The sequence below is a fragment of the Enterobacter cloacae complex sp. IR5441 genome (assembly GCF_049238215.1).
Taxonomy (GTDB): domain Bacteria; phylum Pseudomonadota; class Gammaproteobacteria; order Enterobacterales; family Enterobacteriaceae; genus Enterobacter; species Enterobacter hormaechei_C.
This window is the reverse complement of record NZ_JBMKIA010000004.1, coordinates 1-230686: the sequence shown is the minus strand read 5'-3', so window position 1 is coordinate 230686 and position 230686 is coordinate 1. Positions and strand designations below refer to the sequence as shown.

Below are 230686 nucleotides of genomic sequence, written 5' to 3'. Positions count from 1 at the left end.
GCATCGCCTTTTGCCGAATACGGCTCTCTTGATGAACTGTTCCGCGCCACCTATGAGCATGAACAGCTGATCACCCAGAAAATTAATGAACTGGCTCATGCCGCCATGACCAGCCAGGATTATCCAACCTTTAATTTCCTTCAGTGGTATGTGGCTGAACAGCACGAAGAAGAGAAGCTGTTTAAATCCGTGCTGGATAAATTATCTCTGGCAGGTAAATCCGGGGAAGGTCTGTACTTCATTGATAAAGAGCTGTCGACTCTCGATACCCAGAATTAACAGAAAAGCGGTGCTGAGTTTTCAGCACCGCATTATTTAATGGCGGCAAATTTTACTTTCGTGAGTGGAAAATCCGTCTGCTGCCGGAATGAATTTTCCGCGCGCCGCCAGAAACGCCACCAGCTCCGCGGCCGTCATCTCCGAAGCTGAACAGGTATGGAAACGCGCCGCTTCGCCAAAGCGGGCATGTATCGCCTCAACCAGACTCTCCTCCGTATAGCGCTCACCTGACTCAATCATCATATTCAGCACGTCGTGTCCGTGAATTGACATGGTTACCTCTCGCAAATAAAAAGCAGACTAAACGCTCCCTCCACGGCACGCTTTGCGCTGGCGCAGGTTACCCTTTTCTTTTTGTAAATTAATTATTACACCCTATGTAACGGTGATTTGACGAGATGGTGCTTTTCCCTTACTCTGCGCCGCAGAATGAGTCGCGGTATGGAAGCGTTGTAGAGGAAAGCGTGAAGAACAGAACTCTGGGAAGTATTTTTATCGTCGCCGGAACGACAATTGGCGCAGGAATGTTGGCCATGCCGTTGGCTGCCGCCGGCGTCGGGTTTGGGGTTACCGTAGTGCTGCTGGGCGGTCTGTGGGCCCTGATGTGTTACACCGCGCTATTATTGCTGGAGGTTTATCAGCATGTCCCTGCCGATACTGGCTTAGGCTCCCTGGCTGCACGCTATCTTGGACGCTACGGGCAGTGGATCACCGGTTTCAGCATGATGTTCCTGATGTACGCCCTGACTGCCGCTTACATCAGCGGCGCCGGGGAGCTGATTGCGTCAAGTATCAATGACGGCTTCGGTGCGTCACTTTCACCGGAAACAGGCGCCATTGTCTTTACGCTGATCGGTGGCGGCGTGGTTTGTGCGGGCACATCGCTGGTCGATCTGTTTAACCGTTTTTTGTTCAGCGCCAAAATTCTCTTCCTGATTGTGATGCTGGTGCTGCTGGCACCGCATGTTCACAAGATTAACCTGCTCTCCCTCCCGCTGGAGAAAGGTCTGGCGCTTTCGGCCATCCCGGTTATTTTCACCTCCTTCGGTTTTCACGGCAGCGTGCCGAGCATCGTGAGCTATATGAACGGTGATATTCGCAAGCTGCGCCGCGTCTTTGTTATCGGCAGCGCCATTCCGTTGATTGCTTACCTGTTCTGGCAGCTGGTGACGCTGGGCAGTATTGATTCCAATACCTTTATCGGCCTGATGGCAGAGCATTCTGGTCTGAATGGATTCCTGGTTGCCCTGCGTAACGTGGTGGCCTCTTCACACGTGGAGCTGGCGGTACATCTGTTTGCAGACCTGGCGCTGGCAACCTCCTTCCTCGGCGTAGCGCTTGGCCTGTTTGACTATATGGCGGATCTGTTCCAGCGTCGCAATACCGTTGCCGGACGCTTACAGACGGGGGCGATGACCTTCCTGCCGCCGCTGGCCTTCGCGCTCTTTTACCCGCGCGGGTTTGTGATGGCGCTGGGGTATGCTGGCGTGGCGTTATCGGTACTGGCCCTGCTGCTGCCTTCCCTGCTGGCGTGGAAGAGCCGCCAGCAACATCCGCAGCAGGGGTATCGCGTAGCGGGCGGTACGCCAATGCTTTGCACGGTGTTTGGTTGTGGGGTGGTGATTATTCTGGTGCAGATTTTGATTGCAGCGGGGATGCTGCCGGAAGTGGGATAACTTATTTATACAGGTCCTGAGGTACTGTTCCGTTCACCTTAAGATCAACAGAATATAATTTTTTCACAGCATGTGAACGGGATAAGGGGGCCGCCGCGGCCCCCTTATCAATCCCCGCGGCCCCGCGGAAAATCGGTGCTTCGCACTGCGCTCACCTCCCGACCATCTGCCTGCGGTCGGCTCAACTCGACATCCTGTCTCGATTCGCCTCTGGCCGCCATCCATGGCGTCCAGCCCTTGTCATCTGGTCTCCGGTTCGCCGATTTTAGCGGGGACTCAACACCCGTGCCCCATTCAGGCCACAGTAATTAATGATTTAATGCAGGCAGCAGCTTTTAAACTTCTTCCCACTCCCGCACGGGCACGGATCGTTACGCCCCACCTTCGACCCGTTCACGATCGGCTTTTTCGCTTCCGGCTGCTGCGGGTTAGCCACCCAGTAGTTATACAAACGCAGCGCCGCAGGCTGAATGCTTTCGATGCTGGCCATGTACTCCTCTTCGGTCAGCGCATCCAGCTTCTCGCTGTTCTCTTCCGTCCCGTGCAGGGCAATCACCGCCAGGTCCGCTTCCAGCGCTTCCGGCAGGGATGACCAGTCCGTCAGCGCCACGCCGCGCATGTAGCCATAGCACCACTCTTCCACCACGGTATAGCTCTGACCGTCAACGTCGTTATAGCCAAACAGCGGTTCAAACTGATCCGGGTATTCGCTCAAACGCTCGGCAATATCGTTCATGTGCTTAAAGCAGAGATCGATAAAACGGTTCATCTCACGATCGTTTTTCCAGCGCGGAATATATTTCTCACCACCCCAGACCGCCACCAGCCAGGTGTCGGGCTCCACCACAACGGGACCGGAAAGTACTGCGGTAAGCATGCCGTCCAGTTCGGACACGTCAATCACGGATGCATCGTCGTGACCATAAGAGATTAATGTCTCTTCCAGCCACGCCATCTCGCTTTCATTTAATGGGCCTTCAGCCATTGCTGATACTCCTGATAAAAAAAACGATCCTGACATATATCGCCGCGCGTGCCTATCTGAAGTTTAGGTCTTTATTGCTGCAAAAACGTGCAAATCGTGACCGTTGCACAACTTATGGGCTTTGTTGTTAAGGAGATGTGATCTCCGCTGTAAATTCATCTCATCCCGCAAAGGCGCATAAAACGGCGCTCTATACTCAACGTGTTGTGACCCGGTCAAGGGATTAACCATTCTGGCAACCTTTTTGCTTAATGTTCTGCGCGCTTCGCGGTGCGTGGGATCCTCGCCGTATTAAGCATGAGATTGCTTCTAAAGTGCATTTTGTTCTCGCTCTTGTTTTTGGATTTACGATGCCATCAGGCGTTCGGGTTTATACCTGGTGCAAAAACCTCTTTGCTAAGGAACATAATAATGTCGCTGAAATTTATCAAAACTCCCCTCTCCCTGGTGCTGGCCGGTTGTCTGGTGACGGCCTTTTCCGCGCAGGCCGATATCGTCATCGGCGTGGCCGGGCCGTTCACAGGCCCGAACGCAACCTACGGCGATCAATACTGGCATGGCGCTACGCAGGCGGCGGAAGACATTAACGCCGCCGGTGGGATCAACGGTGAGAAAATCAAACTGGTTCAGGGCGACGACGCCTGCGAGCCCAAACAGGCCGTCGCCGTTGCCAACCGCTTAGTCGATCAGGATAAAGTGAAAGCGGTCGTCGGCCACTTCTGCTCCTCGTCGACCATGCCCGCCTCCGAGGTCTACAGCGATGCCGGGATCCTCTCCATCACCCCCGGCTCAACGAACCCGCTGATTACCGAACGTGGCATGAGCGATATATTTCGCATGTGCGGACGTGACGACCAGCAGGGCCAGGTCGCCAGCGATTTCATTCTTGATAAGCTGAAAGCCAAACGGGTGGTCATCATCCACGATAAAGACACCTACGGTCAGGGGCTGGCGGACGCCACTAAGGCGGCGCTGGCGAAACGCGGCGTGAAGGAGGTGATGTACGAAGGGTTATCCCGCGGGGAGAAAGACTTTAACGCGCTGGTGACCAAAATTGGCGCACAAAAACCGGACGTGGTGTTCTTCGGGGGCTGTCACCCGGAAGCAGGCCCGCTGGTTCGCCAGATGCGTGAACAGGGCGTGCAGGCGAAGTTCTTCTCGGGAGACTGTATCGTCAATGAAGAGATGGTCACCGCCGCCGGTGGGGCGCAGTACACCAACGGTATTTACATGACCTTCGGTAAAGATCCGCGCCAGATCCCGGACGGAAAAGCCGTCATCGAGAAATTCCGCGCCGGTAAATTTGAACCCGAGGGATACACCCTCTACGCCTACGCGTCTGTGCAGGCTATCGCGACGGCATTTAAGGCCACAAAAGGGACGGATTCCGCAAAAGCCAGCGAGTGGCTGAAGGCCAACCCTGTCGACACGGTGATGGGTAAAAAAGCCTGGGACAGCAAAGGTGACCTCAAAGTCTCTGACTACGTGGTCTACCAGTGGGATGACAAAGGCAAATATAAAGAAGTGCCATAACGGGACGGAATCTGCTCAGCGCCGGCAGGTCTGACTGTCGGCGTAACCCTTTATTCAGGTGCGCGACCATGAGTACATTCTTCCTGCAACAATTAATTAATGGCTTAACGCTGGGTTCGGTCTACGGTCTTATCGCCATCGGCTACACCATGGTGTACGGCATCATCGGCATGATCAATTTCGCCCACGGCGAAGTGTATATGATCTCCGCCTATCTCTCGGCCATTGGTCTGGCTCTGCTGGCGTTTTTTGGACTCCACTCCTTTCCGCTGCTGATCCTGGGGACGCTGGTTTTCACCATCGTGGTCACCGGGGTTTACGGCTGGACGATTGAACGCATCGCCTATAAGCCGCTACGCAACTCGACGCGTCTGGCGCCGCTGATTTCGGCCATCGGGATGTCGTTGATACTGCAAAACTACGTCCAGCTCAGTCAGGGTCCGCGTCAGCAGGGCGTCCCGACCATGCTGGATGGCGTGCTGCGTTTTCACCTCGGCGAAGGGTTTGTCCAGATAACCTATACCAAAGTCTTTATTCTCATCGCCTCGTTCGCGGGCATGCTGGTGCTGACCTGGATTATCAACCGTACCCGCTTAGGACGCATGTGCCGTGCTGTGCAGCAGGATCGTAAGATGGCCTCCATTCTGGGTATCAATACCGACAGAATTATTTCGCTGGTGTTTGTTATCGGCGCAGCGATGGCCGGGCTGGCGGGCGTGCTGATCACCATGAATTACGGCACCTTTGATTTTTACGTCGGGTTCGTTATCGGCATCAAGGCCTTTACGGCGGCGGTGCTGGGCGGCATCGGCTCTCTGCCCGGCGCGATGCTTGGCGGGCTGATTCTGGGCGTCGCAGAAGCGCAATTCTCCGGGATGGTGAACTCGGATTATAAAGACGTGTTCTCGTTTGGATTGCTGGTCTTAATTCTGATCTTCCGTCCTCAGGGGCTGCTGGGCCGCCCTGTCGTGGCTAAAGTGTAAGGAACAACGCGATGACCTCTGACGGTTTTTCCCTGAAGCGCTGCATTCTGGACTCAATTTTTTCCGGAATGATCGCCCTGATTATTTTCGGCCCGATTGCGGGCGTGATACTGGATGGTTACAGCTTTACCTTTGACGGCCAGCGGCTGGCGTGGATTGTAGGCACGGTGATGGTGGGACGCTTTTTACTGAGCGCCTTTTCAGCTACGGCGGCCGGAAAACGTTTACAGGCGCGGTTTGAATCCGACAATGCGGGCGTGTATGTCCGGCCACCAGCGTATAAAAGCCGCATGCGCTGGATCATTCCACTGATTGTCACGCTGGCGATCTGCTTCCCGTTTGTGGCCACTAAATACGTTCTGACGGTTGCCATTCTCGGACTGATCTACGTCCTGCTCGGTCTTGGGCTGAACATTGTTGTTGGCCTGGCAGGGCTGCTGGATCTGGGTTATGTCGCCTTCTATGCCATCGGCGCTTACGGGCTGGCGCTCGGGTATCAGTATCTGGGGCTTGGGTTCTGGAGCATGCTGCCGCTGGCGGCGCTAATGGCCGCGGGCGCGGGCGCCCTGCTCGGCTTTCCGGTGCTGCGCATGCACGGGGATTATCTCGCCATCGTCACGCTTGGGTTTGGCGAGATCATCCGCCTGGTGCTGAACAACTGGCTCACCTTCACCGGCGGGCCTAACGGCGTTTCAGCCCCTGCCCCGACCTTTTTTGGCCTGGAGTTTGGCCGACGCGCCAAAGAAGGCGGCGTCCCCTTCCACGAGTTCTTCGGCTTGACCTATAACCCCAACATGAAGTTTATTTTCATCTATGCGGTGCTTTTCCTGGTGGTGATGCTGGTGCTGTACATTAAACACCGGCTGACCCGGATGCCCATTGGACGGGCGTGGGAAGCGCTCCGTGAGGATGAGATTACCTGCCGTTCCATGGGGCTGAATCACGTTCTGGTCAAACTCTCGGCCTTCACCCTGGGCGCATCGACGGCAGGTATCGCCGGAGTGTTTTTTGCCACCTACCAGGGGTTTGTTAACCCGACCTCTTTCACCTTTTTTGAATCGGCCCTGATCCTCGCCATTGTGGTCCTGGGCGGGATGGGCTCCACCGTCGGCGTCGTACTGGCCGCCTTTGTGCTGACCGTCACGCCGGAACTGCTTCGCAGCTTTGCGGAATATCGCGTGCTGCTGTTTGGCATGCTGATGGTGGTGATGATGATATGGCGTCCTCGCGGTCTGATCCGCATCAACCGCAGCGGATTTGCCGTGCGTAAAGGAGTGGCGCCATGAACGCAACGATTTTACGTGTAGAACATCTGATGATGCACTTCGGCGGGATCAAGGCCTTAAACGACGTCAATCTTGAGGTGCAGCGCGGCTCCATTACCGCACTCATTGGGCCTAACGGCGCGGGAAAAACGACAGTCTTTAACTGCCTCACCGGTTTCTACCGGGCCTCCGGCGGCAACATTCTGTTCAATGCACGAAATAAAACCACCAATGTCATTCAGGTGCTCGGCCAGAAATTTCAGCCGGGCGACTGGCTTAACCCGGCGCAGCTTGGTCAACGCCTGTTCTATAAGATGTTTGGCGGCACGCATCTGGTGAACCGCGCGGGTCTTGCGCGCACGTTTCAGAACATCCGCCTGTTCCGCGAGATGTCCGTTGTGGAAAACCTGCTGGTGGCACAGCACATGCGCGTCAACCGCAATCTGCTGGCGGGGGTGCTGAACACCCCTGCGTATCGTCGGGCAGAAAACGATGCGCTGGACCGGGCGTTTTACTGGCTGGAGGTGGTGGATCTGGTGGATTGCGCGAACCGTCTGGCCGGGGAAATGTCCTATGGCCAGCAACGACGCCTCGAAATCGCCCGCGCCATGTGTACCGGCCCGGAGATGATTTGTCTCGATGAACCTGCTGCTGGCCTGAACCCGGTGGAGACGCACAAGCTGAGTGAGATCATCCGGTTCCTGCGCGACCACCATGACATCACGGTTTTGCTGATCGAGCATGATATGGGGATGGTGATGGGCATTTCAGATGACATCATTGTGCTCGATCACGGCGATGTGATTGCCAGAGGTAAACCGGCTGAGATCCAGCACAATGAAAAAGTGATTGCCGCGTATCTGGGCACCGACGAAAGTGAGGTAAACCTGTGAGCGAACCGATGCTTCAGTTTCAGGATGTGGATGTTTTCTACGGGGTGATCCAGGCGTTGAAGCAGGTTTCGCTTGAGGTTAATAAAGGGGAAACTGTAGCCCTGATTGGCGCTAACGGCGCGGGGAAGTCAACATTACTGATGTCTGTCTTTGGTCAGCCCCGGATCCGCAACGGGCAGATCCTCTTCTGCGGCGAGGATATCAGCCAGAAATCCACCCACTATGTTGCCACCGGCGGCATCGCGCAGGCACCTGAGGGACGACGCATTTTCCCGGATATGTCTGTAGAAGAGAACCTGCTGATGGGGACAATCCCCGTCGGCAATCAGCATGCAGCGGAAGATATGCAAAGCATGTTCGACCTCTTCCCTCGCCTCAAGGAGCGACGTAACCAGCGGGCGATGACGCTTTCCGGCGGTGAACAGCAGATGCTGGCTATCGCCCGCGCGCTGATGAGCCGTCCTAAACTTCTGCTGCTGGATGAACCCAGCCTCGGCCTCGCGCCAATCGTGGTTAAACAGATCTTCCAGACGCTGCGCGAGCTGGCCCGTAACGGAATGACGATTTTTCTGGTCGAGCAGAATGCGCACCACGCGCTGAAGTTGTCCGACCGCGGCTATGTGATGGTTAACGGCCAGATTCGGTTAAGCGGCAGCGGCGAGGCGTTGCTGAAGGATCCGGAGGTGAGGAAGGCGTATCTGGGTGGCGTGTGAAACGAAAAGTCTATAGTGAGAAAAACTCACAGTGATTGCGATTATTAATCGTTTTTCAAAAACGCACGCCTTCCAATATTATCCTCTCGACCTACCCTGACGGTGGGCCAATGAAAACATTCAGGCGCAAACTGAATAGTCATAATGAGAGGAACCGGGGCAAACATGACACTTGATGCTTTATTTCAGTTAATGAAAATTATATCGCCATCTGAAATTCCATCAGATGGCGATTTAGCGAATTTTATGACCCTGCTTATCTCCACCAAAAATCATTCTGACGCCCTGTTACCGTTTTCGCAGCGCGCGTATATGCTTTCAGTTGCCTATCGCGATCCCCAAAAAGCAGCTGCGTTGCTTTCATCCTGTCAGCCCGAAGCAGGCAACCCTCTCCCGCTGCTCAACTTCTCTGGCTGGCCGGACGTGCGTTACGCCACTTCTGGTGAATTACAGACGCCCGAGTCTGAGGACTATTTTCACAAGATTTCGTCTGCCGCCACGCTATTACGTGCGGCAATTATTGACGCTGAGCAACAGAAAAACACGCCAGCATTTTATATTCTGGATAAGGTGCTCAACCTGAACAGCGCTTTGCCAGAACGTTATAAAAAGATGGCAAATATATCTTATTCATAACGGTATTAATAAATCCGACTGTCATCGTATTCCAGATAATCGATATCCAGCGCCGGAACGACCGGGGTATGGTTTTGCAGCCAGGCCAGAAGATGCTGAATGCTCTCTCTTTTGAGTGAATTTTTTGGCCAGACGAGGTAGTAGCCATCCCCCGTCGCGATAGCTTCCCTGAATGGCAGGCCCAGCAGGCCACTTTTCAGGGCATCAAGCGTGAGATGCAGGTCGGCGATAGCGATGCCGTGCCCGTTCATCGCGGCAATACTTCCCTGTTCAAGGGTATCGAACACCATACCGCTGCTCATATCGAGCCCCGGGAACAATCCTGTTCTTCGCAGCCAGCGCCGCCAGTCACGTCTGTCCGGTGAAGGATGGATCAGATCGCATTGCGGAAGCCGCTGCCGGGCCGGTTCGATAAGCGATGGAGTACAAACCGGGATAAGCCATTCATGAAATAGCAGTTGGCTTTCCGTTGTGTCACCAAAACGCCCATTGCCGAGAAGAATGGCGCAATCGTAGGGCTCAAGATTGAAATCAACGGTGTCAATGTCCATCCAGACGCTGGCAATCTCAACCTGTGGTTTTGCATGGTTGTTGCGAAAAGATCGCAGCACGTCGAGAAGCCATCTCATGGTCAGGGTACTGGGTGCTTTAAGCCGCAGCAGGTGGTTTTCACTACGAAATACCCGGCAGGCCCATTCAATGCTCGTGAAGCTTTCGTTCAGCTGCCCGGCAAGTACTCGCCCGGCTTCAGTGACCTCCACCCGAGGACCTTGCCTTTTGAAAAGCTCGCAGTCGAACCACAGTTCAAGGGTACGAACATGTCTGCTGACCGCGCCCGGCGTAATATTGAGCGTTTCAGCGGCTTTACTGAAGGAGTTCAACCGCGCAGCAACTTCAAACGCACGCAGTGCATACAATGGCGGTAAAGACATAGCGTCCCTTAAATGAGGTGATGGCATGGGGAATCAGGATCGCAAACCTGCAAATCTTCACACTGCAAATCGCGCCCGCTACACGATAGCATAATGGGTATCTGTTTAATTCCGTTGAAAAGGATCGTTGTTTTATTACGTGAGAGTCAGAAATGAAGGTTGTTGATTAGCAGAATGACAGGCACAAAAAAACCACCTTTCGGTGGTTTCACGACACTGCTTATTGCTTTGATTATTCTGCTTTTTCCCATGGTAGCCGGAGTGGGACTTGAACCCACACAGCGCGAACGCCGAGGGATTTTAAATCACGCGTGTTATCTATAGTAATCAGATACATACGTTTAATTTTCACCATTAATTCATAATTTTATGATCAAATGAATCAACTGCTTACGGGTAACAAAAAATCATAATGGCGAAACTTTTTTGGTCCGCTCACCGACAATGGAGTGTTGAAGGCGGAGGTTAAAAATTCTTTCGTTCCGACCAAAACCACACAAAAAAACCAGCCGCTTATGATTGGTTATTCTTCAGTGACGCATGATAAAACTTTACCTATATTGCAGGGCAATCTGAACGTTTATGAATCCGCAGAGTCTAATAAACATGCTCACAAATTAAAGGGTCATCATGACAGCATTCATAATCACTTCTACCGTGGCAGTAGTTCTTGGGTTGATGATATTGAGTCTCATCAAAGTCGGCATTAGTACATCGAATAATCCTGATAACTTTTAATCTTTTTATCTATCAAAACTGTCTTTTAGGACAGAGAAATTCTTATCAAGGATGCAGACAGCAAGATCGCCAGTGCATTCTACGCACCACATATCTAAGTAAAATCTCTTCATCCTCAATTGCTGCTTACACTTCTCTTCTGCCGTTTGCATTTAATAACCCCAATAACCCCAAAATCATTGACACTCGATTAGCGAGGGGTTATTATAACCCCATCAAGACAACACAGAGAGCCGGAGGATGGATAGCAGGAATGCAATAGCAATGATAGAAGCCGATGGGTGGTATCTGGTGAGAGTTAAAGGCAGTCATCACCAGTTCAAACACCCAACGAAAAAGGGGCTGGTAACGGTAAAGCATCCACAGAAAGACATACCGTTACCAACACTGAAAAGCATCAAAAAACAGGCGGGGCTCTAAGCCCCCCTACTGGAGGTTTACATGTTGTACCCTGTTGCTATTGATAAAGGCGATTCATCCTTCGGCGTTCGCGTACCTGATATTCCTGGCTGCTTCTCTGGCGGTGATGATTATCAGGACGCGATCGAAAGCGTACGTGAAGCGATCGAGGCACACATCGAATTACTGGTTGAAGATGGCGAGAGCGTTCCCGAAGCAACGACCGTCGAAAACTGGCTATCTGATCCGGAGTACGCCGGTGCGGTATGGGCCCTGGTTGACGTGGATATAACACGCCTGATGGGAAAAGCGGAAAAAATCAATGTGACGCTTCCCTCATTGCTGATCCGCCGTATCGATCAGTTTGTGGCCGCGCATCCAGAATACGGCAGTCGGTCTGGCTTCCTGTCTCGTGTCGCGGCAGATAAAGTAATTGGACGAGAAAAACGATAAGCCTCGAAAGAGGCTTTTAGCGAAGGTGCTCTCTTTGCATTCACAGATACAGTTAGAAAAAGTGAAAACGGGATTATCCAAATGAGTAATCAACTATCAAAATGCCATTTACGTGAGTGCTTACAAGCTGAAGTAATGAAAAGCGATAAGAAATTCAGCTGGTCCCGCGTTTTACATAAAGCATTGAAGTGCCCTGAGAGACGCTTTAATTTTTGGTGGCGAATTGCGTCTTATCTTTATAGCACTGATGTCAAATGGAAAAAACAGTTAGCCAGAAGAATTAATAGAAAGCTGGTCCAAAAATACAATACTGAGATACAGTTGCCAGCTACAATTGCACCTGGTCTTCATATAACTCACTTCACGTCAGTTGTTATAAACGGATGTGTCATTATCGGCCGTAATTTCAAAATAAGACATAATTGTACTATTGGCATTGGTGGAGGTATAAAGAATGAAGGCTCAAATCCAAGGATAACAATAGGTGACAACGTTGATCTTGGAGTCGGGACCTCTATTATAGGTAACAATCTCACTATAGGCAGCAATGTTACGATAGGCGCAATGACTTTTGTGAATAAAGACATTCCAGATAACACAGTTGCCTACAATGAGAAGAAATTAATATTAAAATTCAGGCATTCCTGACTATCATGCTGGCAATACAGGCCATTCAATATCAGGCGCATTGCTGGTATCGATGCGGTTTAACGAGATTCGATATTCCCGCCACGCTAACAGGAGCGCCTCCTCTTCCTTTGTGGCTCTGCCTAAATCTACAGCATCTTTCAGGATAGAGATTGTTTCGCTTGCATCAGCTATAAGCGTAGCTTTAAGCGCCTCAGCTTCGGCATTTAGTTGCTCCTTCGTGGGCGCTGGCGGGTCTACAAGAACAGGCTGTTCGTAATCATTTACAGTGATTACCATACCTTTCTGTTGACCTTCCAACAGATACAGGAACCACTTCTCCGAAATTTCAAGTAAATCATTCGGCCACGTACCCGCTAGTAAATAAGCTTGTTTATCTGATTCATGATAAAAACCAATTTCGCTCGGACTAAAATAAATCCTCATTTCAATATCCTTTAGCAATTAACATAAACCTGCCTTCGGCGTTATGACCATATAATGTGCATCCAGTACGCGAATAAGACGGAACATAAATTGCCGAATCATCGCCAGATCCATGCCCTGCGCCATTATATGTAATTACAACCCCTACACATGCATTTGGAAAAGCCGCAGGAAATGTCACATTAACATTTGTTTTGTTTGGTACGTTGATATTGCTCATAACAACCTCCATAACACCTGTTGAAGCATCTTTATGCGTCATGGCATTGGCTGATTTGGTTGCGGTATTTTTGAGGTTGTACCGTGCATCGCTTTCTGCTTTCGTGTAAGCCTGACCCGCAGGGGTATAACTCCCTTTCGGCTGAAAACGCCCGTCACTCTCGGCTTTGGTGTACGCGCCTGTTTTTGGCATGTACCCCGCATCTGATTGTGTTTTGGTGTAATAACGGTTATCAAAATTGGCATAACTTCCCGGATTCACCTGGCCCGGCGCGTTAAAGTTGCCGTTAGTGTCCCATTTAAAATTAACCTCTGATCCGCCACTGCCTTTCATGTGCAGATGCCAGGAAAGCTCATCGCCAGCAACAAGAGACCCCATGGAGAAAGCCCAGGCGTTTTTATTCACGATAATCGCCTGCTGTTTAATAACCGGATGATACTCACTCGGGTTGGTAGTCGAATACGCGTTAAAAAATGGTGCTTTCGATTTGTACTGTTCAGCCCAGGCGTACGGACCGGAATAACCTGCCACCATTCCTTTGCCTGCGGTAATTTCTTCGCTTGCAGTAATTGTGTTGTAAACCGATAGCGGCGTTCCTGACTGAAGTGCGCCCGTGGTGAGATTCACATACAGCGGGCGAAGTGAGTTGTAATTACCCAGCGAATCGCCAGAGTTGGTTAACATCAGATACAGCGTTGTGCCATCATTTCGCCAGAATGCACCAAAGTTACCGTAGGCGATACGCAGGCCATTCGCAGCCCTGGAAACAATTTCACCATGAGCGGAAATTGCCCCCCGGACTTCTGCTGCACCATTTAAATTGAACGATATGGAACCATTTACATTACGTTGTGAATAAAAATGGTATCCCGTCGCATCTTTAAATTCTAATACAGTTGGTCGGTCAACATTCCCCCAAAGATTAATAATCCCATCCTGGGTTGAGGTATTTGAAGAACTGATTTCAAGCTTGCGAGTATTACCTGCACGCACATAACCATTCGCAACCACATTGCCCGTAACGGTCCCACCCGTAACAGGCAGCGCTCCAACCTCCGTCGCGGTTGGTTTTTTGGCTGTAGTATAAAACTCACACCATTCTGTCCACGTGTTATCTGCCGGGTTAAAAGATCGAAGGAAAACACGACGAGAACTGAAAGTACGATATTCCTGTACACAGGCCTCCGCTCCATTTGCACTTGTCTGGCGAACATCCAGTTCGCCGGCTTCAGCAATGGGGTAATGTCTGGCAGTAGTGGCATTGGCAGTTAATGCCTGATTAAACCGCCCGTACTGCGTACCTCTGACTGTATTCAAATCTACTGCACCAAGCGCAGATCGATATGGAACGGCACCGACTTCAGTCGCAGTGGGTTTCTGAAACTCTGTGTAAATTTTTCCCCAGTCACCAAAAACGCCTTGTGGCGTTGAGCCTGCCAGCCCGATTAACGGCGCCTGGCCGCCTTGTTTTGCAATAAGGTGCACCTGAGAGCCTGAGTCAAAGCCAAAGCTAATCAGGGCAGCATTTCCATATGTCGGCTCCGACTGCACGCCGTAGAAGCCATTCCGCAGAGGTTTTCGGGCATCAGCAGCAGAAAGCAGAATGTCCGAACCATATCCCCCTAATCCCATCCAGCCTACAACCGGCACGCGGCCAGCAGTTGCATCTGTTTTTGATGTGACAACGTCTTCAGATGCGGACGTTCCCAGCGCGTCCTTGATCTCCTTAGCGGCTTCACTGACAGCTTTCGGTGTCGCAGCCAGCGTCTCTGACGAACTGTCGGTTTCGCTACTGAGCTGCACAAGTCCTTTACGTGAGGTTGTCGCATCATAAACGCCTATGGCTTCGCGAGACCCTTTTTGTGCAGACTCTCCTCTCGCCGCTATTTCAGATAGGTTTTTATCAATGCGCAGGAACAGACCATCTCCGGTCGCTACTTTGAGCTCTACGTTTGCCGCATCAGATACTGCAAGACGGAATTGCAGATTAACGCTGACACCGTTTTCAGGCTTTTCAATGGCGGCACAGTTCGCAACAGAATACAGTTCGCCAGCATCTGTCAGCAGACCAACTTCCCTGACTACGAATCCACCAACGGCAACCGGTAGGACCAGCTGAGCAATAAACTGGTTCGCCTGATCCGGAGAAACCTGTAGTGCAGAAATTGCGCTGCGATATACCTCACGCACCAGCTTCGTCTGCGCAGGATCCGGTTTAACGGCCTGCCCGTTCCCGTCCCCCACAACAAAATCTTTAATGATGACGGGCTTCCCGGTTGCAGAGGATTGCGTCTCCAGCTCCTTGCCCCGGTTTGTCAGAATGCTGTAATACTTCTCAGCCATGGTTATTCTCCGGCCTCAATAACAACGTCAATCCAGGCGGTAACAGCACCGCCGGCATAATAAGTTCCCTTCGCACCCAGATCGGCGATCACATCGATAGTGGTCAACAGGCTGCGGAGGTTTTTGGCTTTATCGACCTGGCGCCGTATGCGCTGGTAAAGTGCTTCGTCAACAGCCTGTAAGCTGTAAACCTCCACGCGGAAGGTGTAGGGATCCTTGCGCGGTGTATCCTCCCACCACTCAATCACGGTGGTCGGCAGGCTGACGGCGCTCAGCGACCGCCTGACCGCCCCGGCGGTGCCCCGGTGCTGATGGACATAAGCGGCATCCCTGATCACCTGCCTTTTTTCTTCCTCAGTCCAGGCCTCCTCCCATGAATCCACCGCGAATTCCCAGGCCAGCCATGGCAGCAAATGTGCGGGACAGGTATCAGGATTTTTCACCTTACGTACCATGTCAGTATCCAGCGCCGCGATCAGCTCTGTGCTTGCCTGCTCCTGCGCCCGTTCCGGGTGAACGGCTGAAGGTGGAAGCAGAGATCGAAATTTATCCACTCACTCCTCCTTTACGGGTCACGTTTATCGCGCTGCACCATGGGGCCTGTCCTGCTGCCGCTTCCAGATCAGCCGTCGGGCTGAGTAACTTAACTCTTGATACGCCGGGCTGCTGAAGCGCTGAGTAAATCGCGGAAAGCGGTACGATGGCATTAATACGATGGGAAAGCTGTGTATAGCTCGTCAGCGTACTGATCGCGTTTTCCAGCACCGTCTGTGCATCCGGACCGTCTGGTATTTCAAGTTCAGCCTTAACGGTATAGCTGGCGATACTGGCACTCTTCACACTGACAAAATCGGTGAGCGGCCTGACTTCATCCGCGCTCAGTGTGTTCATGACGGTTTCAATAAGAATGGGCCCTGCCTGACCGTTCCCTGTGCGCGAGAGCACGTACACATCCACCTCGCCGGGCCGGTTATGGGTTTCAGGCCCGTAGGCGTCCGCATCCAGCACATCGTTATCCGCAGATTTGGCATGAAAGCGATAAGCGTTACGCGCGCCGGCCGTATTCAGCTGCGCCCACGAAAGCTGTATACGTTCCCGGAAAGCGTCGTCGTCTTCATAAACAGGGTCGACAGGGGGAACCGCATCCGGATCGCCGGGATTAATCACCAGACGGGAAACGTTAAAGGCCGCGCCCAGCTGGTCGAGATCGGCCCCTCTGGCACTGGCAAGGAAAACTGCGCGTACTGCGTCGTTAACCCGCTGGAACGCCAGGGTGAGCTGGTAGGCGCTGATTTCACCCTGTTTATACGCCGGGTCAGATTCCACCAGCGCATCAAATTCCGGATCCAGTTCTCGCAGGCGCGCCAGCCAGCGGGTAAAAATGTCAGCGGCATCCGGTACCACGATGGCATCCGGCACCGCCAGGGCGGACAGGTTAATTACGTCATAGCTGCTTGCCATAAATCGGTATGCCTCCGGTGCTGACAGGAAGATTGTTCTCTTTGTTAATCCCTTCGATATCCACCACACACCCCGTTTCGTCAGCAGGGAAACAAACGACAACGCGCGTGACCTTAAGCCGGGGTTCCCAGCGTGCCAGCGCCGAGGCGGTCGCGGCGATAATGCGAAGCCTGGTCAGGTCATCACGAGGGTTATCAACCAGCGAAAACAGGTCACTGCCATAATCACGGATCAGTACACGGCTGCCGACGGGCGTGGAGAGAATATCGCTGACGGACTGGCGCAGATGATCGCTACCGGACAGGCGTTTCCCGGTCCGGCTGTTTACACCGTTCATAGTATTTTCCGTATCTGTTTGACGGATGGCTGAGAGTTATCCGAAGTAATCCGGGCCGGTCTTATCCTTGCTGCCGGATTTTTTTGAGGATTTCGCAGGCTTGCGAATATCAACCACCAGGTTGTATGTGAAACTGAAACCCGCAGGTGTCAGGGAAAACACCAGCGACTCAACCACCCAGGCGCGATCTTCCCGTTCGCCAAAGCCGGACGTGGATACGCCAGACTCTGCCGTGAGAGGAACGTGTCTGGGTCGGCAGGGCCCCGTTACTGTCATTTTTTGTTCATTGCGGCGGGCCTGCGTTTTTTTCGCTTTGGCCTGCTGATCGGCAGTAGCTTTTACAGGCTGGGTATACGGGTTAGCCATTGAGGGACCATCATGATCAACCGTAGTGGTTTTGGTCTTCCCGTCAGCCTCATCATAATAACGTACGCCGATTTTGCCTGAAGACTTACCACTGCTGGCGGTGGCCTTCCCTGTCGAACTGCCCCGCTCTCCTTCGCTGTAAGACCAGTTTGACACCTCTTCTGGTGTGATAATCAGAGCTGCGGTCTGTTCGCCGGACGCATTTGCCGTGGCTCCCTGACGCAGAAAGAGCCAGTATCCGCCCGACGGTTTACTGACAGCATTCCATGTTCGGGCCAGGCGCGTCAGCAGATTGGCGTCCGATTCTGCCACCTGGTCAACGTGATCGATATGGATGTCGGCCAGCTCTGCGGCCACTTTTGGTACCAGTCCGTTTTCTTTCGCTACCGTTTTAACCAAATCCGCCAGTCGCAGGTTATCCCAGCTGCGTGTTTTCTGGCTGATCACATCACCCGGTTGTTTTTGCGCGTTCATTGGCGCAGCGGTGGCATAAATCTCAATACGACGTGGCGGGCCGCTGCTGGCCACGCCGGAAACCACGAACCAGCCCTTATCCACCAGATGATCATTAAAACCCAGCGCCACACGAAGACGAGCGCCTTTTGTCGGAAGGGGGAGCGTTTCCGAGAGCAGGGTGATTTTCAGCTCATCTGCTTTTGCCGTAGCACCGCCGTAATCAGTCAGCGTCAGCTCTGCCAGGCATTGTTGCAGCGCACGGGTAATATCTTTTCCTTCAGCGCTGACGCTGAAAGCGGGAGCATATTCCGGTTTAACAATCTGATCTGCCATTTTTAATCCCACAGGCTGTAAGCAGAAGCCTGAACCGGCGGAGCCAGATCCGGTAAAGTGATAAACAGACCTGAAGGATAAACGGCCCCACGGTCAGCCAGTCCAGGATTCGCTTCAAGAACCTGCGTCACAATATAAGAAAGGTTCTCTGTGCCGTAATGCGTCGCGCAGATCGCATCCAGCACATCACCGTCACGGGTTTGATATGTCATCGGCATAATGTTTCAGCGTCATCGTCCAGTTTTTGTTTCGGTGGCCGCCGCCCGGCAGGAATCGGCTGGTCGTATCTGAGAAGTCGATTACCACCCACCAGCCCAGGACATCTCCTTCACCGCTGACCAGCTGCTGAGGCTGATTCTGGTCTGCCAGGTCGAAGAGATCGTTAACAGCATCCACCCCCTTGCGAAAGAAAGCATGCGATTCCCCTTCAAGCCGGACGGTTCGCCCGGGCTTGCCGGTATACTGCAATAAATCCTGCTTCCCGATCCGCTCCTGTTCGCTCCATCGCCAGCTGGCCTCGCGGGTCAGCTGGTTGTATGCCGTGGTGTCGATCGAAAAGGCAAAATCGCCCAGCATCATCATCACCCGGGCGGCCTGAGCCCCCCGAACAGCGCTGGACTGAAACTGCCCGTAGTCTTCAAAGACAGGAATAATTTCACTCACCAGATTTGTCCTCCGTCCAGCATGCTGCTGTCACCGTTAAATACCGGACTGGTTTTAGTCACCGCGACAACTTCATCCCCGATCGCCTTTTCATCCTGACCAGGTGCGCCATGTATCTCATAATGAAATTCGAAACGACGGTTGTCGGTCAGTTGTCGGGGAGGTGGCGCTTTGTCCGCAAAATCCAGCTTCTGAAGTAAAGTTTCCCAGTAACTGCTTTCTACTTCACCTGACAGTTCTGCCGGTCTGTCTGAAACAGGATCAGGAGACTGTCGGGAGTTAATCTCAGGCGGTAAGTGCTGGACGTCTGCGCTTTTATCCCTGTAACGTTCGTTACCCCTGAATAAACCCTGCGCTTTGTCAGTCCCCGGTAACGAATCGACATCAACATTCACATCCGGGATACGCTGTGCCGGGTATTTTGAATTCCCATCAGATCTTTCCTCTGCTGCTGTCCAGTTAAGGGAAGGATAAACGTCGACATTGACCACCGGCTTATCCGCGGAGATGTTGTCTGCGGATCCCTTCGGTTTTTCCGCTGCGGGCCAGACGCTACTTTTTTCAAACGAGGGAAAGGAAGGCAGTCTGTAATTATTCCAGGCGCCGGCAGTGCTGTCGGATGTTTCATGTCCCGGTTGCACAGACGTCTCCTGGTTCTGGTTCAGTGCTGAATCCCAGGAGAACGGCGCGCCGTTGCTTTCCGGCGCCACGTATTTATCGAGCGTACTGTTAAAGGTGTCATCGTCGTCGCGAAAAAATCCCCGGGTGTCCCGGTACGATTTTTTCACATCATCAGGCAGGTCCGGCTTTTCCTTCAGTTGCTGCTCAAACCATTCGCCCTGACCGTTGCGCTGCGCCGTCATGCGCGCAATATCAACCGAGCCGGTCATCGCCAGCGATTTGAGTACGTCCCGCTGATCGCTTCTCTCATCCGGTAAAAGCCAGGACAATTTTTTCGCCAGCGCGTAGGCCACTTTTCCGACGAACACAATGCCCTGGCCGAACGTCAGCACGCCGGGGTAAAGATCATTACGCAGGAAACTGACAATGCGTTTGATCCCGCCCCCCTTAAACCACTCCGCCATATCATCCGTCAGCCGGCGGATATCCGGTGCCAGCTCGTTTCCCAGCTGCCCTGAGATTTCCGCTACAGCAGAGGAGAAGACCGTGCGCAGGCTGGTGATGGCGCGGTTGCCCTCCATCGCCCCTTCAGCCCCCTCTTTCGTGACGAGGTTATAGCGCCGCTGCTCGTCCATCAGGTCACGGTAGCTTTTGCCGGACTGCTTCAGCAGCATCAGCAGTTTGCTGGCCTCGCCGCCAAACAGCGAATCCAGTGCAAACGACGCTTTCGACTCGTCCTGCATGCTGAGCGCACGCTCGACGATTTTTTCGAACTGCGCCATATCGCTGAGGCCGGCAAAATCCCCCGCCTTAAATCCCAGCGTTTCAAACGCATCCTGAAGGGAACCCTGCTTGCCGTTCTGCTTGTACTCTCCTGCCTTGTGAAGATACTCCTCGAACAGGTCGCCGATGTTCTCCCCGTTCATGTCGTACTGCTTCGCGAGCGTGTCCCAGGCATCAAACGTCGGGATATCGACGCCATAGCTTTTCGCCACGCCGGCCCGTCGGGCCGTTTCTGCATTGGTGGCCGCCGGTGCAATCAGGGTGCCCAGGGCGGAAGCCACCACGCCACCGCCGCCAATCGCCAGCCCGGGAGCCACCATCCCGCCCAGCTGTCCGGCCATACCGAGCCCACGGCGAAACAGCCCTTTCCCTGCCCCCTTGAAGGCGGCCAGCCGTTGCGTCTTCTGCATCTGCTGATTCAGCTTCTGCTGTTCGGCCTCCGTCTTGCGGATTTCACGGGAGACGTCGCTGTAACGCCGTTTAAGATCGCCAAGATTTTGCCCGGCCAGCTTCGCTCGCTTAATCTCAGCCGCCAGCCTGGCCTGGTCTTTCGTCAGTTTTTCTGACTGCTTTCCGACGTCCTTCAGGCTTTTTTGCAGGCTGTTCGCTGAACGGCTCCAGGAGCTGTCGATACTGCCGCCAAAGGTAATGACGGCCTTAAGGTTCTGGCTTAATCCGGCCACGATTTACCGCCTCCACTTCGTCGGTGAGAAAATCCGAAAACACACTGAACGGCATATCCAGGTATTCCGTCATGGGAAAATGCAGGCGCCGTCCCAGAAAACGTATCGCCCGCATCAGCCCTCTTTCGGTCGCTTCTCGGGCGGGAGCATAAAAACATTAAACGCGTCCAGCAGCTGGGCATAATCTGCCGCAGTCAGTTGCCAGATATCCTGTTCGCTGAGGTTGCACAGCAGCGCAATCATGCGCGCCTCTTTTTCTTCTTCACTGCCGCGGTCTTTGGAAAAGGCAATGCGGTCACGGACCAGCGGCTCGCGCAGCGTCACCTGTTCGAGCAGGCCACCGTTCTCAAAGGAAACAGGGGAATACAGTTTGATAACGCGTGTTTCACCAGGAAAAGACATGTTGATCTCCATAAAAAAACGGCCCGCAGGCCGTTGTAAGATTGTTTGAAGTTAAAGCCGTACTTTTGCCGCCAGACCGGACAGAACATCCACGCCATTCACCCGGCGCGAGAAGCGCTCAGTATCAATCTCAAAGAGCTCGCGACCGTCTTTGGTCTGACGGTAATAGCTCACGGCGATTTCCACCGTGACGGCATTTTCGGACAGGCTGTCCTTGCCACGCGCGTCGGGAGTGACGGTCTGCACAAAGCCTTCGATCTCCTCGATAGTACCCAGCGCGGTACCGTTAGCCAGATAGCCCTGATAGGCCGTAAAGCGCGGACGGCTGCCGCTGACAAAACCGAAAGCGGTCAGCATATCCACGTCCACACCGTAAAACTTCAGCTGACAGGTGAGAGCTTCCATGCCGTCATCAACGGGGGACGGCGCATCCTGTGCGCCGGTACGCAAATCCGTTTTGACAATGGACAATGCCGGCGGAGTAAATTCATGCGCCCCCTGTATGCGGATCCCCTGTCGGAAGAAGGTCCAGACGCGTAATGTGTTTTTTTCGCTCATGCTGCCAGCATCTCCTCAAGCGCATAGTTGTTATTCACCCGGACGCGCAGGCTGATAAGCTCAGTCGGCGATTTCGGACCAAAGTCATAGTTGATGTACAGCACGCCCGCCGCCATGCTCTCAGCGGTGTTAAGTTCTTCATCCAGCCAGGCGCGACCACCGAAAATAGCGCCGAGCCCGACCAGCTGGCGCATATAGGCGTTGATGGTGCCGATAATGTCGTCGGCATTCTCCCGGTCCAGCGGACGGTCAACGTATTCCAGCATCGTTTCCTGAATACTGTCCTCGATGACGTCTGCGGTTCGGCGAACCGATTCGAAGCGCCACTGTGGATCGGTACCGCACAGACGGTTGCCCCAGTGCTTAAACCCTGCCCGGCGGATGATGGTAGAGACGTTCTGCATGTTGAGCAGGTTTGCGTCGCAGTTTTCATCGCCGAGTATAAGCTCGTCGATCTGTTCCACTCCGAGGATGTTATTGATGTCCTGGTTGGATTTACTCCACCACCAGCCCTTCTCAAAGTCGATTCGGGCACGCAACCCCGCCGCAAACGCAGAGTAAGGACGATAGACCAGCTGGCCGTCGGCATTGCTGACCTGTACGCGCGGGCGCAGCAGCTCGGTGCGGGTACCATAAGACTGTCGGCGCTGGACCACTTCTTGCAGCTTAGCCCCAGTGGCACAATCAACATACGCCACCGCCCGCAGCTTGCCGGCGACGGTTTCCAGAGCCTTGCCCACGGCATCATCCTCACTGAATCCCGGCGCGATGACGATACGGGGCTGGTACGTTGTCACGGAGCGAGCAGATGACAGCGCGCCGATCCCGGTCAGTACCGCCGCACGCTGTTTAGCGGTATCGTTAACTTCAGCCACGCGTACCACCACCGTCAGGGCATTTCGCTGATCGTTGATTTCCATCAGGGCCTGCTTCAGCGTGCCTTTTTCACCGAGCCGGGAAAGCATCGAGGTACCGACAATCGCCACAGGAGTATTCAGCGGGAAAGGTTCATCTTCGCCGCCTGCCAGCTGCAACCGGAACGGTGTGACCACGCCACTCCCGCTTCCCGTTGCGGTGACTTCCACATCATCCACCGCGCCCACGGCAGTGGCCACGGCTGAAGGGGTTGCCGTCAGCTTGCCCGTTTCATCGCAGCCAAGCGTGATAGTCAGCGTTAATGCCTCCGCATTCCAGACAGCAGAAGTCTCAATCGCCGCGGGATTTTCTTCATTGGGGATGCCGGCTACAGCCTCAACCACCACCACGTTTCCTGACCTGCCAGCAACTGTCGCGGCAAAATCCACAACATTATCCAGAATCGGGGTTCCTGTGCTGGCACTCGCCGGCGTTCCGGCAGAGGCATCAGGCGCAGTACCCACCAAGCCGATAATGGCCGTCTGGATCGTCGTGACCGCGACCGTACCGGATGTCAGTTCGATCGTTTCCACACCATGTAAATTCGCCATTTATTTTCTCCAGGCATAAAAAAACCTGCCGCGGCAGGTCACATTTTTTGATTGGGGGGATTCGTGGTTCCGCCGCCATCACCATTTTCTTTATGGTCATGGCCGTTGTAGGTTTCGCGGATCCCGCTCATTTTCCCGGTACCGTCCGAAATTTCCTGAGTTGCACCGATGTTTCCCTTCACATTCGTGTCGGAATTGATATGCGTAACGCCCTGAACTGTGAGGGTGTCGGTGATTTCCACCGGACCATCGAGCGTTCCCTTTCCGATAATTTTGTAGGTCCCGCCCTCCGCCAGCGTGATGGTCAGGGCATGCGCGGCGCGGTCATACCGGATCTCGGTACCGTCACCGTAGCGGGTGATATGTTCGCTGTCGCTGCCCTCCGGTACCGGCAGACCGCCGGTATTCCAGCCGGGAAACACCCGGCCATTATTCAGCTCACCCGCCTCCGACAGCACCGTGACCGCATCCCCGACCGCATACGGATTGGAGTCAGCCCGGTTTGCCCCGGAAAAGCCCTGGCAGAGCGGCAGCCAGGTAGTGGTGATGTCGCCCAGATCCACCCGGCACTTCGGGATACCGTCATGCTTAACGGAATGAATAACCCCGCGCCGCACAATATTCGCCAGGCGGCGCTGTAAATCGCCCTCGATATCACTCATCGGGTTTCGCCTCGTAAATCAGCTGATAATCGTCCACATGTGCCTGGCCGATATCCGGTGCCTTGCCCAGCCAGGCCGCTTTCAGCGGGGCATTCAGCTGTGCAAACGGATCCACACCAAAGGCGGCTGACTGTGTGAAGGAGATCCGCCAGACCAGGTAATCATCCATGCGCGGATCAAACTCATCGCGTGACGCATCGATAAAGACGGCTGGCTCAAGACTGGTCAGGCCGAACTGCTGGCCGTCAATCCACTGCGTGATATCCGCCGCCGCCGTGCGCAGGAAAATTTCGGGTCGGCTGACGCCAGCGCCTGCCGCGTCCACCACAACGAACAAATCGCAGGACAGATTCACATTAAGCTGCCCCTCGTTGCCGCCGCCCTGCACCCAGCTGTTAATGGAGAAATAGACCGCCGGGGTGGTCAGCCCTGTAAAACGGGGGACATTTTTTTCCGGGTAGGCATCGGCGTCACGCACCCACGCAATTTTTTTCAGCGCGCCAGTGACAGCATCGTGATACTGCCCCAGCAGTAATGGCTCCGCCATAGTCAACCTCAGACAGAAATACGGGCTTTCACACGCCCGCGCAGATCGGTTTCAAAGTGATGCATAAAAATCTCCATCGCCTCCGCAAAGGCGTTATCTTCGATGTAGTTCAGCATCGGCTCATAAATATCGACTTCCGCTTCGCGGGTACGACGGGTATCCGGATCGCGAATAACCACCGTCCGGCGGTTTTCACGGCGGGAGCGCGCCACTTCCCCGTTTTCAAATGTGCGCGGGGATAGCAGGCTGCCCTTTGGGGTGAATCCGGCGTTTTCTGCCTGGCGCCGCGCCTTTATATACCGCCCGGTGGATTTATCCCGCCGGGTATGGTGAGGCCTGACCCGCCCGTTAATCCTGCCTTTCAGGTCTTTTACCTTGATGGCATTGAGACCAAACCAGAGACGAAAATTATCCAGCTGTGACTGAGAAGCGCGATCAAGACGAAAGGAAAGCAGACGCCGGCGCACCAGATCCAGGCTGCGCGGCGCCAGCCCATCTTTCAGGTCAGCCATCGCTTTTTTACGCAAGGTGGCGGCGGTACGTTTCAGCGCACGGGAATACGCTGCCCGAAACTGTTTATGGGTGGCACCGATGTGCTCCGCTATCCGCCAGATGGCATCCACATCGATATCGACGGGCAAATCCCGCCGCAGTCTGGACTCACGCGCCATATCAGCTCCACTTATTGATGTCCGGCTGCACCTTACCCGGTGCGCCATACGCCAGCGTGACGCGGGTGCGGCCTTCTTCATCAGCGCCAATGTGCGTCACACGATAAGCCGTGCCGTTGATCTCCACACCGTGGTGCTTCTCAAGCCCCACGATATCAGCGGTCATCGCGCTGAAGGCCGGAGAGCGATCCTGAATTTGCCCCCCGCCGGGCACGTCAACCGGGACATCAGGTGTCTCGAAAATCACAGTAACAGGACGCAACTCCGCGCCGACAGACAGGACAGCAGGCACCTCTTCGGCAAATGCCCGGGATATCCGGGCATCCGCTTTTAACAGGCGTTGCCGAAAGCGGTTCATCAGTAACCAAGCCGGACCGGAACAGAATCCGCATCCGCCGCCGCCTCAGCCCAGGCCGTGCCCGCCAGAGGATTCGGAGCCGCCGCCTCACCCGCTTCCGCAGTCAGTTTACCGTCTGCCAGATAGAGCTTCTGGCCGACAGTAACCGCTTCCGCTGCCTTTGGCAGGACGAACACCCCCGTGGTATGCAGTACCCCCCACAACCCTGCCGGAATGTCGTCGTGAGCAACGCCCACCAGCGCACCTGAAAGCACGGCGTCACCCGAATGAATATCGGTCGCACCGGTATTCTGAAAATCAAGGGTTTTGCCATCCTGCTGATAATTTTTCGCCATTTTTCTCTCCAGACAAAAAAGGAGCAGCACGCGCCGCCCCGTAATAAAAAACCGTCAGATGACGGTCGTTATTTTTTGGTGACTTTAACCATGCCGCGCCAGTCAAGCGGTGCCACCCCGGCATCGATGCGTACCTTGAACGCGGCACCGTCAACGGTGAAGCCCTGCTGCTGCTCAAGGTATGGCGTATCAATACCGTCCAGATACGCCACCTCAATGGTGTCGCGTCCCTGTGCGGCGGTCAGGTAGTAATCCGTCGGGCTGCTGTCATCGAGGCGAGCTTCAGAGGACACCGTCACAAAGTTCTGGATCGGGTTAACGATACCGCTGTTCGCGTCCGCGCCCGGTACGCTTGCAGATTTGATCAGCTGGTTAGCGCGGGACTCGATGGCCACTGGCGTCAGCATGTAGGCCGGGCGAATATTCAGACGGCGGTCGCCTGATTTTTGCAGCAGCATCGCCTTACGCGCCGTATCCAGGCCTTCGATACTCAGATCGGCGGAGACCAGGTTGCCATGATCGGCGTGGAACAGCGGCTTGCCGTCGGACATTTTTGGGTTGCTGGTCAGAACTGCCCACACCAGATCGCCCACGGTGGCACGCGCGGCAAGGCCCATTGCCTGCGGGATACGGGTCAGCATGTCCAGGTCATCATTGATGATGGTCTGGCGGTCAATGCTGAAAAGTTCGCCGTAGGTCGCAAGCGCAATCGGCTCGCCGCGATCTTTGATGGTGACATATTTATATTCCGCCCCGGCACGGACCTTGCGAAGCGATGCAAGTGATTCCAGACCGACGCGGTGCGCGGTTTTGAAATCAGTCAGGGTGCCTTTACGGGTCCACTGTTCGAATGATTCAGTGGCCTCGTCCCAGCCCATCAGTGCCGCCTTGTGCGCCACATCCATCAGGATATTGCCGAAATCGCTGCTGCTGTGGGTAAACGCAAGGCCGACCATCGCCTGTGCTGTCCCTGCACCTGAAATACCGATCCCGCGATCCACAAGGGAAGCTCGCGCCAGTTCACGCAGGGTATAACCGTTGTAGGCGTTATCTTTTTCAGCCTGCGCATAGCCCGCGCGACTCATTACCGCAGCACGGATGGAGTCACCGACCAGATTGCCGTTTCCGGCATAAAGATGAATAGCACCCGGACCGGCACTCGGCGTAGTTCCTGCCGCCAGCGCCTGGAGGAGTCTGTCTCGGGCTTTTTCCGCCGTGCAGGAGAAGTCGGCCAGACATTCCGCCTTCAGTGTTGCGAAGGTCGGGAACGCCTCAAAAACAGCGGAAACCGTGTTCACGCGTTCAGCGTTTGCCGTCTGCATCTGCTGTTGCAGCTGCTGGGCCAGCGCAGTGATATCGATATTAGTCATCTGCTGCGCGGGCTGTTGTGGCGCTGGCGGGTTCAGGTTCGCCTGTACCGGCGCGGGCTGCTGTACCGGAGCAGGCTGCTGTGGCTGATTCACCGGAGCTTCGGCGCGCGGCGCAAAAAGAGATTTAATCTGTTCTGGCATGTTCTGGTAATCCTTCAGTTTATTTTCATTCACACAGGCCGCAGCCTGTAGTTCAGGTTCAAGCGTGTCAGCGAAACCTTTCTCCACTGCCTCGGCCCCGTTAAGCCAGGTCTCCGCTTTCAGCATCGCTTCCAGTTCCTCCTGCCCCAGTCCGGTTTTATTCATATAGGCGCTGAGCATCAGGGCTTCGTTACGATCAAGCCACGCGGCATAATCGCGCATGTCATCAGAATCCCCGGCGATCCCGCCCCACGGTTTGTGGACCATGATCCAGGCGTTTTCCGGCATGTGCACCGTGGCGCCGGGCAGGCAGACAATCATCGAGGCCATGCTGGCCGCCACCCCATCTACCCAGATATCCACTTTCGCTTTCAGCCGCGACAGGGTGTTGTAAATGGCAAATCCCTGCATGACATCGCCGCCGGGGCTGTGGATATGCAAATCCACCGCGCTGGCGTCAAACACCCCGGCTTCTTTACAGTCTGCGACGAACTGCTGGGCTGTGATGCCCCAGCCGCCGATCACGTCATAGAGGAAGATTTCGACGCGCCCGGCAGACAGCGCGCGGATTTCGTACCAGCACTGACCGTTTGCCGCATCGACACCCGCCAGGCTGGCACGGGGGCTAATCATCATCGTCCGGCTCGCGCCGATCGTCTTTTGGTTTTGCCGTTGCATCTGGCATCGCTCCTTTGTCGTTGGCGGCGTCGGAATCAAACACCAGCCCGTGTTGACGGTTAAATTCGGTTTCACGCAGTCGCTGGCGTTTAACCTCCTGCGGGTTTTTACCCCGCGCCCGTGCCCATTCCGCTTCGGTACCAGCACCGCCACGAACAATGGCTTTCCAGGCATTAGCCTCTTTCCCCGGATCAATCCACGGCATCACCGGGCCGAGATAAAGCGCGTTATAGAGAGAATTTGGATCCACATCCGGCGGCACTTCAACGCCACTCAGCAACGCCATCGCCAGCCATGCGCGGTAAACGGGCCGGCTGTGCTGGCCGACAAACCACTGTTGCAGGACGTTGTACCCTTCGAAGCTCTCCACCAGCTCCTGACGCTGGGAGCTGTAGGTGCCGTTATAGTCCCGGGCAATGCTGGAATAGCTGCCGCGCGTGCCTGCGGCCACGGCCCGCATCTGTCCGTTTCGGAATTCATAGAGGTGAACATTCGGGCGATTTGATTCCACCATGCCCAGGTCTTCACCCGGGCGCAGATCGTCGTAAATCATGCCGGGGGCGATATCGTAATGACGCTGGCCGCCGGGAGGTGAAAACTCCCCGTCGTCACCAAGAGACTGCGCATCACCGCGCTTGATATAGAACCCCAGCGCGGCGGCAATACGGGCGGCGACGCGTTCACTCTCTTCATAATCCTTGATGTCAGAAAGACGGGTAATGACTCCGTGGATCAGGCTGATACCGCGCAACTGGTGCAGACGCTTGCGCTGCGCAAGGTGAAGCATGTTTTCAGCTGAGACGGTTTTAAGTTCAGCGCTGAATCGCGTCATATTGGCCGGATGGTACTTGTAAACGCGGTAGCCGACGGGACGTCCCCAGTCGTTCACAATGATGCCCTGGCGAACCTGCTGGCCGGCGGTGCTGTTAAGGTTGAACGGAACAAAATCCGCCTCCAGCATTTCCAGCGAGAACGGTACGGAGGTGGAATGTTGCAGACCCGGCACATTCCCCCTGACCAGTTGAGTGAACACTTCCCCGTCACGCAGTGCTGAACGCAGCAGCAGGCGTTCGGCTTCCGGGCGGGTGAACATGCCAGTCACCTCAGGACGCACGGACCATTCAGCCCAGAGCGCCGAAAGTTTCCCGGCGAAATCGGAATGAAGATTCCCCTCCAGATCGAGAGGCTGAGGCTCAACATGGATCCCGTGGGCACCAATCACCCGGTCTTCCATTTTGTCGAACAGGCCGATCACCAGATCATGGTTTTCATCAAGCCACCGGGCCTGTTCCCGCAGGGACTGACCTGCTGCAAACACAGAGGTGTCCGCCGACTGGCTTTGCTTTTTCGCCTTGTGCAGCCGTGACGGATTTGCCGCTTCATACGCATTAAGCCGGAGACGATCCCGCTCGCGTGCCGCGGCCCACCCGGGGGAAATTGCCCTCAGTGTTCTTTCAAGAATGCCCATAGAACGCCTTACAGAAAGTTAGCGAGTTTGTACGAACCACCACGGCTGTTGACCGCGCGCCAGCGACGCTCCCAGTATTCGAGCTCATCGCGCAGCGCCTTCGGATCGTGGTTGGTAATGGCGCGACCGTTTACGCCGGTGAAAGAGATACTCTTGCCGTCCAGCGAGTCCTGGTAGGCCTGGCGTACCATCACCAGCGTTCTCCAGATGTCGTCTTTTTTCACAGCCAGCCTCCTCCCCTACCGGAAGATCCCAGCCAGCTGCCGGAAAGCGTGTTTTCTTTCTCAGGCTCAGCCCTGACTTGTGGCTGAACGGTTTTGTTTTTTTTCACGGTTATCTCCCTGGGGCGTTCCCCTTCATGAATATTTGGGTTGAGATCCTGCGGCTCAGCCCATGCAGGAGGTTTTTCCCAGTCGCGAATTTTTTCGTAGCCGCGCAGAACCGCGACGGCGTGGGCATAGCAGAACAGGTCAAAGGCTTCGTTGGCGCCCTTGCCTGGCTTACGCCATTTGCCATCCACGCCGCGCTCTTCGTAGGTCAGTTCCTCGTAGAACCACTCCCCCAGCCAGTCGGGAAAATGGATATAGCCTGCTCCGGGAGTCTCACGATCAAGGTTATTGCTGAGCTGATCCTTGAGCAGGTCGGTTTGCAGCAGATACACCGGCACCTCGCCACGCGCATCAGCGCGACGGTCACTGCGTTCGGTATTATTCGGGTGAGTTTTGGTAATAATTTTCTGGCGTTTTGTGCTGTCGCCCTTGATCAGATAGACACGCTTACCCAGACCATCCCGGCGACACTGGCGCCAGAATTTATAGGCATTATCTGTTACCCCTTCCTCACCGCCGCTGTCGACGGCCATAGCCAGCACCGGCATACGCCGCGTCGGATCGGACTGAAGTACGTAAGTTTTTTCCAGCACATCGGAGACCAGCAGCTGCCAGTCCTCCGGATACGCGCCGGGGTGGACTGGCTCCGCCTCGCCATGTTCATTGCAGCGCAGGGACTGGCGTATGTTGTAGCGATCCACCAGCCAGCGTTCACCGTTTTCGCCATAACCAATTATCTGCACGACGAAACGGCGCTTTTTCCCGCCCTGAACGTCGACGGCCGCCAGCAGGAAACGCACCTTCGGCGGAACCAGGCGTTTACCGTAATCCTCCGCACGCTGCATCAGCACATCGGCGCGTCGCTGTTCGCTGGCCGAGCGCGGCAGGTATGGCAGCCCCCAGTCGGTGTTGATAACCGCCTTGAGGGTTTCTTCGCTGCCGGTAGCCTCATACTCCTGCTCAGCAGTCAGCAGTTTGTATACCAGCTGCGCCCAGGTCTGGTACGCAGCTGCGGGCCCCTCCATCCAGAACGACGCTATGCGCGAGCGTCGCGGCTCACCGGAAATCTTGCCGTCCCGGTCAATACTCTGACCTTCACGCAACCAGACACCCACCCCGTTAAGCTCGCGCTTTTTATCTGCGGTGATAATGGCGCTGCAATGCGGACAAAGCAGATGAGCCGACTCACTGGCTTTTACCGGATCAGGTTCATCGCGGTATCCGGTCATCGCCTCCATCGCAGGCTGAAAATATTCACCACAATGCGGGCACGGCCAGTACCAGCGACGGCGATCCCCACGGTTGTACAGCGAAAGCGCGCCTGTCGTTGGTGGTGCTTCATGGGGAGATTTTCGGCGCCATTTGCTGTCGCGAATGTCCCGGCCTGGCGAACACTCCACCAGAGTCATCCCGGCGGACATAAAGGTGGTGGTACGCTTGGACGCCAGGGTAAAACCGTCACCCTCGCCATCGATGTCCTCAGGGAAGCGGTCATAATCGGTGAGCGCTACACATTTGAAATCTGACGAGGACATGATGTTGATGGAAGGCCAGCCAATCTTGAGATAGTTGCCCGCCAGAAAAGTACGATCATGCACGTTGTTGTCGTTTCGCAACGGGCTCAGGCGTTTCGCCACTTCAGGACTGACACGAAACGTTCTCGCCAGACGTTTTTTAGAGTGCTCACGCGCTTTCTCTTCGGTCATCTGAACGACGAGCATATCGGACGGGTCACAGACAATGTTGTATACAACCCAGCCATCCACCAGGCCGATCGTTTTCCCCGTTCGTGCCGGTCCAACAAACACCACCGCATCGTATTCACGCATCGCGAGGCAGTTCATTGGCTCGATCACATAGGGAGCGACAGCAGGGTCCCACGGTACCGAGTTACCGGCTCCCATAGGTACGCGCATAAATTTTTGAACCGCCTCAGCCACAGGCATACGGCGCGGGGCTTTGAGAATGGCGGAAGCGTTACGCCTGACTTCCGCTGCCATGGCCTGTCGCATGATTTACTCCTCTTCTGGCATATCCTCCTGTTCTGGTGAGTCGGCCTGCTCAACTTTGAGGGCTATCTGGTCGCGCAGATCGTCAATAACCTGCTGCACCCTGACAACTGCGGAAGGGGTCATGGCGCAGTCTCTTTCAAGAATGTCGGGTAACGTCTCCAGCACCTGAACCATTGCTTTTGCCATGGAGGAAAATTCTCTGGTGACTTCTGACGCCGGGATCAGCTCCCCTGTTTCCTGCTGAAACTTGAGCCTTTCACGCTCCGACTGAAACCAGGCTTTACGATCAGGGGGAAGCATTTTGTCGACGTCCACCAGCTCCGACGGTGTGGTACTCGTCAGCAACTCCCTGAGGATATCGGTGATGACATAAAGCTTAAGTTTCGGATTGCTGCCCGGGGCCGGCTGAACATTTGCAAGCTTGCTCGCGACCGTCTGGCGGTGCAGATCGGTAATGGCTGCCAGCTGCGTGATATTCAGCCGGAAATTTTTGAGTTCGTTATCCATGATGGTGAACAAAAAATAGTCATTTCGACATCCTGCAAAAGATCAGGACTGAAATATCAAGAGGTTAAACAGATGATGATGAAACCCATAAAATGCAAAAAACTAGCCGTTTCCCGCGTGTCCTCGCCCCCTCGGTGTACAGGATCCCCAGGAGTACCTTTTAGCAATAGGATCAATTCTCATTTAACGATATGCTCAAAAGCATTGAGAACACCTAATGTGGCCAATAGCGCGAGTGTTGCAATCAATAATCGAATCACTCCAAGGAGACAGAAATGGAATCACTCATCGCCAATCTTATTGAAGAGCTATCCAAAGAAGGTGAAACACAGAAGCAGGCTTATCTTCAGATAAGTGCCATGAGAGTTGTTATTTATGCGATGTGTGCTGGGCTGGATGACATAAAACGTCAGGCCATACACAACCAAATCTTTGAGGCATTTGATCATCTGGAATTAACTGACCGCACGTCAACTGAGAGTGAAGAGCTGCGTAATGCAACTTTAAAACTACTGGGAACAGACATTCTGCGGTAACACGCATGCCAAAAGAAAGTAAAGGAATACTCTTGCACTAATTCATTTAAGTGATAAGGTTCCAACCCTGCTGAAAAGCAAGAAGCACACAATAATAACAAAATCAAAATCATGATTTGCCCCGCACCAGGGGCATTTTTTATGGTCGTACGAAACACAAGCCCACCAGCAGGTGAGCTTTGCAACGGCTACGATCCCACCGCATCATGCAGTACTTCCTGACGGGCAATATGCTCGTAACGAGATACCGTCTTCCCGTTCTGGTTCATCACGTAGGCGACCTCGCCAGGTTTCAGGAATACATTTTTGTCCATTCCAGATACCGCGATGCTCTGCTGCCCCGGATTAAACCCTACGCTCAACCCGCAATGAATCTCTTCACCGCCACTGGCGACATTACTTTTACTGTTAACATGCTTCTTCTCCTTCTTCTGGTAATAAAAAAGCCCCGCTTACGCGAGGCTGGAATTGATTTGAGTAATGGCAATCAATCTTCTTTTTTGATCACCACTTCCTGCGGTCGCATCTGCTGGATCGCCCGGACGATACAGTAAGGAATTACCGCCCAGGCAATTCCCATGGCTGCTCCTGCTGCTTGCTGAGGCGCGCTGACAGCGCCGAAAACCCCAACGATACCTTGAACAAAGCCAATAGCCCCGAATACAACACAAATAGCCCAGAGGATCTTCATCAACCTAACTCCTTTTATTAAAGAACCATTAGGATAATTCTGAATACCGTTTAGTAAAGCTTTATTGCATGAATTGCCGGAACTTATCGCACCGTTTATAGCGACAACCATTATCAAGCCCACCAGCAGGTGAGCTTTGTAATGACTATCAGACCTTCACGTCATCCGCTTTCACGGCATAAATGGGTGCGCCAGGATGCTCATCATCTTCAACAGTTGCGATATCATCTTCATCGAACCAGCTTTCCTGAGCACGACCATCTGCGGCTTTGTAGTGAACTAGATACTGATTACAGTGATTGATGCTTTCAGCGCGGGATTTGATATGGCCCATTTCGCCGCTGATCGACAATTCAACAAACTGATTAAGATCGAACTTAAATTTATCCACTTCATTTCCTCTCATTGCTTGGCTGGCAGTTCGCCTGCCACGCTTTGTTATGCGCTAGGATGTCTTTCTTCGTCTGGCGGTCCAGTACATCCCAGTCGTGATCCGTACCGTAGATGGGTTTAACCCAGTCGCAAGTAGTGTCCACTACCTCAACCCTTACGGGTCCAGTTGTCCCGCAGCTCGCGATCAACATCGTCGTCAGACATATGGTTAACAGTCTGCTGTACATTGCTGGCCTCTTTCGTTGCTTCTACCCGGCGTTCGGCTGCTGCGACCGTTGCCGCTGCGTTATCTTCGGTGCGCTGCTGGTCGGCTTTCACTTCAGCTTTGCTGGTGCCGCGAATATGGCCCAGGCCAAAAGCGCCGGCGATAGCGGAAATAACCAATGCGACCAGCCCAATTATCGTTTCGATCCCCACATTCACCTCACACCAGAACGGATTTCGCCAGGTTAAATAGTGCGCGGCGTTTATCCAGCCCGTTTCTGCCCCCATTGATAAGAAGCGTCACGCGTTCCACGTCGCCGGAATGAAGAAGGCAACCGCGGGAGGCATAGAACCATGCAGCAGAGCGCGCGGCGTATTCATCCTGTTCAAGCAGCTCCGGATGGGTAACAAGGTCCAGTTTCAACGCGTGACCACAACTGCGATAGTTACTCAGGCCGGTAACCTGTTTCAGCCCGCGACCGCGGTATTTCCATCCATCACCGGCAGCCTGATTGCCCAGATGTTCTTTTCCCCACTCACCGCCGTATACCAGATTGGCGATCGCTTTCTGGTTTGCCGGTTGCGTTGCTGTTCTGCCAAGAGCTGCTGCCTGCTGTTGCGTGATGCGGTGGCTACCGAACGTCGGTACCAGGTTTTCAACCGCGTAATTCAGGTTCTCCACTAGTCGGGTAAATCTGGTGCTTTCATGCCCCATCTGGGCAATAAACATGGCCTGATCGAGCGGTGCGGTGATGCCGTATTCCTTCATAGCGGCGTCGATATGTGGAAACCAGCGCGCAGCTAACCCGGCGCTGATACCAGCCGCCCTCTGAAATTGTGTTTGGTTCATTAGTGCCTCAGACGATCAACCAGCCGCGCCATATTTCCACGAACCTTCAGGATGGCGGCGAAGATAAGAATGTTTGCGACCACCACCAGCCAGCTGGAATCACGATAAAGGCCGAAGATGAACTGCAAGGGGATCGCGGCGTAAACCAGCACGGTTATATACGCCAGGACAGAAATAAAGGGGCGATGCCGGGCGCCATGTCGCTGGTAAAACATCAGCACGATGACGATGGCCGCACAAATAAACGCATTAAAGACTGCTGACGGGTCAATTACCATTTCCCCCACCCCCACGTAGCCGCGAGAAAAACTTGAACACGTTGTTCAGGTCCTGGTTGTTAAGATAAGTGAGGATTTTTATACACAGGGCAGACAGAATCACTGCACCCAGTGCATCCAGCGGTTTTTCATAGTGCGAAGCTGCATTTAGCAGTGAGCCAATAAGTCCCGCCCCAAGCACCCCAACGATAAACGACGTCAGGAAATATGCTGCCAGTCGGGCGCGGGACAGGTTTGTGGCTGTCGCGACGTAGAACACCGCACCACCAAACGCCCCGAACACCACACCAAAATCTGTATGAGTAAAGACGCCGTACAGGACTGAACCCAGCAGGCCGCCGCCGAGAACAGCGCCGGTGCCGGTTAATGGATCGGACATTAAGCCCCCTCTTATTGCTGTGATCCCTCTCAGGAAATTTGAGGGGAATAAAAAAAGCCCGCTCGCGAGAGCAGGCTAAAGTGATGATTATCACAAGAAGGTAGAAAGGAGATCATCCGAAAGACAGGTAGTGACGTCCGGGTATCGAGGCCGATTCACTGATGGTTCAGGAGAACCATCTGCCAGCGGATATATCCCCTTCTTCTTTAGCGTAGCCGTAACTTCGGGAAACGAGCAAAAAAAACCTGCTGTTTAAAGCAGGCTCTCAAGGAATTATCAATTCGATTTTATTGTTATCGTGGTGCCGGGTGCCTCCCGGTGAGAATTACTCCAGCAAACATTCCCGCGTCTGAGAGGTTTCCTTTTCAGGTAACTGCTGGAACGCCCCTCCGCATAGGGGGATTCACCACAATAAAAAAATAGCGCATAAATCAGAGTTGAGAAACTTCCTCGCTTAACGAATTGGACACTGGTCCGCCATCGAGGATTCGAACCCCGAACCACAGAGGTAGAAGCTCCGTGCTCTTTCCAGTTGAGCTAATGGCGGAAAAAAAAGACCAGCATTGGGTTGCTGGTCATGGGTCATGCAGTTGTCTCTGCGAAGTTGGTGTATCCCCACCAAGTGTTATCAGTATCGAGAGCATTATCGAACGCCAGTTTACTATAGCACCGAAGAAAAAATTCACTCTGTCAAAGGCCATCAGAAATGACCTTTTGCACAGTGTTATTTACTGGATTTAAACACGGGCCAGAGTAAAGCAATTACCCCGGCTACCAGCACGCCATCAGCAAGGATGGACATCATTTTGCTGGTGAAGTCGATGGCAACCACCAGGAACATCAATACCCCGGCGGCTACCCAGCGCAATTTCCCGATCACAGGTACTGGTCCAGTGGAAGTTGCAGCGCCTGAGCGATTTTCTTGAGCTGCTTCTCTTCTTCTTCCCCGATGCCGTCGTTGTCAGCGACATCAAGGCACAGGCAAAGAACATCAACAGCATCGTTTGTACCGGCAACGTCAGCCAGTTCGCGCAGCGCCTGAGCATTAGCAGAGCGTGGAGACGCTTCATAGCGAGCACGGATATTGCTACTCATCTGTGCGATCTCACCAGCGAACGGTGCGAAAGCAGGCAATGCTGAAATGGTTTTTTCCAGAGTGGCGATTTCTTTCGCGTCGCATGTGCCGTCTGCATACGCAATGGAGTAAGCACCCCACACCGTAGCTTCAACCGCGTCGCGGTTTTCCATTTTCTTAACTTCGACAACAGCTTTACGCGCTTTCTTTTTGAAGATACCGAACATAGTGACTTTCCTTTTAGCGGGTGAGCCAGCGCTCAGGAATGATCAGCCCACAGAGACAGTCACACCGACCGTTCCCTATGGCTCACCCCTGAAAGGCTCTGTGGTTGAATTGCGCCGAGCGTGGCGCGGGTTGAAACAAAAAAGGCCGCCTTCAGGCAGCCTTGGGTGAATTATAATTATCTAACAGAACACTTTTTTACTTCTCAGGCCTAATTATTAGCCCAGTAAGATATGTCCTCATTTAAATCTTCAAGTGATTCGGGGCGGCGTAGCCTGTAATAATCTGAGTAGTCATCATCCTGAGTGAAGATGACAGCGAAGGGATTTAACTTATCCGCATATACGACATAAGTATCATAAAATTCGGGCTCTACACCGGGAGGCAGATCTCTGATGTGTCGGGATTCGTCCCAATCAACATGTACCACCTTCAGCTCTGTTCCTAATCTTTCTGCGAGTTCACTTTGCTCCAAATGGAGTGCGAAATCCGTATCGAAGTCATCTATTTCTTGAACTGTGAAGGTCTGAGTTCGCCTTCTCTCATAGGCATCCGTCATGCTTGTGTCCTTATGCTGTGCTGGCAAACCTACAACATAAGGATATTAGGCCAAGGTATCAAGTGACAGGTATCATTGCTTCACTTATACAACCAGAGCGTTAGCTTCTACCAACCACAAGCCGCTGCCGTAGTGTCAGAAACAGGAACGAACATTTAGCTCCCTCTTATTGCCGTGAGTCCTCTCAGAAATGAGGGGGAAAGATTTTTAAAAATTTGAATTTGCTTCAGAGATCATTTTATGAACATATACACCTATAATCTCCAGTGCTATCATGATAAGTCCTTTATTTCAGGAGGTTATATGATTTATCTGCTAGAAGGTGATTCATTTGTTGAGGTTGACGACTGGCAGAAGGTTTGTGCCAGGCCAAGCTATTTAGAAAATCTTGTAGTTAAAGATCGAACTCTCGAAAGAATTGTCGGCTACTACGAGCTACCTGAAAAAGTAAAATGCGGACTTTCCAATTGCCATAAGAGGCATTTTAAAGGCTATGTTGTTGAAACAGACGACAGCTCAGAAACCAACATTGGGCATGACTGCGGCTCAAAATACTTCGATGTTCAATTTGAAACCATGTCATCTGAGTTTCTAAATGCCCTCGAAATAGCAAAAGCAAAAGCCTTTATTATAGACAATAAGGCCCGTGTTTTCGAATACTGGCAGAAAGTTAATGCGCTGGCTGTAGGCCCTAAGAACGTCTCGTGGGCTATCGATTTATACAGAAAAATAAACTCATCAGACGTAATTGGTCTTGCTGCATACCGCGCTTTAAGAGAGATGCAAGCGAACGGGAATGGCAATGTCACTACGACCCGCCCTCCTACAGCGAAAGAAATAGAGCTTGCAAAAGCTTCAGGACAACCTGTACCTCAGGCTGTTGAGGTTATTGTTGGTTTCATTTCAAATATTGATTTTATATCGCCTGATAACGATTTAACCGAACTTTATGAAAATCAATTACGAGGAGTAGTTCAAGCGTTACAGAATGCAGATCCTGAAAAACTATCAAGAACCCAAATGCGGCCTATTGTTAACGGTATCTCAGCTCTGAACACAAGAATTGAAAGAGTTAAAGAGATAATTGAAACAGCAAAAGTATTTTTTACACAGGAAAATCTTTCTCAGTTGATTATTCAACTGGAAGATAACAAAAACATCAGTTCTTCAGATGTTAAGCGTTATAGAGAGTTTGTTGAGAGTCTCTAAAAAAATACAACCCGCTTCTGGCGGGTTTATGTTTTGTTTTGTTGCTCAGTACGCTTTACTGTCCCGAGCCTAACACAATTTAATCACTTTCTTGCTCACTCTGCAACTTAAATCTGTCGCCATTTGTGCCAAACGCATCACAAAGTGGAGCGTACAGGATCGATTCTGCCAAACTTACCCATGTGTCGATGCGGCGACGGCATGTGATTAGGGTCCAGTCAGGGTGTTTTGCATTCAGCTCGTTTGCCATCTGCAGTTTGCTCTTGCGCAGCCGGTGACGGTCAACTATTACGCCATACAACCCACGGTATTCATCATTCATCAGGACCGAAGCAATAACACCATCCACCTTAAGGCCCTCTTCGTCGGAGCAGAACGACAGGCCGCTTTTATTTTTGCTGTCGAGGATTTCACGCAGGTATGCTTCCAGCTCGGGTTTAGTGATGCCGGATTTCTTCATGCGGCGCAGCGCATCGTTGATGGCGGATTTGGTTATTTTCCCGGATGCCAGCAGCTGGTTGAACATGTTTCCGCCCGAGCCACCACCGATATAAGACCAGCGGCCCCACATGCGGAGCTTTCCCTGTACCCAGATACTTTCGAGAGTGCGAAGGCGAACCAACTCGCCGTATTTGCCTACTTCTGAAGGATTGATCATTTGCGTCTCCACTTACGCCAGTACGCCGATTGCCAGCGCACGATCTAAAAACCGAAACAGCAGCGTTAACTGGTCGCCGTATTTCGCTTCAAATGCCACGGGATCAGCGTGTAACTCGTCGTGATGCGCTCTGCACAGCGGTATCACAAACAGGTCATGCGCTTTGGTACCCATTCCACCCTGCCCGTGGCCTATCAGGTGGTGGGGGTCGTCTGCCGGGTTATTACAACAACAGCACTGCTGCGACTTCACCCAGCGGGTGTATTTCTCGTTTTCCCAGCGTCGGCGCTTTGGCCTCAGCATGAAAGATTCCGGCGTTTCAGGATCGACCTTCACCGCCACTATCTTTTTTGCCTTCTCCTGAAAGATTTGCGTAGCCGGTAATGACGGGATAATGTCGCTTTCCCTCATCACTGAACTGTGCTGTTCTGGCTTGATTCTGAGTGCTTTACTCGCCACTGATTCAGGAACAAGGTCAGCCAGATCATTACGTACCATCCACCAGCAGAACTCAGGAAGGGAAAGAGTGTGGTCAGCGCTGAAACCTAAATCAATATTCACCCTTTCCAGAAGCCATTTTACCAGGTTCTGCATGGCAATTCCTGCCAGTCTTTCAGTGGTTTGCTCACGTAAATGGTTATCACATGACCAACAAAGACGAATGCTCCCCGGAGCGTGGCGCATAACCGTAAAGTCACTGGCATGCCAGTCAGTGTGAGGCCACTGACATTCAAATTTTCTCTCCAGCCAGGCATCAAGGCTACTCAATCCACCAGCTCGCTGAATGACCCTATCGTTAACGAAAATAGCCTGCATGTTGGCATCGTCAGTCAGGGGCTGGTGGGCTTCAGGGATTAATCCAGATGGCAGATGCTGTATGGCTTCGGATGGTGGCTCAATAACTACCCTTCCCTGACGGAATAGCCAGAGCAGTTCGGTACCAGGGCGGAACAGAACCACCCCGGACATCGGCGCAATTTCAGGCGTCAGTATGGCTCTCACGCAATTTGCCCCTTAGCGACATGCTCTGCCCAAAGTCCACCTATCCAGCGCACCCCTTTCGCTGTGAAACGAGACTGATTGAACGCGTAGTTGGTCTGGTTAGTGGTCCCGGTCTTAACTTCAAATCGGCCTGCTTCAATGTGTTTACTCTTCGGAGTAAGCACGCGGTTCAGGCGATACATGATGCCATTCTCAATGAGGAACATCGCGAACTCGGGTTCTTTGGCGTTAAGGAGCTTGGCAACCTGCCGAAATGTCATTGACCCGGTGGCTTTGACGTAGCGATCAACAAATTCAGCCTTCGGTGCGGCAATTGCCAGCTCTTCACTCAGACGTTGCTTCTGTTCAGCAAGATCAGCGGCGAGCCGGAGTGCTTCAGGGAGTGTTTGGGGAACAACCATCCCGGCCCCGCTCTCCAGTTCCTGCCAGCGATCAACCAGACGGGCAGTAAACTCCGGGCACAGCTGCGCGACGATCACATAGCTGTCTCGCTTGTTAACTTCGTAGTAATGGTAAGTCTGCTGGTTCTGAGGATGGGTGTACTGCATTGCAGCATACCCCCCAATAACGCCGGATTTCATCAGTCGCTCGATGGTTACACAGACATTGCTGTGACGTGAATCGACCAGCTTCGCAATTTCACGACTGGACATCGTTATCTGCTGACCTATCGCGGCAGCATGGTTTGTCGGACACGTTACGGTGATGTTCATCTGATTCATGCTCTTCTCCACTTATCAGGCGGCTGCACCCGCCAGAGGTTCATGTTTCTTGATCGATATTTCTACACGTCCACCCGGTACCTTCGGTCCCCACTCCACCAGCATTTTCTGCACCTGGCTGTCATCCTCCCAAATGCCTGCGTGCGTGAGCGCGTCAAACAAAGCCTTGTTGTAGTTGTCGATGTCGCGGCGGCGTTCGTCTGGTGGGTACAACATAATTTCGACGGCAGCCGGTGCTGTTGATGGCCTTGGAAGGAAGCGAAGCTGCTCGACAATGGCGACACAGGCCGCGCTTTGATATGCCCTTCCTTTGGCGCTGATCAAATGGCGGCCCTTTAACGGCCCCTTATTCGGGGCTCGCCAGTATGTGTTTACGCTCGGTGGGAACGGGAGCACCAGTTTCATAACGTCACTCCCTGTTTTTTCAGCCATTCAACAGCGTTATCTCTGGCCTTATCTCCACCGGATAGCAGGTCTTTGATGATCGTCACTGGTTCTGCATCCCATTCCGTTTTGACGACGGTAATGCCCCTGGCTGCGCCAGGAGCAACAGTGATGTAACCCTTTTTCTTAAGTGACTTCACGTGCGCTACAGCAGCGTTCGGTGATGCGCAGCCAATTAATCCGGCAAGCTCCAGCATCGTAGGTGGGAAGCCAGCCTTTTCGATATGAACCTTGATAGCTTCGAACACTTCATTCTGACGCGGCGTTAATTCGATCATGACTCGACTCCATAACGCCCGTTCAGGCGTCCGATTACGCTGTTAAACATCACCAGGCTTACGCCCATCGGTTTAACCTTCTCGTGGTACTCCTTCAGGATCGGAGGCACTACGACATTCCAGCTTGGCTTTGGCTTCTGCTTTAGGGCTTTTTTGATGGCATCGTTGCATTGACGGGCTACATCACGCACAGCGTTCTCATGCTCGGTAGATAGCTTTTTCATGCGGCGCGCTCCTGTAGTTTTTTCATGGGAACGGCAACTGCCGGTATAAGCTCAACAGCTGGTGATTCAGATTGATTTCCCCAGTGGTCCCAGCCAGGCGCACCGCAACGGCTGAATAGTTCGATGCGCGGAACGTCACCATAAAGTTTTTCCAGACGGAAACGCGCCTCTACTGGCTTCTGGCTGTGCTCACCGAGTGGACTGTAGATAACCTGCTTGATGCTGGCGCACTTGCGTTCAAGTCCATTTCCCCTGGTGGCGATTAGCAGGTCTTCGGTATTGGCTCGGGTGTAATTCCCGCCGTTCATGCGTGTCTGTGCGTTCAGCAGGTCAAGGAAGTCGTAAAAATCCTCTACACGGCCTGCCTGAAGTGCTTTGTTTATGTGCTGCTCTGCCAGTGAATTGAACTTAACCCAGGTAAAACCCTTCATCGTGCGTACTTTAAAGCCCCATGCTTCAGCCAGCTCGATAGCCTCTCGGGTGTGCGTACCGGTGAACCACATAGCCAGAACAGCATCCTCGGCAGCCAGGTCCCAAACCGCGAGGCGCTTCATGTCGATAAGCTTCATCGTGCCGTAATGGTTATTTGCAGCGCCATTGCTGATGGTGTTCCCGTATTCCCACGCAGGGTCGGCATAAATCAGTGAATATTTCATCAGACATTCCTCGCTCGGCCAGCCAGACACCATGCATCAGAGGGTGCTTTCACTTTCGGCGCCATGCTCAGGCAACGCTGACGCTCAATCAGTATCTTCATCCGCTGCTCTTCGTTCTTAGAGCGATTGAAGGCATCCATCAGAACCGTGGCTGCCCGCTGGTAGAGCCCTTTTTCAAACAGGCCTTGAGCCTTATCCATCATTGTGGTCACAGCCGGATTCAGACCTTCTTCCTGTTCTGGTACAGCTGGTTTATCAGCCCGGTTGATTTTCAGTGCAGAACGCCCCTCGCCAACCTCGCCACCCGGTGCTTTGGCAAAATACTGGTAGCACTTGCCGTTATGCTGGCGGGTTGCGCGATTCAGTTTGACCAGATGGCATACACCGCGCTGAACAGCATGAACGTCGTACTGTGGCATTGATGCCGCAATCTCTTTGTTCGTTAAGCCAGGATTAGCGGCGATGAAAATTTGAATATCTTTCAGAAGACTCATGAGTTCGCTCCTCTGAAGCCCGCCGGGACTTTGCTGTAGTCGGTGTTCTTGAAGCTGGATTTGAAGATTCCATCCTCACGCTCCCACTTCCCGTTAACACGCGCTGGCCTTCCGGCATTCGCCCAGTTGGTAGCGGACTTCAGGTAAGCTGGAAACTTCGTTGGCTGGAAAAGTGTCTGCGGGCGCAGGTAGGCCGCCATTGTTAAATCGTCGCTCCACTTGGCGTTGCAGTAGTCCACCACCAGCGACAGATCTTCAACGGTGAATCCCTCCCCGATTCGGGCGCGAATGTTTTGCAGCGAGGTTGTTGAAACCTGATAACGCGAACTGGTCACCTGGTTCAGATGGGTTAAAACCTGTTTAGCCTGATCGGTGATCAACACATCACGGTCTGGTTGCGGCGCAACCGGACAAATAGGTTTATTAGTCTGCTTGTTTAACTCTGTATTAAAGTCTGTATAGAGATAGGATTCCGTACTTTCGCGGCTCCCAAGATTCCTGTCATTCGCGGATTGAGAAACGCAGCTTCGCGGTTTTGATTCCGCATCTTCACGTTTTCCATTACGTACTTTTGCGGAATCGTTATTTTCTGGAAAGATTAATGAGATTAGAGCATCGCCGTCGATGCGATAATGCTTGGTTGGCGTACCATTGACCTTTCGAGAGCAGGTCTCGATCACGCCAGGCAGATACTTGTTTACCAACTTTTTAACCAGCCGCTCTGTCTGGTCTTCAGTTAATTCGCCCGCCTCAGCTCCAAGCTCCTTGTGAGTTTTATAGAACCAGCCGTCTTCATCCCCAAATGCTGACCAGAAAACGAGGTTATTAAGAACTGCTGCCAGCGCATGAGCCTGCTGGTCTTCTTTAAAGAACAGCAGGTACGGCCTGGGAAGAACAATGACGTTCTTCTGGCCTGACATTGACTGGACGATGTCAAAGATTCTGCTCATGGTCGTCCTTTAACTCTGTAAATTTACGCTGGAATTGCTCAAGAGGGCTGAAGCACTCATGATCGTACCCTTCGCGAAGGTATATAACGCGTCGGGTCTCGGGCTCCCATCTGATGACGTGGACGGTGATGCCTCTGTGGTCTCTGAATCGCCGGTCAACTTCAGCCATTCCTCACGCCCCTTCTCGTTCATCAGTGCAAATGCCTCTACCATCGCGTTCACAGGCTGGTAGTTGTTCTGATCCGCCTGGTTGTTTAATCTCTCCACATAGCCGAACGAGGAATCTTTTCCCACCAGTGGAAGGCATCTGAATTGCTTCGCTGGTCTCAATCGGTTTAAACTGTTCATGCGTTAGTTTCTCCACTGAATACGACACGCCACGACGCCCGGAGCTGCACACTCGCGGGCGTCACTTTTTTTGGCTTTTCTTACGGCTAAATAGCGCGACAATCGCGCGGATCTCTTCTTCACGCGCTGCCAGATGACGGCGGTGATATTCATTGATTTCTTCAGCTTCATGACGTTCGATTACTCCATCTTCGAGAGCTCTCTGGATCACGGTATCAACACGTCCACGCGCTGCTGACGTTCTCATGGCACGATCAAACAGGTCGACACGATCAAGGTCTTCAAGTTGAGGAACGTCCACCAGCAGCGCGCCACGGCGACGGGCAAAGTAATCCGCCAAGAGGGACGTATTCGAGATGTCTTCCATCGCCTCCAGCTCGTTCACTTCGAAGAAACGGCAGCCGTTCTTCTCATACAGGTTGTTGTTGAACTGAGTTACTGACATGCCAAGAGCACCAGCCATAGCCTCACGGCCTCCTGGATACGCTTTGCACATCGCTTTAACTACTTCTTTCAGGCTTGGCTCTACCATGTTGTTTTTCCTTTGGTAGTTAAAATTAAGCAGCGTTTTGATTAGGCTTAGCGTAAAGGGTTGGATCAACTTTCAACTTTTCAGCAGTCAGTGCCTGAATCTCAAATGCCCTGCCCTTTGGGATTACTTCACCCCACCCAGATACTGATGCATGGGAAATCCCTAAAGCCTTGGCTACGTTCCCCACGCTGCCGAAGTAAGAAACCACATCATCTTTTTTCATTTTTGCCTCAAATGTAAGGGAAACACACATAATGATAGTAGGATATCTTACATTTAAAGGTCAAGGATTCCTACATCATAAAATGGTAGGATTGCCTACATGAAAATGAATGAACGCATCCGCGCAAGACGCAAAGAGCTAAAGCTCACCCAGGCTGTTCTCGCCAAGTTGGTTGGTGTAAACCGAGTAACAGTCACAGGATGGGAGTCTGGTGATTATGAACCTGGAGGATCTAACCTACAGGGGCTGGCGGCTGCCTTAAAAACTAACCCTCAGTGGATTATTACCGGACAAGGTGATCCAGACTGTGACGAAATTCTTTACAAGCCGACTGAGAAATTCGGAGTAAAGAAAATTCCTATCCTATCTTGGGTTCAAGCTGGGGAATGGACAGAAAGTGGTGCTCCCATTACTGAGGACGATATTTCCGAATGGATATTCACCACTGCCAACTTATCTGATGAAGGTTTTGCATTACGTGTTCGTGGCGACTCTATGACAAACCCGAATGGAGCACCAAGTATTCCTGAAGGCTCCTTTGTTGTGGTGGACCCCGATTATGGCAGCCCACAAGAAGTTAATGGCAAAATTGTTGTCGCTCAGATTGTTGGTTCTGCTGAGGCCACTCTCAAAAAGTTTGTTATTGATGGGCCATTAAAATACCTGGTACCGTTAAACCCTAACTACCGCGTAATGGAAGTCAATGGTAACTGCAAAATTGTCGGTGTGGTAAAACAAGTAGTAACTGACCTCTAATATCTTTCCCCTCTTAAGACCGACATTCGTGTCGGTTTTTTTTTCATCCTGAATGTAAGTTTTCCTACTTTTAATGTTGACACACCAAAGTAAGATATCCTACATTTGAATCACACCACTGGTACTGACAGTTACCTGTGTTGGTGTGGAAGTAAGTAGTACGGCATATGGCACATGTGCCGCAGCGGTCCGGGGATTCCTTCAAGTATCCAGATCCAGCGGGTAGCCGGAATGTGCAAGCCAGGCAAGTACGACGGCCAGAGACGTTTCACCAGCGTGGCGATCAGGTGACAGCCCAGACGATATCTGAGTGGCTATAAAAACAGATGGGAGCCGGTGGAATCCCGGCACACAACATGAAAGCGCACTCCATCAACTATCGGTTGTGGATGGCAGGTAAGTAAACGAACGAAGTGCGCTTCCAGTTGTGTTAACCGTAGTAGCTGTACCAGATGCTGTGTGTAGTCTTGGCGGTCGGCAGTTTTGAATGTCCTTAATGTCGACCGCCCCTTTTACACAACTGAAAGCGCGTTCAGCGTTCAACTTGAGAGGCCGTAGTCGTTAAACCAACTCAGGAGAACGCGCTCCCAATTGTGGAGAAGCTGACTGGCGGTGGCAGCCGCCCGTTTCACTAAGTGCCCTGGTTGGGTGCTTACTAAAACGAATCCCCTTTATTTTTTGTCGCCAACCGGCGAGGGATTCGTGCAACCAAAATTCAGCGCTGTGCAGAGCGCGTCTAACACGGAGAAACTATCCATGACGAACACACAGAACGTCACCGAGTTACAACCACGCATGACCCGGGAGCAGCTGATCGACGCTGCGCGTAAGGCCGCCCCTCTCCTTCCGCCAGCTTATCGCGGAATTATGACCGAACTGGCTAACCGCCTGGACTATACAAGCGTCGCGCTTTGCGAAGCGATAGCTCAGCGTAAGGAACTGGATGCCCAGAACGCTACCCTGCGTGAAGATGTCGCAAGCTGGGCCAAAGAGTGTTACCGCATTGTTGAACGGCACACGAAGACCAGAACCAATATGCATTTCCTGGAAGCCCAGCGAGAACTGCGTGAGTTGTCTACCGTCGTCATTTCCCAAAATAAAGAGGTGGCTTTCTAATGGCTAACTCTTTCAAGCAAATGACCCGTGACGGGACAATCAAGCGCACCGATACCGGGATGTTCATCAGCCTTGACCAAATCCATGTGCGGGAAGGTTTCAACAAACGCGAAGATGATGAACGAACCCGCCAGGCAGATGATGACCTCTTCAACTACCTGATGAACGGTGGCTCCGTTCCCCCGCTGGAGGTTATCGCCCGTGATGAAGGTGGAGTGTGGGTTGTTGAAGGCCACCGTCGGCGTCGCTGCTATGCGCGCTGTGCAGAAGCTGGTAAGCCAGTAGACCGCATCCACATCATGCCGTTCAACGGTAGCGATGTTCAGCGCCTGGCGCGCATCATGACCAGTAACAACCAGCTCCCGCTATCCGATATGGAACAGGCAGCTGTTATTCAGGAGCTACATAACGCCTTTAACCAGACCACCAGCGAGATAGCAAAGCTGGTGAATAAGTCTGTGGCCACCGTCGAGAAACTGCTGCTCCTCAGCACAGCGAACCATGACGTTCAGCAGGAGGTTAAATCCGGCGCTGTGTCAGTCGATGTCGCGGTTGATCGCGTTATGGAGTATGGCGAACAGGCCGGGAAAGTTCTCCAACATGATAAAGCTGTAGCGGCTGCCCAGGGTAAATCGAAAGTAACCCGTAGCTCTATCGCGCCGGAACTGAGCGTAAAGAACGCACGCCGTTTCGTTGAGCTGATGGCTCAGGCCACGATTAGTGATGAAGGTGTCTTCACTCTTGAAGGGACTGCTCTGGCCGAGGCGCTGTCGATTATTGACGAACATAAAGCCATTGCTGAAGCACGTGAACTCTATCGCTTGTCACAACCAGTACCGACAACAGAAATTCGCGGACGATCTCTGTATGTGATGCTCGATGGTAAGGAAATTGGTCGGGCCTCACTGTATCGCGGTAAAACCGTTTGGCTGGACATGGATGACAAAACCATTGTCGCCAGCCAGTCAAAGGCTGTGGCCCACTTCGTCAAGCAACACAAATTGCAGCAGGAGCAAAATCATGACAGCCAATAAACCAACGACCAGCGAACAGCTGGAAGAACTGATGACTATTGCTTACAACATGCAACGAGACAGTGAAAAGGTGAGTGACCGCCCTGCTGCTATGTTCGCTTATGCAGTGCAGGTAGCGGTTTTTGAACTGCGTAATTTCCGTACTAACGTGACGACGTTAGCTAAGGATAATAAGCCGCTTGAACACGGATAAGCCCTGAATCTTGAACATTAATAGGTTATGAATAAATCAATCGAATGCTTGCAACGCAATCCAAACGAAAAATAGTTGTTAAACTTCGTGAGGGAGAGCGTATATAATATAGCCTTCTACATATAACAATTTTATGAGTGAGAAGATATGAACCAAAATCCCTTTTCAATATATGATTTCCTTGGCTACATGATACCGGGAGGATTATTTTTATATCTTTTATACTTTTGCGGGATTACTCTGGATTGGGACGTAATCATCCAACTCCAGAAAACTGCAATTGCACAGAAATCTTCTCTTAGTTTATTGGGATATTCTTCAATTATTATACTTGCATATATAATAGGCCACGCAATAGCTATATGCTCTGCTTTTCTAGTTGAAAAGTACATGAATGATACATTACAGTACCCTTCTATCTATCTTTTTGGGAAATTAAATAATGATTTCAAAGAACAAGCTAATAGAATTCACCGCCGTACAATTATATGTACAATAACCAAGATAATATTACTACCACTTTTCATTCTTGATAGATTCTTTTTTGATAATCCTAATTCCAAAGCGCTTCCAAAGGATTTGGCTTCAACGCTATGGAGCAAGCTAGAACAGTCTTATAAAAAGATATTTTCAGTAGATTTATCTAAACTTAAAAATAAACATGCCTTACAAGGCGATCTTTTTAGATTAGCTTACCATTACTCATATGAACATTCCTCTAATCATCAACCTAAAATACAGAATTATGTAGCACTGTATGGATTTTGCAGGAACGTGTGCTTGGTGTTTTTATTATTCTCCTGGGTCGCTTTCATCACACTATCAATTAATATTCTAACAAACGAAGGGCTCTGGTTTAATTTTTTATCAACTTTAACTATGCTACTGATGACATATGTTTTTTATTGTGGCTTCGTAAAATTCTACAGAAGATACACCTTAGAAGTATTTATGGCATTCAGCGTTTTGAAAACTGATTGAATTTTCCGGGTGCAGCCGGTTAAGTGGAGAACTATACGATGAGCGGACAAAGCCAACGTTTTCTTACCCCAGATGACCTCTATCAGCTTACTGGTTATCGCCGCCCCTCCCTTCAGTGCAGAGCGCTGAAAGAAAGCGGTGTATTTTTTGTACCACGAAAAGACGGCAGGCCGGGAACTACATGGGATCATGTGACTAATCCTGCTGGCTTGAAGCTGGTAGTGAGCAATCCAGAGGAAGAAGAACCAAACTTTAAGGACATGTAATGCCTAGAATCCGCAAAAACCCGGAAGATAATTGGATGCCACCCCGCGTTCGCCGGGGCAAATCAGCCTATGAGTTCAGAACGCCTGACGGCAGAACTGTGAGATTGTGCAATCGAGATCTTACTAAGTCTCAGGTCTGGGCTGCCTATGAAAACTTCATCAACGATATCAAGGTTGGTTCCAACTTCCATGCTCTATGCGAAGAGTTTTTTAACTCTGGTGATTTCCATGAGCTGGCAACAGAAACCAGAAAGGATTACCGGAAATATGGTTCAAAGGTAAATGTCGTTTTCGGCAAAATGAAACCAGAAAACATCAAGCCAGAGCACATCAGAAAGTATATGGACAAGAGGGGGGTTAAGAGCAGGGTTCAGGCGAACCGAGAGAAAGCCTTTATGTCGAGGGTGTTCAGGTGGGCATATGAGCGCGGCAAAGTGAAAATGAATCCATGCCAAGGCGTGAAGCAGTTTAAAGAGCAGGCGCGCACACGGTACGTGACGGACAAAGAATATGATGCACTATTCAGTGTTTCGTCGGTGCCGGTGAAAATTGCTATGGAGTTGGCCTATTTATGCTGCGCACGCCAAGGAGATATTTTGGATCTTAAAAAGAGTCAGATACTGGATGAAGGGATACTAATTCAGCAAAGCAAGACGGCAGTGAGTCAGATTAAGGCGTGGACGGTGCGTCTATCAAATGCGATCACCCTAGCCGATTCCCTTCCGTTGAATACTGGCATGGTGAGCCTTTACGTGATCCACCAGCAGTCTGGTTCTCGTTATACGCGCGATGCCTTTAATGCTCAGTGGATGAAGGCAAAAAAGTTAGCCGCACAAAAATTTCCTGAGCTCGAATTTAACTTCACGTTCCATGATCTGAAAGCTAAAGGGATATCTGATCTGGTAGGAACGCTGCATGAGAAACAGGAAATCTCAGGCCACAAAAATGCTTCGCAGACTGCAAGATATAACCGTAAAATATCTGTAGTACCGGTGGTTGGGGGGCAGTAATGCACTCTTTCTCTGGCGAAGTCGAATGGCGAAACATTGGCGAATGGCGAAAAATAGACAATAAAAAACCACCTTTCGGTGGTTTATACGACACTGCTTATCATTGATTTTATTCTATTTTTCCCATGGTAGCCGGAGTGGGACTTGAACCCACACAGCGCGAACGCCGAGGGATTTTAAATCCCTTGTGTCTACCGATTCCACCATCCGGCCAGGGAAGAAAGTGGAGGCGCGTTCCGGAGTCGAACCGGACTAGACGGATTTGCAATCCGCTACATAACCGCTTTGCTAACGCGCCTTAAATCTGTTGTCTTTCGACCTGCACCCGCAAGCTGCCGATGCATTAATCTGGAGCGGGAAACGAGACTCGAACTCGCGACCCCGACCTTGGCAAGGTCGTGCTCTACCAACTGAGCTATTCCCGCATGTCATCAAGTAACTATTTAACTACTTCCTAACCACTTGATTTCATTGTCGTCCGGCTAACTGTGTCGCCGTTCGATGCGTTGCATTCTACTGATATGACGTTTTGAGTCAACGTTATTTTTTGCATCTCAGGATCGTTTGCTGAAAATTAAGCCGAAACGATCACTGTTCAAGCAAATCACCGCGCGCAGCGTTCAAATATTGCAGCATTGACCACAGCGTCAGCACCGCCGCAACCCACAGCAGACCAATGCCGGCCCACTCTACCCAGGCATTCGGACGCCACAGCATCCATACCAGCGCCGCCATCTGTGCGGTGGTTTTAACTTTACCGATCCAGGACACCGCCACGCTGCTGCGTTTACCCAGCTCCGCCATCCACTCGCGCAGGGCAGAGATAATAATCTCACGGCCAATCATGGTCGCGGCAGGCAGCGTTACCCACCAGGTATGATAATGTTCCGCCACCAGCACCATCGCGATTGCCACCATCACCTTATCCGCAACCGGATCGAGGAACGCGCCAAAGCGGGTACTCTGGTTCCAGCGACGCGCCAGATAACCATCAAACCAGTCCGTAACGGCAGCGATCAGGAAAATCAGCGCACAGGCAAAAGGCGCCCAGACGACCGGCAGGTAAAATGCCAGGACGAAGAACGGAATGAGCACAACGCGAAAAAGAGTGAGCAACGTAGGGATATTAAATCGCATGATGACGGTAACTGTCTGTTGTCAGTAAAATTTAGCTCTATGTTGCTACAGAGCCCTCAATGTTTCAACGAGTAGTAGATCTTTTCTGCCAGCCCTTGCGAAATACCCGGCACTTTTGCAATTTCTTCCATACTGGCGTTGAGTAATCCTTGCAATCCGCCCATATACTTCAACAGCATCTGGCGACGTTTTGGCCCGACGCCTTCAATCGTCTCAAGGGTACTGGTATTTTTCACTTTCGCCCGTTTTTTACGGTGCCCACTGATGGCATGATCGTGCGACTCATCGCGGATATGCTGGATCACATGCAGCGCAGGGGAATCCGGCGGCAGGCTAAAGCCCTCGCCTTCCGGCTCAAAGAATAGCGTTTCCAGGCCAGCCTTACGATCTGCCCCTTTCGCTACCCCTAGCAGCAGCGGATGGTTCTTATCCCACTCCACGTCGAGCGATTGAAATACCGCCTTCGCCTGCCCCAACTGCCCTTTCCCGCCGTCGATAAGGATAACGTCCGGGATTTTGCTCTCTTCAATCGCTTTACCATAGCGACGGCGCAGCACCTGGTTCATGGCGGCATAATCGTCACCGGGCGTAATGCCAGTGATGTTATAGCGACGATACTCTGCCCGCAGCGGACCGTTGGCATCAAAGACCACACACGACGCCACGGTCTGCTCACCCATCGTATGGCTGATGTCGAAGCATTCCATGCGTTTCACTTCCGGCAGCTTAAGCAGCGTAGCAAGCGCGGTTAAACGCTGGCTGACGGTCGACTGCTGGGACAGTTTGGTGGTCAGCGCCGTGGCGGCATTGGTTCGCGCCAGCTTCAGATAACGCGCGCGATCGCCGCGCGGTTTCGTCTGAACATTCACCCGGCGGCCTGCCAGCTCTGAAAGCGACTCCGCCAGCAGGGTTTTATCATCGAGCGTGAAGTCGAGCAGGATCTCCGAGGGCAGCGTACGCATCTGGCTGCCCTGCAAATAAAACTGACCGACAAAAGTCTCCACCACTTCACCCAGCTCAGTGCCGCCCGGCACTTTCGGGAAGTAGCTGCGGCTGCCGAGCACTTTGCCCTGACGAATAAACAGCACATGAACGCAGGCCAGACCGGCATCAAAGGCTACGCCGATAACATCGAGGTCGTCGCCCGTATTGGAAACAAACTGCTTCTCGGTCACCCTGCGCACCGCCTGGATCTGATCGCGGATGCGTGCGGCCTCTTCAAATTCCAGCGCCGCGCTGGCTTTTTCCATGCGGGCAATCAGTTGCGTCAGCACCTGATCATCTTTCCCGGCTAAAAACAGGCGGACATATTCCACCTGCTGCGCGTACTCTTCTTCGCTCACCAGCCCTTCAACGCACGGCCCCAGGCAGCGGCCAATCTGATATTGCAGGCATGGCCGGGAACGGTTGCGATAAACGCTGTTTTCGCACTGGCGAACAGGAAAGATTTTTTGCAAAAGCGCCAGCGTTTCCCGCACGGCATAACCGTTCGGGAAGGGGCCGAAATACTCACCTTTCGCATGCTTAGCGCCACGATGCATCGCCAGTCGCGGGTGCGTGTCGCCGCTCAGAAAGATAAACGGATAGGACTTGTCATCGCGCAGCAGAACGTTGTAGCGCGGCTGATACAATTTAATGTAGTTGTGTTCAAGGAGCAGCGCTTCCGTTTCCGTATGCGTTACGGTGACATCAATGTTGTGTATAAGTGCGACCAGCGCTTCGGTTTTACGGGAGGCAAGGTTGCTGCGGAAATAGCTGGAAAGGCGTTTCTTCAGATCTTTCGCCTTACCGACATAGATAACCGTACCGCCAGCATCGTACATACGGTAGACGCCTGGCTGGCTGGTGACGGTTTTCAGAAATGCTTTTGAATCGAACGCTTCACTCACTGACTTATTAACGACTCCGCATTGCACAAACCATGGCGAATGGCCAGGTGAGTCAGTTCGACATCACCGTGAATGTTCAGTTTACTGAACATTCGATAGCGATAGCTGTTGACCGTTTTCGGGCTGAGATTCAGCTGCTCTGAGATCTCATTCACCTTCTGACCTTTAGTGATCATCAGCATAATCTGCAATTCGCGCTCAGACAAACTGGCAAACGGAGATTCCGTTTTTTCCGGTTCAATCTGACTCAGGGCCATCTGTTGAGCAATATCAGAAGCGATGTAGCGCTGCCCGGCGTAGACGGTGCGGATCGCATTGACAACTTCCTGCGGCGCGGCGCCTTTACTGAGATACCCGGCAGCACCCGCCTGCATAACCCTGGCAGGCAGCGGATTTTCGGTATGGACGGTCAGCATGATAACTTTGGTATCAACGAACATGCGCGCGATTTTGCGCGTGGCTTCAAGCCCGCCAATACCGGGCATGTTCATATCCATCAGCACCACGTCTGCGGAGTTAGCGCGACACCATTTGACGGCATCTTCGCCACAGCACGCCTCGCCGGCAACTTTAATACCCTTTATATCTTCAAGAATGCGTCGTATCCCTGCGCGCACCAGTTCGTGGTCATCAACAAGAAGGACGTTGATCAAAGGAAATGTCTCCAGAATAGGGATAACGCTACTGACTGCTAATTGGGTTTATATTAACGGTTTTCCATGCAAGATTAAAACGCTAAAAAATCGGCTATTCGATTCTGGTCTCGTTTTTGGAAATTAAGCTGTACAGTAAGTGGAAAGAAAACCCTTGCCCGCTGGGCTTTTACCTCTATTTTATAGCATCGACATTCGAAAAGTTACTAAAACAGTTGTTAACTCAAACGAAAAAGAGCGCGCGATTTTTTGTAACAACAATTAACGAATGGCGAACCGGGGATAAACATTTAATTGTCGCTAACATATTGGACAGAGTACCTTCATAATCCGCGCCGCCCAATAATCACTGCGCGATAAGTATAAAAAACAACCACTGCATTTTTTGCCGTAGCTTGTGGTATACTCCGCCGCCTTAACTTTCATCGTCGCGCTCATGCGCTGTTTTATAATGAGGAAAATAAATGAGCACACCTGAATTTGCCACTGCCGAGAATAACCAGGAACTGGCACAGGAAGTAAACTGCCTGAAGTCGCTGCTGACGCTTATGCTACAGGCGATGGGCCAGGCTGATGCTGGTCGTGTGATCATTAAAATGGAAAAACAGATCGCGCAGATGGAAGACCAGGCGGAATCCGCTGTTTTTGCCAATACGGTTAAGCAAATTAAACAAGCCTACCGCCAGTAACAAAAACGGCTGGATGCAAAGCATTCAGCCGTTTTCTCGTCTGACACGCAGAACGTGATATCAGTCAGATAAGCCCCGTCGCTGCGGCATAACACGCTATCTGGATCTTATTCGGTGCATTGAATTTCTTCTGCATATTCTTTTGATGGAAATTGACGGTATTTTCCGAGATGGAGAGAATGATGGCGATTTCTGCCGACGTCTTCCCTTCTGCGGTCCACTTCAGAATTTCCCGCTCACGCTTGCTGAATTTCATTTCAGGCGGCATCACCGTCTCATGTTCAAAGCGCAACAGTGTGGTTAGCGCCATCTGGACCAGCATTTGTAAACGCAGCTCAATTTCTTCACTGGATATCGAGTGTGCCTGTAAGCTGGTACATGACACGGAGAGGAAACCGAGCGCATGATTTGGCATCATCAGACACTGCGTTATTCCCTTGCGTAAACCGTGGTCCCGCGCGCCGTCCCATAATTGCTGGGCATCCGTGAATAATTCATCCGTCCAGGGCAAATGTCCCTGAATGAAATTCTCCGGCTTCAGCACCGGGTCAATGGCGAAATAATTCTCGGACTGATATTGCGCCATCCATTGTTGCGGATAACTGGAATGGACGGAGGTTCGCGGGCGGGTAAATGGCACAGGGTGTCGAACACAAAGCGCATAATAATCGAATTCAAGCGCCTGCGTTTGTCGCTGAAGTTCCTGATATACCTCTTCGGCACAGGTCATTTCCTGAAACCGGAGGAAGCATTCCCGTCGCCAGGTGAAAAAGTCTATATCCCTCATACTTACTGAATGAAGCCTCTGATAAAGATAATCATTATTATGGTGAATATAACCTAACACATAAAGCATGATTATTTATATAAAATATCGGCCACAGGCAGATTATCTTTAATTTGGCGATGGCTTATCCACATCAGGCGGAATAAAAAAGCAACAGAACGGAGTTTAAGGGAGGATAATTTGCTCCAGAAGCGGCATCTGGAGCAAATTGAACGCTAAAATGCTACTGCATTAAGAATTTTTCAAGGAACTGACGGGTACGGGGCTGCTGCGGATTGGCAAACAGCGCTTTAGCCGGCCCCTGCTCAACTATTCTCCCCTGATCCATGAAAATAGCCCGATCGGCAACGTCGCGAGCGAAGCTCATTTCATGCGTCACAATCACCATCGTGCGTTTCTCCTGCGCCAGCTGTCGGATCGTGTTCAGTACTTCCCCGACCAGCTCAGGATCGAGCGCGGACGTGGGTTCGTCAAACAGGATCACATCCGGGCGCATCGCCAGCGCGCGCGCAATGGCGACACGCTGCTGCTGCCCGCCAGATAAGCGACGCGGATAGCTCGTCTCCTTCCCTGCCAGCCCAACCTTCGCCAGCAGCTCGCGGGCGCGGACCGTCGCGTCTTCCTTAGGTTCCCCCTTGACGATGACCGGCCCTTCAATAATGTTTTCCAGCACCGTGCGGTGCGGAAAGAGATTAAAGCTCTGGAACACGAAGCCGACATGCTGGCGCAGGCGGCGAATCAGCCCTTTTTGCTGGCTGATGGGTTTCCCGGTATCAATGGTGATATCACCCACGCGGATCGTCCCGCCTTCGGGCTGCTCCAGTAAATTGATGCTGCGCAGCAGCGTGGTTTTGCCTGACCCGCTCGGGCCGATAATTGCTACCACTTCGCCCTGCTCAACCTCAAGATCAATGCCATGCAGCACCGTTTGTCCATGGAATTTTTTCACCAGGTTTTTGACGTCAATTGCACTCATTTTGGATCACGCTCCTGGCGGTTAAGCTGGTTTTCAAAATAGTTTTGCAGAGCGGACAGTACCGTCGCCATCACCCAGTAAATCAGCGAGGCCGCCAGATACATGGTAAACACTTCCAGCGTGCGCGAGGTGATCAGCTGCGCCTGACGGAACAGCTCCGGCACCTGAATGGTCGCCGCAAGCGAGGTGTCTTTCACCAGGCTGATAAAGCTGTTGCTCAGCGGCGGCAGCGCCACGCGCGCCGCCTGGGGCAGGATCGCCCGGCGCAGCGTCTGCCACGGGGTCATCCCGATACTGGCCGCCGCTTCCCACTGTCCTTTATCGATGGAGGAGATCGCCGCACGCAGCGTTTCAGAGGTGTACGCCGCGGTATTCAGCGATAGGCCTATCATCGCCGCCGGGATCGGATCCAGCTCAATACCGAACTGTGGCAGACCGTAGTAAATCATAAACAGCTGGGCGATAAGCGGCGTTCCGCGGAACACGGAGATGTAAAACCGCGCCAGCCACCGCACCGGCCAGATGTTCGACATGCGCATCAGTGCCAGCACAAACCCGAGCACCAGCCCGAAGAGCATCCCGCCGATACTGAGCTGTAAAGTAAACACCGCGCCCTTAAGCAAGAACGGCAGCGAATCAATAACCAGTTGAATACTTTCTTGCATTATTATTTTTCTACCTGATTTTTAGACATGAGGATGATAGGCAAACAGCGCAGGCGCCCCGCCAGTATGAACAAACAAAATGGGTCCTTCATCCTTAAAGCGCTTGCGGGCGATGCCGTCGATCAGGCCCGCCATTGCCTTGCCGGTATAGACCGGGTCGAGCAGAATACCTTCGAGACGGGCCAGCAGCTTAACGGCCTCCATCCCTTCATCATTGGGGGTGCCATAGCCCGGCGCGAAATAGTCATCCCACAGCAATATCTCCGTCTTCGCCTGAAGCGCAAGCTGTTCAGCCACCGCCTGTTGCAGGGTGACGACTTTCGGCTTCTGTTCCGCAACGCTTCTGGAAACCGTCACGCCAATCAGCTCGACCTCCGGCATCAGTTGCTCAAGCCCGACCGCTAAACCAGCATGGGTCCCCGCACTGCCGGACGCCACCACCACCGAGGATAAACTCACCGCGCCTTCGCACTGCTGAGCGATTTCCAGCGCGCTCTCAACATAGCCGAGGGCACCCAGCGCATTCGAGCCGCCAACCGGGATCACGTACGGACGAAAACCCTGCGCTTCCAGACGCGTCGCCAGCTCGTCGAGCTGTGCAGCCGGGTCGGTCAACGCGTCGACCATTTCAACCTGCACGTTGAACAGATCCAGCAGCAGACGGTTACCGTTAGTCAGGTAATTCTCTGCCTGCGTCCCGATCGGGTTCTCCAGCAGGGCTACGCAGTGGAGTCCCAGCTTCGCCGCCACTGCCGCCGTCTGGCGAACGTGGTTAGACTGAATTGCCCCGGCGGTGATCAGCGTGTCCGCCCCCTCACGCAGAGCATCGGCGGCGAGAAACTCCAGCTTGCGCAGCTTATTTCCGCCCATCGCCATGGGCGTCACATCGTCACGCTTAATGAATATATCGCGCCCCAGGTAGTCAGAAAATCGCGGCAGATACTCCAGCGGCGTGGGTGCGCCGATAAATTCCAGACGGGGAAAGCGCGTTAAATTCTGTAGTGACATGGTTCCTCCGGTCACGCAAACAATTGTTATTTCATTATGCACGCAGACGCGCGAGAAATAAAAAAGGCGCTTTTAAAAGCGCCTTTTTTTGTCAGTCAGAGACTTATTTCGTCACGTCTGCACCAAACCACTTCTCAGAAAGCGCCTTCAGGCTACCGTCTTTCTGCATCTCAGCAATGGCGCCGTCGATGGCTTTCAGCAGATCCTCGTTACCTTTACGCACCGCCACGCCGGATTCCTGACGGGAGAACGCATCACCCGCGACAGCCAGGGTATTGTTGGTTTTCTTCACCAGATCCAGCGCTGCCAGGCGGTCAACCAGAATGGCGTCAATACGGCCTACGCGTAGATCCTGGTATTTCGTCGGGTCATCATCGTAGGTACGGATGTCCACGCCCTGCACGTTCTGGCGCAGCCACTCTTCGTAGTTGGTGCCCAGACCGACGCCGACTTTCTTACCTTTCAGGTCCGCTGCGGACTTGATGCTGCCTTCGTTACCTTTCTTCACCAGCGCCTGAATACCGGACACGGTGTACGGCGTGGAGAAGTCGTACTTCTTCTTACGCTCGTCAGAAATGGTTACCTGGTTAATCACCACGTCAATACGTTTGGAATCCAGTGACGCCAGCATCCCGTCCCATTTGGTGGGTTTCAGGGAGGCTTTAACGCCGAGGTGTTTCGCCAGCTCCTGTGCAAACTCCACTTCAAAACCGGTCAGTTTACCGTCGTCGCCCTGGAAGCTGAACGGAGGATAGGTTCCTTCCAGCCCAACCAGCAGCGTGCCGCGCTCTTTAACTTTGTTGAGCAGATTCTCTGCCGCGAACGTTTTCACGCTCATCCCCGCGACCAGCGCAACGGCCATCATCCCCATCAGCGCCTGACGACCCAGAAGTGCTAATTTCATAAGTACCCCGATACAGTGGAATTTTTGAGTAGTGTAGAGAAATCGCCTGCAACGTCAAAGGCGGCTGCGCTACATCTTATTCTTATTTAATATATATCAGAAGTTGTTCCGGCGCGGACTTTCTGCTTTATGACGCCCGGCATCTGGACTTTATATTGCGCGTACTTTCGCAGCGCGATGCGGTAATTATTGGTACTGGTGGCGGGCAACCAGGGTTCCAGATTTTCATCCAGGTATCCGGTCATCAGCAGATCGCGGGAGATATTTTGCATGGTCAAATGCTGACCCAGGCGGCGCAGGCGAACCACGTATTCACGCACGGTGCCGTGACTCATCTCCGTTTGTTCAAACAGGAATTGCTTGAAGCCGATAATATCGAAGAAGTCGCTTTGCTCTTTGCAATGGAGATCGCCACAGAAACGGCAAAGCGCTACCCACTCTTTTTGCTCTTCAAGCCAGGCGGCTTCATCCATCAGCGTGTCGAGGCGGGAAATCGCAATCTTATTCACGATTTCACCGCGACGAACCAGCGTGATGCGGTCAAGTAATTTTTTACAGTGGGCGCAATGCGTCTGGCTGTGTTTAAAGTCTTTCAGGTAGCGGCTTAAAGGCCGTCTTTTAGATTGCTGCACCGTCATGATAACTCCTGGTTGTCAATACGTTGTGCGGCATTTCCAAGGCGAATGACTCACCTATAACTTACCCAGTTTTGTGCGCAGGCGTTTAATGGCCTGGCTGTGCAGCTGGCTCACCCGTGACTCGCCCACCTCCAGCACGGCGCCAATCTCTTTGAGATTGAGCTCTTCCTGGTAATAGAGGGTTAACACCAGTTGCTCACGTTCCGGTAAAGCTTCAATCGCTTCCATCACGCGCTGACGTAAATTCCCTTCCAGTAAATGGTGTAACGGGTTTTCTTGCTGGTGTTCATCGGTCACCAGCTCGATGCTATCGCCATGCTCTTCGCGCCACTCATCATAAGAGAAGAGTTGGCTGTTATTGGTATCGAGCAACATCTGGCGATACTCTTCAACAGGAATGCCCAGACGCTCCGCTACTTCGGTTTCCGTCGCGTTGCGCCCCAGCTTCTGTTCCAGCTGCCCCATCGCATGCGCCACTTCGCGCGCGTTGCGGCGAACGCTGCGCGGCACCCAGTCGCGGCTGCGCAGCTCGTCCAGCATCGCACCACGAATACGCTGCACTGCGTAAGTCGTAAATGCCGTTCCTTGCAGAGCGTCGTACCGGTCAACTGCATTCAATAACCCGATACCGCCCGCCTGTAGCAGATCGTCCAGTTCCACGCTCGCCGGCAAACGCACCTGGAGGCGCAATGCTTCGTGACGCACCAGCGGAACATAACGCTGCCACAGCGAGTGTTTATCCATTACACCTTCAGCGGTATAGAGTGAATTCACGATAAACAGCCCTGCGTTAGTTGAGTTATCGGCATGATTATCCGATTCTGGAGGGGTTTTAATCGGGTGAATAGTGGGTGAAATGAGGGGTTATTTGGGGGGTTACGCGTAAATGCGGACAGAAAAAACCCCGCCGAAGCGGGGTTTGAGCTTAAACAGGCGATTAGCCTTGCAGCAGAGACAGAACCTGCTGAGGAACCTGGTTAGCCTTGGCCAACACGGAGTTACCAGCCTGCTGGATGATCTGCGCTTTAGACATATTTGACACTTCGGTCGCATAGTCGGCGTCCTGAATACGGGACTGCGCTTCAGACAGGTTGGTGGTGGTGTTGTTCAGGTTGGTGACAGCAGAACCCAGGCGGTTTTGGATGGCACCTAAAGAAGAACGGAACTTATCGATGGAGCTGATAGCATCGTCCAATGCTTTCAGTGGATCGGTAGTAGTAGCAGCTTTAGTCGCTGCGTCGGTAGTGAATTTACCTGCTGCGTCAGTGTAAACAGCTTTTCCAGAACCATTGGTCACGCTGCCATCAGTTTGCAGGAAGTAATCAACGGTATTGGTAGTAGTCAGAGTACCATCAGTCGCTGTATAAGTAGCCGCGCCCCCAGTGGTAACAACGCCAGTTGCGCTAATAGAAATATCGTCAGTACCATCAGCGTCATTATCTACATTGAGAGCAGTACCTTTAGCAGCGGATTGCAGAGCATCAGCGCTGATACGAACGTTGCTCAGTGTAATTGTACCTGATTGAGAACCTGTTGCTGCGTCAGCAGAACCCGCCAGAGCGATAGTTGCGCCATCAGCCGTAGTAATTGAAACACCCACTGCACCTGTAGCGTCATGGTTTTTAGTCAGACCATCAAGCGTTGCCGCGGCAACTGTACCGGCGCTGTTTTGAGTCAAGTTACCTGTTGAATCGATAAACAGTGCTGAACCATCTTTAGCAGTAATTTTACCATCACTCGCCAGCACAACATCAACAGAAGTACCACCAATCTTAACGCTCAGGTTAGCAGTATCCCCTGCTTTCGGCGTCAGGAAGGATTGCAGTGCAGCGCTATTGCTGTCACCAGCTGCCGCACCAGCAGCGATGGTCGCCCCGAAGCTGAAATCATTTGTTGCTTTGTTGTAGGTATAGTTAGTCGCTGTCGCTGTCCCAAAACCATTAGAAATTGTGGCATCGACAATTGCACCATCAGACAGATTTGCAAATACGTTTGCAGCAGTGGCTTTATTCAGACCTGCGTCTACAGTGTATTTGGTTACACCGGCAGCATCGGTGGATGGTGTTGTACCTGCTGTAGCTGCTGCCGCTGCCAGTTCATCCTTGGTAGCAGCAGTGTTTGCCACAGAGCCCTGACCATTAACGTTAAAACCGGTCAGACCAAGAGTTTTAGAGTCGATTTGTTTCAGGTCGATAGTGATGGTCTGGCCATCGTTCGCTCCAACCTGAATTTTCATGGAACCGTCTTTAGCCAGCACATTAACACCGTTAAACTGAGTCTGACCAGACACGCGGTCAATTTCGTCCAGACGGGATTTGATTTCATCCTGAATTGAGTCCAGATCAGACTTAGAGTTAGTACCAGTAGAAGACTGAACGGTCAGCTCACGAATACGCTGTAAGTTGTTGTTGATTTCAGACAGTGCGCCTTCAGTAGTCTGTGCAACAGAGATGCCGTCGTTAGCGTTACGTGCAGCCTGAGTCAGACCTTTGATGTTGGAGGTGAAGCGGTTAGCAATCGCCTGGCCTGCTGCGTCATCTTTTGCGCTGTTGATACGCAGACCGGATGACAGACGCTCAATGGCAGTAGACATTGAAGACTGGTTCTTGTTGATGTTGTTCTGAGTGATCAGCGAGAGGCTGTTGGTATTAATGACTTGTGCCATGATTTCGTTTCCTGTTGTTCATCAAATCTGTGGATTAGATTTGGGTTTCCACCCTTCGGCTTCATCGCCGTCAAAGGTGTTATCGTCTGATCCAAAACAACCTTTAGATTTTTTTTCAGGATCGCATCATTTTTTTAGCCACAGAAATACTCTTCTCTATTAGCGCTATTCTCGCCATTAAAAAAAGAATCTAACCGTAAACTTTCCTGAGTTGAGGCCGATAACCCCACTATTCGTTCTACGTGTCGTTACATTAAGGAATAAATATGGCAAGTATTTCTACGTTGGGAGTCGGATCAGGTTTGCAGTTAGGCGATATTCTGGACAGTCTGACCGCTGCACAAAAAGCACAACTGACGCCGATCTCTAAGCAGCAAACTTCCTATACAGCAAAACTTAGTGCCTACGGCACGCTGAAAAGTGCATTGGAATCCTTCCAGACGGCAAATACTGCACTTAGCAAAGCCGATCTGTTTACAGCGACTACCACCGCCAGCAGCAGCACAGCCTTCAGTGCCACAACCAGCGGCAGCGCGATTGCGGGTAAATACACCATTAACGTATCGCAGCTTGCGCAGGCGCAAACCCTGACAACTGCTAAAACGCAAAGTGATAATAAAACGGCGATTGCGACAGCGGACAGCACCATCACCATTCAGCAAGGTGGTGACAAGAAACCTGTCACTATTAATATCAGTGCGGAAAACTCATCTCTGAGTGATATCCGAGATGCGATCAACAAAGCGGATGCTGGCGTAAGTGCCAGTATTATTAACGTCGGTAATGGTGAGTATCGTCTGTCCATTACGTCGAAAGATACCGGTAAAGACAATGCCATGACTATTAGTGTCAGCGGCGATAAGGCACTTCAGTCCTTCATGGGCTACAACGGTAATAGCGCAGATACCGCTAACGGCATGATGGAAAGCGTTACGGCCCAAAATGCGCTATTGAAAGTTAATAACGTTGATATTGAAAACAGCAGCAATACAATCAGTGATGCGCTGGAAGATATCACTCTCAACCTGAACGACGTGACAACCGGTAATCAGACCTTAACGATCACTACCGATAACACTAAAGCGACCAAAGCGATAAACGACTGGGTGACGGCGTATAACTCCCTGCAAGATACTTTCAGCAGCCTCACAAAATATACTGCTGTGGACGCGGGTTCAGACGCTCAGAATACCAGCAACGGCGCGTTATTAGGCGACAGTACGCTACGCACTATTCAGACTCAGTTGAGAAGCGTGCTGAATAACCCTCACACCAGTTCCAATATCAAGACCCTTGCTCAAGCTGGCATCACTACCGACCCAAGCACCGGTAAACTGGAGGTGGATGATGACAAGCTTAGCGCGGCAATGAAAAACAGCGCGGCTGGTATCAAAGACCTGCTGATCGGTGACGGGAAAACATCCGGTATCACCACCACCGTTGGAACAAACCTCACAGGTTGGCTCTCCAGCACCGGCATCATTCAGGCTGCCAAAGATGGCGTCAGTAAAACCCTGAACAATTTAACTAAGCAATATAACGCGGCCAGCGAGCGTATCGACACCATGGTAGCGCGTTATAAAGAACAGTTTACGCAATTAGACGTCATGATGAACTCGCTGAACTCTACCAGCAGTTACCTGACGCAGCAGTTCGAAAATACGTCCAGCAACAAGTAGTAAACGCTAATCAGACCCGAGGGGGATAACATGTACGGCGCAAAAGGCACGCAAGCCTACGCAAAGATAGAAGTTGAAAGCGCGGTGATGAGCGCCAGCCAGCAGCAGCTGGTTATCATGCTATTTGATGGAGCCCTCAGCGCACTGGTACGGGCACGTCTGTTCCTTGCAGACGGTAATATCCAGGCAAAAGGGCTGGCGCTCTCCAAAGCGATTAATATCATCGAAAATGGCCTGAAGGTCGGATTGGATGAAGAGAGTAAAGACGAGTTAACACAAAACCTGATCGCTCTCTATGCCTATATGGTTCGTCGCCTGCTTCAGGCCAACCTTCGCAATGATGCCAGTGCCATCGAAGAGGTGGAAAATTTACTGCGCAATATTGCGGATGGCTGGAAGGAGGCAGCAGGTATACCAACTCTTGTCCAGGACGCCGTCTAATGAGTAACGCACCGCAACTTTATGCCCTTTATCAGCAACTCCTTGAGCAGAGCCAGTTGATGTTGCGACTGGCCCGGCAGGGACTATGGGATGATCTGATCATCTGTGAAACCGACTATGTTAATGCGGTGCACTCACTGGCTCGTCTCACTCAGGAAAGTGAACCTTCGATGCAGATTCAGGAGCAGCTTCGCCCGACGCTGCGGGTGATCCTGGACAACGAAGGCCAGGTAAAAACGTTGCTGCAAGCCAGAATGGATGAACTGGCGAAGCTGGTTGGGCAATCCTCCATCCAGAAAACCGTTCTCTCCACCTACGGTAACCAGGGCGGTCATGTCCTGGTTCCGCAAAGTAATAGCGATATTAATTAGCCATTTAACTGGCGTTCGAGCGTTAACCGTTTCGTTCGCCAGGCATTTCTGCCAAACCTGCTCCATACTTGAGTTTCGCGACCTTATGGAGATGGTGCATGCGCAACCCAACACTTTTACAATGTTTTCACTGGTACTACCCCACCGGCGGTGAACTGTGGCGAGAAGTCACGGCATTAGCCCCCAACCTGAACGAAATCGGCATCAATATGGTCTGGTTACCGCCGGCATACAAAGGGGCATCCGGCGGCTATTCCGTCGGGTATGACTCTTATGACCTTTTCGACCTCGGTGAGTTTGACCAGAAAGGCAGCGTCGCCACCAAATACGGCGATAAAGCCCAGCTGCTGGAGGCCATCAACGCCTTAAAAAGCAACCAGATTGCGATGCTTCTGGACGTGGTGGTCAACCACAAAATGGGGGCCGATGAAAAGGAACCCGTCCGCGTGCAGCGCGTGGATGCTCAGGATCGCACCCAAATCAGCGATGAGATCATCGAATGCGAAGCCTGGACGCGTTACACCTTCCCCGTTCGGGCCGGGCAGTATTCGCAATTTATCTGGGATTACAAATGCTTCAGCGGTATCGACCACATTGAAAACCCCAATGAGGACGGTATCTTCAAAATCGTGAACGACTACACCGGCGAAGGCTGGAACGATCAGGTCGACGACGAGATGGGCAATTTCGATTACCTGATGGGTGAAAATATCGATTTTCGCAACCATGCGGTGACGGAGGAGATCAAATACTGGGCGCGCTGGGTGATGGAGCAAACCCACTGCGACGGCTTCCGCCTGGACGCGGTAAAACACATCCCGGCCTGGTTCTATAAAGAGTGGATTGAGCACGTCCAGGAGGTGGCCCCGCAGCCGCTGTTTATCGTGGCGGAATACTGGTCTCACGAAGTGGATAAATTGCAGCACTACATCAATCAGGTGGACGGTAAAACCATGCTGTTTGATGCGCCACTGCAAATGAAATTTCACGAAGCCTCACGCCAGGGACGCGACTACGATATGAGCCAGATTTTCACCGGTACGCTGGTGGAAGCCGATCCGTTCCATGCCGTGACCCTGGTAGCCAACCACGATACCCAACCCTTGCAGGCGCTGGAAGCCCCGGTTGAAGCCTGGTTCAAACCGCTGGCCTACGCGCTCATCCTGCTGCGTGAAAACGGCGTGCCGAGCGTATTCTACCCGGATCTTTTTGGCGCCAGCTATGACGACACCGGCGGGGATGGCGAGACGTATCACATCGATATGCCGGTGATTGAACAGCTCCACGAGCTGATCCTCGCCCGGCAGCGTTTTGCCCACGGCGTACAGACGCTGTTTTTCGATCATCCAAACTGCATTGCGTTCAGCCGCAGCGGGACTGAGGAGCACCCGGGCTGTGTGGTGGTGCTGTCGAATGGTGATGACGGCGAGAAGACCATCTGCCTCGGGGAGAATTACGGCAATAAGACCTGGCGAGATTTTTTAGGCAACCGCGAGGAAACCGTGACCACGGCGGCGGATGGCGAAGGGACGTTCTTCTGTAACGGGGGAAGCGTCAGCGTCTGGGTGATTGAGGACGCGCTGTAGTGCTGGGAAAGTGCGGTCTTAAAGTCAACGGAATGACCACCAGAGCCGTATGTTCCCCCTCACCCCAGCCCTCTCCCTCAAGGAAGAGGGGGGCCGACGGTGAAGGCATTATTTTGTGGAGATCCCTCAGACCACGGGTAGAGGGCGCAAAACCTAAAACGGTTACGGAAGCTTACTCTCCAGCGGATTCTTACTCAGGTAATCTGCGCATTCCACTGTTGGACGGTCAACCTTGTACAGTTCCATACCGTCATACTCCAGCGCCGCCCCATCACGCTCCAGCGGATAGACATCCAGCTTACGGGTCACGTTGTAATAATCATCTGAACGCAGCATGATCTTACCCGGCACCGCGATAACGCGCTGCCACTGACGGCAATCCAGCGTATCCCCCTCTGGCGTCACCACCAGCGTGGCGATCGCTTCCGGGCTCACCATCGCGCTCTGCGGCCCTTTCGACTGCCAGTAACCTGCCAGTTGCGAAGGTACCGGGTGCTTAATCACTTCCTGATAGTTATCTACCTGAACACATCCCGCTAACGTCAGCATCGCAGCCACAATTGCTACTTTTTTCATCATCTTTCCTGCATGCGAAGAAAAAAATATTGTGGCATTAAAGCCATCAGGCTGCCAGCGTAAGATGGGTATTGATTAAACCTGCATCCCCATCACTTCCTGGTATGCCGACACCAGCTTGTTACGCACCTGCAACCCCATCTGCAATGACACCGACGCTTTTTGCAGATCGGCCATCACATCGTTGAGCGCCACGCCGGGTTCGCCAAGGGTAAATCTCTCAGCCTGGGTACGGGCCGCGTTTTGCTTGTCGCTGATCCGGTCCAGCGCCGCATGCAGTTGACCGGCGAAGCTAACGCCCGGCGGCTGGTCAGCCACGCTCTGATTACGGGCGGTCATCGCCGTTGCCTGTAACTGACTGAGTACCCCTTCAATGCCCTGTATAGCCATGACTCTCCCCTGGATGGTTTTTTACGAGGTCAAGACTAACAGCTTGTCAATAAGATAATGGCGGTAAATAGCGTTAAAAAACCAGGTTATTTGACGCATAGAAAATCCCGAATCATCAAATAATGGCAGGGCCATCAGTATGGAACTTTTGTCGTGTTTGCCGACCCGGGAGTCAGTTTTGTTTCTCTACACGAATAACGTAAACCACCAGGATTTAAGAGGTGCGCAATGAGTGCGACAGCAGCATCGACAGCGCCACAGAATAAATCACTCGAGTGGATGAACCGCCTTCGCGCCAACCCTAAGATCCCGTTGATTGTGGCAGGCGCTGCCGCCATTGCGATCGTTGTCGCGATGGTCTTATGGGCAAAAAGCCCGGATTACCGCACGCTCTACAGCAACCTTTCCGACCAGGATGGCGGTGCCATCGTCACCCAGTTAACCCAGATGAACATCCCGTATCGCTTTGCCGATAACGGTGGTGCGCTTGAAGTACCGGCAGATAAAGTGCACGAGCTTCGCCTGCGTCTCGCCCAGCAGGGGCTGCCAAAAGGCGGCGCGGTTGGTTTTGAGCTGCTGGATCAGGAAAAATTCGGCATCAGTCAGTTCAGCGAGCAGGTTAACTATCAGCGCGCACTGGAAGGTGAGCTGGCCCGTACGATTGAAACCTTAGGCCCGGTGAAAAGTGCCCGCGTGCACCTGGCGATGCCTAAGCCGTCCCTGTTTGTCCGTGAACAAAAGTCCCCTTCGGCCTCTGTGACCGTTAACCTCGAACCTGGCCGTGCGCTGGATGAAGGGCAGATCAGCGCCGTCACGCACCTGGTCTCCAGTGCGGTGGCCGGCCTGCCGCCGGGTAACGTTACGCTGGTGGATCAGAGTGGTCATCTGCTGACGCAGTCCAACACCGCAGGGCGCGATCTCAGCGACGCTCAGCTGAAATACGCCGCGGATGTGGAAGGCCGTCTCCAGCGTCGCATCGAAGCGATTCTGGGCCCGGTGGTCGGCAGCAGCAACGTACACGCGCAGGTCACCGCGCAGATTGATTTCTCGAATAAAGAACAGACCGAAGAGCAGTACGCTCCGAACGGGGATGCCTCCCGCGCCGTGTTACGCTCGCGTCAGATCAATGAGACGGAACAGGTCGGCGGCCAGTATCCAGGCGGTGTGCCGGGCGCACTCTCTAACCAGCCCGCGCCTGCCAACGCCGCGCCAATCTCCACCCCGCCGGCAAACCCGCAGAACGGTCAACAAACGAATCAGCAGACGACCTCGACCGCGAACAGTACCGGCCCGCGTAACAGCAGCCGTAACGAAACGACCAACTACGAAGTCGACCGGACTATCCGCCATACCAAACTGAACACGGGCGATATTCAGCGTCTCTCTGTTGCCGTGGTGGTGAACTACAAAACGCTGCCGGACGGTAAACCGCTGCCGCTCACAGCGGAGCAGATGAAGCAGATCGAAGATTTAACCCGCGAAGCGATGGGCTTCTCTGAAAAACGTGGCGATACCCTCAACGTTGTGAACTCACCGTTCAACCCGGTGGATGAGACCGGTGGCGAACTGCCGTTCTGGCAACAGCAGGCGTTCTTCGATCAGCTGATGTCCGCAGGCCGCTGGCTGCTGGTGCTGATTGTCGCGTGGCTGCTGTGGCGTAAGGGCGTTCGTCCTCAGCTACAGCGCCGTGCTGAAGCCGAGAAAGCCGCGCTGGAACAGAAGAACGCGCGTCCGGACGAGGAAGAAGCGGTTGAAGTGCGCCTCAGCAAAGATGAACAGATGCAGCAGCGCCGTGCTAACCAGCGTATGGGCGCAGAGGTGATGAGCCAGCGCATTCGCGAAATGTCAGATAACGATCCGCGCGTCGTCGCGCTGGTCATCCGCGGTTGGATGGGTAACGAACATGAGTAATACGCTTACAGGCACCGATAAGAGCGTCATCCTGCTGATGACCATTGGCGAAGATCGCGCGGCGGAAGTGTTTAAACACCTCTCCCAGCGAGAAGTGCAGATCCTCAGCGCGGCGATGGCCAACGTGCGCCAGATCTCCAACAAGCAGCTGACAGAAGTGCTGGCGGAGTTTGAGCAGGAAGCCGAGCAGTTTGCCGCGCTCAACGTCAACGCCAACGAATACCTGCGCTCCGTGCTGGTTAAGGCGCTGGGCGAAGAGCGCGCCGCCAGCCTGCTGGAAGATATTCTCGAAACGCGCGACACCGCCAGCGGGATCGAAACGCTCAACTTTATGGAGCCGCAAAGCGCCGCCGATCTTATTCGCGACGAGCACCCGCAGATTATCGCCACCATTCTGGTCCACCTCAAACGGGGTCAGGCAGCCGATATTCTGGCGCTGTTCGACGAGCGCCTGCGCCACGACGTGATGCTGCGTATCGCCACCTTCGGCGGCGTCCAGCCAGCCGCGCTGGCGGAGCTGACCGAAGTGCTGAACAACCTGCTCGACGGCCAGAACCTCAAGCGCAGCAAAATGGGCGGCGTGAGAACGGCAGCGGAAATCATCAACCTGATGAAAACGCAGCAGGAAGAGGCGGTTATTACGGCGGTACGCGAGTTCGACGGCGAACTGGCGCAGAAAATTATCGACGAGATGTTCCTGTTCGAAAACCTGGTCGAAGTGGACGACCGTAGTATCCAGCGCCTGCTTCAGGAGGTGGACTCCGAATCGCTGCTTATCGCCCTCAAAGGCGCCGAGCAGCCGCTGCGCGAGAAGTTCCTGCGCAACATGTCCCAGCGTGCGGCCGATATCCTGCGCGACGACCTGGCCAACCGTGGCCCGGTGCGTTTGTCTCAGGTGGAAAACGAACAGAAAGCGATCCTGCTTATTGTTCGTCGTCTGGCAGAAACCGGCGAGATGGTGATTGGCAGCGGAGACGACACCTATGTCTGATGAACTGTCGTGGAAGCGCTGGACGCCTGACGACCTCTCCCCTCCCACCGCAGAGTTCACCCCTGCCGTTGTGTCGTCCGACGAGGGCGACGCCGGGGCGGGTATCCCCGAGCTGAGTGAAGAGGAACAGCGCGCCCAGATGCTGGCCCAGATGCAAATGCAGGCGCACGAGCAGGGCTTCAACGCTGGGATGAACGAAGGCCGTCAGACCGGGCACGCACAGGGTTATCAGGAAGGGCTGGCGAAAGGTTTAGAGCAGGGCATCGAGCAGGCGCGCCAGCAGCAGGCGCCGCTGCATGCCCGCATGCAGCAGCTGGTGAGCGAGTTTCAGCACACGCTGGATGCGCTCGACAGCGTGATTGCCTCGCGCCTGATGCAGATGGCGCTGGAGGCGGCCCGTCAGGTGATCGGCCAGACGCCGGTAGTGGATAACGCCGCGCTGATTAAGCAGATCCAGGGGCTGCTCCAGCAGGAGCCGCTGTTCAGCGGCAAACCGCAGCTGCGCGTTCATCCTGATGATTTGCAGCGCGTGGAAGAGAGCCTCGGCGCGACGCTAAGCCTGCACGGCTGGCGGCTGCGCGGCGATCCGTCGCTCCATCACGGAGGCTGTAAGGTCTCGGCGGATGAGGGCGATCTGGATGCCAGCGTCGCGACCCGCTGGCAGGAACTGTGCCGCCTGGCGGCACCGGGAGTCGTCTGATGACCGCTCGCCTTACGCGCTGGCTTAACACGCTCGATAATTTTGAAACGAAGATGGCGCAGCTGCCATCCGTTCGTCGTTATGGACGCCTGACGCGCGCCACCGGTCTGGTCCTGGAAGCCACGGGGCTGCAACTTCCGCTCGGCGCCACCTGCGTGATTGAGCGTCAGGACGGGGGGGAGACGCGTGAAGTGGAAAGCGAAGTGGTCGGGTTCAACGGTCAGCGCCTGTTTCTGATGCCCCTTGAAGAAGTGGAAGGGATTTTGCCCGGCGCCCGCGTCTACGCGAAAAACATCAGCGGTGACGGCCTGCAAAGCGGCAAACAGCTCCCGCTCGGTCCGGCGCTGCTGGGCCGCGTGCTGGACGGAAGCGGCAAACCGCTCGATGGCCTGCCCTCCCCTGATACCACCGAAACCGGCGCGCTGATCACCCAACCCTTCAACCCGCTGCAACGCACGCCAATCGAGCACGTACTGGATACCGGCGTGCGGCCGATTAACGCCCTGCTCACCGTGGGACGCGGCCAGCGTATGGGGCTGTTTGCCGGCTCCGGCGTGGGTAAATCGGTCCTGCTCGGCATGATGGCGCGTTATACCCAGGCGGACGTTATCGTGGTTGGCCTGATTGGTGAGCGTGGTCGCGAAGTCAAAGATTTCATCGAAAACATTCTGGGTGCGGAGGGCCGCGCCCGCTCGGTGGTGATCGCCGCGCCTGCGGACGTGTCGCCGCTACTGCGTATGCAGGGTGCCGCCTACGCCACGCGTATTGCGGAAGATTTCCGCGACCGGGGCCAGCACGTGCTGCTGATTATGGACTCCCTGACCCGTTACGCGATGGCGCAGCGTGAGATTGCACTGGCCATCGGCGAGCCGCCCGCGACCAAAGGCTACCCGCCGTCGGTCTTCGCCAAGCTCCCGGCGTTGGTTGAGCGCGCGGGGAACGGCATCAGCGGCGGCGGCTCCATCACCGCGTTCTATACGGTACTGACCGAAGGCGATGACCAGCAGGACCCGATTGCCGACTCCGCGCGCGCGATCCTCGACGGCCATATCGTGCTGTCGCGCCGTCTGGCCGAAGCCGGGCACTATCCGGCAATTGATATTGAAGCCTCGATCAGCCGTGCGATGACGGCCTTGATCACCGAGCAACACTACGCCCGCGTGCGTAACTTCAAACAACTGCTCTCCAGCTTCCAGCGCAACCGCGATCTGGTAAGCGTCGGGGCGTACGCCAAAGGCAGCGACCCGATGCTCGATAAAGCGATTGCCCTGTGGCCGCAGCTGGAGGCATTTCTGCAACAGGGTATTTTTGAACGCGCCGACTGGGAAGATTCCCTCCAGGCACTGGAGCTGATTTTCCCGCAGGTGTAACACAGGTGGAGGGCGAAGGTCATGGCGCAGAACAGCGCGTTATCAACGCTGAAAGATCTGGCTGAAAAAGAAGTTGATGATGCCGCATTGCAGCTTGGCGCAATGCGACGCGGGTGCCAGCAGGCTGAAGAACAGTTGAAGATGTTAATCGACTATCAGCATGAATATCGCACCAACCTTAACACCGACATGACGCAGGGCATTGGTAGCCAGCGCTGGATTAACTATCAGCAGTTTATCCAGACGCTGGAAAAGGCGATTGAGCAGCATCGCCAGCAGCTTAACCAGTGGACGCAAAAAGTCGATACCGCGCTGAATTTCTGGCGCGAGAAAAAACAGCGGTTGCAGGCCTGGCAAACCTTACAGGACCGGCAGATTGCAGCCTCGACCCTGGCGGAAAACCGTCTGGATCAGAAAAAAATGGATGAGTTTGCCCAGCGCGCATCAATGAGGAAACCAGAATGATCACACTGCAACAACTGCTGATGACCGACAGCGACCCGTCCGGCGGCACGCTGACCGGAAAAGGCGCTGAGGGCGCGCAAGATTTTCTCTCTCTGCTGGCGGGCGCGTTGACCGAGACCACCGGCAAAGGCAAAGATGCCCCGCTGACGCTGGCGGACCTGAAAGCGGCGGGCAGCAAGCTGTCGACAGCGGTAAAGGAAAAAAACGGTGATACCACGCTCCAGGCCAAAATTGCCGAGCTGCTCTCCCGTCAGGAGACCCTGACTGGTGAAGATTCCGCCGTCTCCCTGCAAAGCCTCGTCTCCGGCCTGAAACCCGCCGCGAATACGGATGCGCTGAAGGCGCTGACCCAGCCGGAGGCGAAAACAAACAGCGAGACCACGACTGAGGAAGAGGAGCTGGCCGGGTTAAGCGCGCTGATGGCGATGTTACCGCACCAGCAGACCACCATCCCGGTAGCGACGCAGCCTGCGAGCACCGGGGAGATCGCCCCCCGTGCCGCCCTCCCCTCTGCGCTAGCCCAGACGGACAACGGCCAGCATCAGCCGCTTAGCCATGCGTTAACGGGTCAGGAAAAAATGCCGGTTCAGGACAGCGACACATCGCTGCCCGCCACGGCAGCCGTTACGCCAGCCGTCGCCGCCGTCGCAGAGAAGCAGGACGTAGCGAGCGCGGCGTCGTCTGCCGCCAGCCCAACCGCGACGCTGGCCCCGATCGTCAGTCACCTGGCGCCTTCACAGCCTGCCGCTACCGTTGCGACAGCGCCGGTGTTAAGCCAGCCGCTGGGCACGCACGAATGGCAGCAGAATCTGAGCCAGCACATCACCCTGTTCACAAAGCAGGGACAGCAGACCGCAGAGCTGCGTCTGCACCCGGAGGATCTGGGTCAGGTGCAAATTTCGCTTAAGCTGGATGACAACCAGGCGCAGTTGCAGATGGTTTCGCCCCACAGCCACGTCCGCGCGGCGCTGGAAGCGGCCCTGCCGATCCTGCGCACGCAGCTTGCGGAAAACGGCATTCAGCTTTCCCAAAGCAGCGTCAGCAGCGAGGGCTTTGCCGGGCAACAGCAGTCCTCATCCGGGCAGCAACAGCACGCTTCGCGTTCCGGCCAGCATAGCGGGTTTAACGATGAGAGCGAAGAGTTATTGCCTGCCCCTGCCGCCCTGCAATCCGCCGCGCGCGGCAGCCGTGCCGTAGACATCTTTGCCTAAACGCCAGAGGTAACGTGATTATCCCCGTCTTTTCCACGCTTTGACCTAAGCCGGACACGGGATAATCACCGTATTAAGCTGTATCGAAACAGGAAGCTCGTATCAGATGACAGACTCCGCTATCACCAAAAAAAGCAAGCGTTCCATCTGGATCCCGCTGCTGGTGTTGATTACCCTCGCGGCCTGCGCCACCGCAGGCTACAGTTACTGGCGTATGCAGCAGGAACCCTCCAGCGCGGCCGCCAAAGCTGAAGCGCCGCCTCCACCGGCGCCGGTCTTCTACCCGCTGGATACGTTCACCGTGAACCTGGGCGATGCGGATCGCGTGCTTTACGTGGGTATTACGCTGCGTCTGAAAGATGAAGCGACCCGTGCACGTCTGAACGACTACCTGCCAGAAGTGCGTAGCCGTCTGCTGCTGCTGTTTTCTCGTCAGGATGCCTCCGCGCTCGCCACCGATGTGGGCAAGCAAAAGCTGGTCGATGCCATTAAACAGACGCTGGCGACCCCGCTGGTAAACGGCCAACCTAAGCAGGAAGTCACTGACGTTCTGTATACAGCCTTCATTCTGCGGTAACGACATGGGCGACAGTATTCTTTCTCAGGCAGAAATCGATGCGCTGCTCAACGGCGACAGCGATAAAAGTGACGAACCGAAGCCGGGTCTGACCGGCGACGATAATATTCGTCCCTACGATCCCAATACCCAGCGTCGCGTGGTGCGCGAGCGTTTACAGGCGCTGGAGATCATCAACGAACGTTTCGCACGTCAGTTCCGTATGGGGCTGTTTAACCTGCTGCGTCGTAGCCCGGATATCACCGTCGGTGCGATCCGCATTCAGCCGTATCATGAGTTTGCCCGCAACCTGCCGGTGCCAACCAACCTTAACCTGATCCATCTGAAACCGCTGCGCGGTACCGGCCTGGTTGTGTTCTCGCCAAGCCTGGTGTTCATCGCAGTGGATAACCTGTTCGGTGGCGATGGTCGTTTCCCGACCAAAGTGGAAGGCCGCGAGTTTACCCATACCGAACAGCGTGTGATTAACCGCATGCTGAAGCTGGCGCTGGAATCCTACAGCGACGCGTGGAAAGCGATTAACCCGCTGGAAGTGGAGTACGTGCGTTCCGAGATGCAGGTGAAGTTTACCAACATCACCACCTCCCCGAATGACATCGTCGTGAACACCCCGTTCCACGTCGAGATCGGCAACCTGACGGGCGAGTTCAACATCTGCCTGCCGTTCAGCATGATTGAACCGCTGCGCGAACTGCTGGTGAACCCGCCGCTGGAGAACTCACGTCACGAAGATCAGAACTGGCGTGAAAACCTGGTGCGTCAGGTGCAGCATTCGCAGCTGGAGCTGGTGGCCAACTTCGCCGACATCTCCATGCGGTTATCGCAGATCCTGAAATTACAACCCGGCGACGTTTTGCCGATAGATAAACCTGACCGCATTATTGCCCATGTGGATGGCGTACCCGTGCTGACAAGCCAGTACGGCACGATTAACGGCCAGTATGCGTTACGCGTTGAGCACTTGATCAACCCGATTTTGAATTCGCTGAATGAGGAACAGCCCAAATGAGTGACATGAACAATCCGTCCGATGAAAACAGCGGAGCACTGGACGATCTGTGGGCTGACGCGTTAAACGAGCAGAAAACGACGCCGACGAAAAGCGCGGCAGACGCGGTCTTTCAGCAGTTAGGCGGCGGCGACGTCAGCGGCACGTTGCAGGACATCGACCTGATTATGGACATTCCGGTCAAGCTGACCGTTGAGCTGGGTCGCACCCGCATGACCATTAAAGAGCTGCTGCGCCTGACGCAGGGTTCCGTGGTGGCGCTTGACGGTTTAGCGGGTGAGCCGCTGGATATTCTGATCAACGGCTACCTGATTGCACAGGGCGAAGTAGTGGTGGTGGCCGATAAATACGGCGTACGTATCACCGACATCATTACCCCTTCCGAACGCATGCGTCGTCTGAGTCGTTAAGTATGAAAACCCAGGCAACACTGTCCGCGCCCTCCGCCGTACCCGGCTCACCGCTGCTCCAGGTGAGCGGCGCGCTGTTCGGTATTATTGCCTTTATCCTTATCGCCGCCTGGCTGGCAAAGCGTTTCGGTCTGGCGGGGAAAACGGCCGGTACCCGCGGGTTGAAGGTCAGCGCCAGCACCCCGCTAGGACCGCGCGAGCGCGTGGTCATTGTGGAGGTGGAAGATGCACGACTGGTGCTGGGCGTGACCGCCTCCAGCATTAACGTCCTTCACACGCTCCCCCCTGCGCCTGTCACGGTGGAAGCTAACGCCCAGGCCCCTGCGGATTTCCAGTCCGTAATGAAGAGTTTGCTCAAGCGTCCCGGGAGATCCTGATGCGCCGTTTGTTATTCCTTACGCTGACAGGCCTGGGTCTGTTCGCGCCCTCTGTGTATGCGCAACTGCCGGGGCTGGTTTCCACGCCGCTGGCGAACGGTGGACAAAGCTGGTCCCTGTCCGTGCAGACGCTGGTATTCATCACCTCGCTGACCTTTATCCCGGCGATCCTGCTAATGATGACCAGCTTCACCCGCATTATCATTGTGTTTGGCCTGCTGCGCAACGCGCTCGGCACGCCGTCCGCGCCGCCCAATCAGGTGCTGCTGGGTTTAGCCCTGTTCCTGACCTTTTTCATTATGTCGCCGGTGATCGACAAGATTTACACCGAGGCCTACCAGCCGTTCAGCGAAGATAAAATTTCCATGCAGGTTGCCCTGGAAAAGGGCGCGCAGCCATTACGTGAATTTATGCTTCGCCAGACGCGCGAAGCGGATCTGGCCCTGTTTGCCCGTCTCGCTAACACCGGTGAGTTACAGGGGCCGGAAGCGGTGCCGATGCGCATTCTGCTCCCGGCGTATGTGACCAGTGAGCTGAAAACGGCGTTCCAGATTGGCTTCACCATTTTCATTCCGTTCCTGATTATTGACCTGGTGATCGCCAGCGTCCTGATGGCGCTCGGGATGATGATGGTCCCGCCCGCAACCATTGCCCTGCCCTTTAAGATCATGCTGTTCGTGCTGGTCGACGGCTGGCAGCTGCTGGTCAGCTCGCTGGCGCAGAGTTTCTACAGTTGAGGAGCGCGAAATGACGCCTGAGTCGGTCATGATGATGGGCACGGAGGCGATGAAAGTCGCGATTGCCGTCGCCGCGCCCCTGCTGCTGGTTGCGCTGGTCACCGGTCTGATTATCAGTATTCTCCAGGCCGCCACGCAGATTAACGAAATGACCCTGTCGTTCATCCCGAAGATCATTGCCGTCTTCGTGGCGATTATCGTTGCCGGGCCATGGATGCTCAATTTGCTGCTGGACTATATGCGCAACCTGTTCACCAATCTGCCTTACATCATCGGCTGACGGACGATGCTGCATTTCACCAGCGATCAGTTTGTTCAGTGGCTCGGGATCTATTTCTGGCCGATGCTGCGCATCATGGCGCTGATCTCCACCGCCCCCATACTCAGTGAAAAGTCGGTGCCTAAACGCGTCAAAATTGGGCTGGGCATCGTTATCACGATTATCGTTGCCCCTACCCTGCCAGCGGTGGATATCCCGATCTTTTCCCCGAATGCGATCTGGATTGCCCTGCAACAGGTGATGATTGGCGTGGCGGTCGGGTTTACGATGCAGCTCGCCTTCGCCGCGGTACGAACGGCGGGTGAACTTATCGGTTTGCAGATGGGCCTGTCTTTCGCGACGTTCGTTGACCCCGGCAGCCATCTGAATATGCCCGTGCTGGCGCGTATTATCGACCTGCTGGCGATGCTGTTGTTTCTCTCGTTCAACGGCCACCTGTGGCTCATCTCGATGCTGGTGGACACCTTCCACACGCTGCCGATTGGCGACAACCCGGTAAACAGCAACGCGTTTCTGGCGCTGGTGCGGGCTGCCGGGCTGATCTTCCTCAACGGGCTGATGCTGGCGCTGCCGATCATTACCCTGCTGCTCACCGTTAACCTCGCATTAGGTTTACTCAACCGAATGGCTCCGCAGCTGTCGGTATTCGTCATCGGCTTTCCGGTGACTTTGACGGTTGGCCTTTTATTAATGTCATTATTGATGCCACTTATAGCCCCCTTCTGCGAGCATTTATTCAGCGAGATATTCAATCTGTTAGCGGATATTGTCAGCGAACTTCCACGCAAATAATAACCCGCAGTGTTTGCAATGTCTTTCTGAGGATATTCCTAAAAATAATCTCGAAAAACATCTACCAGGATATATCTGACGCGGTTTAAATGTTTCTAACCACCTCACAATACTTAATATTTACTTTACTTTAAGATGATTCCTGGCAAATTATACGTAACTTTACGGGATAGTGAGTTCGCCTGAAAGTCTTTGTCATGCTCACAGGTTTTATTAGATTTTTTCCATCCCGTATGGCTGTTTATGAGCTCTCAGGCAGGTGGTGAATTATCGTTACGCATTGAGTGAGGGTATGCCATGTCAACGATCATTATGGATTTATGCAGCTACACCCGGCTAGGGTTAACCGGGTACTTAGCAAGCAGAGGGGTAAGAAAGAGAGACATCAACGATGCACACACCGTTGAAGAACTCGCAGCCGCTTGTGACGCCCACAAGCCCGGCGTGGTGTTTATTAATGAGGACTGTTTCATTCACGACCCCGCTAACAGTCAGCACATTAAGCAGATCATTAATCAGCATCCTAAGACCCTGTTTATTGTTTTTATGGCGATCGCCAATATTCATTTCGATGAGTATTTGTTGGTGCGTAAAAACTTATTAATCAGTTCGAAATCGATTAAACCAGAGTCGCTTGATGATATCCTGGGCGATTATTTGAATAAAGAAGTTAAGAATGTAGGGGCGGTTAACTTACCCACCCTATCATTAAGCAGAACTGAATCAAGTATGCTAAGAATGTGGATGGCTGGACAAGGGACAATTCAGATCTCAGACCAGATGAATATCAAGGCAAAAACAGTATCGTCACACAAAGGAAATATTAAAAGGAAAATTAAAACGCATAATAAGCAAGTCATATACCATGTCGTACGCCTGACAGATAATGTGACGAATGGGATTTTCGTTAATATGCGCTAATTTGCACGGCCATGTTGTACCCTACCTTGATCTCTGGCCTGGCCAGAGATTTTGCTTTTCAGTAGCCGGAGCCGGGGAGAAGACGCCCCCGACGCCGCCCTATTCCGCCGTTTCCACAAAGATCCCATCCGGGTGCCCCAGTTCGTTGAAGAACCAGATGCCGAGCGGGTAATCTTCCAGCGACACCAGATACATTGTGCCTTCATTAAACTCTTCTATAGCCAGCACCACGCCCGGGCGGCGCGGCCCACCGTCCGTTTTGACGGTTACCCGATCGTTGACCTTCATACATTCCTCCTGTGGTTTTGAGCCAGTGTAGAACAAATTGCATTGCCTGGCATCGCCACCTGGCGCGAATGGCGTTTTTGTGTGCGGTCTATACTTAACTGTTGAGACGATTAAATGAGGAACCCGCCATGAAGACCGACAAAGAGTACAGCGACACCATTAAGCGTGAGGTTGAAGTGGATGTCGATGCCCTGCTTGCCGCCATCAATGAAATCAGTGAGTCCGAAGTTCATCGCGCGGAGGATAATTCCGACCGTGTCGTGGTCAATGGTAGGGATTACCATACCTACCGTGAACTGGCTGAAGCATTCGAGCTGGATATCCATGACTTTAGCGTCTCGGAGACGAACCGCTAAGGCGAAAAAAATCCCGGTCATGGGGATGACCGGGATCAAACTTGCTTATGCAAGAAGCACTTGTAAATTCGTTACACCAGGAAATCTGATGCAGGTAAGACATTATCCCCAACGGAATAGTCTTACAAGCATATACTCTCTTAGCGAATATTATATTTTATACATGTGAATTTTGGTTATGAGTATAAACATGCGCCACCTGTGGGTTTGTCGGGATCGTTTCCACTTCAACGGCGCGTCAATGCCTGTTTTTTTAAGATTTATCTTAGGTGAAATCATCACCCGGGAGACGTTATGCCTTCGTTTGAGGAGACTCTGCTTGTTTTTACCGACCTCGACGGCACGCTGTTGGATTTTCACACACTCGACTGGCAGCCTGCGGCCCCCTGGCTGGAAAAGTTAATGGATGAACAGGTACCGGTCATTCTGTGCAGCAGCAAAACCGCGTCCGAGATGGATGACATCCAGCAGGAGCTGGGGCTTGGCGGGTTGCCCTATATTGCGGAAAACGGCGCGGTGATCCAGCCTGACGTACGGTGGGAAAACGCCGCACGGTTCATCTCAGAAAAGAAGCATGACGATATCCGGCAGTGTATTGCCCGGGTACGTCAGGAAATGCATCTTAAATTCACCACCTTCGATGACGTGGATGAGCGCGTGGTCGCCGGATGGACTGGGCTGAGTCGTCCCCGCTCAGTGCTTGCGCGTAAACACGAGGCTTCCGTGACGCTGATCTGGCGTGACAGTGATGAACAAATGGAACGCTTTGCCGCCGAACTCGCCCGGCAGGGGCTGAAGATTGTCCAGGGAGCACGCTTCTGGCATATCCTGGATACCTGCTGCGGCAAAGACGTGGCGGTTCACTGGCTTGTGGACCAGTATCGCCTGCACGAGGGTTCCGAACCGACGACGCTGGGCCTGGGCGACGGCCCGAATGATGCCCCGCTGCTGGACAGCGTAGGCTTTGCCGTCGTGGTGAAAGGCTTCAACCGGGAGGGCGTCAGCCTTAAGAACAACGATCCCGCCCGGGTTTATCACACTCAGCACACCGGGCCGACCGGCTGGTGCGAGGGGCTTGATTACTTTTTGACGTGATCCTGCCAGATGACCCGGTTACGCCCGCGCTGTTTCGCCTCATACAGACGCGCATCGGCGGTGGATTGCAGATTTTCGAAGTGATAATTGCCCTTCTCCTGCGCGCCTGAGACGCCAAACGACGCACTTACGCGCAGGGTGGTACTTTTCTTAATCAGGATCTCTTTGCTGTCGATACGCTCGCGGATCTGCTCTGCGACTTCCGCCGCCTCTTCAAGCGTCATGCCCGGCAGCACCACACAGAACTCTTCGCCCCCGACGCGTCCGGCAATATCTTTAGTCCGGAGGGTGCTGGCAATCAGACCCGCGGCATGGGACAACACCTTATCACCCGCCTGATGCCCGAACCGATCATTGATGCTCTTGAAGCAATCAAGATCGATCTGAATGACCGAGAAAGGCAGCGACTGCTGTTCACACTGCTTCGCCAGCATTTTCGCCTGCTCGAACAGCGACCCACGATTATTCAGCCGGGTCAGAGGGTCGTGCCAGGCCTGCCATTGCAGCGAGTTCTGCATCGAATACATATTACTGACCATGCGCCGGATCACCAGCCATGAGATGAGCAGCATCGCGGTGAACAGCGCCCAAAGCAATGCCAGCACAATGCTGATGCTGCCGAAATCACCGCGCACCCCTTCATCCAGGGTGTGCACGCGCAGGACGATGCCATCAAAATGGTCGAGACGCTCCCAGCTGACAAAACGACTCCCCAGGCGAATGCCGCCTTCAGAATCCGATTCTATCGCGTGCGCTATCTGCGCTAATTCGCGCGCGTCAAAATGATTAACGTCCGCAGCCGGTGATTCAGACGTTGCAAGCTGGGTAAGCCGACTATCATACAGTTGGTATTCCCCTTCCGGGTTATCGCCCACGGCTTCCACCAGCAGGCGACGCAGGGTGGCAAAGATGAAATCCATCGCCACCACGCCATACCAGACGTGATTGTAATAAACCGGCACGCTGGCGGTGATCAGCGGCTTTTTGCCGACAAAGGTGGAAGGCGGCGAGATAAACCAGCGCACGGCACGCGCACGGTTTTCACGCTCGGACTGTTGGGTAAACCAGGGCTGAGTGACCAGATGGTAATAGCGCTGCACGATATCGCTGGAATTTCCCGGCGTATCCGTTTCCAGAAAGAATCCGGCGCGAGAGACATAAATCACGCGCTCTTCGTTGCGGGAAGGGCTGGATGCCAGACGCAGCAAATACCCCACTTCAAGCGCGGCGGACAGTTCATTATCAAGGTACTCATCATCACGGTTCAGAAGGGTCGTCTTTTCAACGAAGGCATCCGAAACACCGTTGATCGGTAACGTGCGCTGTTTATCAACCGCAATTTGCCAGCTGGGGGACGTGCGCAAATGCGCAAAACGCTTTACCGCATCATGCAGCACGCCAAACGCCAGCGGCGTTTCCAGCGCATCACGCATGCTGTGGCGAAAAAACAATATCTTATCGACGCTGAACTGAAGCTGTCTGTCCAGCGCACTGGCAACCGTTTCCAGATGGTTACGCTGGTTGGAGATATAAGCATCTTCCAGTACCACAACTTCGCGCCAGGTCAGGAGGGTGGAAAAGATCAGGACAACGATAAAACAGAAGTTAACAATCAAACGGGGATTGCTACGCTTATGCAGCCACTGCAAAAAAGATTGTTTTACAACAAAGGTATCGTGCTGCACACACACTCCCTGATTGTCGCTCACCATCCGATATGATAAGTCTTCTGCCAGTAAAAACGCCCGGCAAGGCCGGGCGTTGTGTGATTAAGCCTTGTCGCGTTTTTGCCTTTTATTAGCAGGCTGAAGCTCGTCTTCGCGAAAAGCCTCCCGCTTAATGCCGTATCCATCATGCCACCGACACTCCACCATTCCGCTGGAATACCCGGTGACGATCATACCTGGACCACCATTTTTGGGCTTAACTTCATCACTGATCAAAAAGACCATACCTGCCTCCTGTATCAGGGTGAAACGTTTTCAATTTAGACGAGGAATGGTCTTTTTGCATCCGGGGTCAGCAATAATTAATGCGATTTCCCGCGTACTTTTTCAACCAGCTTAACAACGGCTACCACAATCAGACCGACGATAAAGCCCAGTACGAGGTTAAGCAGTGTGGGCAGAATTGCAGCAACTACCGCTCCCTGGCCTGACGCAAAATGTTCAATCATGTGATGCAGCGAAGCAACACCGTGCACGATAATTCCGCCGCCGACCAGGAACATCGCCAGGGTTCCCACCACCGACAAGGTTTTCATCAGCCACGGCGCCAGCACCAGCAGGCTTTTCCCAATGCCGCGCGCAATTGCGCTGGATTTTTTTTCCAGCCAGAAGCCGATATCGTCCAGCTTGACGATCAGCCCGACCAGGCCATAAACCCCTATCGTCACGAGGATCGCAATGCCGGACAGGATCAGCACCTGGTTCATCAGAGGGGCATCTGAGACGATCCCCAGCGTAATCGCCACAATCTCGGCTGAGAGGATGAAGTCCGTGCGGATCGCGCCTTTGACCTTATCGCGTTCAAACGTTTTTGGATCCTGTGCGGCCAGCGCTTCCAGACGCTGCTGGCGCATTTCCGGGGTGTCTTTCTCTTTGCGTGCAGCGAACATATGCAACACTTTTTCGGCACCCTCGAAGCACAGGAACGCCCCGCCAATCATCAGCAGGGGCGTAATGGCCCAGGGTATAAAGGCGCTAATCAGCAGCGCCAGCGGAACGAGGATCACCTTGTTAATAAAGGACCCTTTCGCAACGCCCCACACCACCGGCAACTCACGGTTCGCCCGCACGCCGCTGACCTGCTGCGCGTTAAGCGACAAATCATCTCCCAGTACCCCGGCGGTCTTTTTCGCCGCCAGTTTTCCCATAACCGAAATGTCATCCAGCAAGGTGGCGATGTCGTCCAGTAATGTTAATAAGCTACTTCCTGCCAAAATCTCTTTCCTTCTTTTTTTGCTAATTAAGTGAATAGTATGGAACAAAACTCACCGCCCGGAAACTGGCACCTCGCGTCAACAAAAATTTCACATCAACAACACAATTAAAGCACTCGCCAGGCTGATAGTTTTGGCGTTAACTATGAGCGAACTTTTTATTTCGTCGTGAGGGACTATGCGTTTCCGGCATTTATTACCGCTCATTGGAGCACTCTTTTCCCTGTATATCATCTGGGGGTCCACCTATTTTGTCATTCGTATAGGCGTGGAAAGCTGGCCCCCGCTGATGATGGCCGGTATTCGTTTCCTTACGGCCGGCGTGCTGCTGATGGCGTTTTTATTGCTGCGCGGCCACAGACTACCGCCGCGGCGTCCCCTGCTTAACGCCGCCCTGATTGGCCTGCTGCTGCTGGCGGTGGGCAATGGCGCGGTAACCGTCGCCGAACACCAGAACGTGCCGTCGGGCATCGCCGCAGTGGTCGTCGCAACCGTGCCGCTGTTTACGCTCTGCTTTAGTCGCCTCTTCGGGATCCGCACCCGTAAGCTCGAATGGCTGGGCATCGCGATTGGGCTTGTGGGTATCATCCTGCTGAACAGCGGCGGTAACCTGAGCGGGAACCCCTGGGCTGCCGTTCTGATCATGATCGGCTCCATGAGCTGGGCCTTCGGCTCGGTCTACGGTTCACGCATCGAGCTGCCCTCCGGGATGATGGCAGGTGCGATTGAGATGCTCGCGGCGGGCATTGTGCTGCTGATGGCCTCCGCGTTGACGGGTGAAAAACTGACGGCGATGCCAGACCTTTCAGGTTTCCTGGCCGTCGGGTATCTGGCGCTGTTTGGCTCCATTATCGCCATCAACGCCTATATGTACCTGATTCGCAACGTCTCACCGGCGGTTGCCACCAGCTACGCCTACGTTAACCCGGTGGTTGCCGTGCTGCTGGGTACCGGTTTTGCGGGCGAAGTGCTGTCGACGATTGAATGGCTGGCGCTGGGTGTGATTGTCTTTGCCGTGGTACTGGTCACGCTGGGTAAATATTTGCTGCCCGCGAAACCGATTGTCACGAGGTGTGAGGTGGAGAAACCGTGATCGGGTGAATGCCCTGGGTATCGATCTGCGCGGCCTGACCGCCGCCGCAGATCCACTCTTCCAGCCGCTCCGTCAGTTCCACGTCATTCAGCTTCATTCTTCCACGCAGCGCGCACTCCCAGACAATCAGCACCCGCCAGCCCTGAGCGTAAAGCTGAGAAACATCGCGTTTATCACGCTCGACGTTTCTGCCAATCTTCTCCAGCCAGAAGTCGGTGCGTGTCGCCGGGACTTTAAACAGATAGCAGTCGTGATGATGCCAGAAACAGCCGTGGGTAAAGATGATGCACTGGTACGCGTCGATGACGAAATCAGGACTCCCGGCAAGCGTGGCATCCTGAACCCTGAATTCAAACCCGGCGGCGGTCAGAAGGCCCGCGATCCGTTTTTCAATCGCGGTATCACGCGTGCCGATGGCACGCATGTTTTTACTGCGCGTGGCCTTATTGTGAACGTCCGCCATCGACGGCCTCGCTCTGACGAAGCTGAACGGCCTTGCTGATGCGTGAGGCCAGCAGTTTAGCTACCGCGGCAAAGGCGGGCACCACCACCGAGTTGCCAAACTGACGATAGGCCTGGGTATCTGATACCGGGATGCGAAAACTGTAGCCCTGCGGCGTCTCAAAGCCCATTAAGCGGGCGCACTCGCGCGGCGTTAAGCGCCGCGGTCGGTGTTGTTGGTTCTGGGGATCGTCAAAATCTTTTTCGCCCAGCGCCTTATCCCAGCCGCGATCGATAAGAATTTCCGCACCATCTTTGTAATAGCGCGCCGACAGCGTACGCGTCACGCTGTCAGGATTAAGCGGATTGACCATGCCAAACCCAAAGCCATTGCCTTTGGCCTGATGCTTTTTGGCATAGCGATAGAGGTATTTCCACAGCACCGGGGTCAGAATGAATTTCGCATCGACGGCGGGCTCCAGCAGATCGGCCACCGTCGGGCGGCGCGCCGGATACAGCGAGGGCAAATCACGCAGCGTAAAATCGCCTTTCAGATTGAGATCGCGGCGGAAGCCCACCAGCACGATGCGTTCGCGGTGCTGCGGCAGGAAGTGTTTGCCGTCGATAATTTTCGGATCGTCCGGCCCCATGTCCTCTGCATCCGCCACGTCATAACCCAGTTCATCCAGCGTTTGCATGATAATGCGGAAGGTTTTGCCGCCGTCATGACTCTTTAAATTCTTGACGTTCTCCAGGACAAAAATTGCCGGGCGGCGGGCATCAATGATCCGGGCAACATCAAAGAACAGTGTGCCCTGCGTATCGCAGGAAAAGCCGTGTGCGCGTCCCAGCGCGTTCTTCTTCGACACGCCAGCCAGCGAGAACGGCTGACACGGAAAGCCCGCCAGCAGCACATCGTGCGCCGGAATGGTATTGCGAATGTGTTCGGCGGCCTCTTCATCGCTGACGCCGGTTTTGTGGCTCAGCGTGACATCCCGAATATCCGCGTTGAACTGGTGCGCGTCGGGATCGCAATACCAGTTGGCTTTATAGGTACGGACGGCATGTTTGTTCCATTCACTGGTGAATACACACTGCCCGCCAATAGCTTCAAAGCCATGGCGAATGCCGCCGATACCGGCAAAGAGATCGATAAAGCGAAAGGCATAATTTGGATGCGCAGCAGGCGGACGCGGCAGCAAATTTTGCAGATAGCGGAACTCACCATCGCTCAGGCGGTGACCTGCCCTGTCGCTTATCAGCAGCCGCTTGAGTATCGCCGGGCTCCAGTGGCTCTCGCCATGGGCCACCAGCTGGTTTGCCAGCGTTTTAGCATCATACATTTCCAGCAGCTGACGCAGGAGTGCCTGCACGGCTGCCGTTGATTTCTCAACCCGCTCAGGCGCGGGCACTGTCACTGATCGATTTTCCTGCATTCTCTTAACCGGACAATAAAGACAGAAAACAGAGTACCACAGTTCAGGATCGCACACTGCGACGGAAATGGGTCAATATCTGGCTGTCGGTTCCGAGGTAATCGCCCTGTAATTCGGCACTCAGCTTCGCCATAAACTGGATCAGAAAATCGGCATTGTGACGCGCAAGTTCGCGCCCCCGCGCGGTTTGCATGGTGTCAGGCAGGCGCAGGAGTTTGGTCTGAAAGTGGTCGAGCGCGAAGGCTTTATCATCCAGCGCTCGTGTTCCGGCGAACGGGTCGTCGGCATCAAACAGCGCGGCGCCCAGCGCACCGGAGACGGCAAAGACGCGCGCCAGGCCGATAGCGCCTAACGCCTCCAGCCGGTCGGCATCCTGCACAATTTTGGCCTCCAGGCTTTGCGGCGCGATACCGGCACTGAAGCTGTGCGCTTCAATAGCATGCTCAACGGCTGCATAACGATCCGGCGGAAAATCAGGAAAGTCGCGACTGAGGATCTCGCGCGTTTTTCGCGCTGCCAGCCGCGAGGAGTGGCTACGTTCCGGGTGATTTTTCGGCAGGCTGACAATGTCATGGAAGTAGCATGCGGTCAGCACAACCAGCGGATCGCTATCCTCGTCAGCCATAATACCCTGCGCCGTCATCCAGACGCGGTGAAAATGGGCGATATCGTGCGCCGCATCATCAGTAAAATGATTTTCGTCGAGCCAGCGCTCAAAACGGTGTTGCCACTGCGCAAGTTCCATCATCCTGTCCTGTTGCTCAAAAGTGAGTGAATTATAATACACCCGAATTAAAATCCTTTATAAATAGAATTACGAAATACTTAATAATAATTACCCGCTATATTTTCAATGAATTAATTCATGTGAAAAATAAAGATATAAAAAGAAATATTTTGTAATATTTTTACCACTTTAATTACATTTATTTTTGAACCTAAATAATAATCCATAGAATAGTATCAGCCATGTAATTACGGAGGGTAATTACATATATTCATACAATTTATATTTAAAGGGAATATATAATGAAAAGAAAAGTTCTGGCAATTCTCGTACCCGCGTTATTAATGGCTGGCGCAGTAAATGCGGCGGAAATGTATAACAAGAATGGCAACAAAGTTGACCTGTACGGTAAGGTTGATGCGCGTCATACCTTCTCCGACAACCCTGGCGACGACGGCGATGAAACCTATGTACAGGTGGGTTTCAAAGGCGAAACGCAGATCACGAACGACCTGACAGGCTATGGCCAGTGGGAATATAAAACCTACGCTAACGACACCGAAGGCGCAGGGGATAAATCTTTCAACCGTCTGGCATTCGCTGGCCTGAAATATGGCGACTACGGCTCATTTGATTACGGCCGTAATTACGGCGTCGTGTATGACGTTGAAGCCTGGACCGATATGCTGCCGGTATTTGGTGGAGATTCTTACACCTGGACCGATAACTTCATGAACGGTCGTGCTAACGGTCTGGCGACCTATCGTAATAACGATTTCTTCGGGCTGGTCGACGGCCTGAACTTTGCGCTGCAATACCAGGGTAATAATGAAGGTGGCAACGCAAACGAAAATCAGGAAGGCACCAAAAACGGCCATGATGATGTTCGTTTCCAGAACGGCGACGGCTTCGGTATGTCTACCACCTATGACTTCGATTTCGGCCTAACGCTGGGTGCGGCTTATTCTTCCTCTGACCGTACTAACGACCAGGTCGCTTACGGCGCTGACACCTATAACCGCTTCAGCAAATATGCTGGCGGTGAACGTGCGGAAGCGTGGACAATCGGTGCTAAATACGATGCTAATGATGTCTACCTGGCCATGATGTATGCGGAAACCCGTAACATGACTCCGTACGGCAACGATGGCATCGCCAACAAAACACAGAACTTTGAAGCCGTAGCGCAGTACCAGTTTGACTTCGGTCTGCGTCCATCCCTGGCGTGGGTCTATTCTAAAGGCATCGATTTGGGCGGTAACGATTATCACCCAGGCAATGGCTATGACTATGTAGACCAGGATCTGGTTAACTACATCGACGTGGGCATGACCTACAGCTTCAACAAAAACTTCTCCACCTACGTTGATTATAAAATCAACCTGCTGGACGAAGATGATGCCTTCTACAATGACAACGGTATTGCTACCGATGACATCGTTGGCGTAGGCATGACCTACCAGTTCTAATCCCCATCAATATTAAAGCCCGCGATGCGGGCTTTTTTTATTTGACGCTGAAATGTTATGGCGCTTCCTGCAAGGCCAGGCGAACAAACCCGTTATTCTGCGCCAGCAATTCGTGCGCTTTCCAGGCATCCAGCCCTGTCAGCACCATCAGTACCGCCGTTTTGCACTGGTGGTTACAGCTTTCCAGCGCGGCCTTCGCCTGCGCCCGGCTACATCCCCCCGCTTCCATCACAATGGCAATTTGTCGTTCGGCCCATCTGGTGTTGCTTGCCTCCAGATCAACGCGCAGGTTGCTGTACACCCGTCCGGAACGTACCGCCAGACCGGTGGTAATCATATGCAGGATCATGCTTTGCGCAATGCCTGCTTTAGCGTTGGTATACCCGGCCACCACATCCGCGCCCAGATCGGGGGCAATGACCATGCTCGCCAGCTGCGCCGCTTCACTTTGCGCATCCTCCGTAATGATCGCAACCGTTGAGCCCAGAGACCACGCATGACGCATCGCGCCCCATACCCATGGGGTTTTGCCGCTGACGGACAGCGCCAGCATCATGTCATGCTCGCCAAATTCTATCGTCTGAAGGTCGGCAACGCCGCGCGCGTAGCTACCGGCGTGATCGCCTGCTGTCATCGCAATGACGGGATGTTTTCCCGGCGCAAACCCTTCTGCCGCCTGTTCAGCCACGCGTCCGGACGCGCCCGCGCCGGTCAGTACCAGACGTCCGCCGTGGCTAAGCGTCGCCGCCGCGTTATCCACCACGCGGGCCAGCATACTTAAGTGAGGGGTAAGTGCAGAAGAGATTTGCGCGTCATCCTGGCGTATGACGTTAAGCATATCCAGCGTCGATAATCTGTCGATGTTCGTGGTGCTGGCGTGCCGTCTTTCCCTGGCCGTACCGGTAAGCATAATGCTCATAAACTGCCTCCTTATTATGAGTACCCTCACACTATAAAGTGTTTTATATAGGTCACCTGAGAGGAGGCTCACGAAACGCCTCTCTTTACATGGCTTTATGAAACGCCCGTCATCAGCGATAATTAGCCCTTTCTTATTCATCGCGGAGTGTTAATGAGCGATTTGCAGCCCTTCCCCCCGACGCGCAAGCGCCCTATGAAGCTGAATACGCTGGTTACGCTGATGGTGTGCGCGATTATCGGCTCGGTGCTGCTGGTGGTCTTCGCGCTGTACTCTGTGCAGATCACCCGCGCCACGCGCGATGACGTGAAAGATACCGCGCTGGGTATCGCCAGGACGCTGGCCGACAGCCCGGAGATCAAGCGTGGCCTGATGGAATCGCCGCAGGCTGGCATCATCCAGCCGATTGCCGAGGCGGTGACGAAGCGCAACGACCTGCTGTTTACCGTGGTCACCGACCTGCGTGGGATCCGCTATTCCCATCCAAACGAAGCGCTGTTAGGTTTGCATTTTATTGGCGACGATCTGACGCCCGCCCTGGAAGGGAAAGAGAATGTCTCCGTTAACCGCGGCGCGCTCGCGGAAGCGCTGCGCGTCTTTACGCCAGTGTATGACGACCAGCACGACCAGATCGGCGTGGTGGTGGTGGGTATTTCGCTAAACAAAGTTGAAGATCAGATTGCCCGCGGGCGGCTCAACGCCGTGTGGACCATCTTATTCAGCGTTCTGATGAGCTCAGTGGCGATATGGGGTCTGGTCCGGGTTCTGAAACGTATCCTCTTTGGGCTGGAGCCTTACGAGATCTCAGCCCTCTTTGAGCAGCGCCAGGCCATGTTGCAGTCCCTGCGCGAAGGCGTGATGGCCGTGGATATGCACGGGCGCGTGACGATGATTAACCACACCGCCAGAGAAATATTACTCCTGACCTCGGGCCAGCACTCCGAAAGCAGCAGTGAACCGCTGCTGGCCAGCCTGCGCGAAGTATCCAGGACCGGCATTGCCCGCCAGGATCAGGAGATCGGCTGTAACGGGCGGCTGCTGCTCTGCAACATGGTCCCCGTGAAAAGCCAGAATCAGGTGATCGGGGCGATCAGCACGTTCCGCGATAAGACCGAAATCAGCCAGTTAATGCAGCGTATTGATGGCATGGTCAGCTACGTTGATGCCCTGCGCGCTCATACGCACGAGTTTATGAACAAGCTGCACGTGATCCTCGGCCTGCTGCACATGAAGCGCTACGATAAGCTGGAGGAGTACATCATCCAGACCGCGCAGAATTATCAGACGGATATCGGCGCGATACAACGTAAAGTTAAATCCCCGGTCATTGCGGGCTTCCTGCTGGGTAAAATTAACCGCGCTAAAGAGGCCGGAGTGACCCTGACGCTGGCGGAGGAGAGTCAGCTTCCCGACACCGCCAATGAAGAGCAGGTTGCGGTGCTGATCACCGTGCTGGGCAATTTAATCGAAAATGCCCTGGATGCGATGGAAGGCCAGCCGGAAGGCGAGATCGGCCTGCTGCTGCATTATCAGAACGGCTGGCTGAGCGGTGAGGTCAGCGATGACGGTCCCGGCATTGATCCCGAGCGGCTGGAGGCTATTTTTACAAAGGGCTACTCAACAAAAGGTGAAAACCGCGGCGTTGGGCTGTTCCTTGCGCGTCAGCAGATCCAGAATCTGGGCGGAGATATTACCGTCGAGTCGGAGCCTGGCGTATTTACCCAATTTTTTGTTCAGATCCCCTGGGATAGCGAGAGGAATATCGCGTGATAAATGTGTTAATTGTCGATGATGACGCCATGGTAGCCGACCTCAACCGTCTGTATGTTAACCGCGTTGAGGGTTTTAGCTGCTGCGGCGTCGCTTCCACGCTCAACCAGGCCGAGGCGTTGATCGCCAACCCAGGCCAGCCGATCGATCTGGTGCTGCTGGATGTCTATATGCAGCAGGATAACGGGCTGGATCTGCTGCCCATCATCCGCGCATCGGGCCGCCCGATTGATGTCATCATGATCTCGTCGGCCTCCGACGCCGCAACGATCCAGACCTCAATGCACTATGGCGTGGTGGATTACCTGATTAAACCGTTCCAGTTCCCGCGTTTTGAAGAGGCGCTGAACGGCTGGAAGGCAAAGCGCAGCCTGATGGGATCGCATCAGTATTATGAACAGGCCGACGTCGACAGGCTGATCCACGGCGGCGCGCCGGAGCTGGCCGACAGCAAAAAATTACCGAAAGGCCTGACGCCGCAGACGCTGCGCACCATTTGCCAGTGGATCGACAGCCATCCGGAGATAGAGTTTTCCACCGACGATCTGGCGAATGCGGTCAACATTTCCCGCGTCTCCTGCCGCAAATACCTGATCTGGCTGGCGCAAATCAATATCCTGTTCACCAGCATTCACTACGGCGCTACCGGCCGGCCGGTATATCGCTACCGTTTGCAGCCGGAACAGGTCGGCCTACTCAAACAGTACTGCCAGTAATTCGGTAGCTGTCGTCCAGAAGGGTAAAACGGAAGTGGTGCATCGAGGAGATCACCACTTCTTTTGTTTTGGTGACAAAGATGGCTTCAATATCGGGGCGCGAACGCAGCGCGGCGCAGCCCTTTTCCACGCCCATGCCGTAGATCAGCGTGGTCCAGATATCGCCGTCGAGGGAGTCTGGCGAAATAATCGTCACGCTGTCCAGTTCGTTATCCAGCGGGTAGCCGGTGCGTGGGTCAAGTATGTGGTGATAGCGTTTGCCGTTCTGCTCGAAATAGCGCTCATAGGTGCCAGACGTCACCACCGACCGGTTTTCGACCGTCATGGCGCCAATCAGCGCATCACCGGCGAACGGTTTTTTCAGGCCAACGCGCCAGCCGCCCTCCGGCGAGCCTAACGTCTGAACGTTGCCGCCAAGGTTGATCAGCCCCAGTTTAACGCCCTCTTTATGCAGGTAATCCCGCACCCTGTCGGCGATATAGCCTTTAGCAATGGCCCCCAGATCGATCTCCATTCCCTGGCGTGTAAGAAACACACTGCTGTTGGCTTCATCCAGCACCACGTCCGCAGGATGCGTGATGCCCAGCAAGGCGGCGATCTCGTCTGCGGGCGGTACAGCGTCCCCCTTAAAGCCAATTTTCCAGCGCTTCACCAGCGGGCCGATCGCCAGGTTAAAGGCGCTGTCTTTAAGCAAGCTTGCCGCTTTCGCGCAGCGGATCAGCTCAAACACCGGACGGCTGACGGCAACCGGATGCTGACCGGCCGCATGGTTGACGTCCATTACCTGGGAATGCGCGCGGTTAACGGTAAGCAGATCTTCGTACTGTTTGATCAGGCGAAACACGCGGGAGACAAGCGCTTCGTCATGGGAAAAGAGTTTCAGGAGGATGGGCGATCCCATCAAAACGGCGGAGTAGCTGTAAACGCGATGGCTATCAGGCATTGCATGAGTCCTCAGATGTAGCCCCGGCAGGCACCGCGCCGCCGGGGAAACAGGAGCCTTACCGTGTTTTCGAACGCATAGCCGCCTGATGTCCTGCAAGCGTACCAAAAATAATAATATCTGCCACCGCGTTACCGCCGATACGGTTACCGCCGTGGATGCCCCCGACAACCTCACCCGCAGCAAACGCTCCCGGCAATACGTTGTGGTTGCTGTCCAGCACGCAGGTTTCTGTGTTAATGGTCACGCCGCCCATGGTGTGGTGAACGCCCGGTGCAATCTGAATGGCGTAGAACGGCCCTTCGTTGATTGGCGCACGCAGCGCGGTGGTGCGGCCGAAATCATCGTCGTGCTGTTTCTCCACAAAGCCGTTGTAGCGTTCCAGCGTTGCCAGGAACTGGTGGTGATCCATCCCCAGTGCTTCCGCCAGGGCTTTTGGCGAGCTGGCGCTGGTAACAAACCCTTTTGCGATGTACTCATCCGCGGCTTTGTTTTTGGCGCGAACATGCTCGTCAAAGACGATGTAAGCGTATTTCTCCGGCAGCGCGATGATCTGCGCCGAGACTTTGTCGCGGGTCGACATTTCGTTATAGAAGCGGTTGCCCTGCTGGTTTACCAGAATCGCCCCGCCGCCGCGGATGGATTCGGAAATCAGATACGACGTTTTCTGCTCAACGGTTGGGTGGATCTGAATTTCGCCCATATCCACGGTGCCCGCACCGATACGCTCCAGCAGCGCGATACCGCCTCCGGTCGCCCCTTTGTGGTTGGTGGTAACGAACCCTGCCAGATCCGGACGGTATTTCACCACCATCTGGCTGTTGGCGCTGAAGCCGCCCGTTGCCACAATCACGCTTTTGGTTGCCACGGTGAGGGTTTCGTTCTCTTCGGTGGTCAGACGCACGCCGGTCACTTCGCTATTTTCGAAAATGATGTCGCTCACGGAGGTATCCAGCATCACCTCGATGTTGCGCTTGTTGACGTTACGCACCAGGCCGCTGATCAGATACCCGCCCACTGCGGAACCGTCTTTCGGACGGTGCGTACGGTCGATGCTCATCCCGCCGGTGGTGGTAATGTCGTTCAGCATAATGCCGCGCGTGGCCAGCCATTCGATAGCCTGCGGCGCGTTCTCGACAAAGCGACGCAGCAGTTCAGGGTCGTTCTTGTTGCCACCGCCTTTCAGACTTTCCTGGTAGAACAGCTCTTTGCTGTCCTGAATACCTTTCACGCGCTGGAAGCGGGTCTCCGCCGCGTTCATCCCGGCCGAGGCTTTAATGGTGTTCCCGCCGATGGTGGGCATTTTCTCGACGATCAGCACGCTCGCGCCTTCGTCATGCGCCTGAATCGCCGCTGCCAGACCGGCGCCGCCGCTGCCGACCACCACCACATCCACGCTTTTAGTCTCATTCGGGTCTGCGCCCTCTTCCGCCGCCAGCGCTTTGCTGGATTTCAGCATCGCCTTCGAGACCGCTTTTTTCACCGCCTCGCTCTGGCTGGTCGCGCCCGTAATCGCGTCCACGTGCGGGGTGTTGGCATCCAGAATACGGGTACGGATCTCTTCGAAGCTGGTGACAAACTCGACGTCTTCACTCGGGCCGGAGGCCAGTTCGATATCGGCGATGCGGTCGGTTTCGAGGCTGACGTTAATCACCAGCTCGTTAGCATCGTCCTGCACTTTTTCAATAAAGGTGCCCGGTTTGAATTTAGATTCGCCCATGCTCATGTCGCGGATCATCGCTTCCACCAGCGAGAAGCGCCACAGCGGTTCCGGGATGCTCAGTTCTTCGCGTCGGGTACTGTCCATAAACAGCTCCAGGCTTTCGCCCGCCGCGATGCGATCGGTCCAGTTCGGATAGGCGATGGTGGCGCGGCCAACGGCAATCAGGTCGTAACCGTGATCCAGCGCTTCATACACATCCGTGGCATTCACCACGCCGCCAACGCCCATTACCGGTACCTGCGCCAGCGTGTCAGAGCGCATGGCGCAGTATTTTTCGATAAGTGGCGTCGGGTCCTGAGTATCGACGATAGATGAACGCAGGGCGGCACCAAGGGAGAAGTGGAGATAATCTACCCCGCGCGCGGCCAGTTTTTCCAGCAGATACAGGGTGTCTTCGAAGCGAATGCCCGGGACTTCAAGCTCTTCCGGAGAGAAACGGTAGCCAATGATAAACGCGTCGTCCGCGTACTGGCGCACCATCTTGTGGGTAATGTCCAGCACCGCCAGCGGGAATTTCGCGCGGTTTTCGCGGCTGCCGCCCCACTCGTCGTCGCGCTGGTTAGAGTTCGGGGAGAAGAACTGCTGGATCAGATAGGTATTCGCCCCGTGGATTTCGACGCCGTCGAACCCGGCCTGAATTGCGCGGCGCACGGCTTCGCCGAACTTGCCGATCATGCCTTCCACCTCTTCCGCGGTCAGGGCAACCGGCGTGGCGGCACCGTCACGCGGCGCGGCAACGGCGCTTGGGCCAACCGGCGTGCGACCCCCAATCAGTTTTGGGTCGACCATACGGCCGCCGTGGTAGATTTGCAGCAGGGCTTTAGAGCCTTTGGACTTGATGGCGTCAGCGATTTTTGCCAGCCCGGCGATTTTCTCGTCGTTATCAATACCAATTGCGCCCGGGAACGCCAGGCCGAGATCGTCAACAAAACAGCACTCAACGATGATGGTGCCGATGCTGCCCGCGCGGGCGCGGTAGTACTCCACCAGCTCGCTGGTCACGGTGCCATCGTAATAACCGGTACAGGTTGTCATCGGGGCCATTAACAAACGGTTTTTCAGTTCAGTACCATTCGGTAATGTGAAGGGGCTTAAAATACGTTCGTTAGTGCTCATAATAGAAACTCCAAACTTTAAAAATTAAGAATTCGTTATCGGGATGATTTTTTATTTCGTGTTTTTTGCCGATGTCATGATAGTAATATAAAGCTTTTTTTAGTTTCTAAAGTCATTACGTTAGTTAATAAACTATTTAATCCCTTCGATAACATTAATAACACATTGGTGTTAGCGGGAATGTTTCACTCGTTCACAAGAATTTAAAAAAAGTTAAATTATAAAAGGTCAAACCAATACACCAAATCTATCAAAAAACCTTATAAAACAAAGATAAACAAAATCACCAGAATTTAAATGTTATAGTTTTGATACATAAAATGCGTAAAGCTAGCGAATAACCACACTACTCAGAGTGGTTATTATAAAAAATATAAAAATAGCCATTCAGTTCCGTTTTTTTGATCGCGATCAATAGTTATGGCATTCAAAAGAGCAATATAAAAACATCATCATTTTTTATTTAGCGCAAACCAAAATGCGTTAAATCGCTATTAGTGAAAACACAAATCCGCACCTTAAATAACTAAAAAAAGCAAAAAGGATATTTCAATCGAATTTGTGTTTTCGCCGGGCGACGAATTTTTGACAACTTAAGACGTGAAACTATGAATACAAAAACTGCTGTAACGCCTCCTGCGGCGAATCTGGCATCAAATGGAACAGCAAAACGACTGCTGATGATGGCTTTGCCCGTCATTGTTGCCGTCCTGCTGTTGTTTGTCCCCGTTCCGGAAGGGCTGCCGCCTTATGCGTGGCACTACTTCGCCATCTTTGTCGGCGTCATCGTCGGCTTAATTTTCGAACCGCTGCCGGGCGCCGTGATCGGTCTTACCGGCGTCGTGGCGATTGCGCTGTGCAGCCAGTGGGTACTCTTTAGCCCGGAACAGCTGGCTGACCCAAAATTCAAGCTGGCGGGCGCCTCCTTTAAATGGGCGGTCAGCGGGTTTGGTAACTCCACCGTCTGGCTGATTTTCGGTGCCTTTATGTTCGCCGCAGGCTACGACAAAACCCGCTTCGGCCGCCGTCTGGCGCTGATTCTGGTGAAGTACCTGGGCCGTCGCAGCCTGACGCTCGGTTACGCCATTACGTTTGCGGACCTGCTGCTGGCCCCGTTCACCCCATCCAACACCGCGCGCAGCGGCGGGACCATCTACCCGATCATCGCCAACCTGCCGCCGCTGTACGGTTCAAAACCCAATGACCCAAGCGCGCGCAAAATCGGTTCGTATCTGATGTGGGTAGCCATCACCGCGGCCTGTATCACCAGCTCGATGTTCCTTTCCGCTCTGGCACCTAACCTGCTGGCGCTGGCGCTGGTAAAAAGCACGGTTGGAATTGATATCTCCTGGGGGACCTGGTTCCTCGCCTTCCTGCCGCTGGGCATCCTGCTGATCCTGACCATGCCGCTGCTGGCCTACTGGTTCTACCCGCCGGAAGTAAAAGTGAATAACGAAGTACCGCTGTGGGCGACCCGTGAACTGGAAAAACTGGGCAAACTGTCGCGCAATGAGATCCTGCTGCTGGTGTTCGTGTGCTGTGCGCTGCTGATGTGGATCTTCGCCGCGGCGTGGATTGAACCGGCCATGGCTGCCCTGCTGATCGTTGGCCTGATGCTGTGGACCGGCGTGCTGGAGTGGAACGATATCACCGGTAACAAAGCCGCGTGGAATACCTTCGTCTGGTTCGCCACCCTGGTGGCGCTGGCGGATGGCCTCTCCTCCACCGGTTTTATCAGCTGGCTGGGTAAAGAAGGCGGCCTGCTGATGAGCGGTATCTCTCCGGGTGTCGCCACCATCGTGCTGCTGCTGGCGTTCTACCTGCTGCACTACCTGTTCGCCAGCACCACCGCGCACACCACGGCGCTGCTGCCTGCGATGCTGACCATCGCCTCCACCATTCCGGGCATGAATATGGAAGTGTTCGTTCTGCTGATGGTGACCTCGCTGGGCGTGATGGGGATCATTACCCCCTACGGTACGGGTCCAAGCCCGATTTACTACGGTAGCGGCTACCTGCCAACCAAAGACTACTGGCGCCTCGGTACCATCTTCGGTGCCATCTTCCTGGCAGCTCTGCTGCTGATTGGCTACCCGTGGATGTCCATGATGTTCTGATTCCTGACCGCCGGACTTCTCCTCCGGCGGTTTTATTTTTGTGGAGCAATACGCTATGTCAAACAAACCGTTTATCTACCAAAACCCCTTCCCTCTTGCGCACGATGACACCGAATACTATCTGCTGACCAAAGAGCACGTTTCCGTTGCCGAGTTCGACGGTCAGGAAGTGCTGAAAGTCGAGCCAGAGGCGTTGACCCTGCTGGCACAGCAGGCCTTCCACGACGCGGCATTTATGCTGCGCACCTCTCACCAGAAGCAGGTTGCGGCTATTCTGAGCGACCCGGAAGCCAGCGAGAACGATAAGTACGTTGCCCTGCAATTCCTGCGCAACTCCGAAATTGCGGCGAAAGGCGTGCTGCCAACCTGTCAGGATACCGGCACCGCGATCATCATGGGCAAAAAAGGCCAGCGCGTCTGGACCGGCGGCGGTGACGAAGCGGCCCTGAGCCAGGGCGTCTATAACACATACATTGAAGATAACCTGCGCTACTCGCAGAATGCGGCGCTGGATATGTATAAAGAGGTGAACACCGGCACCAACCTGCCCGCGCAGATCGACCTCTACAGCGTTGATGGTGACGAGTATAAATTCCTGTGCATGGCGAAAGGCGGCGGCTCTGCCAATAAAACTTATCTGTATCAGGAAACCAAAGCGCTGATCACCCCGGCGAAACTGAAAAATTATCTGGTTGAGAAGATGCGGACCCTGGGTACCGCGGCCTGCCCGCCTTACCATATCGCCTTCGTTATCGGCGGCACCTCAGCGGAAGCCACGCTGAAAACCGTCAAGCTCGCCTCTGCGCGCTACTACGATGGCCTGCCAACCGAAGGCAATGCGCACGGCCAGGCATTCCGCGACGTCCAGCTCGAGCAGGAACTGCTTCAGGAAGCGCAAAACCTCGGCCTTGGCGCGCAGTTCGGCGGGAAATACTTCGCGCACGATATTCGCGTGATCCGTCTGCCGCGCCACGGCGCCTCCTGCCCGATCGGCATGGGCGTCTCCTGCTCCGCTGACCGCAACATCAAGGCGAAGATTAACCGCGAGGGGATCTGGATTGAGAAGCTGGAGCACAATCCGGGCCAGTATATTCCTGAATCCCTGCGCCAGCAGGGAGAAGGCGACGTGGTAAGCATTGATCTGAACAAGCCGATGCCCGACATTCTGGCGCAGCTTTCCGCGCACCCGGTATCCACCCGCCTGTCGCTGAGCGGCACCATCATCGTGGCGCGTGACATCGCCCATGCGAAGCTGAAAGAGCTGCTCGACAACGGGGAAGAACTGCCGCAGTACGTTAAAGATCACCCGATTTACTACGCAGGCCCGGCGAAAACGCCAGAAGGTTACGCGTCTGGCTCCTTAGGCCCAACCACCGCCGGGCGTATGGACTCCTACGTGGACCTACTGCAATCCCACGGTGCGAGCATGATCATGCTGGCCAAAGGTAACCGCAGCCAGCAGGTCACCGACGCCTGCCATAAGCACGGCGGCTTCTACCTCGGCAGCATCGGCGGCCCGGCGGCGGTGCTGGCGCAAAACAGCATCAAGAGCCTGGAGTGCGTGGCGTATCCTGAACTGGGAATGGAAGCGATCTGGAAAATTGAAGTGGAGAACTTCCCGGCGTTTATCCTGGTGGATGACAAAGGCAACGACTTCTTCCAGCAGATCCAGAATAAACAGTGCAAAGGGTGCTCACAGCGCTGAACGTTTCCATAACGCCGGAAGCAGCGACAGCGTATCGTTGATCAACCCGCGCTTGTCGCTGCCCGGCTTCCAGATAGTGACCATCGTCTGGCTTATCCCCTGGCTGCCCACTTCGGTGGGCAGCCTTTTTACATTTTTCCACTGCGTTGCCTGAAGATGGGTCGGCAAAAACCCCCAGCCGCAGCCCTGTTCCAGCAAGCCGCGCAGCATCTCCAGTTCGTTAGTGAAAAGCGTGTGCCCTGAAATTTGCAGGCGACGGGCAACCGGCTCGTCTGACGCGGCATGCATAATCACCTGCGGCACCAGGGAGAGATCGAGCAGCGACACCGGCGACGCCACCTCCGCAAAAAGCGCCGTTGCGGCGTAAAAATCCATTTCGATCGCCCCCAGCGCCCGCCACTCCATCTCATTGCCCACGCTGCGGTTGCGCGCCTGGCAGATCCCCAGGTCGGCCTGACCGTTTGCCAGCATGGCTTCCGCCTCATCGCGTGACGCGCTGGTCAGGCTCAGGCGGATCTTTTGCGTCGCCAGCGTGGCAATCAGCGCCTGCAAAAAGGCTCTGGGGGTGAACGGATCGTAAACGAGGGCAATGTCCTGCGTCGCGCTGTCCGGCACCGATCTGGCAAACGCCTCAAACGCTTTGACCTGGCGCATCAGCAGGTGCGCCTGCCGCTGAAGCTGCTCCCCCTCCGGCGTCAGGCGCAGGCTGCGCCCCTCCCGCAGGAACAGAGCATAGCCCAGCCCATCCTCAAGGAAATCGATCAGATCCCGCAGGGTAGTACGATCTTTGCCGAGTTTACTGGCCGCCTTCATCAGGCTGCCGTGTTCAGCGACGGCAGTGAACGCCTCAAGCTGGGCAAAGGAATAGATCAGTGATGCCACGCCATTCTCCACGCAATTTTTACGGGGGATTTTCCCCCATAACGCGTTTTTTATTATAGGCCGCAGGTTCTTAAACTGAAGTCCTTCCTGAGCCAAACGAGATAAATATGAAAATCAAAACAAACCGCACGCTGCTCGCGGCGCTGGTTGTCAGTAGCCTGCTTTCGCCCGCCGTTATGGCGGCCTGCAACGGTACCGACCTCACCACCTGTCCGGCGCCTTTCGATGCCAGACTCCCGGACGCGCATACCATGCTCACCTGGAACCAGGCCGATCGCGTGGTGGGCTTTCGCAATGACTACCGCAACTACGCAGGGGATGTGTTCCGCCACGGCAACGCTACGCCGCTGCTGCCCGCAGAAAAACCGCTCACCGATGCCCGCTATCAGGTGAAGGGTAAGAGTTACACTCTTCAGGATTACCTGAAACGCCAGAACGTCAGCGGCATGCTGGTGCTGAAAAACGGCAAAGTGGCCTATAAATACCTGGGTGAAGGCAATACCGACTCAACGCTCTGGACGTCGCGTTCCGTGGGCAAATCGGTGGTCTCCGCGCTGGTGGGTGCTGCAATTAAAGAAGGGAAAATCCACTCCCTGGACGACCTTGTCACCCAATACGAACCTGACTTAAAAGGCACCGCCTGGGAGGGCGTAACGCTAAAACAGCTCATCACCCACACCTCTGGCGTGGCGTGGAACGAAGATTACACCAACCCGCAATCTGACTTCGCCCGGCTTACCGAATGCGAAGCGAAGCCGGGCACCTACAACTGCGTGCGCACCCTGGTGAAGGGGTTACACCGTGAACACCCGGCGGGCGAAAACTGGTCCTATTCCTCGGGTGGCGCCTGGCTGTTAGGCGATGTGCTTGAGCGCGCCACCGGCATGACGCTCGCGGCGTATCTGGAGAAGACCATCTGGCAGCCGTACGGCATGGCGAGCGACGGCGTGTGGCATGCCTACAGCAAAGGCCAGCACGACGTGGGTGCGCATGGGTTCAACGCCACGCTGGAAGACTGGGGGCGTTTCGGGGAGTTTATCCTGCATAACGGTACGCTGCCGGACGGGAAGCAGATCCTCCCCGAGGGCTGGGTGAAACAGTCCTCAGCCTGGACACAGGCCAAAGGATCGGTGTCCGACGCGCATCCGAAGGGGTTATACGGCTACCAGTGGTGGAACAACGAAGTACCAGCCACCGCCACACACGTGGAGCCGAAAGTCGAAAATTCGCTGAAGGATTCCCTGTGGGCGCTGGGTATATTTGGTCAGATGATCATGGTTAATCAGAAAGAAAATCTGGTTATCGTCCAGTGGTCCACCTGGCCGCAGGCAGAGCCGTCATTCAGCGCCCAGCCGCTGGAAGCGTCGCTGATGTTTAGCGCGATTGCGAACGCGCTGCGCTGATAATCCCAAGCCAGGCCCCGCCTGGCTTCTCACCTGCGCGATGTCACAAAACTGATATATCAGCAACTTAGCGAAATCGAGTAAATAAAAGATCACCGAAATGTTAAGTTATTGTTGAACATGTAAATACTGGTCAACGCTTTGTCATTAATGCACCACGCGCATCAGTCCATGCGCTATTTGCGCTTATTAATTTCCACTTCCTGATCCAGTTTTCAGAAACAGACGAGCATAACGTCACTATAAAACTGGAGATAATCATGGTTTCCTCAACCTCACCTGCAACGCTTCGTGCCAAAGCGGGCGCGATTTTCCGCGTCACGTCGGGCAACTTTCTTGAGCAATTCGACTTCTTTCTGTTCGGCTTTTATGCCACCTACATCGCCCATACTTTTTTTCCGGCAAGCAGTGAATTTGCGTCCCTGATGATGACCTTCGCCGTCTTTGGCGCGGGCTTCCTGATGCGTCCGATCGGGGCCATTGTGCTGGGGGCTTACATTGATAAAGTGGGTCGCCGTAAAGGGCTGATCGTCACCCTGTCAATTATGGCCGCCGGAACCTTCCTGATCGTGCTGATCCCTTCTTACCAGAGCATTGGCCTGTGGGCGCCGCTGCTGGTGCTGACCGGCCGCCTGTTGCAGGGTTTTTCGGCAGGCGCCGAGCTGGGCGGGGTTTCGGTTTATCTGGCGGAGATCGCCACGCCGGGCCGCAAGGGTTTCTACACCAGCTGGCAGTCGGGTAGCCAGCAGGTCGCCATTATGATCGCGGCGGCGATGGGCTTCGCCCTGAATGTGGTGCTGGAAGAGAGTGCCATTCGCGAATGGGGGTGGCGTATTCCGTTCCTGTTTGGCTGTCTGATTGTGCCGTTTATCTTTTTCCTGCGCCGCAAGCTCGAAGAGACCGAGGAATTCAGCGCCCGTCGCCACCATCTGGCAATGCGTCAGGTCTTCACAACGCTGCTCGCCAACTGGCCGGTAGTCGTCGCGGGCATGCTGATGGTGGCGATGACCACCACCGCGTTTTACCTGATCACCGTTTACGCGCCGACCTTCGGTAAAAAAGTCCTGATGCTTAGCGCGTCGGACAGTCTTCTGGTCACGCTGCTGGTGGCGGTGTCCAACTTCATCTGGCTTCCGGTGGGCGGCGCGCTGTCGGATCGCTTCGGGCGTAAACCAGTGCTGATCGCCATGACGCTGCTGGCGCTGGCGACCAGCTATCCGGCGCTGACGATGCTGGCCGCAGCCCCGAGCTTCTCAATGATGCTGACCGTGCTGCTGTGGCTCTCTTTCCTCTACGGCCTGTATAACGGCGCGATGATCCCGGCCCTGACGGAGATCATGCCAGCAGAGGTGCGCGTGGCGGGCTTCTCACTGGCTTACAGCCTGGCAACGGCGGTCTTTGGCGGTTTCACGCCGGTGATTTCGACTGCCTTAATTGAGTACACCGGCGACAAAGCCTCTCCGGGCTACTGGATGAGCTTTGCCGCCGTTTGCGCCCTGCTGGCAACGCTTTATCTCTATCGTCGTCGCACGTTAATCCTGCAAACTGCCGTTAAGGAGTGATCCCTCATGCTTACATTCAGAACGGTGATTGCCGCCCTGTCCTTCGCCACCCTCAGCGCGGGCGCGCTTGCGCAGGATGTGACGGTGATGATTTCTGGCGGCTTCAAAGCGGCGCTGGAGAAGCTGACGCCGCAGTACGAAGCGCAAAGCGGTGACAGGCTCATTGTGATCTCCGGCCCGTCGATGGGCAAAAAGCCGCAGGCCATTCCGGCCCGGCTCGCCCGGGGCGAAAAAGCGGACGTGGTGATTATGGTGGGCGATGCGCTGGCGAAACTGGAACAGGATCGCAGGACGGCGGCGGGCTCCCGCGTGGAGCTGGCGGATTCGCCCGTCGGGATGGTCGTCAAAGCGGGCGCGCCGGTGCCGGATATCAGTACGGTGCCTGCCCTGCGGCAAACGCTGCTGAAGGCGCATTCCATAGCTTATTCCGACAGCGCCAGCGGCCGGTATGTAGAGAGCCAGCTGTTCCGTAAGCTGGGCATCGACGGCCAGGTCCACGATAAAGCGCACCGGGTTGAGCGCATCCCGGTGGCGTCTGAAGTGGCAAAAGGGAAATACGATCTCGGCTTTCAGCAGGTGAGCGAGCTTCTGCCGGTCCCGGGGGTGATGTTTGTGGGTAAGTTGCCTGACGACATGCAGTACATTACCCGTTTCGCCGGAGCCGTAACGCAGAAGGCTGACCATCCCGAACAGGGAAAAGCGCTGCTGGCCTTTCTCTCTTCGCCACAGGCCGCCAGCGTCATTACGGCAACGGGCTTAACGCCCGTCAGTGCACCTCGCGATACTGCTCGGTAATTAGCGTTTCGAGTTCGGCAGCAATATAGGACTGGATCCGCCCGCGGCGGCGGATCAGCCCCACGGTTCGCCTGACTTCAGGCTCGGTTAAAGGTACCGACGTCAGCAGCGAATGCTCTGCGCGGGGCATTGACATGGCGGGAACGGCCGCAATGCCGATCCCGGCTTCAACCATCCCCAGCATGGTCGTCACGTGCCGCGTTTCGCAGATGCTGGGGCGTTCAGGCCGAATATGCCCGACCCGCTGGTCGAGAAGATTGCGGTTGCCGGAGGTCTTATCCAGACCGATATAATCCTGCTGATAAAAAGCCTGCCACGTCAGGCTTTTTCTTTTTGCAAGCGGGCTGTCGCGCCGGCAGGCGGCCACGTAGACATCCTCCACCAGCGGGACAAACTCGATGTCGGGCTGCAAACTCCGGGCAAAGCAGATACCAAAATCCGCCTGTCCGCGGGTGACGGCCTCGATAACATTTCCGGCGCTGCTGTCGATCAGTTTTATGCGCACGCGGGGGTAACGGGACTGAAAGCGGCGGATAACATCCGGCATAAAGTAACAGGCGGCGGACGGCACCGTCGCCACGGTGATTAGCCCCGTACGCTCCTCGCTGGCCTTATCGATATCCGAAAGCATGGACTCCACATCAGCAAGCAGCTGTCCGCATCGGTCGGCAAAGGTCTGTCCATACAGGGTCAGCGTGACGCGCCGGGTGGTTCTGTCGAACAGTTTTGTCCCCAGTGCCGCCTCGAGCTTTTCAATTCTGCGACTCAACGCCGACTGGGAAAGGCAGATAGACTCCGCCGCAAGACGGAAATTGCCATATTCCAGTAAAGCGCGGAAGGCATAGAGATCGTTGAGGTCAAAATTGACGGGCATACTGACGGGATCCTTAAGCACGGTAGGGTAAGAAGAGATTTATCATAGTCGCGCACGACATACTTCACAAAATGAAGGGGATACCCCTAAAGCGCTATCAACCTGACGGCACATAGTGATAGTTTATGCGGGCTGGATTCCTCTTAAACAGGCTGCCAGTCTGCATGCAGCCGAAGAGGAGTGTCATACTGCTTAACAGAGTATGTTGGCATGCTAACAGCCCCTGACCTTTCCATTTTGTTCACGTGCGAGTAACGAGCAAAGCGATGATTAAGTGGCCCTGGAAAACGAACGACGCTGGTCGAAATATGGCGCTGCCCTGGGATGAGGCTCTGGCGATCCCCGTGCTGGCGAATCTCTTGCCTGAAGAGCAATCAAAGCTGATTCAGCTGGCCGAGCGTTTTTTACAGCAAAAACGGCTGGTACCGCTACAGGGCTTCGAACTGGATCCGCTTAAAAATTCCCGCATCGCCCTGCTCTTCTGCTTGCCGGTGCTGGAGCTGGGTATCGAATGGCTGGATGGCTTCCACGAAGTGCTGATCTACCCGGCGCCGTTTATCGTCGATGATGAGTGGGAGGATGACATCGGGCTTGTGCACAACCAGCGTATGGTGCAGTCCGGGCAAAGCTGGCAGCAAGGGCCAATCATCCTCAACTGGCTGGATATTCAGGACTCGTTCGATGCCTCGGGCTTCAACCTGATCATTCACGAAGTGGCGCATAAGCTGGATACCCGCAACGGCGATCGCGCCAGCGGCGTGCCGCTGATCCCGCTGCGTGAAGTCGCGGGATGGGAGCACGACCTGCACGCGGCGATGGAAAACATTCAGGATGAGATAGACCTGGTGGGTGAAAGCGCGGCCAGCATTGATGCCTATGCCGCGACCGATCCCGCCGAGTGTTTTGCGGTACTGTCCGAGTATTTCTTTAGCGCACCTGAGCTTTTTGCCCCGCGCTTCCCGGCGCTGTGGCAGCGTTTTTGCCAGTTTTATCAGCAGGATCCGCTTCAGCGTCTGCGGCAAAGTGAGGACGCAGCCAGCACATCCTCTCATCCGTTCCACTAATGTTCAGCAGAGGTACGATCGGTCGATCGTACCCACACGCTCACCGCGAGAAACAGCAGCGCCATTCCCCATGCGGCAGTAATCAAAAACTGCTCGCCGTAAAAGCGCGTCACCACGGGTACCAGCAGCGCGCTGGCCCCGTACCCCAGCGTATGGCTGGTGGCGATCACCCCTGCGCCTTTGCCCGTCGTCAGCCGATCGTTGAGCAAAAGCTGGTATCCCGGCGTTGCCATGGCGGCCCCCAGCGAAGTGATGACAATTCCCACGTAGAACAGGGCTAAACTGGCGAGACACATCAGCCCAAGACCCGCCACCATCAAGACCGCGGCAATTAAGAGTAAAACTCTCGGGGTAAAATGCTGCGGGCGTACCACCAGAAACTGCGCCGCCAGGGTCGCCAGCGCGGCCAGGCTCAGCAGCAGCGCGACATGATGGCTGATTTGCACGGCATCGCCATTAAATAACGGGTGAAGATGCGGCGATAAACCAAGCTGCATCAGGCTGACCAGCGCCGCCAGCAGCAGTGCCAGCACCAGGAAAGGCAGCATGGAGGCCTGTAACCGCGTCGACTGGTGCGCCACCGGCGGCAACGGGGGATCGGCGGCTTCGCGCAGCACCAGCAGCAGCGCGATAAACGGCGCCACCGCCATCAGCCAGAGCGGGGCGACCGGGCTGACGCTGAGCATCAGCGCGGCCAGAGGCGGTCCCAGCAGACGCCCGCAGCTCAGGCCAGAGCTTATCGTCGCCAGCGCCGCCATCCTTTTATCCAGCCCCGCGCGTTGAATGGCCCACGTCTGGGCCGCAGGCACCAGCCCTGATACCGTCAGGCCGTAAAGCATGCGCGACAGCACCAGGCCTGCCATTCCCCAGAAGGCATTCAGCGCACCGTTCGCCATCGCCCAGACCACCAGCGCCATCACGACAAAGCTCGCCAGATAGCCGCCCAGCGAGGCCAGCATAACGATCTTACAGCCGTGCCGCTCGCTCTGGCGTCCCCACCAGGGCGAGGCGGGTAAAAAGAGCATCGAGCCGAACATCAGCAGCCCGGCCCAGACGGAGAGCGACAGTCCGGTCAGGGAGACCAGCTGCGGCAGCATAACCAGCAAACCGTTTTGCCCAATACCTAATAAACCGGCGCCCAGTGCCAGGGGCCAGTTAGTTTTGGGGGCCACAACGTCAGTGAGATTCTCAGTACGAGTGCGCATAAAATTGTGAAGATAATGTCAATAAATGTGTGGAAATTATGAAGTTTATGAAAACAAATATTGCAAAAATAGTTGCCACTGTAAACAGAATGAATATCATAACGAGAATTATTATCAGTCATGGAATGAGGTACAACTATGCGTACTCTGCCCCGCTCCGCCGGTACAGATGTTGCGGCCCAGTGTTTTTTGAACGCGCTGCTGCGCGAAACGAAGGACTGGCACTATCTTCCCGCAACCCGTGCGGATGAGTTATCGCAGATTCATATCCCGCTCTCCCCAACCCAGGCCATTCGGGTTCCGGTACGCTATTTCTCCCCCACGCAGCATCACCAGTATCGTTTTCCGGCAACGCTGATTCAGGCCGACAGCGACGGCGGTGACACGGTCACATTCCATCAACTGATTGATTTTATTATTGAAAAAGAGACGGTAAAAGGCGAACTGGATGCCGATACGCTGGCTCGCTTTAAGCAGCGCGTCCTGGAAAGCCATACGCACACCTGGCAGGCCATTGATTTACGCCACAACTGGGCAAACCTGCGCGATAAGCCGCTGACCTTTGCCAAAGCGGAACAGGCGCTGCTGGTCGGCCATGCTTTTCATCCTGCCCCAAAGTCGCACGAGCCGTTTAACGAGGCCGAAGCGCGCCGCTATCTGCCGGATTTCGCCTCCCGCTTCCCGCTGCGCTGGTTTGCGGTTGGGTATGAGCTGATTACCGGTGACAGCCTGAACGTCTCCCTGCGCGAGCGTCTGCTGCGCTTTGCCGCACAGAGCGCACCGGAGCTGCTCGGCCACTTCACCGACACCCGCTGGCTGCTGCCGATGCACCCGTGGCAGGCCGACTATCTGCTGGAGCAGGACTGGTGCCAGCGTCTGGTAGAAAAAGGCGCCCTGCGCGATCTGGGCGAAGCCGGTGCGCAATGGCTGCCCACCAGCTCTTCCCGCTCGCTGTACAGCGAAACCAACAGCGACATGATTAAGTTTTCCCTGAGCGTGCGGCTGACCAACTCCGTGCGCACGCTGTCGGTGAAAGAGGTTAAGCGCGGCATGCGCCTGGCACGGCTGGCGAAAACGGCACGCTGGCAGGAACTCCAGGCGCGCTACCCGACCATGCGCGTGATGCAGGAGGATGGCTGGGCGGGGCTGTGCGATGAGCACGGCGTCGTTCAGGAAGAGAGTCTGATGGCCCTGCGCGTCAACCTGCTGTTCGATACCCCTGAAACGCAAACCAACGTGCTGGTGAGCCTGACCCAGGCCGCGCCGGACGGCGGCGACAGCCTGCTCGCCGCGGCGGTGCGTCGTCTGAGCCAGCGTCTGGATCTCCCGCTCACCCAGTCCGCGCGCTGCTGGCTGGACGCCTACTGCGACCGGGTATTGCTTCCGCTGTTCAGCGCCGAGGCGGACTACGGTCTGGTCCTGCTGGCGCACCAGCAAAATATCCTCGTTGAGATGCAGCAGGATTTCCCCGTTGGGCTGATCTACCGCGACTGCCAGGGCAGCGCCTGGACCGAAGGGGCCGACGCGTGGCTGAAAGAGGCAGGTGAAACCGAGGTGGAAAACCGCTTCGGTGAGAGCCAGCTGCTGCGCTACTTCCCTTATTACCTGCTGCTGAACTCTACCCTTGCCGTCACCGCCGCGCTCGCCGCTGCCGGTTTCGACAGCGAAGAGAACCTGATGTCCCGCGTGCGTGACGCGCTGGCCGAACTGCGCACGACAGCGAAGCAGACCCGCTGCCTCGATTACGTGCTCGACAGCCCGACCTGGAACTGCAAAGGCAACTTCTTCTGCTACCTGCACGATCGCAACGAAAACACCATCGTCGATCCGGCGGTGATCTATTTCGACTTTAGCAACCCGTTTTATAAGGAGAAGGCGTGATGGCAAACGCGAATATCGTCCATTCCGGCTACGGCTTTCGCTGCACGGTCACGGAACAAAACCTGCCGCTGACGCTGGGTCTCGACGGCAGCGCGGTGCTGGAGCGGCTGACCGGGCTCCCGGACGGCTGGCTGGTGGACGCCCTCGACCAGCTGTTTGTTGCCGCGCCCGCCCTGACCGGCATTACCCTGCCGTGGGCAGCCTGGCAGGATGAACCTCAGGCGCAGGCGCTGTTTAGCCTCGTAAGCGGGGATTATCTGGCGCGTGAAATTTTCTGGCAGCTGCCGCTGTGGCTGAAAGGCGAACGTCCGCAGGCGAGCGGCGGAATGCAGTTTGATGAAAGCCGTCAGCTGTACTTCCCGCTGCGCCCTCACTGCCCGCAGGGCGAGGTGTATCGCCGTTACGATCCGCAGATTAAGCGCACCCTGAGCTTCCGCGTGGCGGACGTGGCGCTGGACGGCGAGCGTTTCACCCGCTGGATGAACAACCCACGCGTGAATGCCTTCTGGGAGATGGCGGGCCCGCAGGCCGAGCAGGAGAACTACCTGCGTCGCCAGCTTGATTCGACGTACTGCTACCCGGTTATCGGCTGCTTCGATGACCAGCCGTTCGGCTATTTTGAACTCTACTGGGCGGCAGAAGACCGCATTGGCCGCCACTATCGCTGGCAGCCGTTTGACCGTGGGCTGCACATGCTGGTGGGCGAAGAGAACTGGCGCGGGGCGCAGTATATCCGCAGCTGGCTGCGCGGCCTCAGCCACTATCTGTATCTTGATGAACCGCGCACGGCGCGCATTGTGGCGGAACCGCGCTTCGACAACCAGCGTCTGTTCCGCCATCTGGCGTCCGCTGGTTTCGACACGGTGAAAGAGTTCGACTTCCCGCACAAACGCTCCCGTCTGATCATGAGCGAGCGTCATCGCTTCTTCCACGAGGTGGAACTGTGAACGCACTCTGGCAGAAAGTGAACCGCGAGATGGTGGCGAAGATCCTCGCCGAACTGGAATATGAACGCACCCTGCGCGCCGAGCCGGTTACGGCGGACAACTGGCGCATCAGTATGGGCAACGCGTGCTGGCAGTTTCGCGCCACGCGTGGGATCTGGGGCTGGCTGCATATTGACCCTGACACCCTGACCACCACCAGCGGCGCGGCGGTCGAAGCGGAAAACGCGCTGCTGCAACTGGCCATCGTGCTGGAGATGAGCGACGCGCAAACGGCGGAGCACATGGAAGATCTCTACGCCACGCTGCGGGGTGACATGCAGCTGTTGCAGGCGCGTGAAACGCTGGATGCCGATGCGCTGATCCACCTCGACCCGGACGAACTACAGTGCCTGATGCGCGGTCACCCGAAGTTTATTTTCAACAAGGGACGCCGCGGCTGGGGGCTGGATGCCCTGCGCCTGTACGCGCCGGAATATCGCGGGCGTTTCCGCCTGCACTGGGTCGCCGTGCAGCGCGAGCGTCTGGTCTGGAGCAGCGACGCCGATTGCGATATTAACGCCCTGCTCTCCAGCGCCATGGACGATGCCGAGCGCGAGCGGTTCGACGCCCGCTGGCAGGAGCTGGATCTGAACAACAGCTGGCTGCCGGTGCCGCTGCACCCGTGGCAGTGGCAGCAAAAAATTGCCATTCATTTCCTGGCGCAGCTCGCGCGCGGTGAGATGGTAGAACTGGGTGAGTTCGGCGATGAGTATCTGGCGCAGCAGTCCCTGCGCACGCTGACCAACGCCAGCCGTCGCGCGCCGTATGACATCAAGCTGCCGCTGACCATCTACAACACCTCCTGCTACCGCGGTATTCCGGGCAAGTATATCGCCGCCGGTCCGCTGGCCTCGCGCTGGCTACAGCAGCAGTTCGCCAGCGATGCCACGCTGATTCACTCCGGGGCGCAGGTGCTTGGCGAACCCGCAGCCGGATATCTGTCGCATCCGGGTTATGCCGCATTGCCTGAGGCGCCGTACCGCTATCAGGAGATGCTGGGGGTGATCTGGCGCGAGAACCCATCCTGCTATTTACAGGATGGCGAACAGGCGGTGCTGATGGCGGCGCTGATGGAAACCGATAACCAGGGGCGCCCGCTGATTGACGCGTGGATCAAACGCTCGGGGTTAACCGCTGACGCATGGCTGGAAAAGCTGTTTGAGGCGACGGTGATCCCCTTCTATCACCTGCTCTGTCGCTACGGGGTGGCGCTCATCGCCCACGGCCAGAACGTCACGCTGGTGATGAAAGATTACGTTCCGCAGCGCATTTTGCTGAAGGATTTCCAGGGCGACATGCGCCTGGTGGATGAAGATTTCCCGCAGGCGCAGAGCCTGCCGGAGCAGGTAAAAGCGGTGACGGCGCGCCTCAGCGCGGATTACATCATTCACGACCTGCAAACCGGCAACTTTGTTACGGTGCTGCGCTTTATATCCCGCCTCACCCTGCAATGCGGCGTGAGCGAACCCCGCTTCTATCAGATCCTGGCGCTGGTGTTACGTCGCTATATGGCCGCCCATCCGGATCTTGCAGCGCGCTTCGCCAAATTCGACCTGTTTAAGCCGCAGATTATTCGTGTGATCCTCAACCCGGTCAAACTGACCTTCTCTGAACACGACGGCGGCAGCCGCATGCTACCGAACTACGTCTGCGATCTTGATAACCCTCTTTTTCTGGTCTCCCAGGAGTCAGCGCAATGAAAACCTATGATTTCATCGGCATTGGTATCGGTCCGTTCAACCTCAGTATTGCCGCGCTGGCAGAGGGGCTGGACGGTTTTAGCTCGCTGTTTCTTGAACGCAAGCCGCACTTCTCCTGGCACCCGGGGATGATGGTGCCGGACTGCCATATGCAGACCAGCTTCCTGAAGGATCTGGTCAGCGCCGTGGAGCCTACCAACCGCCACAGCTTCCTGAACTATCTGGTACAGCGCAAAAAGTTCTACCGTTTCCTCACCACCGAGCAGCGCACCGTCTCGCGCGAGGAGTTTGCCGACTACCTGTGCTGGGCGGCGGATAACCTCACTAACCTGGCCTTCAGCCAGCAGGTACAGCAGGTCCGCTTTGATGAGCAAAACGGCCTGTTTGAGGTCGTGACCCAGCGGGATCGCTTCCTGGCGCGCCACGTCTGCGTGGGGATTGGGAAGCAGATCAATCTCCCAGACTGCGTCACCGCGCAGGACGACACCTGCTTCCACGCCAGCGAAATGATGCTGCGCATGCCAGATTTAGCGGGCAAGCGCGTCACCGTGGTCGGCGGTGGCCAGAGCGGTGCCGATCTGTTTTTAAATATCTTCCGTGGCGAATGGGGCCAGCCGCTGAGCCTCAACTGGGTGTCGCGCCGCAACAACTACAACGCGCTGGATGAAGCCGCGTTTGCTAACGAATATTTCACGCCGGAGTACGTGGACAGCTTCTCGACCCTTGGTGACGACGCCCGACGTCAGATGTTGCAGGAGCAGAAGATGACCTCCGACGGGATCACCACGGAGTCGCTGCTGGCCATCTATCGCGCCATGTATCACCGCTTCGAAGTGCTGCGCGAAAAACCCTGGGCGCACCTGATGCCGTCCCGCTCGGTGACGGCGCTGACGCGCCAGGAAACCGGACATCGCCTCAGCATCCAGCATCACCTGGACGGCGGGCGCGAACAGCTGGAAAGCGACGTGGTGATTTTCGCCACCGGCTACCGCGCCGTACAGCCCGCGTTTCTCGCCCCGCTCTCTTCCCGACTGCGTCTGGATGAGGATGAAGCCTTCTGCATCAACAACGATTTTACCCTTGAATGGGACGGCCCGCAGAGCAACCGCCTGTTTGCCGTCAATGCCGGGATGCACCGTCTCGGTATTGCCGAACCCCAGCTCAGCCTGATGGCCTGGCGCGCGGCGCGAATTTTGAATCGCGCTCACGATGACGAGCCGTTTGAGCTGGCAACCACCCCCGGCGTGATCCACTGGCGGAGCACCACCAGCCCGGAGAGCAGCCAGGTTTTTAAATCATTAATAAAGACCACCGAGTACTGACACACACATTCAGGATCAACATAACAATGAAACGTTCTCATCTTTGGGTTTTAAATCCGTGCTTGCTTGCCATGCTTTCTACCTCTGCGTGGGCGGAAGAACAAAAGGAAGAAGATATTGTGGTCTCCGCCAGCCGGGCACATCGCAGCGTGGCAGAGATGGCGCAAACCACCTGGGTTATTGAGCGGGCGGAAATTGAGCAGCAGGTTCAGGGCGGGAAAGAGATTAAAGACGTGCTGGCCCAGCTGATCCCCGGCATGGACGTCAGCAGCCAGGGACGTACCAACTACGGCATGAACCTGCGCGGTCGCTCCATGATGGTGATGGTGGACGGCGTACGTCTGAACTCGTCCCGCAGCGACAGCCGCCAGCTCGACTCTATCGATCCGTTCAACATTGACCGCATCGAAGTGATCTCCGGCGCCACCTCGCTGTACGGCGGCGGCAGTACCGGCGGTCTGGTGAACATTGTCACCAAAAAAGGCCAGCCGGAGACCGAAGTGGAGTTCCAGACCGGGGCAAAAAGCGGGTTTAACAGTCATAACGACCATGATGAGAACGTATCGGCAGCCGTGAGCGGCGGCAATGACAACGCCTCTGGTCGTCTGTCGGTCTCCTATCAGCGCTACGGCGGCTGGTATGACGGCAACGGCGACGAGGTGATTATCGATAACACCCAGACCGGCTTGCAGTATTCCGACCGTATCGACGTGATGGGGACAGGCACCATTAACATCGACGATCATCAGCAGCTCCAGTTAACCACTCAGTACTACAAGAGCGAATCCGACGGCAAGCACGGCCTGTTCCTTGGGGAGAATTTCGCTGCGGTCACGGGCGATGCCAAAGCCTATAACAAAGACAACCTGAACTCTGACCGTATCCCGGGCACAGAGCGTCACCTGATCAACCTGCAATACTCGAACACCGACTTCTGGGGCCAGGATCTGGTTGCGCAGATTTACTACCGTGACGAGAGCCTGACCTACTACCCGTTCCCGACGCTGAGCAAAGGCGCGGTGACCAGCATTGGCGCATCCCAGCAGAAAACCGATTTTTACGGCGGCAAGCTGACGCTGAACAGCAAGCCGATGGACGACCTGACCCTCACCTGGGGTGTGGATGCCGACCATGAAACGTTCGATGCCAACCAGCAGTTCTTCGACTTAAGCAAAGCGGCGGCGAGCGGCGGCATGGAGCTGGATAACGCCTACAACGTGGGCCGTTATCCGGGTTACAGCATTACCAACCTCGCGCCGTTCCTGCAAGCCAGCTATGACATTGACGCCATCACCCTGAGCGGCGGCGTGCGTTACCAGTACACCGAAAACAAGGTGGACGATTTTGTCGGCTACGCCCAGCAGCAGGCAATCGCCACGGGCAAAGCGACCTCCGCTGACGCGGTGCCGGGCGGGAAAACCGACTACAACAACTTCCTGTTTAACGCCGGGATCCTTGGACGTCTTACCGAACAGCAGCAGCTGTGGTTTAACTTCTCCCAGGGCTTCGAGATCCCGGACCTGGCGAAGTACTACGGCTCCGGCACCTATCAGCTGGTCGATGGTCACTATCGCCTGCAAAACAGCGTCAATGTGAACGACTCAACGCTGGACGGTATTAAGGTCAATGCTTACGAGCTGGGCTGGCGCTTCACCGGCGATAACCTGCGTACCCAGGTGGCGGCCTACTACTCGCTCTCGGATAAAACCATCACCATCAACAAGAGCGACATGACCATCAACCTGGAGGACGACAAACGTCGTATCTACGGGGTTGAAGGCCAGGTGGACTATTTCTTCACCGACAGCGACTGGAGTACCGGGGCGAACTTTAACGCCATCAAGTCCGAAACGCGTGAAAACGGGAAATGGGAGAAGCTGACGGTCGACAGCGCCAGCCCGTCGAAAGCCAGCGCATGGGTCAACTGGGCGCCGGGCGACTGGACGCTGCGCGTGCAGAGCACACAAACCTTCGACGTGTCTGACGCCGACGGTAAGAAGATCGATGGCTATAACACCGTTGATTTCCTCGGCAGCTACGCCCTGCCGGTGGGCAAAGTCAGCTTCAGCGTGGAAAACCTGCTGGACAAAGACTACACCACCGCCTGGGGCCAGCGCGCACCGGGGCTGTATAGCCCAACCTACGGCGCACCGGGTCTTTATACTTATAAAGGCCGTGGACGTACCTTTGGTCTGAACTACTCCGTACTGTTCTGATCCTGCGCGCCGCCTGCCTGCGGGCGGCGCATTATGCTGTGCAATTTGAAAGCAAATTTGCTATTAAATCATCGGTTTGCTGAAATTCTCGGCAAACGAACAAAAACGGTGTTTTCCCCTTTGACAAGGCGCACGCAGGTCGATAATATGCGCCTCGTTCACACGATTCCTCTGTAGTTCAGTCGGTAGAACGGCGGACTGTTAATCCGTATGTCACTGGTTCGAGTCCAGTCAGAGGAGCCAAATTTGAAAAGCCTGCTTTTAAAGCAGGCTTTTTGCTTTTGTGGGTTACAACACAAACTCGTAATGAGAACCATCGGGCAGTTCTACATCCAGCCGTAGCTTCCCTCCGGCGGCCTCAACGTAGCGTTTCAAAGAAGAAAGCTTAATATCGCGACCTGCCTTTTCCATAACGGCGACAGTAGGTTGTTTAATACCCAACGCCCTGGCCATATCTACCTGCGTTTTTTGCACTTTTTCACGTAACTCGGCCAGATGGATATTGAGCAAAATATCCGTTGCCATTGCCTGTGCGCTGGCAACAACCTCAGGTTTTTCATCTGCAATAAGCTGCTCCAGGGTTCTGCCCATCGCGTTAATTCCTCTCTTTTAATGTGTTCAGCCAGCGAGTGTATTCCCGATCCGCAACGAGGAGCATCTCATCGTAAAATCGCCTTTCATTACCGAACTTATTGCCCGCACACAGTACAATACCCGTACGGTTCGGATCGAAAGCGAAAAATGCCCTCAGCGGATCACCCTTACTCTGGATACGCAACTCTTTCATGTTGCTGTGGCGGGAGCCTTTCAGCGTATCGGCATACGGTCTGGACAGACCCGGTCCCTTTTCCCGCAATACAAGTAGCGCGGCCAGTACGCTGGCTCTCTCGCTATCGTTTAATGAGGTGAACCAGTCGTCAAACCTGTCCGTAGTTTTAATCGCCCACACGGGACCTCCTTGTACAACATAGATCAAAAACTATATAGATGCAAAACTATAGTGCCGATTATGCAGACAGATTGGCTGGTATGCAGGTTAAGGATGCAAAATATGGAAGCCGTCTTCAGAAATAAAGGAGAAACAGGGTGAAGGGGGAATACAAGCCCGGAAAGCGCAGCGCAACCGGGCAGACGCGTAGTTAAATCTGATAATCAATCGCCACTTCTTCCGGCTCCATCACCTGGCGTTTGATCTCATCCACGGAAAGCCCCGCATTGCACAGCTCGATAAAACGCCACACGTAGTTACGCTGAAGCTGCCCGCGCTTTAGCCCCAGCCAGACGGTATTCGCATCGAACAGGTGACGCGTATCCAGACGCACCAGATTTCCGGCTTCATATTCGCCGCCAGACTGCTCGGCCACCAGGCCAATCCCCAGCCCTAACTCGACGTAGGTTTTGATCACGTCGGAATCCTGCGCGCTCAGCACCACGTCCGGGGTGAGCCCTTTACGCTTGAATGCTTCATCAATGCGCGAACGTCCGGTAATGCCCTGCCGGTAGGTGATAAGCGGCCATTTGACGATCTCTTCCAGCGTCAACGGCGAAACCTGATTCAGCGGGTGATCGGCGGGTAACAGCAGGCTGTGGTGCCAGCGGAACCACGGGAACGCCACCAGCAGCGGGTCGTTGCTCAGCCGTTCACTGGCGATACCGATATCGGCCCCGCCGTTATGCAGCAGCACTTCAATTTCCTGCGGCGTGCCCTGGATCAGTTCGAGACGTACGTCCGGGAAGATCTCACGAAATGCTTTGATAACCGTCGGAAGGCTGTAACGCGCCTGCGTATGGGTGGTGGCGATAGTCAGCACACCCGAAGCGTCGTTGGTAAAGAGATCCGCCAGCCGACGAACGTTGCTGGCCTCGTTGAGAATGCGCTCAGCGATGGTCAGCAATGCCTTGCCTGGCTCGGTCATACCCAACAGGCGCTTGCCGCGACGGATAAAAATCTCAATGCCTAACTCCTCCTCCAGCTCGCGGATATGTCGGCTGACGCCCGACTGAGAGGTGTAAAGCATATTGGCGACTTCGGTCAGGTTGTAATCCCGCCTGGCCGCCTCACGAATAATTTTAAGTTGCTGGAAATTCACAATTCACTCCGGCGCATCTGACATAAGGCTATTGTTAGAGTCAGCCGGGCTGGAGAACAAATAATAAAAACCAGCATCTTATGCTTATTTGGAATATCAGCTGACGAGTTGCAGCTCGCGATTTTCCAGGGACGGCTTACTGACCAGAGACATCAGGATCTCTTTCACCGCCTGCGCCTGCGGTGACAGGGAGCCGCGCGCAGACATATTCAACGACAGCGGTAAGCTCATGGATGGCGTGGTGATGCGGGCCATCCAGCCGTTCGCCGCGCTGCACAGTGAACGTGCGGCAGACTCGGGCAGAACCGTTACCCCCATGCCGCTGGCAATGGCGGCAGTCAGCGTGGAAATAGAATCAATCTCGCCGATAATTTTGGCCGTCAGACGACGCAGCGAGAACGCTTCGTCAACACGCACGCGCACGGCACTGTAGTCGCGCGGCAGGAACAGGTTCATCTCTGCCACAGCGGTTAAATCAATGCTCTGACCGGGGCAATCACGGGTACCGACCAGGTAAAGATCTTCCTTCAGCAGCGGCTGGCTGGTGATCCCGGCAACCGGGGAGCGATCGTACAACACCGCCATATCCAGCTGACCATTGAGCAGTTTGTCATTGAGTACGGAACCACTGTTCTCATGCAAATAAACCAGCACTTCCGGTAGCTCCGCGCGCACCGCCTGTAGCAGCGGCATGGTTACCGACGATGCAGCCGTTCCCGGCGCCAGGCCGATGGAGACATGGCCACTCAGGGTCTGCCCCACATTGTGCACGGCCAGCTGCGCCTGTTCACACTGACGCAGGATCGTGCGGGCATGGGTATATAAAATTTTTCCCGCTTCGGTAGGCGTTACGCCGCGCTTGGTGCGGATCAACAGTTGCTGGTCCATTTCGCCTTCCAGAGTCGCGACCTGCTGGCTCAGCGCAGGCTGCGCGATATGCAGCACTTCAGCCGCCTGGGTCAGGCTGCCGATATCGACGATTTTTACGAAGTATTTCAGTCGTCTTAAGTTCATGTTGCCCCCTGTTCGAAAATAGCGTGCCGGTAACGGCTGTGTTGTTAAACAGGTTTTGCAATATGGATGCCAGTTTTTTGCAGCGGGTGTATGTCGCTGCTAAGCGGCTGAAAATAAGGAAAGCCAATCACTGGTGCCTGTTTTGAGAAGGGGACAACGGTTTCCGATCTGCCCCATTCGGGGTATATCTGCACAATAATGGTGCATTCCGTTGGCAAAAACGTCACTTTGCTGGTTTTGTCAGCAAACAGTGCAAAGTCGGTGATCCATCCTTTGACAAGGCGTACGCAGGTCGATAATATGCGCCCCGTTCACACGATTCCTCTGTAGTTCAGTCGGTAGAACGGCGGACTGTTAATCCGTATGTCACTGGTTCGAGTCCAGTCAGAGGAGCCAAATTTGAAAAGCCTGCTTTTAAAGCAGGCTTTTTGCTTTTCTGCGTTCGGTAAAATTGTCGGGTGGCGGCTTCGCCTTACCCGACCTACGGTCCTCAAGGCCCGGTAAGCGAGGCACTACCAGTCATAGCAAGCTTCACCGGCATCCCTGACCGCCGTTCCAGCTCAGCGCCCGCCCCTTCACTTATTAGCTGCGTCCTTTGTGCGGCTGAAATGGGCAGCGGCACCTTATTTGTCGATTCAAATTCCGCGCGATTGCGTGAAAGCGGCTCGTGAACCTCTACCCAACGGCTACCGTCCGGCTCGGTAGTCACTTTTACGGGCTGATCGATAAGCTGTACCCGCGTCCCCACCGAAACGTTATCGAACAGGTATTTGATATCGTTATTACGCAGGCGAATGCAGCCCTGGCTGACGCGCAGACCAATGCCGAAATTTGAGTTGGTACCGTGGATCGCATACAGCCTGCCGATATAGAGGGCATACAGCCCCATCGGGTTATCCGGCCCGGCGGGAACGAACGCGGGCAACGTTTTCCCCTCTTTCGCGTAAGCGCGTCGCGTATTTGGCGTGGGTGACCAGGTCGGGCCTTCCTGTTTGCGCTCAACGGCGGTTACCCAGTTACGCGGCGTTTCGCGCCCGGCCTGGCCGATGCCAATAGGCAGCACCTCAACCGTGTTGCTGCCGGGTGGATAATAGTAAAGTCGCATTTCCGCGACGTTCACCACAATCCCCTCGCGCACCGTTGGCGGCAGAATAAGCTGCTGCGGCACCACCAGCTGTGTTCCGGCTCGCGGTAAAAACGGATCTACCCCCGGGTTGGCTTCCAGCATATTGCTCAACCCCTGCCCGTGCTGCGCTGCAAACGCTTCGAGCGGCAGGGTATTGCCCTCAGGCACGGTGTTGGTGACTGGCGCCCCCACCAGGCGGCTGCCCTCGGGAGGGAGGGGGTAGGTTACAGCAGATGCAGCGGGAACCAGAATACCAAGCGTAAAAACGAACGAGGCAAATCGAATCATAGTGTTCTGTACTCAGTCAAAGAGAAAGCCTGCCGGTGGGCAGGCTTAGCCTGCTCATTCAGTCATCTTTTCGTCGTGCGCCATCTCCGGGTAAGGACTTTTTCTGCTTCAACAATCATGAACATCGCAAACCCAATCAGGAAGGTGATGATCCAGTAGCGGAACGGTAGCGCTTCGGTACCGAACAGCATTTGCATGAACGGCGCATAGATGATCAGAAGCTGAAGGGCCAGCAGTACGCCGCTCACGATCCATATCCCCTTGTTAGCCAGCAGACCTTTACTCAGGGAGAAGCCGTCGGTGACGCGGCAGTTGAGCATGTAAAACCACTGGGCGGTGACCAGCGTTTGCAGCAACACGGTGCGGATGAACTCCGGCGAGTAGCCGCGAGGTTGCAGCCAGGCCTCCAGCACAAAGGCGCTGATGGCAATCATCAGGCCGACAAACACCACTCGCCAGATGGCATAACCGTCCATCACATGCAGGTTAGACTTACGCGGCGGCCGGTTCATGATGTCCTTCTCACCCGCTTCAAACGCCAGGCCAAACGACAGCGTTGCCGAGGTTGCCATGTTCATCCACAGGATCAGTACCGGCGTTAATGGGATCAGGTTTCCCGCCAGCAGGGCAATAATGATCAGCAAAGCCTGGGCGATGTTGCTCGGGATAACGAACAAAATGGTCTTTTTCAGGTTGTCGTAGACCCGACGCCCTTCATGGACCGCCCGGGCAATGGTGGCAAAGTTATCATCCGTTAACACCATATCGGCGGCTTCTTTGGTGACTTCAGTACCTTTGATCCCCATCGCGATGCCGACATCCGCCCGCTTCAGCGCCGGCGCATCGTTCACCCCGTCCCCGGTCATCCCGACCACTTCCTGCTTACTTTGCAGCGCCTGCACCAGGCGGAATTTATCTTCCGGGCTGGTTCGGGCAAAGATATCGTATTTTTGCGCCGCCTCGCTCAGCTGATGGTCGTCCATCGCCTCCAGCTCGCGCCCGGTAATGGCGCTCGCCGCGTTGCCAATACCCAGCATCTGTCCAATGCTCATCGCCGTTTGTGGATGATCCCCGGTAATCATTTTCACGCGAATGCCCGCCTGCAAGCAGTCGGCAATGGCCGAAATGGCTTCCGGGCGCGGGGGATCCATCATGCCCGCAATGCCGAGCAGGATGACCCCCTCTTGCAGATCCGCATGCGTCAGCTCGCGCTGCCCGCTGGCGGCCGGTTTCCAGGCCGCAGCCACCATGCGCAATCCTTCGCGCGCATACTCTTCAATCTTCTCTTCCCAGTAGTGCAGGTTGAACGGCTCCAGCCCGTTTTGGGTCTGCTGGTGCTGGCAAAGACGGAAAAGGACGTCCGGCGCACCGGTGATTAACATCACCTCTTCGTCACCCAGGCGATAGAGGGTGGACATGTATTTATATTGCGAATCGAATGGGATTTTACTGCGCAGTTCGGCGTCAATTGCCGGAAGCGGGATTTTGGCCGCCAGCACCTTCAACGCGCCTTCGGTGGGCCCGCCGGTGATTTTCCACAGCCCCTGCTCATCTTTGATCAGCTGGCTGTCATTACAGAGATCGACGGTGCGCAGATAGCGCTCCAGCACAGATCCCTGGGTCACGGTGACCGGTGTCGTATCGTCAACAGGATGAATCGCGCCCACCGGCTCATAGCTGTCTCCCTCCACGCGGTAGGTGGTGTCCGCGGTAATCACCGCTTTTACCGTCATCTCATTCATGGTCAGGGTGCCGGTTTTATCCGAGCAGATAACCGTCATCGCCCCCAGCGTTTCCACGGTAGGCAGCTTGCGAATAATCGCCTTACGACGCGCCATCGCCTGCACGCCCAGCGAGAGGATGATCGAGATAATGGCCGGTAATCCTTCCGGCACCGCCGCTACCGCAAGGCTAATCAGCGACAGCACCAGCTCTGATACGGGCATATCACGGAAGATAAGACTGAAAACGAACAGCGCCAGCATCATCACCAGAATGGTGATAAAAATGGTCTTGCCGAGCTTGTCCATTTGCACCATCAACGGGGTACGGTGTTTTTCAATGTCTGACATCATCTGGTTGATATGGCCGAGTTCGGTCTCCCCACCGGTCGCCACCACCAGCCCTTTTCCCCCGCCGGAGCTGACGGTGGTGCCAGAATAAAGCAGGTTGTAACGGTCGCCTAACGGCAACTCCCCGTGGAGCGCATCGCTGCTTTTCTCCACTACCGTGGATTCGCCGGTGAGAATAGCTTCTTCCACCCGCAGGTTGTGCGCCTCTGTCACACGAAGATCGGCAGGAATGCGATCCCCGGCGCGTATCACGACGATATCTCCGGGCACCAGCGCTGTCGTCGGGATAGTTTCATGGTTGCCCTGCCGGATAACCACAGCCTCGCTGGAGAGCATATTGCGAATACTTTGCAGCGATTTCTCCGCATTGCTCTCCTGAATATGGCCAATCAGGGCGTTAATGATGGCTACCCCAAGAATGACAAACATATCCACCCAGTGTCCCATTATCAGCTTCAGCAGCGCCGCCGCCAGAAGAACGTAAATGAGAACATCGTTGAAATGGGCCAGAAAGCGCAGCCAGCCAGGTTTACCCGGTTTTTGCGGTAAGGCATTTTCGCCGTATTTTTCCAGCCTGGCGGTCGCTTCTGTACTGCTGAGTCCGTCGAGGCTGGATTGGATATTTGTCAGGGTTTCATCAACGGTCTGTTGATAATACGGGCGGTGAGGCTTTTCTGTTATCATCGTTCCTTCCTCGGGTTCTTTTCAGAAATCACCTTGCTTTCATGTCATTAACGAATAACGAAAACAGGAACATGCGCATAACGAACGATACTCGCCGCCTCTGACCCTAATAAATGGGTTTGAATATTGGGATTACGCGATCCCACAATAATCGCACCGACGTTAAGTTCATCCGCCAGTTTGATTACCTCATCACGTATATTCCCGCTGCGAACATGAAGATGGACATTCGCTTCCGGCAGGTTGATTTTTTTTACCAGCGCAGCCAGTTTTTCTTTAGCATTATTAATCATATATTCATCCATCTTTCTCGCGTCTGCAATAAAACCGCGGGTCAGTTCTGCCGAGAACTTTGGCATAACGTACAGCAGATGGACATCACCCGATGCGCTTTGCGCCAGGAATTGGGCATGCTGTAGCGCTTTGTCAGACAATGCTGTTTCGTATACATCCACCGGCACCAGAATCGTTTTATACATATCAAGCATCCTTTTTTATAACCAACACAACAGTGAGTGAATCAGGAGAGATCGCATCAACCCCATAGGTACGGGCGTGAATGCCTTTTACGGAAAAAAGGAATGGATGCTATTAAACGTAGCACAGGAATATCAGGATGTTATTCAAAGGGGATACACCATCGTAACGCTTGTTTCGCCTGAGTATGTCACGCCACTAATAATGGTTATTTAACATTTATTTATTCACCGACTATGCTCATAGTCAGACATGCAACACGTTTATTCTCTTTATCCCGCGCCACCTTCAACCTCATGGAGGAATGCATGTACGGTTTAAGCCTGATTCGCCTTGGTTTGTTTATTGCGCTCGCCATTATCGCCAGCACAGCAATCGGTTTATTTACCTATGTGGTCGTCTCGGCCCTGGCAGAATAGCGCCACCCCAGCATTGATGACGAAATAAATAAAACAATGATTATCAGGGGAATACTGTGAAGCGCTACCTCTCTCTTCTGCCTGTTGTTTTATTGCTGCTGACGGCGTGCGATCCGAAATCCGACCGCGCCGCGCCCCTGCCGAAAATGGTAAAAGTCGCAGAGGTGGTGAAGGCTGGGAACGCGCAGCAGCGCGTCTTTCCCGCCCGTATCGAATCCGGCGATGCCACGGATCTCGCATTCAAACGTGCCGGGCAGATTGAGACCCTGGACATTCGCCAGGGTGCCGTTGTCAAACAGGGGCAACGGCTCGCCAGTCTTAACGATCGCGAAGCCCGGCAGCGTCTGAACGACAGGCAAACGGCGGCGACCCTGGCGCAGAGGCAATTCGACCGCTTCCAGACCCTGGCGGGACGCCAGGCCGTGTCGAAGGCCGAGATGGATGTCCAGCGCGCAAACCGCGATTCTGCAAACGCCGCGCTACAGATTGCGCGCGAGGAATTAAGCCAGATGACGCTTGTCGCCCCCTTTAGCGGGACAGCGGCCAGTGTCCATGTGCGAAATCATCAGGTCGTCTCCGCTGGCCAGCCCGTCGTCACATTGACCCGTACCGATCTGCTGGACGTGGTGTTCAGCCTTCCAGAGAATCTGTTTAACACCTTCGATATCCGCAATGCGCAGTACAAACCGGTAGTGAGGATCAACGCCCTGCCCGGTCGCGAGTTTACCGCTGTGTACAAAGAGCACTCAGGCAGTAGCGACAGCAACACATTGACCTGGCAGGTGATTTTAACCATGCCCCGCCCGGATGATTTTCCCGTCGTGGGCGGCGTCAGCGGAACGGTCACCATCAATTTAACCAACCTTCCGGCGGGCGTGGGCAGTGAGGCGCTGGTGGTGCCGGTTGAAGCGGTCTTTAACCCGGATAACCGCCCGCGCAATGAGCCACACGTCTGGGTGGTGACGGGCGAAGGCGATACGTTGCACCTTGAAGATCGTAAGGTCAGCGTGGGGCAAGTCAGCGCTGAGGGGGTCGTCATCGTCGGTGGGCTTAAGGCGGGTGAACGCGTGGTGGCCGCAGGCGTTGGGGAGCTACATCCCAACCAGCCGGTACGTATCTGGACGCGTGAACGGGGACTGTAATGGATATCTCTCGTCAGTTTATCAGCAACCCGGTTCGCGTCTGGCTGACGATTTTGCTGCTGGGCGTAGGCGGCATTATTGCCCTGTTGAACATCGGCAGACTGGAAGATCCGGCGTTTACCATCAAAACGGCGGTGGTGATCACCCATTATCCGGGCGCGTCGGCACAGCAGGTTGAGGAAGAGGTCACCCTGCCGCTGGAAAACGCGCTTCAGCAGTTACCTTATCTGGATAACGTCAGCTCCATCTCCTCCAACGGCCTGTCGCAGATCACCGTCAACATAGCCTCGCGCTACCACTCAAATGCACTGCCGCAAATCTGGGATGAACTGCGTCGCCGGGTGGGAGATGCCGCCAGACAGTTTCCACCCGGCGTAGTGACCCCGTTTGTGAATGACGATTTTGGCGATGTGTTCGGCTTTTTCTTTGCCATTTCCGGAGATGAATTCAGCAATCCGGAACTGGTTCGCTATGCCGAGCAGTTGCGCCGGGAGTTGGTCCTCGTGCCAGGCGTGGGCAAAGTGGCCATAGGAGGAGCCCTCACTCAGCAGATTAACGTGGACATTTCTCTGAGCAAAATGGCCGCGCGCGGGATAACGCTGAACCAGCTTTCTGCCCAGCTCAGCAGGCTGAACGTGGTCTCCAGCGCGGGAGAGATCCCCTCCGGTACCGAGTCAATTCGTCTGCATCCTACCGGTGAATTCGAAAGTATTGACGAGCTGGCCGATCTCATCGTGACCCCGCCCGGCGTTGGGGCGGCTACCCGCTTACGGGATATTGCCACCCTGTCACGCGGGCTGGATGCGTCCCCTGCCAGCATCTACCATGCCAACGGCAGAAAAGCCGTCACCATGGGCGTCTCCTTTATCCCCGGCGTTAACGTGATCGACGTGGGACATGCCCTGGAGGCGAAGCTAGAGCAGATGTCAGCCGAGAAACCGGCAGGTATCCATATCGACCTGTTTTACGATCAGGCGGCGGAGGTCGGGCATTCCGTTAACGGATTTATCATTAACTTCCTGATGGCGCTGGCAATTGTCATCGGCGTGTTGTTGATCTTTATGGGCTTACGCAGCGGGATTATTATCGCCTTTTCCCTCGCCCTCAACGTGCTGGGCACGCTGCTGATCATGTATCTCTGGGGTATTGAACTACAGCGCATTTCACTGGGCGCGCTGATCATCGCCCTCAGCATGCTGGTCGACAATGCCATTGTTATTGTCGAAGGGGTACTGGTAGCCCGGCAGCAGGGCTCGTCCCTGATGAACGCCATTAGCGACATTATTCGCCGTTCTGCGCTGCCGCTGCTGGGTGCAACGGTCATCGCCATCCTGGCCTTTGCGCCCGTCGGGCTGTCGCAGGATTCCACCGGCGAATACTGTAAGTCGCTGTTTCAGGTCCTGCTGATTTCGCTCATGCTGAGCTGGTTCTCAGCCCTCACCATTACGCCAGTGCTGATTAAGTGGTGGCTGTTTAAACGAGATGCTGCACCGCCAAAGGCCGACGAAACGGATCCCTATGACAAACGCATCTATCGGATCTATCAGGGTGTGCTCAACGCGCTGTTACGGCGTAAAGCGCCAACGCTGGTAGTGATGGCCGCACTGCTGGCCGCCGCCATCTGGGGCTTTGGCTCGGTGCGGCAGAACTTCTTCCCCTCCTCCAGTACGCCAATTTTCTTTGTCGACCTCTGGCTCCCTTACGGTACCGACATTAACTGGACCGAGAAGATGACCGGTGATATCGAGAAAACCATTAACGGCCAGCCAGGCGTGGAAACTACGGTCTCGACGATTGGTCAGGGAAGTATGCGATTTATTTTGACCTACAGCGGACAGCGGCAGTACAGCAACTATGCGCAAATTATGGTGAGAATGGACGACCAGCGTAACATCCCCGCCCTGACCCGCCACATGGATGAATACATCGCACGGAACTATCCGCAGGTTAACGCCAGCACGAAGCGGGTGATGTTTGGCCCCTCCGGCGACAGCGCCATTGAAATACGTATTAAAGGCCCCGATCCGGACAGGCTGCGTCTGATCGCCAGCCAGGTAGACAACATCCTTACGCGCGATCCGGCGACGGACAGCGTCAGGAACGACTGGCAAAATCGCAGCAAAGTGCTCCGCCCGCAGTACGTCACTGCGCTGGGACGTGAGCTTGGCGTGGATAAGCAGGACGTCGATAACGCACTGGAGATGAATTTCTCCGGCAGTCGGGCAGGACTGTACAGAGAAGGCAGCGACCTGTTGCCCGTGGTGGTGCGCCCGCCGGAAAGCGAGCGGCTGGACGCCAATCACCTGAATAACGTCCTGGTCTGGAGCCAGACCCGGCAGCAGTATATTCCGCTGAGCAACGTCATCAGCGGCTTCGCGCTGGAGTGGGAAGATCCGCTGATCCTGCGCCGTGACCGCTCCCGCGTGTTGACCGTGCAGACCGACCCTGACCCGCTAAGCCAGCAAACCTCCGGCGATATTCTCGCCCGCGTGAAGCCGCAAATAGATGCCCTGCCCCTGCCTCACGGCTACAGCATTGAGTGGGGCGGGGACGCGGAGAACTCCAGCGAAGCGCAGCAGGGGCTATTTACCACGCTGCCGCTCGGGTATCTGGTGATGTTTGTGATCACGGTGCTAATGTTCAGTTCGGTGAAAAACGCCGTCGCTATCTGGCTGACCGTGCCGCTGGCGCTGATCGGCGTGACGCCGGGGTTTTTAATTACCGGCATCCCCTTTGGCTTTATGGCGTTGATTGGCCTGTTGAGCCTGAGCGGGATGCTGATCCGCAACGGCATTGTGTTGGTGGAAGAGATAGAACAGCAGAAAGCGCAGCAGGATCAGCACAGTGCTATCGTGTACGCCGCCACGTCGCGCCTGCGTCCCATCCTGCTCACCGCCTTTACGACCGTACTCGGCCTCGCCCCTCTGCTGCTGGATGTGTTCTTCCAGAGCATGGCCGTTGTGATTATGTTTGGGCTTGGGTTTGCTACAATCCTGACGCTGCTGGTACTCCCCGTAATTTACGCGTGTTTCCATCGTAAGGACAAAGCTGAACAACAATGAATGCGACAGGGCTGAATATCATCAAGACGCTGGGCTGTATGACGGCGGTGACCTTTTTCACCATCTACAACACCTGGGATCATTACGATTATGACTATCACTGGATCCTCGGTTTTTTAACCTTCATTTCGACCATCGCCACGCCGTTATTTTTTGTGGTTGCAGGGTATCTGGACGGGCAATCCCGACACGGCACGCGCTGGCAGCTGGATAAGATCAAAAGCCTGGTGATCGTCTTTCTGTTCTGGGTAACGATTTACTACCTGTGGGAGCCCTATCAGCGCGGATATCTGATCCAGCCCTGGTTCGTGTTCGCGTTTATCGTGATTTACACGTTTCACCCGGTGGTGGAGCGGCTCAGTCAGCGACGAATGCTCTTTTGCGGGGTCATTGCCGCCCTGCTGCTTTTCTCATACGGGTACGATTTGCTGTCAGCCCTCTATCCTGATGCCCACGTCCTTTCATTGTCGCCGCAGTATCGCCTGTGGACGTGGCTGCTGTTTTATCTGACGGGGCAGCTCTTTTGCGATCCGCAGATCGCGGCGTGGATCGGCCGCAAAAATGTGGTCAGGGCCGCGGTGATTGCCATACCATTTATTTATCTCTTCACGTGGTTTTACGAGCGGCACTTCTTTTTTGCGCTATTTAAAGCAGACAGAAACGCCTTTATTCTTACCGGATCGCAAATCTATATTCTGATTATTGCCCTGGTGATTGCGGCCAACGGCGTGCGGTTTCGCCGCAATGCGGAGTTTAAAGAGTCCGTGCTGGCCGCCATTAGCAAAACCATGACCGGGGTCTATATTATGCACTACTCGGTGTTTCACCTGCTGACCGCGCTCATTCCGGTGACGTCCCTGAGCACCAAACTTGCTCTGATTGTGCTTACGTTTGTTACGTCGGTCCTGTTTTCGCTGCTGATCCTGTCCAACGCAGTGGCCAAAAAAGTGATCACCCTCTAAAAGCCCAGGCGCAGCCAGGCAAACAGCACGTTGCCGTTGTTGTAGGTCCCGGGAATATAGGTGAACTGGACGGTGACGCGCTTATATCCGGCAGAGAAAAGCGGGAAGATAAACGGCAGCGGGACATAGTTGGCAAAGTCGTCGCGTGCCGTGATCCCCGCAGCGGCCCCCAGCCCCAGACGGAAATCTTTTGCGTTATCCAGATACCAGCCTTTCTCCCAGCCGTAGCCCATCGCAGGCTGCCATTCGTTATGTGAATCTTTGAACATCATGGCAAAGAGCGCGCTCCAGTTGCCCTCGTCGTTGTAGCGGGACACGCCCAGCCCCCCGCCCCACGGCATTTCGTTGTAATTGTCGGTTTTCTCTTTGTCATACATGAATCGAGCATGCCAGCTCAGAAACGGAAGGTAGAGATCGTAACGATCCGGCTGTTCCCAGGTTTGCGCAATATCGTCCGTTACTGCATCCCACCAGCGGTGAATACGCTGTTCGCCATAGACTTTCGGCTCCGCATGCAGCGGAGATACGACTAAAAACAGGACTACCCACAGTGCAGGAAAGAGGCGTTGCATCGTTATACCCTCAGCTTACGTCACGCAGCGATCGTTATTACTGTAAACCATTCAGCCCTAACCGGAGCCAAACAGGCTGATTTATGTTGTCGCCCGATAAGATGAAATTTATTTATTCTGCGCTTTCAGGAAAGATAAAAACGTTTTCTCAGGCCGCCTGTCGCGGTAGTCTCATACATTCCGTCAATATGACGGCCGTGATGTGAGTGACCTTTTCTTATACCAATAATTAAAAATCAGTACAGACAGGACAACTATGGACTCCACCCTTATCTCCGCTCGCCGCAACGAGGAGACACCTTCGCTTAACCGCGCCCGCCGCGCCGCTTTAGGTAGCTTCGCAGGCGCCGTCGTCGACTGGTATGACTTTCTGCTCTACGGTATTACCGCTGCGCTGGTCTTTAACCGTGAATTCTTTCCCCAGATCAGCCCCGCCATGGGCACGCTTGCTGCGTTTGCCACCTTCGGCGTCGGTTTTCTGTTTCGTCCGCTGGGTGGGGTAATTTTCGGCCACTTCGGTGACCGCCTTGGCCGGAAACGTATGCTGATGCTCACCGTCTGGATGATGGGCATTGCCACCGCGCTGATCGGTATTTTGCCCTCCTTTGCCTCGATTGGCTGGTGGGCTCCGGTGTTGCTGGTGACGCTGCGCGCCATTCAGGGCTTTGCCGTCGGCGGTGAATGGGGCGGCGCGGCATTGCTGTCCGTGGAAAGCGCGCCGAAGAATAAGAAAGCGTTTTACAGCAGCGGCGTGCAGGTGGGTTATGGCGTGGGTCTGCTGCTCTCCACGGGCCTGGTGTCGCTAATAAGCCAGCTCACGACAGACGAGCAGTTCCTGAGCTGGGGCTGGCGTATTCCGTTTATCTTCAGCATTGTGCTGGTCGTGGTGGCCCTGTGGATCCGTAACGGCATGGAAGAGTCGGCTGAGTTTGAACGGCAGCAGCGCGAAAAACCGGTCGCGAAAAAACGGCTGCCGGTGATGGAAGCGCTGGTGCAGCACCCTGGCGCTTTTCTGAAAATTATCGCCCTGCGCCTGTGCGAACTGTTGACGATGTATATCGTCACCGCCTTTGCCCTGAACTATTCCACGCAGAATCTCGGGCTGCCGCGCGAGCTGTTCCTGAATATCGGCCTGGTGGTGGGCGGGATCAGCTGCCTGACCATCCCCTGCTTCGCCTGGCTGGCGGATCGCTTTGGCCGTCGACGGGTATATATCACCGGGGCGCTCATTGGCACACTCAGCGCCTGGCCGTTCTTTATGGCGCTGGAGGCACAGTCGGTCTTCTGGATTGTCTTCTTCGCGATCATGCTTGCGAACATCGCTCACGATATGGTGGTCTGCGTGCAGCAGCCAATGTTTACCGAGCTGTTTGGCGCAAGCTACCGCTACAGCGGCGCGGGCGTGGGATATCAGGTGGCGAGCGTGGTCGGCGGCGGGTTTACGCCGTTTATCGCCGCCGCGCTGGTGACGTTCTCCGGCGGTAACTGGCACAGCGTGGCGATTTATCTGCTGGCGGGTTGCCTGCTTTCTGCCGCCACCGCCCTGTTGATGAAGGAAACCGCGCACAGCTGATCTCCTCACTTTTGTTTCACAGGCGTGTGACATACTATCGGGTATAGCCGCACACCTGTGGAACAAGGAGACAGACATGAATAATAAGGGCTCCAGCCTGACCCCGGCTCAGGCGCTGGAAAAACTCGACGCGCTGTATGAACAGTCCGTCAATGCACTGCGCAGCGCCATCAGTGATTATATCGAAACAGGGAAACTTCCCGATGAAAAGGCCAGAACCCAGGGCCTTTTTGTTTATCCATCGCTCTCTGTCACCTGGGACGGCAGCGCCAGCAGCAATCCAAAAACCCGCGCCTATGCGCGTTTCACCCACTCCGGCTGTTACAGCACGACCATCACGCGACCAGCGCTGTTCCGCCCCTATCTGGAAGAGCAGCTTACCCTGCTGTATCAGGATTACGGCGCGCATATCAGCGTTGAGCCGTCCCTGCACGAGATCCCTTACCCGTACGTGATAGACGGCTCGGCGCTGACGCTGGATCGCTCCATGAGCGCGGGGCTGACCCGCCACTTCCCGACCACTGAGCTGTCGCAGATTGGCGATGAGACGGCGGACGGGATCTATCACCCGGCAGAGTTTTCACCGCTGTCGCACTTTGATGCCCGCCGTGTCGATTTCTCGCTGGCACGCCTGCGTCACTACACCGGCACCCCTGCCGAACATTTCCAGCCGTTCGTGCTGTTTACCAACTACACCCGCTACGTAGACGAATTTGTCCGCTGGGGCTGTAGCCAGATCCTCGACCCGGACAGCCCTTACATCGCCCTCTCCTGCGCGGGCGGGATCTGGATCACCGCCGAAACCGAAGCACCGGAAGAGGCCATCTCCGATCTGGCGTGGAAAAAGCACCAGATGCCAGCCTGGCACCTGATCACCGCCGACGGTCAGGGCATTACGCTGATTAACATCGGCGTTGGCCCGTCGAATGCGAAAACCATCTGCGACCATCTGGCGGTACTGCGCCCGGACGTCTGGCTGATGATCGGCCACTGCGGCGGCCTGCGTGAAAGCCAGCTGATTGGCGATTACGTCCTCGCCCACGCTTATCTGCGTGACGACCATGTCCTTGACGCGGTTCTGCCGCCGGATATTCCTATTCCGAGTATCGCGGAAGTGCAGCGCGCCCTGTACGACGCCACTAAAGAGGTGAGCGGCATGCCGGGTGAAGAGGTGAAGCAGCGCCTGCGTACCGGTACGGTCGTTACCACCGACGATCGTAACTGGGAGCTGCGCTATTCCGCCTCCGCCCTGCGTTTCAATCTCAGCCGTGCGGTCGCAATCGATATGGAAAGCGCCACCATTGCCGCGCAGGGCTATCGCTTCCGCGTCCCTTACGGCACGCTGCTGTGCGTGTCCGATAAACCGCTGCACGGCGAGATCAAACTGCCGGGCCAGGCGAACCGTTTTTACGAAGGGGCGATCTCAGAGCATCTTCAGATTGGCATTCGCGCCATCGATTTACTGCGTGCAGAGGGCGACAAACTGCATTCCCGCAAGCTGCGCACCTTCAATGAGCCACCGTTCCGCTGATAACAAGGACCCACTCACCCGGCCTGGGATTCCGTAGGTCGGGTAAGCGGAGCGCCACCCGACAATTTCACGAACGCAGAAAAGCAAAAAGCCTGCTTTAAAAGCAGGCTTTTCAAATTTGGCTCCTCTGACTGGACTCGAACCAGTGACATACGGATTAACAGTCCGCCGTTCTACCGACTGAACTACAGAGGAATCGTGTGAACGGGGCGCATATTATCGATGCGCCCTGAGGATGTCAAAGGGTGAATGCAGATTTTCAATCGTTTGCCGATTTATTCTCCACTTCGCACATTTGTCAGGCACTTGCCGTTTCCGAAACCTCCTGCTCCGGTTTTTTTCGCGGATATTTCCACAGCCAGCGCCCGCTCACCATGCGCCAGTAGAACAGCGCCCCGCGCACGGCCCAGTCAAGGAACATCCCCAGCCAGACGCCGACAACGCCCATACCCAACATTACCCCCAGCGTGTAGCCCGCCACAACGCGACAGCCCCACATGCCGAGCATGGAGACCCACATCGCAAACCGGGCATCGCGCGCCCCTTTCAGCCCGGCAGGAAGTACCCAGGACGCGGCCCAAATTGGCATAAACGCCGCGTTGAGCCAAATGAGCACCTTCACGACCTCTTTCACGTCATTTTCATGCGTATAGAACGAGGCCATCAGCCCGGCAAAAGGCGCAGTTCCCCACGCAATCGCCGTCAGTCCAATAGTTGAAAGCCAGAAGACGTGCCGAAGTTGTCGTTCCGCCTGCCCTATCTGCCCCTTTCCGAGGCGTCTGCCGGTGATGATCGTCGACGCCGACCCCAGCGCGTTTCCCGGCAGGTTAATGAGTGAGGCGATGGAGAAGGCAATAAAGTTGCCGGCGATGACGTCTGTTCCCATCCCGGCAACAAACATCTGCGTCAGCAGTTTCCCACCGTTAAACAACACGGATTCGATGCTGGCCGGAATCCCGATCCCCATCACTTCCCAGATAATGGCGAAGTTAAGCGGACGGAAATAGCTTTTCAGCGTCAGGCGCAGCGATGGCGTAATTCCCGCCATCAGTACGCCAATTATCGCCGCCGCACCAATATAGCGGGAAATGGTCAGCCCTAAACCCGCGCCGACAAAGCCCAGCCCCTCCCAGGAAAAGACGCCGTAAATCAAAACGCTGCTGATAATGATATTCAGGATGTTCATGCCGCCGTTAATCAGCAGCGGAATTTTGGTATTTCCTGCTCCACGAAGCGCACCGCTACCAATCAGCGCGATGGCAGCCGCCGGATAACTCAGCACCGTCATTTCCAGGTAGGTGAGAGCCAGATCCTTCACCTCGCTGGTCGCTTCTCCCGCGACAATGTCGATAATTTCTTTGCCGTAATAATGGATAACCGCCGCAAGGATGATCGAAAAGAGGGTCATGATCATCAGCGACTGTCTGGCCGCTTCGCGGGCACGCTTCGGATCAAGCTTGCCCAGGCTAAACGCCACCACCACCGTCGTACCGAGATCGATAGCGGCAAAGAAGGACATCACCACCATGTTGAAACTGTCCGCCAGCCCTACCCCGGCCATGGCTTCTTTACCGAGCCAGCTCACCAGAAAAGTGCTCAGCACCCCCATTAGCAGGACGCAGGTATTCTCCAGGAAAATAGGCACGGCAAGGGGGGTGATTTCACGCCAGAACAGAACTCGATAGCTCTTACGTTTTGCATACCAGGGCGTGCGCATAATCGCCTGGCGTAGGGGTGCGGTGACGTTCAAAATGGACCTTAGAGAGAAAGTTGAAACTCCATTTCAAATGATGGGGCAGAAATGCGTATCCTGCAAAGTATTTTCCATAAAATTATGTTTGGATTTACAACAAAATGACGACAGAATCATCAATCAAACGCTTTTGCCTGAGATCAGGTTTGACAAAAGTTTTTTCGCCGCTAAGATAAGCCTCCACAACGATTCCTCTGTAGTTCAGTCGGTAGAACGGCGGACTGTTAATCCGTATGTCACTGGTTCGAGTCCAGTCAGAGGAGCCAAATTTAAAAAGCCTGCTTTTAGAGCAGGCTTTTTGCTTTTCTGCGTTCGTGAAATTGTCGGGTGGCGGCTTCGCCTTACCCGACCTACGTAATAACAGTCCTGTAGGCCCGGTAAGCGCAGCGTCACCGGGCAACAGAGTGTGCGATTACTCGCCTTTAGCGTCGACGTTTTTGATTTCGCCCATCACTTTCAGCTTCTTGGAGATGTCGCGACGCTCTTTGGACAGCTCAGCGTTTTTGATGATGTAGTCATCAACGCGATCTTCATAATCGCTCTTCATGCTGGCGATGATGCCCTGAATAGCTTCAACGCTCATGCCAGGCTTGATGTAGTCGCTCAGGTTGTCCAGCAGCAGGACACGTTTCTGGTTGTCACGGATCTTCTTCTCTACGTCCTGGATTTCGCGCTGTAGCTTGTTTTTGCGGCGGAACAGGCGGACGAACTCCAGAACATCCTGGAACGAAGGCTTGGTAGTTTCCATTTTTACACCCCTGATAATGTGAGATTCGGATTCGTTAAAGCAACCGTTTTAACAGACAGCGGCTGCGAATGACAATGAGTATATCGTTTAAAACCATCATAACCCTAATTGTTGCTGAATCGAAGCAGCAGGCATCACATACGCTTTTTATTTGCGCAGTGCCCGGCAAATCAGCTGCGATAACAACTCCAGCTGTCGCGCCAGCTCCATACTCAGCCAGACATAACCATGGATGGGCGTTTCCGCCACATTGTCGCCCTGGCGCTCATTCATCAGCTGTTTGAGCTCGGCGACGATTTCGTTCAGCCGCTCGCTGTTCGCCCGTATCGGCTGTGGGTTACCTTCGTAGAGCGCATGGGCGATGGTCAGCAGGGTTTGTTGCGTCATCTGCTGCGTCTCTTTCAGCGTATGCGCGTTGAGCATCAGAAGATGGCTGGGGCGTGAGGCCCAGTGGGCATTGATTTGCAGTTCAAGCATACAGACCAGATTACGGCTGACCGTCTGAATAGCTTCAAAAATGGCTTTCTGGATATGGGTTTCTTTGCTTGCCGGGGTAATCAACCCGCGCATTTTGACCACATCATTGAGGATTTTTTGCAGGTGCTTTTCCAGACGCGGGCGCTCAATCAGATTCGGCGAAAACCCGGCCTGGTAGACCCGGTTAAATGCCGTGACGTAGTTTGCCATCTGAATGCGCCAGTGCAGGAAGGCGCGCTGCGGCCAGATGCCGGTAAACAGCATGGCGAGCAACGAGCCGAGGATTACATCCCCGCTTCGCCACAATGCGGTGGTCATATCGCCCGCCGGTGCGCCGACCACAACCGCGAGCGTAATGCCAATCAGCAGCGCCTGATACGGTTTCTTGCCGAGGGCCAGCCATCCACAAAGAAACATCGCCACCGCGCACCACAGCAACATGACCGGAAACGAAATCAGCTCCAGCTTCAGGGCGATAAGCCCAAGCGCTGAGCCTAAAACGGTGCCGCCTATGCGTTCGAAAGCGCGCGGGACCACGTTCCCCCAGAATGAGATCGGACCCATCACCACCACCAGCGTGATCAGCGGCCACGTCCCTTCCGGGATATCCAGCAGACGAACCAGTACGAAGGTCAACACAAACGCCAGCGCAATGCGGCAACCGTGCACCACGCGATAATGTTTGTATAACCGAATTTCAAAAGGGGTTAATGACTTGTCGGGGCGCACACCCGTCTCCAGCTCTACGGCAAACCACAATTGTACTGTGTTTTCAGCCGGGTGGATCGCGCCCGGCTGAAAAACCCTGCATTCCGCAGGATTATCCCACTTTGTGCTCTACCGGTACAAACATCTCAATATCCCAGTAGCCGTCAGCATTGCCATCGTTAAGATAACGTTCGAAGCAGGGTTTTGCCGCGATCTGGAATTTGTTGTCTTCCAGCAGGGAGTTGAAGAACTGATACCATGGAGTGGCGAAATCATGATTTTCGACGCGCGCGGCGGCAATCGCATACTCTCCGGCAGCAATTTCGGTCATCATCACCCCTTCGCTGTTTTCAGGAATAGTGAAATCGTCCGTTACCGTTACGGCGGTAACGCAGCGGAGCTTTTCTGCCGGCACGTCATCCGGATTGTCATAATAAACGGCCACCCACTCCTGCGGCTGAATATGACGCCCGTCTACCCACATGACCAGCTGTTCAAATCCCTGCTTGACCGTCTTTTCCCACGGCCCCACGAGATGAAAGCCAGCGATCGTACGTTTCTGTTGCTGCCTGATGCTGTAGTCCATGCTGCCTCCGCTTATTACTGTATATATATACACTGTAAAGCAGAATCGAGATTATCGGCAAACCGGGAGTGTTTATTATGTGAGCAGACTCGCAACACTGCCAGTCTGCCCGAAAAGGTCAGAGTTTATGATGCAGATAATCGCCGAGACGGGAGAAAAGGGCGCCCTTTTCAACGCTTTCCAGCGTAACCAATGGCCAGTGCGCGACCACCTTGTCACGATCGTACAGCTGGATCTCCCCTACCCGCTGATGCGCGGCGATCGGCGCTTCCAGCTCTTTTTTATCCATCACGTATTTCGCCTTGATGTTCGGCACTTCCGATTTGGGTAATGCCAGCCAGAAGTCCTGATCCGTGCCCAGCGCGACTTGCTCTTTATCGCCGTACCAGATGCGCTCGGTTCCCACTTTTTTGCCGTTATGCAGGATCTGCACCGTATCGAAATTTTGCTGTCCCCAGTGCAGCAGTTTACGCGCCTGATCTTCACGTCCTTTCGGGCTGTCTGCCCCCATCACCACCGCAATCAGTCGACGCTGACCGTCCACCGCGGAGGCAATCAGGTTAAAGCCCGCGCCCGAGGTGTGACCCGTTTTCAGGCCATCCACGTTCATGGTCTTATCCCACAGCAGGCCGTTGCGGTTCTGCTGGGTGATGCCGTTCCAGGTCAGGCTCTTTTCGCTGTACATGTGGTAGAACTCAGGCTCGCCGTGAATGATGGCCCGGGAAAGCACGGCGAGATCGTAAGCGGAGCTGTGCTGACCCGGTGCATCCAGCCCGTGTACGGTTTCGAAGTGGGTATCGCGCAGGTTCAGCTTTTCAACGTAGTCATTCATCATCCTGACGAACTGCGGCTGACCGCCCGCCACGTGATCCGCCAGCGCCACGCAGGCATCATTGCCGGAATCAACAATCAGGCCGCGGCTGAGATCGCGCACGGAAACCCGATCGCCCTCCTTCAGAAACATCAGCGACGAACCGTCAAAGACCGGATTGCCTTTTGCCCATGCGTCATGTCCGACCGTCACAATGTCATCGGGGCTGATGCGGTGGCTATCAATGGCACGATCGACAACGTACCCCGTCATCAGTTTGGTCAGGCTCGCCGGATTACGCTGCTGATGTTCGTTGCCCGCCGTTAAGATTTGACCCGTGGTGTAATCCATCAATACCCAGGAGCCAGCCTGGATGGCAGGCGGCTGAGGTGAAAAATCCAGCGGCTCGGCAGCCAGCGCGGATGAAATACTCGAAGCGAGTAAAGAAACAGCAATAAACAGACGGCGTTTCAACGGTATATCCTCAGGTCAGTAAAAATCGATGACCTTTTTACGGGAGTTCTGATGTCGTTACCTGCCTTAATTGCAAAAAAATGTGACAGCACGCAGATTTTTTCGGAACAAATCTCGCAAATTTCTTGCCTGACGGTGCTTTTTATTCAGACTGCTCACCCCAATCGTTTACCATAGAGACGTCAATTTTTAACAGGATGAGATTACTGGTGTCTGACTCTGCCGCGCGCCCGACTTTTTTGTTCCACGATTACGAAACCTTTGGCACCCATCCGGCGCTGGACCGACCGGCGCAGTTTGCGGCTATCCGTACCGATGACGAATTTAACGTCATCGGCGAACCCGAGGTGTTTTACTGTAAGCCCGCCGATGACTATCTGCCGCAGCCGGGCGCGGTGATGGTGACGGGCATCACGCCTCAGGAAGCGCGGGATAAAGGCGTTAGCGAAGCAGAATTTGCCCGTCGCATCCACGACCTGTTTACGGTGCCCAATACCTGCGTGGTGGGTTACAACAACATCCGTTTTGACGATGAAGTGACGCGCAATATCTTCTACCGCAACTTCTACGATCCGTATGCCTGGAGCTGGCAAAACCGTAATTCACGCTGGGATTTGCTGGATATCATGCGCGCCTGCTATGCGCTGCGCCCGGAGGGGATTAACTGGCCGGAGAACGACGACGGCTTGCCGAGCTTCAGGCTCGAGCACCTGACGCGGGCCAACGGCATTGAGCACAGCAACGCCCACGACGCGATGGCAGACGTTTACGCGACCATCGCTATGGCGAAACTTGTAAAAACCGCGCAGCCGCGCCTGTTTGAGTATCTGTTGAGCCATCGCAGCAAGCAAAAGCTGATGACGCTAATTGACGTGCCGCAGATGAAACCGCTGGTGCATATTTCAGGGATGTTCGGTGCGTGGCGCGGGAATACAAGCTGGGTGGCGCCGCTTGCCTGGCATCCGGACAACCGTAACGCCGTCATCATGGTGGATCTCGCCGGAGATATCTCCCCGCTGCTTGAGCTCGACAGCGACACCTTACGTGAACGGCTCTATACGCCGAAAGAGGCGCTGGGTGACCTGCCAGCCGTACCGGTAAAACTGGTGCACATCAATAAGTGCCCGGTGCTGGCGCAGGCCAACACGCTGCGCCCGGAAGACGCCGACCGGCTGGGGATTAACCGTCAGCACTGCCTCGATAACCTGAAAGTGCTGCGCGACAACCCGCATGTGCGCGAGAAAGTCGTCGCCATTTTTGCCGAAGCAGAGCCGTTCGTGCCGTCTGAGAATGTGGATGCGCAGCTTTATAACGGCTTCTTCAGCGACGCCGATCGCGCGGCGATGAATATCGTGCTGCAAACCGACCCGCGTAACCTGCCCGCGCTGGATATCACCTTCGCAGATAAGCGCATTGAGAAGCTGATGTTTAATTATCGCGCGCGCAACTATCCCGGCACGCTGGATGAAGCAGAGCAGGAACGCTGGTTACAGCATCGGCGCAACGTGTTTACGCCGGAGTTTCTTAATAGCTACGCCCAGGAGCTGGAGATGCTTTACGGTCAGTATGAAGGGAATGCTGAGAAGCAGGCGCTGCTGAAAGCGCTGTTCCAGTATGCGCAAGAGATTGTCTGAATAGCGGGTACAAAAAAGCCGGAGGCGATGTCTCCGGCTTTTTTTTGCCGGGTGGCGCTAACGCTTACCCGGCCTACGAAACTGTAGGTCGGGTTGAGCATAGCCGTCACCCGACACAGTCTTACGCGACGTCTTCGTACTGAGGAACCGGGTTGCGGAAGCTTCTGGTCACGCAAGCCAGGTAAATCAGACCGATTGCACCCCAGATCAGACCCAGAACCATTGAGCTCTCTTCCAGGTTGATCCACAGGGCGCCCACCGTCAGGGCACCACACACTGGCAGCACCAGATAGTTGATGTGGTCCTTCAGCGTCTTGTTGCGCTTCTCACGGATCCAGAACTGCGAAATCACGGAGAGGTTAACGAAGGTGAACGCCACCAGCGCACCAAAGTTAATCAGCGCCGTGGCCGTTACCAGGTCGAATTTAATCGCCAGCAGGGCAATAGCGCCCACCAGCAGCACGTTCCACGCCGGGGTACGCCATTTAGGATGCACGTAACCGAAGAAGCGGGTTGGGAACACACCGTCACGGCCCATCACGTACATCAGACGAGAAACGCCCGCGTGCGCAGCCATACCGGAAGCCAGTACGGTGACGCTGGAGAAGATCAGCACGCCCCACTGGAAGGTTTTACCCGCCACGTACAGCATAATTTCAGGCTGTGATGCATCCGGATCTTTAAAGCGAGAGATATCCGGGAAGTACAGCTGTAAGAAGTAAGACGCACCAATGAAGATCAGGCCGCCAATCAGCGCGGTCAGGAAAATCGCTTTCGGGATCACGCGCTCAGCGTCTTTGGTCTCTTCAGACAGAGAAGAGATACCGTCGAAGCCCAGGAACGAGAAGCACAGGATAGTTGCACCGGTGATCATCGGCACTACGTGCGCGCCTTCAGACCAGAACGGACGGGTGCTGGTCAGCGTACCTGCGCCTTCACCGTGGGAAACGCCGTAGATGATCAGCCCAACGATAACCGCAACAATCCCCATCTGAAGGATCACAATCAGGGTGTTGAAGTTAGCCACGGTCTTGATGCTGCGCAGGTTAGAGATGGTCATAAAGGCCACCAGCGCCACAACGAAGATCCACGACGGCACGGAAGGCACCAGCGCTTCGAAGTAAATTTTTGCCAGCAGAATGTTGATCATCGGCATGAACAGGTAGTCCAGCAGTGATGACCAGCCCACCATAAAGCCAACCGCCGGGCTAATGGATTTCTGAGCATAGGTGTACGCAGAGCCTGCGGACGGGAAACGGCGAACCAGTTTACCGTAGCTCAGCGCTGTAAAGAGGATGGCGACCAGCGCAAAGGCGTACGCCGTTGCAACGTGACCGTCAGTAAGGCCTGATACGATACCGAATGTATCGAACAGCGTCATCGGTTGCATATAGGCAAGGCCCATCATAACAACCGGAATCAACGTAAGCGTTTTACGTAATTCCACGCGAGAGGTGTTTGGAGTTGCGTTATGCGACATAGTTATTCTCCTTTACGGTGATAACCGCCACGTAAGCGAAAAATTGCCCCATTTCTTTCTTCCTCAGCGACAACAACTGTCGGATTTTAGTAAATATCTATCCGGTACGAAGCCCGGCCTCTTGGTTTTTAGTTTCGTTTCGTACATGCAAAAAAAAATAACCGACGCCTTTTATATCGTCGATTATTCATTTGTTTGCAGCGGCGGCATTTTGCCCTATTCCAGATACAAAAGGCAATACATTGAGAAACCTGCCCATAAATTAATTTTACTAACTGATTGATTTCCCATCATCTGACTGAGCGTAAACTGTGGCGATAGCACTATTTGCTAAAATTTCGTCTCGCCACCAGGCACTGGCAAGCCCGGCGGTCTGTTCATTCCAGCCCACCCATACCGGTTCGTTACTGCTCTGCGCTAAAACTTGTTTTTCCACCAGCGCTCCGCTGTCAATAAACCGCTGCGCTAAATAACGGGGAAGGTAACCGCACCCCAGGCCGCTTATTTGCAGCTCCAGTTTGGTTTTAAAATCAAAAACGGTGATGGCCTCCTGCTCATCCAGCAGCTGCGATGAAATGCCGCATTCGGGGCGAGAGCTGTCTCCAACCACAATGGCGCGATAGTTTTTAATGACGCGTCGGGTAACAGGCTCCGGTTCATTCGCCAGCGGGTGATGAGGCGCAACGGCAAAAACCTGCTCCAGAACACCCAGCCGCGCAAAACCAAATTCGCTCAACTGGGGAGGCTCATGCAGCGCCCCAACGATGATATCCGCCCTGCCCTGCGTCAGGGCCTCCCAGGAACCGCCCAGCACGCCATTGATAAAAACCAGCCGGGTGACGCTGTGGCGCTGATAGAACGCCTCAATAAGCGGGGTAAGCAGGGAGAAAGGGAATGTATCATCAACCCCAATCACCAGCTCATTTTCCCAGCCCTGGTGAAGTTTGACGGCCTGCTTTTCCAGCTCGCGAACCGTATGCAGCACGTCACGCCCTTTTTCCAGCAGCATCTGCCCTGTACGGGTGAAACGCGCGCGATGCCCGGTGCGGTCAAGGATTTGGATATTAAGATCGCTCTCGAGCTTTTGCACGGTGTAGCTCAGAGCCGAAGGGGTTTTATAGAGCTTCGCCGAGGCGGCGGCAAAGCTCCCCTCTTTTTCCAGCGCATCCAGAATAACAAGAACATCCAGCAGCGGTTTCATCTTCGCCCCCTTGCGGTGTGCGATTGTCTCCGCCGGCGCAATTATTCCATGGGCATAACCAGCGGATCGGGATACTGATATTCAAATCCCAGTTCATGGCAAATACGATTGCCATCAATAATTTTGCCTTTGCGTTCCCCCTGCGCCTCGCTGAATACCGGCGGCGCCAGACCCAGCTGGCGCGCCATCAGCGGATAAAAGGTACTGCGCGGCGGATGCGAAGGCGCACATATATTATAGATGTGCCCCCCTTTCGGAGCCTGCAAAAGCAGTTCTATGGCGCCGATAACATCCTCAAGATGCACAAGATTAACCCCGTGCTGGCCATCCGGCGCGGATTTACCGGCAAAGAAGCGCCCCGGATGACGCCCCGGCCCCACCAGTCCGGCCAGGCGTAAGATATCCACCTGCGTGCCAGGCAAATTGTGCAGCCAGTCTTCCAGCTCTTTCAGTACCCGGCCGCTGGCGGTCACCGGACGGCGCTCGGTGTTTTCTTTCGCCGTACCGTCGATATCGCCATAGACGGAGGTGGAGCTGGTGAAAATGATACGCGGGATATGGTGCGCCAGGGCGCTGTCGACGATCTCCTGCACCGCCTGCAAGTAAAAAGACTCACCCGGGCCGCTGCGCCGCGCCGGTAAGGTAATGACCAGCGCGTCCACATTCATCAGTTCATCCAGCTCGTCGGTATCGCAGATAAGCTCGGGTTCGAGACGCAGCTCGACACCATCAATGCCGCACATGCGTGCCGCTTCAACCCCATCTCGGGTGGTCTTACTCCCTGTCACCTGCCAGCCTTTCGCGGCTAATGACATCGCCAGTGGCATTCCTAACCATCCTAACCCGACAATCGCGACCTTTTTCATTACATTCTCCGCTTAACGATGCCTGTTATAAGGCTACGCCAGCCTGGTGGAACGCACAATTCATACCATCAATATGAAATGAATTAATGATCAAAAAAAGCCCTTGCTTTATGGCGTACAACTGGTTTAGGTTAAAAGACATCAAATGCATAAGCATTCAACGAGAATTTATATGACACGCGTTCCTTTTAAAAACCACCATCATCACCATCATCCTGACTAGTCTTTCAGGCGATGTGTGCTGGAAGACGTTTGGATCTTCCAGTGGTGCATGAACGCATGAAAAAGCCCCCGGAAGATCTTCTTCCGGGGGCTTTTTTTGGACCGCATTCAGACAGGTTAAAACAGGTTAACGAGGAACACAGAATGTTAGATAACTCACGTTTACGCATAGCTATTCAAAAATCAGGCCGTTTAAGCGACGATTCACGCGAACTGCTGGCCCGCTGCGGGATTAAAATCAACCTGCACACCCAGCGCCTGATCGCCCTGGCTGAAAATATGCCGATCGACATTCTGCGCGTACGTGATGACGATATCCCGGGCCTGGTGATGGATGGCGTCGTTGATCTCGGCATCATCGGCGAAAACGTACTGGAAGAAGAGTTATTAACCCGCCGCGCGCAGGGCGAAGATCCGCGCTACTTTACCCTGCGTCGTCTGGACTTTGGCGGCTGCCGCCTGTCGCTGGCTACGCCGGTCGATGAAGCCTGGGACGGCCCGGCCGCGCTGAACGGCAAACGTATCGCCACCTCTTACCCTCACCTGCTGAAGCGTTACCTCGATCAAAAAGGCGTGCAGTTTAAATCCTGTCTGCTGAACGGCTCCGTTGAAGTGGCGCCGCGTGCGGGCCTGGCCGATGCCATCTGTGACCTCGTCTCCACCGGCGCCACGCTCGAAGCGAACGGCCTGCGCGAAGTGGAGGTGATCTACCGCTCCAAAGCGTGCCTTATCCAGCGCGACGGCGAGATGGCCGACGCCAAACAGCAGCTCATCGACAAACTGCTGACCCGCATTCAGGGCGTGATTCAGGCGCGTGAATCCAAATACATCATGATGCATGCGCCGACCGAGCGCCTGGACGAAGTGATTGCCCTGTTGCCGGGCGCTGAGCGTCCAACCATTCTGCCGCTGGCGGGCGACCAGCAGCGCGTGGCGATGCACATGGTCAGCAGCGAAACCCTGTTCTGGGAAACCATGGAAAAACTTAAGGCGCTGGGCGCAAGCTCCATTCTGGTGCTGCCAATTGAGAAGATGATGGAGTAACGACCATGAGCTTTAACACAATCATCGACTGGAATACCTGTAGCGACGCGCAACAGCGCGAGCTGCTGATGCGCCCGGCAATTTCCGCCTCGGAGAGCATCACCCGCACCGTGGCGGAGATCCTAGATAACGTCAAAGCCCGCGGGGACGACGCGCTGCGCGAGTACAGCGCGAAGTTTGATAAAACTGAGGTCGACGCGTTACAGGTTACCGAGCAGGAAATCATTGATGCCAGCAATCGTCTGGGGGATGACATCAAACAGGCGATGGCCGTCGCGGTGAAAAATATTGATACCTTCCACACCGCGCAGAAATTGCAGGCGGTGGATGTGGAAACCCTGCCCGGCGTACGCTGCCAGCAGGTGACGCGCCCGGTGGCGTCCGTCGGCCTCTATATTCCCGGCGGCTCTGCCCCGCTGTTTTCGACCGTCCTGATGCTGGCCACCCCGGCACGTATTGCCTGTTGTCAGAAGGTGGTGCTCTGCTCTCCTCCACCGATCGCCGATGAGATCCTGTACGCGGCGAAGCTGTGCGGCGTGCAGGCGATCTATAAAGTGGGCGGTGCGCAGGCGATTTCCGCCCTGGCGTTCGGGACGGGATCCATTCCGAAGGTCGACAAAATCTTTGGCCCGGGCAATGCCTACGTGACCGAGGCGAAACGCCAGGTCAGCCAGCGTCTGGACGGCGCGGCGATTGATATGCCTGCCGGTCCGTCTGAGGTGCTGGTGATTGCCGACAGCGGCGCTACACCGGATTTCGTGGCCTCTGACCTGCTCTCGCAGGCCGAGCACGGCCCTGACTCGCAGGTGATTTTACTGACGCCAGATGCCGACATGGCAAAACGCGTGGGCGACGCCGTTGAGCGTCAGCTGGCTGACCTGCCGCGGGCGGAAACGGCGCGTCAGGCGCTATCCGCCAGCCGCCTGATTGTGGCCCGCGATCTTGACCAGTGCATCGCCATCTCCAACCAGTACGGTCCTGAGCACCTGATTATTCAGACCCGCAACGCGCGCGAACTGGTCGACAGCATAACCAGCGCAGGCTCGGTGTTCCTCGGCGACTGGTCACCGGAATCCGCCGGGGATTACGCCTCCGGCACCAACCACGTGCTGCCGACGTATGGCTATACCTCAACCTGCTCCAGCCTGGGGCTGGCGGATTTCCAGAAGCGCATGACCGTGCAGGAACTCTCCCGCGAGGGATTTGCCTCGCTGGCGTCGACCATTGAAACCCTGGCCGCCGCCGAGCGCCTGACTGCCCACAAAAATGCCGTGACGCTGCGCGTTGCCGCCCTGAAGGAGCAAGCATGAACATCGAAGAATTAGCCCGCGAAAATGTCCGTCGCCTGACGCCCTATCAGTCTGCGCGTCGTCTGGGCGGGAACGGCGACGTCTGGCTGAATGCCAATGAATATCCCACGGCGGTGGCCTTTGAGCTTTCGCAGCAGACGCTGAACCGCTACCCGGAGTGTCAGCCGAAAGCGGTGATCGAGAACTATGCCCTGTATGCAGGGGTGAAGCCTGAGCAGGTGCTGGTCAGCCGTGGGGCTGATGAAGGGATTGAGCTGCTGATCCGCGCCTTCTGTGAGCCGGGTAAAGACGCGGTGATGTACTGCCAGCCCACCTACGGGATGTACAGCGTCAGCGCCGAAACCTTTGGCGTGGCCTGCCGCAACGTGCAGGCGCTCGACAACTGGCAGCTGGATTTGCAGGGCATCGCCGATAACCTTGACGGCGTGAAGGTGGTGTTTGTCTGTAGCCCGAATAACCCCACCGGGCAGATTATTCATCCGCAGGATATCCGCACCCTGCTGGAGATGACGCGCGGCAAGGCGCTGGTCGTCGCTGATGAAGCCTACATTGAGTTCTGCCCGCAGGCGACGCTGACAGGCTGGCTTGAGGAGTATCCGCATCTCGTTGTGCTGCGTACCCTTTCCAAAGCCTTCGCCCTCGCCGGCCTTCGCTGTGGATTTACGCTGGCGAATAAAGCGGTTATCGACCTGCTGCTGAAAGTGATTGCCCCGTATCCGCTCTCAACGCCGGTTGCCGATATTGCGGCACAGGCGCTGGCCCCGCAGGGCATCAGCGCGATGCGCGAGCGTGTGGCGCAGATTCTGGAAGAGCGTCAGTATCTTGTCGATGCCCTTAAAACGATTCCGTGCGTGGAGCAGGTGTTCGACTCGGAAACCAACTACATCCTGGTGCGCTTCACCGCCTCAAGCGCGATATTTAAATCGTTGTGGGATCAGGGCATTATCTTACGAGACCAGAATAAACAACCTACCCTGAGCGGCTGCCTGCGTATTACCGTCGGCACCCGTGCAGAGAGCCAGCGCGTGATTGACGCCCTGAAAGCGGAGAAAGTATGAGTCAGAAGTATCTCTTTATCGATCGTGACGGCACCATCATCTCGGAGCCACCCAGCGATTTTCAGGTCGATCGTTTCGACAAGCTGGCCTTTGAACCCGATGTGATCCCGGTGCTGCTGAAGCTTCAGAAAGCAGGCTATAAGCTGGTGATGATCACCAACCAGGACGGTCTGGGCACCGACAGCTTCCCGCAGGTAGACTTTGACGGCCCGCACAACCTGATGATGCAGGTGCTGACCTCGCAGGGCATCGCCTTCGACGAAGTGCTGATCTGCCCGCATATGCCTGCCGACGAGTGCGACTGCCGCAAGCCAAAAGTGAAGCTTGTTGAACGTTATCTGGCGGAAGAGGCGCTGGATAAAAGCAACAGCTATGTGATCGGCGATCGCGTCACGGATATCACGCTGGCGGACAACATGGGCATTGCGGGCCTGCGCTATAACCGCGACACGCTAAACTGGGCGATGATTGGCGAGCAACTCACCAGACGCGACCGCTATTCCCACGTTGAACGCAACACCAAAGAGACGCAGATCGACGTGAAGGTCTGGCTGGACCGCGAAGGCGGCAGCAAGATCCACACCGGCGTCGGTTTCTTTGACCACATGCTGGATCAAATCGCCACTCACGGCGGCTTCCGTATGGAGATCACCGTTAAGGGCGACCTGTATATCGACGATCACCACACCGTGGAAGATACCGGCCTGGCGCTGGGCGAAGCCCTGAAGCTGGCGCTCGGCGACAAGCGCGGTATCAACCGCTTCGGCTTTGTTCTGCCGATGGACGAGTGCCTGGCGCGCTGCGCGATGGATATCTCCGGGCGTCCGCACCTTGAATACAAAGCCGACTTTACCTACCAGCGCGTGGGCGATCTCAGCACCGAGATGGTGGAACACTTCTTCCGCTCGCTTTCTTACACCATGGGCCTGACGCTGCACCTGAAAACCAAAGGCAAAAACGATCACCACCGCGTCGAGAGCCTGTTCAAAGCCTTTGGCCGTACCCTGCGCCAGGCGATCCGCGTGGAAGGTGATGCCCTGCCCTCGTCGAAAGGAGTGCTGTAATGAACGTGGTGATTCTGGACACCGGATGCGCCAATCTGAACTCCGTACAATCGGCGATTATGCGCCACGGCTACGAGCCGGTGGTGAGCCGCGACTCGGATGTGGTGCTGCGCGCGGATAAACTCTTTCTGCCGGGCGTAGGCACCGCCCAGGCGGCGATGGATCAGATCCATGAGCGCGAGCTGGTGGATCTCATCAAAGCCTGTACTCAACCGGTGCTGGGCATTTGCCTCGGCATGCAGCTGCTTGGCCGCCGCAGCGAAGAGAGCAACGGCGTTGATCTGCTGGGCATTATTGAAGAAGACGTGCCGAAAATGACCGACCACGGCCTGCCGCTGCCGCACATGGGCTGGAACCGCGTTTATCCGAAAGCGGGCAACAGGCTGTTCCAGGGTATCGAAGACGGCGCGTACTTCTATTTCGTTCACAGCTACGCCATGCCCGTGAATGCCTACACCATCGCCCAGTGCAATTACGGCGAGGCGTTCACCGCCGCCGTGCAGAAAGATAACTTTTACGGCGTGCAGTTTCACCCGGAACGCTCCGGCGCCGCCGGTGCGCAACTGCTGAAAAATTTCCTGGAGATGTGATGATAATTCCCGCTTTAGATTTAATTGACGGCACGGTTGTTCGTCTCCACCAGGGCGATTACGGGCAGCAGCGCGACTACGGCAACGACCCGCTGCCGCGGTTACAGGCTTACGCCGCCGAGGGCGCTGAGGTGTTGCACCTGGTCGATCTGACCGGCGCGAAAGATCCGGCCAAACGCCAGATCCCGCTGCTTAAAACACTGGTGGCTGGCGTGGACGTCCCGGTGCAGGTGGGCGGTGGCGTGCGTACGGAAGCCGATGTTGCCGCCTTGCTGGACGCCGGCGTGGCGCGCGTGGTAGTCGGTTCGACCGCTGTGAAAGATCCTGAAAGTGTCAAGGGCTGGTTCCGCCGCTTCGGTGCGGATGCGCTGGTGCTGGCGCTGGATGTGCGCATTGACGCGCAGGGTAACAAGCAGGTCGCGGTCAGCGGCTGGCAGGAAAACTCCGGCGTAACGCTGGAAGAGCTGGTCGGGATGTATCTCCCCGTAGGGCTGAAGCACGTCCTGTGCACGGATATTTCACGCGATGGTACGCTCGCAGGATCTAACGTCTCGCTGTATGAAGAGGTTTGCGCGCGTTATCCGCAGGTGGCGTTTCAGTCCTCTGGCGGTATCGGCGACCTGGCGGATATCGCCGCTCTGCGCGGAACCGGTGTACGCGGCGTGATCGTGGGTCGCGCGCTGCTGGAAGGCAAATTTACGGTGAAGGAGGCGATTCAATGCTGGCAAAACGGATAATTCCCTGCCTGGACGTGCGTGATGGTCAGGTTGTAAAAGGCGTGCAGTTCCGCAACCACGAGATCATTGGCGACATCGTTCCACTGGCAAAACGCTATGCCGAAGAAGGCGCAGACGAACTGGTATTTTACGATATCACAGCCTCCAGCGATGGCCGCGTGGTGGATAAAAGCTGGGTGGCGCGCGTGGCAGAGGTGATTGATATTCCCTTCTGCGTGGCGGGCGGGATTAAATCTGCTGACGATGCGGCGAAAATTCTCTCTTTCGGTGCGGACAAAATTTCGATTAACTCCCCTGCGCTTGCAGATCCGGAGCTGATTACGCGTCTGGCGGACCGCTTTGGCGTGCAGTGCATTGTCGTGGGGATCGACACCTGGTTTGATACCGCGACGGGCAAATATCACGTTAACCAGTACACCGGCGATGAAAGCCGCACGCGCGTCACCCAATGGGAGACGCTGGACTGGGTGCAGGAAGTACAAAAACGCGGTGCAGGTGAAATCGTGCTGAACATGATGAACCAGGACGGCGTACGCAACGGTTACGACCTCGAGCAGCTGAAAAAAGTGCGCGCGGTGTGCCAGGTTCCGCTGATTGCCTCCGGCGGCGCAGGCACCATGGAACACTTCCTTGAAGCCTTCCGCGATGCGAACGTAGACGGCGCGCTGGCCGCTTCCGTGTTCCACAAACAGATTATCAATATTGGTGAGTTAAAAACGTACCTGGCCGACCAGGGCGTGGAGATCAGGGTATGTTAACAGAGCAACAACAGGCGCAGCTGGACTGGGAAAAAACTGACGGATTACTGCCGGTGGTTGTACAGCATGCCGTTTCAGGCGAAGTGCTGATGCTGGGATACATGAACCAGGAGGCACTGGCAAAAACGATCGACAGCGGCAAGGTGACGTTTTTCTCGCGCACCAAACAGCGCCTGTGGACGAAAGGGGAAACCTCGGGTCACTTCCTGAATGTGGTCAGCATTACGCCAGATTGCGACAACGACACCCTACTGGTGCTGGTCAACCCGATTGGGCCGACCTGCCACAAAGGCACCAGCAGCTGCTTCGGCGAGGCGAGCCACCAGTGGCTGTTCCTCTATCAGCTGGAACAGCTGCTGGCAGAGCGTAAATCAGCGGATCCCGAGAGCTCGTACACGGCGAAGCTGTACGCCAGCGGCACCAAACGTATTGCGCAGAAAGTGGGTGAGGAAGGCGTTGAAACGGCGCTGGCGGCCACTGTGCATGACCGTGAGGAGCTGACGAACGAAGCGTCGGATTTAATGTATCACCTGCTGGTGCTGCTTCAGGATCAGGAGCTGGATTTAACGACGGTGATTGAGAATTTGCGGAAACGGCATAAATAAAAAAAGACCGGGGAGACCCGGTCTTTTTTTGTGTGTAAATCAGGCTCTTGGCTTGTAGTTTCTCAGCGCGTTACGGCCGAGGACGACAGCAGAACCGATGATCCCGCCGAGGAGAACGGCAAGGATGAGGGTAATAGCAATTTTCGGGCTATCGCGTCGGATAGGCAGATTTGGCTTCATAACGTAACGATAGACGTGAATAGTGTCTGGGTTAACGTTGAGGTTCTGGATATCCAGTAAGTTCTGTTTGGTTTGGTAGTAAGTGCCTGAGAAGACCAGCGGACGTGACGCTTCGTTATCAACCATTGACTTGAGCGCTACGGTACCCAACAGGAACATGGTTTCCTGAGTGACATCCTGAGTCTGCTGAAGCTGCGGAGTGGTGATCTTCGCGGCTTCTGCGTTCTTCAGCGCCTCAGTAATCTGCTTGATACGTAGATCTTTCTGCTCCTGAGCGACTTTCTCCTGATTCTGGAGGGAGTCGTTCAGGGTTGTGATCTGCTGCTTGAGGTTATCTCTGAGGTCAAGCGTCAGTTCTTTTGCCGTCTGCTCGTCAACCTGCTGAATGTACTGAGCTAATTGCTTTTGAGCTGCTTCAGCGGATTCGCCCTGATAGCTTACCGTTAAAGGCAAACTTTGACCTTTAACGGTAGGCTCAATAGTCAGTTTTTCCGGATCTTCCTGATTCTCCAGCGCCTGAGCTAAAGCCGAGAAGGAGGAATTAAAACGACTAATAGCACGATTCTGAATATCCAACATGGCAGGAGCTGCCCCGCCATAGAGGATGTTTAGTGCATTAGAATAGGTGGCTATTTGTGCGGCATCAGGCTGGGCTATGATGGCAGATGACGTCCATTTCTCTTTAGCAACAGTGATGTAAATAACGGCGAGAACAATGAAAGCAGCAACAAATGCCCCAATTACCCACTTACTACGCCACAGCTGTAGCAATAAATCAAGTAAATCAATTTGCTCCGGGTCATTGTTGCGTGTGACCAGGTTGTTGTTGTTTTGCGTCATACAATCCCTAACAGATGAAAAAGGGCAAACATAATCTTGTCTCCTTAGTGTATCCGTTGCTGGCGATTTTTCTATAAGAATCCGATGAGTTATATCGGAAAGATGGGTTATGTATGTCGAGCCCAACGCGTTATCATAGATGGACTTTGATGCCCAGTGGCATCAACAAGAACACAGACTAAATGAGGAAACTATGAAATTTCTGGTAACTGGCGCGGCGGGCTTTATCGGTTCTCATGTCAGCAAGCGCCTGCTTGGTGCAGGGCATAAGGTTGTTGGGATTGATAACCTGAATGATTACTATGACCCTAACCTCAAACTCGCTCGCCTTGAACTGCTCAAATCCGAGAGTTTCACCTTCCACAAGCTGGACTTAGCGGACCGCGAGGGCATGGCTGCGCTCTTCGCCAATGAGAAATTTGACCGCGTGATCCATCTTGCCGCACAGGCGGGCGTGCGTTACTCGCTGGAAAACCCGCATGCCTACGCAGATGCTAACTTGGTAGGTCACCTTAACGTGCTGGAAGGCTGTCGCCACAACAAGGTTCAGCATCTTCTGTATGCTTCATCCAGCTCTGTATACGGCCTCAACCGTAAGATGCCGTTTTCTACTGACGACTCCGTAGACCATCCGGTATCCCTGTATGCGGCAACCAAAAAAGCCAATGAGTTGATGTCGCATACCTATTCGCATCTGTATAACCTGCCGACCACTGGCCTGCGCTTCTTTACCGTCTATGGCCCGTGGGGACGCCCGGACATGGCGCTGTTTAAATTCACCAAAGCCATGATTGAAGGCAACAGTATCGACGTATACAACTACGGCAAGATGAAGCGCGACTTCACCTATATTGATGATATTGCGGAGGCGATTATTCGCCTACAGGACGTCATTCCTCAGGCCGATGCCGACTGGACGGTCGAAACCGGTTCGCCAGCAACCAGCTCTGCCCCGTATCGCGTGTATAACATCGGCAACAGTTCGCCTGTCGAACTGATGGATTACATCACCGCGCTTGAAGAGGCGCTGGGCAAAGAAGCGGTGAAAAATATGATGCCAATCCAGCCGGGTGATGTGCTGGAGACCAGTGCGGACACCAAAGCACTGTATGACGTTATTGGGTTTAAACCACAAACCTCAGTCAAAGAAGGCGTGAAAAACTTCGTTGACTGGTACCGCAACTTCTATAACGTTTAAAAACAGAAAACCCGGCAGAGCGCCGGGTTTTTTTATATCACGATTTTGATCAGTCACTGCCGAACAAATCGCGGGTATAGACTTTATCTTTCACGTCCGCCAGCTCTTCCGCCATACGGTTGGAGATAATCACGTCCGCTTCTTTCTTAAACGCATCCAGATCGCGGATCACACGCGAATGGAAGAACTCATCTTCCTGCATCGCCGGTTCATAAATAATGACCTGCACGCCCTTCGCCTTAATACGCTTCATGATCCCCTGAATGGAAGAAGCGCGGAAGTTATCGGAACCGCTCTTCATGATCAGGCGATACACGCCCACCACTTTCGGCTGACGCGCGAGAATGGAATCCGAGATGAAGTCTTTACGCGTGCGGTTGGCATCCACAATGGCGGAAATCAGGTTGTTCGGCACCGCCTGATAGTTTGCCAGCAGCTGCTTGGTATCTTTTGGCAGGCAGTAGCCACCGTAACCGAAGGACGGGTTGTTGTAATGGTTACCGATACGTGGATCAAGACACACGCCCTCAATGATCTGACGGGTGTTCAGACCTAAGCTCTCGGCATAGCTGTCAAGTTCGTTGAAGTAAGCCACACGCATTGCCAGATAGGTATTGGCGAAAAGCTTAATGGCCTCAGCTTCTGTGGAATCGGTGAACAGCACAGGAATATTTTTTTTGATTGCGCCTTCCTGAAGCAACGCAGCAAAACGCTCCGCACGCTCGGAACGCTCGCCAATCACGATACGGGATGGGTGCAGGTTATCGTATAACGCCCTGCCCTCGCGGAGAAATTCCGGCGAGAAGAAGACATTATCAATACCCAACTCTTCTTTAATCGATTTGGTGAAGCCCACTGGAATCGTCGACTTGATGATCATCACTGCGTTCGGGTTGATTGCCGTAACGTCTTTGATCACCGCTTCAACGGTTGAGGTATTGAAGTAGTTGGTTTTAGGATCGTAGTCGGTTGGCGTGGCGATGATGACGAAATCCGCATCGCGGTAAGCGTCTTCTTTGTCCGTGGTAGCGCGGAAGTTCAGCGGTTTGGTCGCGAGGTATTCTTCAATCTCTTTATCGACGATCGGGGACTTCTTCTGGTTAAGCATGTCCACTTTTGCCTGCACGATATCCAGCGCAACCACTTCATGGTTTTGTGCAATCAGAATACCGTTTGAGAGACCAACGTAGCCTGTTCCGGAGATGGTTATTTTCATTTGTTTGACTTCTACACGTTTGAGTTTTTGATGACCATAACACAGTCACCACAATGATTAACTAAGCGTTTTTTATCGCTAACCTTCATTCGCTGTCAAGGTTTCAGTTTTTTTGAAAAATGTTTTTGCTCAACAAAAAGACCTGTCGTTACACTAAGCAAAGTACCTGTTTTACAGCGACAATAAGACGTTAAAGGACAGTCGAGAGTAAGCAGAGGAAAACTGCTTACTTCGTCAAATCAGACTAATCCCTTGGTCAGATTCAGCAGATACTGACCATACCCGGTCTTTTTCAATGGTTCAGCGAGTACCCGAAGTTGTTCGGCATCAATAAAATCTCGTCGGAACGCAATTTCTTCAGGACATGAAACTTTTAGCCCCTGTCGCTCTTCAATTGTGGCGATAAAATTGCTTGCCTCGATCATACTCTGATGCGTTCCGGTATCCAGCCAGGCATAACCGCGTCTCATCATCGCGACAGACAATCGTCCCTGCTGCATATAGATGCGGTTGATGTCGGTAATTTCGAGTTCACCTCGCTCGGACGGCGTTAAACTTTTGGCCATCTCAATCACATCGTTGTCGTAAAAATAAAGACCGGTTATTGCGTAATTACTCTTGGGTTGCTGAGGCTTCTCCTCAAGGCCAATTGCAGTACCGTCTTTATCAAACTCAACGACGCCATAGCGTTCCGGATCGCTGACATGATAGGCGAATACGGTCGCCCCCTCTTGCTGGCTTGCTGCGCCTTCAAGCAGTCTGGGTAGATCGTGTCCGTAGAAAATATTATCGCCTAATACCAGCGCACAATTATCCTCACCGATAAACTCTTCACCCAGAATAAAAGCTTGTGCCAGTCCATCAGGACTTGGTTGCACTTTGTACTGGATATGCAATCCCCACTGGCTACCGTTCCCGAGCAGTTGTTCAAAACGCGGAGTGTCCTGAGGCGTGCTGATAATCAGAATATCCCGTATACCTGCCAGCATAAGCGTAGAGAGCGGATAATAGATCATTGGCTTATCGTAAATTGGCAACAATTGCTTGCTTACGGCCATAGTCACGGGATAAAGACGTGTACCCGATCCGCCAGCTAATATAATCCCTTTACGTTTCGTCATTTACTTACGCTCCCCATAATTTTGCTCAATCCAGCTCTTATAGGCCCCGCTTTTTACATTCGATACCCACTCCTGGTTATTCAAATACCATTCAACCGTTTTACGGATGCCACTTTCAAAGGTTTCCACAGGAGTCCATCCAAGCTCGTCGCTAATTTTATGAGCATCAATTGCATAACGTCTGTCGTGACCTGGTCGGTCCGCGACATAAGTAATTTGTGCGCGATAGGATGTTTCTTTCGGTATCATTTCATCGAGCAGATCACAAATGGTCTGAACAACTTCAATATTTTTCTTCTCGTTATGACCGCCAATATTATAGGTTTCTCCCGGCTTACCCGTGGTCAGAACCGTATACAGTGCACGAGCATGGTCTTCAACGTATAACCAGTCACGGATTTGATCGCCCTTACCGTAAATCGGCAATGGTTTATTATCCAGCGCATTAAGGATAACAAGAGGAATCAGCTTTTCAGGAAAGTGGTATGGGCCATAATTATTCGAACAATTTGTCACAATCCCAGGTAAACCATAGGTGCGTATCCAGGCTCGAACTAAATGGTCGCTGGACGCTTTTGACGCTGAGTAAGGGCTACTTGGCTGGTACGCGGTTTTCTCGGTAAACAGCGGTAACAGGGTGGAGTCAGAATGTTCATCGGGATGAGGCAGATCGCCGTAAACCTCATCAGTTGAAATGTGATGGAAACGGAAGGCGGATTTTGCTGCCTCATCCAGTGAAGACCAGTAAGCACGGCTTGTTTCTAACAGGATATAGGTGCCAACAATATTGGTTTCAATAAACGCAGCGGGACCGGTAATAGAACGGTCGACATGGCTCTCGGCAGCCAGGTGCATTATCGCATCAGGCTGATGGGTAGCAAAAATACGCGCCATTGCCTCTTTATCACATATATCGGCATGCTCAAAAACATAGCGTTCGCTATCGCTTACTTCACGCAAGGATTCCAGATTACCGGCATAGGTCAATTTATCAACGTTAACAACGCTATCCCGAGTATTGCTAATAATATGTCGGATAACCGCGGAACCGATAAAACCGGCACCGCCAGTAACTAGAATTTTCACGCAATCTATTCCATTAAACAGTAGGTGGATCGGGCAAGATAAAAAAGCCCGGTATCTCTACCGGGCTTGATGGCATGGCTAACCGTATATTAATCCAGCCATTCGGTGTGGAACACACCTTCTTTATCCGTACGCTTATAGGTATGCGCACCGAAGTAGTCACGCTGTGCCTGAATCAGGTTCGCTGGCAGAACGGCAGCACGATAGCTGTCGTAATATGCCACCGCAGCGGAGAAGGTAGGAACCGGGATACCATTCTGCACCGCGTACGCAACAACATCACGCAGCGCCTGCTGATATTCGTCAGCAATTTGTTTGAAGTAAGGTGCCAGCAGAAGGTTTGCGATACCCGCGTTTTCAGCATAGGCATCGGTGATTTTTTGCAGGAACTGAGCGCGAATGATACAGCCGGCACGGAAGATCTTCGCAATCTCGCCGTAGTTCAGATCCCAGTTATTTTCATCAGATGCCGCGCGTAGCTGAGAGAAGCCCTGCGCGTAAGAGACGATTTTACCCAGATACAGCGCGCGACGAACTTTTTCTACGAACTCCGCTTTATCACCAGCGGGTTTAGCCTGCGGGCCAGACAGCACTTTAGATGCTGCAACGCGCTGTTCTTTCAGAGAAGAGATATAACGTGCAAATACGGATTCGGTGATCAGGGATAATGGCTCACCCAGATCCAGAGAGCTCTGGCTGGTCCATTTACCGGTACCTTTGTTCGCGGCTTCATCCAGAATCACATCAACCAGGTATTTACCCTCTTCATCTTTCTTGGTGAAGATATCTTTGGTGATGTCGATCAGGTAGCTGTTCAGCTCGCCTTTGTTCCACTCGGTGAAGGTCTCTGCGAGCTCCTCGTTAGAGAGGTTCAGGCCGCCCTTCAGCAGAGAGTAGGCTTCAGCAATCAGCTGCATATCGCCATATTCAATGCCGTTGTGAACCATTTTCACGTAATGACCAGCCCCATCAGGACCGATATAGGTCACGCACGGCTCGCCGTCTTCAGCAACGGCTGCGATTTTAGTCAGGATTGGCGCAACCAGTTCGTACGCTTCTTTCTGACCGCCAGGCATGATGGATGGACCTTTCAGAGCGCCCTCTTCACCGCCGGATACGCCGGTACCAATGAAATTGAAGCCTTCAGCAGACAGTTCACGGTTACGACGAATAGTGTCCTGGAAGAAGGTGTTACCGCCATCGATAATGATGTCGCCTTTATCCAGATACGGTTTCAGTGAATCGATGGCTGCATCGGTCCCTGCGCCCGCTTTCACCATTAACAGGATACGACGAGGTGTTTCCAGAGACTCAACGAACTCTTTAACCGTATAGAAAGGAACCAATTTCTTGCCTGGATTCTCAGCGATGACTTCTTCGGTCTTATCACGGGAGCGGTTGAAAACGGAGACGGTATAACCACGGCTTTCGATGTTGAGCGCCAGGTTGCGCCCCATCACTGCCATACCGACAACGCCGATCTGTTGCTTGGACATTACATACTCCTGTCAGGTGTGGTCGCCACTATTAGCATGGCCAAATAAAAATTTGACAAACATCTTATGCGAAATGTACTGCTAAAACAACATTCAAATATATTTTTGTTTAGGTTACTTTCGTAGAAAAGAATAAATAACATTAAGTAAACTTGTTGGAAGCAACCGAGGTATACTACGCATCATAAAGATATATAATGATTCGAAACATGTAGAAATTTTTAAACTATATTTCATCTTCATCAAAAGCCACTCACTTTTGATATAAGCTACGCCTTTCCTACGTTTAATCATTTCAGACCCACCTCTAACGTTAACAAGGATCTCGTTAACGTTAGCAACTTTAAAATTACCTGCAACAATCCTTAGCCAGAGATTATAATCTTCCATAAAATGATGGTGCTGATATCCACCAACTGAAATGACTGCGCTTTTTCTGAAAGCAACACTCATATGATTGAAAGGGCTTCGGTATTTAATAAACCCAATTATATCGTCGTATGTTAAAGGAACTGATTTAATACCTGTCATCACTTCCATATTTTCATCGAATTCTGCAATATGCCCACCAACTAAAACAACATCTTTATTATTTCTTATAAACATTACCTGCTTTTCAAAACGATCATTGATGCAAATGTCATCCGTATCCATTCTAAAAACCCACTCGTTCCGGCAAAACTCTAATCCGAGGTTCAAAGCCGAGCCTAAACCTAGGTTATGATCTGATTTAACAAGTGTTATCGGGATACCCTTATTTATTTCGCATTCGATAAAGCCAAGAATTTCACGATTTACAGGCCCGTCCAGTACAATAACAATCTGATCGGGCAATAAAGAATTATCAATTATACTTTTATAGCACGCTGTAAAATTATCATAAGTCTCCTTAATATAAACTGACATCAATATACTAAATTTGAATTCGTTAAAGACTGTTGATGAGGTTGTCATATTCTTGTATTATCTTTTCGTACTTGAATTTATTTAACGTAAGTGCAATGTTAGTACCCTTCATTTCTTTGTGATATATGTCAATAATTGCATCTGTAAAAGCATCAATATCATACATTTTCACTAGTGCACCATTTTCGCCATCAATTATGATCTCTGAAGGGCCAGTCGGACAGTCATAACTAATACAAGGGACATTTGAAGCGATAGACTCTAATAAAACATTAGGTAACCCTTCATAATGCGATACTAATGTAGTCATATCTGCTTCGGAATAAAAATCCTTGACATTGTCAACTGCTCCAGTTAAGTGAAATCGGTGATTTAATCCATTTATATCGACTTGTCTCTCGAACTCATTATAAAGCTCACCATCACCAACTAACGTCCATAGAAAATTAACTTTTCTATTCTCTAGCTCACGTCCCACCTTGATAATATCAAAAATATTTTTCTGATGTGTAAATCTTCCAATATATAGAAGTTTTATAAGCTTGTCTTTATTATGATTCTTATCAGGTAACGTTAAAGCATTAAACTCAAAATTAATTTTTATAGGGTTATAAATCCTAACCATATTATTATTTTCAACAAACGAAGACAATTTCGCTTTCATAGCATCTGACTGGCATATGATAGCATCAGCTTTAGAAATTAAGTGAAAAAGGATTTTTTTCTTTACTTTTCCAATAAAAGTATTGCCTACTTCAAAATCTGGATTGTTAATAAACCTGCAAATAACCTTTCCATTGTATAGTTTTAATGTTCGTAATAAAATGAGGTAACAACTTAAATCCAAGGAAAAACAAATAGCAGTACATTTTTTCTTATTGCTAAAAAATTTGTATAAACTAATAACCCTCTGTAATTTATTTATTCTAATTGACTGATTTAACACATTAATGTTTATTGTCTCTTTTGAATAAAAAATATCATTACTAACAGAAACTAATCTTGTATTATGTCTAACCTTTGAAAGTCCATGACTGATTCTTAATGCTACTCTTTCTGCACCACCTTGGGTGAGACTATTTATCATTATAAACACATCTTTGGTATTACTCATTAGCTTTTTTCAACCATTTCCACAAATATAAAATATAACTAAAACTAGCAAACAAAACGCTAATTGCGATTGTATAAATAGGGCCAAGGTGTAATACTTTATAAGTGCCACACGCAATCAAAAATACTGCAAATGATAATAACCCTGCTTTGAGAATTGAACTCCTAAAATTCATAATTGCATACTGTTTAAAAAGAGCTCCTAAAGATTGTAAACTTGATGATATCAACACAATCAATAAAGCAAAAGCGTATTCATAATAATCATTGTAATTAAAAATAGTGAAAAACAGCAAACTGGCGAGAAAAATAGACGCCATACAAATTAACGAAGTAAAATAGAGCTTTTTGATATAAACCATAAACTCCACAGCTTTTCGCTGTCGGCTCACAAACAAAATATCTTTATATTTATAACTAATCATACCTGCATCCAATAACGCCTGTAATGCATTGCCAATACTTGTATAAAAGGTATACACCCCTACAATTGATAATGAAGTGAAATGGCTCAAAAGCACTTTATCAAGTGACACTATAACCCTAATAAAAATAGATGATATAAATATCGGTACAGATTTCCTAATCAGAAAATATAATATTTTAAAACTTATCTTTGTAAAAGAAAGTATGAGATTATACTTGGCATAGAGAAAAACGAAACAAAGCGCAATTAAATTAGCACATAGCCAACAAAAAGAAATAAAACTTACAATTTTTTCATCACTGACTTTTATATAAAATAAAAAAATTAATATAAAATAACACCATACACCATTTCTAACAAACAACAGAATATTCGCAATAGTTGCTCTTCCCTTTGCTAATAATATCCTATGATATTCTTGCAATAATACTTCCGTAACAGTAAGCAACATCGCAAATATAGTAACACCTTTATACGGAAAATATTGGTGCATATAGATAACAACGGAAAAAGACACTATTAAGCTTGAAAATAACGAAAAAAACATCTGATTCGTATATGCAAAACAAGAACCTCGCTGGGTTCCTGTGTATGATTTCAATAGTAGTGAATATAATTCTAATCCAGAAAGATATACAGAAAAACTAATTATTGAAACAAGAATACCGTAGGCTCCAACTACAGAAACACCATATGCATGTGTCAAATACAGCATCAATAGAACTTTACCGCCGAGAGTACTCGCGCGCAAACCTAAACCGAGCAACCCTTTCATTTTATTTAATCCTTTGAGACACTACAACTATGTTATTTTTATTAAATAATAGCCCTGTGCAAATAAAATATATAAAAACCCATATTAATAATGATGTATAGTTATCCCAGAAACTTCCTCTGAAAAATAATCTTGTATTAATTGATATTATTAGATATGTTATTAATCCCGTTAAAGTAAATTTCGCCTTAGCTTTATTGTGAAAATAAAAGAAAAATACAATAATAATAGGTGATAATAACGAGCCAATATAACCAAAATAATAATAAAACTCAGATAGTATATTACCCGCAAAACCAAAATTACGACCAATTACTGACGATACGTTATCTGCATACCATGGTAGCACGATATAATCCCCAGCCAAATTTAAAAGAGGATTAAAAAACTTCAACAAGGGATAGGTAACATAAAGATAGCCATTAGAAATATCATTTACATTATTATTAATAATAAAAGCCGTAGTGAATGCAGTATGATAAAACTCTGCCAACATACTGTAAACATTATAAGATAAGGATAAATCACTCTCATCTCTCGTAAGATAATACCTCGCTACAACCATAAAAAGAACTACACAAATAGCCGGAACTGAAATAAACAGTATTTTTCTCTTTGGCTTTTTTAATGCATATATTGCACAGAAATAAAACACAAAAGAAAAAAGTAAATCTCTTCCACCCGATAGTACTTCTGGCACGCATACAAATAATGGAACTACGATCAATGAACGTTTGAATAAACTGCCTGTATAACTACGAATATATAAAATGAAATACGATGCAAAAGTTAAATAAAATAAAATTGGCAGTTTAAACTTAACCTCATATTCTGCATAAATTGCCTGGGCAGCAACTCTGTTATTGAAATTATAAATAAGCTCGCCCCCAATACTTTCAATAACAAAACAAGTGACAAAGATGGATACACTCATTATCAACAAACAAATAATTTCAGGATAATAAATTCCTCTCCTAGGAATATTAACCAAATGATATTCATATTTTAAATGCTTTTGACGAGTGAGGATATAAACCAAAAAAAAGATACAAAGCGCCCAGAATGCAAAAAATTTTGCGATTATTATGCTGTTTTGCTCAATAGAATATCCGAAAAATGAATACAAAAACTCGATATTAAGGAACGGAACACCGTAGTAAAACACGCCAAACAGAAGTGTAAACGAGAATATATTCATTAACACCCCTGATGGATTAACAAAAAAATCTTTTAATAATATCAAAAGCGAAAAAAATATTAATAAAGAATTTAATGCTACAACAACCCCATTAATTACAGATATCATTACTTAGCCCTGTTTATTAATATACACAGCAGATAAACTGCGATATAGCAGGTAATATATTGATATTAGCATAAAAGTCCTTAATGTAACTCCGCCATATAATAGGTAGCACAAAGAACCAATCAAAGTACAAATAAAATAATAGAACACCCTCAAATAATTATGTTTCTTAAACCACTTACTTTGAAAAAAAACAAGATCAAATCTCTTTTCCCCGCATCGTTCTAATAAATTAATCATCGGGAAAATAAAAATGGTAATTAAAATAATATTTGAATCGAATCCTAAAACAATAAGCAATGGTGAGCCATAACGTAATACAACCAATATGAAATGTAACAATAAGTTTATTCTACTACGAAAATAGTTATATAGTGTATAAACAAATATTATTGCCCAAGGCAATAAAGCCAACAGAACAGGGCTTCCCATAACAATAATAATTGCAGTCAATAAAACCGCTAATATGCACCTACACGCATAAATATTTGTTTTGTTAGTTTCATAGAAAACAAACTGTTCGCTATTCAATCTTATGGTTGGTTTTTTTTCATGCTTTATAGTTTCAGTATCGTTATAAATATAACCGATCTCGTAAAGTGTATAAACTAGTATTAACGATAATAAAAACTTATAAAAATCTGCAATCGAGAAGAATTCAAACTTATATATCATCAAAAATAATAATATTGGTATAATATAAATACATACCCAAGATAAGCTTTTTATAATATTTTTGGATCGAGTATTAATAAAATATAAGAAAGGGATATAAAACATTTTTTTCTGAATATTTTGCATTATATTATTTGACTCTAATAAAGTTAACTTTGTTTTTACCCCAAAAAACCTCATCATTTTTACAATGCGCTATGCCCAAAGCTTCAGCACAATGCGCGACAATCTCATAATCTCCATAATTGTCAGTGATAATCGCTGTATTATGTTGGAAAAGGTGCTTAATATAACTAAGCTTATTATCCAAAAGGTCGTGCGACAGCCGTCCAGTACATGTGCCATCTCTATACTCAAGAACGGAAGAGTAACATAAAACCGCATCGAATTTTTTTGCAATAGCATTTGCTATAGTATCGATCGTTGCAGATATAATTACAAGCTTATAGCCTTTGAGTTTGTAATCGTCTATAATTTCTATAACCTCATTGATATAATCTAATGAGGCAACATAGTCATTAGATAAACTCAATAGTTCTGCTTGATTTTTTCCTGCCAATCGTTTTAATAATTTAGGTCGCAAATAATCATAAGAAAAATACCGCCAAAGAATAGAACCTATAATGCGTTCAGTCATACTTGCTCTTATTCCGATAGTTCGCAAAAAACCAAGAGTAGTATTTTCTTTGGTCACTGTTCCACAAATATCAAGAAAAAGTAAATTTTTAACTGTTTTATCAATTGACAACGCTACCGCCCCTAGCATAGATTAACACGCCAGTAAATAATTAAGTTTGCTAAAGAAGCATAAAAACTCAACTTAGCAAACCGTCGAATTAACATTATTACAGACAACAAAATATCATATTTCGCTATCCGTAATGTCAAGCAGTTATGATTAATATAACAAGTATAAACTTTATAGCATTTTGATTATACTGTCTTTAAATTTTTGTCCATCCTTCAGGTTACGCAGGCCATAGTTCACAAAGGCCTGCATATACCCCATTTTCTTACCGCAGTCATAGCTGTCGCCGGTCATCAGCATGGCATCAACCGACTGCTTCTTCGCCAGCTCAGCAATCGCATCGGTCAGCTGGATACGATCCCAGGCGCCCGGCTCAGTTTTTTCCAGCTCAGCCCAGATATCCGCATTCAGCACATAACGGCCGACTGCCATTAGGTCGGAGTCTAGCGTCTGCGGCTGATCGGGTTTTTCGATAAACTCAACGATCCGGCTCACCTGCCCTTCCGTCTCCAGTGGCTCTTTGGTCTGAATAACAGAATACTCGGAGAGATCGCCCTTCATACGTTTCGCCAGCACCTGGCTACGGCCCGTTTCATTGAAACGTGCCACCATTGCCGCCAGGTTGTAACGCAGCGGATCGGCGGAAGCGGTATCAATAATGATGTCCGGCAGAACCACGATGAACGGGTTATCACCCACCACCGGGCGCGCGCAGAGGATTGAGTGCCCCAGGCCCAGCGGCTGCGCCTGACGCACGTTCATGATGGTCACGCCAGGAGGACAGATAGACTGAACTTCTGCCAGAAGCTGGCGCTTAACGCGCTGCTCAAGCAGCGCTTCGAGTTCATAAGAGGTGTCGAAGTGGTTCTCAACGGCATTCTTCGAAGAGTGCGTCACCAGAACGATTTCTTTGATCCCCGCAGCAACAATCTCGTCGACGATGTACTGAATCATCGGCTTGTCAACGATCGGCAGCATCTCTTTAGGAATGGCCTTTGTGGCGGGCAACATATGCATGCCCAAACCCGCTACCGGTATGACTGCTTTCAAATTAATCATTATTTCTTCCACCTTAAAATGGTTGACGAATTATAGCTTTTAAACCTGTTTTCGCCAGCATGTTTTACCGTAAATATGAAGTAATCCTAGGTCACCCCACCACAAATTACAGTAGTTGTAATCTGAATAGATCGCGATTCCGTACCAGGAATAGTCGCAAAATAGGCTGTAGGATTACCTGTGCGGCAGCGCAAAATTCAACCGTTCCGTATTCACCACGTGTTGATCGACCCGATCAATATCTACCGAACTCTGCCCCTTTTCATTAACCGCTTTTATGTTCGCGAGCGACAACAGCGTCTCGTTTTTGGCCATAAACTTCCCGCGCACGTCTTTGCGCAAGTCGAAGTTCATCTTAAGCGCAGGTCCCGTCGCTGACTCCTGCATCACGTTGATATTACGCAAGAAAAGATGCTGTGGCTTGTTGTGCAGCTCTAGCGTTGCCCGCTGCATGTTGACGTTGGTGATGGCAACAAACGACGTGGCATTGCCGGAGGAAATCTGTATCCCGCGCAGCTTATAGGCAAGCTGTCGGTTATCCAGGCGAATATCGTTAAGTTTGAAGTTTTGCGGTATCGACAGATAATCGCCCTTGATCACGCCATACCCGATTAACATTCCGGCGCTGTTCACCATATCGATATTATCAATAACGAAATTATCACAGCCATAAATAGCTACCGTCGCGTTATCAATTCCGGCCTTTTTACTGAAGTCGGGAGTAATATTGCTGGCCTTGATATTACGGATCACAAAGTGTTTACCGTTTTCAACATGGACCAACTGCCGACAGTTGCTGCCGGTGATATTTGCCACCACGAAGTTTTTAACGGTCTGCTGTTCCGGATAGTCATTGTCGTACGTGCTGCCAGCCAGCCCAATACCTATGCCCCAGTTGATCTTGCCGTTTGTGCAGTTGATGTTATCGATCACGTGGTCAGAGATCAGGATATTGCGGTCGTTAATCGCCACGTTCCACTCAATCGCGTCACCCTGCAAATGGCTGAATTTACTGTTGGTTATGCGCGCACCGTCCACCTGATTATGAAAACCCTGGCGCAGAATGGCGTAGTTGGCCTGGCTCACGGCAATGCGATCGATAAGCAGGTTACGCATCACTCTCGGCTTTTTACCGCCGATGTAGATCTGGGTGACGGGGCCGAAGCCGCTCATCGCCAGCCCTTTAATGACACAGTCGGAGCCACGCACGTCCAGCGTAATGTTGTGCGTGCGCCCCTCTCCTTCCCCAATGACCTTACAGCCTTCCTGGAGCACAAACCGCCCGTGGCCGTTGCCCTTCAGCGCACCGCGGATCAGCAGGGTTTTGCCATCAGGAATGAAAATGCCGGTATTGATGTTTTCACAGGTTAACCCGGCGGGAACAACAACGGTATCGCCCTCGGTAAATGCCTGCTTAAAGGCGGCGATCCAGTCGTGGTTGTTGTAGCGATCGACAGAAACCGTCTTCCCGGTTGCCGCCCGCACAGCGCGGGGCGACAGCAGCGGCATGGCAGCCAGGACGGATAAAGAAGAGACAAATCGGCGTCGGGTAATCTTTTTCAGCATACAACCTCAGCGTTACAGCGTTTGCAGCAGGCTCGCTAACTGGCGATTAATCACCTGCTGATTGAATTCTGCTTCAACTTTTTGCCGCGCATTTTGCAGCACAGGGATCAGCGTCTGCTGATCGATATCACTGAACGCAGCCAGACGATCCGCCAGCGCCAGCGCATTGTTTTCAGGGACCAGCCAGCCGGAGTGTTCAGAGGTGATCAGCTCAGGGATCCCGCTGTGCAGGGTCGAGACCACCGGAATGCCGACCGCCATCGCCTCCATCAGCGCCACGGGAATACCTTCCATATCGCCGTCAGCGCCGGTTACGGAAGGCAGCAGGAACACATCCGCATCATCAAGCATGGCTTTCACTTCGTGGCTCGGCTTGAAGCCCGGCATCTCGACCACGTCTTCCAGCTGATACTGTTCAATCAGCGTGAGCAGGCGACGCTCCCACGGCCCGATGCCCAGGATGCGGTAGTGGAAGTCCACTCCGCGCGCCTTCAGCTGGCGACAGGCTTCGATGGCTACGTGCAGCCCTTTCTTTTCGGTCAGGCGGGCAACAGAGATAATTTGCAGCGGCTTGCCCGGCACCTTGACCGGTCGCTGAGTGAAACGTTCCATATCCACGCCCATGCGTGAAACGGTGATTTTCTCGCTCGGGCACCCCATGGTTTTCAGGCGTCCGGCCCACAGGTTGCTTATTGGCAGCATCATGTCGCCACGGCGAAACAGCTGCTGATATTCCGGCGTGTAGTGGTTCAGTACTTCCCGGCTGGAGATGTCGATACCGTGGAAAATGGTTGCGATTTTGCCGTCAATCACCCCCAGCTCACGCAGTTTTGCCGCAGTGACGCCCGCCGGGCCAAAGTGGGCGATAAAGACATCGGCCCGGTACGGCTGGGCCGTTTGCCCGCAAATGGCGGAAAGGATCAGGTTGCGGGCCTCCGCCCCATAGCGCGACATATTCAGCGCCCGCCACGTCGAGGCGCGATGCAGGCCGCGCAGCGTCTGGCTGGCGCGATGGCGCAGTTTGTTCAATCGTCCGGCGGGTTCATCCTGCAACCAGCGGGTTTTCGCCTCCAGCCCATACCGGGTATACGCCGCATGGGTGTTTTGCGTATCGCCCTTTTGCAGGGCGATAATCTCCACGTCATACCCCATATCGATAAACGCGGTGATTTGGTTCAGCACAAAGGTTTCAGACGACAGCGGAAATTTCAGTAAGAAGAAACCAACCTTCATTTCCCCTCCCGGACGCGGTCGAGTACGGATTTCACCATGCCAATACCTTTTTCGCGTTCGGCTTTTACCGCCACCGCCAGACGTTCGTTGATCGCAGGCAGCTGGCCGAGCGTGTCGCCCACCATCGCCCCCAGCGACCCGTCCAGCAGATGACGAATATCGACGGCCATTTCCGGCATGCCGAGCTGCTGCATAATACCCGCGGACTTGTGTTCGTAGTTAATGGCGATGGCTGGCGTGCCGAAGTTCATCGAGATAATGGCCGAGTGCAGACGCGTGCCCACGGTCAGGTCGCAGGCGGAGAGCAGCTTGCCCATCTCCAGATCGTTCAGCTCGTCCATCACCACGTGATAGCGGGACGGATCGTTCACCAGGTTGCGCAGGTTGAGCGCCACCATACGGTCATCTTTGTTGTAGCTGTCGATACCGGTACAGGTGGAAAGCGCCAGCACCTGGTAACCGCTGTCCAGCACGCGGTTCACCACATCGGCAAAGGCTTTCTCGTACGCCGCCTGGGTCGTGCCGAGGCGTTTATCGAACGGCGCAAGTTCACGCAGGGTAATGGCGACGGTTTTCTGCTTTGCCGCCACGTCGAGCCAGTGCTGTACCGCGTAGCTGGCCTGGAAACTGTCATCCTGATGATCCACCAGCCAGGCGGTGTCCACACCGTGCTCCACTTTGGTGGTGTCGATTTCACTGCGCTTCATCATGTCGAGGCTGACCGATTCACGCAGGATCAGCGCGTCGCAGTGGCCGAAGACATAGTTCGCCAGCTGGTTAAACTGCGGATCCTGGAATGGCCCGACGCTGTGGCCGATCATAAACAGCGGCTTTTTCGCCATGAACGTACAAAGCGCATGCTCAAACTGCGGCACGCCGTACAGATCGACGAAGAACGAACCGCCCACCTGAATAATGGCGTCATAGCCGGACAGCAGACGAACAAAATCGGTAAAGCCCTGCGCGATGGCAATGTTGCGCAGCTTGCCGGTGTCGGTCACGCGAGAAAGCAGCACCTGATGCTGGTAGCGGCGACGCAGCACTTTCTTCACGCGCCCCATCACGCCCGCGGCGTTGTTGTGCTGTTTCATCTGGCTGTAGAGCGGGTCGCCCATCACCGGGCGGTTCAGTAACCAGGATGAGCTGACCGGATAACGGCTCATCACATCCACTTCTGTCTCAGGCTTAAGGGTGTTAATTGCATCCAGTAAACCGCGCAGGATGGCGCTGTCGCCACGGTTGCCGCAGGTATGGTTGCCAAGAATAAGTAATTTCATAATGGCCTCGTAAAATTAGCCTGCGCGAAGCAGCGTTTTCATTTTTTCGTTACGGCAAAACTGGCGCTTCATCTCGACCACCAGCGCATTGCGTGACAGCACAATCATCACGCCGAACGCCAGCGCGCCTGCCGCGACCTGCACCGCAAGCAGCGCCGCCAGCGGCAGATGCCCGTTGAGCACCACGCCCAGGCCGTAGCTCACCGCAAGCGTCGGTAAGGAGAGATAAAACGGCAGCCACAGGCTGAGGATGTACTGACGGTAGCTGGAGCCCAGCACCGGTTTGATCATCACGAAGTAGCTCAGCACGGTATTGACGATTTGCACCAGCAGGAAGCCGAGCGTCACGCCAATGGCGCCCGCCATGTGGCCGCCCACAATAATTGCCGGAATAAACAGGAAGGTTTTAAACACGTTGAACTTGAAGCTGATATCCACGCGCGCCTTCGCCATTAGCAGAGAACCAATCGGGTTCCCCACCGAGCGCAGCAGCCCCACGACGCACAGCAGTTGCAGGATCGGGATGATGCTGTTCCACTTCTCGCCAAACACCAGCGGTACGAAATTGCTGGCAACCACCATCAGCCCCAGCAGCACCGGGAAGTTGATGATCCCCACGACGGAGAGCAGCTTGTAAAAGTTCACGCGCAGCTTTTCGGTATCGTCCTGAATTTTGGCGAACGCCGGGAACAGCACGCGGGTAATGATAGGGTTGAGCTTCATCGGCGGGACAACCGCGACGTTATACGCCAGGTTGTAGCCACCCGCGACGCTCGCGCCCAGAATGCGCGCCAGCACCAGCGTGGAGAGGTTAGTATTCACGTAGTTGATAATGCTGTCTGCCGTCAGCCACGCGCCGAAGCGCAGGTTGGATGAAACAGACGCCAGTGAAAAATGCAGCCCCGGGCGATAAATCTTACGGCCAAAGAAGCCAAACAGCAGCGTGCGCACGGCAGAGTTAACCAGGTAGCCGAGGATGGCGGTCATCGCCAGCGGCCAGAAATGGGCGCTGACCACGGTGAAGGTAAAGCCCGCCAGCACGGCGCTGGTTTCAATCATGCCGATTTTGTTGAACTCCAGCTCCTTCTGCATCAGCGCGCGGAACTGCTGCCCGTGCGGGATCACCACGAAAGCGAACGACAGGGTGCGCATCAGCGGCGCCAGGTCCGGGTTATGCAGCACGCCGGCAATCACATCGCTCAGCAGGAACACCAGCACAAAGACGAAGATACCCAGCCCGACGTTCAGCCAGTAGAGGGTGGTCAGCTCCAGATGGCTGATCTCCTTGCGCTGGATAATGGAGTTGGCGATACCAAAGTCCGACAGCGTATCGGCCAGGGCGATAATCACCAGCGAGACGGTCAGCAGACCAAACTGGTGATTATCGATAATGCGCGCCAGCACCGTCATCTGCACCAGGCCGAGGCCAATAATGACGATGGTGGCCATGGCTGACCATTTCGCGCCGCTGATGGTTTTTTCTCGTAAGCTCATCTTAGTACGCCGCTTTGTTCACGAAGCCTTTGAAAATGGTCAGAAAAACAATCTTGATATCGAACCAGAGGCTCCACTCGCGGATGTACTCCAGATCGAACTCGATACGTTTTTCCATTTTTTCCAGCGTGTCGGTCTCGCCGCGCCAGCCGTTGATCTGCGCCCAGCCCGTGATGCCTGGCTTCACCTTATGGCGCAGCATGTAGCCTTCAATCAGGGTGCGGTACTGCTCGTTATGGGCCACGGCGTGAGGACGAGGCCCGACGATGGACATCCCGCCGGTGAACACGTTGATGAACTGCGGCAGCTCATCGAGCGAGGTACGGCGCAGGAAGTTGCCCACGCGGGTGACGCGCGGATCGTTCTGCGTCGCCTGGGTCACCACCTTGTCGTTCTCCATCACCTTCATGGAGCGGAATTTCCACACCATGATCGGCTTACCGTCCATGCCGTAGCGGGTCTGACGGAAGATGATCGGCCCCGGCGAGCTGAGCTTCACCGCCAGCGCAATGCAGCACAGCACCGGGGAGATGAGCAGCAGGATCAGGGACGAAAGGACGATATCTTCCACGCGCTTCAGCACGCGGTTAATCCCCGACAGCGGCGTGTCGTACAGTGGAACAACCGGTACCCCGTTCACCTCTTCAATACGGGAGTGGAGAATATTGAAGGTGAAGACATCCGGGATGAGGATCACCGAGCAGGTGGTATCCGCCAGCTCGCGCATCAGTTTCTTGATGCGGGATTCATCTTTCATCTGCATGGCGATGTAGACGTTATGAATTTTGCCGGCTTTCGCATCGTCAATAAGCTGTTCGTAGTTACCTGCCCAGTCGGACGGCACGCCGCCGGGCTTCGCGTCGTGATAAATCCCGACCACTTCAAAACCTAACCACGGCTCTTTGCGGAAGCTGTCGAGCAGCACCTGCCCCACCGGCAGGTCGCCCGCCACGGCAACGAAGCGACGGTTATACCCGCGGTTGCGCAGCCAGCCCGCGCCAAAGCGGATCAGCGAGCGACAGACCACCATGCCAATGCTGGTTAACAGATACCAGCAGAGATAGGTCACAAGACGGTTATCAAAATCATGGCTGAACGCCACCAGCCCTGCGCTGAAAACCAGGCTTAAGGTCCAGTTCTGGAGCAGCAGCATCAGTTCGGTGGTCATTTTGACGCCGCGCCATGAACGATAAAAATCGGTCATGCCGCCGATCATCTGAAACACCACCAGCGCAATCAACGCCATCAGCAAGTGCATGTATAAGAACGACTGCCCGCTGACCCAACACACCGCCCACAGTCCGCCGACCATGATGGTGATATCAGAAAAACGCTGCACCATAGAGATTAACGATGCATTCGTTCTCGCTCGTTCGCGCTTTTTTAGATTTGTCATCGTTGTTCCTTTAGTTCTAAACCTTACCCCTCGCCCCTCACCCCGGCCCTCTCCCCAAAGGGGAGAGGGTGTTCAAGTTCCCTCTCCCCTTTGGGGAGAGGGTTAGGGTGAGGGGTAAGGTTTTCTTTTTACTGATTCAACAGCGCCAGAATGTCCTTCGTTCGGGCTTCCATCAGCGCGGTATCGGCGCGGGACTCCACGTTCAGGCGCACCACCGGCTCGGTGTTGGAGGAGCGCAGGTTGAAGCGCCACTGCGGGAACGCCATGCTGATACCGTCGGTACGGTCAATCTCCAGCGCATGAATGGCAAAGTGGTGCTCTACGCGGGCAATGGCCTCAGCGGGCTGCGCCAGTTTGCTGTTGATCTCGCCGCTCGCCGGAAACGCCGCCATGCGGTCACGCACCAGTTCGCCCAGGCTCTGCCCTTTCAGGCACAGCAGCTCAGTCACCAGCAGCCACGGGATCATCCCGCTGTCGCAGTAGGCAAAATCACGGAAATAGTGGTGGGCGCTCATCTCGCCGCCGTAGATGGCGTCTTCCTCACGCATACGCTCTTTGATAAACGCGTGGCCGGTTTTGGACATCACCGGCTCGCCGCCCGCGGCCTTCACCACGTCGACGGTGTTCCAGGAAAGACGCGGATCGTGAATGATTTTCGCCCCCGGGTTTTTCTCGAGGAACGCTTCCGCCAGCAGGCCAACGATGTAGTAGCCTTCGATAAACTGCCCTTTCTCATCGAACAGGAAGCAGCGGTCGAAATCGCCGTCAAAGGCGATACCCATATCGGCGCCGTGCTCAATCACCGCGTTGCGGGTGTCGTCGCGGCACTCCGGCAGCAGCGGGTTAGGAATACCGTTCGGGAAGTTGCCGTCAGGCGTGTTGTGCACTTTGACGAAGGTCACCGGCACGTTCAGCGCCTTAAAGCGGGCTTCAAGTGCATCGACAACCGGGCCTGCCGCGCCGTTGCCGGAGTTAATCACCAGCTTCAGCGGTTTGAGGTTCGCCACGTTGATGTAGCCCAGCAGGTGGTCGATGTACTCTTTTTGCAGGTTAATCTGCTTATAGCTGCCGCGTCTGGCTTCATTCACCGGCGGGAAGTCGTTGGCCTCGGCCAGACGCTGCACGTCACGCAGGCCGGTGTCACCGCTGATAGGACGCGCGCCCTTGCGTACCAGCTTCATGCCGTTGTAGTCCATCGGGTTATGGCTGGCCGTCACTTCGATACCGCCGTCCACGCCCAGGTGGAAGGTGGCAAAATAGATCTCTTCGGTACCGGAAAGGCCAATGTCCAGCACATCGACGCCCGCGTCCTGTAGCCCTTTCGCCAGCGCCAGCTTCAGGGATTTGCTGGTCAGACGCACGTCGCCGCCCAGCACGATAGTTTGTGGTTTCAGGTATTCGCCGTACGCGCGGCCGATGCGCCACGCAATGTCTTCGTTCAGCTCTTCGCCCAGCTTGCCGCGAATATCGTAGGCTTTAAAACAGGTTAATTTTTCCATGATGACCCCTTTTTCAGGCAACAGTTGGCCCTGACCATGTAATGGCCAAATTTATTTTTGTCATTCGTAGGCCCGGAAAGCGCAGCGCCACCGGGCATGATGCGGAGTGCTACACGCGCCCGTAGCGATCCTGGAAGCGGATGATGTCGTCCTCTTCCAGATAGGAGCCGGAACGCACCTCAATTAAGTCGAGCGGAATTTTCCCCGGGTTCTCCAGACAGTGCGTCGCCCCCAGCGGAATATAAATGGACTCGTTTTCACCGAGCAGCTTCACTTCACCGTCGATGGTCACTTTGGCGGTCCCCGCCACCACCACCCAGTGTTCGGCGCGGTGATGGTGCATCTGCACCGACAGCCCTTCTCCCGGCTTCACGGTGATGCGTTTCACCTGGTAACGCTCGCCGGCGTCGATGGAGTCATATTTGCCCCACGGGCGGTAGACTTCGCGGTGAATATGGTGTTCGTGGCGGCCATCGGCCTTGATCTGCTCCACCACTTTTTTAACGTCCTGCACGGCATTACGGTCGGCAATCAGCACCGCGTCTTTGGTCTGCACGACCACCAGATCCTTCACCCCTACCGTGGTGACGAGGCCAGATTCGGCGTAGACGTAGCTGTTTTCCGTTTTGTGGCTGATCACATCCCCGTGATGGACGTTACCCTCCGGGGTATGCGCGCTGATCTCCCACAGTGACGACCAGGAGCCGACGTCGCTCCAGCCCGCATCCATCGGTACCACTACCGCATCTGCCGTACGTTCCATTACCGCATAGTCAATGGACTCTTCCGGACAGGCGAGGAAGGCTTCTTCGTCCACGCGGATAAAATCGAGATCCGGATCCACCACCGTCATCGCTTTTTCGCAGGCGCGTAAGATATCCGGGCGATATTTTTCCAGCTCTTCCAGGTAGCGACCGGCGCGGAACAGGAACATACCGCTGTTCCAGTAGTATTCCCCGCTGGCCACGTACGCCTGCGCGGTTTCCAGATTCGGTTTTTCGACAAACTGCGCCACGTCAAAGGCCACGCTGTCGCCTTCACCAGGCGTAACGCTGCCGCGGCGAATGTAGCCATAGCCGGTTTCCGGGAGATCCGGCACGATGCCGAAGGTCACCAGCTTGCCGTTCTCAGCGTAAGGAATCGCGGCGCGTACCGCGTCGCGGAAGGCCTCTTCCTGCTGGATGACGTGGTCAGCCGCCAGCACCAGCATCAGCGGGTCGCAGTCCGGGCTGCTGCGTTTTGCCGCCAGCGCCGCGAGGGCAATGGCAGGCGCCGTGTTGCGTCCGGCAGGTTCCAGAATGATATTTTCGGTCAGTTTGTTCAGCTGGCGCAGCTGCTCGGCAACGATAAAGCGGTGCTGTTCGTTACAGATCACCACCGGGCTTTCACACTCCACGCCGTGCAGACGGTTAACCGTCGTTTGCAGCATGGTGAGGTCGCCTTTCAGGCACAGAAATTGTTTTGGATAAAGCACGCGGGACAGTGGCCACAACCGGCTCCCGGATCCACCCGCCATTACGACCGGATACAAAGTGGTTTGACTCATGATTTATCCCCGTATATCTGCAATAAATTGGCTCAGCACGTTCTCTTTCTCGAGCGTGCGTTCGGCATATTCACGTGCCACCGTGTTCTCTTTTGGCATGGCGAGTGCCTGCTCAATTCCGGTCACCAGCGCAGGAACCGATTCCGGCTCCACGCAAACGGCAATGCCCGGGTAGCTGTTGCACAGCTGGCCTAATTCTGTTGCGGCTTCTGCCGTAATCACCGCGTTTCCGCCCACTGCCAGAATGTTGGTCAGCTTGGACGGCAGCACCGCATCCGCCGCGCCGCGTTTTTGCACCACCAGATGGCAATCCGCCATTTTCAGCAGCGCGGGCAGCGCGTCATAAGACTGAAGCGGGAAGAAGCGGATGTTGGTCAGTCCGCGCTCGCTGGCCATTTTTTCCAGCCGCGCTTTACCGCCGCCCTGCCCGACTATCACGAACATCCACGGGTGTTCGCTCAGCTGAAGCGCGGCGTCAATCACGCTCTCCAGCCCCTGTTTTTCGCCGATGTTGCCTGAGTAAAGAATGATTTTTTGCTCAGCAGGCAACCCGAGCTGCGCGCGTAACGCCTGCGCATCCTGGTCTGTCACATCGCGGAAGCGCGCCACTTCGGACCAGTTCGGAAAGAAGATCACTTTTTCCGCCGGGACGCCCTTCTCCTGCGCCTTGTTCATCATCGAGCGCGAGATGGTCGAGACGTAATCCACGTTGTGCAGGCCGCTGCGCTCAAAGGCGCTGGCGAGCTTCGCCACCTTGCCGCCCTTGCCTTTCCCGGCCATCCCCAGCCCGAGCATGGCGTCCACTTCATAATCCTGAATGTGCAGCAGGGTGCGCGCGCCGGAGAGTTTGCCCAGCAGGCGCATGCCTGGCGTGCAGAACAGCGTCGGCACCACGCCGATGATGCGATCCGGCTTCCAGCGACGCTGCGCCATCAGCGGGAAGAAACTGCTCAGGGCAAAGCTGCCCAGATGAATTAAACGCTTCAGCGTCGAGGGCTGTTTCGGCACGTAGAGCGGGCAGCGCCAGACGGTCGCGGCGCCGTCTTCGCGGCGGTAGCGCCAGCTGGAATAGCGTTCGCCTACCTTCCACTCCGGGTAATACGGCGGGGCAGTAATCACCCGCACGTCATGTCCCTGGCTCGCCATCCACTCGACCATCTCGCCGGTGTATTTCCCGATACCGGTAAGCTCCGGCGAGTAGTTAATTCCGTAGACGAGGATTTTCATAGACCTGGCACCTCGGCCTGACGTTCCGCAAGGAAGTACGCCCGACTGTTGTCATGGACGTTGTCGCTTGCCAGCAGCGCCTCTGGCGTTAACCAGCGGTAATCGTCATGCTGAGAATCAGGCAGACGCAGGTCTGCCTCACTCACCTTCAGGCGGAACCCCAGCACGATGTAGTGCGTGGTGAACCCGGTGCCTGAAAAGTTATCGTCATAGAAGTGCTGCCAGACCCCGTAAAACTGGCCCGCTGCCATCGGCAGTTGCAGGCCCAGTTCCGCCAGAGTGAGACGCTCAAACGCATCGGTAAGCGTCTCATCCTTCTGCACGCGCCCGCCGGGCACGAACCAGAAGCCCTGTGCAGGACGATTGGTTCGTTTCCCCAGCAAGAACTCGCCGCGTTCGTTCTCCACGATCAAATCGATTGAGATCAGCGGAGTGGAACGCACTACCGTGGCAAAATCTTCCTGACTTAAAAACATCATTACCCCCGGAAGCGGTGCTGGTTTTCCAGGAACCACTGGTAGGTGCTGGCCAGCCCCTGCTCCAGTGAGACCTCGTGATACCAGCCCAGCTGATGCAGACGGGTCACGTCCAGCAGCTTGCGCGGCGTGCCGTCCGGTTTGGTGGCGTCAAACACCACGCGTCCTTTGTAGCCCACCACCTGCGCGATGGTCTGCGCCAGCTCGCGAATGGTGCAGTCCACGCCGGTCCCGACGTTAATGTGCGACAGCATCGGCTCGGTGTTTTCCTGCCACACCTCGCGATCCAGCTCCATGACGTGAATGCTGGCCGCCGCCATGTCGTCCACGTGCAGGAACTCACGCATTGGCGTACCGCTGCCCCACACCACCACGTCCGGGGCGTTTTCGGCAGTCGCCTCGTGGAAACGACGCAGCAGCGCCGGGATCACGTGCGAATTGCTCGGGTGGAAGTTGTCGTGCGGTCCGTACAGGTTGGTCGGCATCACCGAGCGATAGTCGCGGTTATACTGACGGTTGTAGGATTCACACAGCTTGATCCCGGCAATTTTGGCAATCGCATACGGCTCGTTGGTGGCTTCAAGCGTGCCCTGCAACAGTTCGCTCTCGGCGATCGGCTGCTTCGCCATTTTCGGGTAGATACAGGATGAGCCGAGGAACAGCAGCTTATTCACGTTGTGCAGATGCGCCGCGTGAATGATGTTGCTCTCAATCATCATGTTCTCGTAGATGAAATCCGCCGGGTAGGTGTTGTTAGCGACAATGCCGCCCACCTTCGCCGCCGCCAGATACACCTGGTCGATACGTTCGCTGGCGAAGAAGTCCTGCACCGCTTTGCTGTCAAGCAGGTTCAGCTCGTCGCGGGTGCGAACAATCACCTCAACGTCGCCGCGCTGTTCCAGCTGGCGAACAATCGCGGAACCCACCATTCCGCGATGACCGGCGACAAAAATACGTTGTTTTGTCATTCTCAGGACTCCAGCGCGATGGCAACCTCGTAGCCATGAGACTTGAGCAGGGAGTGTTTTTTCGCTGCTTCAAGATCTTTGGCCACCATCTCGGATACCATTTCTTGCAGGGTGGTTTCTGGTTTCCAGCCCAGCTTCTCGTGCGCTTTGGTTGGGTCGCCCAGCAGGGTTTCCACTTCAGCAGGACGGAAGTAACGCGGATCAACCTGGACAATCACGTCGCCTGGCTTCACGCCCGGTGCGTCGTGGCCGGTCACGGAAACAACGATACCCTTCTCTTCCACGCCGGTGCCTTCGAAGCGTAGCTTGATGCCCAGCTGTGCCGCAGCCATCTCAACGAACTGACGCACGGAGTACTGCACGCCGGTTGCGATCACGAAGTCTTCTGGCTGTTCCTGCTGCAACATCATCCACTGCATTTTCACGTAGTCTTTCGCATGGCCCCAGTCACGCAGGGAATCCATGTTGCCGAGGTGCAGGCAAGACTCCAGGCCCTGAGCGATGTTGGCGATCGCGCGGGTGATTTTGCGGGTCACGAAGGTTTCGCCGCGACGTGGGGATTCGTGGTTGAACAGAATGCCGTTACAGGCGTACATGCCGTAGGATTCACGGTAGTTCACGGTGATCCAGTAAGCGTACAGTTTCGCCACAGCGTACGGAGAACGCGGGTAGAACGGCGTGGTCTCTTTCTGCGGAATTTCCTGCACCAGACCGTACAGCTCAGAGGTAGATGCCTGGTAGAAGCGGGTTTTCTTCTCAAGACCAAGGAAGCGAATCGCTTCCAGCAGACGCAGCGTACCCATCGCATCCACGTCAGCGGTGTACTCCGGGGACTCGAAGGAAACCGCAACGTGGCTCATTGCCCCCAGGTTGTACACTTCATCCGGCTGTACTTCTTGCAGGATGCGGGTCAGGTTGGAGGTATCGGTCAGGTCGCCGTAGTGCAGATGGAATTTCGGGTTTGCCGCATGCGGATCCTGGTAAATGTGATCGACACGCTCGGTGTTGAATGAAGAGGCACGACGCTTAATACCGTGAACTTCATACCCTTTTTCCAGCAGCAATTCTGCCAGGTAAGAACCATCTTGTCCGGTAACGCCGGTGATGAGAGCGACTTTAGACATGTTTATATTCCTCTGTACTTATCAAAGTTTTTCAGTTTCAACGCGTTCGCGTATCACCACTGCGGGGTTGCCACGGCAAATTTTATTTGCCGGAAGCGATTTAAAAACGCTGCTGCGGGCACCGACTACCGTGCCATCGCCAACAGAAACACCGGGTGCAACAAAGACGTCTGTTGCCAGCCAGCATTTTTCACCGATCACAACAGGCGAAGCGGTAATATCAAAATGCGGGCTCATAAAATCGTGGCTGCCGGTGCACAAATAACACTTCTGTGAAACCACCGAATTTGCGCCAATCGTAATCTCGCCAAGGGTATATAACACCGCGTCATCCCCAACCCAGGCGTAATCCCCAAGCGTTAATTTCCAGGGATAAGTAATTTTCACCGAAGGTCGAATGACTACGTTTTTTCCTATTTTTGCGCCAAACAGACGCAGTAAAAATGCGCGCCAGCGGTACAGTATTTGCGGCGACCAGGCAAATAACGTTGCCTGTACAGCCCACCACAGTTGAACTTTAATACCGCTCCCGCCCCGAAAACCTTTCGGCACGGAGAATCCATTTAATTCCTGCATTACGTTTCCTTATATCTCAGGCTTTGTTATATAAGGCTTTCGCTTTACCCGTCGTTTTCAGACGTAAGAAATAAGATAATTCCGCCCAGAACCCCGGCACGCGTAATATTTTACGCTGCACGTTTTTGGCATCCTGGCACAGTTCCAGATTATTCGAGGTTGACACGCCACCCATTGAAAATTCAGATACCAGTCCTTTAATTCGACGGAACGGGTAGCCAGATTTATACAGGCTGGCGGCCAGGGCATAATCTGATGACACTTTATAGCGCAAATCGTAAGGCTGTTTTTTCAGGCCGCTCATTGGGAAGAAAATAGCCTGATGGCTGGCCGGGAGGCTGTGGTAGATATACCAGCCTGGTTTCGCGCCGCGCAGCACTTTTTTCCCCTCGCCGAAATCAAGCAGCGCATCACCAATAAACATGGCATCTTCTTTCTGGCGCGCCAGTTGACGGGCAAACAGCGCCACATCTTCATGGAACACATCGCCGGAATTGAGGAAGATCGCGTAACGCCCCTGCGCCATGTTGATGCCTTTATTCATGGCATCGTAAATACCTTTATCTTTCTCGCTGATGTAACGTAAGTTGAACTCACCGTTGAGTTTTTCCAGGAACTCCGCCGTGCCGTCGTTCGAGCCGCCATCGACCACGATCCACTCAAAGGTGAGGCTCGGATCGCGCGCCAGGTTGCGCAGCGAGCGCCAGGTTTTTACCACCCCTTCGTAGTTACGAAAGGCGACAGTAATGACGCTAAGAAACATAAATCACCTCATTTCGTCATACGCTCGTAATATTCAGCGCTTTGCGCAAAATAAACGGACATACAATTAAGAATGCATATTCCGGGCTAAATATTGACCCGGTAAAAAACAACGACACCGGTGTGAACAGATAAAGTTGCACGCGAAAGTTCTGGTTATCACCAAACGCGTTAATCATCATTTTGAAAACTTTAAACAGATACCACAGTGTCAACAGTACGGCGAACCAGGAAAAATAGATAATTAACAGATACAGACCATTGTCTATGGTTTTACCGACATCCGCACCGTTAAAGATTCCGAATGATGCAACATATTCGTAAAGTGAGCCGAATCTTACTACGCCATCAATATGGGTTAAGGAATAACCCACCATCACCAGTGGACCAATGATGCGATAATAGGACGACGAACCTTCCGTTCCCAAATCACCCAGACGTTCAGAAATGTACGGAAACGCAAATATTACGCCCACTAAAAATACCGTCAGAGAGATTATCGCCAGCGGCAGTTTTTTCTTAATCGCCTCTTTGTTCAGGTACTGGAACGCCCACTCCAGCAGGTAAAACAGAATAAACGTCATTACCCCGGAGAACGACCCTGACAGAACGATTCCTGCAAGAATCATAGCATCGGTCTTGGGGGTTTTGATACCGAACTGTTTGATGCTGAGCCAAATTGAGATTAATGCCAGAGCAAAAAACGCCGGTTCAAAATAGAGCGCGGTTGTACGCTTGCCACCAAACTTAATGAAGTTCAGTACATAGCTGTTACTGTATATAAGATATTTCGAAATTATTTCCATCAGGCTACTGCCGCCTGTGAGAATAATTTGCACCATCTCCATTGCCGCAAGCACAACAATCAGCCCGACGACAATATAAAAGAACCTGAGGATTTTCCTATAATTGTGCGGAGAAATAGTTTTAAAGCGAATACTCCACACCATGCCAATAATGATAACGATATAAACAAACAGCATGGTGGAGGTGACATATTTGCTGGCGTCCAGCGACTGACCAAAGATGTAGTTAAACGCCGTCAGACCAAACCCGATGCCCAGTGAAATCATCAGCTTTTTGAGGTTAAGCTTGTCAACGTAAAGCAACAGCAGAACCGGCAGGAAGGTGACGATAGTGATCGGGAAGCTTTCACCGAGCTGGGCAATCTTAACGTTGACCAGCAGGTAGATCAGCGGCAGCAGCAGATAACTACAGATTCTGATAGAACGAGACATACTCCTCCAGCATCTGTTGTCCACTGTACGCTTTGCGGCTACGGTTGCGGAACGATTCCAGGTCCGTGCCAAAAACAGCCTGCGCGATATCGGCCTTCGACAACTGCACCAGCGGCAGCACCTCATTTTCACTGAAGGTTTTACCGCCGGATTTCTCCAGCACTTCCCGCGCGGCGTCGCTGTGGGTGGCAATCACCGGTACGCCGATGGAGAGCGCTTCGCACAGGATCAGCGGGTAGTTGTCCACGCGGGAGCTGAACACCAGCGCGTCCATACCGTTCAGCGCGCTCATCAGTTTGCGCTTGTCGGTTTCAAACCCGTGGTTCACCACGTTAGCGCCATCAAACGGCGAGAATTTGCCAAAGGTATGCAGCTCAATTTTGTCGCCGAGCGCCATCATGTCGCGCACCAGCTGCTGGTTGGTTTTGCCGTCGTAGCGCAGGTCATGGGCGACGACCGCAATTTTCGGCTTACCGGGGGTAACGGCTACGGGCGTCAGTTCGGCCAGGATCGCTTCCGTTGCCACATCAATACCGTTGTTGATGATCTGGCAGCGCCCTGCTCCGTACAGGCTATTAAAAGCGTCCGCCACGTGCTGGCTTGGGGAGATAAAGGTGCAGCCGAGCGAGAGCATATCGCGGAACAGCTGACGCTTACCCTCAACCAGCTGATGCGCGCGATCGACCTTCACAGGCGGGTAGTTGCTGAGCGTAGGGCATTTCTGGCAGTTATTTTTCCAGCCTTCGCAGCCGTCGGTAAAGGCGCAACGTCCGGTCACGCTCCAGTGGTCGTGCAGCGTCCAGACGAAACGGGTGTCCGGCTTGTGCGCCTTCACCTTGCCACAAAACGCCACCACCTCTTCCAGATTCAGCCAGTAGCTGTGCAGCACGTGGAAGTGCAGCACAACCGGGCCGCGAGTGCGGGTGACGGTGCGGTAGAGATTATTCAGGTTGCCGAACAGGTCGCGGTTAAACAGGCGGAACAGCGCAATATTGGCGATGGAGGTCAGACGTGGCGTCTGCTTCAGCACCTGCGGATAGTTATCATGGCTGACGCTTTTCTTGCCGCCTTTACCGTAACCGTAAACAAAGCGCGACTGGAGTCCTTTTTGCAGCGCGCGCTGGTGCAGATCCAGCGCTACGCCTGCCGCCCCGCCCTCTGCGAGGCGTACGTTAAATTGCAGAATGTTCATTTAATCACCTTCACGCGGGCTTTCTCGCCCACCACCAGCGCGTTGTCCGGAATGCTGTCCAGCACCACGCTGCCTGCGCCAATCGTCACGTTATTACCCACGGTAATGTCCCCGATCATCACCACGTTGGCGCCCAACTCGACGTTATTGCCAATCACCGGGCAAGCCAGGCTGTCTGGCCCGCGGTTGCCGATTGTCACCCCGTGGCGAATGGTGAAATCATCACCCGCGACGACGAACTTGTTGATGACCACCGCATAGCCGTGATGAATGGTAAAGCGGCGGCCAATGGTGGCAGCGGCCTGAATTTCATAGCCAAAAAAGCATTCGGTGATGATGCGGTACAGCACCAGCACCGGCGCGGCCCAGATATTGTTCAGCACATTTTTTTTGCGCCACACCGAGCAAAAGTGCGCAATACGGTAGGCCAGAACCATGCAGCACGGGCGCAGGCTCCAGCTGTTAGCGCGGCAATCTTCCAGAAACATTATTTCCCCCGAAGCCCGTCAGCCAGACGCTTGCCGTTACGTACCGACAGCAGCGTCAGCAGCGTGCGCCAGTTCATGCGCTTATTACGGATCTGATACAGGGTGAAGAGCTGATACTTCCGGCTGGCACGGTCAAACTTGTCCTTGTGCTTGCGGTAAAAATGGAAGTAGCCCGAGAATTTCTTCGGCGACGAGGTGATTTGCATCTCCCCGTGATTGATGTGCAGGATCTGCGTGGCCTCTTCCACCTTCCACGGCTCGCCGTACTCCACCACCATCCGCAGGAAGATGTCGTAATCCTGCGCGGCCTTCAGCTCGGTATCGAACAGGCACTCCTTAAAGCGCCATGCCCAGGTAAACACCTGATTGCCGATAATGTTGCGCTTGTAGAACAGGCGGCGGGAATACGGTGATTTCGGATACAGCGGCAGGCTGGCCGGCTGCGAATAGACCTCGCCCTGGCAAACATAGTCATTGGCATACAGAAACGCGTGGGTCACCAGCTGCGCTTTGTGCGACAGGAAGATTGACAGACGGTTTGGCGTCCATTCGTCATCGTCGTCGATACCGGTCAGATACTGCCCTTTCGCCTGCATAATCGCCTGGTTGCGCACCGCACACGCCCCGGAGTTGATGGCGTTGTGAGTGTACACCACGCGCGGGTCGTTCAGGTCTTCAACAAACTTTTGCAGTTGTTCGTAAGAGGAGGAACAGTCATCCACGATAATCAGTTCCCAGTTATCGTAATCCTGACGCAGGACCGATTTAATCGCGCGGATCGCCAGCTGCTGACGATTCCATGTCGGCATATAGATAGAAATCAAAGGGCGTTGTGTGGTCATGGTCTTCCCCTTATCCCTCACCCCGACCCTCTCCCGGAGGGAGAGGGAGAAAAGCTGCACCATGCAGTCCTCTCTCTCCCCTGGGGAGAGGGTTAGGATGAGGGGGATTATTATTTACTGTCAGACTTGTATTCGTACTCGTAGTAGCCGTAATCCTGATACCCGGTCGCGCGGCGGAAGATGGAGTTCAGAATGACCCCCTTCACCTCAATACCGTTTTGCTCAAAGCGGCTAAGGCTGGTTTCCACTTCCTTCAGGGTGTTCACCGCATAGCGTGCGACCATCAGCGTGGTGCCCGCATGACGCCCTACCACGGCAGCGTCGGTGACCGCCAGAATTGGTGGGGTATCGATCAGCACCAGGTCATAGTTTTTGCTCGCCCACTCAATCAGCTGCGTGAAGCGCTCGCTCATCAGCAGTTCAGACGGGTTCGGCGGCACCTGGCCACGCGGGATCAGGTCAAATTTCGGAATCGACGTCGGCTTGGCGCTCTCGCTGATTTCCCCTTTACCGAGCAGGATTTCCGACAGACCGTTAACGTTGTTGGTCCCCAGCAGCTCATGGGTGTAGCCCTTACGCATATCGCAGTCGATCAACAGCACGCGCTTGTTGGTCTGGCTCACCACCGCCGCCAGGTTGGCGCAGACGAAGGTTTTACCGATTGACGGGCTGACACCGGTCATCATCAGGACGTTGTTTTTGGCCTGCATCATGGCGAAGTGGAGGCTGGTACGCAGGCTGCGCACCGCTTCAATCGCCAGGTCAGTCGGGTTACCCACGGCCAGCAGCTGGCTCTGTTTGTAACGCTTGACGCCCTTAACGGTTTTGACGCTGTCACGGGACTTCTGCCACTCTGAAAGCGGGATGCTGGCGTACACGCTGATCCCGTTCTCTTCCAGCACCTGCGGGCTTTCGATACCGCGGTTGAACAGCGAGCGCAGCAGCACGCCGACAATGGAAAGCATCAGGCCGAGAATAATGCTGCCGAGGATAATCAGCGCTTTCTTCGGCTTCAGCACGCCCGGCTGGGTAATCGCCGGGTCAACGATACGCACGTCGCCGACGGTGCTGGCTTCGGTGATTTTCAGCTCCTGCTGTTTGTTCAGCAGCTGCATGTAAACCTGCTGGCCGGATTCCACATCACGCGTCAGGCGTACAATTTCCTGCTGCGTCTTCGGCATCGCGGTCACGCGGTCATTCAGCTTCGCCTTCTCTTCTTCCAGGGTACGACGTTTCTCCAGCAGCGTGCGGTACGCCGGGTGACGTTTGGTATAGAGCTTGGAAATCTCCGCCTCTTTGAAGGTCAGCTCGTTCAGCTGCGCATCAATATTCACCATGGAGTCGAGAACCGATTTCGCCTCCAGCGGCAGATCGACGGAATCCTTGTCCTGACGGTACGCGTTCAGCTTGTTCTCAGCGTCATCCAGACGGGCGCGCACCTCCGGCAGCTGTTTACTGAGAAACGCCAGGCTTTTTGCAGCTTCCGCTGACTTACGCTCAACGTTCTGCTCCAGATAGTTGCGGGTGATGCTATTGAGGATGTCGCGGATTTGATCCTTGTCTTCACCGGTGAAGGTCATGCTCAGGACGCCGGTGTCCTTGCCGTTTTCGGTGACGGTCAGGTTGTTTTGCAGGTTGTTGATCATCCCGAGCGTCGAGAATTTGGTGACCGTAAACTCCCCGCCCTCATGCGCCTGAATTGCGCTGACCTTGATGCTGACGCCCTCTTTGGTCAGCATCTGCCCCACCTCGCCGCGTGCGCTGAAGCCCGCGTCGCTGGTCAGCTGATACTGTTTTGGTCCCAGCACTGTCAGGGTAAAGGTTTGGTCCCCTGCCCCTTTTGGGATCACGAAGTCGGTCACTTTTACCGTATCGTTACTGCGCCCCATCAGGCGATCCCAGCCTGCGCCAAATACCGGGAAGGTGTTTTTGGTGACCGCGATATCCAGCCCCAGATCGTGAACCGTTTTGCCCAGTACCAGGCGCGACTGGATCAGCTGAATTTCGGCTTCCGATGCCGGCGGCTTGTTGGCCAGCGCCGAGCCGATATCCTGAACCAGCGAGTTTCCGGTATTTTGTTCGATCTGCACCAGCGCGTCGGCGCTGTAAATAGGCGTCGCGAACAGCGTATAAACGATCGCCGCCACGGCAAAGATGGCGGTAATACCCAGCACCCACCATTTCGCTTCAATAACGGTCCCGACCAGGCGACCGATATCGATTTCATCACTGCCCGACGTCGGGGCGGCAGAAGGTCTTGTTTTTTCTGTCATTGTTATCCCTGCTGAGCTTTCAGTGCCTGCGCCCACTGACGGGCAGACTGGTCTAGTAAGGTGTATACCGCCTCAAAGGCCTCGCGGCTCTTGCGATATGGATCGGGAATTTCGCGCTCACCATCCCAGTGACCAAACAGCATCACCTTGCCGCGCATCTCCGGTGCGATATCGCACAGCGCGTGAATGTGGCGTTTTTCCATCGCGAGGATCAGGTCATATTCCCGGCACATCCGGCCAGAGACCTGACGGGCAACGTGCCCGTCGAGTGAGAGGTTATGCTCAAGGGCAACGCTTGCGGCACGTTCGTCGGCACCTTTTCCGACCAGCGCGCCCAGCCCTGCGGAGTCGACCGTTAACGCAGGCTGGTAATTTTTCAACAGCCTTTCAGCCGTGGGGGAACGGCAAATGTTCCCCACGCACACCACCAGAATTTTGTTAAACATCGCGGCTTACCAGTTATGAACGTCGCTCGCCGTATCCGTCATGTAGCGAACGCCACTGATGGTAGGCAGCAACTGGTTGATCAGACGGTTCCAGCGGGCAACCGGCGCGGTGGTGACATAGACCACATCGTACGGCTGGAGACGGAACGACGTTGCCATGACCAGGGACGTCGCGTCGGACATATCCAGCTGGTAGATGTTGGCAATCTTGCCCTTCGCGTTCTCGCCTTTGATAGGACGGATCACGAAGATACCGCTGGCGTTGGAGGCGGTCAGATCGATGCCTTCCGCATTGCCCAGCGCTTCGGTCAGGGTCATACCGCTGAAGTCCATCTTGAGGGTGCTCTGTTTCTTCACTTCACCCATCACGAACACTTTCAGATCGTCGTTGCGCGGCACGTACAGAATATCGCCCGGATAAAGGAGGCGGTTCTGGGTCAGGTCACCGTTTTGCATCAGCGCCTGAAGCGAAATGCGCTGCTCTTTGCCGTTGTGGGTCAGCACCACGTTGCGCCAGTCAGCGCCGTCGGTTAAGCCGCCTGCGGCATTGATCGCATCGAGAACGGTGAGCGGGACGTTAGTGATCGCCTGCTGGCCGGATTTATTGACCTGGCCAGAGATATAGGCTTTCTGGGATCTGAACGCGGCGATATTAACGTCCACCTGCGGGTCAGCAATGTACTGCGCCAGGCGGCCGGTAATATCACTACGGATCTCAGCAAGCGTTTTGCCCGCGACGTGCACTTTGCCAATGTAGGGATAGAACATGGTGCCATCGGACTGAACCCAGTTACCGGTGTCACTTGAGCTGCGGTACTGGCCCGCAGGCGTGGTCAGTTCAGGGTGATCCCAGACGGTCACATTAATGACGTCACCCGGACCCACGCGATACTGGTAAGAGGCAATTTCCTGGTCCAGAGACATATTTGGCTGAGCAACATTTGGACGTGGGCGTAATTGTTCCACCAGACGTGGGGTTAATGGATACACATTCACCATTTTGTCGAGATCAAAATCAGCATCCTGCTGTTTAATCACATCCTTGCCCATTGTCGACATATTGCTGCCGGGAAAGACCGTGCAACCACTCATCAAGGTCACAGACACCAATAATGGCATCAATTTCATTTTGGATTTCATCATTGATTATTTATCACTTTGGCAGAGTAATTATCCTGTGCAATTAAAATAAGCGCGGGTCGTGGTGACAATCAGAATGCAGTTAATCATTTAGCAATATAACTGGCATCAGTCCTAAAAAAAGCTTATTCATCCATTGGCTATTGACAGAATAATTGAGGCTGATTCACACGCTTTCAGGCACGCTACCGCCCTTGGCTTTCAGTTACCAATCCACTGACTAAACAATGCGTTATGGTTAGACACCCTCTTGGATAAGGCCTTTTGCGAAATATATCAAACGCCTCACAGGGGCGATTGATAATGTATAACCTTCACCAAAGACCGAAACAAAAATAGCAACAAGGAGATTTAACATTTGATGCTGGAAGAATTGTTGCAGCTAACCTAATAGCAGGCAAGGAGACAACCGTCCTAATATTCGTTTTTAAGATTAATATTAAGAGCAAAGTTTTAAGGTTTTCGGATTTTCTTTATATTGACAAAATAGATCGCCGGACCATTTATTGCGATATATCCTAAATATCGTCTTATGTAATTAAATCTTCGCAATTAACTTATTTACACCGCCCGGCAAATGGGGTTTACCTGAGTGTAGCATTAAGAGAAATCTCACCCCGGCATTGCAATTTCCGTCGGCTTTATCCATGATCGAAGTGTGACATTAGTCATATAACAGAAGGTATTGCATTTACTATGGAATGGATTGCCGATCCATCAATCTGGGCCGGGCTGGTGACGCTGGTCGTCATCGAATTAGTGCTCGGCATTGATAACCTGGTGTTTATCGCCATCCTTGCCGATAAATTACCCCCTTCACAACGCGACCGCGCCCGCGTGACGGGTCTTCTGCTCGCCATGGTGATGCGTCTGCTGTTACTGGCCTCAATCTCCTGGCTGGTGACGCTGACCAAACCCTTATTCAGCGTGCAGGGTCTGAGCTTTAGCGCCCGCGACCTGATCATGCTTTTCGGCGGATTGTTCCTGCTGTTCAAAGCCACGGTTGAGCTTAATGAGCGGCTGGAAGGAAAAGACAGTGAAAACCCCACCCAGCGACGCGGTGCAAAATTCTGGCCAGTGGTCGCGCAGATAGTGGTGCTGGATGCCGTCTTTTCTCTCGACTCCGTGATCACGGCCGTCGGGATGGTTGACCATCTGGCGGTGATGATGGCCGCGGTGATCATCGCCATCACCCTGATGGTGCTCGCCAGTAAAGCCCTGACGCGCTTCGTGAACAGTCACCCGACTATCGTCATCCTCTGTCTGAGCTTCCTGCTGATGATTGGCTTTAGCCTGGTCGCGGATGGTTTTGGCTTCCATATCCCGAAAGGGTATTTGTACGCCGCCATTGGTTTCTCGGTGCTGATTGAGTTTCTCAACCAGCTGGCCATTTTCAACCGTCGCCGTTTTCTCTCCGCGAACCAGACATTACGACAGCGCACCGCAGATACGGTGATGCGCCTGCTGAGCGGCAAAAAAGAGGATGCCGAGCTGGATGCTGAATCCGCGGCGATGCTTGCCGACCACAGCGACGGGCAGATCTTCAACCCGCAGGAACGCCGGATGATAGAGCGCGTGCTTAACCTCAACCAGCGCTCGGTGAGCAGTATCATGACCTCCCGCCATGACATTGAGCATATTGACCTGACGGCGCCGGAAGAGCAGATCCGCGCCCTGCTGGATAAAAACCAGCACACCCGCGTGGTCGTGACCGGCGGTGAAGAGGAAGAAGAGCTGCTGGGCGTGGTACACGTGATTGACCTCCTGCAACAGCAGCTCCACGGCGAGCCGCTCAACCTGCGGGCGCTGGTGCGCCAGCCGCTGGTCTTCCCGGAAGCGCTGCCGCTGCTCTCCGCGCTGGAGCAGTTCCGCAACGCTCGTACCCACTTCGCGTTTGTCGTTGATGAGTTTGGTTCTGTGGAAGGGCTGGTAACGCTCAGCGACGTGATGGAAACCATCGCCGGTAATCTGCCTAATGAGGTGGATGAGATCGATGCGCGTCACGATATTCAGAAAAACGCCGACGGCAGCTGGACCGCCAACGGCCATATGCCGCTCGAAGATCTGGTGCAGTTCGTTCCGCTTCCGCTGGATGAGAAGCGCGAATACCACACCATCGCCGGTTTGCTGATGGAATATCTGCAACGTATTCCGCAGCCGGGCGAAGAGGTCCAGGTGGGGGATTACATGATCAAAACCTTGCAGGTAGAGAGCCATCGCGTGCAGAAGGTGCAGCTGATACCGCTGCGCGGTGAAGATGAGATGGATTTTGAGGTGTAAAAAATCCGGGTGGCGCTTCGCTTACCCGGCCTACGGTGTCTGGCTTTTATAGGCCGGGTAAGACAAAGCCGCCACCCGGCACAACAGGCATCACAGCTTATCGAGCAGCTTTTTCACGTCCTTACCTGACTGAGACTCTTTATTGCGGTCCGCCCAGTCATTCAGCCGACGTTTCGCTTCATCCTGAAGGTGCTTACGCAGGATCTGATCGACCTGCAAACTGTAATTCAACTCCTGCCATTTTCCGTACACGCGCAGCGGTATCGGCGTCTCTTTCAGGAACTCCACAAGCTGGCCTTCGCCTTCCCAGCCAGCCTTCACGCGGACGTTGAAGCGGGTGTCTGCCGTCTCTTTCACCAGATCCAGCGCGCCGGTTCCGGTCAGCGCCAGCAGTGACGAAGTCCCCTGCATGTCGTCCAGCGAGAGCTGACCGTTGTCGAGGGCAAGCTCGCTGGTAAAGCTGTCCAGACGGGTTGCGCTGTCGTAGTTTTCATTCGCTTTCACGCTGCTGCTGCGCTCTACCGCCTGCTGCACCAGCTGCTGGAAGTTCAGCCCTTCCATGCGCGAATCTTTCAGCTCAACGTGCGCCTGCCCCTGCCAGCTACGACGGAAAGCGTCCGCATCAATCTTCGTACCAGAGAAATCCCCTGCCAGCGACAGCTGCCCCGTGAGGGCAATCGGGTAATTAAAGGCTTTCAGGATGGTGCCAATCTCAACGTTTTCCAGACGCGGCTGGAACGCGGCGCTGGCAACGTCTTTGCGTACATCCAGCGTGCCCGGCAGGGAGAGGTTCCCCGCTCCCATTTTTCCGCTGAGCTCGGAGATGACCAGCAGGCCGTTGTGGTTGAACATCTGGCTGCTGACGTCAGTAAAATCAATCCCACGCCAGCGCACGCTGTTCGCTTTCAGCAGAATGTCGGCGGTAAATCCGCGCAGGCCGTTGTAGTCAGGCTGATCGAGATTTGAGGAGATCACCGGACGCGACTGCGTAACCTGGCTTTGCCCCACCTGCGTGGCTCCCTCATCGGTCGCGTTCACCGATTGGGGCGGAAGCAGGTTCTCGAGGTTCAGCTTGTCGAATTGCAGATCCAGCACCCACTTAGGTTTCTCATCAAGCGTGACGCTCGCCTGCCCCTTCAGGGCACTGTCGTTGGCCTGGAGGTTGAGCGCGTTCAGTTCGAGCTGTTTGCGCTCTTCATGCCACACCGCCTGCATCGTGCCCTGGCCGGCAATCCCCTTCGCGGGTAAATCCGCGCCGGTCAGCTGCCAGTTAAGCTGCTGAACGTCCGCCGTCAGCTGGTGCGGATAATCAGAGGCGTTCACGTTCGCGTTCATCGACAGGTTGAGATCGCGCTGATTGCGGTTGATCCGCCCGGAGAACTCCATGGTGGCGTGATGGTTGGCATCCTGCTCCATCCTGAGGTTGATATTGCGTACGGTGATCTGTTCGTCATCTTCATGCTGGAAAACCAGCACGCTGTCGGCAACTTTCAGATTACCAATATCGAACGACCAGCCGGTGTCAGACGGGACGTCAGGCAAGGTGTTTTCACGCGGTGCGACCGGAGCATCCGCCTGACGAACGGCTTCGGTTTGCGGCGTAAGCTGAATCACCGCCCCTTTCAGCATCACCTGTTCAACCTGGAGCTGATGGGATAAGAGCGGGATGAGCGCGACATCAAGACGCATGTTATCCGCCGTGACCAGCGGCTGCGCGGCACCCGGCGCGGTGAGGGACATACGTCCGGAGAGAATGCTGAGCTGAGGCCAGACGTGCCAGCGAAGCGGCCCGTCCAGCTTGAGTTCATACCCGCTGCGCGCTTCCACCTGCCGCACCATGTAGGCCCGGAAGTCATTCGGGTTAACCAGCAGCACCAACGCTGAAAGGCCAGCCACCAGCACCACCAGCAAAATCATCAGCGTTGTCAGAACTCTTCTCATGGCTTCCTCAGTGAACTCACAGATCAGTCTTTATCGATACGACTGGCAACCGCACCCTGCTGGTTGCGATATTTTGCGTCCTGACGGCGGTTATAAGGACGGTCTGCCGGGCCGGTCAGCGGTTCAAAGCTCAACGCACCAATCATCATTCCCGGACGAAGCGCCAGCGGCAATTTACCGGCGTTAAAGAACTCCAGCACGATACGGCCAGACCAGCCCGGATCGATACGGTGCGCGGTGACGTGCACCATCAGGCCCAGACGCGCCAGGGAAGAGCGTCCGTCAAGCCAGCCGACCAGGTCCGCAGGCAGCGTGACCGATTCAAAGGTCACCGCCAGCGCCAGTTCGCCAGGATGGAGATAAAACGCCTCTCCTTCTTCGATGACGATTTCGTCGCTCATGACGCGATCCAGCGCCGCACTGACTTCGTCTTTCGGCCCGCTGAGGTCGATAAACGGTGCCGTGTGGCCGCTGAAGGTGCGGAATTTATTCCCCAGACGCACATCGACGGTCACGCCGTTAATACGCTCAACCGGCGGACGCGGGGTGATAGACAGGCGGCCTTCATCCAGCCAGGCTTCTATATCGCGGTCACAAAGACGCATGGCACTTTCTCCTTTCGTGCATCGCGCCCTGAAGCCTTACGGCGTCAGGGCAAAACCAGGTTATCTCTGAACGGTACACAATTCACACGGCTTATTCAAAAAACTGACTGATTTTCGCTTTTAAGATATCAATGGCAATACGGTTTTTACCGCCGCGAGGCACGATAATATCGGCGTATTGTTTCGAAGGCTCAATAAATTGCAGGAACATCGGGCGAACGGTTTTCTGATATTGCGCCATCACGGAGTCCATGGAGCGGCCGCGTTCGTTAACGTCGCGTTTAATACGCCGCATCAGACAGATATCCAGCGGAGTGTCGACGAAAATCGAGAAGTTCATAGATTCGCGCAGACGGGCGTCGGTGAGCAGCAAAATCCCTTCAAGGATAATCACCTTCTTGGGCTCGATACGGATCGTTTCCTGGGTGCGGGTATGTTCCACGTAGCTGTAGACGGGCAGCTCAATCGCCTCGCCGCGCTTCAGCGCTTCCAGATGCTGGAACAGCAGGCTGTGATCCATCGCACTGGGGTGGTCGTAGTTGGTTTTTACGCGCTCTTCCATCGAAAGATGGGATTGATCTTTGTAATAGCTATCTTCGGGAATCACACCGATATGCTCATCACCCACTTGTTCACGCAGTTCGCGATAAAGCGTACTGGCAATAAGACTTTTACCTGAAGCCGATGCGCCGGCGATGCCTATGATGACGCACTGATGAGACTTATCAGTCATAAATTTAGCGACCTGATTAACCTGGATGTAAGGAAGGACGACGCCGGAGCGTCAAACGCGGCAATTATAGGGATTTCGGGGGCGTGATACCAGTCGAATGCGCAGGTTATGCGAGGCGAGCTGAAAAGCGCTGTTTCACGCCTTTAGCAAAATTTTTACGCCCGGTTTTTCGCCATTTCATCACCCTTCTTCGCAGAGTAACTATTTTATAAGTCTATGAAGTCAAAATCTGACCACTCAGCATATGAATTGTAAAATGTTTGTACTAGCATAAACCAAATTATTAATTTCACGCGTCCGGACCTGGCTCCTGACAACATGGCGTCCCTGGATAGAGCGGTAATGAATAAACAATACCAGCGGGTTTTGGTTACTACCCCACATCCTTTACTGCGGCTTGTCTGTCTGGGTCTGGTCACGTTCATCTTCACCTTATTTTCCCTCGAGCTGACTCGCTTCGGTACGCTGCTGGCGCCACTATGGTTCCCGACTTCAATTATGATGGTGGCGTTTTACCGCCATGCGGGAAAAATGTGGCCCGGCATTGCGCTCGCCTGCTCCTTTGGCAATATTTTTGCCTCGTGGATGCTCTTCTCATGGGCATCGATCAACATCACCTACACGGCGATCAATATCATTGAGGCCACGGTTGGCGCGCTGTTACTGCGTAAGCTGCTCCCCTGGTATAATCCGCTGCAAAACCTCAACGACTGGGTCCGGCTTGCCCTCGGCAGTGCCCTGGTGCCGCCGCTGGTGGGGGGCGTTCTGGTTCATTTTCTGGTGCCGAGCGCGGAGCCGCTGCGTAATTTCCTTGTCTGGGTACTTTCAGAAGCCATTGGCGCACTGGCGCTGGTGCCGTTAGGTCTGCTGTTTAAGCCGCATTACCTGCTGCGCCACCGCAACCCGAAACTGCTGCTGGAAACGCTGGTGACCCTGGTCGTCACGCTGGTTCTTAGCTGGACGGCAATCACCTGGCTGCCGTGGCCATTCACCTGCATTATCGTTCTGCTGATGTGGAGCGCGGTGCGTCTGCCGCGTATGGAAGCGTTCCTGATATTTTTATTCACCATCATGATGGTGTCCCTGATGATGGCGCGAAATCCGCTCTCCATGACGCCCTCCAGCATGATCGTCACCTTCAACGCGCCGTGGCTCCCCTTCCTGATGATGCTGCTTCCCGCCAACATTATGACGATGGTGATGTATGCCTTCAGGGCCGAGCGTAAACATATTACGGAAAGCGAAGAACGTTTTCGCAATGCGATGGAGTATTCCGCGATTGGTATGGCGCTGGTGGGCGTTGAGGGCCAGTGGCTCCAGGCCAACAAGGCGCTGTGCAATTTCCTCGGTTACAGCCAGTCTGAGCTTCAGTCGCTCACGTTCCAGCAGTTAACCTGGCCGGAAGATTTAAATACCGACCTGGAGCAGCTGCAACAGCTGATTCACGGCGAGATCAACACCTACACCCTCGAAAAACGCTACTACACCCGCAGCGGCGAGGTGGTGTGGGCGCTGCTGGCCGTCTCCGTTGTGCGCCATGCCGACGGCACGCCGCTCTACTTTATTGCCCAGATTGAAGACATCAACGATCTGAAACAGACCGAGTGGGTGAATAAGCGTCTGATGGAGCGTATCACTCTCGCTAACGAAGCCGGTGGCATCGGGATTTGGGAGTGGGATCTGGAGCCGGACGTGATCAGCTGGGATAAACGGATGTTTGAGCTTTACGAAATCCCCCCGCACATTAAACCCACCTGGCAGCTCTGGCATGCGGCCATGGTGCCTGAAGATCGTACGCACGCCGAACAGGTCCTGCGTGAGTCACTCCAGGCCAGGGTACCTTTCAAGCTGGAATTTCGCATTCGCGTCAAGGATGGCATTCGCCACATTCGTTCGCTGGCGAACCGGGTGCTGAACAAACAGGGCGAAGTGGAGCGGCTGTTAGGGATCAACATGGATATGACCGAGGTGAAGCAGCTGAACGAGGCGCTGTTCCAGGAAAAAGAGCGCCTGCATATCACCCTCGACTCTATCGGCGAAGCGGTGCTGTGTACCGACATCAACATGAACATCACCTTTATGAACCCGGTCGCCGAGAAGATGAGCGGCTGGTCGCAAAGCGAAGCGCTGGGTCAGCCCATTCTGAAGGTGCTGCACATTACCTTCGGCGAGAACGGTCCGTTAATGGAAAACATCCACAGCGGCGATATGTCCCGTACCGATATCGAACAGGATGTGGTGCTTAACTGCCGCAATGGCGGCAGTTTCGACATTCATTACAGCATAACCCCCCTCAGCACTCTGGAAGGACACACCATCGGCTCGGTGCTGGTGATTCAGGACGTCACCGAGTCGCGCAAAATGCTGCGCCAGCTGAGCTACAGCGCTTCCCATGACGCCCTTACCCACCTGGCGAACCGCGTCAGCTTTGAAAACCATCTTAAGCGCCTGTTGCAGACGGTACAGGAGACCCATCAGCGTCACGCGCTGGTCTTTATCGATCTTGACCGTTTTAAGGCGGTGAACGATACGGCAGGCCACGCGGCGGGCGACGCTCTCCTGCGCGAACTCTCTTCGCTGATGCTGACCATGCTGCGCTCCAGCGACGTGCTGGCGCGTCTGGGCGGCGACGAGTTTGGCCTGCTGCTGCCGGACTGCAACGTCGAAAGCGCACGCTATATTGCGGGCCGGTTGATCGACGCCATCAACAACTATCATTTCTCCTGGGAAGGACGCCTGCACCGCATTGGCGCCAGCGCGGGGATTACGCTGATTGACGACACCAATTACCAGGCTGCGGAAGTGATGTCTCAGGCCGATATCGCCTGCTACGCCTCGAAAAACAGCGGGCGCGGCGTGGTCACCGTCTACGAACCCCAGCAGGAGCGGATCCACAGCGCGCGCAGCATGATGTCGCTGGATGAGCAGTGGCACATGATTAAAGATAACCATCTGCTGATGATAGCCCGCAGCGTCGCCTCGCCGCGCATTCCCGAGAGCAGTAGCTTCTGGCTGATTTCCTTGCGGCTGTGGACCAGCCAGGGAGAAGTGCTGGAAGAGCATGCCTTCCGCGCCGGGCTGGCGGAGCCGGAGCTGCTGCACGCCCTGGACCGACGGATATTCAGCGAATTTTTCCGTACCTATGCCGCACAGGTGGCGGCCAAAGGAATGGGCGTCGCGCTGCCGCTCTCAGAAGCGGGTTTAGCCAGCGTCACGCTGGTGGATGAGCTGCTCGACCTGATCACCAGAGGTCCACTGCCGGCGCGGCTGCTGCATCTGGCGATCGCCGTTGATGTGCTGAGCAATACGGATGAAAACGTGCAGCAGGGTCTGCAAAAGCTTCGTCAGGCCGGCTGTCGCGTGGTGCTGACCCGGGTCGGACGCGATATGAACGTCTTCAGCCAGCTCAGCGCCAACACCGCCGATTATCTGCTGCTGGATACAGACATGGTGACCAACGTCCACGGCAATCTGATGGATGAGATGATGGTGACAATCATTCAGGGCCACGCCCAGCGTCTGGGCATAAAAACCATTGCCGGGCCATGCCATCAGTCGATCATGATGGATACGCTGTCGGGCATCGGCGTTGATTTTATTTACGGCGACACCATCGGGGAAGCGCAGCCGCTTGATCTACTGCTGAATACCAGCTATTTCGCCATCAACTGACGGCGACCAGCCGTCGGTGTACCAGATATGTAACAGCGCATACGAGCGCCACGGCTGCCAGCGTTCGGCATAGCGACGGATCTGCGCGGGCGTCATACCGGCAAAGCGCTGTTTAATCAGATAGTCATCCGGCAGGAAAACATCCTTCGCCTGCCAGCCACGCAGGGCCAGATAATTCGCGGTCCAGCGCCCGATGCCGGGGCGCTGTTGTAGCGCCTTCATCCCGGCCTCAACGTTCGCAGGCGGGAACAGCGGGAATTCACCGTCCACCGCCGACTGCGCCAGATGAATCAACGACTCCGCACGCCTGAGCGGCATCCCGAGGGCTTTCAACGCCAGCGGATCTGCCGCGGCCAGCACCTCTGGCGGAGGAAAGCAGAGATAGCCCGGCGCATCCTCAATGGGTTCACCGCACAGCGCCACCACCCGTGACGCCAGTTTTGCCGCCATCGCCACGCTCACCAGTTGCCCGAGAATGGCGCGCACGCCCTGCTCGTATGCATCCATCGCGCCGGGCAAACGTAAGCCCGGCCGCGCCGCGCCGAGATCGCCGAGAGTCTGCGCAATGTGCAGCGGGTCGCAATCGAGGTCAAACAGACGGGAGATGCGGTCGAGGCAGATATCCGCCACCGGGATCAGGCCAGGGCTGAGCGACACCGCCAGCGTAGGGGTTGCGCTGTCTGGCGTAACCCGGAAAACGCCCCGGTGCCCGGCATAGCCAAAACTGCGCTCGTAGTAATCCTCCGTAACGGTTTCAACCCCCGTGACCGCACGCGCGGCAAGAAAGCCAAACATCCACGACCAGTCGTAGGGCGGTTGCCAGTTCAGGGTGTACATCGTCTCTCCTTTTGTATTTACCTCAGCATAAACCGAAAGATCGCGTTGCGCCTTGCTTTCATATTCCTGTTGTCGCCTGGCAGACATTTCGCTAAAGTCTCGCCCCTTCTCACCGGCATGGGGATTTATTGTGTTTATTGGATTCGACTACGGCACCGCAAACTGCTCGGTTGCGATAATGCAAAACGGACAACCGCAGCTCCTGAAAATGGAAAACGGCAGTACGCTGTTGCCGTCAATGCTTTGTGCGCCCACGCGTGAAGCGGTGAGCGAGTGGCTGTTCCGCCACCATCAGGTTCCGGCCACGGCGGCGGAGACCCAAGCGCTGCTGCGCCGTGCGGTCAGCTTTAACCGCGAGGAAGATATCGACGTTACCCCGTCCAGCGTGCAGTTCGGCCTCTCTTCCCTCGGGCAGTACATTGAAGACCCGGAAGAGGTCTACTTCGTTAAATCGCCGAAATCCTTCCTCGGCGCCAGCGGACTGAAGCCGCAGCAGGTGGCGATGTTTGAAGATCTGGTCTGCGCGATGATGCTGCACATCCGCAATCAGGCGCAGTCCCAGGTGCCGGATGCCATCACCCAGGCGGTGATTGGCCGTCCGATTAACTTTCAGGGGCTGGGCGGCGACGAAGCCAACCAGCAGGCGCAGGGGATCCTTGAGCGTGCAGCGCACCGGGCAGGCTTCCGTGACGTGGTGTTCCAGTATGAGCCGGTTGCGGCGGGGCTGGATTTTGAAGCCACGCTGACGGAAGAGAAACGGGTGCTGGTGGTGGACATCGGCGGCGGTACGACGGACTGTTCATTACTGCTGATGGGTCCGCAGTGGCATCACCGTCGCGATCGTGAAAATAGTCTGCTGGGGCACAGCGGCTGCCGCGTGGGCGGTAACGATCTTGATATTGCCCTGGCCTTCAAGAGCCTGATGCCGCTGCTCGGTATGGGCGGTCAAACCGAGAAAGGCATCGCCCTGCCGATCCTGCCGTGGTGGAACGCGATTGCCATCAACGACGTCCCTGCCCAGAGTGATTTTTACAGCACCGCGAATGGCCGTTTCCTCAACGATCTGGTGCGTGATGCGCAGGATGCAGAGAAGGTCGCACTTCTGTATAAGGTGTGGCGTCAGCGTCTGAGCTACCGCGTGGTGCGCACCGCCGAAGAGAGCAAAATTGCCCTTTCCGATCGTCCAGAGCATGCGGTTTCGCTGCCGTTTATCAGTGACGATCTGGCTACGGCTATCACTCAGGAAGGGCTGGAAATGGCGCTGACTCAGCCGCTTCAGCGTATTCTGGAGCAGGTGCGACTGGCGCTTGAGAACGGCAAAGTGAAGCCGGACGTAATTTACCTGACTGGCGGTAGCGCCCGTTCGCCGCTGATCAAGAAAGCGCTGGCGGAACAGCTGCCGGGGATCCCGATTGCCGGCGGCGATGACTTTGGCTCCGTTACGGCAGGGCTGGCGCGCTGGGCGCAGGTGGTGTTTAGCTAATGGGGTTGTGCCGGGTGGCGGCTTCGCCTTACCCGGCCTACAAGATCTTCCAACCGTAGGCCGGGTAAGGCGAAGCCGCCACCCGGCGAAGGCGAACCAGCGCGCCACACTCAGACAATTCCCGACAGTCTTCCATATTTCCTCCATTTTTCCGCTGTGTTAGCTGACTAAACTAGTATCATTCCCCGAAAGAGTTTCAGGATGAGAACGTATAACGATGAAAGGCAGTAACAAATCCCGCTGGGCAATCGCCGTTGGTCTGATTGTGGTGGTCCTGGCCGCCGCCTGGTACTGGCACAGCCAGTCCGCGAACTCCACGGCACCTGCTGGCGCTAATAGCCCCTCACAACGCTCAACGGGCGGCGGGCGCCACGGTATGCGCGGCGGTGCGCTGGCACCGGTGCAGGCGGCAACGGCGGTGAATAAAGCGGTGCCTCGTTATCTCTCCGGGCTGGGAACCATCACCGCCGCCAACACCGTGACGGTACGTAGCCGCTTGGACGGTCAGTTGATGGCCATCCATTTCCAGGAAGGTCAGCAGGTAAAAGCCGGCGATCTGCTGGCGGAAATCGATCCAAGCCAGTTTAAGGTGGCCCTGGCGCAGGCGCAGGGGCAGCTCGCGAAAGACAAAGCCACCCTCGCCAATGCCCGCCGCGATTTAGCCCGCTATCAGCAGTTGGTAAAAACCAACCTCGTGTCGCGCCAGGAGCTGGACACCCAGCAGTCTCTGGTCAGTGAATCTCAGGGCACCATCAAGGCCGACGAAGCCGCGGTCGCCAGCGCCCAGCTCCAGCTCGACTGGAGCCGGATCACCGCGCCGATTGACGGCCGCGTGGGCCTGAAACAGGTTGATATCGGGAACCAAATCTCCAGCGGCGATACCACGGGCATCGTGGTGATCACCCAGACGCACCCTATCGATCTCGTCTTTACCCTGCCGGAAAGCGACATTGCGACGGTGATACAGGCGCAGAAGGCCGGAAAAGCGCTGGTGGTTGAAGCCTGGGATCGCACCAACAAGCAGAAGCTGAGCGAAGGTTCGCTGCTGAGCCTGGATAACCAGATCGACACCACCACCGGCACCATCAAGCTAAAAGCACGCTTCAACAATCAGGACGATGCCCTGTTCCCGAATCAGTTCGTCAACGCGCGAATGCTGGTCGCGACCGAAGAAAACGCGGTGGTGATCCCGACGGCGGCCCTGCAAATGGGCAGTGAAGGCAACTTTGTCTGGGTGCTGAACAGCGAAAACAAGGTCAGCAAACACCTGGTGAAAACCGGCATCCAGGACAGCCAGACGGTGGTGATCAGCGCCGGGCTGTCCGCTGGCGACCGCGTCGTCACCGACGGTATTGACCGGCTGACCGAAGGGGCGCAGGTCGAAGTGGTGGGAGCGCAGGATACAGGAGCAAAAGCCTGATGCAGGTGATGCCGCCGAGCTCTACAGGTGGGCCCTCACGCCTGTTTATTTTACGTCCGGTTGCGACGACCCTGTTGATGGTGGCGATCCTGCTGGCCGGGATCATTGGCTACCGTTTTCTGCCCGTGTCGGCGCTGCCGGAAGTGGACTACCCGACCATTCAGGTTGTCACCCTCTATCCGGGCGCCAGTCCGGATGTGGTGACGTCCGCCATCACCGCCCCGCTGGAGCGTCAGTTTGGCCAGATGTCTGGCCTGAAGCAGATGTCTTCCCAGAGTTCCGGTGGCGCTTCGGTCGTCACGCTTCAGTTCCAGCTTACGCTGTCGCTGGACGTCGCTGAGCAGGAGGTGCAGGCCGCGATTAACGCCGCCACAAACCTGCTGCCGTCTGACCTGCCGAATCCACCTGTTTACAGCAAGGTCAACCCGGCGGATCCGCCGATCATGACCCTTGCCGTCACCTCCTCCGCCATGCCGATGACCCAGGTCGAAGACATGGTTGAAACCCGCGTGGCGCAGAAGATTTCGCAGGTGACCGGCGTGGGGCTGGTGACGCTGGCGGGCGGTCAACGCCCCGCCGTGCGCGTCAAACTGAATGCCCAGGCCATTGCCGCGCTGGGGTTAACCAGCGAAACCATTCGCACCGCCATCAGTAGCGCCAACGTCAACTCAGCGAAGGGTTCGCTGGACGGCCCGACCCGCGCGGTCACGCTCTCCGCCAACGACCAGATGCAGTCCGCCGATGAGTACCGTCAGCTGATCATTGCCTACCAGAACGGCGCGCCGATCCGTTTGGGCGACGTGGCAACCGTTGAACAAGGCGCGGAAAACAGCTGGCTCGGGGCGTGGGCCAATAAGCAGCAGGCGATTGTCATGAACGTTCAGCGCCAGCCGGGCGCGAACATTATTGATACCGCCGACAGCATTCGCACCATGCTGCCGCAGCTGGTGGAAAGCCTGCCAAAATCGGTCAGCGTGAAAGTGCTCTCTGACCGCACCACGAATATTCGCGCGTCAGTGACCGACACCCAGTTCGAGCTGATGCTGGCGATTGCGCTGGTGGTGATGATCATCTACCTGTTCCTGCGCAACGTCCCGGCAACCATCATTCCCGCCGTCGCCGTGCCGCTCTCGCTGGTCGGCACGTTCGCGGTGATGGTGTTCCTCGACTTCTCGATTAACAACCTGACGCTGATGGCGCTCACCATCGCCACCGGGTTTGTGGTGGACGACGCCATCGTGGTAATCGAGAACATCTCGCGCTATATCGAAAAAGGTGAAAAGCCGTTAGCCGCCGCGCTGAAGGGCGCGGGGGAGATTGGCTTTACCATTATCTCACTCACCTTCTCGCTGATTGCGGTGCTGATCCCGCTGCTGTTTATGGGCGATATCGTCGGGCGGCTGTTCCGCGAGTTTGCCGTGACGCTGGCGGTCGCCATTCTGATCTCTGCCGTGGTGTCGCTGACGCTGACGCCGATGATGTGCGCCCGCATGCTGAGCCACGAGTCCTTGCGCAAGCAAAACCGCTTCTCGTGCGCCTCCGAGCGGATGTTCGAGCGCATTATCGCCGCCTACGGCCGCGTGCTGGCGAAAGTGCTGAACCATCCGTGGGCAACGCTCGGCGTGGCGCTCGGCACCCTGGCGCTCAGCGTCATGCTGTGGATTTTCATTCCGAAAGGCTTCTTCCCGATTCAGGACAACGGCATTATTCAGGGCACGCTTCAGGCGCCGCAGACGGTCTCCTTCGCCAACATGGCGCAGCGCCAGCAGCAGGTTTCTGAGATCATCATGAAAGATCCGGCCGTGGAAAGCCTGACTGCCTACGTGGGCGTGGACGGCACCAACCCGTCGCTCAACAGCGCGCGCCTGCAAATTAACCTTAAACCGCTCGATGACCGCGACGATCGCGTTAACGCGGTGATTGAACGCCTGCAAAGCGCGGTGGCGCGCGTGCCGGGCATTGAGCTGTATCTGCAACCGATCCAGGATTTAACCATTGATACGCAGGTGAGCCGCACGCAGTACCAGTTTACGCTCCAGGCCACCTCGCTTGAGGCACTGAGCACCTGGGTGCCGCAGCTGGTGGACAAGCTGAAAGCACTGCCGCAGGTTTCTGACGTCAGCAGCGACTGGCAGGATAAAGGGCTGGCGGCGTACGTGAACGTCAACCGCGACACCGCCAGCCGTCTGGGCATTACCATGTCCGACGTGGATAACGCCCTGTATAACGCCTTTGGCCAGCGCCTGATCTCCACCATCTATACCCAGGCCAACCAGTATCGCGTGGTGCTGGAACATAACACCGAAAACACGCCCGGGCTGGCCGCGCTGGACACGGTGCGCCTGACCAGCAAAGACGGCGGGATTGTGCCGCTCAGCGCCATTGCCAGCGTGGAAGAGCGCCACACCCCACTGTCGATTAACCATCTCGATCAGTTCCCGTCCACCACCATTTCCTTCAACGTGCCGGACGGGTATTCCCTGGGCGAAGCGGTGGAGGCCATTCTGGGCGCGGAGAAAGAACTCAGCTTCCCGTCCGATATTCAGACCCAGTTCCAGGGCAGTACGCTGGCGTTCCAGGCCGCGCTGGGCAGCACCGTCTGGCTGATTGTCGCGGCGGTGGTGGCGATGTATATCGTGCTTGGCGTGCTGTATGAAAGCTTTATCCATCCGATCACCATCCTCTCCACCCTGCCGACAGCGGGCGTGGGGGCGCTGCTGGCGCTGATGCTGGCGGGGAGCGAGCTGGACGTCATTGCGATCATCGGCATCATCCTGCTTATCGGCATTGTGAAGAAAAACGCCATCATGATGATCGACTTTGCGCTGGCCGCCGAGCGCGAGCAGGGTATGGCGCCGCGCGAGGCCATTTACCAGGCCTGTCTGCTGCGTTTTCGTCCGATCCTGATGACCACCCTCGCCGCCCTGCTGGGCGCGCTGCCGCTGATGCTGAGCACCGGCGTGGGGGCCGAACTGCGCCGTCCGCTGGGCATCGGGATGGTGGGCGGCCTGCTGGTGAGCCAGGTGCTGACGCTGTTTACCACGCCGGTTATCTACCTGCTGTTTGACCGTCTGGCCCTGTGGACGAAAAGCCGCTTCCCGAAACGTGAAGAGGAGGCGTAAGTGAAGTTTTTCGCCCTCTTCATTTACCGTCCGGTGGCGACGATTTTACTCTCCGTCGCTATTACCCTGTGCGGCGTGCTGGGCTTCCGGCTGCTGCCGGTGGCCCCGCTGCCGCAGGTCGATTTCCCGGTGATCATGGTCAGCGCCTCGCTGCCGGGTGCCTCGCCGGAAACCATGGCGTCATCGGTGGCGACGCCGCTTGAGCGCTCGCTTGGGCGAATTGCCGGGGTTAACGAGATGACCTCCAGCAGTTCGCTGGGCAGCACGCGCATCATTCTGGAATTTAACTTCGACCGGGACATCAACGGCGCGGCGCGTGACGTGCAGGCCGCGATAAACGCCGCCCAAAGCCTGCTGCCAAGCGGCATGCCGAGCCGTCCAACCTACCGCAAGGCTAACCCGTCCGACGCGCCGATCATGATCCTGACGCTCACGTCAGAGACCTACTCCCAGGGCGAGCTGTACGATTTTGCCTCCACCCAGCTGGCGCAAACCATCGCCCAGATTGACGGCGTGGGCGACGTGGACGTCGGCGGCAGCTCTCTGCCCGCCGTGCGCGTGGGGCTGAATCCGCAGGCGCTGTTTAACCAGGGCGTGTCGCTGGACGACGTGCGTTCCGCCATCAGCAACGCGAACGTGCGTAAGCCGCAGGGCGCGATTGAGGACAACAGCCACCGCTGGCAGATCCAGACCAACGACGAGCTGAAAACCGCCGCCGAGTATCAGCCGTTGATTATTCACTACAACAACGGTGCGGCGGTGCGCCTGAGCGACGTCGCCAGCGTCACCGATTCGGTGCAGGACGTGCGTAACGCCGGGATGACTAACGCCAAACCGGCGATTTTGCTGATGATCCGCAAACTGCCGGAAGCCAACATTATCCAGACGGTGAACAGCATCCGCGCGCGCCTGCCGGAGCTCCAGGAAACGATTCCGGCGGCCATCGACCTCCAGATTGCGCAGGACCGCTCCCCTACCATTCGCGCCTCGCTTGAGGAGGTAGAGCAAACGCTGATCATCTCCGTCGCGCTGGTGATCCTGGTGGTGTTCCTGTTCCTGCGCTCGGGGCGCGCCACGCTGATCCCGGCGGTGGCGGTTCCGGTATCGCTGATAGGCACCTTTGCCGCCATGTACCTGTGCGGCTTTAGTCTTAACAACCTGTCGCTGATGGCGCTGACGATTGCCACCGGGTTTGTGGTGGATGACGCCATCGTGGTGCTGGAGAATATCTCGCGCCATCTGGAAGCGGGCATGAAGCCGCTCCAGGCGGCGCTTCAGGGGACGCGCGAAGTGGGCTTCACGGTCCTGTCCATGAGCCTGTCGCTGGTGGCGGTGTTCCTGCCGCTGCTGCTGATGGGCGGCCTGCCGGGGCGACTGCTGCGCGAATTTGCCGTCACGCTTTCCGTCGCCATCGGTATCTCCCTGGTGATTTCGCTGACGCTGACGCCTATGATGTGCGGCTGGATGCTAAAGCGCAGCCAACCTCACTCGCAGCCGCGCAGGAAAGGCTTTGGCCGCGTCCTGATGGCGATGCAGTCAGGCTATGGCAAATCGCTGAAATGGGTGCTGAACCACACGCGTCTTGTCGGGCTGGTGCTGATCGGCACCATTGTGCTCAACGTCTGGATGTATATCACCATCCCGAAAACCTTCTTCCCGGAGCAGGATACCGGAGTGCTGATGGGCGGTATTCAGGCGGACCAGAGTATTTCGTTCCAGGCGATGCGGGGCAAACTGCAAGACTTTATGAAGATCATCCGGGAAGATCCGGCCGTGGATAACGTCACCGGCTTTACCGGCGGCTCGCGCGTTAACAGCGGGATGATGTTTATTACCCTTAAGCCACGCGGTGAACGTCACGAAACGGCGCAGCAGATCATTGACCGCCTGCGGCTGAAGCTTGCCAAAGAGCCGGGGGCAAATCTGTTTTTGATGGCCGTTCAGGATATCCGCGTCGGCGGACGACAGGCTAACGCCAGCTATCAGTATACCCTGCTCTCAGATGACTTAGCCGCCCTGCGCGAGTGGGAGCCGAAGATCCGTAAAGCGCTGGCCGCGCTGCCGCAGCTGGCGGACGTGAACTCCGACAGCCAGAATAACGGCGCCGAGATGGCGCTCACCTACGATCGCGAAACCATGTCCCGCCTGGGCATTAACGTTGAAGCGGCCAACAGCCTGCTTAACAACGCCTTCGGGCAGCGTGAAGTCTCCACCATCTATCAGCCGATGAACCAGTACAAGGTGGTGATGGAAGTTGATCCGCGCTACACCCAGGACATCAGCGCGCTGGACAAGATGTTTGTGATCAATAATGACGGCAAGGCGATCCCGCTGTCGTACTTCGCCAGCTGGCAGCCGTCGAACGCGCCGCTGTCGGTGAACCACCAGGGGCTTTCCGCCGCCTCGACCGTGTCGTTTAACCTGCCAACCGGCTCGTCGCTGTCTGAGGCCAGCGACGCCATCAACCGCGCCATGACCCAGCTCGGGGTGCCCTCCTCCGTGCGCGGCAGCTTTGCCGGTACGGCGCAGGTGTTCCAGGACACCATGAACTCGCAGGTCATTTTGATTCTGGCGGCTATTGCCACGGTTTATATCGTGCTGGGCGTGCTGTACGAAAGCTATGTGCACCCGTTGACCATTCTCTCCACGCTGCCTTCTGCGGGCGTGGGGGCGCTGCTGGCGCTGGAGCTGTTCGGTGCCCCGTTCAGCCTAATCGCGCTCATCGGGATCATGCTATTAATAGGTATTGTGAAGAAAAACGCGATTATGATGGTCGACTTTGCCCTGGACGCCCAGCGTAACGGCAACCTGACGCCGGACGAGGCGATATTCCAGGCCTGTCTGCTGCGTTTTCGCCCGATCATGATGACCACGCTGGCCGCGCTGTTCGGTGCGCTACCGCTGGTTATATCCGGCGGTGACGGCTCTGAACTGCGCCAGCCGCTGGGGATCACGATTGTCGGCGGCCTGGTGATGAGCCAGCTGCTGACGCTCTACACCACGCCGGTAGTCTATCTGTTCTTTGACCGACTGCGGCTGCGTTTTTCGCGTAAAAAGAGAACCACGGTGACCGAGTAAATGACCGACCTACCCAGTAACGTTCGCTGGCAATTGTGGATCGTCGCGTTCGGCTTCTTTATGCAGTCGCTGGACACGACCATCGTGAACACCGCCCTCCCCTCGATGGCGAAAAGCCTGGGGGAGAGCCCGCTGCACATGCATATGGTGATTGTCGCCTACGTGCTGACGGTCGCCGTGATGCTGCCCGCCAGCGGCTGGCTGGCGGATAAAGTCGGTGTGAGAAACATCTTCTTCACCGCCATTGTGCTGTTTACCACCGGGTCGCTGTTTTGCGCCCAGGCCAATACCCTCGACCAGCTGGTGATGGCGCGCGTGCTACAGGGCGTCGGCGGCGCGATGATGGTGCCCGTCGGGCGGTTAACGGTGATGAAAATTGTTCCGCGCGCGCAGTATATGGCGGCGATGACCTTCGTCACCTTGCCCGGTCAGGTCGGCCCGCTGCTTGGCCCGGCGCTGGGCGGTATTCTGGTGGAGTATGCCTCCTGGCACTGGATCTTCCTGATCAACCTGCCGGTCGGTATTATCGGCGCGATTGCCACTCTGACGCTGATGCCGAACTATAAAATGCAGACCCGGCGCTTTGATTTCGTTGGCTTTATCCTGCTGGCGGCTGGCATGGCGACGCTCACCCTGGCCCTCGACGGGCAAAAAGGGCTGGGGATCTCCTCCCTGTCGCTCGCCCTGCTGGTGGCGCTGGGGATCACCGCGATTCTCTGGTATCTGTGGCATGCCAGAGGCAACGCTAACGCGCTGTTCAGCCTGAATCTGTTCAGGAATCCCACCTACCGTCTTGGTCTCTTCGGCAGCTTTGCCGGACGCATCGGCAGCGGCATGTTGCCGTTTATGACGCCGGTATTTTTACAGATTGGGATGGGCTTCTCGCCGTTCCACGCCGGGCTGATGATGATCCCGATGGTGCTCGGCAGCATGGGGATGAAGCGTATTGTGGTGCAGGTGGTGAACCGCTTTGGCTATCGCCGGGTGCTGGTGGCCGCCACGATCGGGCTGGCGTTGGTTTGCCTGCTGTTTATGGCCGTGGCGCTGCTGGGCTGGTACTACATCCTGCCGCTGGTGCTGTTCTGCCAGGGGATCATCAACTCCATGCGCTTCTCGTCGATGAACACCCTGACGCTGAAAGATCTGCCGGACGAGTTGGCGAGCAGCGGTAACAGCCTGCTGTCGATGATCATGCAGCTCTCCATGAGCGTGGGGGTCACGGTCGCCGGATTGCTGCTCGGCATGTACGGGCAGCACCATCTCAGCGCCGACACCCCCGTCGCGCATCAGGTCTTTTTATACACTTACCTCAGCATGGCGGTAATTATCGCCCTGCCCGCTTTTATCTTTGCCAGAGTACCGAATGACATGACCAAAAACGTCGTGATCCGACGCGGCAAAAGGAGTGCACCATGAAATTCTGGCGTCCGGGGATCACCGGTAAGCTTTTTGTGGCGATTTTCGCCACCTGTATCGTTCTGCTGATTACCATGCACTGGGCGGTGCGGGTCAGCTTTGAGCGCGGCTTTATTGACTACATTAAGCACGGTAACGAACAGCGACTACAGGGCTTAAGCGACGCGCTGGGCGAACAGTATAGCCTGCACGGTAACTGGCGTTTTCTGCGCAATAACGATCGCTTTGTGTTTCAAATCCTGCGTTCGCTGGAGCACGATAATGACGACGACCGCCCGGGGCCGGGCATGCCGCCGCACGGCTGGCGCACCCAGTTCTGGGTGATAGATCAGGAGATGCGCGTGCTCGTTGGCCCACGCTCTCCGGTACCGCCGGACGGTACAAAGCGCGCCATCACCTCGAACGGCGCCACGGTGGGCTGGGTTATCGCCTCGCCGGTCGAGCGGCTGACGCGCAACACCGACATCAACTTTGACCGCCAGCAGCGTCAGACCAGCTGGCTGATTGTCGCGCTTTCTACCCTGCTTGCGGCGCTCGCCACCTTCCCGCTGGCGCGCGGCCTGCTGGCGCCGGTTAAGCGCCTGGTGGAAGGCACGCACAAGCTGGCGGCGGGTGATTTCTCGACCCGCGTTGACACCCGCAGCCAGGATGAACTGGGCAAGCTGGCGCAGGACTTCAACCAGCTCGCCAGCACGCTGGAAAAAAACCAGCAGATGCGCCGCGATTTTATGGCCGACATTTCGCACGAGCTGCGCACCCCGCTGGCGGTGCTGCGCGGCGAGCTGGAGGCGATTCAGGACGGCGTGCGGCAGTTCACCCCCGAGTCCGTGGCCTCGCTTCAGGCGGAAGTCGGCACGCTGACCAAGCTGGTGGACGATCTGCATCAGCTTTCCATGTCCGACGAAGGCGCCCTGGCCTACCAGAAAGCCCCAGTCGACGTGATCAATATCCTTGAAGTTGTGACCGGCGCATTCCGCGAGCGCTTCGCCAGCCGTGACCTGAAAATCAACCTTTCGCTGCCGGACAGCGCGGTGGTATTTGGCGACAGAGATCGCCTGATGCAGCTGTTCAATAATCTGCTGGAGAACAGCCTCCGCTACACCGACGGCGGCGGCGCGCTGCATATATCCGGCAGGCAGGAAAACGGGCGCTTTGCCCTGACCTTTGCGGACTCCGCCCCTGGCGTGAAAGATGCGCAGCTGGAAAAACTGTTCGAGCGCTTCTATCGCACCGAAGGTTCACGCAACCGCGCCAGCGGCGGTTCCGGCCTTGGGCTGGCGATTTGCGTTAACATTGTTGAGGCCCACGGCGGCACCATCCGCGCCGCCCATTCGCCTTTTGGCGGGGTTAGCATTACAGTAGAGTTACCTCTGGAACGGGATTTATCGAGGGAAGCATGACCGAGTTACCGATTGACGACAACACACCGCGTATTTTGATCGTGGAAGACGAGCCTAAACTTGGACAACTGCTGATCGACTATTTGCGTGCCGCAAGTTACGCGCCAACGCTTATCAGCCACGGCGACCAGGTGCTGCCCTACGTGCGCCAGACGCCGCCGGATCTGATCCTGCTGGATCTGATGCTGCCGGGTACCGACGGCCTGACCCTGTGCCGGGAAATTCGTCGTTTCTCCGATGTGCCCATCGTGATGGTGACGGCCAAAATCGAAGAGATCGACCGTCTGCTGGGGCTCGAAATCGGCGCCGACGATTACATCTGCAAGCCTTACAGCCCGCGGGAGGTGGTCGCTCGGGTGAAAACCATCCTCCGCCGCTGTAAGCCACAGCGTGAATTGCAGGTGCTGGATGCGCAAAGCCCGCTGATCGTCGACGAAAGCCGCTTCCAGGCGAGCTGGCGCAGCAAACTATTGGATCTTACGCCAGCGGAGTTCCGCCTGCTGAAAACGCTCTCCCACGAGCCGGGAAAAGTGTTTTCCCGCGAACAGCTGCTCAACCATCTGTATGACGATTACCGCGTAGTGACCGACCGCACCATCGACAGTCACATCAAAAACCTGCGCCGCAAGCTGGAGGCACTGGACGCCGACCAGTCGTTTATTCGCGCGGTGTACGGCGTGGGTTATCGCTGGGAAGCGGATGCATGCAGGATTGCCTGAATAACCCTCCCTCACCCTGCCCTCTCCCCAAAGGGGAGAGGGCAGGGTGAGGGGCAAAGCTTTACCTCTCTTCCCCGCAGCGCTACAATGCCCGCCCTTAAAGTGGGGGATCTCCCCTTACCGCTGCACCAGGTGCACGCGGATCTGACCTGTCATCAGAACGAGAACAAACATGTTTAAACCGGAACTCCTTTCCCCGGCGGGAACGCTGCAAAATATGCGTTACGCTTTCGCCTATGGTGCCGACGCCGTCTACGCGGGCCAGCCGCGCTACTCGCTGCGCGTGCGTAACAACGAATTCAACCACGAGAATCTTCAGCTCGGCATCAATGAAGCGCATGCCCTGGGCAAAAAATTCTACGTGGTGGTGAACATCGCGCCGCACAACGCCAAGCTGAAAACGTTCATTCGCGACCTGAAGCCGGTCGTGGAGATGGGGCCGGACGCGCTGATCATGTCGGACCCGGGTTTAATCATGCTGGTTCGGGAGAACTTCCCGGAGATGGACATTCACCTCTCGGTGCAGGCTAACGCCGTCAACTGGGCAACGGTGAAATTCTGGAAACAGATGGGGCTGACCCGCGTCATTCTGTCCCGCGAGCTGTCCCTCGAAGAGATCGAAGAGATCCGCACCCAGGTGCCGGATATGGAGATCGAAATCTTCGTTCACGGCGCGCTGTGCATGGCCTACTCCGGCCGCTGCCTGCTCTCTGGCTACATCAACAAGCGTGACCCGAACCAGGGCACCTGCACCAACGCCTGCCGCTGGGAATATAACGTTCAGGAAGGCAAAGAAGATGACATCGGCAATATCGTGCACAAACACGAGCCGATCCCGGTCACCAACGTTGAGCCAACGCTGGGTATCGGCGCGCCTACCGACAGCGTGTTTATGATCGAAGAAGCCAAACGTCCGGGCGAATACATGACCGCCTTCGAAGACGAGCATGGCACCTACATCATGAACTCCAAAGATCTGCGCGCCATCGCACACGTCGAGCGTTTAACCCAGATGGGCGTACACTCCCTGAAAATCGAAGGCCGCACCAAGTCTTACTACTACTGCGCCCGTACCGCACAGGTGTATCGCAAAGCCATCGACGATGCCGCCGCCGGCAAACCGTTCGACACCAGCCTGCTGGAAACGCTGGAAGGTCTGGCGCATCGCGGCTATACCGAAGGTTTCCTGCGTCGTCACACCCACGACGACTACCAGAACTACGAGCATGGCTACTCTATTTCCGAACGCCAGCAGTTTGTAGGCGACTTCACCGGCGAACGTAAAGGTCCGCTGGCCGCCGTCGCCGTAAAAAACAAATTCACTAAAGGCGACAGCCTGGAGCTGATGACGCCTCAGGGCAACATCAACTTCCGCCTCGAGCACCTGGAAAACAAAAAAGGTGAGGCGATAGAGGTCGCACCTGGCGACGGCCATGTGGTCTGGCTGCCGGTTCCTGAAGAGGTAGAGCTGGAGTTTGCGCTGCTGATGCGTAATTTTGAAGGTGAAAATACCCGAAATCCACACGGCAAATAGTCAATCAACGGGATTTTTTCACGCTGGGATAATTCTTAGAATCGGATCACATACCGCTTCGTTCAATACGGGTATTATCCCCCCGCTGAAAAACATAACCCATAAATGCTAGCTGTACCAGGAACCACCTCCTTAGCCTGCGTAATCTCCCTTACGCGGGCTTATTTTTTGCCTTTCATCCTGTTCTTACCCGCTTTTTCCTTCTCTGGGATACACTCTTTCTATAGTTAAAAAAGGGAGCAACCCGGATGGCATCCTATCCAGACAGTTTATTAATTCTCAATGGCAAAAGTGCAGGCAACGATCTGTTGCGCCAGGCGATCACCGAATTGCGTGAAGATGGCGCGCGCATTGACGTGCGGGTGACCTTTGAAAAAGGCGATGCGGCACGCTATATCGACGAAGGCATCAGGTTAGGTGCTGAGACCATCATTTCAGGCGGCGGCGACGGAACAATCAACGAGATCGCTGGCGCGCTTATTGACCTCAACACAGCACATCGCCCGGTGATGGGCATTTTACCGCTCGGTACCGCCAATGATTTTGCCACCAGCGCCGGCATACCTGAGGATTTAGGCAAAGCGCTGCAACTGGCTATCCTCGGGAAAGCGACCGCCGTCGACATTGCGCAGGTGAATGAAAGAACCTGCTTTATCAACATGGCAACGGGCGGTTTCGGCACGCGGATCACCAGCGAAACGCCGGAGAAGCTGAAAGCCGCGCTGGGCGGCGTCTCGTACCTCATTCACGGCCTGATGCGCATGGACACCCTCAAGCCCGACAGCTGTGAAATCCACGGTGAGAACTTCCACTGGCAGGGCGACGCGCTGGTGATTGGTATCGGCAACGGACGTCAGGCAGGCGGCGGACAGCAGCTTTGCCCGGAAGCCCTGATTAATGATGGTCAGCTACAGTTGCGCATTTTTACTGGCGACGGGCTGCTGCCCGCGCTGTTTACGACGCTGACGCAGCCTGAGGAGAGCCCCAATATCATCGCCGGGAAATCCGCGTGGTTTGAAGTGATCGCCCCACACGGCATGACCTTTAACCTTGATGGCGAACCGCTGAGCGGAGAGAAATTCCGCATCGAAGTGGTTCCGGGCGCGTTGCAGTGCCGATTACCGCCGGATTGTCAGCTCTTGCGCTGATGGTTTGCCGGGTGGCGGCTACCTAATACACCGCCACCTCCCGCGCCATCTCGCGGGAATACTGCTGTGAGGCATTGACCAGCATCCGCGTATAGTCGGTTTTGGCCTGCCCGGCGACCAGTTCGTCCACCGTCAGGCTTTCAAGGATTTTGCCATACTGCATTACCGCCACCTTCTGACACAGATGGGCAATCACGCCCAGATCGTGGGTCACCATCAGGTAGGTCAGGTTCGACTCACGCTGAAGTTCCGCCAGCAGGTTGAGGATTTCCGCCTGTACCGAGACGTCCAGCGCCGAGGTAGGTTCATCCAGCAGCAGCACCTGCGGCTCCAGAATCAGCGCCCTGGCAATCGCCACGCGCTGGCGCTGCCCGCCGGAAAGCTGGTGCGGATAGCGATCGCGAAACGCCCGGCTAAGCCCAACTTTATCCAGCAGGGCGTGAACGCGCCGCTCCCGATTTTTTATGCGGTGAATGTGCAGCGGCTCTTCCAGAATATCGCCGATGGTGTGACGCGGATGCAAAGAGCCGTACGGATCCTGAAATACCATCTGCACCCGGCGGCAGCGTTCCTGGCTGATACGTTTTTCCAGCCGCTTGCCGTTAATCGCCAGCTCGCCCTCCCAGTGGGTAAACAGCCCGGCAAGGCATTTCAGCACCGTGGTTTTGCCCGAACCGGACTCCCCCACCAGGCCGTAAATCTCGCCGTCCCTCACGCTGATATTCACATCGTCCAGCACCTGATTACGCTTCTCGCCCTCGCCAAACGTCAGGTTAAGGTGTTGTATCTCGATCATCTCTGCTCCTTACTCGGTAAGCCAGCTGGCCTGACGCTGTAATACCGGCAGCGTCGGTCGGCGATGGTTGATTTCCGGTAGCGCGCTGATGAGCCCCTGGGTGTAGGGATGCCTGGCGTTGTGCAGATCCTTCGCGGCAATCGACTCCACCACCCGTCCGGCGTACATCACCAGCACCCGGTCGCAGAAGCTGCGCACCAGGTTGATGTCGTGGCTGATAAAGATCAGCCCCAGACCGCGGGACTACACCAGGTCGTCGAGCAGGCCCAGCACCTGCAAACGCACCGACACGTCCAGCGCCGAAGTCGGCTCGTCGGCAATGACCAGCTCGGGATCGGCGATGAGCATCATGGCGATCATGATGCGTTGCCCCTGCCCGCCGGAAATCTCGTGCGGACAGAGGTGATACACCCGCTCCGGCTGGCGAATGCGCACCACGTCGAGCATCTCCAGCACTCTGGCTTTGGCTTCCGCCTTGCGCCCCGGATGATGTGTCAGCCAGGCTTCGGCAATTTGGTCGCCCACGCACACCACCGGGTTAAGGGAGTATTTCGGGTCCTGCATGATCATCGAGATGCGCTTGCCGCGAATGCCGCGCATCTGCGCCTCGCTGACGGCCTGTAAATCGACATCGCCAAACTGCATCCGCGCGGCGCGGATCTGCGCTTTGGCCGGATGCAGGCGTAGCAGCGCCCGCCCGACGGTGGATTTACCGGAACCGGATTCACCGACAATCGCCAGCTTTTCGCGTCCGAGCTGGAAAGAGACGCCGCGCACCGCGTGGGTGACCGCGTCGCCGTTGATAAAATCGACGTGGAGATCGCGCACGTCGAGCATCGGGTTATTCGCTACGAGGATCGAGGATGTCACGCAGGCCATCTCCTAAGAAGTTGAACGCCAGACTGTTGATCAGGATCGCCAGCCCCGGAATAGTCACCACCCACCAGCACTCCATCATGTAGGTACGACCGCTGGAGATCATCGCTCCCCACTCCGGCTCCGGCGGCTGTGCGCCAAGGCCAAGAAAGCCCAGCCCGGCGGCGGTGAGAATGATCCCCGCCATGTTCATGGTGATGCGGATAATCACTGACGGCAGGCACAGCGGGACAATGTGACGCCACAGTACGCGCACCGGGGAAGCACCCTGAAGCCGCACGGCGGAGATAAAATCGGCCTGGCGCAGAGAGAGGGTTTCGGCGCGCGCCAGACGGGCAATCGGCGGCCAGGCGGTGAGCGTAATCGCAATCACCACGTGCTCCAGCCCCGGCCCGAGCGCCGCGACAAACGCCAGCGCCAGCACCAGGCTCGGGAAGGAGATAAAGATATCGGTGACGCGCATCAGCACCGCGTCCACCCTGCCGCCGAAGTAGCCTGCGGTCACGCCCAGCAGCAGCCCCAGCGGGCCAACGGTCACGGAGACCAGCAGCACGATGTAGAGCGTGATGCGCGCGCCGTACACCAGCCGGCTGAAGATGTCCCGGCCAAACTCGTCGGTGCCGAACCAGTGCAGTGCGTTCGGGGCGACCAGCGCGTTATTGAGGTCCTGCACCAGCGGGTTGTACGGCGCGATCAGCGGGGCAAACGCCGCCACAATCAGCAGCAGCAGGATAATCCCGCCGCCGATGGCGGTGAGCGGATTGCGCGCCATCTTGCCGACGAAGCCCGCGGCGCGGCCCAGCGTGCGTCTGATACGCTGGCGGCGTTCGGATGGCCCGGTCCCCAGCGGCGAATCCAGAGAAACGGTCATGACTTCGTCCTCGGGTCAAAGAGTTGATACAGCATGTCGGAGAGCAGGTTCAGCATCACGAAGATGACCCCCACCAGCAGCACGCAGCCCATGACCGCGTTCATATCCCCGAGCAGCAGGCTGCCGGTGAGATACGAACCGAAGCCCGGCCAGGAGAAGACGGTTTCAATCAGCACCGCCCCCTCCAGCAGCGAGCCGTAGGCCAGCGCCACTACCGTCAGGAGCTGCACGAGAATGTTGCGAAACGCGTGATTCCAGATCACCTGACGTTCAGTTAAGCCCTTCACCCGGGCAGTGATAATGAACTCCTGCGACAGCTGCGCCAGCATAAAGCTGCGGGTCATGCGGCTGATATAGGCCAGGGAGTGGAAGCCAAGCAGCGACGCGGGCAAAACCAGATGGTTAATGGCGTTCCAGAACACCGCGCCGTTCCCGGCCAGCAGCGCATCCACCGTCATCAGTCCGGTGCGGCGTGGGACTACCCCCTCCAGTCCGAGATCCAGACGTCCCGCGCCTCCCACCCAGCCAAGCCAGGCGTAGAACAGCAGCAGCCCCATCATCCCGACCCAGAAAATCGGCGTGGAATAACCCGCCAGACTGATGATGCGCACCACGTAGTCGGAAACGCTGTTGCGCCGCGCCGCCGCCAGTACACCCAGCGGAATGCCCAGACCCGCACCGACGATAATCGCCATCGTCGCCAGCTCGAGCGTCGCCGGGAAGACGCGCAGAATATCGGCAGTCACCGGTTTACCCGTCAGCAGGGCATTGCCCAGATCGCCGTGCAGCAGGTTATTGAGGTAAATACCGAACTGAGCCAGCAGCGACCGGTCGAATCCCAGCTGGTGATAGACCTGCTGATAGGTGCTGTGGTCGGCATCCGGTCCGACAATCGCCAGCACCGGATCAACGGGCATTACGCGGCCGATGAAAAAGGTCAGCAGCAGAAGGCCGAACAGCGTCACCACCACCTGCGTTAACCGCTTTGAGAAGCGCCGGGTCCGTGAGCCGGGCGCGAGAATTGCCACACTCATTTGTCACCTCCGGTTTTGTAGACGTCGCGCAGGAAGGTGGTGGCCGACGGGTGCGACTGGAAGTTCTTCACCTCGTTACGCACCACCACCGAATCGACCATCTGTGACAGGGGGATCATCGCCGGGATCAGCGCGTCGTAGCGGACCTGGATCTGCTGGTAGTCGGCGATCTGTTTTTCCGGATCGCGCTCCAGCAGGGCCTTGTCGATCATTTCGTTGAGCGGCTTGTCGTAGAAGCTGGTACGCCAGCCCTGGAAGTTGGTCAGACGGGCTTCATCGCTGTTGTCCGGGTTATAGACCAACGCCCGCAGGCTGGAGTGCGGATGGGGTTCGACGCCGCTACCGCCGCGCCCCACCAGCATGTCGAACTTGCGCTCGCGCATTGCGCCGTAAATCTGGTTCCCGGTGCCGGTGATGATTTTGGCGGTGATGCCCGCCTGCATCAGCGTCGACTGCACGGCGATGGCGATATTGAGGAACGGCTGATCCGCCAGCACCCGCAGGGTGGTGTCAAACCCGTCCGGGTAGCCCGCCTCCGCCAGCAGCTTTCTGGCGCGCGGGATATCGAGCCTATAGCCCGGGTCCGGCAGCGTGGACGGCATACCCGCCTTGATCGGGCGCTGGTGCAGCACGCCGTAGCCCGGCATCAGCGCTTTATTGATGCCCTGATAGTCAATCAAGTAGCGCACCGCTTCGCGCACCTTCGGGTTAGCGAAATGGGCCTCTTTCATGCTCATCGCCACGTAGTAGACCGTGCCTTTCTGCACGGCTTCGACGGTGAGCTGCGGGTCTTTGCGCAGGGCGTTAATGTCCGCCACCGCCATGTTGTTGGCAACGTCGAGGTCGCCTTTCTCAATCATCAGGCGCAGGGTTTGTGACTCCTGGAAATGACGCAGCACCACCCGGCTCATTTTGGGTTCTTCCCGCCAGTATTGCGGGTTGCGCTGCATGCGCAGCACATCCTTCGCCTGCCAGGTTTCCAGCATAAACGGGCCGGAACCCGCTTCGTTGGTGGTAAGCCAGCGGTTGCCCCAGTCGTTATTCACCGCGTGCTGCTGCACCGTTTTGCTGTCGAGCACGCCGAGGTTGCCGAGCGCGCCGAGGGAGTAGATCACCAGCTGCGGATCGTTAGGCTTAGGCAGAACAATTTGCACCGTGTAGGCATCGGGGGCGCTGATTTGGCTGTCGATGTTTTGCTTAGAAAATCCATACGACTTCCACACCGAGGCCTGGGCAAGGTTGAGGTGCAGCAGACGGCGCATCGACCAGACCACATCCTCCGCCGTGAGCGGGTTGCCAGAGTGGAATTTAACGTCGTCACGCAGGTGAAAGGTCAGGGTTTTACGGTCCGGCGAAATATTCCAGGACGTCGCCAGCGCGGGCCTGACGTTGGTGAGCGCGTTCGGGTCCAGCTCCACCAGCGAATCGTAGAGATTGACCACTATGCCGACCACTTCGTTACCGGTCATCGCCGCCGGATCGAGTGTCAGGAGGTTGTTCATATTCATGCCGATGATGAGCTGGTCGGGCGGCGTTTTCGCGTACGCCGCACCGCTCCCCATCATCAGCGAGAGCGCGAGCAAGCACGCCCCGGCTAAGGGAGATCGTTTCATGTATATATCGCCTGTAGGGTACGTTTTTATCTGTCAGTCGTGGCTGACGGTATTGGCTTCGATATATGCAAAATTAATGTCTTCGCCCAGTCCCGGGCGGGTCGGCAGACTGACCATGCCGTTTTCGTCCATCGGGTCCACCAGGCTGTTGAGGTACGCCGCCGGTTGGTCGTAGTCGAGGAACGGGTGCAGCAGGCCGCGCTCGTACCAGCGGCAGTTTTTGATGGCGCCAATCACCGCCAGGCTGGCCGCGCCGTTGCCGTGTATTTCGCAGTCCATGCCAAAAGATTCCGCCAGGTTCGCCACCTTCAGCGTTGGGGAAATGCCGCCCACGCCGTTCGACCCTGCGCGCAGGATGTCGCAGGCCCCGGCTTTGATCCAGTCCGCGCGGCTGTGGTGCTTTCCGCCCAGGCTTTCCGGCCCGATAACCGGAATCGAGAGGTTCTCCGCCAGCCACGCGTAGGAGGCCATGCTCTCCTCTTCCATCGGCTCTTCAAACCAGGCGAAGTCAAGCTTTTCCAGCGCTTTGCCGATGTACAGCGCCTCGGTACGGCTGTACCAGTGGTAGCCGTCAATCATCAGGTCAATGTCCGGGCCAACCGCTTCACGCACGGCGGCACAGGCTTTGACGTCCATCTTTGGATTGGGGGCGAAAGAGACCGGCGGCATCCAGGTGTGCAGCTTGATGGCCTTGTAACCGCGCGCCACCAGCTTTTCGGCAAAGCTGGCGTACTCCTCCGGCGTGGATAATCCGCCCGGCAGATCGTCGCCGCACATGGTGCTGCCATAGGCCGGCACCTTATCGCGATAGCCGCCAAGCAGTTTCCAGACCGGCAGGTTGAGCTTACGGCCAATCAGATCCCACAGCGCCTGTTCAACGAAGCCCAGCGCACGCTCGGGCAGCTGATGCGCGCTTCCCCGCTGCCAGTGCGCCAGATCCTGCCAGATGCGTTCCCGGTTGAATGCGTCCTGCCCCACCAGCACTTTGCGAAAGAAGGTATTGACCACAAAGGGGCGCACCACTTCCGGCGGCGCGAACGAATATCCGCGGGTGCCCTCTTCTGCCGTGATGGTCAACATCGCCATTTTGGCCATGCTCTCCGGCCCAGGATGCGAATGCCCCGCCGCGTCAGAGACCCGACGCGTCGGGTACTGAAAAACGGTGACGTCTACAGATTCAATTTTCATTATCGGTCCTTAAGTCCGGCGATAAGCCCAGAAGCAGAAAATGACAAAGGGGTTTTATGATTTTAAAAATGCGTTTCAGTATGTAATTTAAGCATAAAAAATCAGCACGTCCTCGGACAAAACGCGTTAAGGAGAGGCTATTTTTTGGGCATATGCACGGTCGGACGTGACAATTTTCACAAAAGCGCGGGGAAATGTGAGGTTGATCGGGAGACGTTATTTGAAGGTAAGCGCAGAAGCAGGAATATGCTGACCGGCAACAACCCGCGGAAACTTCTGCGCTTACAAATCAGTCAACTAACCTGCTTCCGGGGCTGGAACGGCAAGCGTTTCCAGCAGCGCATGCATAGACGCATACCGGCCACTGGCATTGTTAAAGCTGGCATGATGGCACGCTGGCGAGACGATGAGGGTTTTGAGCCCCGCACTAAGGGCGGCACGGTAGCCGCTCTGGCTGTCCTCAATCACTATGCACTGCGAGGCCGTCAGGCCTAATTTTCGCAGCGCCGAGAGATAGACGGCAGGGTGCGGTTTTCCGTAGCGTTCATCGTCGGCGCTGCAAATGACCTCAAAATAGTGACCCATCCTGAGTTTCTTAAGCACCGCATGCACGATTTCATGCGACGAAGAGGTGGCAAGTGCAATCCGGTAACCTGCCTCACGAAAATACGACATCACGTCGTAGATGCCCTCTATCGCTTTGCCTTCCCGGCCAATCAGTTCGATGATGCGCAGACGAATGGCTGCTTCAATCATTTCAGGATCGGCCTCAAGTTTGCAGTATTCGCACCAGGTCCGGGCAATCTCATCCAGCCGCTTGCCTTTCGTCAGTGACTCACACTCTTCGTCGCTGACCTCAGCACGCCAGCCTGCCAGAGCTGCTTTCTGCGCCTGACGCCACAGGCCTTCGGAGTCAATGATGACGCCATCCATGTCAAAAATTACCGCCTTAACATCCATCATACGTCTCCGTGAATGGCCCGACGCTGCCGTCAGGCCTGAATAAATTACGAAATTCCGACCGTTTCACCCTTACAGGTTTCCTGACGAACAAACCCAGGCTGCTCAACCCGAATAAACGGACACAGGATGAAGGCCACGACATACAGCGCCGTGTAGGCAATGACCACGCCGAGCGTGCTGAACCAGGGCAGCAGCATCACGGCAATCGCCGGCGCAAGGAAGTTAGACAGACCGGCTGACAGGTTATACACCGAAATCGCCGCCCCCTTGTGCCGCGGCTCCAGCGCCGGGAACACCGCCGCCATCGGTACGAAGGCCGCCACAAAAATCCCCAGCGCGATGGCCGGGACCAGCGCCATGGCAAAGTTATGCCCGAAGTGCTGCGGAATGTAGTAAAACGCCAGGCTCGAGAGCGCCATCCCGATGCAGCCAAACCAGCGCACCACCCGCATCCAGCCCATTTTTTCCGCCACCACGCCCCAGAAGACGTTCGAGAAGATGGTAGTGAAGAAGAATACCGCCCAGACCTGAAGCCACTCGGAGGTGGTGAAGCCCAGCTCGTCAACAAACATCATCGGCATGATGACGGCAAACCCGAACAGGGAGAGGGTGTTGATGATACGCACCATGCTGGAGAGCAGAATACTGCGGTTGGTGTAGAGCAGCGTCGCTGCACGGCCCAGCTCGGCGAATTTTTCCCGGGTGGAGAGAGTCTGCATATGCCGTGGCGTTTCCACCTTACGCATAGAGACCAGCGCAATGATCCCGCCGGTTACGCAGAATGCCAGCGCCAGCCACAGGGTGCCCATCTCCCCGATGTGCGGAATGGTAAAGCTCGGAATGTAGCTGCCGAACACGCCGATGCCGATAGAGTAAACCGCCCAGAACCAGCCCAGCGCCGCGCTGGTACTGTCGCTGCGAACGTTATGCACAATGGCGACGATAAAGGCATAGAGGAACAGCGGATAGGCCAGGCCGCGGATCCCGTAGAACAGCAGAATTAATGCGTAATTTGCCTGACCCAGACCAAAAACGAGAAACAGGACGTGGAAAACGCACCACAGGACGAAGCCAATCAGCATGGTTTTTTGCGGGGTGATGATTTCAGCCACCACGCCGGAAATCCATGCGGAGAGCGCCGCCGCGAGACCGTAGAGCGTGAAGGCGAAAGAGGCTTCAGCAGGCGTGAAGCCCAGCGCCTTAATATAGTGCGACAGGAATGCCAGCTCGAAACCATCGCCCGTCATAAAGACCGCGATAGCGATATACCCCCAGACCAGACTCAGGGGTAATCCCAGCCATTGTTTGTTATTTAACGACATATTGACCTCGTTTTTAGGGTACAGGGAACCGCTCCGGCAGCATCACCGGAGGGTCTTTGCCACAGAATTATGGGTTTCGGTAGTTCAGGTCGTTTTGGTAAAGCGCGTTAAACTGCTGGTAACGCGTCATCAGCGCACGGTGGCGCGCCGGATCGCTGCGCCAGGTTTTATAGACTTCAGGTTTTTCGCACACGGAAGCCAGCGGCTTACCGGCTGCGAGACAGGCCAGCCGTGCAGCCCCCAGCGCACCGCCGGTTTCGCCGCCCTTATGCGTCACCACCGGCATCGCCAGAATATCGGCCAGCAGCTGGGCCCAGAAGGGGCTCCGCGCCCCGCCGCCGACGAGGGAGCACTGTTCAATCTGCGTGCCGCTCTCCTGCAACACGCGAAGGCCATCGGCAATACCGAAGCTGACGCCTTCCAGCACCGCATACCCCATCAGCGCACGCTGGCTGGAGTGCGTTAGCCCCCAGAACATGCCCCGAGCACAGGGATCGTTATGCGGCGTACGTTCCCCGGAAAGGTACGGCAGGAACATCGGCGCGCTCGCTTTCTCCGCATCGCTTAGCTGGGCGATCTCCTCAAGCAATGCCAGCTCCGTGACGCCCACCAGACGGCAAAACCACTGTAGACAACTGGCGGCGCTTAACATCACGCTCATCTGATGCCACAGGTTTGGCAGCACGTGACAGAACGCGTGCACGGCAGACTGGGGCGCCGGACGGTAGGCATCTGTGACCACAAACAGCACGCCGGAGGTGCCCAGCGAAATAAACGCATCGCCCGGCGAAACGGCCCCAACCCCTATCGCGCTGACGGCGTTATCTCCCCCGCCGCCGGCAACGATAACCGAGGGGTTCAGACCCCACCGCTGCGCTACCGCAGGTTCGAGTAGCGCCGAGACCTCACACCCTTCCACCAGCGCAGGCATGGCGGCACGCGACAGCCCACATTTTTCCAGCAGTGCATCCGACCAGTCTCGTTTTCCCACATCCAGCCACAGCGTCCCTGCCGAGTCCGACATATCAGAGATTTTTTTTCCGGTCATTTTGAAGCGCAGATAATCCTTCGGCAGCAGCACGGTGGCGAGACGGCTGAAGTTCTGCGGCTCATGACGGCGCACCCAGAGCAGCTTTGGTGCCGTAAACCCCGGCATTGCCAGGTTCCCCGCCACCTGGTGCAGCTCGGGCGCCATCTCTTCCAGCTCTGCGCACTCCTGCGCGCAGCGGGTGTCATTCCACAGGATGGCCGGACGCAGGGGTTCACCCGCGGCATCCAGCAGTACCGCACCGTGCATCTGTCCGGAAAGGCCAATGGCTTTTATCGCCTGCCAGTGGTGGCCGCACTTCTCCCGGAGGGTGGCAATCAGGTATTCGGTTGCCTCCCACCAGGCTTCCGGCGATTGTTCAGACCAGTGCGGCTTCGGACGCTGTATCGTCAGCGGCGCGCTATGGGTAGCGACAACGCCGTTGTTTTCGTCAATGACCAGCGCCTTTACTTCTGATGTGCCAAGATCGATGCCCAGATACATACCCACCTCTCACTTAATCAGCGCGTAGACGTCAGCGATTTTTTCACGCAGAAGCGCGGCAAAATCTTCCCGGCCGGTCAGATCGCCAAACAGGGCGGTATCGCTGGCATATCGGGCTATCGGATCGTCCGATTCGAACATCGCATGTACCGCAGAGGCGTTGAGGATACCGTCCTGGTATTCATATGGCAGCTTGCCGTGATGCCACTGCTCCATATAGACGTAGAACAGCGCAGGCAGCATAGCGGTAGCGTCAGGACGTACGCCGCGCTGGTAACATTCACGCAGCGTTGGGGCTATCATCGCCGGGATCTTCGAGAACCCGTCGGCCGCGACGCGCTGGTTGGTGTCCTGAATCCAGGGGTTGGTAAAACGCTTAAGCACCACGTCGCGGTAGGCTGGCAGATCGATGCCATTATCTCCCAGGCAGGGAATGACATCTTCCGTCACGTAGCGGTCGGCAATCTTGTAGATAAACTCTGTCAGCGTGCTTTCATGGATATACTGCTGCCCGACCAGAGTACCCGCCCAGGCGATACAGCTATGGGAGGCATTGAGGATGCGGATCTTCGCCTCTTCATAAGGGATGACGGATCCCACCAGCTCCACGCCCACCGTTTCCAGCGCGGGACGAACGTCGCGGAAATTGTCTTCAATCACCCACTGAATAAAGCGTTCCCCCATAACCGGGGCGTTATCGTCTATGCCCGTCCGGGCCTTAATGCGCGCCGGGAGATCGGCCGCCGGACGCGGTGTGATGCGATCCACCATGGTATTCGGACAGGTCGCATTAGCGCTCAGCCAGTCGATGACCCTCTGTTTGCCGCTGAGGGTTAAGAATTCAATCAACCCGTCGTGGAAGCGCTCGCCGTTATGCCGCACGTTGTCACAGTTAAGCAAGGTTACCGGACCCGCTCCGTTCGCCATACGCGCTTCGAGGATGCGGGCAATTGTCCCGTAGATGGTTTTACAGCCGCCCTTAATATCGCTCGCCAGATCGGCATTGGCCACATCCAGCCTGTGGCTGGTATCCAGATAGTAGCCCCCCTCCGTCACGGTAAACGCGATGACCCGAGTCTGCGGGTTCGCCCCTTCGGCAATCAGCGGCTGCAAATCCGCCTGCCACGGGATCAGCGTCTGAATCGAGGCGATCTCTTCATAGTCTCTCTCGCCTTCCGGGCTGACGGTCTCCAGTACATATCGCCCCTTCTGCGCGGCCAGCGCCTGCACCACATGTTCAGCATCGTTGCGTATGTTGCCCGCAGCGATGTGCCAGCGCGTATCGCCGCCGGCAATCAGGCGATGCAGATACCACGCCTGATGCGCACGATGAAAAGACCCCAGCCCAATATGTAGCCATGTGTATTTCTCGGTCATTGTTCTGTTCTCCAGTGAGGTTATGGCTGAACTGTAGATGATCATTTGATTAAAATAAGAGCTACAGATCACAAAAGAACAAATGACCATTCAAATAACAAATGACCAATAAAGAGCAAACCGCTTGCCTCAGCGCGGAGCACCCGCCAGAATGACAGACAATTGTTGTGGGTGTTGACCGCCCTCAACCCCACTCTTGAGGCAGGGAAACGTGAGCAAAGAAGATGACATCAGGCTCGATCAAAAAGTGCGGGCGGCATGGATGTATTACATCGCCGGGCTTAATCAAAGCGAAATTGCCAGCCAGCTCGGCACATCAAGACCGGTGGTGCAGCGGCTGATTGCCGCCGCGAAAGAGGAAGGCATTGTCTCGATTGGGCTTCATCACCCTGTCGCTAACTGCCTCGATTATGCGCAACTTCTCGCGGAAAAATATCACCTGACCCACTGCAACATTGTGCCCGTCTACCGCAATGAAAGCGCGCTGGATAGCGTGACGTTTGGCTGTTATCAGCTGATGGCCCGCTACCTGCAAGGTGATAAACCCACGGTTGTCGGAATTGGCTCCGGACTGACGCTAAAAAAAACCATCAAGCGTATCGATTTTGACAGCCACAACACCCGCTGTGTCGCCCTGATCAGCGCCATGAACGAGCACGGGCAATGTAACTATTACGATGATGTGCCGTTGCTGCTGGCGCGTAAAATTCAGGGAAAATATTACCAGTGGCCGGCGCCGCGCTATGCTCAGTCCAGCGAGGAGCATGAGATGTGGTGCTCAAACCGCCTGTTCCGTAACGTCTGCGCCGTGGCGGATGCGGCCGATGTGATTTTTGTCGGCATCGGGGCGCTGGGCAGGCAGAGCCCTATCTTCAAAGACGGGTTTATCGATGAGGCACAGCTGGAAGAGTTGACCCAGCGCGGTGGCGTTGGCGAAATACTCGGACGCTTTATCGATGCCGACGGCAACGTCATCGACAGCCAGATTAATCGCTTTATTACCAGCTACGATATTCGCCCGAGCCAGTGTCCACGTATTGCGGCCGCCTGCGGCGAGGATAAACGCCCGGCGATCCTTGCCGCCCTCAAAGGCGGCTGGGTAAACGGTCTGGTGACGGATGAACAGACCGCGCGCTGGCTGCTGACGCGTCAGGGCTAGCCCGTGACGCTCTGGCTGCCAATCAGTTCCGGTGGGATCTCAATACGCCTGACCGAGGTATCACCGGAATCGAGAATTTCAAATACCTTCTCCAGCATCGCCGGGACGTCCTGGCGCACCATGTCGATATCATGTCCCAGCAGAGAGACAAATGGGTCCCAGTCAAAACAACCCATCGGCGGCTGATTTTGGCCGGTCTGCCCGTATTGGGCCAGCCAACGTACCACCCCCTCCAGCGAAATGGTCGAATTGACAAACAGCCCCTTTAGCGCCGTCGATGGCGACGGGAAGGTGGCTCTGAGCTGCTCCTCCACGCGCGATGACGAGTACCCGGTGACCAGCAGCTGCTGTTCCGGAACGGTCAGCCCATGGGCCTGATGGGCATCAAGGAACCCGCGCAGGCGCTCTGCGGTGTTGTTATCACTCCGGCGTCCGCCCACGAAGGTCAGCGGAGCCAGCGAACCAAACCGTTTAAAGCTGCTGGCGAGGATCCGCTCTGTCAGCATCTTCGCGCCGCCGTAGTTATCCGAAATGATAGAGGGCGCCAGGGTACCCGGCAGATCAAGATTTAGCGTAGGTACGCCCGCCTGATGACAGAGTTCAGCAATTTTGTCCGGGTGTGTCGCCCCCGTGGCAATGACCCAGTCAACCTGCCAGGAGAGCATGGCACGGGCGGCATCCAGCTCGAGTTCCGGCTGTCGGCGTGTGCAGGTAATAATCGGCAACAGCCCTCTGGCACGCGCCATCTCTTCGAATTTTTCCGCTATAGAGCCGAAATAGCGGTTGTCATATTTCGGCACAATCATGCCGATAACGTTCGATTTCTTGCTGCGCAGCAGGCTTGCCTGACGGTTAACCGCGTAGCCCTGCTCTTGTGCAATGCGGGTTACCTTCTCTGCCAGGCTGGCGCTGATGCGGCGTTTCTTCCAGTTGCCATTCAAAATAGCACTCACCGCGCTGGCAGAAACGCCGGTGAGTTCCGCCAGATCGTAAATGGTCGTTTTCTTCGTTTTCTCAACGCGCGTCACAAAATCGCCTCTTCATTTTGAATGTCTCTTGCTGGAGAAATAAGCAAGTGCTAGATCTGCTTCATCGATTGAGCAGTTTGCTTCACGCGTCAGTCAGAACCCCCGTTCTTCACGCGAAAGCAGACACACCCTAAAAATCATCTCTGCATAAAGGATTATAAAATGAATCACTCTGTCCCCTCCATGAATAGTTCCCTTCAGGGCAAAGTCGCTGCTATCACTGGCGCCGCCTCAGGTATTGGCCTGGAGTGTGCAAAAACGCTGCTCGGCGCTGGCGCAAAGGTGGTGTTAATCGACCGTGAAGGCGAGAAGCTTCAGCGCATCGTCGCCGAGCTGGGCGAGAACGCGTTTGCCCTGCAAATCGATCTGTTCAAACCCGAGCAAGTCGACGCGATGCTGAGCGACATTGTCGGCCTCGCCGGCGGCCTGGATATTTTTCACGCCAATGCAGGCGCCTACATCGGCGGGCCGGTTGCTGAAGGCGACCCGGACGTCTGGGATCGCGTACTGAACCTGAATATCAACGCCGCCTTCCGCTGCGTTCGCGCCGTACTGCCGCATATGATTGCGCAGAAGTCAGGCGATATTATCTTCACCAGCTCCATTGCGGGCGTGGTGCCGGTTATCTGGGAGCCGATCTACACCGCGTCCAAATTTGCCGTTCAGGCGTTCGTGCATACCACCCGTCGTCAGGTCGCGGAACATGGCGTACGCGTCGGAGCCGTTCTGCCTGGGCCGGTAGTGACGGCTCTGCTCGACGACTGGCCGCAGGCCAAAATGGATGAAGCGCTGGCAAACGGCAGCCTGATGCAGCCGATTGAAGTCGCAGAATCGGTGTTATTCATGGTGACCCGTTCGAAGAACGTTACCGTCCGGGATCTGGTGATTCTGCCTAACAGCGTCGATCTTTAAGGGCCGCAAGGATGAAGAGTACACCTGAAACCGTTATCGGCGTAGACGTCGGCTCCGGCAGCGTCCGCGCGGGCATTTTCGATCTCAGCGGCAGGCTGCTTTCCCACGCGACGCAGAAAATTGCCACCGTGCACCGCAGCGGAAGCCGCGTGGAGCAGTCCAGCGCCGAGATCTGGCAGGCCGTTTGCCGCTGCATCCGCGAGGCGCTGGCGCGCTCCGGGACGACTCCGCAGAGCGTTGCCGGCATCGGGTTTGACGCCACCTGCTCGCTGGTGGTGTTGGACAACAATGGCGAACCGCTGGCGGTCAGCCCTGACGGTGAAGCGGAAAACAATATCATCGTCTGGATGGATCACCGTGCGACAGACCAGGCGGAGCGCATCAACGCCACCCATCATCCGGTGCTGGACTACGTTGGCGGGAAAATATCGCCCGAAATGGAGACGCCCAAGCTGCTGTGGCTGAAAGAAAACCACCGAGAGGTCTACGATCGCGCCTGGCAATTTTTCGATTTGGCCGATTTCCTGACCTGGCGCGCGACCGGCGATGTCACCCGTTCCATCTGTACCGTAACCTGTAAATGGACGTGGCTGGCCCATGAGAATCGCTGGGACCCGGACTATTTCCGCACCGTTGGCCTGGACGAGCTGGCCGGAGAAGATTTTGTCCGCATAGGGCAGCATATTGCCGCCCCCGGCACCCCTTGCGGCGAGGGCTTAACGGAGCAGGCCGCGCGTGAGATGGGCTTGCTGCCAGGCACGCCGGTGGCGGTAGGGTTAATTGATGCCCACGCTGGCGGCATCGGGACGTTGGGCGTTGGCGGCGGCGCGCTGAACAATCTTGCGTATGTCTTTGGCACCTCATCGTGCACCATGACCAGCGCCGAGAGCGCCGTTTTTGTGCCCGGCGTCTGGGGGCCTTATTTTAGCGCGATGGTACCTGGGCTGTGGCTGATTGAGGGCGGACAAAGCGCCGCGGGTGCCGCTATCGATCGGTTATTAAGTTTCCATCCTGCCGCACCGCAAGCGCGCCAGCTGGCACAGGAGTCAGACCTGCCGCTGCCGGTTTACCTGGCGGACCGGCTTTTACAGACCTTCGCCACCGCCTCAGAGGCGGTGAACCTGGCAGCAGGACTGCACGTGGTACCCGAATTTCTGGGTAACCGCGCGCCCTTTGCCGATCCCCATGCGCGGGCCACGATCTGCGGGCTGGGCATGGAGAACGATATCAATAACCTGATGGCACTGTATGTGGCCGGTCTGTGTGGTATCGGTTACGGTTTGCGACAAATCATTGACGCCCAGCGTGAATGCGGCGTACAGACCGAAAATATCGTTATCAGCGGCGGCGCGGGCCAGCACCCTTTCGTTCGCCAGCTGCTGGCAGATACCTGCGGGCTGCCGGTGTTAGCGACCCAATGCAGCGAACCGGTATTACTGGGTTCGGCCATTCTCGGGGCGGTGGCGGGAAATATAGCGCCTTCAGTGACCGATGCCATGAAACAATTTACCCACGTGGATAAATATTTCTATCCGCAAGCGAACTTTCAGTCCCTTCATCTGCGTCGATACGAGGCTTATAAGCAGTTACAACAAACTGCGACAGTAATCAGAGAATAAATACACGTCAGTATATTTAGAGAAAAAGACAATAAGAAAACTCACGCCGGAATATTTCCGGTGTGGGCTTACCTGTACGCTACAAACGAGGTCAATATGTCCGAAATAAATAAACAGTGGCTGGGATTGCCGCTGAACCTGCTATGGGGATATCTGGCGATCGCGGTCTTTATGACGGGTGACGGTTTCGAGCTGGCATTCCTGTCGCACTATATTAAATCACTGGGCTTCACGCCTGCTGAAGCCTCTTTCGCCTTCACGCTTTACGGTCTCGCGGCGGCGCTCTCCGCGTGGATCTCCGGCGTGGTGGCTGAAATCATCACCCCGCAAAAAACCATGCTGATTGGCTTCGTCCTGTGGTGCGTTTTCCACGTCCTGTTTCTCGTTTTTGGTCTGGGTCAGGCAAATTACGCATTAATTCTGCTGTTCTATGGGATCCGCGGTCTGGCCTACCCGTTATTTTTGTACGCCTTCATCGTGGTCATTATTCATAATGTGCGTAGCGATAAATCCAGCTCGGCGCTGGGCTGGTACTGGGCGGTTTATTCCGTAGGTATTGGCGTGGCGGGCAGTTATATTCCGAGCTTTACCATTCCGCACATCGGGGAGATGGGCACCCTGTGGCTGGCACTGGCGTTTTGTCTGGCGGGGGGAGTCATCGCCATGGTATCCCTGCGCAGCGCTGAGAGATCCCCTCATAATTTCCCCAAAGCGTAACCATGTGTGAATAAATTTTGAGCTAGTAGGGTTGCAGCCACGAGTAAGTCTTCCCTTGTTATTGTGTAGCCAGAATGCCG

The 230686-nt window shown here is 54.8% G+C and carries 223 protein-coding genes, 8 tRNA genes, 4 pseudogenes and 1 other annotated feature (1 of these 236 cut by a window edge); of the genes and pseudogenes, 92 read left to right on the top strand and 143 right to left on the bottom strand.

Going from position 1 to position 230686, the window contains the following annotated elements; genetic code table 11:
* On the top strand, positions 1-279 hold the 3' portion of the coding sequence (gene ftnA, locus ACOTX5_RS07565; protein ID WP_003859676.1) for a non-heme ferritin. 219 nt of this gene lie to the left of the window's left edge; the window shows 279 of its 498 coding nt (coding positions 220-498); its start codon lies beyond the left edge, outside the window; it ends in the stop codon at positions 277-279.
* Positions 280-315: 36 nt separating this feature from the next.
* Here the strand turns inward: ftnA and ACOTX5_RS07560 are convergent, their stop codons facing one another.
* A complete protein-coding gene (locus ACOTX5_RS07560) occupies positions 316-552 on the bottom strand; it encodes a YecH family metal-binding protein (RefSeq protein ID WP_003859673.1) in 237 nt (78 codons plus the stop codon).
* 191 nt (positions 553-743) lie between these two features.
* On the opposite strand from ACOTX5_RS07560, the gene tyrP reads away from it, so the two are divergent.
* Complete coding sequence (gene tyrP, locus ACOTX5_RS07555) at positions 744-1955, top strand: tyrosine transporter TyrP (protein WP_045910787.1); 1212 nt, start codon at positions 744-746, stop codon at positions 1953-1955.
* Between the two features lie 316 nt (positions 1956-2271).
* Here tyrP and ACOTX5_RS07550 read toward each other — a convergent pair whose 3' ends face one another.
* The gene (locus ACOTX5_RS07550; RefSeq protein WP_003859671.1) at positions 2272-2940 is read right to left on the bottom strand and encodes a YecA family protein; all 669 of its coding nucleotides are present in this window, start codon (positions 2938-2940) and stop codon (positions 2272-2274) included.
* Positions 2941-3351: 411 nt separating this feature from the next.
* Here ACOTX5_RS07550 and ACOTX5_RS07545 point away from each other — a divergent pair, with 411 nt between their 5' ends.
* From ACOTX5_RS07545 to ACOTX5_RS07520, 6 genes are all read left to right on the top strand, one after another.
* Positions 3352-4473, top strand: a complete 1122-nt coding sequence (locus tag ACOTX5_RS07545; protein WP_045910788.1) for a branched-chain amino acid ABC transporter substrate-binding protein — start codon at positions 3352-3354, stop codon at positions 4471-4473.
* Between the two features lie 68 nt (positions 4474-4541).
* Complete coding sequence (locus ACOTX5_RS07540; protein ID WP_003859667.1) at positions 4542-5456, top strand: ABC transporter permease subunit; 915 nt, start codon at positions 4542-4544, stop codon at positions 5454-5456.
* Positions 5457-5467: 11 nt separating this feature from the next.
* Positions 5468-6742: a high-affinity branched-chain amino acid ABC transporter permease LivM gene (gene livM / locus ACOTX5_RS07535; RefSeq protein ID WP_045910789.1), complete on the top strand. Its 1275-nt coding sequence runs from the start codon at positions 5468-5470 to the stop codon at positions 6740-6742.
* Entirely contained in the window at positions 6739-7614 is an 876-nt protein-coding gene (locus ACOTX5_RS07530; protein ID WP_003859662.1) for an ATP-binding cassette domain-containing protein, read from the top strand. The genes livM and ACOTX5_RS07530 overlap by 4 nt, the downstream gene beginning before the upstream one ends.
* The gene (locus tag ACOTX5_RS07525; protein WP_045348815.1) at positions 7611-8327 is read left to right on the top strand and encodes an ABC transporter ATP-binding protein; all 717 of its coding nucleotides are present in this window, start codon (positions 7611-7613) and stop codon (positions 8325-8327) included. Before ACOTX5_RS07530 ends, ACOTX5_RS07525 begins: the two co-directional genes overlap by 4 nt.
* A gap of 165 nt (positions 8328-8492) precedes the next feature.
* The gene (locus ACOTX5_RS07520; protein ID WP_045910790.1) at positions 8493-8963 is read left to right on the top strand and encodes a hypothetical protein; all 471 of its coding nucleotides are present in this window, start codon (positions 8493-8495) and stop codon (positions 8961-8963) included.
* 5 nt (positions 8964-8968) lie between these two features.
* Here the strand turns inward: ACOTX5_RS07520 and ACOTX5_RS07515 are convergent, their stop codons facing one another.
* On the bottom strand, positions 8969-9895 hold the full coding sequence (locus tag ACOTX5_RS07515; RefSeq protein WP_045910791.1) for a LysR substrate-binding domain-containing protein: 927 nt from the start codon (positions 9893-9895) through the stop codon (positions 8969-8971).
* A 630-nt stretch (positions 9896-10525) separates the two neighbouring features.
* Here ACOTX5_RS07515 and ACOTX5_RS07510 point away from each other — a divergent pair.
* From ACOTX5_RS07510 to ACOTX5_RS07495, 4 genes are all read left to right on the top strand, one after another.
* Positions 10526-10633 carry a YnaM/YnfT family protein gene (locus tag ACOTX5_RS07510; protein WP_350360576.1) on the top strand — a complete coding sequence of 36 codons (108 nt, stop codon included), beginning with the start codon at positions 10526-10528 and terminating at the stop codon, positions 10631-10633.
* 240 nt (positions 10634-10873) lie between these two features.
* Complete coding sequence (locus ACOTX5_RS07505) at positions 10874-11053, top strand: type II toxin-antitoxin system HicA family toxin (RefSeq protein WP_012906750.1); 180 nt, start codon at positions 10874-10876, stop codon at positions 11051-11053.
* Positions 11054-11074: 21 nt separating this feature from the next.
* Entirely contained in the window at positions 11075-11485 is a 411-nt protein-coding gene (locus ACOTX5_RS07500) for a type II toxin-antitoxin system HicB family antitoxin (protein WP_045339414.1), read from the top strand.
* 81 nt (positions 11486-11566) lie between these two features.
* Complete coding sequence (locus ACOTX5_RS07495; RefSeq protein WP_063438884.1) at positions 11567-12133, top strand: serine acetyltransferase; 567 nt, start codon at positions 11567-11569, stop codon at positions 12131-12133.
* Between the two features lie 3 nt (positions 12134-12136).
* Here ACOTX5_RS07495 and ACOTX5_RS07490 read toward each other — a convergent pair whose 3' ends face one another.
* From ACOTX5_RS07490 to ACOTX5_RS07385, 22 genes are all read right to left on the bottom strand, one after another.
* Positions 12137-12559, bottom strand: coding sequence for a tail fiber assembly protein (locus ACOTX5_RS07490; RefSeq protein WP_045348821.1), 423 nt, complete (start codon positions 12557-12559; stop codon positions 12137-12139).
* 1 nt (position 12560) lies between these two features.
* Positions 12561-15122 carry a phage tail protein gene (locus ACOTX5_RS07485; protein WP_063438885.1) on the bottom strand — a complete coding sequence of 854 codons (2562 nt, stop codon included), beginning with the start codon at positions 15120-15122 and terminating at the stop codon, positions 12561-12563.
* A 2-nt stretch (positions 15123-15124) separates the two neighbouring features.
* Positions 15125-15676: a phage tail protein I gene (locus tag ACOTX5_RS07480; RefSeq protein WP_045348824.1), complete on the bottom strand. Its 552-nt coding sequence runs from the start codon at positions 15674-15676 to the stop codon at positions 15125-15127.
* Positions 15669-16583, bottom strand: coding sequence for a baseplate assembly protein (locus tag ACOTX5_RS07475; protein ID WP_063438886.1), 915 nt, complete (start codon positions 16581-16583; stop codon positions 15669-15671). The genes ACOTX5_RS07480 and ACOTX5_RS07475 overlap by 8 nt, the downstream gene beginning before the upstream one ends.
* Positions 16567-16920 (bottom strand): GPW/gp25 family protein, encoded by a 354-nt coding sequence (locus tag ACOTX5_RS07470; protein ID WP_063438887.1) that lies wholly within the window; start codon positions 16918-16920, stop codon positions 16567-16569. Before ACOTX5_RS07470 ends, ACOTX5_RS07475 begins: the two co-directional genes overlap by 17 nt.
* Before the next feature lie 36 nt (positions 16921-16956).
* The gene (locus tag ACOTX5_RS07465; RefSeq protein WP_063438888.1) at positions 16957-18075 is read right to left on the bottom strand and encodes a contractile injection system protein, VgrG/Pvc8 family; all 1119 of its coding nucleotides are present in this window, start codon (positions 18073-18075) and stop codon (positions 16957-16959) included.
* Positions 18076-18077: 2 nt separating this feature from the next.
* Complete coding sequence (locus tag ACOTX5_RS07460) at positions 18078-18287, bottom strand: tail protein X (RefSeq protein WP_045340847.1); 210 nt, start codon at positions 18285-18287, stop codon at positions 18078-18080.
* On the bottom strand, positions 18268-18729 hold the full coding sequence (locus ACOTX5_RS07455; RefSeq protein WP_369794028.1) for a phage tail protein: 462 nt from the start codon (positions 18727-18729) through the stop codon (positions 18268-18270). Before ACOTX5_RS07455 ends, ACOTX5_RS07460 begins: the two co-directional genes overlap by 20 nt.
* A gap of 5 nt (positions 18730-18734) precedes the next feature.
* Positions 18735-20825, bottom strand: a complete 2091-nt coding sequence (locus ACOTX5_RS07450) for a hypothetical protein (protein ID WP_045348830.1) — start codon at positions 20823-20825, stop codon at positions 18735-18737.
* Between the two features lie 114 nt (positions 20826-20939).
* A complete protein-coding gene (locus ACOTX5_RS07445; protein ID WP_023299869.1) occupies positions 20940-21227 on the bottom strand; it encodes a phage tail assembly protein in 288 nt (95 codons plus the stop codon).
* 51 nt (positions 21228-21278) lie between these two features.
* Positions 21279-21785: a phage major tail tube protein gene (locus ACOTX5_RS07440; protein ID WP_023299868.1), complete on the bottom strand. Its 507-nt coding sequence runs from the start codon at positions 21783-21785 to the stop codon at positions 21279-21281.
* A complete protein-coding gene (locus ACOTX5_RS07435) occupies positions 21782-23251 on the bottom strand; it encodes a phage tail sheath family protein (RefSeq protein WP_063438889.1) in 1470 nt (489 codons plus the stop codon). Before ACOTX5_RS07435 ends, ACOTX5_RS07440 begins: the two co-directional genes overlap by 4 nt.
* Before the next feature lie 38 nt (positions 23252-23289).
* Positions 23290-23913 carry a phage baseplate assembly protein V gene (locus ACOTX5_RS07430; protein WP_063438890.1) on the bottom strand — a complete coding sequence of 208 codons (624 nt, stop codon included), beginning with the start codon at positions 23911-23913 and terminating at the stop codon, positions 23290-23292.
* Entirely contained in the window at positions 23906-24460 is a 555-nt protein-coding gene (locus ACOTX5_RS07425; RefSeq protein WP_045348834.1) for a hypothetical protein, read from the bottom strand. The genes ACOTX5_RS07430 and ACOTX5_RS07425 overlap by 8 nt, the downstream gene beginning before the upstream one ends.
* Before the next feature lie 8 nt (positions 24461-24468).
* Entirely contained in the window at positions 24469-25131 is a 663-nt protein-coding gene (locus ACOTX5_RS07420) for a hypothetical protein (RefSeq protein ID WP_023299864.1), read from the bottom strand.
* A 1-nt stretch (position 25132) separates the two neighbouring features.
* Positions 25133-25489, bottom strand: a complete 357-nt coding sequence (locus ACOTX5_RS07415; RefSeq protein ID WP_023303463.1) for a head-tail joining protein — start codon at positions 25487-25489, stop codon at positions 25133-25135.
* On the bottom strand, positions 25489-25824 hold the full coding sequence (locus ACOTX5_RS07410) for a DUF2190 family protein (protein WP_045348835.1): 336 nt from the start codon (positions 25822-25824) through the stop codon (positions 25489-25491). The genes ACOTX5_RS07415 and ACOTX5_RS07410 overlap by 1 nt, the downstream gene beginning before the upstream one ends.
* Positions 25825-25892: 68 nt before the next feature.
* Positions 25893-28013, bottom strand: a complete 2121-nt coding sequence (locus ACOTX5_RS07405) for a ClpP-like prohead protease/major capsid protein fusion protein (protein ID WP_373687133.1) — start codon at positions 28011-28013, stop codon at positions 25893-25895.
* A complete protein-coding gene (locus tag ACOTX5_RS07400; RefSeq protein WP_023299860.1) occupies positions 27961-29481 on the bottom strand; it encodes a phage portal protein in 1521 nt (506 codons plus the stop codon). Before ACOTX5_RS07400 ends, ACOTX5_RS07405 begins: the two co-directional genes overlap by 53 nt.
* 8 nt (positions 29482-29489) lie before the next feature.
* Entirely contained in the window at positions 29490-29705 is a 216-nt protein-coding gene (locus tag ACOTX5_RS07395) for a hypothetical protein (protein WP_023299859.1), read from the bottom strand.
* Positions 29702-31822, bottom strand: a complete 2121-nt coding sequence (locus ACOTX5_RS07390; RefSeq protein ID WP_045348840.1) for a phage terminase large subunit family protein — start codon at positions 31820-31822, stop codon at positions 29702-29704. Before ACOTX5_RS07390 ends, ACOTX5_RS07395 begins: the two co-directional genes overlap by 4 nt.
* A gap of 3 nt (positions 31823-31825) precedes the next feature.
* Positions 31826-32329 (bottom strand): DUF1441 family protein, encoded by a 504-nt coding sequence (locus ACOTX5_RS07385; RefSeq protein WP_063438891.1) that lies wholly within the window; start codon positions 32327-32329, stop codon positions 31826-31828.
* Between the two features lie 275 nt (positions 32330-32604).
* Between ACOTX5_RS07385 and ACOTX5_RS07380 the strand changes: the two genes are divergently transcribed.
* Positions 32605-32865: a sigma-S stabilization anti-adapter protein IraP gene (locus ACOTX5_RS07380; RefSeq protein ID WP_045348843.1), complete on the top strand. Its 261-nt coding sequence runs from the start codon at positions 32605-32607 to the stop codon at positions 32863-32865.
* 188 nt (positions 32866-33053) lie between these two features.
* Here ACOTX5_RS07380 and ACOTX5_RS07375 read toward each other — a convergent pair.
* The 12 genes and pseudogenes from ACOTX5_RS07375 to ACOTX5_RS07320 all read right to left on the bottom strand — a co-directional run bounded on the left by ACOTX5_RS07375 (position 33054) and on the right by ACOTX5_RS07320 (position 37519).
* A pseudogene (locus ACOTX5_RS07375) lies at positions 33054-33280 on the bottom strand (hypothetical protein).
* A 72-nt stretch (positions 33281-33352) separates the two neighbouring features.
* Positions 33353-33556 (bottom strand): hypothetical protein, encoded by a 204-nt coding sequence (locus ACOTX5_RS07370; protein ID WP_045348844.1) that lies wholly within the window; start codon positions 33554-33556, stop codon positions 33353-33355.
* Positions 33557-33704: 148 nt separating this feature from the next.
* Positions 33705-33947: a hypothetical protein gene (locus tag ACOTX5_RS07365; RefSeq protein ID WP_223832633.1), complete on the bottom strand. Its 243-nt coding sequence runs from the start codon at positions 33945-33947 to the stop codon at positions 33705-33707.
* Between the two features lies 1 nt (position 33948).
* Positions 33949-34092, bottom strand: coding sequence for a hypothetical protein (locus ACOTX5_RS07360; RefSeq protein ID WP_045348848.1), 144 nt, complete (start codon positions 34090-34092; stop codon positions 33949-33951).
* Positions 34093-34096: 4 nt separating this feature from the next.
* Positions 34097-34366: a hypothetical protein gene (locus ACOTX5_RS07355; RefSeq protein WP_032637826.1), complete on the bottom strand. Its 270-nt coding sequence runs from the start codon at positions 34364-34366 to the stop codon at positions 34097-34099.
* A 7-nt stretch (positions 34367-34373) separates the two neighbouring features.
* The gene (locus ACOTX5_RS07350; protein WP_063438893.1) at positions 34374-35003 is read right to left on the bottom strand and encodes a glycoside hydrolase family 19 protein; all 630 of its coding nucleotides are present in this window, start codon (positions 35001-35003) and stop codon (positions 34374-34376) included.
* Positions 35003-35281 (bottom strand): phage holin family protein, encoded by a 279-nt coding sequence (locus tag ACOTX5_RS07345; RefSeq protein WP_017384386.1) that lies wholly within the window; start codon positions 35279-35281, stop codon positions 35003-35005. The genes ACOTX5_RS07350 and ACOTX5_RS07345 overlap by 1 nt, the downstream gene beginning before the upstream one ends.
* Positions 35271-35660, bottom strand: coding sequence for a phage holin family protein (locus ACOTX5_RS07340; RefSeq protein WP_017384387.1), 390 nt, complete (start codon positions 35658-35660; stop codon positions 35271-35273). Before ACOTX5_RS07340 ends, ACOTX5_RS07345 begins: the two co-directional genes overlap by 11 nt.
* Before the next feature lie 470 nt (positions 35661-36130).
* A tRNA-Arg gene (locus ACOTX5_RS07335) sits at positions 36131-36207 on the bottom strand.
* A gap of 177 nt (positions 36208-36384) precedes the next feature.
* A complete protein-coding gene (locus ACOTX5_RS07330) occupies positions 36385-36540 on the bottom strand; it encodes a DUF3927 family protein (RefSeq protein ID WP_023296243.1) in 156 nt (51 codons plus the stop codon).
* Positions 36537-36962 carry a tellurite resistance TerB family protein gene (locus ACOTX5_RS07325; RefSeq protein ID WP_015570939.1) on the bottom strand — a complete coding sequence of 142 codons (426 nt, stop codon included), beginning with the start codon at positions 36960-36962 and terminating at the stop codon, positions 36537-36539. Before ACOTX5_RS07325 ends, ACOTX5_RS07330 begins: the two co-directional genes overlap by 4 nt.
* A gap of 209 nt (positions 36963-37171) precedes the next feature.
* Complete coding sequence (locus tag ACOTX5_RS07320) at positions 37172-37519, bottom strand: hypothetical protein (RefSeq protein WP_045349426.1); 348 nt, start codon at positions 37517-37519, stop codon at positions 37172-37174.
* Between the two features lie 303 nt (positions 37520-37822).
* On the opposite strand from ACOTX5_RS07320, the gene ACOTX5_RS07315 reads away from it, so the two are divergent.
* Positions 37823-38728, top strand: coding sequence for a hypothetical protein (locus ACOTX5_RS07315; protein WP_045349427.1), 906 nt, complete (start codon positions 37823-37825; stop codon positions 38726-38728).
* 79 nt (positions 38729-38807) lie between these two features.
* Here ACOTX5_RS07315 and ACOTX5_RS07310 read toward each other — a convergent pair whose 3' ends face one another.
* The 12 genes from ACOTX5_RS07310 to ACOTX5_RS07255 all read right to left on the bottom strand — a co-directional run bounded on the left by ACOTX5_RS07310 (position 38808) and on the right by ACOTX5_RS07255 (position 45259).
* On the bottom strand, positions 38808-39386 hold the full coding sequence (locus ACOTX5_RS07310; RefSeq protein WP_045349428.1) for a DUF1133 family protein: 579 nt from the start codon (positions 39384-39386) through the stop codon (positions 38808-38810).
* Positions 39387-39398: 12 nt separating this feature from the next.
* Positions 39399-40388, bottom strand: coding sequence for a DUF968 domain-containing protein (locus ACOTX5_RS07305; protein WP_045326200.1), 990 nt, complete (start codon positions 40386-40388; stop codon positions 39399-39401).
* Positions 40385-41101, bottom strand: coding sequence for a phage antirepressor KilAC domain-containing protein (locus ACOTX5_RS07300; protein WP_338417542.1), 717 nt, complete (start codon positions 41099-41101; stop codon positions 40385-40387). Before ACOTX5_RS07300 ends, ACOTX5_RS07305 begins: the two co-directional genes overlap by 4 nt.
* 24 nt (positions 41102-41125) lie before the next feature.
* Positions 41126-41515: a RusA family crossover junction endodeoxyribonuclease gene (locus tag ACOTX5_RS07295; RefSeq protein WP_045332649.1), complete on the bottom strand. Its 390-nt coding sequence runs from the start codon at positions 41513-41515 to the stop codon at positions 41126-41128.
* Complete coding sequence (locus ACOTX5_RS07290) at positions 41512-41832, bottom strand: LexA family transcriptional regulator (RefSeq protein ID WP_045332648.1); 321 nt, start codon at positions 41830-41832, stop codon at positions 41512-41514. Before ACOTX5_RS07290 ends, ACOTX5_RS07295 begins: the two co-directional genes overlap by 4 nt.
* Complete coding sequence (locus tag ACOTX5_RS07285; protein ID WP_022650831.1) at positions 41829-42056, bottom strand: hypothetical protein; 228 nt, start codon at positions 42054-42056, stop codon at positions 41829-41831. The genes ACOTX5_RS07290 and ACOTX5_RS07285 overlap by 4 nt, the downstream gene beginning before the upstream one ends.
* Complete coding sequence (locus ACOTX5_RS07280) at positions 42053-42712, bottom strand: MT-A70 family methyltransferase (RefSeq protein ID WP_045332647.1); 660 nt, start codon at positions 42710-42712, stop codon at positions 42053-42055. Before ACOTX5_RS07280 ends, ACOTX5_RS07285 begins: the two co-directional genes overlap by 4 nt.
* Complete coding sequence (locus tag ACOTX5_RS07275; protein ID WP_045332646.1) at positions 42712-43206, bottom strand: hypothetical protein; 495 nt, start codon at positions 43204-43206, stop codon at positions 42712-42714. The genes ACOTX5_RS07280 and ACOTX5_RS07275 overlap by 1 nt, the downstream gene beginning before the upstream one ends.
* Positions 43203-44156, bottom strand: a complete 954-nt coding sequence (locus ACOTX5_RS07270; RefSeq protein ID WP_045332645.1) for a conserved phage C-terminal domain-containing protein — start codon at positions 44154-44156, stop codon at positions 43203-43205. Before ACOTX5_RS07270 ends, ACOTX5_RS07275 begins: the two co-directional genes overlap by 4 nt.
* A complete protein-coding gene (locus ACOTX5_RS07265; RefSeq protein ID WP_072044687.1) occupies positions 44140-44325 on the bottom strand; it encodes a DUF4222 domain-containing protein in 186 nt (61 codons plus the stop codon). Before ACOTX5_RS07265 ends, ACOTX5_RS07270 begins: the two co-directional genes overlap by 17 nt.
* Before the next feature lie 240 nt (positions 44326-44565).
* Complete coding sequence (locus tag ACOTX5_RS07260; protein WP_032634711.1) at positions 44566-45036, bottom strand: YmfL family putative regulatory protein; 471 nt, start codon at positions 45034-45036, stop codon at positions 44566-44568.
* Between the two features lie 25 nt (positions 45037-45061).
* A complete protein-coding gene (locus ACOTX5_RS07255; RefSeq protein ID WP_032634882.1) occupies positions 45062-45259 on the bottom strand; it encodes a Cro/CI family transcriptional regulator in 198 nt (65 codons plus the stop codon).
* Between the two features lie 99 nt (positions 45260-45358).
* Between ACOTX5_RS07255 and ACOTX5_RS07250 the strand changes: the two genes are divergently transcribed.
* The 7 genes from ACOTX5_RS07250 to ACOTX5_RS07220 all read left to right on the top strand — a co-directional run bounded on the left by ACOTX5_RS07250 (position 45359) and on the right by ACOTX5_RS07220 (position 50615).
* Positions 45359-46015 (top strand): LexA family protein, encoded by a 657-nt coding sequence (locus ACOTX5_RS07250; RefSeq protein WP_032634713.1) that lies wholly within the window; start codon positions 45359-45361, stop codon positions 46013-46015.
* Positions 46016-46771: 756 nt separating this feature from the next.
* Positions 46772-47131 carry a hypothetical protein gene (locus tag ACOTX5_RS07245; RefSeq protein WP_216674613.1) on the top strand — a complete coding sequence of 120 codons (360 nt, stop codon included), beginning with the start codon at positions 46772-46774 and terminating at the stop codon, positions 47129-47131.
* The gene (locus tag ACOTX5_RS07240) at positions 47131-48165 is read left to right on the top strand and encodes a hypothetical protein (RefSeq protein ID WP_063945176.1); all 1035 of its coding nucleotides are present in this window, start codon (positions 47131-47133) and stop codon (positions 48163-48165) included. Before ACOTX5_RS07245 ends, ACOTX5_RS07240 begins: the two co-directional genes overlap by 1 nt.
* Positions 48152-48358 carry a hypothetical protein gene (locus ACOTX5_RS07235; protein WP_045349406.1) on the top strand — a complete coding sequence of 69 codons (207 nt, stop codon included), beginning with the start codon at positions 48152-48154 and terminating at the stop codon, positions 48356-48358. The genes ACOTX5_RS07240 and ACOTX5_RS07235 overlap by 14 nt, the downstream gene beginning before the upstream one ends.
* Before the next feature lie 147 nt (positions 48359-48505).
* Positions 48506-49339, top strand: coding sequence for a hypothetical protein (locus ACOTX5_RS07230; RefSeq protein ID WP_063438902.1), 834 nt, complete (start codon positions 48506-48508; stop codon positions 49337-49339).
* A gap of 38 nt (positions 49340-49377) precedes the next feature.
* The gene (locus ACOTX5_RS07225) at positions 49378-49605 is read left to right on the top strand and encodes a DUF4224 domain-containing protein (RefSeq protein WP_072047915.1); all 228 of its coding nucleotides are present in this window, start codon (positions 49378-49380) and stop codon (positions 49603-49605) included.
* Complete coding sequence (locus ACOTX5_RS07220) at positions 49605-50615, top strand: tyrosine-type recombinase/integrase (RefSeq protein WP_063438903.1); 1011 nt, start codon at positions 49605-49607, stop codon at positions 50613-50615. Before ACOTX5_RS07225 ends, ACOTX5_RS07220 begins: the two co-directional genes overlap by 1 nt.
* Before the next feature lie 126 nt (positions 50616-50741).
* Here the strand turns inward: ACOTX5_RS07220 and ACOTX5_RS07215 are convergent.
* The 6 genes from ACOTX5_RS07215 to uvrY form a co-directional block, all read right to left on the bottom strand.
* Positions 50742-50828: transfer RNA gene (locus ACOTX5_RS07215), tRNA-Leu, on the bottom strand.
* An 11-nt stretch (positions 50829-50839) separates the two neighbouring features.
* Positions 50840-50913 (bottom strand) — tRNA-Cys (locus tag ACOTX5_RS07210).
* A 51-nt stretch (positions 50914-50964) separates the two neighbouring features.
* Positions 50965-51040: transfer RNA gene (locus tag ACOTX5_RS07205), tRNA-Gly, on the bottom strand.
* A 163-nt stretch (positions 51041-51203) separates the two neighbouring features.
* The gene (gene pgsA / locus ACOTX5_RS07200; RefSeq protein ID WP_003859652.1) at positions 51204-51752 is read right to left on the bottom strand and encodes a CDP-diacylglycerol--glycerol-3-phosphate 3-phosphatidyltransferase; all 549 of its coding nucleotides are present in this window, start codon (positions 51750-51752) and stop codon (positions 51204-51206) included.
* A 56-nt stretch (positions 51753-51808) separates the two neighbouring features.
* Positions 51809-53641 (bottom strand): excinuclease ABC subunit UvrC, encoded by a 1833-nt coding sequence (gene uvrC / locus ACOTX5_RS07195; protein WP_045910792.1) that lies wholly within the window; start codon positions 53639-53641, stop codon positions 51809-51811.
* Positions 53638-54294: a UvrY/SirA/GacA family response regulator transcription factor gene (gene uvrY / locus ACOTX5_RS07190; RefSeq protein WP_003859647.1), complete on the bottom strand. Its 657-nt coding sequence runs from the start codon at positions 54292-54294 to the stop codon at positions 53638-53640. Before uvrY ends, uvrC begins: the two co-directional genes overlap by 4 nt.
* A 397-nt stretch (positions 54295-54691) precedes the next feature.
* Here uvrY and ACOTX5_RS07185 point away from each other — a divergent pair, with 397 nt between their 5' ends.
* Positions 54692-54772 (top strand): hypothetical protein, encoded by an 81-nt coding sequence (locus ACOTX5_RS07185; RefSeq protein WP_418235935.1) that lies wholly within the window; start codon positions 54692-54694, stop codon positions 54770-54772.
* On the top strand, positions 54759-54983 hold the full coding sequence (locus tag ACOTX5_RS07180; protein WP_003859644.1) for a DUF2594 family protein: 225 nt from the start codon (positions 54759-54761) through the stop codon (positions 54981-54983). Before ACOTX5_RS07185 ends, ACOTX5_RS07180 begins: the two co-directional genes overlap by 14 nt.
* 64 nt (positions 54984-55047) lie before the next feature.
* Here the strand turns inward: ACOTX5_RS07180 and sdiA are convergent, their stop codons facing one another.
* The 8 genes from sdiA to ACOTX5_RS07140 all read right to left on the bottom strand — a co-directional run bounded on the left by sdiA (position 55048) and on the right by ACOTX5_RS07140 (position 62626).
* Positions 55048-55770, bottom strand: a complete 723-nt coding sequence (gene sdiA, locus ACOTX5_RS07175; RefSeq protein ID WP_045333304.1) for a transcriptional regulator SdiA — start codon at positions 55768-55770, stop codon at positions 55048-55050.
* A 223-nt stretch (positions 55771-55993) separates the two neighbouring features.
* On the bottom strand, positions 55994-56746 hold the full coding sequence (gene tcyN, locus ACOTX5_RS07170; RefSeq protein WP_003859634.1) for an L-cystine ABC transporter ATP-binding protein TcyN: 753 nt from the start codon (positions 56744-56746) through the stop codon (positions 55994-55996).
* Positions 56743-57411 carry a cystine ABC transporter permease gene (gene tcyL, locus ACOTX5_RS07165; protein WP_045910793.1) on the bottom strand — a complete coding sequence of 223 codons (669 nt, stop codon included), beginning with the start codon at positions 57409-57411 and terminating at the stop codon, positions 56743-56745. Before tcyL ends, tcyN begins: the two co-directional genes overlap by 4 nt.
* Before the next feature lie 21 nt (positions 57412-57432).
* Complete coding sequence (dcyD, locus tag ACOTX5_RS07160; protein ID WP_045910794.1) at positions 57433-58419, bottom strand: D-cysteine desulfhydrase; 987 nt, start codon at positions 58417-58419, stop codon at positions 57433-57435.
* A gap of 103 nt (positions 58420-58522) precedes the next feature.
* Positions 58523-59323, bottom strand: a complete 801-nt coding sequence (gene tcyJ, locus ACOTX5_RS07155; RefSeq protein WP_003859627.1) for a cystine ABC transporter substrate-binding protein — start codon at positions 59321-59323, stop codon at positions 58523-58525.
* Between the two features lie 86 nt (positions 59324-59409).
* Positions 59410-59961: a flagella biosynthesis regulatory protein FliZ gene (gene fliZ / locus ACOTX5_RS07150; protein ID WP_045910795.1), complete on the bottom strand. Its 552-nt coding sequence runs from the start codon at positions 59959-59961 to the stop codon at positions 59410-59412.
* Between the two features lie 54 nt (positions 59962-60015).
* Positions 60016-60735: an RNA polymerase sigma factor FliA gene (locus tag ACOTX5_RS07145; RefSeq protein WP_045910796.1), complete on the bottom strand. Its 720-nt coding sequence runs from the start codon at positions 60733-60735 to the stop codon at positions 60016-60018.
* Positions 60736-60898: 163 nt separating this feature from the next.
* Complete coding sequence (locus ACOTX5_RS07140; protein WP_032659212.1) at positions 60899-62626, bottom strand: FliC/FljB family flagellin; 1728 nt, start codon at positions 62624-62626, stop codon at positions 60899-60901.
* Positions 62627-62892: 266 nt separating this feature from the next.
* Between ACOTX5_RS07140 and fliD the strand changes: the two genes are divergently transcribed.
* The 4 genes from fliD (at position 62893) to amyA (ending at position 66703) form a co-directional block, all read left to right on the top strand.
* Entirely contained in the window at positions 62893-64305 is a 1413-nt protein-coding gene (fliD, locus tag ACOTX5_RS07135) for a flagellar filament capping protein FliD (protein ID WP_045910797.1), read from the top strand.
* A gap of 30 nt (positions 64306-64335) precedes the next feature.
* Positions 64336-64746 (top strand): flagellar export chaperone FliS, encoded by a 411-nt coding sequence (fliS, locus tag ACOTX5_RS07130; protein WP_006811147.1) that lies wholly within the window; start codon positions 64336-64338, stop codon positions 64744-64746.
* A complete protein-coding gene (gene fliT, locus ACOTX5_RS07125; RefSeq protein ID WP_006811148.1) occupies positions 64746-65117 on the top strand; it encodes a flagella biosynthesis regulatory protein FliT in 372 nt (123 codons plus the stop codon). Before fliS ends, fliT begins: the two co-directional genes overlap by 1 nt.
* A 98-nt stretch (positions 65118-65215) precedes the next feature.
* Positions 65216-66703: an alpha-amylase gene (gene amyA, locus ACOTX5_RS07120; protein ID WP_045910798.1), complete on the top strand. Its 1488-nt coding sequence runs from the start codon at positions 65216-65218 to the stop codon at positions 66701-66703.
* Between the two features lie 162 nt (positions 66704-66865).
* Here amyA and yedD read toward each other — a convergent pair whose 3' ends face one another.
* Positions 66866-67279 (bottom strand): lipoprotein YedD, encoded by a 414-nt coding sequence (gene yedD, locus ACOTX5_RS07115; protein ID WP_003859613.1) that lies wholly within the window; start codon positions 67277-67279, stop codon positions 66866-66868.
* Between the two features lie 75 nt (positions 67280-67354).
* Positions 67355-67669 carry a flagellar hook-basal body complex protein FliE gene (gene fliE, locus ACOTX5_RS07110; protein ID WP_003859612.1) on the bottom strand — a complete coding sequence of 105 codons (315 nt, stop codon included), beginning with the start codon at positions 67667-67669 and terminating at the stop codon, positions 67355-67357.
* A 228-nt stretch (positions 67670-67897) separates the two neighbouring features.
* Here fliE and fliF point away from each other — a divergent pair, with 228 nt between their 5' ends.
* The 14 genes and pseudogenes from fliF (at position 67898) to rcsA (ending at position 79420) form a co-directional block, all read left to right on the top strand.
* On the top strand, positions 67898-69580 hold the full coding sequence (gene fliF / locus ACOTX5_RS07105; RefSeq protein ID WP_045910799.1) for a flagellar basal-body MS-ring/collar protein FliF: 1683 nt from the start codon (positions 67898-67900) through the stop codon (positions 69578-69580).
* Positions 69573-70571 (top strand): flagellar motor switch protein FliG, encoded by a 999-nt coding sequence (gene fliG / locus ACOTX5_RS07100; RefSeq protein WP_003859608.1) that lies wholly within the window; start codon positions 69573-69575, stop codon positions 70569-70571. The genes fliF and fliG overlap by 8 nt, the downstream gene beginning before the upstream one ends.
* Entirely contained in the window at positions 70564-71271 is a 708-nt protein-coding gene (gene fliH, locus ACOTX5_RS07095) for a flagellar assembly protein FliH (RefSeq protein WP_017693145.1), read from the top strand. Before fliG ends, fliH begins: the two co-directional genes overlap by 8 nt.
* On the top strand, positions 71271-72641 hold the full coding sequence (fliI, locus tag ACOTX5_RS07090) for a flagellar protein export ATPase FliI (protein WP_017693144.1): 1371 nt from the start codon (positions 71271-71273) through the stop codon (positions 72639-72641). The genes fliH and fliI overlap by 1 nt, the downstream gene beginning before the upstream one ends.
* Positions 72642-72662: 21 nt before the next feature.
* Entirely contained in the window at positions 72663-73106 is a 444-nt protein-coding gene (gene fliJ, locus ACOTX5_RS07085; RefSeq protein ID WP_006811155.1) for a flagellar export protein FliJ, read from the top strand.
* The gene (gene fliK, locus ACOTX5_RS07080; protein ID WP_045910800.1) at positions 73103-74317 is read left to right on the top strand and encodes a flagellar hook length control protein FliK; all 1215 of its coding nucleotides are present in this window, start codon (positions 73103-73105) and stop codon (positions 74315-74317) included. Before fliJ ends, fliK begins: the two co-directional genes overlap by 4 nt.
* Before the next feature lie 106 nt (positions 74318-74423).
* Complete coding sequence (fliL, locus tag ACOTX5_RS07075; protein ID WP_003859598.1) at positions 74424-74894, top strand: flagellar basal body-associated protein FliL; 471 nt, start codon at positions 74424-74426, stop codon at positions 74892-74894.
* 4 nt (positions 74895-74898) lie between these two features.
* Entirely contained in the window at positions 74899-75903 is a 1005-nt protein-coding gene (fliM, locus tag ACOTX5_RS07070) for a flagellar motor switch protein FliM (RefSeq protein WP_003859594.1), read from the top strand.
* Positions 75900-76313, top strand: a complete 414-nt coding sequence (gene fliN, locus ACOTX5_RS07065; protein ID WP_003859592.1) for a flagellar motor switch protein FliN — start codon at positions 75900-75902, stop codon at positions 76311-76313. The genes fliM and fliN overlap by 4 nt, the downstream gene beginning before the upstream one ends.
* Before the next feature lie 2 nt (positions 76314-76315).
* A complete protein-coding gene (fliO, locus tag ACOTX5_RS07060) occupies positions 76316-76690 on the top strand; it encodes a flagellar biosynthetic protein FliO (RefSeq protein ID WP_015572438.1) in 375 nt (124 codons plus the stop codon).
* A complete protein-coding gene (gene fliP, locus ACOTX5_RS07055; RefSeq protein ID WP_015572437.1) occupies positions 76690-77427 on the top strand; it encodes a flagellar type III secretion system pore protein FliP in 738 nt (245 codons plus the stop codon). The genes fliO and fliP overlap by 1 nt, the downstream gene beginning before the upstream one ends.
* A gap of 10 nt (positions 77428-77437) precedes the next feature.
* Entirely contained in the window at positions 77438-77707 is a 270-nt protein-coding gene (gene fliQ, locus ACOTX5_RS07050; RefSeq protein ID WP_003859587.1) for a flagellar biosynthesis protein FliQ, read from the top strand.
* A gap of 6 nt (positions 77708-77713) precedes the next feature.
* Positions 77714-78506: pseudogene (gene fliR, locus ACOTX5_RS07045) on the top strand (flagellar biosynthetic protein FliR); the annotation flags it as partial.
* A 290-nt stretch (positions 78507-78796) separates the two neighbouring features.
* On the top strand, positions 78797-79420 hold the full coding sequence (gene rcsA / locus ACOTX5_RS07040; RefSeq protein WP_017383340.1) for a transcriptional regulator RcsA: 624 nt from the start codon (positions 78797-78799) through the stop codon (positions 79418-79420).
* A 99-nt stretch (positions 79421-79519) separates the two neighbouring features.
* On the opposite strand, the gene dsrB is transcribed toward rcsA, so the two are convergent.
* The gene (gene dsrB, locus ACOTX5_RS07035; protein ID WP_003859583.1) at positions 79520-79708 is read right to left on the bottom strand and encodes a protein DsrB; all 189 of its coding nucleotides are present in this window, start codon (positions 79706-79708) and stop codon (positions 79520-79522) included.
* A 128-nt stretch (positions 79709-79836) separates the two neighbouring features.
* On the opposite strand from dsrB, the gene yodD reads away from it, so the two are divergent.
* Positions 79837-80064 (top strand): YodD family peroxide/acid resistance protein, encoded by a 228-nt coding sequence (gene yodD, locus ACOTX5_RS07030; RefSeq protein ID WP_017383339.1) that lies wholly within the window; start codon positions 79837-79839, stop codon positions 80062-80064.
* A 294-nt stretch (positions 80065-80358) separates the two neighbouring features.
* Positions 80359-81159, top strand: a complete 801-nt coding sequence (locus ACOTX5_RS07025; RefSeq protein ID WP_045338586.1) for a mannosyl-3-phosphoglycerate phosphatase-related protein — start codon at positions 80359-80361, stop codon at positions 81157-81159.
* On the opposite strand, the gene dgcQ is transcribed toward ACOTX5_RS07025, so the two are convergent.
* From dgcQ to ACOTX5_RS07010, 3 genes are all read right to left on the bottom strand, one after another.
* Positions 81144-82844 carry a cellulose biosynthesis regulator diguanylate cyclase DgcQ gene (dgcQ, locus tag ACOTX5_RS07020; protein WP_047727517.1) on the bottom strand — a complete coding sequence of 567 codons (1701 nt, stop codon included), beginning with the start codon at positions 82842-82844 and terminating at the stop codon, positions 81144-81146. The two genes, ACOTX5_RS07025 and dgcQ, sit on opposite strands and share 16 nt — an antisense overlap.
* A gap of 84 nt (positions 82845-82928) precedes the next feature.
* Positions 82929-83111 (bottom strand): YodC family protein, encoded by a 183-nt coding sequence (locus tag ACOTX5_RS07015; RefSeq protein WP_003859574.1) that lies wholly within the window; start codon positions 83109-83111, stop codon positions 82929-82931.
* 77 nt (positions 83112-83188) lie between these two features.
* Positions 83189-84100, bottom strand: coding sequence for a DUF808 domain-containing protein (locus ACOTX5_RS07010; RefSeq protein WP_017383336.1), 912 nt, complete (start codon positions 84098-84100; stop codon positions 83189-83191).
* A 178-nt stretch (positions 84101-84278) separates the two neighbouring features.
* Between ACOTX5_RS07010 and yedA the strand changes: the two genes are divergently transcribed.
* Positions 84279-85193, top strand: a complete 915-nt coding sequence (gene yedA, locus ACOTX5_RS07005; RefSeq protein WP_015572432.1) for a drug/metabolite exporter YedA — start codon at positions 84279-84281, stop codon at positions 85191-85193.
* On the opposite strand, the gene ACOTX5_RS07000 is transcribed toward yedA, so the two are convergent.
* From ACOTX5_RS07000 to ACOTX5_RS06990, 3 genes are read right to left on the bottom strand one after another with little or no spacing between them, the layout of a single operon-like run.
* Positions 85165-85656 carry a very short patch repair endonuclease gene (locus ACOTX5_RS07000; RefSeq protein WP_045910802.1) on the bottom strand — a complete coding sequence of 164 codons (492 nt, stop codon included), beginning with the start codon at positions 85654-85656 and terminating at the stop codon, positions 85165-85167. The genes yedA and ACOTX5_RS07000 overlap by 29 nt on opposite strands.
* Complete coding sequence (locus tag ACOTX5_RS06995) at positions 85637-87070, bottom strand: DNA cytosine methyltransferase (protein WP_087924350.1); 1434 nt, start codon at positions 87068-87070, stop codon at positions 85637-85639. Before ACOTX5_RS06995 ends, ACOTX5_RS07000 begins: the two co-directional genes overlap by 20 nt.
* A gap of 43 nt (positions 87071-87113) precedes the next feature.
* Positions 87114-87815, bottom strand: a complete 702-nt coding sequence (locus tag ACOTX5_RS06990) for a phosphohydrolase (protein WP_033486933.1) — start codon at positions 87813-87815, stop codon at positions 87114-87116.
* A 284-nt stretch (positions 87816-88099) separates the two neighbouring features.
* Between ACOTX5_RS06990 and ompC the strand changes: the two genes are divergently transcribed.
* Positions 88100-89266 (top strand): porin OmpC, encoded by a 1167-nt coding sequence (ompC, locus tag ACOTX5_RS06985; protein ID WP_045910804.1) that lies wholly within the window; start codon positions 88100-88102, stop codon positions 89264-89266.
* A 55-nt stretch (positions 89267-89321) separates the two neighbouring features.
* Here ompC and ACOTX5_RS06980 read toward each other — a convergent pair whose 3' ends face one another.
* Positions 89322-90185, bottom strand: coding sequence for an N-acetylmuramic acid 6-phosphate etherase (locus ACOTX5_RS06980; protein WP_045910805.1), 864 nt, complete (start codon positions 90183-90185; stop codon positions 89322-89324).
* A 153-nt stretch (positions 90186-90338) separates the two neighbouring features.
* Here ACOTX5_RS06980 and ACOTX5_RS06975 point away from each other — a divergent pair, with 153 nt between their 5' ends.
* Positions 90339-91955 (top strand): sensor histidine kinase, encoded by a 1617-nt coding sequence (locus ACOTX5_RS06975; RefSeq protein ID WP_023294962.1) that lies wholly within the window; start codon positions 90339-90341, stop codon positions 91953-91955.
* On the top strand, positions 91952-92671 hold the full coding sequence (dcuR, locus tag ACOTX5_RS06970) for a two-component system response regulator DcuR (RefSeq protein WP_003859556.1): 720 nt from the start codon (positions 91952-91954) through the stop codon (positions 92669-92671). The genes ACOTX5_RS06975 and dcuR overlap by 4 nt, the downstream gene beginning before the upstream one ends.
* Here dcuR and ACOTX5_RS06965 read toward each other — a convergent pair.
* A complete protein-coding gene (locus ACOTX5_RS06965) occupies positions 92652-93614 on the bottom strand; it encodes an FAD:protein FMN transferase (RefSeq protein ID WP_045910806.1) in 963 nt (320 codons plus the stop codon). The two genes, dcuR and ACOTX5_RS06965, sit on opposite strands and share 20 nt — an antisense overlap.
* A 58-nt stretch (positions 93615-93672) precedes the next feature.
* Positions 93673-96453 (bottom strand): flavocytochrome c, encoded by a 2781-nt coding sequence (locus ACOTX5_RS06960; protein ID WP_047727519.1) that lies wholly within the window; start codon positions 96451-96453, stop codon positions 93673-93675.
* Positions 96454-97061: 608 nt separating this feature from the next.
* Here ACOTX5_RS06960 and ACOTX5_RS06955 point away from each other — a divergent pair.
* Positions 97062-98570: an anion permease gene (locus ACOTX5_RS06955; RefSeq protein WP_017383327.1), complete on the top strand. Its 1509-nt coding sequence runs from the start codon at positions 97062-97064 to the stop codon at positions 98568-98570.
* 55 nt (positions 98571-98625) lie between these two features.
* A complete protein-coding gene (gene fumA / locus ACOTX5_RS06950; protein ID WP_045910808.1) occupies positions 98626-100275 on the top strand; it encodes a class I fumarate hydratase FumA in 1650 nt (549 codons plus the stop codon).
* Here fumA and ACOTX5_RS06945 read toward each other — a convergent pair.
* Complete coding sequence (locus ACOTX5_RS06945) at positions 100264-101169, bottom strand: LysR family transcriptional regulator (protein WP_045910809.1); 906 nt, start codon at positions 101167-101169, stop codon at positions 100264-100266. The genes fumA and ACOTX5_RS06945 overlap by 12 nt on opposite strands.
* Before the next feature lie 95 nt (positions 101170-101264).
* On the opposite strand from ACOTX5_RS06945, the gene ACOTX5_RS06940 reads away from it, so the two are divergent.
* The 3 genes from ACOTX5_RS06940 (at position 101265) to ACOTX5_RS06930 (ending at position 104917) form a co-directional block, all read left to right on the top strand.
* Positions 101265-102560, top strand: a complete 1296-nt coding sequence (locus ACOTX5_RS06940; protein WP_045333374.1) for a serine hydrolase domain-containing protein — start codon at positions 101265-101267, stop codon at positions 102558-102560.
* Positions 102561-102820: 260 nt separating this feature from the next.
* Complete coding sequence (locus tag ACOTX5_RS06935) at positions 102821-104122, top strand: MFS transporter (protein WP_017693129.1); 1302 nt, start codon at positions 102821-102823, stop codon at positions 104120-104122.
* A gap of 6 nt (positions 104123-104128) precedes the next feature.
* Positions 104129-104917 (top strand): substrate-binding domain-containing protein, encoded by a 789-nt coding sequence (locus tag ACOTX5_RS06930; protein ID WP_063438848.1) that lies wholly within the window; start codon positions 104129-104131, stop codon positions 104915-104917.
* On the opposite strand, the gene ACOTX5_RS06925 is transcribed toward ACOTX5_RS06930, so the two are convergent.
* Complete coding sequence (locus tag ACOTX5_RS06925) at positions 104889-105791, bottom strand: LysR family transcriptional regulator (RefSeq protein WP_003859540.1); 903 nt, start codon at positions 105789-105791, stop codon at positions 104889-104891. The two genes, ACOTX5_RS06930 and ACOTX5_RS06925, sit on opposite strands and share 29 nt — an antisense overlap.
* A 266-nt stretch (positions 105792-106057) precedes the next feature.
* Here ACOTX5_RS06925 and mtfA point away from each other — a divergent pair, with 266 nt between their 5' ends.
* On the top strand, positions 106058-106855 hold the full coding sequence (mtfA, locus tag ACOTX5_RS06920; protein ID WP_003859539.1) for a DgsA anti-repressor MtfA: 798 nt from the start codon (positions 106058-106060) through the stop codon (positions 106853-106855).
* Here mtfA and ACOTX5_RS06915 read toward each other — a convergent pair.
* On the bottom strand, positions 106852-108060 hold the full coding sequence (locus ACOTX5_RS06915) for an MFS transporter (protein WP_045910812.1): 1209 nt from the start codon (positions 108058-108060) through the stop codon (positions 106852-106854). The two genes, mtfA and ACOTX5_RS06915, sit on opposite strands and share 4 nt — an antisense overlap.
* 138 nt (positions 108061-108198) lie before the next feature.
* Between ACOTX5_RS06915 and ACOTX5_RS06910 the strand changes: the two genes are divergently transcribed.
* The 6 genes from ACOTX5_RS06910 (at position 108199) to ACOTX5_RS06885 (ending at position 116408) form a co-directional block, all read left to right on the top strand.
* Positions 108199-109941 carry an IucA/IucC family protein gene (locus ACOTX5_RS06910; protein ID WP_045910813.1) on the top strand — a complete coding sequence of 581 codons (1743 nt, stop codon included), beginning with the start codon at positions 108199-108201 and terminating at the stop codon, positions 109939-109941.
* Entirely contained in the window at positions 109941-110888 is a 948-nt protein-coding gene (locus tag ACOTX5_RS06905; RefSeq protein WP_045910814.1) for a GNAT family N-acetyltransferase, read from the top strand. The genes ACOTX5_RS06910 and ACOTX5_RS06905 overlap by 1 nt, the downstream gene beginning before the upstream one ends.
* On the top strand, positions 110885-112627 hold the full coding sequence (gene iucC / locus ACOTX5_RS06900) for an IucA/IucC family protein (RefSeq protein ID WP_045910815.1): 1743 nt from the start codon (positions 110885-110887) through the stop codon (positions 112625-112627). Before ACOTX5_RS06905 ends, iucC begins: the two co-directional genes overlap by 4 nt.
* Positions 112624-113949 (top strand): lysine N(6)-hydroxylase/L-ornithine N(5)-oxygenase family protein, encoded by a 1326-nt coding sequence (locus ACOTX5_RS06895; protein WP_045910816.1) that lies wholly within the window; start codon positions 112624-112626, stop codon positions 113947-113949. Before iucC ends, ACOTX5_RS06895 begins: the two co-directional genes overlap by 4 nt.
* 26 nt (positions 113950-113975) lie before the next feature.
* On the top strand, positions 113976-116165 hold the full coding sequence (locus tag ACOTX5_RS06890; protein ID WP_023324924.1) for a TonB-dependent siderophore receptor: 2190 nt from the start codon (positions 113976-113978) through the stop codon (positions 116163-116165).
* 167 nt (positions 116166-116332) lie between these two features.
* A tRNA-Asn gene (locus ACOTX5_RS06885) sits at positions 116333-116408 on the top strand.
* Positions 116409-116453: 45 nt separating this feature from the next.
* Here ACOTX5_RS06885 and ACOTX5_RS06880 read toward each other — a convergent pair.
* The 4 genes from ACOTX5_RS06880 to nac form a co-directional block, all read right to left on the bottom strand.
* Complete coding sequence (locus ACOTX5_RS06880; protein ID WP_017383313.1) at positions 116454-116756, bottom strand: helix-turn-helix domain-containing protein; 303 nt, start codon at positions 116754-116756, stop codon at positions 116454-116456.
* 4 nt (positions 116757-116760) lie between these two features.
* Positions 116761-117114: a type II toxin-antitoxin system RelE/ParE family toxin gene (locus tag ACOTX5_RS06875; protein ID WP_045910844.1), complete on the bottom strand. Its 354-nt coding sequence runs from the start codon at positions 117112-117114 to the stop codon at positions 116761-116763.
* A gap of 190 nt (positions 117115-117304) precedes the next feature.
* Entirely contained in the window at positions 117305-118255 is a 951-nt protein-coding gene (gene cbl / locus ACOTX5_RS06870) for an HTH-type transcriptional regulator Cbl (RefSeq protein WP_003859532.1), read from the bottom strand.
* A 96-nt stretch (positions 118256-118351) separates the two neighbouring features.
* Positions 118352-119269, bottom strand: coding sequence for a nitrogen assimilation transcriptional regulator NAC (gene nac, locus ACOTX5_RS06865; protein WP_003859531.1), 918 nt, complete (start codon positions 119267-119269; stop codon positions 118352-118354).
* A 320-nt stretch (positions 119270-119589) separates the two neighbouring features.
* On the opposite strand from nac, the gene ACOTX5_RS06860 reads away from it, so the two are divergent.
* Positions 119590-119665: transfer RNA gene (locus ACOTX5_RS06860), tRNA-Asn, on the top strand.
* 94 nt (positions 119666-119759) lie between these two features.
* Here the strand turns inward: ACOTX5_RS06860 and ldtA are convergent.
* The 3 genes from ldtA to ACOTX5_RS06845 form a co-directional block, all read right to left on the bottom strand.
* Positions 119760-120683: a L,D-transpeptidase gene (gene ldtA, locus ACOTX5_RS06855; protein ID WP_045910845.1), complete on the bottom strand. Its 924-nt coding sequence runs from the start codon at positions 120681-120683 to the stop codon at positions 119760-119762.
* A 62-nt stretch (positions 120684-120745) separates the two neighbouring features.
* Positions 120746-123439 (bottom strand): cation-transporting P-type ATPase, encoded by a 2694-nt coding sequence (locus tag ACOTX5_RS06850; protein ID WP_045910846.1) that lies wholly within the window; start codon positions 123437-123439, stop codon positions 120746-120748.
* A gap of 47 nt (positions 123440-123486) precedes the next feature.
* Positions 123487-123918: a universal stress protein gene (locus ACOTX5_RS06845; protein WP_023303952.1), complete on the bottom strand. Its 432-nt coding sequence runs from the start codon at positions 123916-123918 to the stop codon at positions 123487-123489.
* Between the two features lie 473 nt (positions 123919-124391).
* Here ACOTX5_RS06845 and ACOTX5_RS06840 point away from each other — a divergent pair, with 473 nt between their 5' ends.
* The 3 genes from ACOTX5_RS06840 to ACOTX5_RS06830 are packed head-to-tail and all read left to right on the top strand — an operon-like array spanning position 124392 to position 129501.
* Positions 124392-125477 (top strand): efflux RND transporter periplasmic adaptor subunit, encoded by a 1086-nt coding sequence (locus ACOTX5_RS06840; protein ID WP_045910847.1) that lies wholly within the window; start codon positions 124392-124394, stop codon positions 125475-125477.
* On the top strand, positions 125477-128539 hold the full coding sequence (locus tag ACOTX5_RS06835; RefSeq protein WP_045910848.1) for an efflux RND transporter permease subunit: 3063 nt from the start codon (positions 125477-125479) through the stop codon (positions 128537-128539). The genes ACOTX5_RS06840 and ACOTX5_RS06835 overlap by 1 nt, the downstream gene beginning before the upstream one ends.
* Positions 128536-129501: an acyltransferase gene (locus ACOTX5_RS06830; protein WP_045910849.1), complete on the top strand. Its 966-nt coding sequence runs from the start codon at positions 128536-128538 to the stop codon at positions 129499-129501. The genes ACOTX5_RS06835 and ACOTX5_RS06830 overlap by 4 nt, the downstream gene beginning before the upstream one ends.
* Here the strand turns inward: ACOTX5_RS06830 and pagP are convergent.
* On the bottom strand, positions 129498-130073 hold the full coding sequence (gene pagP, locus ACOTX5_RS06825) for a lipid IV(A) palmitoyltransferase PagP (RefSeq protein ID WP_003859516.1): 576 nt from the start codon (positions 130071-130073) through the stop codon (positions 129498-129500). The two genes, ACOTX5_RS06830 and pagP, sit on opposite strands and share 4 nt — an antisense overlap.
* Positions 130074-130329: 256 nt before the next feature.
* On the opposite strand from pagP, the gene shiA reads away from it, so the two are divergent.
* Together shiA and ACOTX5_RS06815 are read left to right on the top strand one after the other, a co-directional pair.
* Positions 130330-131646 (top strand): shikimate transporter, encoded by a 1317-nt coding sequence (gene shiA / locus ACOTX5_RS06820; RefSeq protein WP_032648852.1) that lies wholly within the window; start codon positions 130330-130332, stop codon positions 131644-131646.
* Between the two features lie 76 nt (positions 131647-131722).
* Positions 131723-133177 (top strand): AMP nucleosidase, encoded by a 1455-nt coding sequence (locus ACOTX5_RS06815; RefSeq protein WP_015572404.1) that lies wholly within the window; start codon positions 131723-131725, stop codon positions 133175-133177.
* 119 nt (positions 133178-133296) lie between these two features.
* On the opposite strand, the gene ACOTX5_RS06810 is transcribed toward ACOTX5_RS06815, so the two are convergent.
* Together ACOTX5_RS06810 and emmdR are read right to left on the bottom strand one after the other, a co-directional pair.
* A tRNA-Asn gene (locus ACOTX5_RS06810) sits at positions 133297-133372 on the bottom strand.
* 103 nt (positions 133373-133475) lie between these two features.
* Positions 133476-134894 (bottom strand): multidrug efflux MATE transporter EmmdR, encoded by a 1419-nt coding sequence (gene emmdR, locus ACOTX5_RS06805; protein ID WP_023294986.1) that lies wholly within the window; start codon positions 134892-134894, stop codon positions 133476-133478.
* A 226-nt stretch (positions 134895-135120) separates the two neighbouring features.
* Here emmdR and ACOTX5_RS06800 point away from each other — a divergent pair.
* A tRNA-Asn gene (locus ACOTX5_RS06800) sits at positions 135121-135196 on the top strand.
* A gap of 146 nt (positions 135197-135342) precedes the next feature.
* On the opposite strand, the gene ACOTX5_RS06795 is transcribed toward ACOTX5_RS06800, so the two are convergent.
* From ACOTX5_RS06795 to dacD, 4 genes are all read right to left on the bottom strand, one after another.
* Entirely contained in the window at positions 135343-135678 is a 336-nt protein-coding gene (locus tag ACOTX5_RS06795) for a DUF496 family protein (protein ID WP_000450410.1), read from the bottom strand.
* Between the two features lie 147 nt (positions 135679-135825).
* The gene (locus ACOTX5_RS06790; protein ID WP_017693112.1) at positions 135826-136884 is read right to left on the bottom strand and encodes an FUSC family protein; all 1059 of its coding nucleotides are present in this window, start codon (positions 136882-136884) and stop codon (positions 135826-135828) included.
* Between the two features lie 91 nt (positions 136885-136975).
* Positions 136976-137449 (bottom strand): DNA gyrase inhibitor SbmC, encoded by a 474-nt coding sequence (sbmC, locus tag ACOTX5_RS06785; protein WP_017383302.1) that lies wholly within the window; start codon positions 137447-137449, stop codon positions 136976-136978.
* A 118-nt stretch (positions 137450-137567) separates the two neighbouring features.
* Positions 137568-138734, bottom strand: a complete 1167-nt coding sequence (gene dacD, locus ACOTX5_RS06780; protein ID WP_045910850.1) for a serine-type D-Ala-D-Ala carboxypeptidase DacD — start codon at positions 138732-138734, stop codon at positions 137568-137570.
* Positions 138735-138931: 197 nt separating this feature from the next.
* Between dacD and sbcB the strand changes: the two genes are divergently transcribed.
* On the top strand, positions 138932-140368 hold the full coding sequence (sbcB, locus tag ACOTX5_RS06775; protein WP_369700083.1) for an exodeoxyribonuclease I: 1437 nt from the start codon (positions 138932-138934) through the stop codon (positions 140366-140368).
* Between the two features lie 121 nt (positions 140369-140489).
* Here the strand turns inward: sbcB and ACOTX5_RS06770 are convergent, their stop codons facing one another.
* The 4 genes from ACOTX5_RS06770 to ACOTX5_RS06755 all read right to left on the bottom strand — a co-directional run bounded on the left by ACOTX5_RS06770 (position 140490) and on the right by ACOTX5_RS06755 (position 143915).
* Entirely contained in the window at positions 140490-141848 is a 1359-nt protein-coding gene (locus tag ACOTX5_RS06770) for an APC family permease (protein WP_006811203.1), read from the bottom strand.
* On the bottom strand, positions 141838-141900 hold the full coding sequence (yoeI, locus tag ACOTX5_RS06765) for a membrane protein YoeI (protein ID WP_099458931.1): 63 nt from the start codon (positions 141898-141900) through the stop codon (positions 141838-141840). Before yoeI ends, ACOTX5_RS06770 begins: the two co-directional genes overlap by 11 nt.
* Positions 141901-142119: 219 nt before the next feature.
* Positions 142120-143049, bottom strand: coding sequence for a LysR substrate-binding domain-containing protein (locus ACOTX5_RS06760; RefSeq protein ID WP_059452885.1), 930 nt, complete (start codon positions 143047-143049; stop codon positions 142120-142122).
* 41 nt (positions 143050-143090) lie between these two features.
* Positions 143091-143915: an SDR family oxidoreductase gene (locus tag ACOTX5_RS06755; RefSeq protein ID WP_017383300.1), complete on the bottom strand. Its 825-nt coding sequence runs from the start codon at positions 143913-143915 to the stop codon at positions 143091-143093.
* 172 nt (positions 143916-144087) lie between these two features.
* Between ACOTX5_RS06755 and hisL the strand changes: the two genes are divergently transcribed.
* From hisL to hisIE, 9 genes are all read left to right on the top strand, one after another.
* Entirely contained in the window at positions 144088-144138 is a 51-nt protein-coding gene (gene hisL / locus ACOTX5_RS06750) for a his operon leader peptide (protein WP_099516347.1), read from the top strand.
* Positions 144114-144237, top strand: a sequence feature (His leader region). (Overlaps the previous gene by 25 nt.)
* 44 nt (positions 144238-144281) lie before the next feature.
* On the top strand, positions 144282-145181 hold the full coding sequence (hisG, locus tag ACOTX5_RS06745) for an ATP phosphoribosyltransferase (RefSeq protein WP_000886595.1): 900 nt from the start codon (positions 144282-144284) through the stop codon (positions 145179-145181).
* Between the two features lie 5 nt (positions 145182-145186).
* Complete coding sequence (gene hisD / locus ACOTX5_RS06740) at positions 145187-146491, top strand: histidinol dehydrogenase (protein ID WP_045910851.1); 1305 nt, start codon at positions 145187-145189, stop codon at positions 146489-146491.
* Positions 146488-147549 carry a histidinol-phosphate transaminase gene (gene hisC / locus ACOTX5_RS06735; RefSeq protein WP_045910852.1) on the top strand — a complete coding sequence of 354 codons (1062 nt, stop codon included), beginning with the start codon at positions 146488-146490 and terminating at the stop codon, positions 147547-147549. The genes hisD and hisC overlap by 4 nt, the downstream gene beginning before the upstream one ends.
* Positions 147546-148613 carry a bifunctional histidinol-phosphatase/imidazoleglycerol-phosphate dehydratase HisB gene (gene hisB, locus ACOTX5_RS06730; protein WP_045910853.1) on the top strand — a complete coding sequence of 356 codons (1068 nt, stop codon included), beginning with the start codon at positions 147546-147548 and terminating at the stop codon, positions 148611-148613. The genes hisC and hisB overlap by 4 nt, the downstream gene beginning before the upstream one ends.
* Complete coding sequence (hisH, locus tag ACOTX5_RS06725) at positions 148613-149203, top strand: imidazole glycerol phosphate synthase subunit HisH (protein WP_045910854.1); 591 nt, start codon at positions 148613-148615, stop codon at positions 149201-149203. Before hisB ends, hisH begins: the two co-directional genes overlap by 1 nt.
* Positions 149203-149940: a 1-(5-phosphoribosyl)-5-[(5-phosphoribosylamino)methylideneamino]imidazole-4-carboxamide isomerase gene (hisA, locus tag ACOTX5_RS06720; RefSeq protein ID WP_015572395.1), complete on the top strand. Its 738-nt coding sequence runs from the start codon at positions 149203-149205 to the stop codon at positions 149938-149940. The genes hisH and hisA overlap by 1 nt, the downstream gene beginning before the upstream one ends.
* Positions 149922-150698 carry an imidazole glycerol phosphate synthase subunit HisF gene (hisF, locus tag ACOTX5_RS06715; RefSeq protein ID WP_003859481.1) on the top strand — a complete coding sequence of 259 codons (777 nt, stop codon included), beginning with the start codon at positions 149922-149924 and terminating at the stop codon, positions 150696-150698. Before hisA ends, hisF begins: the two co-directional genes overlap by 19 nt.
* Positions 150692-151303 carry a bifunctional phosphoribosyl-AMP cyclohydrolase/phosphoribosyl-ATP diphosphatase HisIE gene (hisIE, locus tag ACOTX5_RS06710; protein WP_017693103.1) on the top strand — a complete coding sequence of 204 codons (612 nt, stop codon included), beginning with the start codon at positions 150692-150694 and terminating at the stop codon, positions 151301-151303. Before hisF ends, hisIE begins: the two co-directional genes overlap by 7 nt.
* A gap of 39 nt (positions 151304-151342) precedes the next feature.
* Here the strand turns inward: hisIE and wzzB are convergent, their stop codons facing one another.
* Positions 151343-152323 (bottom strand): LPS O-antigen chain length determinant protein WzzB, encoded by a 981-nt coding sequence (gene wzzB / locus ACOTX5_RS06705; protein ID WP_045910855.1) that lies wholly within the window; start codon positions 152321-152323, stop codon positions 151343-151345.
* Between the two features lie 193 nt (positions 152324-152516).
* Between wzzB and ACOTX5_RS06700 the strand changes: the two genes are divergently transcribed.
* Complete coding sequence (locus ACOTX5_RS06700; protein ID WP_045910856.1) at positions 152517-153521, top strand: NAD-dependent epimerase; 1005 nt, start codon at positions 152517-152519, stop codon at positions 153519-153521.
* Positions 153522-153570: 49 nt separating this feature from the next.
* Here ACOTX5_RS06700 and ugd read toward each other — a convergent pair whose 3' ends face one another.
* The 30 genes from ugd to ACOTX5_RS06550 form a co-directional block, all read right to left on the bottom strand.
* On the bottom strand, positions 153571-154737 hold the full coding sequence (ugd, locus tag ACOTX5_RS06695) for a UDP-glucose 6-dehydrogenase (protein WP_045910857.1): 1167 nt from the start codon (positions 154735-154737) through the stop codon (positions 153571-153573).
* Positions 154738-154976: 239 nt separating this feature from the next.
* A complete protein-coding gene (gene rfbA / locus ACOTX5_RS06690) occupies positions 154977-155858 on the bottom strand; it encodes a glucose-1-phosphate thymidylyltransferase RfbA (protein ID WP_045910858.1) in 882 nt (293 codons plus the stop codon).
* On the bottom strand, positions 155859-156944 hold the full coding sequence (gene rfbB, locus ACOTX5_RS06685) for a dTDP-glucose 4,6-dehydratase (RefSeq protein ID WP_045910859.1): 1086 nt from the start codon (positions 156942-156944) through the stop codon (positions 155859-155861).
* An 89-nt stretch (positions 156945-157033) separates the two neighbouring features.
* Positions 157034-158440: an NADP-dependent phosphogluconate dehydrogenase gene (gene gndA, locus ACOTX5_RS06680; RefSeq protein ID WP_023303973.1), complete on the bottom strand. Its 1407-nt coding sequence runs from the start codon at positions 158438-158440 to the stop codon at positions 157034-157036.
* Positions 158441-158554: 114 nt separating this feature from the next.
* Entirely contained in the window at positions 158555-159394 is an 840-nt protein-coding gene (locus ACOTX5_RS06675; RefSeq protein WP_045910860.1) for a glycosyltransferase, read from the bottom strand.
* Positions 159369-160460, bottom strand: a complete 1092-nt coding sequence (locus ACOTX5_RS06670; RefSeq protein ID WP_045910861.1) for a glycosyltransferase — start codon at positions 160458-160460, stop codon at positions 159369-159371. The genes ACOTX5_RS06675 and ACOTX5_RS06670 overlap by 26 nt, the downstream gene beginning before the upstream one ends.
* Positions 160453-161661 carry a hypothetical protein gene (locus ACOTX5_RS06665; protein ID WP_045910862.1) on the bottom strand — a complete coding sequence of 403 codons (1209 nt, stop codon included), beginning with the start codon at positions 161659-161661 and terminating at the stop codon, positions 160453-160455. Before ACOTX5_RS06665 ends, ACOTX5_RS06670 begins: the two co-directional genes overlap by 8 nt.
* 1 nt (position 161662) lies before the next feature.
* Positions 161663-162967, bottom strand: a complete 1305-nt coding sequence (locus ACOTX5_RS06660) for an O-antigen polymerase (protein WP_072052493.1) — start codon at positions 162965-162967, stop codon at positions 161663-161665.
* A gap of 805 nt (positions 162968-163772) precedes the next feature.
* A complete protein-coding gene (locus ACOTX5_RS06655; protein WP_159427092.1) occupies positions 163773-164390 on the bottom strand; it encodes an HAD family hydrolase in 618 nt (205 codons plus the stop codon).
* A 171-nt stretch (positions 164391-164561) separates the two neighbouring features.
* Positions 164562-165449 (bottom strand): UTP--glucose-1-phosphate uridylyltransferase GalF, encoded by an 888-nt coding sequence (gene galF, locus ACOTX5_RS06650; RefSeq protein WP_045910865.1) that lies wholly within the window; start codon positions 165447-165449, stop codon positions 164562-164564.
* A gap of 174 nt (positions 165450-165623) precedes the next feature.
* The gene (gene wcaM, locus ACOTX5_RS06645) at positions 165624-167015 is read right to left on the bottom strand and encodes a colanic acid biosynthesis protein WcaM (RefSeq protein WP_045910866.1); all 1392 of its coding nucleotides are present in this window, start codon (positions 167013-167015) and stop codon (positions 165624-165626) included.
* 12 nt (positions 167016-167027) lie between these two features.
* On the bottom strand, positions 167028-168248 hold the full coding sequence (gene wcaL / locus ACOTX5_RS06640; protein ID WP_045910867.1) for a colanic acid biosynthesis glycosyltransferase WcaL: 1221 nt from the start codon (positions 168246-168248) through the stop codon (positions 167028-167030).
* Complete coding sequence (gene wcaK, locus ACOTX5_RS06635) at positions 168245-169525, bottom strand: colanic acid biosynthesis pyruvyl transferase WcaK (protein WP_006811234.1); 1281 nt, start codon at positions 169523-169525, stop codon at positions 168245-168247. The genes wcaL and wcaK overlap by 4 nt, the downstream gene beginning before the upstream one ends.
* Before the next feature lie 15 nt (positions 169526-169540).
* A complete protein-coding gene (gene wzxC, locus ACOTX5_RS06630; RefSeq protein WP_003863527.1) occupies positions 169541-171019 on the bottom strand; it encodes a colanic acid undecaprenyl disphosphate flippase WzxC in 1479 nt (492 codons plus the stop codon).
* A gap of 1 nt (position 171020) precedes the next feature.
* Complete coding sequence (wcaJ, locus tag ACOTX5_RS06625; protein WP_006811236.1) at positions 171021-172415, bottom strand: undecaprenyl-phosphate glucose phosphotransferase; 1395 nt, start codon at positions 172413-172415, stop codon at positions 171021-171023.
* A gap of 128 nt (positions 172416-172543) precedes the next feature.
* Complete coding sequence (gene cpsG / locus ACOTX5_RS06620) at positions 172544-173914, bottom strand: colanic acid biosynthesis phosphomannomutase CpsG (RefSeq protein WP_045910868.1); 1371 nt, start codon at positions 173912-173914, stop codon at positions 172544-172546.
* Positions 173915-174023: 109 nt separating this feature from the next.
* A complete protein-coding gene (gene cpsB / locus ACOTX5_RS06615) occupies positions 174024-175460 on the bottom strand; it encodes a mannose-1-phosphate guanyltransferase (protein ID WP_045910869.1) in 1437 nt (478 codons plus the stop codon).
* Between the two features lie 3 nt (positions 175461-175463).
* Positions 175464-176687 carry a colanic acid biosynthesis fucosyltransferase WcaI gene (gene wcaI / locus ACOTX5_RS06610; protein ID WP_045328788.1) on the bottom strand — a complete coding sequence of 408 codons (1224 nt, stop codon included), beginning with the start codon at positions 176685-176687 and terminating at the stop codon, positions 175464-175466.
* A complete protein-coding gene (locus tag ACOTX5_RS06605) occupies positions 176684-177163 on the bottom strand; it encodes a GDP-mannose mannosyl hydrolase (protein WP_065186924.1) in 480 nt (159 codons plus the stop codon). The genes wcaI and ACOTX5_RS06605 overlap by 4 nt, the downstream gene beginning before the upstream one ends.
* A gap of 2 nt (positions 177164-177165) precedes the next feature.
* Positions 177166-178131 carry a GDP-L-fucose synthase gene (gene fcl / locus ACOTX5_RS06600; RefSeq protein WP_015572377.1) on the bottom strand — a complete coding sequence of 322 codons (966 nt, stop codon included), beginning with the start codon at positions 178129-178131 and terminating at the stop codon, positions 177166-177168.
* 2 nt (positions 178132-178133) lie between these two features.
* Entirely contained in the window at positions 178134-179255 is a 1122-nt protein-coding gene (gene gmd, locus ACOTX5_RS06595; protein ID WP_003863514.1) for a GDP-mannose 4,6-dehydratase, read from the bottom strand.
* Between the two features lie 21 nt (positions 179256-179276).
* Complete coding sequence (gene wcaF, locus ACOTX5_RS06590) at positions 179277-179831, bottom strand: colanic acid biosynthesis acetyltransferase WcaF (RefSeq protein WP_015572376.1); 555 nt, start codon at positions 179829-179831, stop codon at positions 179277-179279.
* Between the two features lie 16 nt (positions 179832-179847).
* Positions 179848-180594: a colanic acid biosynthesis glycosyltransferase WcaE gene (gene wcaE, locus ACOTX5_RS06585; protein ID WP_003863510.1), complete on the bottom strand. Its 747-nt coding sequence runs from the start codon at positions 180592-180594 to the stop codon at positions 179848-179850.
* Between the two features lie 16 nt (positions 180595-180610).
* Entirely contained in the window at positions 180611-181831 is a 1221-nt protein-coding gene (gene wcaD, locus ACOTX5_RS06580) for a colanic acid polymerase WcaD (RefSeq protein ID WP_045910870.1), read from the bottom strand.
* Positions 181806-183023, bottom strand: coding sequence for a colanic acid biosynthesis glycosyltransferase WcaC (gene wcaC, locus ACOTX5_RS06575; RefSeq protein WP_045910871.1), 1218 nt, complete (start codon positions 183021-183023; stop codon positions 181806-181808). Before wcaC ends, wcaD begins: the two co-directional genes overlap by 26 nt.
* On the bottom strand, positions 183020-183511 hold the full coding sequence (gene wcaB, locus ACOTX5_RS06570) for a colanic acid biosynthesis acetyltransferase WcaB (protein WP_003863505.1): 492 nt from the start codon (positions 183509-183511) through the stop codon (positions 183020-183022). Before wcaB ends, wcaC begins: the two co-directional genes overlap by 4 nt.
* Positions 183511-184353 carry a colanic acid biosynthesis glycosyltransferase WcaA gene (gene wcaA, locus ACOTX5_RS06565; RefSeq protein WP_017383272.1) on the bottom strand — a complete coding sequence of 281 codons (843 nt, stop codon included), beginning with the start codon at positions 184351-184353 and terminating at the stop codon, positions 183511-183513. Before wcaA ends, wcaB begins: the two co-directional genes overlap by 1 nt.
* Positions 184354-184463: 110 nt before the next feature.
* A complete protein-coding gene (gene wzc / locus ACOTX5_RS06560) occupies positions 184464-186626 on the bottom strand; it encodes a tyrosine-protein kinase Wzc (protein ID WP_015572374.1) in 2163 nt (720 codons plus the stop codon).
* A 2-nt stretch (positions 186627-186628) separates the two neighbouring features.
* A complete protein-coding gene (wzb, locus tag ACOTX5_RS06555; protein ID WP_003862078.1) occupies positions 186629-187072 on the bottom strand; it encodes a low molecular weight protein-tyrosine-phosphatase Wzb in 444 nt (147 codons plus the stop codon).
* A gap of 6 nt (positions 187073-187078) precedes the next feature.
* Complete coding sequence (locus ACOTX5_RS06550; protein WP_003862079.1) at positions 187079-188215, bottom strand: polysaccharide export protein; 1137 nt, start codon at positions 188213-188215, stop codon at positions 187079-187081.
* A 693-nt stretch (positions 188216-188908) separates the two neighbouring features.
* Between ACOTX5_RS06550 and ACOTX5_RS06545 the strand changes: the two genes are divergently transcribed.
* Complete coding sequence (locus ACOTX5_RS06545) at positions 188909-190492, top strand: TerC family protein (protein WP_015572372.1); 1584 nt, start codon at positions 188909-188911, stop codon at positions 190490-190492.
* Positions 190493-190582: 90 nt separating this feature from the next.
* Here the strand turns inward: ACOTX5_RS06545 and asmA are convergent, their stop codons facing one another.
* The 3 genes from asmA to udk all read right to left on the bottom strand — a co-directional run bounded on the left by asmA (position 190583) and on the right by udk (position 193771).
* Positions 190583-192433, bottom strand: a complete 1851-nt coding sequence (gene asmA, locus ACOTX5_RS06540) for an outer membrane assembly protein AsmA (protein ID WP_047727523.1) — start codon at positions 192431-192433, stop codon at positions 190583-190585.
* 23 nt (positions 192434-192456) lie between these two features.
* Positions 192457-193038, bottom strand: a complete 582-nt coding sequence (dcd, locus tag ACOTX5_RS06535) for a dCTP deaminase (RefSeq protein ID WP_017383269.1) — start codon at positions 193036-193038, stop codon at positions 192457-192459.
* Between the two features lie 91 nt (positions 193039-193129).
* Entirely contained in the window at positions 193130-193771 is a 642-nt protein-coding gene (gene udk, locus ACOTX5_RS06530; protein WP_000130320.1) for a uridine kinase, read from the bottom strand.
* A 342-nt stretch (positions 193772-194113) separates the two neighbouring features.
* On the opposite strand from udk, the gene ACOTX5_RS06525 reads away from it, so the two are divergent.
* Positions 194114-197443, top strand: coding sequence for a diguanylate cyclase (locus tag ACOTX5_RS06525; RefSeq protein ID WP_047727524.1), 3330 nt, complete (start codon positions 194114-194116; stop codon positions 197441-197443).
* Here ACOTX5_RS06525 and alkA read toward each other — a convergent pair.
* Positions 197408-198280, bottom strand: a complete 873-nt coding sequence (alkA, locus tag ACOTX5_RS06520; RefSeq protein WP_045910874.1) for a DNA-3-methyladenine glycosylase 2 — start codon at positions 198278-198280, stop codon at positions 197408-197410. The genes ACOTX5_RS06525 and alkA overlap by 36 nt on opposite strands.
* Before the next feature lie 130 nt (positions 198281-198410).
* Here alkA and yegD point away from each other — a divergent pair, with 130 nt between their 5' ends.
* From yegD to yegS, 9 genes are all read left to right on the top strand, one after another.
* Entirely contained in the window at positions 198411-199763 is a 1353-nt protein-coding gene (yegD, locus tag ACOTX5_RS06515; RefSeq protein ID WP_045910875.1) for a molecular chaperone, read from the top strand.
* 217 nt (positions 199764-199980) lie between these two features.
* Entirely contained in the window at positions 199981-201183 is a 1203-nt protein-coding gene (locus ACOTX5_RS06510; protein ID WP_045910876.1) for an MdtA/MuxA family multidrug efflux RND transporter periplasmic adaptor subunit, read from the top strand.
* The gene (locus ACOTX5_RS06505) at positions 201183-204305 is read left to right on the top strand and encodes an MdtB/MuxB family multidrug efflux RND transporter permease subunit (RefSeq protein WP_045910877.1); all 3123 of its coding nucleotides are present in this window, start codon (positions 201183-201185) and stop codon (positions 204303-204305) included. The genes ACOTX5_RS06510 and ACOTX5_RS06505 overlap by 1 nt, the downstream gene beginning before the upstream one ends.
* Positions 204306-207383 carry a multidrug efflux RND transporter permease subunit MdtC gene (mdtC, locus tag ACOTX5_RS06500; RefSeq protein WP_017693079.1) on the top strand — a complete coding sequence of 1026 codons (3078 nt, stop codon included), beginning with the start codon at positions 204306-204308 and terminating at the stop codon, positions 207381-207383.
* Positions 207384-208799 carry an MFS transporter gene (locus tag ACOTX5_RS06495; protein WP_045910878.1) on the top strand — a complete coding sequence of 472 codons (1416 nt, stop codon included), beginning with the start codon at positions 207384-207386 and terminating at the stop codon, positions 208797-208799.
* On the top strand, positions 208796-210199 hold the full coding sequence (baeS, locus tag ACOTX5_RS06490; RefSeq protein WP_015572365.1) for a two-component system sensor histidine kinase BaeS: 1404 nt from the start codon (positions 208796-208798) through the stop codon (positions 210197-210199). The genes ACOTX5_RS06495 and baeS overlap by 4 nt, the downstream gene beginning before the upstream one ends.
* Positions 210196-210918 (top strand): two-component system response regulator BaeR, encoded by a 723-nt coding sequence (baeR, locus tag ACOTX5_RS06485; protein WP_015572364.1) that lies wholly within the window; start codon positions 210196-210198, stop codon positions 210916-210918. The genes baeS and baeR overlap by 4 nt, the downstream gene beginning before the upstream one ends.
* Before the next feature lie 172 nt (positions 210919-211090).
* Entirely contained in the window at positions 211091-212452 is a 1362-nt protein-coding gene (yegQ, locus tag ACOTX5_RS06480; protein WP_045910879.1) for a tRNA 5-hydroxyuridine modification protein YegQ, read from the top strand.
* A gap of 248 nt (positions 212453-212700) precedes the next feature.
* Positions 212701-213600 (top strand): lipid kinase YegS, encoded by a 900-nt coding sequence (gene yegS / locus ACOTX5_RS06475; protein WP_047727013.1) that lies wholly within the window; start codon positions 212701-212703, stop codon positions 213598-213600.
* A gap of 22 nt (positions 213601-213622) precedes the next feature.
* On the opposite strand, the gene ACOTX5_RS06470 is transcribed toward yegS, so the two are convergent.
* The 10 genes and pseudogenes from ACOTX5_RS06470 to dalD all read right to left on the bottom strand — a co-directional run bounded on the left by ACOTX5_RS06470 (position 213623) and on the right by dalD (position 225171).
* Entirely contained in the window at positions 213623-214396 is a 774-nt protein-coding gene (locus tag ACOTX5_RS06470; protein ID WP_032669504.1) for an ABC transporter ATP-binding protein, read from the bottom strand.
* A 9-nt stretch (positions 214397-214405) separates the two neighbouring features.
* Positions 214406-215266: pseudogene (locus ACOTX5_RS06465) on the bottom strand (ABC transporter ATP-binding protein).
* Positions 215238-216143, bottom strand: a complete 906-nt coding sequence (locus ACOTX5_RS06460) for an ABC transporter permease (protein WP_015572358.1) — start codon at positions 216141-216143, stop codon at positions 215238-215240. Before ACOTX5_RS06460 ends, ACOTX5_RS06465 begins: the two are co-directional and overlap by 29 nt.
* Positions 216140-217177 (bottom strand): ABC transporter permease, encoded by a 1038-nt coding sequence (locus ACOTX5_RS06455; RefSeq protein WP_017693076.1) that lies wholly within the window; start codon positions 217175-217177, stop codon positions 216140-216142. Before ACOTX5_RS06455 ends, ACOTX5_RS06460 begins: the two co-directional genes overlap by 4 nt.
* Positions 217174-218790: an ABC transporter substrate-binding protein gene (locus ACOTX5_RS06450; protein ID WP_045910881.1), complete on the bottom strand. Its 1617-nt coding sequence runs from the start codon at positions 218788-218790 to the stop codon at positions 217174-217176. The genes ACOTX5_RS06455 and ACOTX5_RS06450 overlap by 4 nt, the downstream gene beginning before the upstream one ends.
* Before the next feature lie 33 nt (positions 218791-218823).
* Positions 218824-219978, bottom strand: coding sequence for a mandelate racemase family protein (locus ACOTX5_RS06445; protein WP_045910882.1), 1155 nt, complete (start codon positions 219976-219978; stop codon positions 218824-218826).
* Between the two features lie 297 nt (positions 219979-220275).
* Complete coding sequence (locus ACOTX5_RS06440; RefSeq protein ID WP_015572355.1) at positions 220276-220941, bottom strand: HAD family hydrolase; 666 nt, start codon at positions 220939-220941, stop codon at positions 220276-220278.
* 44 nt (positions 220942-220985) lie between these two features.
* Positions 220986-222263: an RbtT/DalT/CsbX family MFS transporter gene (locus ACOTX5_RS06435; RefSeq protein WP_058685538.1), complete on the bottom strand. Its 1278-nt coding sequence runs from the start codon at positions 222261-222263 to the stop codon at positions 220986-220988.
* 67 nt (positions 222264-222330) lie between these two features.
* Positions 222331-223794, bottom strand: a complete 1464-nt coding sequence (gene xylB, locus ACOTX5_RS06430; RefSeq protein ID WP_015572354.1) for a xylulokinase — start codon at positions 223792-223794, stop codon at positions 222331-222333.
* Between the two features lie 9 nt (positions 223795-223803).
* On the bottom strand, positions 223804-225171 hold the full coding sequence (dalD, locus tag ACOTX5_RS06425) for a D-arabinitol 4-dehydrogenase (RefSeq protein WP_017693073.1): 1368 nt from the start codon (positions 225169-225171) through the stop codon (positions 223804-223806).
* Between the two features lie 211 nt (positions 225172-225382).
* On the opposite strand from dalD, the gene ACOTX5_RS06420 reads away from it, so the two are divergent.
* Positions 225383-226330, top strand: a complete 948-nt coding sequence (locus ACOTX5_RS06420; protein ID WP_039270394.1) for a sugar-binding transcriptional regulator — start codon at positions 225383-225385, stop codon at positions 226328-226330.
* Here ACOTX5_RS06420 and ACOTX5_RS06415 read toward each other — a convergent pair.
* Entirely contained in the window at positions 226327-227358 is a 1032-nt protein-coding gene (locus tag ACOTX5_RS06415) for a substrate-binding domain-containing protein (protein WP_032654226.1), read from the bottom strand. The genes ACOTX5_RS06420 and ACOTX5_RS06415 overlap by 4 nt on opposite strands.
* Before the next feature lie 162 nt (positions 227359-227520).
* On the opposite strand from ACOTX5_RS06415, the gene ACOTX5_RS06410 reads away from it, so the two are divergent.
* From ACOTX5_RS06410 to ACOTX5_RS06400, 3 genes and pseudogenes are all read left to right on the top strand, one after another.
* Positions 227521-228270 carry an SDR family oxidoreductase gene (locus tag ACOTX5_RS06410; protein WP_161799062.1) on the top strand — a complete coding sequence of 250 codons (750 nt, stop codon included), beginning with the start codon at positions 227521-227523 and terminating at the stop codon, positions 228268-228270.
* 11 nt (positions 228271-228281) lie between these two features.
* Positions 228282-229889, top strand: a complete 1608-nt coding sequence (locus ACOTX5_RS06405) for an FGGY-family carbohydrate kinase (protein ID WP_017693069.1) — start codon at positions 228282-228284, stop codon at positions 229887-229889.
* Positions 229890-229985: 96 nt separating this feature from the next.
* A pseudogene (locus tag ACOTX5_RS06400) lies at positions 229986-230588 on the top strand (MFS transporter); the annotation flags it as partial.
* On the opposite strand, the gene ACOTX5_RS06395 reads toward ACOTX5_RS06400, so the two are convergent.
* A partial coding sequence (locus ACOTX5_RS06395) for a hypothetical protein (RefSeq protein WP_223230349.1) occupies positions 230585-230686 on the bottom strand: 102 nt, incomplete at its 5' end. The pseudogene ACOTX5_RS06400 and the gene ACOTX5_RS06395 sit on opposite strands and share 4 nt — an antisense overlap.

What these genes read in the sequence shown, in the direction of transcription:
- ACOTX5_RS07340 (WP_017384387.1), bottom strand. Translation starts at nt 35,660, where the DNA reads ATGTCCGATCCATTAACCGGCACCGGCGCTGTTCTCGGCGGCGGCCTG.
- ACOTX5_RS07425 (WP_045348834.1), bottom strand. Translation starts at nt 24,460, where the DNA reads ATGGCGGAGCCATTACTGCTGGGGCAGTATCACGATGCTGTCACTGGC.
- ACOTX5_RS07250 (WP_032634713.1), top strand. Translation starts at nt 45,359, where the DNA reads ATGAAAATGAATGAACGCATCCGCGCAAGACGCAAAGAGCTAAAGCTC.
- fliH (WP_017693145.1), top strand. Translation starts at nt 70,564, where the DNA reads ATGTCTGATGAACTGTCGTGGAAGCGCTGGACGCCTGACGACCTCTCC.
- baeS (WP_015572365.1), top strand. Translation starts at nt 208,796, where the DNA reads ATGAAATTCTGGCGTCCGGGGATCACCGGTAAGCTTTTTGTGGCGATT.
- ACOTX5_RS07140 (WP_032659212.1), bottom strand. Translation starts at nt 62,626, where the DNA reads ATGGCACAAGTCATTAATACCAACAGCCTCTCGCTGATCACTCAGAAC.
- ACOTX5_RS06410 (WP_161799062.1), top strand. Translation starts at nt 227,521, where the DNA reads ATGAATCACTCTGTCCCCTCCATGAATAGTTCCCTTCAGGGCAAAGTC.
- ACOTX5_RS06940 (WP_045333374.1), top strand. Translation starts at nt 101,265, where the DNA reads ATGAAAATCAAAACAAACCGCACGCTGCTCGCGGCGCTGGTTGTCAGT.
- fliN (WP_003859592.1), top strand. Translation starts at nt 75,900, where the DNA reads ATGAGTGACATGAACAATCCGTCCGATGAAAACAGCGGAGCACTGGAC.
- ACOTX5_RS06470 (WP_032669504.1), bottom strand. Translation starts at nt 214,396, where the DNA reads ATGATCGAGATACAACACCTTAACCTGACGTTTGGCGAGGGCGAGAAG.
- ACOTX5_RS07400 (WP_023299860.1), bottom strand. Translation starts at nt 29,481, where the DNA reads ATGGGCATTCTTGAAAGAACACTGAGGGCAATTTCCCCCGGGTGGGCC.
- ACOTX5_RS06665 (WP_045910862.1), bottom strand. Translation starts at nt 161,661, where the DNA reads ATGAAAGGGTTGCTCGGTTTAGGTTTGCGCGCGAGTACTCTCGGCGGT.
- ACOTX5_RS07550 (WP_003859671.1), bottom strand. Translation starts at nt 2,940, where the DNA reads ATGGCTGAAGGCCCATTAAATGAAAGCGAGATGGCGTGGCTGGAAGAG.
- yegQ (WP_045910879.1), top strand. Translation starts at nt 211,091, where the DNA reads ATGTTTAAACCGGAACTCCTTTCCCCGGCGGGAACGCTGCAAAATATG.
- ACOTX5_RS07475 (WP_063438886.1), bottom strand. Translation starts at nt 16,583, where the DNA reads ATGGCAAGCAGCTATGACGTAATTAACCTGTCCGCCCTGGCGGTGCCG.
- fliD (WP_045910797.1), top strand. Translation starts at nt 62,893, where the DNA reads ATGGCAAGTATTTCTACGTTGGGAGTCGGATCAGGTTTGCAGTTAGGC.
- ACOTX5_RS06960 (WP_047727519.1), bottom strand. Translation starts at nt 96,453, where the DNA reads ATGAGCACTAACGAACGTATTTTAAGCCCCTTCACATTACCGAATGGT.
- ACOTX5_RS07510 (WP_350360576.1), top strand. Translation starts at nt 10,526, where the DNA reads ATGACAGCATTCATAATCACTTCTACCGTGGCAGTAGTTCTTGGGTTG.
- tcyJ (WP_003859627.1), bottom strand. Translation starts at nt 59,323, where the DNA reads ATGAAATTAGCACTTCTGGGTCGTCAGGCGCTGATGGGGATGATGGCC.
- livM (WP_045910789.1), top strand. Translation starts at nt 5,468, where the DNA reads ATGACCTCTGACGGTTTTTCCCTGAAGCGCTGCATTCTGGACTCAATT.
- ACOTX5_RS07410 (WP_045348835.1), bottom strand. Translation starts at nt 25,824, where the DNA reads ATGGCGAAAAATTATCAGCAGGATGGCAAAACCCTTGATTTTCAGAAT.
- ACOTX5_RS07515 (WP_045910791.1), bottom strand. Translation starts at nt 9,895, where the DNA reads ATGTCTTTACCGCCATTGTATGCACTGCGTGCGTTTGAAGTTGCTGCG.
- hisH (WP_045910854.1), top strand. Translation starts at nt 148,613, where the DNA reads ATGAACGTGGTGATTCTGGACACCGGATGCGCCAATCTGAACTCCGTA.
- ACOTX5_RS06660 (WP_072052493.1), bottom strand. Translation starts at nt 162,967, where the DNA reads ATGATATCTGTAATTAATGGGGTTGTTGTAGCATTAAATTCTTTATTA.
- ACOTX5_RS06675 (WP_045910860.1), bottom strand. Translation starts at nt 159,394, where the DNA reads ATGACAACCTCATCAACAGTCTTTAACGAATTCAAATTTAGTATATTG.
- ACOTX5_RS07225 (WP_072047915.1), top strand. Translation starts at nt 49,378, where the DNA reads ATGAGCGGACAAAGCCAACGTTTTCTTACCCCAGATGACCTCTATCAG.
- yedA (WP_015572432.1), top strand. Translation starts at nt 84,279, where the DNA reads ATGCGTTTCCGGCATTTATTACCGCTCATTGGAGCACTCTTTTCCCTG.
- ACOTX5_RS06815 (WP_015572404.1), top strand. Translation starts at nt 131,723, where the DNA reads ATGAATAATAAGGGCTCCAGCCTGACCCCGGCTCAGGCGCTGGAAAAA.
- ACOTX5_RS07505 (WP_012906750.1), top strand. Translation starts at nt 10,874, where the DNA reads ATGGATAGCAGGAATGCAATAGCAATGATAGAAGCCGATGGGTGGTAT.
- ACOTX5_RS06915 (WP_045910812.1), bottom strand. Translation starts at nt 108,060, where the DNA reads ATGCGCACTCGTACTGAGAATCTCACTGACGTTGTGGCCCCCAAAACT.
- gmd (WP_003863514.1), bottom strand. Translation starts at nt 179,255, where the DNA reads ATGTCTAAAGTCGCTCTCATCACCGGCGTTACCGGACAAGATGGTTCT.
- fliG (WP_003859608.1), top strand. Translation starts at nt 69,573, where the DNA reads ATGAGTAATACGCTTACAGGCACCGATAAGAGCGTCATCCTGCTGATG.
- ACOTX5_RS07370 (WP_045348844.1), bottom strand. Translation starts at nt 33,556, where the DNA reads ATGAAGATCCTCTGGGCTATTTGTGTTGTATTCGGGGCTATTGGCTTT.
- hisB (WP_045910853.1), top strand. Translation starts at nt 147,546, where the DNA reads ATGAGTCAGAAGTATCTCTTTATCGATCGTGACGGCACCATCATCTCG.
- ACOTX5_RS06890 (WP_023324924.1), top strand. Translation starts at nt 113,976, where the DNA reads ATGAAACGTTCTCATCTTTGGGTTTTAAATCCGTGCTTGCTTGCCATG.
- ACOTX5_RS06460 (WP_015572358.1), bottom strand. Translation starts at nt 216,143, where the DNA reads ATGACCGTTTCTCTGGATTCGCCGCTGGGGACCGGGCCATCCGAACGC.
- hisG (WP_000886595.1), top strand. Translation starts at nt 144,282, where the DNA reads ATGTTAGATAACTCACGTTTACGCATAGCTATTCAAAAATCAGGCCGT.
- ACOTX5_RS07270 (WP_045332645.1), bottom strand. Translation starts at nt 44,156, where the DNA reads ATGAGCAGAATCTTTGACATCGTCCAGTCAATGTCAGGCCAGAAGAAC.
- ACOTX5_RS07240 (WP_063945176.1), top strand. Translation starts at nt 47,131, where the DNA reads ATGGCTAACTCTTTCAAGCAAATGACCCGTGACGGGACAATCAAGCGC.
- ACOTX5_RS07420 (WP_023299864.1), bottom strand. Translation starts at nt 25,131, where the DNA reads ATGGCGCGTGAGTCCAGACTGCGGCGGGATTTGCCCGTCGATATCGAT.
- wcaB (WP_003863505.1), bottom strand. Translation starts at nt 183,511, where the DNA reads ATGTTTCTGGAAGATTGCCGCGCTAACAGCTGGAGCCTGCGCCCGTGC.
- udk (WP_000130320.1), bottom strand. Translation starts at nt 193,771, where the DNA reads ATGACTGATAAGTCTCATCAGTGCGTCATCATAGGCATCGCCGGCGCA.
- dcd (WP_017383269.1), bottom strand. Translation starts at nt 193,038, where the DNA reads ATGCGTCTTTGTGACCGCGATATAGAAGCCTGGCTGGATGAAGGCCGC.
- ldtA (WP_045910845.1), bottom strand. Translation starts at nt 120,683, where the DNA reads ATGATTCGATTTGCCTCGTTCGTTTTTACGCTTGGTATTCTGGTTCCC.
- fliS (WP_006811147.1), top strand. Translation starts at nt 64,336, where the DNA reads ATGTACGGCGCAAAAGGCACGCAAGCCTACGCAAAGATAGAAGTTGAA.
- ACOTX5_RS06980 (WP_045910805.1), bottom strand. Translation starts at nt 90,185, where the DNA reads ATGAGCATTATGCTTACCGGTACGGCCAGGGAAAGACGGCACGCCAGC.
- ACOTX5_RS07285 (WP_022650831.1), bottom strand. Translation starts at nt 42,056, where the DNA reads ATGAAAAAGCTATCTACCGAGCATGAGAACGCTGTGCGTGATGTAGCC.
- ACOTX5_RS06905 (WP_045910814.1), top strand. Translation starts at nt 109,941, where the DNA reads ATGGCAAACGCGAATATCGTCCATTCCGGCTACGGCTTTCGCTGCACG.
- rcsA (WP_017383340.1), top strand. Translation starts at nt 78,797, where the DNA reads ATGTCAACGATCATTATGGATTTATGCAGCTACACCCGGCTAGGGTTA.
- ACOTX5_RS06895 (WP_045910816.1), top strand. Translation starts at nt 112,624, where the DNA reads ATGAAAACCTATGATTTCATCGGCATTGGTATCGGTCCGTTCAACCTC.
- ACOTX5_RS06995 (WP_087924350.1), bottom strand. Translation starts at nt 87,070, where the DNA reads ATGCAGGAAAATCGATCAGTGACAGTGCCCGCGCCTGAGCGGGTTGAG.
- yegS (WP_047727013.1), top strand. Translation starts at nt 212,701, where the DNA reads ATGGCATCCTATCCAGACAGTTTATTAATTCTCAATGGCAAAAGTGCA.
- ACOTX5_RS07470 (WP_063438887.1), bottom strand. Translation starts at nt 16,920, where the DNA reads ATGAACGGTGTAAACAGCCGGACCGGGAAACGCCTGTCCGGTAGCGAT.
- ACOTX5_RS07540 (WP_003859667.1), top strand. Translation starts at nt 4,542, where the DNA reads ATGAGTACATTCTTCCTGCAACAATTAATTAATGGCTTAACGCTGGGT.
- asmA (WP_047727523.1), bottom strand. Translation starts at nt 192,433, where the DNA reads ATGAGAAGAGTTCTGACAACGCTGATGATTTTGCTGGTGGTGCTGGTG.
- ACOTX5_RS07495 (WP_063438884.1), top strand. Translation starts at nt 11,567, where the DNA reads ATGAGTAATCAACTATCAAAATGCCATTTACGTGAGTGCTTACAAGCT.
- fliT (WP_006811148.1), top strand. Translation starts at nt 64,746, where the DNA reads ATGAGTAACGCACCGCAACTTTATGCCCTTTATCAGCAACTCCTTGAG.
- fliE (WP_003859612.1), bottom strand. Translation starts at nt 67,669, where the DNA reads ATGGCTATACAGGGCATTGAAGGGGTACTCAGTCAGTTACAGGCAACG.
- ACOTX5_RS06845 (WP_023303952.1), bottom strand. Translation starts at nt 123,918, where the DNA reads ATGTATAAAACGATTCTGGTGCCGGTGGATGTATACGAAACAGCATTG.
- ACOTX5_RS07180 (WP_003859644.1), top strand. Translation starts at nt 54,759, where the DNA reads ATGAGCACACCTGAATTTGCCACTGCCGAGAATAACCAGGAACTGGCA.
- nac (WP_003859531.1), bottom strand. Translation starts at nt 119,269, where the DNA reads ATGAACTTAAGACGACTGAAATACTTCGTAAAAATCGTCGATATCGGC.
- galF (WP_045910865.1), bottom strand. Translation starts at nt 165,449, where the DNA reads ATGATTAATTTGAAAGCAGTCATACCGGTAGCGGGTTTGGGCATGCAT.
- ACOTX5_RS06605 (WP_065186924.1), bottom strand. Translation starts at nt 177,163, where the DNA reads ATGTTTTTAAGTCAGGAAGATTTTGCCACGGTAGTGCGTTCCACTCCG.
- ACOTX5_RS06445 (WP_045910882.1), bottom strand. Translation starts at nt 219,978, where the DNA reads ATGAAAATTGAATCTGTAGACGTCACCGTTTTTCAGTACCCGACGCGT.
- hisIE (WP_017693103.1), top strand. Translation starts at nt 150,692, where the DNA reads ATGTTAACAGAGCAACAACAGGCGCAGCTGGACTGGGAAAAAACTGAC.
- ACOTX5_RS06450 (WP_045910881.1), bottom strand. Translation starts at nt 218,790, where the DNA reads ATGAAACGATCTCCCTTAGCCGGGGCGTGCTTGCTCGCGCTCTCGCTG.
- ACOTX5_RS07405 (WP_373687133.1), bottom strand. Translation starts at nt 28,013, where the DNA reads ATGCAACGGCAAAACCAAAAGACGATCGGCGCGAGCCGGACGATGATG.
- wzc (WP_015572374.1), bottom strand. Translation starts at nt 186,626, where the DNA reads ATGACAGAAAAAACAAGACCTTCTGCCGCCCCGACGTCGGGCAGTGAT.
- ACOTX5_RS07260 (WP_032634711.1), bottom strand. Translation starts at nt 45,036, where the DNA reads ATGGTAGAGCCAAGCCTGAAAGAAGTAGTTAAAGCGATGTGCAAAGCG.
- tcyN (WP_003859634.1), bottom strand. Translation starts at nt 56,746, where the DNA reads ATGAGTGCAATTGACGTCAAAAACCTGGTGAAAAAATTCCATGGACAA.
- wcaK (WP_006811234.1), bottom strand. Translation starts at nt 169,525, where the DNA reads ATGAAATTACTTATTCTTGGCAACCATACCTGCGGCAACCGTGGCGAC.
- ACOTX5_RS06505 (WP_045910877.1), top strand. Translation starts at nt 201,183, where the DNA reads ATGCAGGTGATGCCGCCGAGCTCTACAGGTGGGCCCTCACGCCTGTTT.
- ACOTX5_RS07255 (WP_032634882.1), bottom strand. Translation starts at nt 45,259, where the DNA reads ATGAAAAAAGATGATGTGGTTTCTTACTTCGGCAGCGTGGGGAACGTA.
- ACOTX5_RS07530 (WP_003859662.1), top strand. Translation starts at nt 6,739, where the DNA reads ATGAACGCAACGATTTTACGTGTAGAACATCTGATGATGCACTTCGGC.
- fliO (WP_015572438.1), top strand. Translation starts at nt 76,316, where the DNA reads ATGAAAACCCAGGCAACACTGTCCGCGCCCTCCGCCGTACCCGGCTCA.
- ACOTX5_RS06510 (WP_045910876.1), top strand. Translation starts at nt 199,981, where the DNA reads ATGAAAGGCAGTAACAAATCCCGCTGGGCAATCGCCGTTGGTCTGATT.
- sdiA (WP_045333304.1), bottom strand. Translation starts at nt 55,770, where the DNA reads ATGAGGGATATAGACTTTTTCACCTGGCGACGGGAATGCTTCCTCCGG.
- fliL (WP_003859598.1), top strand. Translation starts at nt 74,424, where the DNA reads ATGACAGACTCCGCTATCACCAAAAAAAGCAAGCGTTCCATCTGGATC.
- ACOTX5_RS07345 (WP_017384386.1), bottom strand. Translation starts at nt 35,281, where the DNA reads ATGGTAATTGACCCGTCAGCAGTCTTTAATGCGTTTATTTGTGCGGCC.
- ACOTX5_RS06545 (WP_015572372.1), top strand. Translation starts at nt 188,909, where the DNA reads ATGGAATGGATTGCCGATCCATCAATCTGGGCCGGGCTGGTGACGCTG.
- pgsA (WP_003859652.1), bottom strand. Translation starts at nt 51,752, where the DNA reads ATGCGATTTAATATCCCTACGTTGCTCACTCTTTTTCGCGTTGTGCTC.
- amyA (WP_045910798.1), top strand. Translation starts at nt 65,216, where the DNA reads ATGCGCAACCCAACACTTTTACAATGTTTTCACTGGTACTACCCCACC.
- sbcB (WP_369700083.1), top strand. Translation starts at nt 138,932, where the DNA reads ATGAGATTACTGGTGTCTGACTCTGCCGCGCGCCCGACTTTTTTGTTC.
- wcaI (WP_045328788.1), bottom strand. Translation starts at nt 176,687, where the DNA reads ATGAAAATCCTCGTCTACGGAATTAACTACTCGCCGGAGCTTACCGGT.
- hisD (WP_045910851.1), top strand. Translation starts at nt 145,187, where the DNA reads ATGAGCTTTAACACAATCATCGACTGGAATACCTGTAGCGACGCGCAA.
- yedD (WP_003859613.1), bottom strand. Translation starts at nt 67,279, where the DNA reads ATGAAAAAAGTAGCAATTGTGGCTGCGATGCTGACGTTAGCGGGATGT.
- dcyD (WP_045910794.1), bottom strand. Translation starts at nt 58,419, where the DNA reads ATGTCACTACAGAATTTAACGCGCTTTCCCCGTCTGGAATTTATCGGC.
- ACOTX5_RS06835 (WP_045910848.1), top strand. Translation starts at nt 125,477, where the DNA reads ATGGATATCTCTCGTCAGTTTATCAGCAACCCGGTTCGCGTCTGGCTG.
- wcaF (WP_015572376.1), bottom strand. Translation starts at nt 179,831, where the DNA reads ATGCAGGAATTAAATGGATTCTCCGTGCCGAAAGGTTTTCGGGGCGGG.
- wcaJ (WP_006811236.1), bottom strand. Translation starts at nt 172,415, where the DNA reads ATGACAAATCTAAAAAAGCGCGAACGAGCGAGAACGAATGCATCGTTA.
- ACOTX5_RS07520 (WP_045910790.1), top strand. Translation starts at nt 8,493, where the DNA reads ATGACACTTGATGCTTTATTTCAGTTAATGAAAATTATATCGCCATCT.
- ACOTX5_RS07435 (WP_063438889.1), bottom strand. Translation starts at nt 23,251, where the DNA reads ATGGCGAATTTACATGGTGTGGAAACGATCGAACTGACATCCGGTACG.
- fliI (WP_017693144.1), top strand. Translation starts at nt 71,271, where the DNA reads ATGACCGCTCGCCTTACGCGCTGGCTTAACACGCTCGATAATTTTGAA.
- cpsG (WP_045910868.1), bottom strand. Translation starts at nt 173,914, where the DNA reads ATGGAAAAATTAACCTGTTTTAAAGCCTACGATATTCGCGGCAAGCTG.
- ACOTX5_RS06525 (WP_047727524.1), top strand. Translation starts at nt 194,114, where the DNA reads ATGAATAAACAATACCAGCGGGTTTTGGTTACTACCCCACATCCTTTA.
- ACOTX5_RS07440 (WP_023299868.1), bottom strand. Translation starts at nt 21,785, where the DNA reads ATGAGCGAAAAAAACACATTACGCGTCTGGACCTTCTTCCGACAGGGG.
- wzb (WP_003862078.1), bottom strand. Translation starts at nt 187,072, where the DNA reads ATGTTTAACAAAATTCTGGTGGTGTGCGTGGGGAACATTTGCCGTTCC.
- ACOTX5_RS06435 (WP_058685538.1), bottom strand. Translation starts at nt 222,263, where the DNA reads ATGTCGTTAAATAACAAACAATGGCTGGGATTACCCCTGAGTCTGGTC.
- wzzB (WP_045910855.1), bottom strand. Translation starts at nt 152,323, where the DNA reads ATGACGCAAAACAACAACAACCTGGTCACACGCAACAATGACCCGGAG.
- fcl (WP_015572377.1), bottom strand. Translation starts at nt 178,131, where the DNA reads ATGACAAAACAACGTATTTTTGTCGCCGGTCATCGCGGAATGGTGGGT.
- ACOTX5_RS06550 (WP_003862079.1), bottom strand. Translation starts at nt 188,215, where the DNA reads ATGATGAAATCCAAAATGAAATTGATGCCATTATTGGTGTCTGTGACC.
- ACOTX5_RS07350 (WP_063438893.1), bottom strand. Translation starts at nt 35,003, where the DNA reads ATGAACCAAACACAATTTCAGAGGGCGGCTGGTATCAGCGCCGGGTTA.
- ACOTX5_RS07290 (WP_045332648.1), bottom strand. Translation starts at nt 41,832, where the DNA reads ATGATCGAATTAACGCCGCGTCAGAATGAAGTGTTCGAAGCTATCAAG.
- ACOTX5_RS06910 (WP_045910813.1), top strand. Translation starts at nt 108,199, where the DNA reads ATGCGTACTCTGCCCCGCTCCGCCGGTACAGATGTTGCGGCCCAGTGT.
- baeR (WP_015572364.1), top strand. Translation starts at nt 210,196, where the DNA reads ATGACCGAGTTACCGATTGACGACAACACACCGCGTATTTTGATCGTG.
- shiA (WP_032648852.1), top strand. Translation starts at nt 130,330, where the DNA reads ATGGACTCCACCCTTATCTCCGCTCGCCGCAACGAGGAGACACCTTCG.
- ACOTX5_RS06455 (WP_017693076.1), bottom strand. Translation starts at nt 217,177, where the DNA reads ATGAGTGTGGCAATTCTCGCGCCCGGCTCACGGACCCGGCGCTTCTCA.
- ACOTX5_RS06925 (WP_003859540.1), bottom strand. Translation starts at nt 105,791, where the DNA reads ATGCCCGTCAATTTTGACCTCAACGATCTCTATGCCTTCCGCGCTTTA.
- ACOTX5_RS06760 (WP_059452885.1), bottom strand. Translation starts at nt 143,049, where the DNA reads ATGAAACCGCTGCTGGATGTTCTTGTTATTCTGGATGCGCTGGAAAAA.
- ACOTX5_RS07320 (WP_045349426.1), bottom strand. Translation starts at nt 37,519, where the DNA reads ATGACGGATGCCTATGAGAGAAGGCGAACTCAGACCTTCACAGTTCAA.
- dalD (WP_017693073.1), bottom strand. Translation starts at nt 225,171, where the DNA reads ATGACCGAGAAATACACATGGCTACATATTGGGCTGGGGTCTTTTCAT.
- ugd (WP_045910857.1), bottom strand. Translation starts at nt 154,737, where the DNA reads ATGAAAATAACCATCTCCGGAACAGGCTACGTTGGTCTCTCAAACGGT.
- ACOTX5_RS06975 (WP_023294962.1), top strand. Translation starts at nt 90,339, where the DNA reads ATGAGCGATTTGCAGCCCTTCCCCCCGACGCGCAAGCGCCCTATGAAG.
- wzxC (WP_003863527.1), bottom strand. Translation starts at nt 171,019, where the DNA reads ATGAGCTTACGAGAAAAAACCATCAGCGGCGCGAAATGGTCAGCCATG.
- ACOTX5_RS07025 (WP_045338586.1), top strand. Translation starts at nt 80,359, where the DNA reads ATGCCTTCGTTTGAGGAGACTCTGCTTGTTTTTACCGACCTCGACGGC.
- ACOTX5_RS06955 (WP_017383327.1), top strand. Translation starts at nt 97,062, where the DNA reads ATGAATACAAAAACTGCTGTAACGCCTCCTGCGGCGAATCTGGCATCA.
- fliZ (WP_045910795.1), bottom strand. Translation starts at nt 59,961, where the DNA reads ATGACGGTGCAGCAATCTAAAAGACGGCCTTTAAGCCGCTACCTGAAA.
- fliJ (WP_006811155.1), top strand. Translation starts at nt 72,663, where the DNA reads ATGGCGCAGAACAGCGCGTTATCAACGCTGAAAGATCTGGCTGAAAAA.
- dsrB (WP_003859583.1), bottom strand. Translation starts at nt 79,708, where the DNA reads ATGAAGGTCAACGATCGGGTAACCGTCAAAACGGACGGTGGGCCGCGC.
- wcaD (WP_045910870.1), bottom strand. Translation starts at nt 181,831, where the DNA reads ATGTCTCGTTCTATCAGAATCTGTAGTTATCTGCTGCTGCCGCTGATC.
- ACOTX5_RS07500 (WP_045339414.1), top strand. Translation starts at nt 11,075, where the DNA reads ATGTTGTACCCTGTTGCTATTGATAAAGGCGATTCATCCTTCGGCGTT.
- ACOTX5_RS07275 (WP_045332646.1), bottom strand. Translation starts at nt 43,206, where the DNA reads ATGAGTCTTCTGAAAGATATTCAAATTTTCATCGCCGCTAATCCTGGC.
- ACOTX5_RS07560 (WP_003859673.1), bottom strand. Translation starts at nt 552, where the DNA reads ATGTCAATTCACGGACACGACGTGCTGAATATGATGATTGAGTCAGGT.
- ACOTX5_RS07230 (WP_063438902.1), top strand. Translation starts at nt 48,506, where the DNA reads ATGAACCAAAATCCCTTTTCAATATATGATTTCCTTGGCTACATGATA.
- ACOTX5_RS07295 (WP_045332649.1), bottom strand. Translation starts at nt 41,515, where the DNA reads ATGAAACTGGTGCTCCCGTTCCCACCGAGCGTAAACACATACTGGCGA.
- ACOTX5_RS07545 (WP_045910788.1), top strand. Translation starts at nt 3,352, where the DNA reads ATGTCGCTGAAATTTATCAAAACTCCCCTCTCCCTGGTGCTGGCCGGT.
- ACOTX5_RS06850 (WP_045910846.1), bottom strand. Translation starts at nt 123,439, where the DNA reads ATGATAACAGAAAAGCCTCACCGCCCGTATTATCAACAGACCGTTGAT.
- alkA (WP_045910874.1), bottom strand. Translation starts at nt 198,280, where the DNA reads ATGTACACCCTGAACTGGCAACCGCCCTACGACTGGTCGTGGATGTTT.
- ACOTX5_RS07300 (WP_338417542.1), bottom strand. Translation starts at nt 41,101, where the DNA reads ATGAACATCACCGTAACGTGTCCGACAAACCATGCTGCCGCGATAGGT.
- ACOTX5_RS07490 (WP_045348821.1), bottom strand. Translation starts at nt 12,559, where the DNA reads ATGAGGATTTATTTTAGTCCGAGCGAAATTGGTTTTTATCATGAATCA.
- wcaL (WP_045910867.1), bottom strand. Translation starts at nt 168,248, where the DNA reads ATGAAGGTTGGTTTCTTCTTACTGAAATTTCCGCTGTCGTCTGAAACC.
- ACOTX5_RS07445 (WP_023299869.1), bottom strand. Translation starts at nt 21,227, where the DNA reads ATGTCTTTTCCTGGTGAAACACGCGTTATCAAACTGTATTCCCCTGTT.
- hisA (WP_015572395.1), top strand. Translation starts at nt 149,203, where the DNA reads ATGATAATTCCCGCTTTAGATTTAATTGACGGCACGGTTGTTCGTCTC.
- ACOTX5_RS07430 (WP_063438890.1), bottom strand. Translation starts at nt 23,913, where the DNA reads ATGAGTGATATCGAGGGCGATTTACAGCGCCGCCTGGCGAATATTGTG.
- mtfA (WP_003859539.1), top strand. Translation starts at nt 106,058, where the DNA reads ATGATTAAGTGGCCCTGGAAAACGAACGACGCTGGTCGAAATATGGCG.
- ACOTX5_RS07265 (WP_072044687.1), bottom strand. Translation starts at nt 44,325, where the DNA reads ATGGCTGAAGTTGACCGGCGATTCAGAGACCACAGAGGCATCACCGTC.
- ACOTX5_RS06755 (WP_017383300.1), bottom strand. Translation starts at nt 143,915, where the DNA reads ATGAAAAAGGTCGCGATTGTCGGGTTAGGATGGTTAGGAATGCCACTG.
- fliP (WP_015572437.1), top strand. Translation starts at nt 76,690, where the DNA reads ATGCGCCGTTTGTTATTCCTTACGCTGACAGGCCTGGGTCTGTTCGCG.
- gndA (WP_023303973.1), bottom strand. Translation starts at nt 158,440, where the DNA reads ATGTCCAAGCAACAGATCGGCGTTGTCGGTATGGCAGTGATGGGGCGC.
- ACOTX5_RS07315 (WP_045349427.1), top strand. Translation starts at nt 37,823, where the DNA reads ATGATTTATCTGCTAGAAGGTGATTCATTTGTTGAGGTTGACGACTGG.
- ACOTX5_RS06405 (WP_017693069.1), top strand. Translation starts at nt 228,282, where the DNA reads ATGAAGAGTACACCTGAAACCGTTATCGGCGTAGACGTCGGCTCCGGC.
- ACOTX5_RS06795 (WP_000450410.1), bottom strand. Translation starts at nt 135,678, where the DNA reads ATGGAAACTACCAAGCCTTCGTTCCAGGATGTTCTGGAGTTCGTCCGC.
- sbmC (WP_017383302.1), bottom strand. Translation starts at nt 137,449, where the DNA reads ATGGACTACAGCATCAGGCAGCAACAGAAACGTACGATCGCTGGCTTT.
- ACOTX5_RS07310 (WP_045349428.1), bottom strand. Translation starts at nt 39,386, where the DNA reads ATGATCAATCCTTCAGAAGTAGGCAAATACGGCGAGTTGGTTCGCCTT.
- ACOTX5_RS06965 (WP_045910806.1), bottom strand. Translation starts at nt 93,614, where the DNA reads ATGCCTGATAGCCATCGCGTTTACAGCTACTCCGCCGTTTTGATGGGA.
- ACOTX5_RS07415 (WP_023303463.1), bottom strand. Translation starts at nt 25,489, where the DNA reads ATGAACCGCTTTCGGCAACGCCTGTTAAAAGCGGATGCCCGGATATCC.
- tcyL (WP_045910793.1), bottom strand. Translation starts at nt 57,411, where the DNA reads ATGCAAGAAAGTATTCAACTGGTTATTGATTCGCTGCCGTTCTTGCTT.
- pagP (WP_003859516.1), bottom strand. Translation starts at nt 130,073, where the DNA reads ATGCAACGCCTCTTTCCTGCACTGTGGGTAGTCCTGTTTTTAGTCGTA.
- ACOTX5_RS07245 (WP_216674613.1), top strand. Translation starts at nt 46,772, where the DNA reads ATGACGAACACACAGAACGTCACCGAGTTACAACCACGCATGACCCGG.
- fliM (WP_003859594.1), top strand. Translation starts at nt 74,899, where the DNA reads ATGGGCGACAGTATTCTTTCTCAGGCAGAAATCGATGCGCTGCTCAAC.
- fliQ (WP_003859587.1), top strand. Translation starts at nt 77,438, where the DNA reads ATGACGCCTGAGTCGGTCATGATGATGGGCACGGAGGCGATGAAAGTC.
- ACOTX5_RS07380 (WP_045348843.1), top strand. Translation starts at nt 32,605, where the DNA reads ATGGAATCACTCATCGCCAATCTTATTGAAGAGCTATCCAAAGAAGGT.
- ACOTX5_RS07460 (WP_045340847.1), bottom strand. Translation starts at nt 18,287, where the DNA reads ATGACATATCAAACCCGTGACGGTGATGTGCTGGATGCGATCTGCGCG.
- ACOTX5_RS06700 (WP_045910856.1), top strand. Translation starts at nt 152,517, where the DNA reads ATGAAATTTCTGGTAACTGGCGCGGCGGGCTTTATCGGTTCTCATGTC.
- ACOTX5_RS07015 (WP_003859574.1), bottom strand. Translation starts at nt 83,111, where the DNA reads ATGGTCTTTTTGATCAGTGATGAAGTTAAGCCCAAAAATGGTGGTCCA.
- cpsB (WP_045910869.1), bottom strand. Translation starts at nt 175,460, where the DNA reads ATGAGTCAAACCACTTTGTATCCGGTCGTAATGGCGGGTGGATCCGGG.
- ACOTX5_RS06935 (WP_017693129.1), top strand. Translation starts at nt 102,821, where the DNA reads ATGGTTTCCTCAACCTCACCTGCAACGCTTCGTGCCAAAGCGGGCGCG.
- emmdR (WP_023294986.1), bottom strand. Translation starts at nt 134,894, where the DNA reads ATGCGCACGCCCTGGTATGCAAAACGTAAGAGCTATCGAGTTCTGTTC.
- wcaM (WP_045910866.1), bottom strand. Translation starts at nt 167,015, where the DNA reads ATGCTGAAAAAGATTACCCGACGCCGATTTGTCTCTTCTTTATCCGTC.
- ACOTX5_RS07235 (WP_045349406.1), top strand. Translation starts at nt 48,152, where the DNA reads ATGACAGCCAATAAACCAACGACCAGCGAACAGCTGGAAGAACTGATG.
- hisC (WP_045910852.1), top strand. Translation starts at nt 146,488, where the DNA reads ATGAACATCGAAGAATTAGCCCGCGAAAATGTCCGTCGCCTGACGCCC.
- ACOTX5_RS07000 (WP_045910802.1), bottom strand. Translation starts at nt 85,656, where the DNA reads ATGGCGGACGTTCACAATAAGGCCACGCGCAGTAAAAACATGCGTGCC.
- ACOTX5_RS06880 (WP_017383313.1), bottom strand. Translation starts at nt 116,756, where the DNA reads ATGGGCAGAACCCTGGAGCAGCTTATTGCAGATGAAAAACCTGAGGTT.
- ACOTX5_RS07385 (WP_063438891.1), bottom strand. Translation starts at nt 32,329, where the DNA reads ATGGATAACGAACTCAAAAATTTCCGGCTGAATATCACGCAGCTGGCA.
- ACOTX5_RS06930 (WP_063438848.1), top strand. Translation starts at nt 104,129, where the DNA reads ATGCTTACATTCAGAACGGTGATTGCCGCCCTGTCCTTCGCCACCCTC.
- fliF (WP_045910799.1), top strand. Translation starts at nt 67,898, where the DNA reads ATGAGTGCGACAGCAGCATCGACAGCGCCACAGAATAAATCACTCGAG.
- ACOTX5_RS07465 (WP_063438888.1), bottom strand. Translation starts at nt 18,075, where the DNA reads ATGGCAGATCAGATTGTTAAACCGGAATATGCTCCCGCTTTCAGCGTC.
- fliK (WP_045910800.1), top strand. Translation starts at nt 73,103, where the DNA reads ATGATCACACTGCAACAACTGCTGATGACCGACAGCGACCCGTCCGGC.
- ACOTX5_RS06770 (WP_006811203.1), bottom strand. Translation starts at nt 141,848, where the DNA reads ATGTCGCATAACGCAACTCCAAACACCTCTCGCGTGGAATTACGTAAA.
- ACOTX5_RS06440 (WP_015572355.1), bottom strand. Translation starts at nt 220,941, where the DNA reads ATGATGGATGTTAAGGCGGTAATTTTTGACATGGATGGCGTCATCATT.
- ACOTX5_RS07280 (WP_045332647.1), bottom strand. Translation starts at nt 42,712, where the DNA reads ATGAAATATTCACTGATTTATGCCGACCCTGCGTGGGAATACGGGAAC.
- xylB (WP_015572354.1), bottom strand. Translation starts at nt 223,794, where the DNA reads ATGTATCTGGGCATCGATCTTGGCACATCAGAAGTAAAGGCGCTGGTC.
- ompC (WP_045910804.1), top strand. Translation starts at nt 88,100, where the DNA reads ATGAAAAGAAAAGTTCTGGCAATTCTCGTACCCGCGTTATTAATGGCT.
- ACOTX5_RS07390 (WP_045348840.1), bottom strand. Translation starts at nt 31,822, where the DNA reads ATGCGACAGGCCATGGCAGCGGAAGTCAGGCGTAACGCTTCCGCCATT.
- rfbA (WP_045910858.1), bottom strand. Translation starts at nt 155,858, where the DNA reads ATGACGAAACGTAAAGGGATTATATTAGCTGGCGGATCGGGTACACGT.
- ACOTX5_RS07325 (WP_015570939.1), bottom strand. Translation starts at nt 36,962, where the DNA reads ATGTTCGGTATCTTCAAAAAGAAAGCGCGTAAAGCTGTTGTCGAAGTT.
- wcaE (WP_003863510.1), bottom strand. Translation starts at nt 180,594, where the DNA reads ATGTTTCTTAGCGTCATTACTGTCGCCTTTCGTAACTACGAAGGGGTG.
- ACOTX5_RS07220 (WP_063438903.1), top strand. Translation starts at nt 49,605, where the DNA reads ATGCCTAGAATCCGCAAAAACCCGGAAGATAATTGGATGCCACCCCGC.
- ACOTX5_RS06495 (WP_045910878.1), top strand. Translation starts at nt 207,384, where the DNA reads ATGACCGACCTACCCAGTAACGTTCGCTGGCAATTGTGGATCGTCGCG.
- ACOTX5_RS06830 (WP_045910849.1), top strand. Translation starts at nt 128,536, where the DNA reads ATGAATGCGACAGGGCTGAATATCATCAAGACGCTGGGCTGTATGACG.
- ACOTX5_RS06670 (WP_045910861.1), bottom strand. Translation starts at nt 160,460, where the DNA reads ATGAGTAATACCAAAGATGTGTTTATAATGATAAATAGTCTCACCCAA.
- yodD (WP_017383339.1), top strand. Translation starts at nt 79,837, where the DNA reads ATGAAGACCGACAAAGAGTACAGCGACACCATTAAGCGTGAGGTTGAA.
- wcaC (WP_045910871.1), bottom strand. Translation starts at nt 183,023, where the DNA reads ATGAACATTCTGCAATTTAACGTACGCCTCGCAGAGGGCGGGGCGGCA.
- ACOTX5_RS06990 (WP_033486933.1), bottom strand. Translation starts at nt 87,815, where the DNA reads ATGGAACTTGCGCAGTGGCAACACCGTTTTGAGCGCTGGCTCGACGAA.
- ACOTX5_RS07485 (WP_063438885.1), bottom strand. Translation starts at nt 15,122, where the DNA reads ATGGCTGAGAAGTATTACAGCATTCTGACAAACCGGGGCAAGGAGCTG.
- hisF (WP_003859481.1), top strand. Translation starts at nt 149,922, where the DNA reads ATGCTGGCAAAACGGATAATTCCCTGCCTGGACGTGCGTGATGGTCAG.
- fumA (WP_045910808.1), top strand. Translation starts at nt 98,626, where the DNA reads ATGTCAAACAAACCGTTTATCTACCAAAACCCCTTCCCTCTTGCGCAC.
- wcaA (WP_017383272.1), bottom strand. Translation starts at nt 184,353, where the DNA reads ATGACCACACAACGCCCTTTGATTTCTATCTATATGCCGACATGGAAT.